We start from the raw sequence: 224,672 nt of genomic DNA, 5'->3' as shown, positions 1-224,672 counted from the left end.
ATTGGCGGCGAAGCGTGGCTCGTCGAGCAGCTGGCGCAGCGTGCGGCCGATGCCGGACCGGCTGGCCAGTTGCGGGAACAGCCGCAGGCCGGCGCCGGCGTGCAGCACGCGGGCGGCCACGCCGGGCTGGTCGAAGGCGATCGGCACGGCGAGCATCGGCACGCCGGCGGCGAGGGCGTCCATCACCGTGTTCAGCCCGGCGTGGGTGATCACCGCGTCGGCGCGGGCGAGGGCGGCGCGCTGCGGGGCGAAGTCGGTGACCCAGGTCGCGCCCAGGCCTTCCAGCACGCGCTCCTGCACGGTATTCAGCCCGCCGCAATGCGCCAGCAGCAGTTGCACGTCCTGCTCGGCGCAGGCGCGGACGATCCGCTGGAACAGGCCGAAACGTCCTCCCTGCAGGGTGCCCAGCGAGGCGAAGACGAACGGCCGGCGCGTCGCCAGCGGTATCTGCAACGGTGCTTCTTCCTCGGCGCCACGCAGCGGCCCGACGGCGTGGAACTGCGCCGGCGCCTGCTGCCGTGGGAAGTCGAAGGCGGCGGTGGTCTGGCTGATCTGCGCGTAGGGCGACAGGCACTCGTGCAGCGCCTGGCGCGGCGCCAGGCCGAAGCGCTCGGCGTGCCCGGCGATCACCCGCGCGTGCGGACGCATCAACAGGTCGTAGACCTGGCTGCTGCCCCGATTGAGGTTCTCGCCCTGCGGCGAATCGGCGTAGCCCCAGGGCATCACCGGCAGCGGCAGGCGCGGCTCGCGGTTGACCGGTAACGCGCAGGCGATCGACACGTAAGGCAGCTTCAGGTGTTCGGCGATCAGCCCGCCAGCGGCTTCCATCTGGTCGGCGAGCAGCGCGTCGACGCCCAGCTCGCGGAGCACGGCCGGCGCCTCGCGGCAGAGCATGTCGGTGGTCCTGGCCAGGTCGAGGATCACTCGGCGCAGGCCGTTGACGCCGCCCGGCCGCGCGGCCAGCGCCACGGTATGGCGCAGCGAACCGACAGGGTGCGAGACGGCGCCGACGCTGGCGAAACCGACGCGCGGATCGCGCAGCAGCGCGCCGGCATCCTGCTGATGGACGAAGGTCACCCGATGGCCGCGCGCGATCAGGCTGCCGGCGAGCGCTTCCAGGGCACGGAAATGGCTGGTGAAGGGCGGGGCGATGACCGCGAAATGGCTCATGCTCGCGCCGGGCGCCTCATCGCCGTGCCGCGCCGCGGGGCAGCAGCGGCGCCTGGCGCAGGGCAGCCAGGTCGCGCGAGCCGGTGCAGAAGCAGGCGACGCGCAGCTGCGCGATCACGGTGTGGAAATGCTCGACCACCGCGGCGCTGGAGCGCGTGGCGCCGTGCAGCACGGCGGCCGCCTGACCGGCGAAGTCGGCGCCCAGGCGGAGCGCCTTGGCCACGTCGACGCCGTCGCGAATCCCGCCGGACGCGATCAGCAGGCTGTTCGGGCAGGCCGCGCGCACGGCGACTATCGCCTCGGCGGTGGGGATGCCCCAGTCGGTGAAGGCGCTGGCGATGGCGCGCTGCGCCGGTGTGTGCGCACGCTCGGCTTCCACCGCGGCCCAGCTGGTGCCGCCGACGCCGGCCACGTCGATGGCGGCGACGCCGGCGTCCACCAGCCGCCGCGCCACATCGGCGCTGATGCCGGCACCGACTTCCTTCACCACCAGCGGTACTTCGAGACGCCGTGCCAGCTGTTCGATGGCCGCCAGCACACCGCGCCAGTCGCGGTCGCCGCCGCGCTGCACGGCTTCCTGCAACGGGTTGAGGTGAATGATCAGGGCGTCGGCGTCGAGCATGTCCACCGCGCGGCGCGCCTGCTCCAGGCCGAAACCGGCCACCAGCTGCGCCGCGCCGAAGTTCGCCAGCAGCGCGATGTCCGGTGCCAGTCGCCGCAGCTGGCGGGTCAGGCCCTGGTCGGCGTCACTCTCCAGGGCGATGCGCTGGGAGCCCACGCCGAGGGCGATGCCGAGCTCCTGGGCGGCTTCGGCGAGGTGCAGATTGATCCGCGCGGCACGCGCCGCGCCGCCGGTCATCGAACTGATCAGCAACGGCGCACTCAATGCTTTGTCGAACAGCGTGCTGCGCAGGTCGATCTCGTCGAGATGGAGTTCGGGGAGCGCGCAGTGTTCGAAGACGATGGCGGCCAGGCCGTTGTCGGCACGCGACTTGGCCCTGGCCGGATCGAGCACGATGTCCAGATGATCGTTCTTGCGTGCCGACAGTTCGCCTTCGGCCATCAGGTTTCCTCGGTTTCGGGCAGGGTCTTGCAGGTCTTTTAAGTTGTACAGCTTCTGTACTAAAGTTGTACAACACTTTGCTTCGTCACACGAACCGCGACCCTGTCCGTCGCGCAGGCTGGAGCTCTCTTGACTCATGGCAACCTCATTAGTGCCGTCGCGCTGCGACATTTCCGCCGGTGATCTCGCCTCGTTGCGCGAGCAGGTGGAGCGTCGGCTGAACCAGCTGGTGCCACTGCCGCAAGGTGGCGAAGACCTGATCGGCGTGGCCATGCACGCGTCCGTGCTGTCGCCGGGCAAGCGCGTCCGCCCGCTGATGCTGGTGCTCGCCGCGCAGGGGCTCGGGCACACCTCTGAGGCGTTGATCGATCTTGGCTGCGCGGTGGAGATGGTCCACGCCGCCTCGCTGGTGCTCGACGACATGCCCTGCATGGACGACGCCCAGTTGCGCCGTGGCCAGCCCACCGTGCACGTGCGCTACGGCGAGGACGTGGCCATGCTGGCCGCCGTCGCGCTGCTCAGCCAGGCGTTCCGCACGCTGGTGGCGGTGCAGGGCCTGCCGCCGTTGCTGAAGACCAACCTGGTCGCCGCGCTGTCCGACGCGGTGGGTGCGCAGGGCCTGGTGCGTGGCCAGTATCAGGACCTGCACGACGGCAGCCGCCAGCGCCCGGCCAGCGATATCGCCGGGACCAACCACCTGAAGACCGGCGCGCTGTTCGGCGCGGCGCTGGACATGGCCACGCAGGTCGCCCAGGCCGGCGAACCGGTGCGCACGGTGCTGCGCGATTTCGCCGTCGAGCTGGGCCAGGCGTTCCAGCTGCTCGACGACCTCGGCGATTGCGAGGCCGACGTGCAGAGCCTGGGCAAGGATTGCGGCAAGGATCAGGGCAAGTCGACCCTGGTCAGCGTGCTCGGCCACGAAGCCGCGCGGCACCGGTTGCGCGGCCACATCCAGCGCGCCGAGGCGTTGCTGGCCGAGGTGTACGGCCATGACAGCCCGTTGCAGCAACTGCTCGCGATGCTGTTCCGCCGGGTGGCCTAGGCGCCGGACCGCTCAGCTGCGCGGGCTCAGCGCCAGCTTCAGGCCGAGCCCGACGAAGAACCCTCCCACCGCCCGATTGAGCCACCGCGCCTGCGCGGCGGTGGCTTTCACGCGCCGGCCGGCATAGGCCGCGACGACCACCAGCAGGTGGCACCAGAGCATGCCGTTGAGGTTGAACAGGCAACCGAGCAGGACGAATGCCAGCGCCTTGTCGGTCGAGTCGGGCGCGATGAACTGCGGCACGAAGGCGAGGAAGAAGAGCGCCACCTTCGGGTTCAGCGCGTTGGTCAGGAAGCCCTGCAGAAAAATCCGTCGGTACGGCAAGGCCGGCAGCGCGGCCTGGAATGCTCTCTCGGCGGGAGCCTTGCTCAGCAGCAGGCCGATGCCGACGTACAGCAGGTAGGCCGCGCCCGCGTACTTCACCAGCGCGAACGCGGTGGCGGAGGTCGCCAGCAGCGCGGACAAGCCCAGCGCCGCCGCCAGCACATGCACGAAAATCCCCGCGCCCACCCCGAACGAGGCCACTGACCCGGCGCGCCAGCCCTGCGCCGCGCTGCGCGACAGGATCAACAGCGAATCCGGCCCGGGCAGCATGTTCAGCAGCAGGCCGGAAACGATGAAGAGCGGAAGGTCGTGGATGCCGAACATGGGGGCTGGCCGAAAACGATAGGCGTGCAGGTTAGCGCGCGGGCGACGCGGGTGTCAGCGCCTGCCGGTTGCTTGCCTGACTGCTGCCTCAAGCTTTCCGAAGCGCAGAGCCCGGGGCGTGCACCCGGGCGCCAAATCCCCCAATCGCGGCACCGGCGCACTGAACATGTCGCGCGCTGTCGGGTCGGAGACTCGACAGCCGCAGGCGCCCCTACGATCGGTGTGCTTTTTTTCGGGGAAGTTTTCGCGGCTCGCAGCATACTTCGCCTGTCCACGCGCAACGGATGCGTCGGCGCAGATGTTCTTTCTACCTTACATACAGCGACGGGAAACATGACCCAAAATCTCAGCCCTCTGGCCGGTGGACCGGCTCCGAAATCGGCCCTGGTCGACGTCGACAAACTGCTGGCGGCCTATGTCGACCTGCGCCCGGATGCGGAGACGCCCGCGCAGCGCGTGTCCTTCGGCACCTCCGGGCACCGCGGCATCGCCTTCGCGCGCAGTTTCAACGAGTGGCACATCCTCGCGATCACCCAGGCGATCTGCGAATACCGCGCCAGCGTGGGCATCGACGGCCCGCTGTTCATCGGCGCCGACACCCACGCGCTGTCGGCGCCGGCGCTGGACAACGCGCTGGAAGTGCTGGCCGCCAACGGCGTGCAGGTGATGGTTTCCGCGGGCGGCGAATTCACCCCGACGCCGGCGATTTCCCAGGCGATCCTGGTCTACAACCGCGGCCGCACCACCGGGCTGGCCGACGGCATCGTCATCACCCCGTCGCACAACCCGCCGGAGCACGGCGGCTTCAAGTACAACCCGCCGAATGGCGGCCCGGCCGACACCGCCATCACCGGCTGGGTGCAGACCCGCGCCAACGCGCTGCTCATGGCCAGGCTCGACGGCGTCAAGCGCGTCTCGCTGGAGCAGGCGCGCCAGGCGTCCACCACTCGCGAGTACGACTTCCTCGGTGCCTACGTGGCCGACATCGGCAACGTGATCGACTTCGACGTGATCCGCGGCTCAGGCCTGCGCCTGGGTGTCGACCCGCTGGGCGGCGCGGGCGTGAGCTACTGGGCGCGCATCGCCGAGCACTACCGCATCGAGCTGGACGTGGTCAGCCAGCAGGTCGACCCGCAGTTCGCCTTCATGAGCCTGGACTGGGACGGGCAGATCCGCATGGACCCGTCCTCGCCGCACGCGATGAATTCGCTGATCGCGCTGAAGGACAAGTACGACGTCGCCTTCGCCTGCGACACCGACCACGACCGCCACGGCATCGTCACGCCCAGCGTCGGCCTGATGCCGCCCAACCACTACCTCAGCGTGATGGTCGACTACCTGTTCCGCAATCGCCCGGACTGGCAACAGGGCGCGGCGGTGGGCAAGACCCTGGTCAGCAGCGCGATGATCGACCGCGTCGCCAAGCGCCTGGGCCGCTCGGTGTACGAAGTGCCGGTGGGCTTCAAATGGTTCGTCGACGGCCTCTACGACGGCTCGCTCGGCTTCGTCGGCGAGGAGAGCGCCGGCGCCTCCTTCCTGCGTCGCGATGGCAGCGTGTGGACCACCGACAAGGACGGCCTCGCGCCGGCGCTGCTGGCCGCCGAGATGACCGCGCGCACCGGTCGCGATCCCGGCGTGCTGTACCGTGCGCTGTGCGACGAGCTGGGCGAAGTCTTCGCCACCCGCGTCGACGCCAAGGCCGACACCGCGCAGAAGCAGGCGCTGTCCAAACTCGACCCGCTGCAGATCACCCAGACCCAGCTGGCCGGCGACGCCGTGGAAAGCGTGCGCAACACCGCGCCGGGCAACAACGCGGCCATCGGCGGCATCAAGGTCGCCACCGCCGGCGGCTGGTTCGCCGCGCGCCCGTCCGGCACCGAGGACGTCTACAAGATCTACGCCGAAAGCTTCCGCGACGACGCCCACCTGCGCGCCTTGGTCCAGGAAGCCCAGGGTGTGGTGGACGCCGCGCTGAACGCGAAGTGAGGTAGGGAGGGCTGCTCCGCAGGGTGAAGGTTACCCTGCGGATTTCGCGTCGAGTTCAGGTCCCGGCGAACACGGTGGACAAGCTTCGCGATGTCCACCCCACGTCGAGATTGGAGATCGCGCAGATTCCGCTGTCACTTGGGCTGCCCTGCCAGTACGTCCTGCGCCGCCTTGTGGCAGACAGCCTCGATGTTGTGACCGTCGGGGCCGATGACGAAGGCCGCGTAGTAGTTCGGATGGTAGTGCGGCCGTAACCCCGGTGCTCCATTGTCTCTCCCGCCAGCGGCGAGGGCCGCGCTGTAGAAGGCATCGACCTCGGCGCGCGTGTCGGCCGCAATGGCAATGTGCAGACGCGCAGGCACCTCCGTCGTTTCGTGCAGCCACATCGACGGCTTGCCGCCACGTCCCAGGCCAACGCCGTAGGGGCTTTCCATGGCTACCGATACACCCAATGGGCGCAGCGCGTTGAGAAAGAACGCCTTGCTCTCGGCGAGGTTCGTGACTCCAAAACCAAGGTGGTCGAACATGCTGTCGTCTCCCATTGGTGGCGCAGCGAAGCGGATAGATGCGTGTGAAGCGCCGAGGCCTGGTCTGCGCCGGAGCAGCGACGGCCGGGGAGGACCAAAGTGCGCCGGCGCTTCGGCTGGTCTGGCTTCGACTTCTTTACCGCCAGCCTGTAACTGAGCCTCAAATGGCCGCCTTTTCTATCACTGGTAGCTTGAGTCAATAGATTCAACTCACTGTGGCAGGGCGCCACTTTGCTTTTTGGCTCTTACAAGATTTATCAGGGCCCTTATTGCAGAGTCGATTATACCGATGGCGCCGATAAAGATTACTGACAACCCTAGAAGCCCTGAGCCCGACTTGAAAATAAGCAAGCCGACTAACGAAGCTGCTATCCAAACTGCGACCCCTATGAGGTTTCTTTTGAATTTTTCTGCAGGTGGTAGCGCTTTGTATTTTGATTTTAGGAGTTTTTTTAACATGACGAATTCCTTTTCTATGGTGGGGGAGTTAAGTTCTACGTTTGTTTTTTGGATCTTGACCTCTATGGCGGCCAGCTTCTTCTCGCTTAGTAGTATCGTTTCATCGCCTAATGAGGCCGAGATGCTATCAGGGTCCATAGTGCACTGTGGTTTCGAGTACATTTGTGAGGCAGATCAGTCTAGACCGAGATATTGCTGATTGTGGCGTGGTGGACGAGGAAATTAGGATAGAAATCGCGAAGCGTTTTCCAGCGTTATATTTTATATGCATCCGTCTCAATGGGGCGCGCCATTAAAGGTGGACAAGCTTAGCGATGTTCTCCCTACGTTGGGAATTAAGTTCACTCAGGTTCCTTGGTGTTATCCGGGCTACCTTGCTGAAGCGCCCTGTTGGACCCCGCCTATGTTCCAATTCAAGCCATCGCATACCGTGTTTAATTCGGTGATAGGTACCTGAGACGCATCGGAATCATGACGCATTCAAATCGCCATTGACGAAGTCCACCCTGGGTGTGCGAAAGCGCATGGCAGCCCAGGAGCCAAAGAGCTTTGCGAAAAAGGAAATTGTGTGGGTGCTGGGGTTGGGCACGTCATCGGCAAGTTTGACCCCCTTGGGGCGATCGCGGGTCATCGTTCTTATTTCCAGTGCGGGCAACGCCTCCACAGGCCATAGACCTCCGTACAGGCTCAACCAATGACCATTGGTGAAATCCAAGAACATTGGCGTATTGCAGCACGTAGCGACCACTCGACGCGTTTTGGAATGCTCCGACAATCGATATTCGCGTAAGCGAGACTGCCCTTTCTCGCACCAGACCCTGTCCTTTCGGTAAAGCACAAAGCGCGTTGCCGCTTTATTATCCAAGACAGATGGGGCGCCGGGCAGCGACTGCAGAAATTCCCCTGCTTTCTGGCAATCGTTACAGAGGCACTCAGCGCTGATTATAGGATTGCCTTGAATCTTCAAAGCTACCTGTCCACAGCCGCAGGTTAAAGCCACCTTCATGGTCGTCATGAAATACCCCTGTTCTTAGCAAGTAGGGTGGAAATCCCGAGGCGTTTTGCACCCCCTGTATTTTAGTCGCTTCGGTCTCAAAAATCTGCCACCGATACAGTTGGACAAGCTTCGCGATGTCCACCCTACGTTGAGAATTAAGTTCGCTCCGGTTCCCGTGTTATCCGGGCTACCTTGCTGATTGTTAATCACACCACGCGCCATCCTCAGTGAATGCCGGCTTCCATTTATGCGCCACAAATTCAAAGGCTGGATTAGCATTATTAGAGGGATCAATTTCTGTAAAGCTAAACTCACAGCCTTTTGCATTTGTGCTCATCATGAGCTTGTAATGATGGTTTTCCTTCGGTGTAAATTCTAGGGTTGGCTTGCATTCGCCATATTTTGTTCCTGACGCCAATGCACCAATAGCACCAATAGCACCAAATCCTCCAACCAATAATATGGTCTCTACCCCTGTGGGCTGAGGGATTATCGAGGTAATAACAATAGGTTCGCTGGGCTTTATTTTTACTGTTTTATTTTTCTCCTTGGACATAAATGCCACATTTTGACGATTGGTGCACTGCTTTATGTCTTTATATGTAAATGCGCTATAAAATAAATCCGGATTGTCAATCCTGTTCACAAATTCAAGAGTGGCAGCATGAGGTTCTGTTGGCTCGATATAGGCTCTATTTGTGCAGCCTGAAATTAAGAGCATGCAGGTGGTATAAAGTGTTAATTTCTTCATGATTTACTCTTGTTAACTTGATTTATCGGCTAACGCTTGGTTAAGGGGCGGGCTTTAGCCCGTCCCAGTGAGCGAAGCGAGTGGTTTGAACCAGTTGTTAGACGGATGCCGGAAAGAAATTTATTTTCAGAAATTCAGCTCTCAATTTTTTTGATGGCTCAGTGCTGCCGATTCAGCCTCTCGTATAAAGGTTTTGCTGGGTGAGAAACTCTTGAGTTTATCTAGGAATTGCGTGTTCTTAATTGGTGGCTGCAATGGCACTATTTTGCCAACGCCGGAGTTTATTATGGAGGCAATTATTATCCCTCCAATAAGGCCTCCTGCCGCACCAGTACTAGCGGCTTGTCCATAGCTCATATTTCCAGAGCCAGAAATGCCCCGAGCGATTAAACCACCAGTTGCACCGCCGATTGCACCGCCAACTGCGAAAGAGACGATATCAACTTTTGATGTAGATGGGTCGCTTACGTATCCCAAAGTAGAGCAGTCTGTACCGTTTGGGTAGGGCTTCTCAGGAGCTGCTTCTGTGGAGAGGTAAGCGTAAAGCTTGACTGGCTCATTTTCATTGTTAGGAATATAGAAACCCCCATCTGAAGTTGTGGGTTGGCCAGGAAACGCCCCTCCGTTTTCACCTGTTACCGATATGCCGCCCGATGGGGCGCGATAGTAAGTTCCATTGGAATCTGCTTTTTCAGACCAATAAGGGCCTTTTTCAAATTTAGTAGTCCATTGCATGTCGAATGGGCCATAGTAGTCAGTGAGCACAAGTGGCTCTTTTAGATCTATACAGGTTATCTCTTGTGGTGCTTTTAAATCTTCCGGGCTAATAGGTGTTGCGCATCCAGACAACAAGGCGAACGACAGCATGCTGGCAGCGGTTCTAAGATTAAATATTAACGAGGGAATCATTGTGTGCTCTCGGTTTGAAATGCGTGGTCGTGCGCCGTTCGTCTAACGTTTGGTTAAGGGGCGGGCTTTAGCCCGTCCCAGTGAGCGCAGCGAACGGTTTGAACCAATTGTTATATGCGTATCACTGCGCTTCATTGATGTAAATTTTGTGTTCTGTGCCTTTGTCGTCAATGGCAAGCATGTATTTACTTTGACCTGCCGGCCAGGCAAACGATAAAGAGCATAGATTTTCCAGATTTACGCTATGGGATGCACAATGTTTCTTTAGGTTGTCATCCCAATAACCAATTGATTTTTTTATTCTCTCTGACTCAAGCTGAGCGGACCTGAACTCCCTTGTAAGCCAGTTTATTTCAATATCATAGCCTTTGTTGTGAATCTTCCCAATTTCGTCGGCAACGAAATCATGGTCGACATAGTTCATTGAGCTTACAAAGCTGTGCCCGAAATTGTGGATTGCTGATTTTATGTTTTTGTACTTCATATCTTAGATCAGCATATAACGATTAAGCTAAGGGGCCGGCTTTAGCCGGTCCCAGTGAGCGAAGCGAACGATTTGAGCGCATTGTTAGCCACCAACACGAATTAGTGAAACTGGCCATACCAAGGAGAGGCCAACTCGGGGAGGTATGGCCAATCTTGGCGATTATTTAGAGCATTTCTTGATAGCTCAGCCGCTGATTGTGAGAGAGATAGACCGTCAAGGTCGTTTGCACTATTTATGGCGTAAAGACGGACATCACCTTTTGTGATTTGCTTGTTTATGATGTGAAAAAGAGCGTATGTGGCTCTACCCCACGACTCACCCTCATTGCCTTCAAGATCTGGGCCGTAGATTTTGTATATTTCACCTCCGGCTTTAACTGCGTAGCTCCCAGTTTCAGAAGAAAATTGTTCTTCGATTTCTATGGGGGCTTCGACGTATTGCTTCAGCTGAGGGAGAAGCTGCTCATATGCTTCGTTAATGCCTTGCTCAGCTAATGCTTCAGCATCTAAGAGAATCAACGAATCATAATCCAATAATGTTGCTGCTTGAGCTTGCTGGTTGCTAAACAAGCCAACAGCCAGTAGCAGTTTATAGATGAATGAACGCATGACTTTCCTTGGTGGATAACGTTTGAATTCACCGGACTGGCGCGGCTTGCCGCGACAGGTCCGGTGGAATGATGGGTTGGGCAGCATGGCGGATGAACACTTGAAGCGAATGCTTGCCTCGCCCGGACACGAATGGGGTGCCGGCAGAGACGAAGCCTGCCTTGGTAAGAGAGCGATGCATCGCAATGTTATCCGTGCGAGAAGTGGCGAACATGCAAGCACCGTCGCTTGCGGCGATGACCGCCTGTGACAATAGAAGCGAAATGCCCTTGCCTCGCGATTCCGGTGAGACATAGACCCAGCCAAGCTCGTAGGGAAACTCAGCGGCGGGCAGTTTGGCGCCACTTTCTGAGCTTACGCGACGGCGATAACTGGCTTGGGGTTGCTTCAGCGCTGCAACACCAATCACCAAACCATCGACGCGAGCGAATACCAGCACCGCTGCACTACGAATACGCTCGACAAGCCCTTGAATTGAGACTTCACCGCCAGCACGAACGAAAGCAATGAAAGCAGCGATCTCGATGTTTGAGCATTCGCAGGGAGATTTGACGAGTAGTTCAGGCATAGCGCTTTTCATGTTGCCCAACGTGCTAGCTCAGCCGACGGCAAAAAGCGCAGCTTTTTGACGGTCGGCTGGAGCGGAATGTTAGACCTCTGGGAATGGCACGCCTTCATTGATGAAACGCTCCATTTCGTTGATTCCAGATGGATGAAGGCCAGCGTCCTGCATAGCGGAATACCAGCTCACCAAAGCCTTCTTCGCTGCAAGCAGATCGTTCTTTGGCGCAGCACCTAATGCCGTATCCAAAGCTCGATTTCTTCGGCTGTGGTTTCGTGCTTGCGAACGAAAAGCTTAGTGATCTGAACAAGGCCTCGAGCAAGCTTTTCGTCGATCACCTCGACCGGAACAGACCAATGACGATTTCCAAGACAATCTGTGTAAAACCCGAGCTGTTTGACTTGATCGAGAATAAACGGATGCTCAGCATCCTCTTCAAAAAGCGGGCGCAGATCCTCGAGCTTCCGCGCGCCCTTCATTGCAAGGTCCGGGAGCAGCCACTGAGCATTCTTGCGAGTATGTGATCGATAGCTCTTCCAGGCGGCAGCTACTTCTTCCTTGGAGGTAGCCGTTGCGAGTTGGCGCAGGATAGAGACTTTGCCGGTCTCTTCGATTGATAGAGCTGCAAGGGAAGCTGCACTCGGGCAACGGCCAGCGGCAAGCAGCGCCTGAGCGTCTTCCACAAGACGGTAGGCGTTTGCGTTGGCGGCGTTCATTCCAGCTGCAATCTCTGCGGCGGATAGCGGCCCTCGATATGCATTTAGTTTCTTCGAAGACATGAGAGGTCTAACGTTGTAGGTAAGGGGCGCTGCGCGGCGCTTTATCGCGCAGCGTCCAGCGACCGGAGGGAGCGGCCTTGACCGCAGTGTTAGAGCGCATTGTGCAACGGAAGAAGGACATTGCCATACCCAAGAAGAAAGGCAGTGCCGCAGACGATTGCGCTACCGAGAACAAGAATTTGGGCCAAGGGTATGCGCAGCAATGCCATAGCAACAGAGGCAAAAAGAAAACCGGCAACGAAGAGTGCGACAAGATACTGGCCAGAGTTGGCTAAATGAAAAAGCCATGAAACCCCAAGGTAGCCAAGTAAGCAGACGCCAATGAGTAGTGTGAGAAAGAACCCTAGGCTTTCGAGATCAGCGACGAAGTTGGCGATGCGGGAAATCATTGCGCTCTAACGCCTGAATTAAGCCGACCCGCGAAGCGGGTTCGGCTTAAATGAATTGTTAGGCCGCTGGCCGGGTGTGGCGGACAATTTGCCAGTTGATCGCTGCATTTTTTCCACTCTCAGTGATCTCGAATTCAGTGAAAGCTCCTGCCACAACGCAACACAGAGAGCCTTTAGAACCGGCTCGGCCCGGAAAGAGCATTGCCGAGACTTGAGAAATGAAAGCGTCTAGTTGTCTCGCGCCATTTACTACAGCCAGGAATTGCTTGATGGCTGGAACTGGCGAATTGACCAAAGGCATCCCCGCGAACACCTCAAGGTGCTGGACCTCGTTTCCCGACTCAGCCAGTAGCGCCAAGAACTTTGAAGCAATGCGAAGGTCAGGAACTCCGTCTTGTAGCAATGCCTCGGGAAGCAGAATTTCAAATGGTGGTGTGCCGGACATGTTTTTCCTGCGGCCTAACGATTAAGCTAAGGGGCGGCGGAACGCCGTCCCAGCGAACGAAGTGAGCGATTGAGCGACTTGTTATGCTTACTACTCAACGACCTCGTGCTCCCATTTGTAACTGCTGTATAGAAAGGGGCGGCTACCTTCTTTATCTGTTTCGACCACATCTAACCGAACCTTTGTTCCTACGGGATAATCCCGGATCTCTTTAGAGCACTCGATTTTTATGTCCGTTGGGAACCCTTGCCCGGGACAGGGGCGGACACCGTTCTTTCTCCGTGATATATCATAGAAAACTTCTGCTGTAATTTTGCGGTATTCACTTGGATCTCGCTGTCCTCCATGCCCCATGTTGCCTCCTTTTGCGTAACGTTGAAATTCACCGGACTGCGCGGCTTTTCGCGCAGGTCTGGTGGAATGATGGGTTGGGCTACAAGTCATTTGCTTAAGAGTTCCAAGAATTCTTTCGTGCCCGAAAGACGGAGCAGCCTTTGACGAGCCAGCATTACGGGTTTCTTGTAGGACGCAGGGTAGTTGGTAAATAGCTCAAGCCAATTTGCGCGCAGCAACTTCTTGTGCCTGTGGTCTATGTGGTACTCGTGAGCAATCAGGTTTCTTGCTTGTTGAACTTGGCGGATGACAGGTAATGCGGAAATTGATTTGTACGGCTTTTTGTATGGCAGCTTCTCCAGTACGCGGATGCGCTCCTCTAAAGTTAGGCGCTCAACGATAAGCTCATGAAACTCTGTGAATCGCTCTTGTGTAGAGAAGTACATGCCGATTGCAACGCCAATGAATGCGTCAAAAAACGCCGCGTCTTTCATCACGCGTGACCGTACTTCATCTCGGTTGAGAACTACGGCGATGGCTTCTAGGTTCATGGGGCCCAACGTTTGGTTAAGGGGCGGGCTTTAGCCCGTCCCAGTGAGCTAAGCGAACGGTTTGAACCACTAGTTAGGCATAAACTACGGTGCTAATTTTGAGTTGTCAGATATAGAAAATGCTACAGCACCGATTTCATGGCAAATTACTGTAATGCGGCTTAATAGTTTTGCCTCACTAGCTTCTGCTCATGCATCGCCAAAGTGTGCGGTTATATGCACTGACTCTACAGGGTTGCCGTTGATTAGAACCTCTATAGAAAACTCCTCAGATTTCCAGAGGCCATTTACTGCGCCTGGAAAAGATAGGCCTATAGCAGCTTCGACGAATTCCTTATCTCCAAGCTGCATAACGTCTTCAACTGAAGAAAGATCTTCGATTGATAGGTCATTCGGTTTTATGAGGATTGCGTCGAAACTCATGTTTTATGCCTAACGTTTGGTTAAGGGGCTGCGGAACGCAGTCCCAGCGAGCGAAGCGAGCGGCCTTGAACCAGTTGTTAGGCTGAGATGCCTGGGCCGACTCGTTGGTAGTTGAGGCACGATGATCGAGCCCCTGCGGAGATTCAAGCGCGTATTGAGCGGCAGGCGAACACTTGTGCATTGCGCTTGAGCGACAGCCAAGGCAGCAACCGGGCGATAGCCTGCACGACGATCACGGCATTTTTCCCGCCCGTGCAGTCGCAGCGATTTGAATACGGAATGTGCTGCAACTAACCCAACTTCCATGTTTGTACCGAGCCTAAAAATATACTGCCGCCTAACGTTTGGTTAAGGGGCCGGCTTTAGCCGGTCCCAGCGAGCGGAGCGAGCGATTTAAACCACTAGTTAGGTTTCTACGCAATGCCCGGAAGGATAGCACTCAACGTAATTGACGTTTGCAAGCTCGCATTCTGGGTAAACCCAAAGCGACCAGTTTTTCTTTAGCCAGTCTACTGATATTCCGCTGGGCTCATGCTTTGCTTCTGCTGGAAATACTAGCTCCGTTTGACCTGCGTGATAGCCAGAAGAACATATGATTTTATAAAAAGCTGGCGAGTCATGATCTTCAATAATCATGAAGTCGACGACTTTTTCGAATGGTTGTTTTGCCGGAAAGCGAAATACTACGCCTCTCCCAAATGAGTCTTTTCCACAGGTTGTGAGCGGACGCCAATTCATCATGGAACCTAACTATAAATAGACACCAAACGGTGTGATAACGCTTTGGCGGCCTGTGGTGGATAACATTCCTTGTCCTCTTCGCGGTCGCTGTCTAGGCTGGGAAGTGCAGCGGTCTGGATGACCGTATATAGGAGTTATGCGCCATGGACGGAAAGCCCCGGTTGCTCGATCAAGTTCGCGAGCAGATTCGTTTGAAACATTACTCGATTCGCACTGAGCGAGTCTATTGCGAGTGGGTTCGTCGGTTTACTCGATTCCACGCCTATAGGCACCCTGCGGAGATGGGCGCGGCGGAGGTGGAGGCGTTCCTGTCTGATCTGGCGGTGCGTCGGGATGTGTCGGCCTCCACGCAGAATCAGGCACTGGCTGCGTTGCTGTTTCTCTATAAACAAGTGCTCAAACTGGAGCTGCCCTGGCTGGGCGAGGTCGTGCGGGCCAAGAAGCCAGTGCGGTTGCCGGTGGTATTGAGTGTCGAGGAAGTGAAGGCGGTGCTGGCGCAGCTTGAGGGTGAACTGTGGCTGATCGCCAGCCTCCTGTATGGCTCGGGTATGCGTTTGATGGAGGTGATGCGTTTACGGGTAAAGGATGTGGATTTTGCGGCGCAGCAGATCGTGGTGCGTGACGGCAAGGGCATGAAGGACCGCGTCACGGTGTTGCCGCAACGGCTGCGTGAGCCGTTGCGTAAACACCTGCTCTCGGTGAAGGCCGTGCACAACGCGGAGTTGCTGGCCGGGCGCGGTGATGTGTACCTGCCGCAGGCGTTGGAGCGCAAGTATCCCAAGGCACCGTGGGAGTGGGCGTGGCAGTACGTGTTTCCGGCGCAGGGGTTGTCGACCGACCCTCGCAGTGGCAAGCGGCGGCGTCATCATGTCGATGAGAAGCGCTTGCAGCGTGCGTTCAAGTGGCGGTGCGCGCGACAGGCATCGCGAAGCTGGCGACTCCGCACAGGCTACGCCATTCGTTCGCCACGCATTTGCTGGAAAGCGGCCAGGACATCCGCACGGTTCAGGAGCTACTGGGTCACGCGGATGTGAAAACCACGATGATCTATACGCATGTGCTCAATCGCGGCGGCCTTGCGGTGCTTAGTCCGCTGGATCGGCCATGAGCCAAAGCGCTCGCCTCGTGCGCGCGGTGCGCATGGCGCACCCTACGGCTGGTCATTTCGTGGCGTTTTCGGCCCTCTTCCCCAGCCCCTCTCCCATGAATGGGAGGGGGGAGCAGTAGGGAGCTCTCGATCAGGAGATCAAACCAGCTCGGCCCACATGTCGTACTCGTCGGCATCGACGATGCGCACGCGGACTTTGTCGCCGGGTTGGACGGCGGTGGTTTCGATGAACACGCTGCCGTCGATTTCCGGGGCATCGGCCCAGGAGCGGCCGACGGCGCCTTCGTGGTCGACTTCATCGATCAGCACGTCCATTTCCAGGCCGATCTTGCGTTGCAGGCGGGCAGTGCTGATGGCCTGCTGGTGCGCCATGAAGCGGTCCCAGCGGTCCTGCTTGACGTCGTCGGGGACGATTTCCAGGTTCATGTCGTTGGCCGGCGCGCCGTCCACCGGGGAGTACTGGAAGCAGCCGACGCGGTCGAGCTGGGCTTCGGTGAGCCAGTCCAGCAGGTACTGGAAGTCTTCTTCGGTCTCGCCGGGGAAACCGACGATGAAGGTGGAGCGGATGGTCAGCTGCGGGCAGATCTCGCGCCACTGCTTGATGCGCGCCAGCGTGCGGTCCTCGAAAGCCGGGCGCTTCATCGCCTTGAGCACTTTCGGACTGGCGTGCTGGAAGGGGATGTCGAGGTAGGGCAGCAGCTTGCCGGCAGCCATCAACGGGATGACGTCGTCGACGTTGGGGTACGGGTAGACGTAGTGCAGGCGCACCCACACGCCCATGCTCGACAGCGTCTCGCAGAGTTCGAGCATGCGTGTCTTGACCGGGCGGCCGTCCCAGAAGTCGGTCTTGTACTTGAGGTCGACGCCGTAGGCGCTGGTGTCCTGGGAGATCACCAGCAGCTCCTTCACGCCGGCCTTGACCAGGCGCTGGGCCTCGCTGAGCACGTCGCCCACCGGGCGGCTGACCAGTTTGCCGCGCATGCTGGGGATGATGCAGAAGCTGCAGCTGTGGTTGCAGCCCTCGGAAATCTTCAGGTAGGCGTAGTGGCGCGGGGTGAGCTTGATGCCTTGCGGCGGCACCAGGTCGATCAGCGGGTTGTGCTCGATGTTCGGCGGCACCACCTCGTGCACGGCGTTGACCACCTGCTCGTACTGCTGCGGGCCGGTGACGGCGAGCACGCTGGGGTGTACGTCGCGGATCGCGCTTTCCGACACGCCCATGCAGCCGGTGACGATCACCCGGCCGTTCTCGGCCAGCGCTTCGCCGATGGCGTCCAGCGACTCGGCCTTGGCGCTGTCGATGAAGCCGCAGGTGTTGACCACCACCACGTCGGCATCCTGATAGGTGGGCACGACTTCGTAGCCCTCCATGCGCAGCTGCGTGAGGATGCGCTCGGAATCGACCGTGGCTTTCGGGCATCCGAGACTGACGAAACCCACTTTGGGGGCGGTGGCGGTGGACATGGCGGCTAACCTCGAGGAGCGCTCCGGGAGGCGCCCTTGATCAAAAAGTGCGCAATTCTAGCGGCACGTCCGGGTCTTGGATAGCCTCGGCGTCGGTTCCCGCCGATTGGTCGCTAATGGCTGGCCGCGCGGATCTGCCCGAGGTGCCGGTCCGCTTCGTCCTGAACCTGCCGGCGCGCCGCGTGCAGGCGCTGGCGTTCGCTCTCGTCAACGAGTTCGCGCAGGTCCACGTCGAGGTTGATCAGCAGCGCGCTGAGCCCGGCGTGCAGGAGCAGGGCGCCGGCCTCGATATCGCTGACCAGGGCATCGGCGGTTTGCGGCCGCGCCTCGCTCGCGAGTGCCAGGGCCTGGGCGCAGCAACGTGCGGCGTCGAGCGAGACCGCCGAGGTCTTGCGCGCGGCACGCTGCCGGTTGGGCGCCTGGGTGTCGTCGTGGCGCAGCGCTTCCATATAGTCGGCGAAGGCCACCACATCGGCATCGGCATAGTCGGCGAGGGCGTGAAGCAGGGTTTCCACCTGGGCGATCAGCGCGCCGCGCGCGGATTGCGGCTGTTTCGCCTGGGAGGTGCGCAAGGCCATCAGCACCAGCGCCAGGCCGAGGTTGGCGCTGACCACCGCGGCGGCGCCGCAACTGGGTGTGGGCGATGGCGCGGCGACCGCGTCGCGGAACCGGGTGAGGCTCTGGGACCAGAGGGTTTCGTTGCGCGGCATGGCGATCTTCCTGGCTGACCCGCTTTTGAGCGCGCCTGGCGACGAGCGTTCATTCATCGGCCTGTCGTCCGGCAACCGGCCGCGTGGGGGAGCGTTGCCGATCGTGGCCTGTCTACCGTTCAGGCAACCACGAGCGTAGGAAGTCATGCGGATCGAAGCCATCGTCGAGTATTTCAAGGAGCACCACCTGCTGCTGGCGACAGCCGAGTCCTGTACCGCGGGCAACATCATCACCCTGTTGGCCTCCTGCCCTGGCAGCGGGCGCTATCTGGACGCCGGCTACGTGGTCTACTCGCCGGATGCGAAGAAGCGCCTGCTCGCGGTGCAGCAGGCCACCATCGACCGCTTCGGCCTGACCAGCGAGCAGGTCGCCCGCGAGATGGCCGCCGGTGCGCTGCGCGACAGCCCGGCCAATGTCGTGGTCGCCACCACCGGCGTCGCCGGGCCGGATGGCCTCGATGGGATCGCGCCGGGCACCGTGTGCTTCGCCTGGGCATTCAGTGGGCAGGAGGAACTGCGCCTGTTTTCCCGCACCGAGCATTTCCCGGGCGACCGGATGGCCGTGCTGGACGCGGCATCCAGTTTCGCGCTGGCTGAGATCCCGCGCCTGCATGCCAGCCTCGCCCGCCGTTGAATCACTTCTCCTTTCAGCATGGAATACAGCCTATGAGCAACGACCTTTCCAGCCGTCAGCAACGCATCATCCGTGACCTGCAGGTGAGCCCGGAATTCGACGCGGCGAGCGAAGCGCGGCGGCGCATCGACTTCCTCGTCGCGCAGATGCGCAACAGCCGCCGGCATGTGCTGGTGCTGGGTATCAGCGGCGGTGTCGACTCCAGCGTGGCCGGGCGCCTGGCCCAGCTCGCCGTGCAGCAACTGCGCGAGGAGGGCGAGCCCGCCACCTTCATTGCCGCGCGTCTGCCCTACGTCGAGCAGCACGACGAGGCGGACGCGCGTGCGGCACTGGACTTCATCCAGCCCGACGAGCTGCTGCGGGTCGACATCGGCCCGGCCAGCGACGCGCTGCTGCAGGCGACCAAGGACGCCGGACTGGCGTTTCGCGATGCGGCGCACGAGGATTTCGTCCTCGGCAACATCAAGGCGCGCCAGCGGATGATCGCCCAGTACGCCATCGCCGGCGCGCGCGACGGCCTGGTGATCGGCACCGACCACGCGGCGGAAGCGCTGATGGGGTTCTTCACCAAGCACGGCGACGGCGCCTGCGATGTGGCGCCGCTGTACGGGCTGAACAAGCGCCGCGTGCGTGCCGTCGGCCGCTGGCTCGGGGCTCCCGAGGCGCTGACCGAGAAGGTCCCGACCGCCGACCTGGAAAGCCTGCGCCCCGGCCACGCCGACGAAACCGCGCTCGGCGTGCGCTACGAGGAGATCGACGATTTCCTCGAGGGCAAGCCGGTGAGCGAGGAGGCCAGCCGGATCATCCTGCGCACCTACGACAACAGCGCGCACAAACGGGCGCTGGCGGTCACGCCCTGAGGCCCCGCGCCGCTCAGCGCTGCAGCTGCGCGCGCAGGTAGGGCGCGGTGCTGCTGGCCGTGCTGCGCACCACCTCGTGCGGCGCCCCGCAGGCAACCACCTGGCCGCCGGCGTCGGCAGCGCCGGGGCCGATATCGACCACCCAGTCCGCCTGCGCCACCACATGCATGTTGTGCTCGACCAGCACCACCGTGTTGCCGTCATCCACCAGCTCGCCGAGCTTGGCCATCAGCCGGTCGATGTCCAGCGGATGCAGGCCGGTGGTGGGTTCATCCAGCACGTACAGGGTGGCGCCGCGCTGGCTGCGTTGCAGTTCCGACGCCAGCTTGATGCGCTGCGCTTCGCCGCCCGAGAGCTCGGTGGCGGGCTGGCCTAGGCGCAGGTAGCCCAGGCCGATGTCGCGCAGTAGCCGCAGCGGGCGCAGGACGGCGGCTTCCTCGGCGAAGAAGTCGCAGGCGGCGTCCACGGTGAGTTGCAGCACCTCGGCGATGTTCTTCTCCCGCCAGGTGACTTCCAGCGTCTGCGGGTTGTAGCGCGCGCCCTGGCAAGCCGGGCAGGGCGCATAGACGCTCGGCATGAACAGCAACTCGACACTGACGAAGCCCTCGCCCTCGCAGGTGGCGCAGCGGCCCTTTGCGACGTTGAAGGAGAACTGCCCGGCATCGTAGCGACGGCGCCTGGCCTGCGGCGTGGCGGCGAACAGCTTGCGCACCCCATCGAACAGCCCGGTGTAGGTGGCGAGGTTGGAGCGCGGCGTGCGGCCGATCGGCTTCTGGTCCACCTGGACCAGCCGGCGGATGCGTTGCATGCCGTCGACCACGCGCCCCTCGGTCGCCGGCAGCACGGCGTCCTCCAGGCTCGGTTCCTCGCCGTCGGCGGCGGAGACGGCATGGCCCAACTGGGCGCCCACCAGTTCCAGCAGCGCCTGGCTGACCAGGCTGGATTTGCCCGAGCCGGACACCCCAGTGACCGCGCACAGGCAACCGAGCGGGAAGCTCACGTCCAGCCCGCGCAGGTTGTTGCGGGTGACGCCTTCCAGGCGCAGCCAGTCCGATGCCTGGCGCGGCGTCCGCTCGATCTTCGTCCGGCTGTCGAACAGGTACTGCCGGGTCTGCGACGCTTCGACGTCGGCGAGCCCGTCCGGCGGGCCGCTGTAGAGGATCTGGCCGCCGTGTTCGCCCGCCGCCGGGCCGACGTCCACCAGCCAGTCGGCGCGGCGCATGGTTTCCAGGTCGTGCTCGACTACGAACAGCGAGTTGCCGGCCTCCTTCAACTGTTGCAGGGCGTCGAACAGCGCTTCGCCATCGGCCGGGTGCAGGCCGGCGGAGGGTTCGTCGAGCACGTAGATCACCCCGAACAGCTGCGAGGTCAGCTGGGTGGCCAGGCGCAGGCGCTGCAGTTCGCCGGAAGACAGGGTCGGCGTGCTGCGTTCCAGCGCGAGGTAGCCGAGGCCGAGGTCGGTGAGGGTTTTCACCCGGACCAGCAGGTCCGCGGCGATGCGTTGGGCGGCCAGGCGCTTTTCCGGCGAGCGGTTGGCGGTGCGCCGCACGTCCGGCGCACTGGCATGCGCGGAGCCGCCGGCCGCGATGCGCTGCTCCCGCGCGGCCTTCGCCGTGGGCTGGCCGCGCGGCGTCGGTGCCGGGTCGTCGGCGGAGGTGTCCTCGGCGACCCGGCGTAACAGCTCGGCCAGTTCGAGCAGCGGCATCTGCGAGAGGGTGCCGATGTCGTGACCGGCGAAGGTCACCGAAAGCGCCTCGCGTTTCAGCCGCTTGCCGTCGCACAGTGGGCATGGGCTGCCGACCATGAACTGCGAAACACGCTTCTTCATCAGTGCGCTTTGCGAGTGGGTGAAGGTGTGCAGCACGTAGCGCCGCGCCCCGGTGAAGGTGCCCTGGTAGCTCGGCTCCAGCTTGCGTTTCAGCGCCTGGCGCGTCTCCTCGGGGCTCAGTCCGGCGTACACCGGCACCGTCGGCTGCTCGTCGGTGAAGAGAATCCACTCGCGCTGCTGGCGCGGCAGGTCGCGCCAGGGAATGTCCACGTCATAGCCGAGCGTGACCAGGATGTCGCGTAGGTTCTGCCCCTGCCATGCGGTGGGCCAGGACGCCACGGCGCGCTGGCGGATGCTCAGCGAATCGTCCGGCACCATGGATCGCTCGGTGACTTCGTAGACGCGGCCCAGGCCATGACATTGCGGGCAGGCGCCCTGCGGGGTATTCGGCGAGAAATCCTCGGCGTAGAGCATCGGCTGCTCCGGCGGGTAGTCGCCGGCCCGCGAGTAGAGCATGCGTACCAGGCTCGACAGGCTGGTGACACTGCCGACCGAGGAGCGCGTGCTCGGGGTGCCGCGCTGTTGCTGCAGCGCCACGGCCGGCGGCAGGCCCTCGATGGCATCGACATCGGGCACGCCGACCTGGTCGATCAGCCGCCGGGCATAGGGTGCCACCGACTCGAAGTAGCGCCGCTGCGCCTCCGCGTACAGCGTACCGAACGCCAGCGAGGACTTGCCGGAGCCGGAGACGCCGGTGAACACCACCAGCGAATCGCGGGGGATATCGACATCGACGTTCTTCAGGTTGTGCTCGCGGGCACCGCGCACGCGGACGAAACCGGAGTCGGTGGACGCACGGACAGGGGCGGGCTTGCGGCGGGACGGAGGCATGCTGCGGACTCGTGGCGACGGGGCTAAGGACTTATAAAGAAAAACCGCCCCGAGAGGCGGTTCTTTTCTTTTCAGCGACGGCTCAGACGTGGCTGTAGGCCGGCAGCCCCGAGCGACGCAGACGGCTGAGGGTTTCCACCTGCGGCAGTTCGCCGAAATGCAGCGCCACGTCGCGTTTCATCGTATTGACGAAGCGCTCGCGCTGGAATTCGTCGGATACCTGGGCGGCGCAGGCGGCACGCTTGACCAGGCTGCCATCGTAGTTCTTGAGGGTCACCAGGCAGCCACGGTCAGGACGGGCAACGGCGGTGACTTCGTAGTCGGGGAAAGCGGCAGTTACGGCATTGAGCAGATCGTTCATTTTTTAGTTATCCAAAGCAGTTCAATTCCGCTTTGTTATCGCAGCATGCGTGCCAACTTTGTGCCTATTATAAATCAATGACTTACATTAAATGATGGCGATAAGCTGCTAGCAGAATGCACGAATGGTCCGAAACGACCTTGCAAATCGCGCAATGGTTCCGCGCAGGCCCATGCCGACCTTCAGCAGGTGGACCGCGGGATCGGACTGCTCCAGGGCCGGCTGCAAGGGCGGCATGCCCGGCAATGGGACGTAAGCTGACCGGACGGCCGTTTCATCGAACTACTTGCCAGGCGGGGCGCTCGAAACCTCACATGCAGTGAGAAGGACATGAAGATGAGCCAGACCGATCGCCCCAGCCAATCCTCCATCGATCGCACGCCGCCCAACCTGCCCAAGCAGGATCAGGCCGGCAACCCGGTGGATGTGGTGAGGAAGGACATCACCCGCGATAACGAAGCGACCGAAACCGTCGACAAGGTGATCACGCCGACCACCATCAAGACCAAGGAACAGGAAGCCGATGAAATCAATGCGGGTGCGGATCGCGTGGAGAGCCTGCTGAAGCGCTGAATCCGACCGCGTTACCGGGGCGCCGCCGATGGGGCGCCGAGTAGCCAAATGCCTACACGCGCTGTCGCGGCTTGGCTATACCGGCGTGCGCGTGCGCGCCGTAATCTCTGTTCCACGGATGGCGCGACGGATCGCACGAACCGCAGGATGAACCACCGAGCCAGGACGGCGCCTCGACAGGGATTTCGAGTCGGTACCACACAACCCGCTTCGGCGGGTTTTGTGTTTTCCGGGGTTTGGAAAAGGCGCGAGTCCCGCCGGAGCCACGCTTACGGCGTGGTCCGGGCCTTTATCGCATCGAGCAGGCGCGTCGCCAGCGCCGGGTAATCCTCGTCGTAATGATGGCCGCCTGGCAGTTCCAGCGGCTGGCCGCTCAGCTCACTCAGCGTGCAGCCGGTTTCCGTCTTCTCTTCGACGCCGTAGACGCACAGCACCTTCGCCGCCGGCAGCTTGCTCAGCTCAGGACCTATCGGTGCTTCCTGATTGACCTTGCCCAGCCAGCCCTCCACCTCGATCTCGAAACCGACGCTGCGTTCGGGCGCCAGCAGGATCAGTGAGCTCACCGTGTCCTGGGTCGCGGCCGGCAGGCGGTTGTAGATCGCCGGCAGCACGTTGGCGCCGAACGAGTAGCCGATCAGCGCGAAGTGCTTCACGCCGCGGGTTTCCTGGTAGTGCTTCATCAGCGCGGCGAGGTCGCTGGCCGAGCGTTCCGGGGTCTTGTGCTGCCAGTAGTAGCGCAGCGTGTCGACGCCGATCACCGGGTAGTTGTGCTGCGCCATCTGCTCGGCGACATCGCGGTCTAGGTCGCGCCAGCCGCCGTCGCCGGAATAGAACAGGCTCAGCGTGTCGACCGGGTCCTTGGCGGGCACGTCGACCACCGGCATGGCCTCGCCCTGGCCGGCGAGCAGGCTCTGCAACTGCTGGTCGAGCAGTTGCGGCAGCGGCGTGTCGTAGTCGGCGATCTGCGTATGGGCGTTGTCCAGCGCACGGGCGAAGCGCGCGCTGGGATCGTCCGGATTGTCGTTCCAGGCGATGGTCCACTGGCCGTGTTCTGCCCGTTGCGGCAGCACGTCGGGGCAATCCGGCGTCGACAGCGAGAAACCCACCGACAGCGCGCGCGCCTGGTCGCTGCCCTGGGCCGCCAGCCAGCGCCAGGCGAGCACGCCGCCCGGGCCGATACCGGCGACCAGCGTCGGCGCCTGTTTCAGCTGCGCCGCGGCGTCATTCATGTGCTGGCGTTGCTGTTCGCAACTGCCGGGCTGGAGAACGTACTGCACCAGCAGCGCGCCGCGCTCGGCCAGATTCAGCAGTTGCGCATCGCTCAGCCCCTGGCCCTCGGGTACGGCGGCGACCACGCGCGCAGCGATCTTGCCCGGTGGCACGGCCAGCGTCACCGCGCTGCCGTCGGCCAGCGTCGGGTGTTCGAGTTGCGCCCTCGGCGGCGGCTTGAGGAACCACCAGGCGACGCCCAGCAGCAGGCACGCCAGTACGAGGAGGGTTGTCAGCGTCTTGCGACGGGAGAACGGTAAGGCCATCAGCGTTTCACCAATCCAGTCAGGCCGCCGGCGATCAGCGCGGCGGTATCGGCCAGGGCCAGTAGTGGGTTGAGTCCCGCGGGAACGGCCATGTAGCGCGGTTCCCATTCGGGGTCGAACTTGTCCTTGAAGCGGCGCAGGCCCTGGAAGTTGTAGAACTGCTCGCCGCGCTGGAACACCAGCGAGCCCAGGCGCTGGGCCAGCGGCGCGCCACGGCGCACCTGCAACCCGGCCAGCGGCACCATGCCGAGGCTGAAGTGCGCATACCCGGCTTCCTTGAAGCGCAGGATCAGGCCGAGCATGAGGAACTCCATGGTCAGCTTCGGCGCCTTCGGATGCACGCGCATCAGGTCGAGGCTGGCGACTTCCTTCTGGTCGGTCTCCAGCAGGCTGGCGAAGGCCACCGGCTGGTCCTTGTCGAGCACCACGGCGATGCGGAAGTGGCGCAGGTAGTCGGTGTCGAAACGGCCGAGGGAGAAGCCCTTTTCGCGCGCCTGCTTGCCCTGCATCCAGGCTTCGGAAATCGCCGCCAGGTGCTCCATCGGCGCCTCGCCGGGCGCATGGATTACCAGGCTGAGACCGTCGCGCTGGCCGCGGTTCCAGGTGTAGCGCAGGTCTTTCTTGCCCTTGCTGTCGAGGTCGAAGGTGGCCAGGTCGACGCTGGCTTCCTCGCCGAGCTTGATCGCGCTCAGGCCGATGTCCATGTAGTACGGCAGGTTCTCGGCGCGCACCTGGTAGAACACGGGGCGGGCGCGGTAGTGGTCGCAGAGGTCGCGGAACTGCCAGATCAGTTCGCCGCGTTCGGCGGCCGGGCCGATCGGGTCGAACAGCGCCACCAGGCTGCGGCCGCGTCGCGCGTACATTAGGAAGGCGTCGCCGTTGGGGTGGAAGAGGATCGCCTTGTCGCCGGTGAGCACCAGGCCGCCGTCCGGCTGGTCGGAGGCCTTGATGATGGCCAGCGCGCGTTGCAGTTCGGCCTCGTCGGGTTCGAGGATTTCCGGCGGCTGCGGGCGCAGCAGCCAGACCAGGCCGAGGATCGCCAGCAGCAGGAAGCTGCCCAGCGTCGCCCGCAGCGAGCGCGGGGTGTTGGCGTCCACCGCGAATTGCCACCACAGCTCATGGTCGTAGGGTACGTTCTGATAGACGAAGAACATCAGCCAGGTCGAGGCCGCAAGCACGCACGCCGCGGCCACCAGGTTGACCGACGAGAGCGGCATCTCCAGCAGCCGGCTGGGACGGTAGAAGGCCTTGCGGAAAACCGCCAGCAGCGCGGCGGTGATCGACAGCAGCATCGCCTCTTCCCAGTCCACGCCCTTGAGCAGCGACAGCCCGGCACCGACCACCAGCAGGGCGAGGGTCAGCGCCCAGGCGGCCGAAAGGCGCTGGCGCAGGCCCTGGGCGAGCAGCAGGCAGAGCACGCCGACCAGGCTGGCGGCGAGGTGGGAGATGTCGATCAGCCGATGCGGGATGAGGAAGCGCAGGGTGTCCAGGCGCTCGTCGATGGCCGGGGTCGCGCCGGAAAACAGCAGCACCACGCCGGCGAAGAACACCAGCAGCGAGAGCACCGGTGCCGCCAGCGTCGAGGCCAGGCGCAGGGCTTCGCGACCGGCGCCGAGGAAGCGCCGGGCTTCGTCGGCGAGCAACAGCAGGCAGCCGAGCGCCAGCGGCAGGCCGACGTAGATCAGCCGGTAGATCACCAGCGCGGCGGCCAGCGGCGCGGCACCCAGTTGACCGGCGAAGGCGGCCAGCAGCACCGCCTCGAACACGCCGATGCCGCCGGGAACGTGGCTGAGCACGCCGGCCGCCAGCGCCAGCAGATAGACCAGCAGGAAGCTGCCGAACGGCGGCGCCTCGGGCAGCAGCAGATAGAGCACGGTAGCGGCGGCGCTGACGTCGACCAGGGTGATGAGCAGTTGCAGCAGCGACAGCTTCGCCCCAGGCAGGCGCAGTTGCCAGCGCGACACCTGTACCTCGACGCTGCCGGGCACGCCGCCTTGCGGCAGGCGGCGGCGCGAGAGGAACAGCACCAGCGCGGCGCAGCCCAGCAGGATGGCCACGGCCAGCGCGCCCACCAGCGGCGCCGGAAGTTTCAGCGCCTGGGCGGCGGCTGGCAGGTCGCTCAAGGCGGCGAGTGCGGACAGCGGCGGCAGGGCGCAGCCCAGCGAGAGGCTGGCGAACAGGCTGATCCGGGCGATGTCGCCGGCGCTCAGCCCTTCGCGGGCATACAGCCGGTAGCGCACCGAGCCGCCGGAGAGCAGCGAGAAGCCCACCGCGTTGCCGATGGAGAAGGCGCAGAAGCTGCCCAGGGTCAGCCGCGAGGCCGGCAGCTTCACTCCGGCGTAGTGCATCGCCGACCATTCATAGCCGAGCAGCGCGACGAAGCTAAGCGCCGTGGCCGCGAGGGCGCCATAGATGCTGGCCTGGGGTACGTCGAAGAGCGCGGCGCGCAGGCCGTCCGGATCGAGTTCGTGCAGCAGGTGCCAGCACGCCAGCAGGCCGAGCGCGAACAGGATCAGGGTGAGGGCGAGGCCGATGGGCTGGCGGTAGAGACTCAGGCGGTCGAGCCAACCAAGACGGGGGATGGGGCTGACGGCGACTTCGACGGGTTCCTGCATTGCGGCTCTCAGTGGCTGAACATGTTGCAGAGTGTGACCGTTCGGACTGCGGACCGCACCTCCGTCGGGAGGATTTTTTGTCCGGGCCGTCCACGGCTGTCAGGCAAAGGGTAGGTGGGTTTCGGGTCAAGGAAAGAAAACGGCCACCCGAGCAGGTGGCCTTTTCGTTACGCCAGCGAAGTGCGTGGCGGATGGAGCGTCGCGCGGCTCAGCGCTCGTTCAGGCTGTCCCGCAGGTCGGTCACCTCGGCGCTGGAAACCGGCGAGGCGGAGTTGCCCCAGCTGTTGCGCACGTAGGTCAGCACGTCGGCGATGTTCTCGTCGCTGAGGTTCCAGGCGAACGACGGCATCGCCGGCGCGGTGGGCGCCGCCTCGGTGCCACCGGCGCGGCTGCCGGCCAGCACCACGCGGATCAGCGAGGCGGTATCGGCGGCGTTCACCAGCGGGGCCTTGGCGAGTTTCGGGAACAAGTGCGCGATCCCTTCGCCGGAACCGACGTGGCAGGCCGAGCAGCGGTCGGCGTAGATCGCCTTGCCGGCGACCATCGCCGGGCTGTCCGCGGCCAGCGGTTCGACGGGCTTCGGCCAGTCGGTCCGCGGGTCGTCCTTGAGGTAGACCGCCACCGCCATCAGGTCCTCGTCCTTCCAGTGCTGGGTGGAGTGCTCCACGGCTTCGGCCATCGGCCCGGAGGCGATGTCGAAACGGTTGGCGCCGGTCTTCAGGTACTGGACGATTTCCTCGACGCTCCATGCGCCGATGCCGGCGTGCGGATCGGCGGTGATGTTCGGCGCGACCCAGCCCTGCAGATCGGCGCCGGCGAGGAAGGCGTCGTTCTTGTCGCCCCCGGTCAGGCTTTTCGGCGTGTGGCAGGTGCCGCAGTGGCCGAGCCCCTGGACGAGGTAGGCGCCGCGGTTCCATTGCTCGGATTTCTTCGCGTCGGGCTTGAATTCGCCTTCCTCGAAGTTGAGCAGGTTCCAGGCGATCAGGCTGCTGCGCAGGTTGAACGGGAACGGCAGCAGGTTGGTTTCCACCGGGTTGTGCACCGGCTGGACGGTCTGCAGGTAGGCCCAGATGGCCTGGTTGTCCTCGCGGCTGACCTTGGTGTAGGCGGTGTACGGCATCGCTCCGTAGAGGCGCTTGTCGCCCGGCGCGTGGCCCTTGGACATGACGTTCTGGAAGTCCTCGAAGCTCCAGCCACCGATGCCGGTCTCCGGGTCGGGGGTGATGTTGGCGCCGACCAGCTTGCCGAACGGGGTGTCGATGCTCACGCCACCGGCGAACAACGGCTTGCCCGGCTGCGTGTGGCACGCCGTGCAGTCGCCGAGGGTCGCCAGGTAGCGGCCTTTCTGCACCAGGTTGTAGGAGTCGCCGCCGCTGGCCGCGTTGGCCGTGCCGAGGCTCAGGGCGAGCAGGCCGGCGCACAGGGAGAGTGTGGTTTTCATACGCTGATCATCTCCCCCGGACGCTTGAGATAGAGCCTGCGGATCGCATCCGCGGCCTTGAAGGCCAGGGCGCCCACGGTGCCCGTCGGGTTGTAGCCGGGGTTCTGCGGGAAGGCCGAGGAGCCGACCACGAACAGGTTCGGCACGCCCCAGACCTGCAGGTGTTTGTTCACCGAGCTGTTCTTCGGATCGGCGCCCATGATGAAACCGCCGACGATGTGCGAGGACTGGTACGAGGTGTTCGCCCACGGCCCCTTGCGCGGCGAGGGGAAAAACGCCCGGGGGTTCATGCTCTTGGCGATCTCGGCGACCTTGTTGGTGCAGTACTCGGCCATGCGCAGGTCGTTCTCCGGGAAGTCGAAGGTGATGCGCAGCAGCGGGCGACCGTGCGGGTCGGTGTAGTTCGGGTCCAGCGACAGGTAGTTGGTGCGTTTGCTGTAGCTGCTCGCCTCGCAACCGATGGACATCGAGCTGGCGTAGTTCTCCACGGTCGCCTTCTTCCACTGCGAACCCCAGGCCGGGGTGCCCGGCGGCACCGGGCGCGAGTCGATCGGCGCGGCGCCGATCGGCGTCACCCGGGTGCTGCCGCCGCCGACGAAGCCAAGGCCCGCGTGGTCGAAGTTGTCGTTGTTGAACTCGTCGATGCCCATGCCGATGGCGCCGCCGCCGATGAAGGGATTGAAGTTCTTGTCATCGAAGAACATGCGCACGCTGTTGGCCGTCTGGTAGGCGTAGTTGCGCCCGGTGGTGCCGGTGTTGGTGACCGGGTCGTAGGGCTGGCCGACGCCGGAAAGCAGCATCAGACGCACGTTCTCGAAGATGAACGCGGCGACCACGACGATCTCCGCCGGCTGCTCGAACTGATCGCCGTTGGCATCGACGTAGATGATCCCGGTGGCTTTCTTGCCGGTGCTGTCCAGCGTGACCTTCAGCACTTCGGCATTGGTCTTGGCGGTGAAGTTGGGCTTGCGGATCAGCGCTGGCAGCACGTTGACGATGGCGCTGGCCTTGGAATAGTTGGCGCAGCCGTAGTTGGTGCAGAAACCGCAGAAGGTGCACGGCCCCATGGTCACGCCGTACTGGTTGGTGTAGGCCTGCGAGGCCAGCGCCGAGGGCACCGGGAACGGCTTGTAGCCCAGGTTGCGCGCGGCTTCGGCGAACAGCGTCGGGGCGTAGGTCTGAGCGGTCGGCGGGTTCGGGTATTCCCGGGAGCGGGCGCCCTCGAACGGGTTGCCGCCCTCGACGACGGTGCCGTTGAGGTTGCCGGCCTTGCCGGAAACCCCTGCCAGGCGCTCGAAGGCGTCGTAGTGCGGTTCCATTTCCTCCCAGGTGGTGCCCCAGTCCTGCAGGGTCAGCTCGGCGGGTACTTCCTTGCCATAGCGTTCCTGCAGGTAGCTGGCGAGGCGGAATTCAGTGGGCTGGAAGCGAAAGGTGATGCCGGCCCAGTGGTTGCCGGCGCCCCCGGTGCCGTTGCCGGGGTGGAAGGAACCCCAGTCGCGCATCGGCAGGGCGGTCTCGGCCGGCGTGTTGCGCATCGTGCAGGTGTTCTGCTTGGTCCGCAGCATCAGTTCCTGGCGGCGGTTGTAGCGCAACTCGTCGGTGGCGGACGCCAGGTTGAAGTCCACGGCGGTGTCGCGCCACGGGCCGCGCTCGAAGCCCATCACGTTCAGGCCTTCGTCGGCGAGTTCCTTGGCGATGATCGAGCCCGCCCAGCCGAGGCCCACGACCACCACGTCGGTGGCGGGAAGTTTCTTAGGTGTAGCCATGTCGATTAACCCTTCTTGTTCCAGGCGGAGCTGCCGATGATGGAGAGCGGTACCAGGTCGAGCTTCTGGTTATGCAGCGCGATGTAGTCGCGGTAGTCATAACGCGCACCGGGGAAACCGATCATTTTCCAGCTCACCATGTCGCGGTTGCCGCCGTAGATCGGGTCGGCGAAGAAGCCTTCCATGGTGTTGCCCAGCACCTGCTGGAAGAAGAACTGGGCGTCGATGCCCTCGAGGGTGATCGCGCCTTTCTCCAGATCGGTCAGCACCTTGTCGCGCTGCTCGCCCTCGAGGCCGCTGAACGGCTTCTGGAACTGCGCCTGGCAGTACTTGCCGAGGGCGGCGAGGCCGATGCGGTAACGCTCCTGCGGCACCAGCGGCGACTGGTCCGCCTGCGCCGGCGTGCCCGGCGTGAAGGGGCCTTCGCGGTAGAGGCGGGCGAAGGTGCCGTACTCGCCGGCCAGCTGACGGTCGATGAACACCGCGCAGCCGGCGTCCTTGCCACTGACGCTGAGGTCGTCGGCGGGAATCAGGCGCTCGACGATCGCCTCGACTTCGCGGGCTTCCTCGGCCGTGAAGAACTGCCAGCCGGGTGTGTCGTAGTGCATCGGGCCGTTGTGGTCGAAGGGAATCCACCCGGGCGTACCGGCTACGGTGGCCGCCTTGGCGCTGGCGGCGGCGCCGACGGCGAGCGAAGCCGCCGACGAGACAAGGATCTGCCGTCGGGTAAAGCCTTTGGATTTATCGGTCATGCGAGGCTCCTGCGATACGCGTCTGACGAGCCGGGGCTGCTCGCCGAAAGCGGCGTAGTCGCTATCAGTTCACGGTGGTGCCGTTGCCATGCAGGCGCAGGCGGAAACATCCACGTGGGGGCACGCGACCTTTGAGGGGCAGGGGCCAGGTCGATGCGCTGCACCGGAACCGATTGGCCGTGGTCCGTTGGTCGTCTCTTCCCGACGTTTTTATAGGGTAAGGTGTTACAAATTGCCGCAGTGAAAAAGTTGTGCAATTCACTGTTACAAATTTGATATCAATCCAGCCGTTTTTGTTCCCGCAGGGCTTGACGCCATGTAGGCCGTTGATTCCAGCGGATCGAGGGTAGAGATGCGGCGTGCGACCGAGCGCAGAAAGGGTTCGGCATCAGGGAGCTGATGCGCGCCTTCTCTCGTCGCGAAGGGGGATGTCGGTCAGTCGATCCGTTGGCGCTGCGGCTGCGGAAACCGGTCCTCGGATCAGCCCGCGCGCCGGCGAGGCGCGGCGATTCCCGCGCCGGGGCGGGAAAAGGCGAACAGCAGGAAGGTCTCGGTGAAGTCCAGCAGTTCCTGGGCTTCCTCCTCGGCGACGTCATCGTCGAGCAGCGTCGCGGCGCTGCCCTCGATGCGGACGAAATGACCCCAGGCAGCCAGCGCCGACGGGATCACGCCCTCGTTGCGCAGACGATGGAAACGCTCGCGAAGGCCGGCGGTGCCCGGCAGCAGGTCGTGGCTGGCCAGGTCCAGCGCGCTGACACAGAGTGTCGCGCAGGCTTCGAAGTCGCCGAGTGCCAGCCGCGCGCGGGCCGCCGAGAGGCGATCCGCTGGCTGCAACGGCGTGGCGAAGGGCGCGGGGATCGCCCGCGGTTTCGGATACACCGCGTGGACGACGAACGGCAGCGCCGGCGCGATCTGCCCGCCGTGACGCGGAAGGGTGATCGAGCCGGGGCCATCCAGCGGGCCGTCGAGTCCGGCAGAGGCCAGCAGTACGTCGACGCGGAGCGTACAGGTGTTGCAGCTCATCTGCAGGCGCCAGCGCGAGCCGGACTCGTTCTTGCGCAGCAGCGTCTGTCGGCACGAGGTGAAGGTGCGCTTGGTGGCCAGGCAATGCGGGCAGGTTCCGACGTAGTAAACAGTACCCATCTGCGCTCTCCACTGCGGCGGCCGATGTGTCCGGTGTTGTAGAAAGCTCCGACCATGCGTGCCTGCAGGCGTTCCGGCAGCGGCAGCGGTTTTCTTCCGAGCCGCGTGCGGCGGGACGAATCGGCCGCGGAACTGTCCCTAGCGGAGACGGGCATCGCCGTCCGTCGCGATAGGATGCAGGCCCGCCTCGAGGCGAGGCTCTCTCAATTTCCGGCCCTGATAGGGATGACGTTCATGTGGCGTGTACTTCTGCTTACCCTGACTTCGCTGCTGGTGCTGGCCTCGGCGGCCTGGGCCGCGTTGGCGCTGAGCTACCGGCTGCCCGGCCCGACGGCGCTGCGCTATGCCGGTGCCGCGGCGTGGGTGCTGCTGAGCGTGCTTGCGCTGGTGCTGCTCTGGCGCCACCGGGTGCTGCTCGGCCTGGCTGGCTACGCGCTCGGTTTCGCCGCGCTGCTGGTCTGGTGGAACGCCATCGCGCCGTCAGCGACCCGCGACTGGAGCCCCGACGTGGCCAAGCTCGCCACCGGCCGGGTCGAGGGCGACGTCCTGCTCATGGATCAGGTGCGCGACTTCACCTGGCGCAGCGACGAGGACTTCGACGTGCGTTGGCAGGCACAACGCTATGACCTTTCCCGACTGGAGTCCGTCGACTTCGTCACGTCCTACTGGGGGATGCCGGCGATCGCCCATGTGCTGGTGTCCTTCGGTTTCGGCGACGGCCGTTTCCTGACCTTCTCTGTGGAAATCCGCAAGGAGAAGGGCGAAAGCTATTCGTCGCTGGCCGGCTTCTTCAAACAGTACGAACTGAGCATCATCGCCGCCGAAGAGCGGGATATCGTCGCGGTACGCACCAACGTGCGTGGCGAGGACGATTACCTTTACCGCGTGGACCTGCCGCGCGAGGACATCCGCCAACTGCTGCTGGCGTACGTCGAACAGGCCAATGAGCTGCAGCGGGAACCGCGCTGGTACAACAGTGCCACCGCCAACTGCACGACGCTGGTGTTCCAGATGATGCAGAAGATCGTCGGCGGCCTGCCGCTGGATTACCGGCTGCTGCTCAGCGGCTACCTGCCCGGCTACGTGATGGAGCAGGGCGGCCTGCAACCGGGGCTGTCGCTGGAGCAACTGCGCGAGCGCGGGCGGATCACCGAGCGGGCCAAGCAGGCGGCGGGACGGACGGACTTTTCCCTGGCGATCCGCCAGGGCGTGCCGGGCTGGTAGGGCGGCGGTAGGGTGGGCTTCAGCCCACCCTACGGTGCTGCGCGAGCGCGGGCGGATCACCGAGCGGGCCAAGCAGGCGGCCGGGCGGGCGGACTTTTCCCCGGCGATCCGCCAGGGTGTGCCGGGCTGGTAGAGGGCGGGGCGGCGCAGGGTGGACCAAGGCCCACCCTGCGCGCGGAAGCGCCAGCGCTGCTCAGCGCAGCTCGAAGCCCTGCTGCTTCACGTCCTTCGAATCCAGGCCGATCTGCAGGTTGAAACGGCCGGCCTCGGCCACGTGCTGGAGTTGCGCGTTGTAGAACTTCAGCTCGTCCTCGTCGATGTCGAAGCGCACCACCTGCTCCTCGCCGGCCTTGAGCATGACCTTGCGAAAGTCCTTCAGCTCCTTGACCGGGCGGATCATCGAGGCGGCGATGTCCTGGATGTACAGCTGCACCACCGTTTCGCCGTCACGCGTGCCGGTGTTCTTCAGCGTCACGCTGGCTTCGAGCCGGCCATCGCGCCGCAGCGTGGCACTCGACAGGCTGATGTCGGACAGGCTGAACTGGGTGTAGCTCAGGCCGTAGCCGAACGGGTACAGCGCGCCGTTGGGCTCCTCGAAGTACTGCGAGGTGTAGTTGCCCGGCTTGCCCTCGATGAAAGGCCGGCCGATGCGCAGGTGGTTGTAGTAGGTGGGGATCTGCCCGACCGAGCGCGGGAAGGAGATCGGCAGCTTGCCGGACGGATTGTAGTCGCCGAACAGCACGTCGGCGATGGCGTTGCCGCCTTCGGTGCCGCTGAACCAGGTCTCCAGGATCGCGTCGGCGTTGGCCTGGGCCCAGTTCAGCTGCAACGGACGGCCGTTCATCAGCACGATCACCAGGGGTTTGCCGGTGGCCTTGAGCGCCTTGAGCAGCGCGCGCTGGCTGGCCGGAATGCTCAGGCTGGTGCGGCTGGAGGACTCGTGGGACATGCCGCGCGACTCGCCCACCGCGGCGACGATGACGTCGGCCTGACGGGCGACCTCCACCGCGTTGGCGATCAGCTCCTTCGGCGGGCGCGGGTCCTGCACCACTTCCGGGGCGTCCCAGTTGAGGAAGTTCAAGTAGTCGACGACATGCGCATCGTCGGTGACGTTGGCGCCGCGCGCATAGACCACCTGCGCCTTGTCGCCCACCGCGTTGCGCAGGCCCTGGTAGAGGGTGACCGCCTGCATCGGCACGCCGGCGGCGGACCAGCTGCCGAGCATGTCGACCTTGGCATCGCCCAGCGGGCCGATCAGCGCAATCCTGCCCTGCTTCTTCAGCGGCAGCGTCCGGGCCTCGTTCTTCAGCAGCACCATCGACTTGCGCGCCACGTCGCGCGCGGCCTCGCGGTGCAGTCGGCTTTCGGCGTTGTTGTCCTGCGGGTCGTCGGTGGCCTTGCCAATGCGCAGGTAGGGGTCGGCGAACAGGCCCATGTCGTACTTGGCGCCGAGCACCTCGCGCACCGCGTTGTCGATTTCCTGCACGCTGACCTCGCCGGATTTCACCAGGCCCGGCAGTTCATCGCGGTACAGCGAGTCGTGCATGGAGAGGTCGATGCCGGCCTTGATCGCCAGCTTGGCGGCCTCGCGCTCGTTGTCGGCGACGCCGTGGTTGATCAGCTCGGTGACCGCGCCGTGGTCGCTCACGGTGACGCCCTTGAAGCCCCATTCCTTGCGCAGCAGGTCGTGCATCAGCCAGGTGTTGGCGGTGGCCGGCACGCCGTTGATCGAGTTCAGCGCCACCATCACGCCGCCGCTGCCGGCATCGAGGGCGGCCTTGTAGGGCGGCAGGTACTCCTGGTACATGCGCACCGGGCTCATGTCCACGGTGTTGTAGTCGCGACCGCCTTCCACCGCGCCATAGAGGGCGAAGTGCTTGACGCTGGCCATCACGCTGTCGGCGGTGTTCGGCGCGGCGCCCTGAAACGCCTTGACCATGGTGGCGCCGGTCATCGAGACCAGGTGCGGGTCTTCGCCGAAGCCTTCCGAGGTGCGGCCCCAGCGCGGGTCGTGGGTGATGTCGACCATCGGCGCGAAGGTCATGTCGATGCCGTCGGCGGCGGCCTCGATGGCCGAGGTGCGGCCGGCCAGGGCGACCGCCTGCATGTCCCAGCTCGACGCCAGCGCCAGGCTGATCGGGAAGATCGTGCGGTGGCCGTGGACCACGTCGTAGGCGAAGAAGATCGGGATCTTCAGCCGGCTGCTGACTGCGGCATCCTGAAGCGGCCGGTTGTCGGCGCGGGTGACCGTGTTGAAGGTGCCGCCGATGTGCCCGGCGGCGATTTCCTTGAGGATCTGCGGTTGCGGCATGTCCGCGCCGATGCTGATCAGGCGCAGCTGGCCGATCTTTTCCTCGAGGGTCATGCGGCCGATGAGGTCGGCGATGAACGCCTGCCTGTCCTGGGCGGCGGTGGGTTTGACGTCGGCGAATGCCGGTTGAACGAGGCAGGCCAGAAGCCCAAGCAGATACAGCCTTTTCATTATTCGTTTCTCGGGCCGACGGCAGCGTCGAACGGCGGGCCTGGTAGGGAAATACGGGTGGGTTGGCTGGGCTGCTTTTTATCCGATTGGCGGGCGGCCGAACAGTCCTTTTTCATCCCGCGCCGACCGCCCAACGGCTGCGGGTTGCCCGGGCAGTGCGGATGCGGTTATTGATGGCCGATGAATCCTCCTCGCATCGACTTCGCCGCACCGGCGTACCGCTCACCGACAACCGCTGTCGTCCGTCGCGGCCCGTGTCTTCCCTTCATCGCCTGCCTCGCGCTGCTGCTCGCCGGGTGCGGCACGCAGCGGCCGCAGGAGCCGCCGGAGCGCGCCGCCGAGGTGGTGCGCGCGGAGATCGTCCGGCTGATGCCGGCCAGCGTCGCCGACCGCAACGGCTGGGCGGCGGACATCTACACCGCGTTCTCCGCGCAGGAGATTTCCACCACCACCGAGAACCTCTGCGCGGTGCTGGCGGTGACCGAGCAGGAGTCGACCTTCCAGGCCGACCCGCCGGTGGCCGGGCTGGCGAAGATCGCCCGCGCGGAAATCGACCGCCGCGCCGGCGCGCTGCACGTACCGGGTTTCCTCGTCAGCGCCGCACTGCGCATCGACTCGCCGAATGGCAGGACCTACAGCCAGCGCCTCGCGGCGGTGCGCACGGAAAAGGAACTGAGCGCGATCTTCGACGACTTCATCAGCATGGTGCCCATGGGGCGCCAGCTGTTCGGCGGTCTCAACCCGGTGCACACCGGCGGGCCGATGCAGGTCAGCATCGACTTCGCCCAGGCGCACGCGCGGGGGTATCCGTACCCGGTCGACGGCTCGATCCGCCAGGAAGTGTTCAGCCGCCGCGGCGGGCTGTACTTCGGCACGGCCCATCTGCTCGGCTATCCGGTGAACTACCCGCAGCCGCTGTACCGCTTCGCCGACTTCAACGCCGGCTGGTATGCCAGCCGCAACGCCGCGTTCCAGAGCGCGGTGAGCCGGCTGACCGGGATCAAGCTGGCGCTGGACGGCGACCTGCTGCTGCCCAACTCGCCGCTGGCCGGGCAGACCGAGCGCGCGGTGCGCACCCTGGGCAAGCGCCTGGAGATGAGCGACGGCGACATTCGGCGCGCGCTGAACCATGGCGACAGCCTCGACTTCGAGGACACCGACCTCTACCGGCGCGTCTTCGCCCTGGCCGACGCCAAGGCCGGCAAGCCGCTGCCGCGTGCGGTGCTGCCGGGCATCACCCTGGAAAGCCCGAAGATCACCCGCACCCTGACCACCGCCTGGTTCGCCCAGCGCGTCGACGAGCGCTGGAAGCGCTGCATGGCCAGGGCGGGGAAAAACTGACGGTTCGAGCAGGGTGACGAATTTTTGTCGGTTTTCCTGCTGTTGGTCCGTTAGTCCTTGTAACTGATTGGTTACAGGCTACTTTCTCGATCTAGGTACGGCCCGCGAAGGACGGGATACATGGAAGTCGGGAGAGAAAGGTCGACGGCGCTACCGGCCACGGTTCGCCTGATCACCACCAATCCGCTGCTCGGCGAGTTGTTCAAGCATTTCCTCGAGCAGCGCTCGGCCATCGAGCTGCAGGTGGCCGACCTGTCGCGCCTCGCCGAGCCCTCGGCGCTGCGCCTGCTGGACATCGGCAGCCTGTGCCCGGAGCGCCTCGCCGAAGGTGTCGAGCGGCTGCCCGCGCAGGCGCCCATCGCGCTGATCAACGCCCCGCCGGAACTGGCGCTGACCTGGGTCGCGCGCTATCCCGGCATCCGCGGCGTGTTCTCCCCGCAGACCAGCCGCGAGCAGCTGCTGCGTGGCCTCGACGTGCTGCTCGCCGGCCAGGACTGGCTGTCGCGGCCGCTGATGGCCTACCTGGTGCAACGCCTGCGAGCACTGCAACGCCCGTCCAGCGACATGCTCACTTTGCGCGAGCGCGAAATCCTCTGCCTGGTCGGCCGTGGCCTGTCCAACGCCGCCATCGGCCGCGCCCTGTGCCTGAGCCCGCACACGGTGAAGAGCCATATGCACAACCTGCTGCGCAAGACCGGGTCGGCCAATCGCGCTGAGGCCGCCCTGCGTTTCCATGCCGGCTCGCCGGAGTCGCCGTGAGGCGCTGGCCGCTGTTGGCCTGGCTGGCGCTGGTGCCGGTCGCCGCAGCGCATGCCGGCGAGGAGCTGATCCAGGGATTGGTCATCGACAGCACCATTTCGCGCTTCGGCCATGACTTCTACCGCGCCTTCGGCGACCGCCTGGCGGATACTTCCGAGATGGATTTCAACCTGGTGGTGCGCGAACGGCCGTCGGCACGCTGGGGCAGCCTGATCTGGATCGAGCAGGACCAGCGCGTGCTCTACCGCCAGTTTCTGCAACCGAACGCTTCCCAGGTGACGGATTCGGCCTACGGGGCGGCCGATCAGGTCGTCGAGGCCATCGCGCGCCGGCGACTCGAGGATTTGCTGCAAGACAACACCGACATGGAGAGGGACGAGCTATGACGCGCCATCGCTGCACCTGGCATCTTCGCCTTGGCTTGCTGGCGGCGCTGGCCGGCGGCGCCCAGGCCACGGAACTGGTCTATACGCCGGTCAACCCGTCCTTCGGCGGCAGCCCGCTGAACGGCACCTACCTGCTGAACAACGCGACCGCCCAGGACCGCTACAAGGACCCGGACATCTCCGGCGGCACCCGTCTTTCGGCGCTGGAGCGTTTCACCAGCCAGCTGGAGTCGCGGCTGCTCTCGCAGGTGCTGGCCAACGTCAACGACGGCAGCTCCGGCACCCTGTCCACCGACCAGTTCATCGTCAACATCGTCGACGACTCCGGCACCCTGACCGTGCAGATCACCGATCGCGCCACCGGCGAGATCTCGGAAATTTCCATCAGCGGCTTCAACGCCCCGTGATCAGTCCGCGCGAGACCTCATCCATGAAACCGCATGCGCTCGTCCTCCTGCTGTGCGCCGGCCTGTTTCAGGGCTGCTCGGTTCACGACCCGATGCCCGCCGAGCAGCACGCAGCGCCGACCCTGACCCCGCGCGCCTCGACCTACTACGACCTGCTCGCGCTGCCGCCGCCGAAGGGCCCGCTGGTGGCGGCGGTGTACGGCTTCCGCGACCAGTCCGGGCAGTACAAGCCGAACCCGTCCAGCTCCTTCTCCACGGCGGTGACCCAGGGCGCCGGCAGCATGCTGGTGGACGCCCTGCAAACCAGCGGCTGGTTCATCGTGCTGGAGCGCGAGGGCCTGCAGAACCTGCTCACCGAACGCAAGATCATCCGCGCCACGCAGAACAAGCCGGACCTGCCGGAAAATCTCGAGCAGACGCTGCCGTCGCTGCAGGCCGCCAACCTGCTGCTCGAAGGCGGCATCGTCGCCTACGACACCAACGTGCGCAGCGGCGGGGAGGGCGCGCGCTACCTGGGGATCGGGGTTTCCGAGGAATACCGGGTCGATCAGGTGACGGTGAACCTGCGCGCCATCGATACCCGCAGCGGGCGCGTGCTGGCCAACGTGATGACGTCCAAGACCATCTATTCGGTCGGGCGCCAGGCCGGGGTGTTCAAGTTCATCGAGTTCAAGAAGCTTCTCGAGGCCGAATCCGGCTACACCACCAACGAGCCGGCGCAGCTCTGCGTGCTCTCGGCGATCGAATCCGCGGTGGTCAACCTGATCGCGCAAGGTATCGAACGGCGGCTGTGGCGGGCGGCCGACGCCAATGCCATCGCGGGTAGTTCGCTGGCGAAATACCTGGAGGCGGCGCCGGGCCGACCGGCGGTCGCGAAGGCGACGGGGGATTAATCCCTTCGAGGGCTTCGCGGGGCGTTTTTTCAGCCGATGGGGCGATACCCGCCAGGTGCCGGAAGAGCGAAGAATTGCGCCGTTCGGGCTCCTGGTTCAGGTGCGGTATGAGTCGATGGCGGGGCATGTGTGGAGCGCTGGCGCTGGCGCTGGGCGGCATCGACGCCGGCGCCGCCGACCTGCTGGACAACGCCGACCTGGCGTCCGGCAGCGAGCTGGCCCGCACTGCCGCCGCCAGTACCGCGCGCATCCAGCAGATCGGCCTGGCCAACCGCGCCGCCATCGGGCAGACCGGCGAGCGCCTCGTCGCCCTCATCCGCCAGACCGGCGCCGCCCAGGAAGCCGCCATCGCCCAGGATGGCAGCGAACTTTCCGCGCAGATCATCCAGACCGGCTACGCCAACCGCGCGCGCATCGACCAGCAGGGCAACGACAACCAGGCCGTGATCCGTCAGCTCGGCGCGTACAACGACGCGCGCATCGAGCAGGTCGGCGACGGCTTCAAAAGCAGCATCACCCAGTTCGGCAATCACCAGAACATGCAGGTCCGCCAATACCGCTGACCGGCACGGACGTCACAACGAGAGAACGGAGAATCCCCATGCGTGTGCTCATCCCCTTCGCTGCCCTGGCTTTCGCCCTGACGGCACCCTGCGTGCTGGCCGACAGCAGCGCGGTCCTCGAACAGAACGGCACCGACAACCAGGCCACGCTGGACCAGGAGGGCAGCGACCACAGTGCCACCCAGACCCAGTACGGCGTGCGCCTGAGCAGCGACATCACCCAGCGCGGCTCCGGGCATACCGCCATCAGCGAGCAGAACGCCTACGACAGCCAGGTGAGCATCGACCAGAGCGGCGCCGGCAACTACGGCGCGGTCTATCAGCTCGGCGGCGAGAGCAACGCCGCGGGCCTGAGCCAGGACGGCTACGCCAACAGCGCCACGCTGCGCCAGGAGTCGGTGAACTTCGACGTGCTGATCGGCAACACCGCGACCATCAGCCAGAGCGGCGCCACCAACACCGCCGACGTGCAGCAGGACGGCGCCGGCAACTGGCTCCAGGCGAGCGCCAGCGGAACCGGCAACAGCCTGCAATCGGTGCAGAGCGGCATCGGTACCTCGGCGACGGTCTATCAGGTCGGCGACAACAACGCGGTGTCGGTGAACCAGGATTTCTCCGGTTCGGCCAGCCTCAGCCAGAACGGTAACGACAACGTGCTGGCCCTGACCCAGGGCGGCCTGGAGAATCCCCGGGCGACGTTGAGCCAGACCGGCGACGGCAACCAGATGGAGGCGAACGTCCAGTTCAAGTTCAACGCCCTGGAATTCGCCCAGGAAGGAGACGGCAACAGCCTGTTCGTCGACCAGAGCGGCCGCAACGGCAGCGCCAGCGGCTCTTCGGCGGGCAACGACAACAGCGCCAGCTTGGTCGTCGACGGCGACGACTACGTGGTCAGCATCGACCAGACCGGCGACGCCAACATCGCCAGCCTGGACAGCGCGGGGATCGGCAACCTCGCCAGCATCGTCCAGACCGGCTCGACCAACCAGGCCAGCATCAGCCAGTCCGGCGGCTTCGACACCTTCACGCCGCAGACCGCGCGGATCACCCAGACCGGCGACGGCAACGTCGCCAGCATCGTCCAGCACTGACGGTGCGCGGCTACTGCGCGGCGGTGCTGCTGGGCTGCGCCGCGCTGGCGGCGGCGACGGATGCGCCGCAGCTGCGTCTGCAGCCGCTACCGCCGGGCCACGCCGAACTCGAACTGTGCTTTCCCGACCTCGGCGGGCCGTTGCGTTTCGAGCTGGAAGTCGATGCGACGGGCGCCGCCGGCACCACCCGCAGCCGCCAGCGCGGTGAGCTCCCCGCCGGCCAGCCCGGCTGCCCGCTGCGCAACCGCCTGAGCGCCGCCCCCGGCACGCGTATCGATGCCCTCCTGCGCTGGTGGGTAGGCGACGCCGCGCCCCAGGCGCTGAGTACCTCGCTCGATCTCTAGGCAAAGAAAAGCCCACCTGAAGGTGGGCTTTTCGTCAGCGGCCACTGCCGGCGTCACTCGTGGGAAACCCGTCGGAGGAAATCCTGCATCCGCTCGTTGGTCGGATTGCTGAGAATTTCACGAGAGGTGCCCTGGGCGACGATCATGCCTTTCTCGAGGAACAGCGTGCGATCGGAGACGGCGCGGGCGAAACCCATCTCGTGGGTCACCACGATCATCGTCAGGCCTTCCTGCGCCAGCGACTTCATCACCCCGAGCACTTCGCCGACCAGCTCCGGATCGAGCGCCGAGGTCGGTTCGTCGAAGAGGATCGCCTTGGGTTCCATCGCCAGCGCGCGGGCGATGGCTACGCGCTGCTGCTGGCCGCCGGACAGCTCGGTGGGATAGGCATCGTGCTTGGCCGCCAGGCCGACCCGGTCGAGCAGCTCGCGGCCGCGTCCGAGCGCGACGTCGCGCTTGACGTGGTTGACGTAGATCGGCCCTTCGATGACGTTCTCCAGCACCGTGCGGTGGGGGAACAGGTTGAAGCGCTGGAACACCATGCTGACGCTGCGGCGGATCTCGCGAATGCTCCTGGCACTGTTGTCGACCTTCACGCCGTCGATGCTGATGGTGCCGCCGTCGTAGCTTTCCAGGCCGTTGATGCAGCGCAGCACGGTGGATTTGCCCGAGCCGGAGGGGCCGATCAGGCAGACCACTTCGCCGCGCTCGATGGTGGCGCTGACGCCGTGCAGCACCTTCTGGCTACCGAAGGATTTGGTGATGCTGTCGATGACGATCATCGCGTACCCCGCTTGTACTTGCGCTCGAGCAGACTGGCCAGGCCCATCAACGGCAGGCTCAGGCAGAGATACATGAGGGCCACCAGGGTGAACACCGTGGCGCTCTGGAAGGAGGAAGCAGCGATCAGCTTGCCCTGCATGGACAGCTCCACCACGGTGATGATCGAGGTCTGCGAGGAATCCTTGAGCAGCAGGATCATGTTGTTGCTGTAGGGCGGCAGGGCAATCTTGAACGCCTGCGGCAGCACCACCCGGCGCATCATCAGCGTGCGCGACATGCCCAGCGAATTGGCCGCCTCGAGTTGCCCGGCGTCCACCGCCTCGATACCCGAGCGGAAGACTTCCGCCATGTAGGCCGAATAGGCCAGGCCGAGGCCGATGAAACCGGCCTGGAAGGCGCTCAGTTGCACGCCCATTTCCGGCATCACGAAGTACAGGTAGAACAGGATGACGATGATCGGGACGCCGCGGATCAGGTTGGTGATGGTCTTCGAGCCGCCCGCCAGGATCGGCACGCCGGAAACCCGCAGGAACGCCCAGACCAGCCCCAGCAGCGAGGCGAACGCCAGCGCGCACAGGGTGATGGCGATGGTCATCCACACGCCTTGCAGCAGAATCGGCAGGAAGCGCAGGGCATCGCTAAAAAAGCCATCGAACATGGCGTAACTCCTTTGCTGCGGCGCCCGTTGCGGGCGCCGGACTAGCGGATCACGGGGTGATTTCCCACTTCTTCAGGATGCCGTCGAGGGTGCCGTCGGCCTTGAGCTCGGCGATGCCCTTGTTCACCCGGGCGAGGAGGTCGGCGTTGCCCTTGCGCACGGCGATGCCGATGGCGATGCGGATCTGCTTCTGATAATCCTCGGCGACGTGCAGGTCTTTCGCGCCGGACTGCTTGACCGTGTAGCGCATCACCGGGCCGTCGCCGATGGCCGCGTCGAGGCGGCCGAGGGCCACTTCGCGGATCATGTCGGACATGCTTTCGTACATGCGCAGTTCCTTGAGGCCCTTGGCCGCCTGCATCGGCTCCACCATCACCGTGCCGGTCTGCACGCCGACCACCTTGCCCGCGAAGTCCGCCGCGCTCTTGTAGGTGCCGTCGCCGCGGTACACCACCTCCTCGCTGTAGGCGAAGAGTTCGTCGGAGAAGTCGACGACCTTGGCGCGCGCCGGGTTGATCGCGAAGGCGGAGCTGATCAGGTCGATCTTCTGCGTCTGCAGCGACGGCACCAGGCCGGCGAAGGGGATCGCCTGCAGCTCGGGGGTGAAACCCAGTTTCTGGCCGAGCGCCTGGGCGATGTCGATCATCACGCCCTGCAGGCTGTTGCTCTGCGTGTCGAGGTAGTTGAAGGGCACCGCGGTGGGTGTCGCGCCCACCTTGAGCGTGTCCGCCTGGACGGTACCGATCAGCGCGGGAACGGCGAGGGCGGCGCAGGCCGCATATTTCAGCAAGGCATTCATTCGGGCGTAGCTCCTGATTGAGAACGGCAGCATCGATAGGGTGGCGTCCGCCTTGTGGCCGGCGGATCACGGGTCACAGGGCGGCGGTGACGATGATCTCCACCAGCAGGTCGGGGCTTGCCAGGCGCGCCTGGCAGGTGGCACGGGCCGGTGCGGCGTCAGCTGCGACCCAGGCATCCCAGACTTCGTTCATCCCGGAGAAGTCCCTGTCGATGTCCTTCAGCCAGATCTGTGCGCTGAGCAGGCGGCTCTTGTCGGTCCCGGCATCGGTCAGGAAACCGTCCAGGCGCGCCAGCACGTCGGCGGTCTGCGCGCGGATGTCGCCGCTACGGTCGGTGGCGATCACCCCGGCCAGGTAGACGGTGCCGTTGTGGACGACCGCGCGGCTCATGCGCGCGCCGCTATCGTGACGGGTAATGCTCATGTGTGTTCCTCATCGTGAGTGAGTGGAAGGGCTGGATGCCGCGCCGTGGAAGCGCGACAGCGAAAACGGCGCCAGGCGTCGGGCCTGGGCTGGGTCGCCGATCGCCGCGGCGATCAACCGGCCGGTGGGGGCGGACCCTGTCAGGCCGAGGTGCCCGTGACCGAAGGCGCACCACAGGCCGCCGTGGCCGGGCACCGGGCCGATCACCGGCAGCGAATCGGGCAGGCAGGGCCTGTGGCCCATCCAGGATTCCCGCTCGCGGGTGTCCAGGCCGGGCAGGCCGGCTTCGGCATGCTCGGCCAGCAGCGCGGCGCGGCGCTCGCTGGGCAGTCGTTGCAGGCCGCCGAATTCCACCGTGCCGGCGACCCGCAGGCCGTCCTCCATCGGCGTGATGAACACCTTGCGGTCGGCGAGCACGACGATCCGGGAGAGCGAAACTCCCGGCCGGAGGAGCTTCAGGTGATAGCCGCGCTGCGATTCCAGCGGCACCTTCAGGTTCAGCGTGGCGAGCAGTTCGGCGGACCAGGCACCGGCGGCGAGTACCACCTGGCGCGCCGCGTAGGAGGCTCCGTCGCCGTGGAGCCGCCAGCCAGCCTCCTGCGCCTGCAGGCGCCTGATCGAGGTGCGGGCGAATTCCACGCCGCGAGCTTTCAGGTGATCGGCGAGGGCCGTGGCGTAGCGCTGCGGATTGGCGACCCAGGGCTGCTCGGGCAGGTAGTAGCCGATGCGGTATTCCGCGCCCACGGCGGGCTCCATCGCGTGGATACGCGCCGCATCGATGCGTTCGAGGCGCAGGCCGTGCTCGCGTTTGAGTGCCCAGCCGGCGGCGTCCTTGTCCATCGCCTCGGCGTTTGGGTAAAGGTGGATCTGCCCGCTGTCGACGATCAGCTCGGGATGGCCGATCTCCGCTGCCAGCGCGCGGTGGCAGGCCACCGCATCTCCGATCAACTGGTGCAGCGCCTCGGCGATGCGTGCCACCCGATCGGGCCGCGCGGCGAGCACGAAGCGCGTCATCCAGGGCGCGACCCGCAGCAGGTAGTCTGCCGGCACGTACAGCGGACCGCGGCGATCCATCAGCATGCCCGGCGCGCTGCGCAGGATGCCGGGCATCGCCAGCGGAGCCACCGCGCCGGAAGCCAGCGAGCCGGCATTGCCCGACGAGCAGCCGGCGCCGGCGTCCTGCGGATCGATCACCACCACGGCGTGGCCGGCCTTGCGCAGGTAATGCGCGGTGCACAGACCCACGATCCCGGCGCCGATCACGGCGATCCTGTTCAACCCATCAGCGTGCATTCGATACGTCCATCCGGCACTAAACCCATGACCGGAGTATCGGTGTGCGCCAGACGGACATTCAATAGTTTGGGATCGTTTAACAATCGATGAATATCGCATAGCGATATTCTTGAGTATGCTCGCCACACGCCTCGATGCAGGCGTCGACCTTTTTCATTTCGCAGGAACGACCATGAGCCGAGAGGATTCATCGCTATTCGTGCAGTCGCTGGCCACCGGGCTGGCGGTTCTGGACGCGTTCGATGCCGAACATGCCTCGATGAACCTGCCGGAGATCGCGCAGACCGTGGGCATCTCGCGCAGCGCCGCGCAACGCTTCGCCTACACCCTCGAAGCCCTCGGGCTGCTGAAGAAGGACGCCCAGAGCAAGCGCTTCTCACTGTCACCCAAGGCGCTCAACGTCGGCTACCGCTACCTGCAGTCCAACCTGTTGCTGGAGCGCGCCAATCCCTACCTGCTGGACCTCAACCGGGTCACCGGCGAAACCGTCAACCTGGCCGAGCCTGACGGCCTGAACATGGTCTACATCGGCCGCTTTCCCAGTCCGCAGCGCAGCATCGTGCACATGCCGGTGGGGCGCCAGCTGCCGATCTACTGCACCTCTGCCGGCCGCGCCTACCTGTCCGGGCTGGAGGACGAACGGGTGCTGGAGATTCTCGAGGCCTCCGAGCGGCCGCGGCTGACGCCCAACACCGTGACCGACATCGACGCGCTGCTGGCGATGATCGCCGCGGCGCGCGAGAGCGGGTTTGCCTACAGCATCGAGGAGTTCTACCTCGGCGATCTGGCCCTGGCGGTGCCGCTGTTCGATGTGCGCGGGCGGCCGGTGGCGGCGCTCAACATCTCGGTATCCACCGCGTTCTGGAGCTTGGAAAAGGCCCTGGCCGAGCTGGTGCCGCAACTGCTGCACACGGCCAACCTGATCTCCACCAAGCGGCCCAACCAGAAGCTGATGGAGCCTTTCCACATCGGCTACGGCATGGCCCGCTGAACGGCGCGGAAACCCGAGAGCTTCGCCGCGCCAACCGGCATGCGCGGGCCATGTGGTCGCCTCGTGTGAACAGGAGGAGCGATCGAGCGGTCAGCTGTAGCGACTCCCCATAAGCGAGAACCCCATGAACCGACTCTTCGACAAGACCGCTGAACAGAACGTCCACGGCTGGGAACGCGGCGCCTCGCTGGCGGCCGGGCTGGTGTTGCTCGGCAAAGGCGCGCGGCGCGGTGGGCTGGGCGGCTTGCTGGCAATGGCGCTGGGCGGTGCGGCGCTCGTCCGTGGCCTGACCGGGCGCTGCGAAGCCAAGCGCCTGCTCGAGCGGCAGCCGCCGGCCGCGACGCCGGATGTGCAGCGTTACGCCCACATGCCGATGGATTCCGAGGTGCACAGCCCGGACTTCGAGGATGCCGACGTCGAATTGCCCAACAGCACGCCGATGGGCCACGAGGCGCGTCCCGGCCAGCCCTGATCCCGCCCGCGCCGAATCGCGGACAGCCGAAAGCGCGCCGGGAGGCGCGCTTCGGGTGTGCGTGGATGAAGCCGGTCACGGCATCTGCGGCAGTTCCTGCGCGCGCAGATCGAAGACCAGTACCTCGGCGCCTGCGCCGTGGCTCAGGGTCAGCTCGCGGGTGTCGCGCAGCCGTACACCGTCACCCTGCTGCAGTTGCACGCCGTTGAGCTCGACGCTGCCGCGCGCCACGTGAACGTAGGCGTAGCGGTCTTCGTCCAGGGTCAGGCGTGCCTGCTCATCGCCGTCGAACAGCCCGGCGTAGACCCGCGCGTTCTGGCGCACCTGCAGCGAACCGCTGGCGCCGTCCGGCGAGATGATCAGCCGCAGTTGGCCGCGTTTGCTGGCCTCATCGAAATGCTGCTGCTGGTAGCCCGGTTGCGCGCCACGCCGATCCGGCACGATCCAGATTTGCAGGAAGTGCACCGGGTTGGCCGCCGAATGGTTGTATTCGCTGTGGCTCACGCCGGTGCCGGCGCTCATCAGTTGCACGTCCCCCGGGCGGATCACCGAGCCCGTGCCGAGGCTGTCCTGGTGCTCCAGCTCGCCTTCCAGCACGTAGGAGAAGATCTCCATGTCGCGGTGCGGGTGCTGGCCGAAGCCGCGGGCGGGCGCCACGGTGTCGTCGTTGATCACCAGCAGGTCGGAGAAACCCTGCTCGCGCGGGTCGCGGTAGTTGGCGAACGAGAAAGTGTGGAAGGACTGCAGCCAGCCATGGTTGGCGCGGCCACGATCGGTGGATTTGCGGATTGCCAGCATGATGATTCTCCTCGGTTGAGGCGGCGCCGAAGGAAGCTTCCGCGCTGCGATGGGAGAGATACTACTGTCCTTTATTGATCAGATTAACGACCTGAAAATGGAATGATTGTCCCGTTTGGGTTGACGGTGGTCCGCCCGACGCTTGTTCATCGTTGCGACGTGCCGATCGACGCGATTCGGCGCGCGCAATACAGCACATCCGTCCAATCGCGAGTCCGCCGCCCTGCGCATAGTGGAAACCCTCGTCCGGGCCCATTCGCCCGTCGCGGGCAACGGTGGTCGTATGCCGGCCGCATCTTTCATTCCTGCAGGAGAGGCGCACGTGAACCGCATGCATTGGCCGCCCCGGCCCGACCTCGGTCTGCTTTGCCTGCGCCTCTGCGGTGCTTTCCTGTTGCTGGCGGTGCACGGCCTGCCCAAGGCACTGAATTTCCGCGCCTCGCTGCTCACCATCGAGGACCCGCTGCACCTCGGCGCCTACCCCACGCTGCTGGCCGCGATCGCCGCCGAGGTGCTTTGCCCGCTGCTCATCGCGGTGGGCTGGTTCACCCGTTTGGCCTGCCTGCCGGTGATCTTCCTGCTGCTGGTCGCGCTGCTCTTCGTGCATCCCGAATGGACGCTGGAGCAGGGCCAGTTCGGCTGGCTGCTGGTCGCGATCTTCTTCAGCCTCGCGGTGGCCGGGCCGGGGCGTCATTCGCTGGACGCACACCTCGCTCGCCGGCAGCGCCGCGCGTATTCCCTGGCAGGAGGCCACTCCCCATGAGCAGCGTCGATCTCAACGATGTCGTCACCCTGGTCATCCAGCACAAGGTGCGTCCGGGGCAACGGCCCGGTTACGAGGCCTGGCTCAAGCGCGCGGTGGCGGCGGCCAAGGAGCAGAGCGGCCATCTGGGGGTGAACGTCATTCGCCCGCAAAGCGAGGAGGGGCCCTTCACCACGGTGATCCGTTTCGCCGAGGCCTGGCAGCTCAACGACTGGATCGCCTCGGACCGGCGGCGCCTGCTGATCGAGGAGGTGCTGCCGCTGCTGGAGGATGGCGATCATCCGGAAGTGCACGCCGATGCCGAATTCTGGTTCACCCCGCCGCACCCGGACGTGCGCCAGCCGCCGAAGTGGAAGCAAGCGGTGCTCACCTACCTGGTGATCTGCCCGCTGACGATGCTGATTCCGCCGCTCTGGCAGCCGCTGTGGCAGCGCTACCCGGTACTCGGCGGCGTGGTCCCGAGCAACATGCTGGTGACCCTGTGCATCGTGGTGCCCGTGGTCTACCTGATCATGCCCTACGTCAGCCGCTGTTGCGCCGGCTGGCTCAACGCACGCTGATCCGGCCGCACTGACGGCCACCCTCGTGTCATCAAACACAACAGAGAGGAACCCACCATGAGCACATTCACTACCCGCGACGGCACCGAGATCTATTTCAAGGACTGGGGCAGCGGCAAGCCCGTGCTGTTCAGTCACGGCTGGCCGCTGGATGCGGACATGTGGGAATACCAGATGGAGTACCTGAGCAGCCGCGGCTACCGCACCATCGCCTTCGACCGTCGCGGGTTCGGCCGTTCCAGCCAGCCGTGGGAAGGTTACGACTACGACACCTTCGCCGACGACATCGCCCAACTGATCGAGCACCTCGACCTGCGCGACGTGACCCTGGTGGGCTTCTCCATGGGCGGCGGCGACGTCAGCCGCTACATCGGCCGCCACGGCACCTCCCGCGTGGCCAAACTGGCGCTGCTCGGCGCGGTGACGCCGATCTTCGGCAGGACGGCGGATTATCCGCAGGGCGTCGACCCGTCGGTGTTCGCCGGGATTCGCGACGGGCTGCTCAAGGACCGCGCGCAGTTCATCGCCGATTTCGCTACGCCGTTCTACGGCATCGACAAGGGCCAGAAGGTCTCCGACGGCGTGCTCACCCAGACCCTGAACATCGCGCTGCTGGCCTCGCTGAAGGGCACCGTGGATTGCGTCACCGCCTTCTCGGAAACCGATTTCCGCGGCGACCTGGCCAAGGTCGACGTGCCGACCCTGGTGATCCATGGCGACGGCGACGCCATCGTCCCGTTCGAGACCACCGGCAAGGTCGCCGCGCAGTTGATCAAGGGCGCCGAGCTGAAGGTGTATCCGGGCGCGCCGCATGGTTTCGCCGTGACCCACACGCAACGGCTCAACGAAGACCTGCTGGCGTTCCTCGCCGGCTGATTCGGAGGAGGCGCCGCATGACGTCCGATCCGAAGGACCCCAAACGCCGCCAGATCGTCGCCGCCGGCAGCCTGCTGGGTGCGGCCGGCGCTCTCTGGTCCGCCCTCCCTTTCGCCGGACGTGCCGGCTACGCATTCGGAGCGAACATGAACAACGCCGATCTGATCCTGTTCAACGGCAAATTCCACACCGTCGACCGCGAACGGCCGCAGGCCACGGCCGTGGCGATCAAGGACGGCCGCTTCGTCGCGGTCGGCAGCGACGCCGAAGCCATGGCCACCAAGGGCGCGGGCACGAAGGTCATCGACCTGCGCAAGCGCACCGCGATTCCCGGCCTCAACGACTCGCACCTGCACCTGATTCGTGGCGGCCTGAACTACAACCTGGAGCTGCGCTGGGAAGGCGTGCCCTCGCTGGCCGATGCGCTGCGCATGCTCAAGGACCAGGCCGAGCGCACGCCCGCGCCGCAGTGGGTGAGGGTGGTGGGCGGCTGGAACGAGTTCCAGTTCGCCGAGAAGCGCATGCCGACCCTGGCCGAGCTGAACCAGGCGGCGCCGGATACCCCGGTGTTCATCCTCCACCTGTACGACCGCGCCTTGCTCAACCGCGCCGCGCTGAAGGTGGTCGGCTACACCAGGGACACGCCGAACCCGCCCGGCGGGGAGATCCAGCGCGACGCCAACGGCGAGCCCACCGGCATGCTGATCGCCCGGCCGAACGCGATGATCCTCTACTCGACCCTGGCCAAGGGGCCCAAGCTGCCGCTGGAATACCAGGTCAACTCGACCCGCCAGTTCATGCGCGAGCTCAATCGCCTCGGCCTGACCAGCGCCATCGACGCCGGCGGCGGTTTCCAGAACTACCCGGACGACTACGCGGTGATCGAGCAACTGGCCCGCGAGGACCAGTTGACCGTGCGCATCGCCTACAACCTGTTCACCCAGAAGCCCAAGGAAGAGCTGACCGACTTCAAGAACTGGACCGGCAGCGTCACGCTGCACCAGGGCGATGACATGCTGCGGCACAACGGCGCCGGCGAAATGCTGGTGTTCTCCGCCGCCGACTTCGAGGACTTCCTCGAGCCGCGGCCGGACCTGCCGCCGGGCATGGAGGCCGATCTGGAGCCGGTGGTGCGCCACCTGGTCGAACAGCGCTGGCCGTTCCGCCTGCATGCCACCTACAACGAATCCATCTCGCGCATGCTCGACGTGTTCGAGAAGGTCAACCGCGATATCCCGTTCAACGGCCTGCCGTGGTTCTTTGACCACGCCGAGACCATCACCCCACAGAACATCGAGCGCGTGAAGGCGCTCGGCGGTGGTATCGCCATCCAGGACCGCATGGCGTTCCAGGGCGAGTACTTCGTCGACCGCTACGGCAAGCAGGCGGCGCAGGGCACGCCGCCGATCAAGCGCATGCTCGCCGAGGGGCTGCCGGTGGGCGCCGGCACCGACGCCACCCGCGTCTCCAGCTACAACCCCTGGACCTCGCTCTACTGGCTGGTCAGCGGCCGCACCGTCGGCGGCCTGGCGCTGTACGAGGAAGGCCTGCCGCGCGAGACCGCGTTGCAGCTGTTCACCCAGGGCAGCGCCTGGTTCTCGTCGGAGCAGGGCAAGAAGGGGCAGATCAAGGTCGGCCAACTGGCGGACGTCGCCGTGCTGTCGCAGGACTTCTTCTCGGTCGAGGAGGAAGCCATCAAGCACATCGAGTCGCTGCTCACCGTGGTCGGCGGCAAGGTCGTCTACGGCGCCGGCGAGTTCGACGGGCACGGCATTGCGCCGCTACCGGTGATGCCGGACTGGTCGCCGGTGGTCAAGGTGCCCGGCCATTGGCGTCCGGCCTCGCCGTTGCAGGCCCAGGTGCACCAGTGCGCCGGCCCTTGCGCGGTGCACGCCCACGGCCACGACAAGGTGCGCACGGCGAACGTGCCGGTGAGCGACTTCGCCGGCTTCTGGGGCGCGTTCGGCTGCTCGTGCTTCAGCTTCTAGACCCTGGGAACGGTGGGCTGAAGCCCACCCTACCTGTTCTCGCGGCGCCTCGATGGGTGTACCGGTATCTGCCGCGCCACGGTTCGCAGGATGGGTCGAGGCGCGCAGCGACGATACCCATCGCGGTGCGGCGTTGGCCGATGGGTGTCGCGGCACTCGCCCCTTTTTTATCGAAACCGATCGCTTTTTTTTACGAGACCTCTCCATGGACAGCACCCTCAAACCGACCAGTGCCAGCCCCTGGAGCCCGCTGAAGCTGTCGGTGTTCCGCTGGCTGTGGCTGGCCAGCATCGCGTCGAACATCGGCACCTGGATGCACGAGGTCGGCGCCGGCTGGCTGATGACTTCGCTCTCGGCCAGCCCGCTGGCGGTGGCGCTGGTGCAGGTCGCCGGCGCCTTGCCGATGTTCTTCCTCGCGCTACCGGCCGGCGCGCTGGCGGACATCGTCGACAAGCGCCGCTACCTGCTCGTCGTCCAGCTGTGGATGGCCGGCGTGGCGGTGCTGCTCGCCAGCCTGACCCTGCTCGGCCTGATGAACGTGCCGTTGCTGCTGGTGCTGACCCTGGCGATGGGCATCGGCACCGCGCTGATGATGCCGGCCTGGTCGGCGCTCACGCCGGAACTGGTGGGCAAGGACGAACTGCCGGCGGCGGTGGCGCTGTCGAGCCTGGGGATGAACGTGGCGCGGGCCATCGGTCCGGCCGTCGCCGGGGTGCTGGTCAGCCTCAGCGGCCCCTGGCTGACCTTCGCCCTCAATGCGCTCTCGTTCTTCGCCGTGATCGGCGCGCTGTATGCCTGGAAGCGCACGCCGACGCCGAGCATCCTGCCCGCCGAGCGGCTGTTCGGCGCGGTGCGCCTGGGCATCCGCTACGCGCGCAGCGCCCGGCCGTTGCAGGCGGTGCTGGTGCGCACCATGGCGTTCTTCGTCGGCGCCAGCGCCGGCATGGCGCTGTTGCCGCTGCTGGTGCGCAGCGAGCTGAAAGGCACCGCAGCCGATTTCGGCATCCTGCTGGGTTGCGTCGGCATCGGCGCGGTCGGCGGCGCGGTGCTGCTGCCGAAGCTGCGCCAGCGCCTGCGCGGCGACCTGATCGTCGCCGGGGCCAGCGCGCTGTATGCCGGCGTGCTGTTCTGCCTGGCGTTCATCCGCGAGTTCGCCCTGCTGATCCCGGTGATGCTGGTCAGCGGCGCGGCCTGGATCGCCGTGCTGTCGAGCCTGCAGGTGGCCGCGCAGACCTCCGTGCCGAGCTGGGTGCGGGCGCGTGCGCTGGCGGTGTACATCCTGGTGTTCTTCGGCTGCAGTGCGGCGGGCAGCCTGCTGTGGGGCTCGCTGGCCAGCAGGGCATCGCTGGCGGTGGCGCTGGCGGGCGGCGGCAGCCTGTTGCTGCTGGGCATCCTGGCGTCCTGGCGTTTCCGCCTGCCGGTCACCGCGTCGGACGACCTCGCGCCGTCGCTGCACTGGCCGGCGCCGGTCCTCGACGACGCGCTGGACCGCGAGCGCGGCCCGGTGATGGTCACCCTGGAGTACGACATCCCGGTGGAGCATGCCGCCGCCTTCGGCGAGGCGATGCTGGCGGTGCGCGCGATGCGCCGGCGCAACGGCGCGCTGTCCTGGGGGCTGCTGCAGGACAGCGAGCGACCGCAGGTGTGGCAGGAATTCTTCTTCGATGCGTCCTGGCTCGAACACCTGCGCCACCATGGCCGGGTGACCGTGGCCGAGCAGCGCATCGAGCAGAACGCGCGGCAGTACCAGCGCGACGGCGTGGCGGTGAAAATTCGCCACCTGCTCGGGGCTGCGCCATGATCGGCGCCTGTCGCCATGCGGGCAAAGGGAGGCCGCGATGAACCGTAACGACCTGCGCAAGGTGGACTTGCAGCTGCTGGTGGTGTTCGAAAGCCTGATGCACGAACGCAACCTCACGCGCACCGCGGAAAAGCTGTTCCTCGGCCAGCCGGCGATCAGCGCGTCGCTGCTGCGTCTGCGGGATTTCTTCAACGATCCGCTGTTCGTCCGCAATGGCCGCGAGATGGAGCCGACGCCGCGCGCGCTGGAAATCTTCCGCCGCCTGCCGGGCGCGCTGGATGGCGTGTCCCAGGCGATCAGCGAGGTCCGCGACTTCGCCCCGGAAAGCAGCGACGCGGTGTTCCGCATCGGCATGTCCGACGACGTCGAATGCGGGCTGCTGCCGCAATTGCTCGCCCACTTGCGCCAGGCGGCGCCGGGTTGCGTGATGGTGGTGCGCGCCGCGAACTTCCTGCTGCTGCCCGGGCTGCTGTCCACCGGCGAGATTTCCATCGGCATCAGCTACACCACGCAACTGCCGGCCAACGCCAAGTGCCGCACCTTGCGTAACATCCGCGCACGGGTGCTGCGCGCCGACGACGGCACGCCGCCGCTCACGCTGGACGACTACTGCGCGCGGCCGCACGCGCTGGTGTCGATGTCCGGCGATCTGTGCGGCAACATCGACCAGGACCTCGCGCGCCTGGGGCGCTGCCGCAAGGTGTCGCTGGCGGTGCCGCACTTCGTCGGTCTCGGCGCCCTGCTCAGGGGCTCGGACCTGATCGCTACGGTGCCGGATTACGCGGCCGAGGCACTGGTGCTCGGTGGCGGCCTGCGTGAAGAGGAACCCCCGTTCGAGATCGTGCCGTCCAAGCTGACCATGGTCTGGCGCGCCGCTCAGGACCAGGACCCCGCCGAGCGCTGGCTGCGCCAGCAGATCGTGCAGTTCATGAGCGCCGCCGGCGACTGATCGCGGGCGCCTGCGCCCGTGGGCAAACCTCGTACCCCTCTTTAGTGGGGCTGCTCGGCAACACCGCCTCGCCTGTCAATCCTGCCGCCGGGCTCGGATAATGGCCGCCAGGTTCATTGCAGGGGGCGAAGGTGTCCGAGGCAGGTGTATGACGAAGACGGTCGGGATCGTGCTGTTCCCCGATATGCTGATGCTCGATGTGGCGGGGCCCATCGAGGTGTTCTCCATCGCCAACCGTTTTCTGAAACCGGGCGACTGCTACCGGATCACCACCATCGCCTTCGGCGATCGCGCTGTGCGCTGCTCCAACGGCATCGTCGTGCAGGCGGAAGTGCTCGGCGAACAGGCGAGCGGCGGCTACGACGTGTTGCTGGTGCCCGGCGGGCCGGGTGCATACGGCGGCGTGCACGGCGAACTCTGCGCCTGGCTGGCCGGCGCCGCACGCGCCTCGCGGCGCTACGGGGCGATCTGCACCGGCGCCTTCATCCTCGGCGAGGCGGGTTTGCTCGACGATCAGCGGGTGACCACCCACTGGCATTATCTGGAGCGACTGGCGCGGCGCTTCCCGCGGGCGCGGGTCGAGGCCGACAAGATCTTCATCGCCGACGGCGGGCTGCTCAGCTCCGGCGGCGTGACCGCGGGCATCGACCTGGCGCTGTCGATCCTCACCGACGACCACGGCAAGAAGCTCGCCCTGGATGTCGCCAAGGTGCTGCTGGTGGTGATGAAGCGCCAGGGCGGCCAGGCGCAGTTCAGCCCGCTGCTGCCGGAAGCGCTGCCGAATTCCTCGCCCGTCGCGCTGGTTCAGCAGTACGTCATCGAACACATCCAGGAACCGTTCAGCGTCGAGCGCATGGCCGGCCTGGCGAACATGGGCGCGCGCAATTTCGCCCGGGTGTTCGCCCGCGAGGTGAACATGACGCCCATGGAATTCGTCCTCAGCGCGCGTATCGACTGCGCAAGAAACCTGCTGGAGACCAGTGACCTGCCGCTGAAGACGGTCGCCTTCAGGAGCGGTTTCGGCAGCACCCGGCACATGCGCTGCCTGTTCAACGAACGCCTCGGGCTGACGCCGGTGCAGTACCGCTACCAGTTCGGCTAATGGCGCTTTGCTGGCCATCGCCGGCGTCGCATCCGGTTTGGCAGTTTCGCGCACTCAGTTGGCAGTTCCGCTTCCCTCGCCGCCGTTTGCTTGTCGGCCAGAGTTGGGAAAATACGGCCATCGCAGAGAAAGGAGGAGCGCGCCGCGTCGGCAGGGCACGCTTTACAGCAGTGAAACAAGGCGAGCCTGGCCGGGCCACAGCGCCCACTGGCCATGCACGATTTCAATATGTCCCCCGAGGAGAAGGGCCTGCGCTTCGGCCGCTTCGTACTCTATCCGCAGCGGCGTCTGCTGCTCGATGGCGATCGCCCGCTGCGCATCGGCGGGCGTGCGCTGGACATTCTCCTGGTGCTGGTGGAAAGCGCCGGCAAGATCGTCAGCAAGGAGGCGATCATCTCCCGCGTCTGGCCGCGCACCTTCGTCGAGGAAATCAACCTTCGCGTGCACATCTCCGCGCTGCGTCGCGCGCTGGGCACCTGTCCGGAAGCGCGCCACTACATCGCCAACGTGCGCCAGCGCGGCTACAGCTTCGTCGCCTACGTCGAGCAGGTGAACAACGGCGGCGTGCAGCTGTTGCCCTTTCGCAGCGAACTGCCGGTGCGCCTGACCCGCATCGAAGGCCGCGACCCGCTGATCGAGGAGATGCAGCGCAAGGTTGCTTCGCGCCGGCTGATCTCCCTCGTCGGTCCCGGCGGGGTCGGCAAGACCACGGTGGCGTTGCGCGTCGCCCAGCAGTCGCTCGGGCGCTTCCGCGACGGCGTGCGCTTCATCGACCTGTCGACGCTGGAGACGGCGGAGCAACTGCCTTCGAAGGTCGCCACCGAGCTGGGCCTCGAGACCGGCGAGGGTGAGCCGCTGGCGCGGATCGCCGAATTCCTCCGCGAGCGGCAGATGTTGCTGGTATTGGACAACTGCGAGCACCTGATCGACGGCTGCGCCAGTCTGGCCGAGGACCTGCTGCGCGCCGGGCCGGCGGTTTCGATCATCACCACCAGCCGCGAGTCGCTGCGCACCGAGGGCGAGTACGTCCAGCCACTGGCCGCGCTGGAGGTGCCACCGGCACGCAGCCGCCTCGGTGTGCGCGAGGCGCTGCGCTATCCGGCGTTCCGCCTGTTCGTTCGCCGGGCCAAGGCGCGTCAGGCGGATTTCGTCCTGCAGGCCGCGGACGTCCGGCGCATCGGCGAAATATGCCGGCGCCTGGGCGGCATGCCGCTGGCGCTCGAGCTGGCGGCGGCGCAGGTCGATGCGCAGGGCTGCGTCGGTGTTCTCGCCTGGCTGGACGGCCCCGCCTACCTCGACGCCCTCGGCCGACGTACCGCGCCGGCCCGGCAGCAGACCCTGCGCGCCTCGCTGGACTGGAGCTTCGCCCTGCTGGACGACGAGGAGCGCGGCTGCCTGCTGGCGCTGGCGGCGCTGGATGACGGCGTGACGCTCGCCGAACTGGCGTGCGCGGCCTCGATGGACGAGCCGCGGGCGTCGGCAAGCCTTTCCCGGCTGCTGGCGAAGTCGCTGATCTCGGTGGAGGCCTATGGCGCGGCGGCGCGTTACCGGATGTCGCTGTGCCTGCGGGTCTATCTGCGCGAGAAGCTCGCCGGCGCGCCGTCCTGAGCCTTGCGGCGGCGCGCTCAGGCGCGCAGGCGATGGGTGATCTGGGCGATCTGCTGCAAGGCCAGGGCGCCATGGCGTTTCCAGGCCAGCGGCGTAGAGCCGACCATGCGCACGAACACCCGGCAGAAATGCGCCTGATCGAAGAAGCCGCATTCCATGCTGATCGCGGTGAGCGTCAGGTCCGACTTCAGCAGCAGCGTCTTCGCCTTCTCCACCCGTTGATGGCGCAGCCAGTCGTGGGGCGACTGGCGGGTGCTTTCCTTGAATTTGCGGGTGAAGTGGCTGCGCGATAGCGCGCAGGCCTCGGCCAGCCGAGTGACGGTGATCCCGGCGTCGAGGTGAGCGAGGATCAGCTCCTTGGCGATCCGTTCCTGCCAGGGTGCCAGGCCGCCGATGCCGGGCAGCGGGTGGTCGGTGAGTGTTTCGCCATGGGCGAGAGTCGTGTGCAGGGTTCTGTTCATCGCGATACCCGTTCGAGCGGTTGTACGCCAGAGGCTGGCACGGCTGCCCGCTACACCGTTTGGGCGGAGCAGGTGATAGCGATTCTCAAGCGAGGGGCCAGCAAGAACGAGTTGCGTATTGTTAATTAAGGTTAAGCGCGGAACCGCCGGCGAGACGGCCGCGCGCCCGGCGACGCAGCGGCACGGACGTACAATTCAGGGCGCGGGAAGTCTGCAAGAGTGGCCAGCCCGATCCCGCAGATGAGCGCGCCATGCTCTCCATTCGACTGGTTTTTCCACCCCTGTTCTGGCTGTGCTGCATGAGCCCGGCGCATGCCGGTGGCGATACGGACGGAACCCGTCTGCAGGTGCTCGGCCGCAACTTCTACCTCGACACCGACAACCACGGTGCGCTCGGCGCCGACAACCGCGAATGGGCGCAGGGATTCATCGCGCGCTTCGAGTCCGCGTTCACCCCCGGCGTGGTGGGCGTCGGCGTGGATGCCCACGGGTTCGCCGGGTTTCGCCTGGACAGCGGGCGCGGGCGTTCCGGCACCGGGCTGTTGCCGGTGGACGACGAGGGGCGGGCGGCGTCGGATTACTCGGACGCCGGCCTGGCGCTCAAGCTGCGCGCCGGCGACATGCGCCTCAGCCTGGGCGAAATGGAAGTGGAAACACCGGTTTTCGATACGGCCGACAAGCGCCTGCAGCCGGAGTACGCCAGCGGTGCGCTGTTGCAGGGGACGGTGCAGGGCTACGACTGGTCGGCGGGGCGTTTCCATGCCTTCAAGAACCAGAACGAAACGAGCTCTGACAGCGATTTCGACGGCTACGGCGCCAGCACCCGCGGCTCGTCGATCAGCTTCGCCGGAATCCAATCGCCAGGCAGCGAACCCTGGGGCGGCGCGCTCTATGCCGGCTCGCTCAGCGACACCTGGAATGAGCTCTATGCCAACCTGCACCAGCGCACCGACTTCGCCGCCGGGCGTTCCTTCAGCTGGACGCTGGATGCCTATCGCACCCGCGACACCGGCAGCGCCAAGGCCGGCGCCATCGACACCCTGGCCTGGAGCCTGTTCGGCAAACTGACCCTGGGCGCCCAGGCGTTCGCGCTCGGCTACCAGAAGATCCACGGCGATACGCCGTTCGATTTCATCGGCGGCGACTCCATCTACCTCGCCAACGCGATCAAGTACGCCGACTTCAACGGGCCCAACGAACGCTCGCTGCAGGCGCGCTACGACCTCGACCTGGCCGCGCTGTTGCCCGGCCTGACCTTCACGGCGCGCTACGTTCGCGGCAGCCATATCGACGGCACGCACGCCCCGCTGGACGGCGCCTACACCCGCTTCGACGCGCAGCTCCAGCAACAGGTGCCGACGCAGGGCAAGGGCGGCAAGCACTGGGAACGCGACCTCGACCTGGCCTACCGCGTCGCCTCCGGCCAGGCAGCGGGCACGCTGCTGCACTTCACCTACGTCAGCCACCGGGCGAACGCGGCCCAGGCGGGACGGGACATCGACCGCATCTATCTGGTGATCGAATACCCGTTCGAGCTGATTCGCTGACGTCTTTACGGTGCCTGGGCTGGAAGAGAGTTCGAGGCGGCTAGGGGAGCTTGCCCGCTGGCGACCCGGACAGGGGCCGGCAGGATCGGCGCTGTGCTCACTGGTCCTTCGCCCGGGACAGTTCCTTCGCCCGCGCCGTCGATTCCGCCAGGCGTTCGCGCACCTCGGCCACGATCTGGTCGAAGCCTTCCTCGCTGTCGATCCGGCTCTGCGGGAAAACCACGATGCACGGATCGATGTTCGCGGGGTCGTAGACCTGCAGTTCGATATCGGTTCCGTTGGAGACGATTTCCGTCCTGAAGGGCTCGAAGGCGTGGCGCAGACCTTCGACGGATTTTTCTTCGGGCGCTGTCATGATGGCTTCTTCTGTCAGGAATGCGGGCGAAAGTGCCGGGCATGTCCTTTCGAGTTTTTCAGCCGGCGACGGTTCGGCCGACGGTGTTCCGGTCATCCGGATCATCGGGCGGCATCGCGCTGGTGGGCGTCGGCGAGGAGGGCGGCGGAAGCGTCGGCGAGCGCCGGGATTTTTCCAGCGGAAAACAAAAAGGCCTGCATCGCTGCAGGCCTTTCTGTTTTGTCGATTCGCTCGTTTCGAGCGTACCGACAAGAGTGGTTGCGGGAGCCGGATTTGAACCGACGACCTTCGGGTTATGAGCCCGACGAGCTACCAGACTGCTCCATCCCGCGTCTGTGGGTGCGCATTCTACAGTCCAAAGCAAAGCTGTCAACCGCGTGGCTGAGAAAAAACTGTTTTTTCTTCAATTATTTAGCGCGAAGGCCCTGGCATCGCGGTTTCTCTCGTGCGATCCACGGCCGGCAGGCGCGCGGGAGACGCTGTTCGGCGATTTCACAGCGCGGAGAGGGTGCGGTACTCGTCGTGGGCCGACTGGTCGGTAAGGCCGCTGACGAAATCCTGCAGCAGCCGGCAGCGGTGGTAGAACTCCCAGAGTGTCGGGTCGTCACCCTCGGGCAGTTGCCGCAACGCTTCGAGGTAAGCCTTGATGTCGGTGTCGGCCAGGCGTTTGATCAGCAGCCGCAGGTGCAGCGGCTTGCTCGAGCTACCTTCGGCGAGGGCGCGGAACGACGCTCCGGATTCCGCCATCAGTGGCGCATAGAAATCCAGCAGTCCCTGAAGGATGCGAAAGCCCTGCAGTTCCAGGGTTTCCACCTCGCGGTGGCTGAACACCTGCTCGCGGGCGACCTCCTTGAAGGTGTCCACCATCGCCTGGTGAATGCCGCCGTCCTCCATGAGCGCCCGGTCGAGGCGCCCGTGGTAGACGTCCTCGATATGCTCGATGAACTGCGCGGCGGCGTGCTTGACCAGCGGGTGGGTCATTCCCACGCGCAGCCAGATGAAGAACTCCCCGGTCTTGTTCACCGTCTCCCGGTGGGCGCGTTGCAGGGCGTAGTCCACCACCGCGCGGAACGGTTTGCGTGCGCCGGGAATGCTCGCCTCGGCGTCGCTCAGGCTGGCGAACTTCTCGGTCAGCATCTGGGCCAGCCGATCGATATCGAGGATGCCTTTCTCCACCGAGTCCTCGATGTCCGCCAGGCAGTAGGAGATGTCGTCCGCCGCTTCCATGATGTAGGTGAGCGGATGACGCGTGCCGCGCGGCATCGCCAGCGCGGCGCACTGGGCGTCGATGTAGTCGCTTTCCGAGAGGTAATAGCCGGGCTTCTTGTTCAGATAGGCGCCGGGACTGCCGCGCTCGGGTTTCGGCTGGCTGGCTGGGCGCACGTACTTGAGCAGCCCGGCGGTCTGCGTGTAGGTCAGGTTGAGGCGCAGCAGGCGTACCGCGAGGCGGATGGCCTGGGCGTTGCCCTCGAAGTTCTTAAGGTCGCGGAGCATGGCGCCGCGCAGCGCAGCATCGCCCGGGGCTGGCACCGCGCGCTCGAAAAGGCCGTCGAGGTGGCGCTCGAACCAGGCGTTGATCGCGTATTCGCCGAAGTGCCCGAACGGCGGATTGCCCATGTCGTGCATCAGGCAGGACATCTCCACCAGGCTTTCCACAGCGCCTTCCAGGCCGTCCAGTCCGAACTCCGCGGCGCGCTCACCGAGCTGCTTGTAGAGCGTCTTGACGATGAAGCGGCCGGTCTGCTGAACCTCGAGGGAGTGCGTGAGGCGGCTGCGCACGGCGGCGTTGCGCTCCAGCGGGAAGACCTGGGTCTTCTGCTGCAGGCGGCGGATGGCGGCGGAGTTGAGGATGCGCCCGCGGTCGCTCTCGAACTGGTCGATGAGATCCTGCACGCTGCAGGCGGGAACCCTGAAGTTCTCCCGCAGAGCGCCCGGGTAGGGGCGCTCCCGGGAAATCTTGTCCTTGAAGTTCACCCGCTCCGTCATCTATAGGCTCCACCGATCGTCGAGCGTGCAGCCTAGCCGCGTCGGGACGAGGCACACAACCGTGACGCGAGGGGCAAGGGCACAGGCGGACGTCAGCGGCGCTGACGACAGGGGTTCAGCGGGCGAGGGGAAACCGAGGGATCAGGCAGCCGCCTGGCTGATCAGCATGCCGTGGGCGACGCGGAACAGGGTGCCGTCGACGTTCAGTCTGAGCGGATCGCGGCCGACGATGACGGCGCCCTTGGAGAGCATTTCATCGATGTGGGCACGCAGGGCGTGAAAAGTGCGTTGTTCTTTCACCGGGGCGTACTCGAAGGTTGGTTGGCGAATTTTACCAAAGCCGACACATTCCGGCCGTTCGTCAGCTCGTAAATGTCGACTGCATCACATCGATCCTTATGGGAAGGGGATTCGTCCCGCACGGCCGAGGGCATGTTGCCACGCACTTGCTGGCGTCGGGGTAGCGCATCGAACGCCTTCCGGGATCTTCAAGATGGGTTTGACTGTTTATTCATACAGTCCTCGGCGGTGTAAGATTGCTCGCTCGCCCTACGAGAAGCGTCGTGCGCATCGTTCGCTTCCGATTTCGGAAATTGCATGTTGGATCAACCGGTTAAGCCACAACGAAAGATCATTCACGTGGACTGCGACTGCTTCTACGCCTCGATCGAGATGCGTGACGATCCGGCGCTGGGCAATCGGCCGCTGGCGGTGGGCGGGGCGGCGGATCGGCGCGGGGTGATCGCCACCTGCAACTACGAGGCGCGCGCCTATGGCGTGCGTTCGGCAATGTCGTCGCGGCATGCGCTGAAGCTGTGTCCGGACCTGCTGATCGTCAAACCGCGCTTCGAGGCCTACCGCGAAGCCTCGCGTGAAATCCAGGCGATTTTCCGCGACTACACCGAGATCATCGAACCGCTGTCGCTGGACGAGGCGTTTCTCGATGTCTCCAACGCCGGGCATTTCGCCGGCAGCGCCACCCGCATCGCCCAGGACATCCGCCGACGTATCTGGAAGGAGTTGCGCATCACCGTGTCCGCCGGCGTGGCGCCGAACAAGTTCCTGGCGAAGATCGCCAGCGACTGGAAGAAGCCCGACGGGCTCTTCGTCATCACCCCGGACCAGGTTGCGGATTTCGTCGCCACGCTGCCGGTGAGCAAGCTGCACGGGGTCGGCAAGGTGACGGCGGAGCGCCTGGCGCGCCAGGGCATCGTGGGCTGCGCGGACCTGCTCGGCTGGAGCAAGCTGGCCCTGGCCCGCGAGTTCGGCAGTTTCGGCGAACGCCTGTGGAACCTGGCGCGGGGCATCGACGAGCGTCCGGTACAGGTGGAGAACCGCCGGCAATCGCTCAGCGTGGAGAATACCTACGATCAGGACCTGCCCGATCTGGCGGCCTGCATCGCCCAGCTGCCGGGCCTCCTGGAGGAAATGAACGGACGGTTGGAGCGGCTGGACAAGAGCTACCGGCCGGACAAACCCTTCGTCAAGGTGAAGTTCCACGACTTCAGCCAGACCACCCTGGAGCAGGCCGGCGCCGGTCGCGATCTGGACAGCTACACCCAGCTGCTGAGCGCCGCGCATGCCCGCGGCGGGAAGCCGGTGCGCCTGCTTGGCGTCGGTGTGCGCCTGCTGGATTTGCGCGGAATGAGCGAGCAGATGGAGCTGTTCGCGCCCTGAAGGCACGGCATTCGCGCAGGAATGCCGGTTTGCCGCTCAGCGTTCCGGCAGCAGGCGGATCGGTTTGCCGCTGGCCGGCCACAGGCGCAATTCGTCCTGTTCCGATACGTCCCAGCGGCGCACCGTGCCGAGGGCGTCGAGGAAGCGCCGTTCCTGTTCCATCAGCGCCGGAGCGCAGCTCTTGCGGGTGCTGCCGGGGAAGTCGAAACCGAGCTGTTCGCCCTTGAGCGTGTACTGGGCGAACCAGTGGTTGCAGCCGGCATGGCCATAGGCGCGTCCGTCCGCGCCGAAGGTCATCGTGAGGTGGCTGCGGTCGATCAGCGGACGCTCGCCGATCCATTCGACGCTGTAGCTGCGTTCGGTCTGTAGCGGCGTGTGGCTGGCGCAGCCGACCAGCGTGGCGGCGCACAGGGCGAGGCTCAGCGGGGTTCTCATCAGGCGCTTTCCCGGCACTGGGGACACAAGTGGCGCCCGTCGACCGAGGCCCAGCCCAGCTCGGCGATGCGCGCTTCGGCGGCCGGTGCGCGGGCCTTGTCGCCGAGTTTTGCGTCCACCGCGAATTCGAAGTCGAGGTGCTTGGCACAGCCGTCGCAATCGACGCTCCACTGGCGGATTTCCAGTTCGCGGAAGGCCGGCCCGTTGGCCACCGCGAGCCACTGGCCGGGCGGATTGATCAGGTGGCGGACCTTTTCCACCTGCAGGCGCAGGCACAGCTCGCGGCTGCCCTTGAGGGTCACCAGCAGGGTATCGCCGGCGTTGATCGAGCCGCCGTTGCCGGTGACCTGGTAACGGCCTGGCGCCAGCGCGCGGCATTCGTTGAGGGTGTGTTGCGGGTTGAGCAGGCTGTAGCGGAAATCGTGTTCGGCCATGGTTCTTCGTGTTCGCGGATCGGGCAAAAGCGCTGGCCGGCATGCTATCACGCGCTGCCGGCACGGGCGCCTCGCCGGTCAGGCGGTCGCGGCGGCGTCGAGCAGGCGCTCGATGGCGGCGTCCAGTTCGCCGAGGGCCGCGGCGGCGCCCGGATCGTCCTGCTTGAGCAGGGTTTCGCTGCGCTGGCAGGCGTCGCGCAGTTGCGGCACGCCGCAGTAGCGGGTGGCGCCGTTGAGCCGGTGCACGCGCTCGATCAGCGCCGTGCGTTCCCAGCTTTCACGCGCCTGGCGGATCGCCTGGCGGTCGACTTCCAGAGATTCCAGCAGCATGCGCAGCATGTCGGCGGCGAGGTCGGCCTTGCCGGCCGCCAGGCGCAGGCCTTCCTCGGCGTCCAGTACCGGCAGCGTGGAATTGCTACGCGGTGCGTGGGGTTCGCCGCGCGCGGCGCTGCCGAGCAGGCTCAGGCCGGTCCACTTGAGCACCACCTGGCTGAGCTGGCGTTCGTTGATCGGCTTGGTCAGGTAGTCGTCCATGCCGCTGCGCAGCAGGATGCGTTTCTCGTGGGCCAGCGCATGGGCGGTCAGCGCGACGATCGGCACCTGGCCCTGCTGGTGCTCGGTTTCCCAGGCGCGGATCGCCTCGGTGGTCTGCCGGCCGTCCATGCCGGGCATCTGCACGTCCATGAAGATCAGGTCGAAGCGTGTGCGGGCGACGGCCTTCAGTGCGGCCTCGCCGTTGTCCAGCGCGACGACTTCGGCGCCGAGGTCGCTGAGCAGCGTCTGCACCAGCAGCAGGTTGGCGGGGTTGTCGTCGACGCAGAGCAGGCGCGGCGGCCGGCTGTTGCTCGGTGCGATAGATGGCAGCAGGCGCGGCGGCGGCGCGTTGAGCAGATCGCCCAGGGCGCGGTGCAGTTTGCGCGTGCAGGAAGGCTTGGCCTGCAGCTGGCTGTCGGCGTCCGGCAATGCGTCGTGATAGAGCATCTGCTCGGTGGTCGGGCAGAGCACCAGTGCCTTGCAGCCGAGGCTTTCCAAGGCGTGGACCTGCTGGCTCAGCGGCTCGGGGGGCAAATCCTTGAGGTTGACGCCGAGCACCGCCAGGTTGATCGGCCGGGGCGTGTCACGCTGGCCTGCGACCGCATCGATGAGGTCGTCGAGCACCGGGAATTCGAGCACCTCCAGGCCGCAATCCTCGAGCTGGTGGCGCAGCGCCTGGCGCGCCAGTTCGTGGCCCTCGAGAATCGCCACGCGGCGGCCGGCCAGCGGTGCGCGCGGCAGGTCGTCGGCGTCGTCGCGGGCTTTGGGCAGGGTCAGGCTGACCCAGAACTCGGAGCCTTCGCCCGGCGTGCTGTCGACGCCGATCTCGCCGCCCATCTGCTCGATCAGGCGCTTGGAGATCACCAGGCCGAGGCCGGTGCCGCCGGCCTGGCGGTTGAGCGAGTTGTCGGCCTGGCTGAACGCCTGGAACAGCGCGCGCAGTTCGTCTTCGGCGAGGCCGATGCCGGTGTCCTGGACGCTGATCCGCAGCTGCGCGCGGTCGTCGCTTTCCTCTTCGAGCATGGCGCGGATGACGATGCAGCCTTCGCGGGTGAACTTGATCGCGTTGTTCACCAGGTTGGTCATCACCTGCTTGAGCCGCAGCGGATCGCCGACCAGCGCCAGCGGCGTGTCGCGATAGACCAGACTGACCAGCTCCAACTGCTTGGCATGCGCCGCCGGGGCGAGAATCGTCAGGGTGTCCTGGAGCAGGTCGCGCAGGTTGAACGGCAGGTTCTCCAGCATCAGCTTGCCGGCCTCGATCTTCGAGAAGTCGAGGATCTCGTTGATGATGCCGAGGAGGTTCTCCGCGGATTTCTCGATGGTACCCAGGTAGTCATGCTGGCGCGAGGTCAGCTCGCTCTTCTGCAGCAGGTTGGTGAAGCCGAGGATGCCGTTGAGTGGGGTACGGATCTCGTGGCTCATGTTGGCGAGGAATTCGGACTTGATGCGGCTGGCCTCGATCGCCTCCTTGCGCGCCAGGTCCAGCTCGATGTTCTGGATCTCGATGGTCTCCAGGTTCTGCCGGACGTCCTCGGTGGCCTGGTCGATGCTGTGCTGCAGTTCCTCGCGGGCGTTCTGCAGCGACTGCGCCATGCTGTTGATGCCTTCGGCGACCTGGTCCAGTTCGCGGCTGCGCAGCGGCGGCAGGCGGGTTTCCAGATGGCCGTCCTTGAGCTGCGCGACGGCCTGGCGGATGAGCAGCAGCGGTTCGTTGATGGTGCGCCCCATGCGCAACGCGAGCAGCGCGGTCACCCCGAGGCCCGTGACGATCAGCAACAGGCTGGCGAGCAGGCTGCGGTAGCCGCGCAGCAGGGTGCCCTGGTGCGACAGCTCGACCTCGACCCAGCCGAGCAGGCGCTCGTCTCCAGTCGGGTCGACGTCGCCGGCGAGCGCGCGATGGCGGTTGAACACCGGCAGGAGAAAGCGCGTGGCGTCGTTGCCGCTGTTCAGCGACAGGCGATTGCCGTCGCCATCGGGCATCAGGTTGAGCATGCCCGGCCCGGCATGCGCCAGGCGTGCGCGGTCGGAGCCCAGAAAGCTCACCGCGCGCACGTCGGGATTCTCCAGGGCGTCGTCGGCGATCCGTTCGAGCTGCGCGCTGTCGCGCCGCGCCAGCGAGGCCGCGGCCAGCGGCGCCAGCTGCTCGGCGATCATCTGCCCACGCTGGAGCAGTTGGGATTGCAGGTCGGAAAGCTGCATCCAGGTGAAGTAGCCGCCCAGCATCAGCGCCAGCAGGCTGGTGGGCAGCAGCGTCAGCAGCAGGACACGTCCCTTTATCCCCAAATCCGTCAACACGATGATCGGCCCCCGCTCGGTGGTGTGTGCAATGCGCCGCGATTCCCTGGGCACTAACGATCGACGGCGATGTAGAATCGTTCTCATTTGATCTCGGGCCGTCTCCATGCAGTCTATCAGTCTCGTTTCCCCTCGCATTCCGCTGATTGCGGACGACCCGATCCCCGGCGCCCAGGCACGCGGCCGCCTTGCCCGCGCCGCGGCGGCGCGCTGGCGTGCGGTTCCAGCAAAAAAACGGTGCAGGCGGTGCTGCGAATGACAAAGCCTGCCGGTTCGGCGGCAATGGAGGGTGGTGAGTGATGAAACGCGGTCTGTGGTTTTCCCTTCTGCTGTGCCTGGGCTTCGCCGCTCCGGCACAGGCCAAGCCGGACCTGAGCGAGAAGCTCGGCCCGACGATTGCCGAGCGTGGCTCGGCCTTCTACCGCTTTGAGACCCTGGAAATGCCCTCGGCGGACGGCGCGCGGCACTACCGCATCTGGGTCGGCGTGCCCCGGCGAGCGGCGCCCCGGAGCGGCTACCCGGTGATCTACCTGCTCGACGGCAACGCCGCCATGGGCGCGCTGGACGAGAAGCGCCTGGGCGAACTGGACCGACAGGGCCCGCCGGTGCTGGTGGCGATCGGTTACGCCACCGACCTGCGCTTCGACGTGGTCGCCCGGGCTTACGACTACACGCCGCCGATGCCGGGCGTGGAGCACGTCATCGACGACCTCGCCCGTGACCGCCGCGGTGGCGGGGCGGACCGGTTCCTCGACCTGCTGGAGCAGCGCATCAAGCCGGCGGTGGCCGAACGCGCGCCGCTCGACAGGTCGCGGCAGACGCTCTGGGGCCATTCCTACGGCGGGTTGCTGGTGCTGCACTGCCTGTTCACCCGGCCGCAGAGCTTCCAGTTCTACGCCGCCGCCGATCCGTCGCTGTGGTGGCAGAAGGGTTTCGTCCTCAGCGAGGAGAAGACGTTCCCCAGCCGAGAGAACAGGCCGAAGCGCCTGCTGCTGATGCACGGCGAGGCCCCGGCCGATGGCGGCACGCCGCCAGGGGTGGACGACAAGGTGGTCCAGGCACGCCGCGAGGCCCAGGCCGCGGTGCCGCCGGACGCCATCGCGCAGTTGGCCGGGCGCCTGGCGCAACGGCCGGGCATGCAGGTCGGCTATCGCGCGTTTCCCGGCATGGGCCACGGTCCGCTGCTGCCGGTTTCCCTCGATCTGGCGCTGCAACTGGCGGTGGGCAGGACGCCTGCGGAACTGGCTCGCCATGGCCAGTGAGGCCCGGCGCGGAATACCGATGGCCCGCTTGGAGGCATGCGGTGGGCCTGCTGAAGGTCCTCGTCATTGATCTGATACAAGTATCTGGCGTTTGAGAACGATTATTGTCTGCCGCCCCGGTTATCCTTTCGCCCCGCGTCTTCGCCTGTTTCTAGAGCAAGGAAATGGTCATGCCCCATGCGTTCCTCCCGACTTCCCGTTCGCTCCAGCGGGCCGCCGCAGCGCTGCTCGGCGCTTGGGTGATGGTCTTCGCTGTGCATGCCGAAGCTGCCGCGCGGACCTTGGACACCGCTTACGGCGCGGTCAGCCTGGACGGCACGCCCCAGCGGGTGGTGGTGCTCACGGAGACGGCGCTGGACACCGCGCTGGCGCTGGGCGTGAAGCCGGTCGGCACGCTCGCCACGCGCGGCGGCAGCGGTGTTGCCAACTACCTGAAGGACAAGGCCGGGCCCATTGCGATGGCCGGTACGAGCCGCGAGGTGAACCTGGAAGCGGTGCTGCAACTGCAGCCCGACCTGATCCTCGCCGCGCCCGATCTGAATCGCGACCTCTACGCCAAGCTCAGCCTGATGGCGCCGACGTTGGTGCCCAAGGGCAACGCCTTCGACGCGTGGCGCGACGTCACCACCTTCTACGCCGAGGCTCTGGGCAAGCGGGCCGAGGCCGAGGCCTATCTCGAGCAGGTCGATGCGCGCATCGCCGCGCTGAAGAAGCAGATCAAGCCGGGCGTCGTCGCTTCCGTGGTGCGCTGGAATCCGCAGGGGCCGATCCTCATGTCCAACCGCCTGTTCGTCGGCCAGTTGCTCGGCCAGCTGGGCTTCGAGAGCACGGCGCTGGCGCGCTCGCTGACCGAGAAACCGCACAGCGACACCCTGAGCCTGGAGAACCTCTCGCAGGTGGACGGCGACTGGCTGTTCCTCGCCACCCTCAATCCGGACGGCGAGAAGGCGCTGCAGCAGGCGCGCCGCCAGCCGGCCTTCGAGCGGCTGAACGCGGTGAGCCACGGCAAGCTGCTGAGCGTCGACGGCCAGGTCTGGAGCAGCGGTTCCGGGCCGCTGGCCGCGCAGATCGTGCTGGATGACGTGGAGAAGGCGCTGCGCGACTGATGTCCCCGTGTCGTTCCCCCGTCCCGCTGACGGTTCCCGCCGCGCTGCTGCTCAGTGGCGGCGCGCTGCTCGTGCTGTGCCTGGCCAGCCTGCTGTTCGGCGCCGGCAACGTCGACCCGCTGCAAGGCGTGCAGACGCTGCTGGGGCAGGGCACTGACGATGCGCGCTTCGTGGTCTTCGAGCTGCGCCTGCCGCGAACCCTACTCGGCCTGCTGGTCGGTGCGGCGCTCGGCGCGGCCGGCGTGGTGCTGCAGGCGGCGACCCGCAACCCGCTGGCCGAGCCGGGATTGCTCGGCGTCAGCGCCGGCGCCTCGTTCGCCGTGGTGCTGGCGCTCGGCCTTGGCGCCAGCGCGGCGACCCTCAACCTCGGCGTCGCCATCGGTGGGGCGCTGGCCGGCTGCCTGCTGGTGCTGCTGGTGACCCAGGCGCGCGGGCTGGGCAACGACCCGGTACGCTTGGTGCTGGCCGGCGCCGCGTTCTCCGGCATCCTCTCGGCGCTGAGCAGCCTGATTCTGCTGCAGGACCAGCGCAGTGCCGACGAAATCCGTTTCTGGATCATCGGCGCACTGGCCGGCCGGCCGCAGGACGTGCTGGGCTGGAGCCTGCCCGGCCTGTTGCTTGGCTTGCTGGTGCTGCTGCCGATTATCCGTCCGCTGGCGGCGCTGGCGCTGGGCGAGAAGATGGCCCGCGGGCTCGGCCATCACCCGGCGGCGATCCGCCTGGCCGCGCTGGCCGGCGTCGCGCTGCTAGTGGGCACCGCCACCGCCGCCGCCGGGCCGATCGCCTTCGTCGGCCTGATCGTTCCGTTCATTGCGCGGCGCCTGGTCGGGCCCGACATCCGCCGCACCTTCGGCCTGTCGTTGCTGCTCGGGCCGGCCATCGTGCTGTTCGCCGACACGCTGTCGAGGTTGATCGTGAGGCCCTACGAGTTGCCTATCGGAGTGGTCACCGCCTTCGTCGGCGCGCCGATCCTGATCGCCGTCGTGCGCAGTCACCGGTTGCCAACGCTATGAACGCCCGGCCTCTGCATGCGCCGGCCGGCCATTGGCTGCTGGCCGTCGGGCCCTGGCGCGTTCTGTTCAACCGGCGCGGCTTGCTGGTCGGGCTGGCGCTGGGCCTGGCGCTGCTGGCGATGGCGGCGATCAGCCTGGCCTCGGGCAGCGCGCTGTTGTCGCCGTGGAGCGCGGTGCAGGCCACCTTCGGCCAGGGCGAGCCGATGCAGGTCTTCCTGGTGCGCGAGCTGCGCCTGCCGCGCCTGGCCGCCGGCGTGCTCACCGGGCTGACTTTCGGCGTCGCCGGCTGCCTGCTGCAGACGCTGGCGCGCAATCGCCTGGCCACGCCGGGCGTGATCGGCATCGACGAGGGCGCCACCGCGTTCGCCGTCGCCTCCATCGTCGCCGTGCCGACCAGTATGGCGCCGTCGATGCTCGCTCTGGTTGGCGCGGCGACGGCGGCCGCCCTGGCCTTCGGTCTGAGTGCGGGCGCCGGAGCGCGCGGCTACCGCTTCATCGTGGTTGGCATCGCCATCGGCGCGGTGTTCGGCGCGCTGACCAACCTGATGCTGGCGCGCACCGACATGGACGCCGCCAACCAGGCCTATCCGTGGACGGTCGGCAGCCTCAACGCGCGCCCCGCGCAGGCGGTCTGGCTGCTCGCGGCGGGGTTGGCGGTATGCCTGCCGCTGGCCAAGTACCTGGGGCGGGCGCTGGACCTGATGCGCTTCTCCGACAGCGTCGCGGTCTGCCTCGGCGTGCGTTTGGGCGCCATGCGCCTGCTCACGCTGATCGTCACGGTGGCGCTCACCGCGCTCGGCGTGGCGGTCGCCGGGCCGGTCGGGCTGATCGCCCTGGCCGCGCCGGAAATGGCCCGCTACCTGAGCGGCCATCGCGGCGTGCCGGTGCTCAACGCCGGGCTCGCCGGTGCGCTGCTGATGCTCGGCGCCGACTGGGCCGGGCGCACCCTGCTGGCGCCGGTGGAAATCCCGGTCGGCGTGGTCACCGCCATCGTCGGCGGCCCCTATCTGTTGTGGATACTGTTGCGCCAGCCGGCGCGGAGGCTGACATGAGCCACCCCGAATCCCCGCTCATCGGCCGGTCGAGCGCCACGGCGACCCTCGAGGCCCAGGCGCTGAGCCTGGGCTACGGCAACACGCCGATCGTGCGCGAGCTGTCGCTGCGCATTCCGCCAGGCAAGGTCACCGCCATCGTCGGGCCCAACGGCTGTGGCAAGTCGACCTTGCTCGCCGGCCTGTCGCGCCTGCACAAGCCGAGCGCCGGCGCGGTGCTGCTCAACGGCGCCGCCATTGGCAACCAGCCGTCGCGCGAGGTGGCGCGGTTGCTGGCGTTGCTGCCGCAGGACGCGACCGCGCCGGACGGCCTCAGCGTGTCCGAGCTGATCCGTTTCGGCCGCCAGCCGCACCAGGGCATCCTGCGCCAGTGGTCGGCCGAGGATCAGGCCATCGTCGACGAGGCGCTGCGCGTCGCCGACCTGGTCGAGCTGGCCGAGCGGCCGCTGGAGTCGATGTCCGGCGGCCAGCGCCAGCGCGCCTGGATCGCCATGGCGGTGGCGCAGCAAACGCCGTTGCTGCTGCTCGACGAACCCACCTCGGCCCTCGACCTGGGGCACGCCATCGAAGTCTTCGAGCTGATTCGCGGGCTGGCCGCGGCGGGCAAAACGGTGGTGATGGTGGTACACGACCTCTCCAGCGCGTGCCGCTACGCCGATCACCTGGTGGCGATGAAGGGCGGGCGGATCGTCGCCGAGGGCGCACCGGGCGAGATCGTCACGCCGAAGTTGGTGGAGCAGCTGTACGACGTGCAGTGCGTGCTGCTGCGCGATCCGCACAGTGGCACGCCGTTGATCGCCGGGGTCAGTCGCCGCCCGCGCTGATCGGTCTGGCGGTTCATTGCGTGCGTCGTCGCGGTGGGGCGGCGCCGGGTTTGCCGGTATCATAGGCGCCTTCTTTTCGCCGTTCGGATCGTCGAGCCCATGACTCCGCAGTTCCCCACGATCGCCGATTGCATCGGAAACACGCCTCTGGTCCGCCTTCAGCGCCTGCCCGGCGAAACCAGCAACACCCTGCTGGTGAAGCTCGAGGGCAACAACCCGGCGGGTTCGGTGAAGGACCGCCCGGCGCTGTCGATGATCACCCGCGCCGAGCTGCGCGGCGACATCCAGCCCGGCGATACGCTGATCGAAGCCACCTCCGGCAATACCGGGATCGCCCTGGCGATGGCCGCCGCGATCAAGGGCTACCGGATGATCCTGATCATGCCGGACAACTCCACCGACGAGCGCAAGTGGGCGATGACCGCCTACGGCGCCGAGCTGATCCTGGTGAGCAAGGAGGAGGGCATGGAAGGCGCCCGCGACCTCGCCGAGCGGATGCAGCGCGAAGGCCGGGGCAAGCTGCTCGACCAGTTCGCCAACGGCGACAACCCGCAGGCGCACTACACCGGCACCGGCCCGGAGATCTGGCGGCAGACCGCCGGCACCATCACCCACTTCGTCAGCTCCATGGGTACCACCGGCACCATCATGGGCACCTCGCGTTACCTCAAGGAACAGAACCCGGCGATCGAGATCGTCGGCCTGCAGCCGATGGAGGGCTCGGCGATCCCCGGTATCCGGCGCTGGCCGCAGGAATACCTGCCGAAGATCTACGACGCCACGCGCGTCGACCGTGTCGTCGACATGGCGCAGAGCGAGGCTGAAACCGTGATGCGCCGCCTGGCCCGCGAGGAAGGCATCTTCTGCGGCGTCTCGTCCGGCGGCGCGGTGGCGGCGGCGTTGCGCCTGTCGCGCGAAGTCGAGAACGCGGTGATCGTGGCGATCATCTGCGACCGTGGCGACCGCTACCTGTCCACCGGTGTGTATGAACAGCCCTGATCCGCGGAGCGCGCGCTGATGGCCAAGCGTAGCGGCCTGCGTTTTCAGCCCAGTGGCGGCGCGCGCAGCGTGCAGGTGCCGACCGGCAAGAAGCAGCAGCTGAGCATCGAGCGTCTCGCCCACGACGGGCGCGGCATCGCCTTTCTCGAAGGGCGCACCTGGTTCGTCGCCGGTGCGCTGCCGGGCGAGCGGGTCGAGGCGCGGGTGCTCGGCGCGCGCAGCCAGGTGGTCGAGGCACGCGTCGAACGCGTGCTCGAGGCCGTGCCGCTGCGCCGTATCGAACCCTGCAAGCACGCGCGCCAGTGCGGTGGCTGCAGCCTCCAGCACCTGCCCCATGCCGAGCAGCTGGCGCTGAAACAGCGCACCCTCGACGAGCAACTGACGCGCACCGCGCAGCTGCAGCCCGAGCAGTGGGCCGCGCCGCTGAGCGGGCCGGAGTTCGCCTACCGGCGCCGTGCGCGGATCGCCGTGCGCTGGGACGCGCGGGCCTCGCGGCTGGAGGTCGGCTTCCGCGAGGCCTCCAGCCAGAACATCCTTTCCATCGACGAGTGCCCGGTGCTGGTACAGCCCTTGCAGCCGATCGTGCGCGCGTTACCGCAGGTGCTGCGTGCGCTGGACAAACCCCAGGCGATCGGCCACGTGGAAATCTTCAGCGGCACCGCCGAGGCGCTGCTGGTGCGCCACACGGCGGTGCTCGGCGAGGCCGATCTGCAACGCTTGCAGGCGTTCTGCGCCGATCATGCCGCGCAGCTCTGGCTGCAGGGCACCGGCGAGCCGCAGGCGTTCGTGGCCGGGCAGGAGCTGGGTTACCGCCTGGAGGCCTGGGACCTGCAACTGGATTTTCGCCCCGGCGATTTCGTCCAGGTCAACGCGCCGGTGAACCAGGCGATGGTCGCCCAGGCTCTGGAGTGGCTGGCGCCGCAGCCTGGCGAGCGGGTCCTCGACCTGTTCTGCGGGTTGGGCAATTTCGCCCTGCCGTTGGCGCAGCGGGTGCGTGACGTGGTGGCGGTGGAAGGCGTGGCGGAGATGGTCGAGCGCGCGCAGGGTAACGCGCGGCGCAACGGTCTGGGCAACGTGCACTTTTTCCAGGCCGACTTGTCGAAGCCGCTTGCCGATGCGCCCTGGGCGCAGCACGGCTTCGACGCGATTCTGCTGGACCCCCCGCGCGACGGCGCGTGGGATGTGGTGCGGCACCTGGCCGAGCTGGATGCCGATCGGGTGCTGTACGTGTCGTGCAATCCGGCGACCCTGGCGCGCGATGCCGCCGAGCTGGCCCGTCAGGGTTACCGGATGCGACGCGCCGGCATCCTCGACATGTTCCCGCAGACGGCGCATGTCGAGGCGATGGTTTTATTCGAGAGGAGCGGGAAGCTCCGGTAATCCGTGCGGTCCAATTTTCGGACCGACGTTTTCGACGTGCTCGGCACGTCGTGGGGATAGGCGAAATGGTACAGGTCAGAGCGCATCAGCCGATCAATACCGACGGCAGCATCAATCTGGAGGCGTGGCTGGACCACGTCATCGGTCTCGACCCGGCGCTGGATCGCGACGCCATGCGCGAGGCCTGCGAGTTCGCCCGCCAGGTCGAGCAGCAGGCGAATGCCGCGCAGAACCTCTGGGTCGAAGGCACGTCGAGCTTCCAGACCGGCCTGGAAATCGCCGAGATCCTCGCCGACCTCAAGCTCGACCAGGACTCGCTGATCGCCGCGGTGCTCTATCGCGGTGTGCGCGAGGGCCAGATCCAGCTTCCCGACGTCAACCAGCGCTTCGGCCCCGTGGTCGCCAAACTGATCGAAGGCGTGCTGCGCATGGCGGCGATCAGCGCCAGCCTCAACCCGCGCCAGTCGCTCGTGCTCGGCACCCAGGCGCAGGTGGAGAACCTGCGCAAGATGCTGGTGGCGATGGTCGACGACGTGCGCGTCGCGCTGATCAAGCTCGCCGAGCGCACCTGCGCCATCCGTACCGTGAAGAACGCCGACGACGAGAAGCGCCATCGCGTCGCCCGCGAGGTCTTCGACATCTACGCGCCGCTGGCGCACCGCCTGGGCATCGGCCATATCAAGTGGGAGCTGGAGGACCTGTCGTTCCGCTACCTCGAGCCCGAGCAGTACAAGCAGATCGCCAAGCTGCTGCACGAGCGGCGCCTGGACCGCGAGCAGTACATCACCACGGTGATGGACCAGCTGCGTGCCGAACTGGCCGCCACCGGGATCAAGTCCGACATCAGCGGGCGCGCCAAGCACATCTATTCGATCTGGCGGAAGATGCAGCGCAAGGGCCTGCAATTCAGCCAGATCTACGACGTCCGCGCGGTGCGCGTGCTGGTCCCGGAAATCCGCGACTGCTACACCGCGCTCGGCATCGTGCACACCCTCTGGCGGCACATCCCCAAGGAATTCGACGACTACATCGCCAACCCCAAGGAGAACGGCTACCGCTCGCTGCACACCGCGGTGATCGGCCCGGACGGCAAGGTGCTGGAAGTGCAGATCCGCACCCACGCCATGCACGAGGAGGCCGAGCTGGGCGTATGCGCGCACTGGCGCTACAAGGGCACCGACCTCAAGGCCACTTCCAGCCATTACGAGGAGAAGATCTCCTGGTTGCGCCAGGTGCTGGAGTGGCACGAGGAACTCGGCGACATCGGCGGGCTGGCCGAACAGCTGCGCGTCGACATCGAGCCGGACCGGGTCTACGTGTTCACCCCCGACGGCCACGCCATCGACCTGCCGAAAGGCGCCACACCGCTGGATTTCGCCTACCGCGTGCACACCGAGATCGGCCACAACTGCCGGGGCGCGAAGATCAACGGGCGCATCGTGCCGCTCAACTACAGCCTGCAGACCGGCGAGCAGGTGGAGATCATCACCAGCAAGCAGGGCTCGCCGAGCCGTGACTGGCTGAACTCCAACCTCGGCTACATCACCACCTCGCGGGCGCGGGCGAAGATCGTCCACTGGTTCAAGCTGCAGGCCCGCGACCAGAACGTCGCCGCCGGCAAGGGCCTGCTGGAGCGCGAGCTGAACCGCCTGGCGCTGTTGCAGGTGGATTACGAGCGGCTGGCCGAGAAGGCCAACATGAAGACCGCCGAGGACATGTTCGCCGCCCTCGGCGCCGGCGACCTGCGCCTGGCGCAACTGATCAACCATGCCCAGCAACTGGTCGAGCCGGAGCGCGGCTCCGAGCAACTGGAGCTGATCCCGCGCAAGCATGGCGGCAACAAGCCGGGTCGCCGCGGCGACATCCAGATCCAGGGCGTCGGCAACCTGTTGACGCAAATGGCCGGCTGCTGCCAGCCGCTGCCGGGCGATCCCATCGTCGGCTACATCACCCAGGGCCGCGGCGTCAGCATCCACCGCCAGGATTGCGCCTCGGTACTGCAACTGGAAAGCCGCGAACCCGAGCGGATCATCCAGGTCAGCTGGGGCCCGGTGCCGGTGATGACCTATCCGGTGGACATCGTCATTCGCGCCTACGACCGCTCCGGCCTGCTGCGCGACGTCTCCCAGATGCTGCTCAACGAGCGTATCAACGTGCTGGCGGTGAACACCCGCTCGAACAAGGAAGACAACACCGCATCGATGTCGCTGACCATCGAGATTCCCGGCCTGGACGCCCTCGGCCGTCTGCTCGGGCGCCTCTCGCAGTTGCCCAACATCATCGAAGCCCGCCGTCACCGCGCCGGCGGCTGACGGCCTCCGCGTTCCCAGGACATTCCGATGTACCGACTCGACGACCTTCTGCACCTGATGGCGCGCCTGCGCGACCCGCAACACGGCTGCCCGTGGGACCTCAAGCAGGATTACGCGAGCATCGTGCCGCACACGATCGAAGAGGCCTACGAGGTCGCCGACGCCATCGAGCGCGGCGATTTCGCCCACCTGCCCGGCGAGCTGGGCGACCTGCTGTTCCAGGTCGTCTACTACAGCCAGCTGGCGCGCGAAGAAGGGCGCTTCGAGTTCGCCACGGTGGTCGACGGCATCGTGCGCAAGCTGGTGCGCCGCCACCCGCACGTGTTTCCCGACGGCGACCTGTATGGCGCGCCGGACATGGCGCGCCTGGAAGAAGCGGCGATCCGTCAGCGCTGGGAAGAGATCAAGGCCGAGGAGCGCGCCGAGGCCGCTGCCGCGCCGCAGCAACTGTCGCTGCTCGACGACGTGCCGGCTGCGCTGCCGGCGTTGTCGCGCGCGGCCAAATTGCAGAAGCGCGCGGCCCACGTCGGCTTCGACTGGCCGGATGCGCTGCCGGTGGTCGACAAGGTCCGCGAGGAGCTCGACGAAGTGCTTGAGGCGATGAGCGAGAACGACCCACGGGCGATCGCCGAGGAAGTCGGCGATCTGCTGTTCGTCGCGGTCAACCTGGCGCGGCATCTCAAGGTCGACCCTGAAGCCGCGCTGCGCGGCGCCAACGCCAAGTTCGAGCGGCGTTTCCGCTTCATCGAACAACGGTTGCGCGAACGCGGCCGCCCCATCGAGGCGTGCAGCCTCGACGAGCTGGATGCGCTCTGGGGCGAGGCGAAGAAGCAGGAGAAAGCAGCGGCCCTTTGAGCCCACCGCGCGGCGAACACAAAGCCGGTGGATGTCGCTTTTCACATCCACCACAATCCCCCGGGTGGCGCGATGAAGCGCGCGCCAGCCCAGGTCCAACTCAATTCACGACGAGCCGAAACATGAGTCTTTCCCTACGCGATCAGTTGCTCAAAGCCGGGCTGGTCAACGAGAAGCAGGCCAAGCAGGCCGGCAAACAGAAGCAGAAGCAGGTCCGCCTGGAGAAGAAGAACCAGGTGGAGAAGGACGACTCGCAGCGGCAGGCCGCCCTGCAGGCGCAGGCCGAGAAGCTCGCCCGCGATCAGGAGCTGAACCGCCAGCAGCAGGAAAAGGCCGAGCAGAAGGCCCGCGCGGCGCAGATCAAGCAACTGATCGAGTCCTCGCGGCTGCCCAAGCTGACCACCGAGGATTACTACAACTTCGTCGACGAGAAGAAGGTCAAGCGCCTTTCGGTGAACAACCTGATGCGCGACAAGCTCAGTCGCGGGTCGCTGGCCATCGTCCGGCATGGCGGTGGCTACGAGGTGATTCCGCGCGAAGCAGCGCTGAAGATCCAGGAGCGCGACCCGCAGCGTGTGGTGCAGCTCAACGTGCAGACCGAAGCGCCGGATGCCGACGATCCCTACGCCGCCTACCAGATTCCCGACGACCTGATGTGGTGAGTCAGGGCGCGGCCTTGGGGCCGCGCCTGTGTCTTGTAGAGAGAAGGAGTGGGGTGAAACGAACCGCTCCCCCGGACGGAGGAGCGAGGGAGGCGAATCAGTCGCGGCGGCCTTCGACCTTGCGGCCGTCGACGTCGCCCTCGGCGAGCATGATCTGGTATTCCTTACCGTCCTTTTCCACCTGCTGCAGGCTGACCAGCAGGTAATCCCAGTCCTTGGCGAACCAGAGCACGGTCTTGCGGTTGCTCTGGGTGGGGTCGCGCACGCGCTCCACCTTGATCGCATCCAGCAGGCCGGCGCGGGTGCGCACCACTTCCTCGCCCAGCACGCGGAAGTCGTAGGTCTCCACTTCGTCGCCGTCGACCACCTGGTAGCTCATGCTCTTCTTGCCGGCGGCCACGTCGTATTGCAGCGCCAGCTGGTAGGTCGACTTGTCGAGCATCCCGCGGTTCAGCGGCACGCGCAGCTGGTTGCCGCGGTCGTTGCCGATGATCTGCTTTTCGTTCCAGTCGAAATCCTGCTCGACGGTCTTGCCCTTGCCCAGCCCGCTGCGGTCGAAGCGGTAGGTCAGCGGCACGAAGAGGTCCGCATCCTGGCGGAAGGTGCTTTCCTCGGTGAGGCTGGCAACCAGCATCGAGGCCTTGAAATTGAGCAGCCAGCGGTTGTCGCCGTCGGCCTTGAGGCTGCGCTCGGCGGTGCCGCTCATGGGCAGCTGCTTCCAGTCGGCGGTGTAGCTGGCAGAGAACGGCTTCAGCTCGTAAGCCTGTACCTGCAAGGCGAGCAGGGCGAGGACGAACAGCAGGACGCGACGCATAAAGGCTCCTAGGTTCGAATCAGATGGCCGGTGGCCGGCAGTTTTGCGCCGTCAAGCATTGCGCCATCGGCACCGAGGCGCAAGCGACCCTCGGCAAACCAGCGCACGGCGAGTGGGTAGATCAGGTGCTCCCGGTGGTGGACACGCGTCGCCAGGCGCTCGGGCGTGTCGTCCGCTTCGATCGGCAGCACTGCCTGTACGACCAGAGGACCGCCATCGAGTTCTTCGGTGACGAAGTGCACGCTGCAGCCGTGTTCGGCGTCCCCGGCCTCGAGCGCCCGGCGGTGGGTGTCGAGACCCTTGTGCCGGGGCAGCAGCGAAGGATGGATGTTCAGCAGGCGGCCCTGGTAGTGGCGCACGAAGCCTCCGCTGAGGATGCGCATGAAGCCGGCGAGGACCACCAGTTGCGGCTCGAAAGCGTCTATCTCCGCTATCAGCGCGGCGTCGAAGGCTTCGCGGCCTGCATAGCGCGTGTGATCGAGTACGCGGGTGTCGATGCCGGCGGCCCGCGCGCGGGACAGGCCCGCGGCGTCGGCGCGGTTGCTGATCACCGCGCGGATGCGGGCCGGGCTACCCGCGCCGTGGAGATCGTCGATCAGCGCCTGCAGATTGCTGCCGCTGCCGGAGATCAGCACCACCACATTGCAGGGTTCGGCCATCAATGGGCTTTCAGATTGTTCAGCACGACCTGCGCGGCGCCTTCGGCGGCAGTGCCGATCTGGCCGATCACCCAGGGCTGCTCGCCGCTGGCGGTTAGATTGCTCAGCGTGGCTTCGACGTGTTCCTGGGCGACGCAGATGACCATGCCGACGCCGCAGTTGAGCACGCGATGCATCTCGTGCTCATCGACGTTGCCCTGCTCCTGCAGCCAGTCGAACACCGCCGGGCGCGTCCAGCTGGCCACGTCGACCACCGCCTGGGCGCCTTGCGGCAGCACGCGCGGGATGTTGTCGAGCAGGCCGCCGCCGGTGATGTGGGCCATGGCCTTCACCGCGCCGGTGTCCTTGATCAGCTTGAGCAGCGGCTTGACGTAGATGCGCGTCGGCGCCATCAGCAGGTCTTTCAGCGGTTTGCCGTCGAGCTGGATGCTCTCGATGTCGGCGCCGGCGACTTCGATGATCTTGCGGATCAGCGAGTAACCGTTGGAATGCGGGCCGGACGAGGGCAGGGCGATCAGTGCGTCGCCGCTGGCGACCTTCGAGCCGTCGATGATCTCGGCCTTTTCCACCACGCCGACGCAGAAGCCGGCCAGGTCGTAGTCTTCGCCTTCGTACATGCCCGGCATCTCGGCGGTCTCGCCGCCGACCAGGGAGCAGCCCGCCAGCTCGCAACCGGCGCCGATGCCGGTGACCACGGTGGCGGCCACGTCGACGTTGAGCTTGCCGGTGGCGTAGTAGTCGAGGAAGAACAGCGGCTCGGCACCGCAGACCACCAGGTCATTGACGCACATGGCGACCAGGTCCTGGCCGATGCTGTCGTGCTGGTTGAGGTTCAGCGCCAGGCGCAGCTTGGTGCCGACGCCGTCGGTGCCGGAGACCAGCACGGGCTGTTTGTAGCCGGCGGGGATTTCGCAGAGGGCGCCGAAGCCGCCCAGGCCGCCCATCACTTCCGGACGTGCGGTGCGCTTGGCCACACCCTTGATGCGTTCGACGAGCGCTTCTCCGGCGTCGATGTCGACACCGGCGTCCTTGTAGCTGATGGAGGGTTGCTTGCTCATAAATCGGGCCCTTGGGGTTTCGGGGTGGGACCGGTGCCGCGCGGGGCCGGTCTGCGAAGGCGCGCGATTTTATCAGGCTTGCCGGGCAGCGGCCATCCTGCCCGCCCGGTTGCCGGGTGGCGGAGGGCTGTTTAAGGTATAGCCCTCCGGGTGGCCGCCATGCCGCCCCTGTCCTGAGAGTTATCCATGCGCCCGATCGCCCGTCTGCTCCTTCTCAGCCTGTCGCTGCCGTGCCTGCCGAGCTTCGCCGAACCGGTCGCCGGGCTCTACGAGGTGCGCGAGCCGGTCACCAGTCAGCAGCCGGCGGACCGCGAACAGGCGCTGCAACGGGCGCTGGATACCCTGGTGCTGCGCCTTTCCGGCGACCCGGCGGCGCTGCGCAATCCGGGCCTGGCCGAGTTGCGCAAGGACCCGCAGCAACTGATCAGCAAGTACGGTTACGACGACGAAGCACTGAAGGTCGACTTCGATCCGTTGTCCAGCGAGCGCGCCCTGAGCCGCGCCGGGATATCCCTGTGGGGCGCCAACCGGCCGTCGATTCTCGCCTGGTGGCTGAACGAATCCGTCGATGCCGCCAGTCTGGTCGGCGATGGCCAGGGCAGCGCCGCGCCGCTGCGTGCCGCCGCCCAGCGCGCCGGTCTGCCGCTGCGCCTGCCGCTCGCCGATCTTCCAGAGCAACTGGTGGCGACCGCCGACACCCTCAAGGCGTCGTCGCCGGATGCGCTGCGCGAGATATCCACGCGTTACGGCGCCGATGCGCTGCTGGCGGTGGATGCCCACGAGGAAGAGGGCAAGTGGACGGCGCAGTGGAAGCTGTGGCTCGGCGACTCCCGCGAGCAGGGCAACGCCGAGGGCGCCGACGCCGCCAGCCTGGCCGAGGCGGTGCTGTGGGCGGTGAACCAGCGCCTGGCACCGCGCTTCGTCGCCAAGCCGGGCGCCGCGCGCGGGCTGTCGGTGCAGATAGAAGGCGCCGACCTGGCGCGCTACGCCGAACTTGATCGCCTGCTCGAACCCTTCGCGGCGCATCTGCAGAGCGTCTCGGGCAATCAGCTCAATTACCAGTTGAACGCCAGCCCGGAGCAACTGCGCGCGCAGCTCGCGCTGGGTGGCCTGCACGAGCTGGCCGCCGAAGCGCCCGCAGCGAGCGCGCCGGCGGAAGGCGTGGCGACCGATCCGGCCACGCCCCCCGCGGCGCCCGCCGCCCCCCGGGACCCCGTGCTGCGTTTCGGCTGGTAGCCGGCGTACACTGCGCGGCCGCTGACTTCCCCGTTCAAGGAATCGAGCATGACCCCTTCTAATCGCTGGCTGTGGCTGATCGGCCTGCTGCTGGCCGGCTGGCTGATCTATCTGCTCACTCCTATCCTCTCGCCGTTCCTGATCGGCGTGCTGCTGGCGTACCTCGGCGATCCGCTGGTCGACCGCCTGGAGCGCTGGAAGCTTTCGCGCACACTTGCCGTGGTCGCGGTGTTCGCGCTGTTCAGCCTGATCCTGCTGGCGGCGCTGCTGATCGTCCTGCCGATGCTCGGCAAGCAGTTGATGCACCTTTATCAGCTGGCGCCACGGGCGCTGGACTGGCTGCAGGTCAGCGCGCTGCCCTGGCTGCAGGCCAAGCTTGGCCTGGCCGAGGAATTCTGGCGTTTCGACCGGATCAAGGCGGTGTTCTCCGAGCACCTGGGGCAGACCACGGACATCGTCGGCATCGTCCTCGCCAGCGCGACCACCTCGAGCCTGGCGCTGCTCGCCTGGCTGGGCAATCTGCTGCTGATCCCGGTGGTGAGCTTCTACCTGCTGCGTGACTGGGACCTGATGGTCGCCCGCCTGCGCGTGCTGTTGCCGCGCCGCAACGAGGAAACCACCGTGCAACTGGTCGGCGAGTGCCATGAGGTTCTCGGCGCCTTCCTGCGCGGGCAGATGCTGGTGATGCTGGCGCTCGGGGTGATCTACGCCGCCGGGCTGATGATCATCGGCCTCGACCTCGGCCTGCTGATCGGGCTCCTCGCCGGTCTCGCCAGCATCGTTCCGTACATGGGCTTCGTCGTCGGTTTCGGCGCGGCGGTGATCGCGGCGCTGTTCCAGTACGGCGGCGATCTGTATCCGCTGATCGGGGTCGCGGCGGTGTTCACCGTCGGCCAACTGCTCGAGGGCATGCTGCTGACGCCGCTGCTGGTCGGCGACCGCATCGGCCTGCACCCGGTGGCGGTGATCTTCGCGATCCTCGCCGGCGGCCAGCTGTTTGGCTTCACCGGTGTGCTGCTGGCCTTGCCGGTGGCGGCGGTGGTCATGGTTCTGCTGCGGCATGTGCATGTTTTATATAAACTTTCAGACCTCTATCGGGAGCCTTCCAACTCCCATGAACCTCCCGGTCCGGCATGACACCCCTGCAGCTCCCCCTCGGCGTCCGTCTGCGCGACGACGCCACCTTCGCCAACTACTACCCCGGCGCCAACGCGGCTGCGCTGGGCTACGTCGAGTGCCTGTGCGAGGCGGACGCCGGCTGGACGGAAAGCCTGATCTACCTGTGGGGCGCCGAAGGCGTCGGCCGCAGCCACTTGCTGCAGGCGGCCTGTCTGCGCTTCGAGCAGCGCGGCGAACTGGCGGTCTACCTGCCGCTCGGCGAGGTGGTCGACCACGGCCCGGCGCTGCTGGACAACCTGGAGCAGTGCGAGCTGGTCTGTCTCGATGATCTGGACGCGGTGGCCGGACGCGCCGACTGGGAAGAGGCGCTGTTCCACCTGTTCAACCGGTTGCGCGACGCCGGCCGGAGGCTGCTGCTGTCGGCCAGCGCCTCGCCGCGCGAGCTGGCGATCGGCTTGCCCGACCTGCAATCACGGCTGAGTCTGGCGCTGGTGTTCCAGCTGCAGCAGCTGTCCGACGAGGACAAGCTGCGGGCCCTGCAACTGCGCGCGTCGCGCCGCGGGCTGCACCTCAACGATGAAGTCGGGCGCTTCATCCTCACCCGCGGTGCGCGCAGCATGAGCGCGCTGTTCGAACTGCTCGAGCGTCTCGACCAGGCGTCGTTGCAGGCTCAGCGCAAGCTGACCATTCCGTTCCTCAAGGAAACCCTGGGCTGGTAGGGCGCTCGCCGCTAACCCGCCCTTGTATCTACGAGAGCATCCAGCCCCGCCGTAGGGTGGGTTAGGCGCAGCGCACGGGTTCACTGGCGCGCAGGGCATCCAGTGCGCCGTAACCCATCGAGCAGGCTGCTCAGTTCCCTTCGCCGGCGAGCTTGCGCTGGTACTGGAAGCACCAGCGCGTGTAGAGCAGGGCGGTGCAGAACAGCAGGGCGCTGATCACCGCTTCCAGCCAGCCGTACAGTGCGCGCGCCGGGTCGATGGCGGCGAGTACGCCCTGGATGAAATACAGGTTCACCACGAAGCACAGCCAGGCATGCGCGCGCGGGCTGCCCATCAGCATGCCCGGCGCGAGCAGCGCCAGCGGCACCAGCTGGATCGCCAGCACCACGCCGACCCGCGCGCCGTGCAGGTCGGCGAACGCCAGGTTCCAGGTGACGATCAGCACCGCCAGGGCGACGAAGCTGAGCAGGCTGAGGCTGCGCACCAGCTTCATCCGCGGTTGCAGCCATTCCAGCGCCGGCAGCGGCTTTGGCGTCTTGGCCATGTCAGTTCTCCAGGCGCTGGGCGACGCGCGCCAGGCGCTCCCCGAGGGCACGGCAGAGGGCCGCTTCGTGCTCGTCGAGCGGGCGTTTGCCGTCGACGCCGGCGTGATGGCTGGCGCCGTACGGCGTGCCGCCGCCGCGGGTCTCGACCAGCGCTGCCTCGCTGTAGGGCAGGCCGCAGATCAGCATGCCGTGGTGCAGCAGCGGCAGCATCATCGACAGCAGGGTGGTTTCCTGGCCGCCGTGCAGGCTGGCGGTGGAGGTGAACACCGCCGCCGGCTTGCCCACCAGCTCGCCGGTCAGCCACAGGCCGCTGGTGCCGTCGAGGAAGTACTTGAGCGGCGCGGCCATGTTGCCGAAGCGTGTCGGGCTGCCGAGCACCAGGCCGGCGCAGTGCTTGAGGTCGTCAAGGCTGGCGTAGAGCGCGCCGTCGGCGGGAATCGCCGGGGCCACCGCTTCGCACTCGCTGGAGACCGCCGGCACCGTGCGCAGGCGAGCCTCCATGCCGGCCTGCTCGATGCCGCGGGCAATCAGCCGGGCCATTTCGGCGGTGGCGCCGTGGCGGCTGTAGTAGAGAATCAGCACGTAGGGCGCGCTCATGGCAGCAGCTCCAGGACCCTCTCCGGCGGACGGCCGATCACCGCCTTGTCGCCAACCACCAGGATCGGCCGCTCGATGAGCTTCGGATGGCTGGCCATCGCGTCGATCAGGATGGCGTCGTCGAGCTGCTCGTCGGCCAGGCCGAGGGCGGTGTATTCCTCTTCGCCGCGGCGCAGCAACTGGCGCGCGCCGATGCCGAGCTTGGCCAGCAGCGCCTTTATCTCGGCGGCGCTCGGCGGGGTGTCCAGGTAACGCACGACGACGGGCGAGAGGCCGCGCGCTTCGAGCAACTCCAGCGCGCCGCGGGATTTCGAGCAGCGGGGGTTGTGATAGAGGATCAGATCGGTCATTTGTGGATCGCATCTTGCGTGAGGTGGCGGCTATTCTACCCGCCTCGGCGCCGCTCCGGAGCCTGCGTGGTGTCACCTTCGCAGCGCGGCGGTCCATGCACGCCGGCGACTGGCCGGTTCAAAGGAGAAGGGATGCGCACGCGCTTCATCGATACCGTCGATTTCTGGCGTTTTCTGCTGCGCCGCTTTCTGGCCGACCAGGGGCCGAACAACGCCGCGGCGCTGACCTACACCACGCTGTTCGCGGTGGTGCCGATGATGACGGTGACCTTCGCCATGCTCTCGGCGGTGCCGGCGTTCCAGAACATGGGCGAGCTGATCCAGAGCTTCATCTTCCGCAACTTCGTGCCCACCACCGGCAGCGCGATCGAGGAATATCTGCGGATGTTCACGGTCCAGGCGCGCCAGCTGACCTGGGTCGGCATCGCCTTTCTGCTGGTCACCGCGCTGCTGATGCTGCTGACCATCGAGAAGGTCTTCAATACGATCTGGCGAGTTCACCAGACGCGCCGGGGGATCACCAGCTTCCTCATCTACTGGGCGATTCTCAGCCTCGGGCCGCTGCTGCTGGGCGCCGGCTTCGCGCTGAGCACCTACATCGCCTCGCTGTCGCTGATCAGCGGGCCGCATCCGCTGATCGGCGCCGGCACACTGCTCAAGTACATGCCGCTGCTGCTCAGCGTGGCGGCCTTCACCCTGCTCTACGCGGCGGTGCCGAACACCCGCGTGCCGCTGGGTCACGCCCTGGTCGGTGGAGTGTTCGCCGCGGTGCTGTTCGAGGCAGCGAAGAAGGCCTTCAGCTTCTACGTCGGCTTCTTCCCAGGCTACCAGCTGATCTACGGCGCGTTCGCCACGGTGCCGCTGTTCCTGCTGTGGATCTACCTGTCCTGGATAATCGTGCTGCTTGGCGCCGAGCTGGTGTGCAACCTGTCATCGTCGCGCGAATGGCGCAACCGCGAGGTGCCCCGGCTGCTGGCGGTGTTCGGCGCGCTGCGGGTGTTTCACCAGCGCCAGCAGAGCGGGCGCCCGGTGCGTCATGCGGACATGCGTAGCGCCGGCTGGCCGATGCCGGAGGACGAGTGGGTCGAGGTGGTCGAGTTTCTCGAGAGCGAACAACTGGTCTGCCGTACCAGTGGCGGCGCCTGGGTACTGTGCCGCGACCTGAGTCGCTACCCGGTGCACCAGCTGATCCGCCACAGTCCCTGGCCGCTGCCGCGCGTCGAGCAACTGCCGGACAAAGCGGGCGAGCACTGGCTGGCGCCGCTGCGCGACGCGCTGGCGAAACTGCACGAGGAGCAGGTCGAGCTGTTCGGCGACGACCTGGCCGGCTGGCTGCAGCCCGCCGCGCCGCGCGACCACTGAGGCCGTCGCTCAGCGCAGTTTCAGCGGATGGCGGCTGACCGTAGTACTGCCGAGATTGGCCGGCGACAGCTGGATTTCGGTCTGGCTGTTCATGCCGCTCAGCTGCAGCCAGAGCTTCTCGCCCTCGGCAAACGCATCGCGCGCCAGCCACAGCCCATGTTCCCAGCCATTCTCCGAGGCCGTGCTCTGCAGCAGTCCGGGGTGCGTCTGCCCGCTGGGCGTGCGGCGCAGCCATACCGGGCGCGGCAGGCCCTGCATCGCATGCAGGCCGAGGTGCAGCCCCTCGGCGTTGAGGTGACGCCAGCGCACCATCACCAGGTTCGGCGCGCCGTCGAGCAGCAGCACCAGTTGACCGACCGGGAACTGGTTGCCGAGTCCGGACGGGCAGAGCAGCCGGGCGCCGCCCGCGCTGCTGTCGACCAGGCGCGCCGCGCATTGCACGGGGCGTTGTTCCAGCAGATGGGCATGAATCGCCTGCAGGCCGATCAGCAGGTTGCAGTCGGCCGCCCGTTCGCTGCGCGGGTGGCGGCGCTGCTCCCGGCCCAGCCAGTGGTGCTTGACCCGTTCCAGCAGGTGATGCTCCGGGCCGCTGCGCAGCGGGGCCGGGTCGTTCACCGCGATCAGCAGGGCGCCGAGTTCGAGCCGGCGCAGATAGGCGGGATTGCCGTTGCCGGGCTGGCCAGGCACCAGCGAAGGCTGCGCGAGGGTGAGGTCGATGACCGGGGCGCCGCTGTCGTCGTCCACCGCCCACGGCATCACCTGCGGCAGCGTGGCGAGTGGCGCCAGGGCGCTGAACAGCAGCAGGCATTCTTCCTCGGCGAGGTGGAAGGGGTTGCTCAGCGCCAGCAGCAGGACCTGCTGATAGAGCCCGCCCGGCGTGCTCGCGGGAGTGGGCTGGAAAGCGGCCGCCACCGGCTCGTCGAGGCAGGCCTGCTGCTCGCCGATCCAGTAGAGCAGGTGGCTGTAGCGCCACAGCTCCGGCGCGGGCTCCTGGTACAGCTGGTAATGACGCAGCAGGCACTGCGCGGTGAAATACAGCGCCATGTACAGGCACCAGGCGAGGTGCGGACGGGACGGAGAGCGGCCCTGGATGATCTGCAACAGCAGGCGTTTGAAGCCCACCGCCAGCTCCGCGCACAGGCGCAGGAACAGCGGCGGCAGCGGACTCTGCGGCGAAAGGGCCTTGGCGTAGTGGCGGAACTCGTCGCTGAAGCTTTGCAGTGCGCGCTGCCTTTCAAGTAAGGTCAGGGCGCTGCGATTGAGGCGGAACAGCAGCCTCAGGGTCTCCTGCAGACCGATCTCCAGCGCTTGCTGGCGGGCCTCCAGCAAGCGCCCGTTCAACTCCGCCAGAGGCGCTATCGGTTCACCGTCGATGTCCGCCACACCCAGGTGCAAGGCATCCAGGATCATATCAATCAGCGAGCACGAGGATCGAAAGCATGGGAACGCAACTCCGACGGGTCATGGGGCTGCTGGCATGCCTGCTGGTCAGCGGCTGTGGCGAGAATCTGGGGCTCGACCAGCATGGGCAGAAGGTAACGGCTGGCAGTCTCGAAGGCCAGTGGTTGGTCATCAACTACTGGGCCGAATGGTGCGGGCCCTGTCGCACCGAGATTCCGCAGCTCAACCAGCTTTCCGAACAACTCGCGTCCGAGGGAGGCAAGGTCATCGGGGTGAACTTCGATGGCCTGCAGGACGAGGCGCTGAGCAAGGCGGCGAGCGACATGGGCATTCGCTTCGTGGTCCTCGCCCAGGACCCCGCCGAGCGTTTCGCCCTGCCGCGCAGCGAGGCGCTGCCGGCCACCTTCATCGTCGATCCGCAGGGCAAGCTGCGCGAACGGCTGCTCGGCGAGCAGACCGCGGAAGGCCTGCGCGCGCGTCTTGCAACGCTACGGTCGGGTTCCTGAAATGGCCCGTCGATGCCTGCATGGGCTGATCGCCGGCAAGGTACAGGGCGTCGGTTTTCGCCAGTCCACGCAGGCTCAGGCGCAACGCCTGGGGCTGGCGGGTTGGGTGGCCAATCTGCCGGACGGGCGCGTGGAAACGCTGTTCGAGGGGCAGGACGAGGCGCTGCAGCAACTGGCAGACTGGCTGAAACACGGGCCGGCCGGCGCGCGTGTCGATGCGCTGGCGCTGGACGAGCGCCCGGCGCAGGGGCTTGTCGGTTTCGCCATCCGCCGCTGACGACCGTCCGCGTGCGCGTGTCCCGCGAGGGGTACGTCGTTCGTATTCAGCCCGCCAGGTAGCCTGATGCCTGGCAAGTCGCTGTGGGCTTGCCCGTGCGTCCCTTCACGGCTTCACGTACCAGATGTCCTGCCAGATCCCGATCACCCGCGCCGGATACTCGTTCTTGCCGAGGCTGCCGTTGTAGCGCGCCAGGGCCCGGCTCAGGTCACCGTTTTCCTTTTTCAGGTAGTAGCTGAGGATGGTGCAGCCGTAGCGCAGGTTGGTGGCGTTGTCGGTGAGGTTGTCCTGCGGGCGGCCCAGCTCGGCCTTCCAGAAGGGCATCACCTGCATCATGCCCTGGGCGCCCACCGAGGAGATGGCGAAGCGGTCGAAGCGGCTTTCGGCGTGGATCAGCGCCAGCACCAGATCAGGCTTCAGGCCCGCCTTGCTGGCCTCCCGGTGGACCAGGCGCAGCAGCGTCAGGCGATCGTCGGCACGCGGCACGTAGCGCTGCAGGCGCGTCGACATGTCGAGCAGCCAGACCTCGGCGTCGAAACGGTCCTGAAAACTCTCGGATTCGGCCACGGTGCGTTGCAGCAGTGCGCGCAACTCGGGCTCGGGCGCCTGGGGAAGCTGGCTCAGCGCCGAGTGCGCCGCAGGCGTCACCAGCAGCAGCGCGAGCAGGGCGCAGCGCCACCACGACGCCGGGCCCACGGGCTCAGTCCTCGCCCGGATCGGCGGCCAGGCGGCCGGCATCCTTGAGCAGCGCGTGGAGGAATTCCTTCTGCAGCTCCGGATCGTTGCGGGTCAGCTCGATCAGGCTCTGCTCCAGTTCGCTGGCTTCTTCTTCCAGACCGAGTTCGGAAAGACGCTTGACCCGATGCACCCACTGATCGACGTCGTCGCCTTCGAGGTCATCGAAGATCAGTGCGTGGGCTTCGCTGAGCTTGCCCCGCAGGGAGCGGCTGATGCCCAGGCTGGCGGAGGCGCGGGTTCCATCCTGTGGGTCCTCGACGCTGATGCCGAGGGTGGCGATACCGCTCAGATCCTGCTCGGCGAACGGGCCGTCGAGCAGGTTCAGGCGCAACACGCCGGTGCGGTCGGTGAGCAGGTCGAGGTCGTGCGTGCCCGCCTTGACCTGCACCGGGCGCTCCGCCCACGGCAGGCTGGAGTAATCCATGCGCTTGTCGAGCTGGCGCTCGTCGATGCCGGCCAGGTTCTGCTGCGAGCGGCCGTTGGACTGCACGTTCATGAACGGGTTGAGGCCGGCGAAGCCGTAGCTGATCCAGCCCTTGGTGGCGCTGTCCGGCAGGCGCCCGAGCAGCACCACGTTGAGCACGTTGGCGCCGACGCCGGCGACCACCGCTACCGCGCCCAGCGGCACCTCGTAGAGCTCGCGCCAGGCCTGGTAGGGCGTGTAGCGGTCGTAACGACGGGTGACTTCGAACTCGGTCAGCTCGAAGGTTTTCTGCTCGAGAATGCGTACGCGTCGTTGCGGCAGCTCGAGGACGGCGGGTTCGCCGGTCTCGATCTGCAGGCTATGGCTCAGCAGCTTTCGCTCGACCCTTTCCTCGTGTTCGCTACGCTGCGGCAGATGGTTGGCGCAGCCTGCGAGAAAAAGCGCGCCGCCCAGGGCGGCGCCGGCGAGGCGCAATGAACTTGCGTTGAACATGAAGGGCTCTGTGGTCAGCGGCGGATACGGTCGGTGATGAACGACAGGATGTCGGTAACCGCCACGTTCTGGCTCTCGGTTTCGCGACGTCCCTTGTATTCCAGAACGCCTTCGCCGAGGCCGCGATCGCTCACCACGATGCGGTGCGGAATGCCGATCAGCTCCATGTCGGCAAATTTGACGCCCGGACTGGTCTTCTTGTCACGGTCGTCGAGCAGCACTTCGAAGCCGGCAGCGGTCAGCTCGGCGTACAACTGGTCGGTGGCGACCTTGACCGACTCGGTCTCGTACTTCAGCGGGACCAGTGCGATCTGGAACGGCGCCAGGGCGTCGGGCCAGAGGATGCCACGCTCGTCGTGGTTCTGCTCGATGGCGGCTGCCACCACGCGCGATACGCCGATGCCGTAGCAACCCATGGTCAGGGTGACCGGCTTGCCTTGCTCGCCGAGTACGCTCAGGCCCATCGACTCGCTGTACTTGGTGCCGAGCTGGAAGATGTGACCGACTTCGATACCGCGCTTGATCACCAGCGTACCCTGGCCGTCCGGGCTCGGGTCGCCGACGACGACGTTGCGCAGGTCGGCGACTTCCGGCAGCGGCAGGTCGCGCTCCCAGTTCACCCCGAAGTAGTGCTTGTCCTCGATGTTCGCGCCGGCAGCGAAGTCGCTCATCAAAGCGACCGAGCGATCGACGATGCACGGCAGCGGCATGTTCAGCGGCCCCAGCGAGCCCGGGCCGGCGCCAATGGCGGCGCGGATCTCGGCGTCGCTGGCGAACACCAGCGGCGCGGCGACCAGCGCCTGGTTGGACGCCTTGATCTCGTTCAGTTCGTGGTCGCCGCGGACGATCAGCGCGACCAGCGTGCCTTCCTCGGCGCCCTGCACGACCAGCGTCTTGATGGTCTTCTCGATCGGCAGGCCGAAGCCGTCCACCAGGGCTGCGATGGTCTTGGTTTCCGGCGTGTCGACCAGGCGCAGTTCCTCGGCAGGCGCCGAGCGTGCGGTTTCACGCGGTACGGCTTCGGCCTTCTCGATGTTCGCCGCGTAATCCGAGGTGTCGCTGAAGACGATGTCGTCCTCGCCGGATTCGGCGAGCACATGAAATTCGTGGGAGCCGCTGCCGCCGATGGAGCCGTTGTCCGCCTGTACCGGGCGGAAGTTCAGCCCGAGGCGGGTGAACACGTTGCAGTAGGCGCCGTACATCACGTCATAGGTTTCCTGCAGGGAAGCCTGGGACAGGTGGAAGGAGTAGGCGTCCTTCATGATGAACTCGCGCCCGCGCATGAGGCCGAAGCGCGGGCGGATCTCGTCGCGGAACTTGGTCTGGATCTGGAAGAAGTTGATCGGCAACTGCTTGTAGCTGTTCAGCTCGTTGCGCATCAGATCGGTGATGACTTCTTCATGGGTCGGCCCGACGCAGAATGCGCGATCGTGACGATCCCTCAGGCGCAGCAGCTCCGGGCCGTACTGTTCCCAGCGGCCGGACTCCTGCCACAGCTCGGCCGGCTGAATGGCGGGCATCAGCACTTCCAGCGCGCCGGCGGCATTCATCTCCTCGCGGACGATGGCCTCGGCCTTGCGCAAAGCACGCAACCCCATCGGCAGCCAGGTGTAGAGGCCGGACGCCAACTTGCGGATCATCCCCGCGCGCAGCAGCAACTGATGGCTGATGACGACGGCGTCGGAGGGCGTTTCTTTGAGGGTCGAGAGCAGGTACTGACTGGTACGCATGTTTGGCCGTTCTGTCGGTTGCTGGGGCGGGAAGTGGCCCGGCATTGTACGGCGGTGACAGGGTGGCGTACAGAATTCACCGGGCAAAGGCGATGGGGAGAGCGGGGCGATGCTGACGGCGGAACAGGTTCAGGTGCTCATTCGCGAAGGCGTGCCGATGGCCGAGGACATCGATCTGCGTGTGGACCGGCTGGATGGCGACTGCGCGCTGGCGCGGGTGCCCTTTCAGGCAAAGTTGGTGCGGCCTGGTGGCACCCTTTCCGGTCCGACCCTGATGGCCCTTGCCGATGCGGCGATGTACGCCGTGGTGTTGGGTCGACTGGGGCGCGTGGAAATGGCGGTGACGTCCAGCCTGAACATCAATTTCCTTGCCCGTCCGTCGCCGACCGATCTGCTGGCCGAAGCGACCATCCTGCGACTGAGCAAGCGCCAGGCGGTGTGTGAGGTGCTGCTGTACTCGGCCGGCGCGCGCGACAACCTCGTCGCCCACGTGACCGGGACCTATGCGTTGCCGAGTTGAGGGGGCAGTGGTCGCGTTGCCGCCAAAGCCCAAATAAAAAAAAGCCCGGCATGTGCCGGGCTTTTTCACATCGATTAACCGAAGAGGTCCTGGATTACAGGATGCTCAGCGGGTACTCGATGAACAGGCGCCATTCGTTCAGGTCGTCGCTGTAACCGCTGTCGTTATTGCTGTTGCGGTAGATCGAGTTACGCGCCTTGAAGGCGAGATCCTTGGCCGGGCCGCTTTGTACGGTGTACTTGACCTGGTTGAAGAACTCGCGCTCTTTACCTTCGCCGTCGTCGGTGCTGATGTCGTAACCGTAAACGTACGCGGTTCTCCAGCTCAGGCCCGGAACGCCGTAGGTAGCGAAGTCCAGGTCATAAGCGACTTGCCAGGATTTTTCGTCTTCCTGGTTGAAGTCGGAATAGTAGGAGTTGGCGAGGAAGATGGCGCTGCCGCCGTCGCCGATGTCGTAGAGGTAGCCCGAGTCACCGGAGTTCTGCTGGTAGGCCAGGGTCAGTGCGTGTGCACCGAAGGCGTAAGTGCCGGCCAGGCTGAAGATGGTGTTCTTGTCGGCATCAGTGAAATCGCTGTCGAACTTCGTCTTGTAGATGTTGAAGTCGAAGGCCAGCGATTGCTCTTCGCTGAGCGGGATCTGATAGTTGACGTTTGCGTACTTCTTCTTCGCCACGTCTTCGATGTCGGAGGCGTACAGAGCAACGCTCAGTTGGTCGTTGACTTTGTAGCTACCGCCGTAGATGTCAATCTGCTTCAGGTTGCCTTCGTCACTTTCCGGGGACCACATCGGGCTGTCTTGAGTGAAGCGGCCGACGTTCAACTCCAGTCCTTCGATTTCCTTGCTGGTGACAAGCGCGCCAGTGAAGGACTGCGGCAGCAAGCGCGAATCGTCGTAAGCAAGTACCGGAAGGCTCGGCATTTGGTTGCCATACTTCAGAACGGTATTGGAGATACGCACTTTCACTGCCGCGCCAGCTTGGGACCAGTCGTCTTTAGGGGCCAAAACACCTTTGCTGTTGGGGGTGCCTTCGGTGTTGAACATACCGCCCAGGTTGTGATCGCCAGCGGTGCCTGCGCCGCCGTCGAGCTTCAGGCCCAGCAGGCCGAACGCATCGACGCCAACACCGACGGTGCCCTGCGTGAAACCAGATTCGAAGGTGCCAATGAAGCCTTGACCCCAGGCTTTCTGGTCGTTGGTACCCTTGTTGTAATCACGGTTCCAGTAGGTGTTGCGCAGCAGCAGGTTCAGGCTGCTGTCTTCCACGAAACCTTTCGACTCGGATTGCTCACTGGCAACAGCCATTTGAGTGGTGCCCGCTGCTACTGCCAGGGCGATTACGCTCCACTTCATCACTTGCATCGTGATTGCTCCTTTGGTTTAGAAGATTCGCGCAGCCCATTGATGGGTCTGCTCTTTTTCGTTTTTATCGGCGCTAACTTATAGCATGTCAGCTTGGGTTGGCGATAGTTGCAAGCTGTTTCGTATTGAACTTTTCGCCAATGTCGCAAATGACCAAATCCAGTGTCGTTTTTCTGATCGTGGGTGGCTAAGAGGGTTTCCCGTTAGCGCCCGCCAGAAAACACTGAGTTCTCGATAGCAACAACCGTGCACAAAATCCAAAAAAACTGAAAAAAGCCGAACTTTCGCGCTCGCCGATCAGTCTGCACCATTTCACGCTTTTTTCACACTTGCCCGCGACCACCTGTATGCCAGATCTTGGGGCGTCATTTTTTTGGTCTGCCTCATGCTAGGGCGAGCAGCGGGAGCGGCGTTATCCTTGGCGCACTGAGGGCGGGCAGTGCTCGCCAGGATAAGAAGGAGGGGGCTGATGTTTACACTGGATCCGCAACTTGAGCACGACACCTTGCCGATTGGCGACTTTCCGTTGTGCAGGCTGCTATTGATCAACGATGCCCAGTATCCCTGGTTCGTCCTTGTTCCGAGGCGTGAAGACGTCAGCGAGGTGTTTCAACTGTCGGAGGCGGATCGGCAGGCGTTGTGGAATGAAACAACCTTTCTTGCCGAGGCCCTGAAGGACACCTTCGCCGCGGACAAGATCAATGTGGCGGCCCTGGGTAACGTGGTCAGTCAATTGCACATGCACGTGATCGCGCGCCGGCGCTCCGATGTCGCCTGGCCTGCCCCGGTTTGGGGTAAGTACCCGCCGAAGCCCTACGAGGCCGCACAGGTCGATACCATCAAGGACAAGCTGCGCATGGTGCTGGCAAGCAGCTTCACGTTCATTGAGGCAGGGGCATGAGTCTGGAGTCGAGGATGGCGGATCTGGAGAGTCGCCAGGCGTTTCAGGACGATGCGTTGCAGACGCTGAGCGACGTGGTTGCCGAGCAGCAGCGCCTGATCGATCGATTGCAGGTGCAATTGGCTGCCCTTGCCGGACGGCAGGAGGAGCTGAGCGGGCAGTTGAGTGGCGAGCAGGACGAGGCGCCGCCGCCTCATTATTGAGGACAGAAAAAAGCCCGCTGATCAGCGGGCTTTTTCATTTCTGCAGGGTATCAGTAGCGACCGGGCAGGGCGGCGATCACGTCTTCCGCCTGGAGCCCCTTGTCGCGCTGCATTACCGAAAACTCCACGCGCTGGCCTTCGATCAGCACGCGGTGGCCTTCTCCGCGGATGGCCCGGAAGTGAACGAAGATATCGTCGCCGGTATCGCGGGAAATGAAGCCGAAACCCTTCGAGGTGTTGAACCACTTGACCGTGCCGGTCTCGCGGTTGCCCGGCTCGGCACCGCCATTCGATGCATAGGACTCGGAGCCGCGCCGCGGCAGGTTGATGGCCAGGTGCAGTGCGGCGGCTACGACGACCACGATGAGGCTGAGGAAGATGGCCGGTTTGCCACCGATCAGCGGCAGGGGCGCCAGCAGTACCAGCGTTTGCACGATCACCGCGATGACCAGCAGGGCGGACACCAGGCTTTGCAGTTGCGGATGGGCAACCTTGCCGAGCGGGGCGATCGGGGCCATCAGCAGGTTGATGAGGCCGAACATGGCCAAGTAGAGCGCATCGGGTTGTTGCAGGTAGGGAAACGCTTCGGCGCTCAGGCTAGGTACAAAGGACAGCAGCAGGGCAGCAGCGCCCGCCAGTAGATGGACGATTCTCAGCATGTTGAAGTGGCTCACTATATAGATGTCACGAGGAGGAGCTGAGTCGGAATGCCTGTAGGGAAAGGCGAATGCTCTTCGTCAGCCTATGCCGCGCTTGTCACCCTTCGCGGCACGCTGCGTATTTAACAGCAAAGAAAGGATGCGCTCAAATCAGGCATCCGGCGTGGCGCGTGCACGTCGTGCGTCGGGCTGGATGAAAGGGGCGGTGATGCCGGCGGCTCGGAGCACGGGCGTCGAGAAGGCTGGTCGGTGCGTTCTGGTGCGATGTGAAAGCGAGAGCCTGCGGGCGCAGGCTCTCGGGGGTAGGGCTCAGGCTGCCAGCAGGCTGCGCAGCATCCACGCGGTTTTTTCGTGGACCTGCATGCGTTGGGTGAGGAGGTCGGCGGTCGGCTCGTCGCTGACCTTGTCCAGCAGCGGGAAGATGCCGCGCGCGGTACGGACCACCGCTTCCTGGCCCTGTACCAGCAGCTTGATCATTTCTTCCGCGCTCGGAACGCCGCTTTCCTCCTTGATCGAAGAGAGGCTGGCATAGGCGGCATAGGTGCCGGGAGCCGGGAAACCCAGGGCGCGAATACGCTCGGCGATCAGGTCCACCGCCAGGGCCAGTTCGGTGTACTGGCCTTCGAACATCAGGTGCAGCGTGTTGAACATCGGGCCGGTGACGTTCCAGTGGAAGTTGTGGGTCTTCAGGTACAGGGTGTAGGTATCCGCAAGCAGTCGCGAAAGACCTTCGGCGATGGCGGCGCGGTCCTGTTCTGCGATGCCGATGTTGATTTCCATGTCTTCTCCTTGTCGGTGGTTGAAAGCGGTAGTGGAGCCTAGCATAGAGCGGCTGCGCGCCGTCTCGTCCGCGATGCTGGCTGTTCGCCGGGGCAATTCGATGGTGCGTCGATCAGCCCGACAGGTGATTGCGCTGGATCATGCGGCAGGGCCTGCGCAACGACCGGTTGTGACCGGGCGACGGCTGCGTCGTGTCGATTAACCAGATATAATCCCGCGCTTTGTCGCCGCTCACCGCTTCATTGGCGCGCCGTCGGGTTTGCCCCGCGTCGGCGACTCGATCGAAGAGCGTGCTCCCGGATTCGCGCAGCCGTCGGCCGATCAGGCGCCTGTTTCAGCGCCATACCGCTCCTTCCGCGCGACCCCACGAATCAAGACTCAAGAGAAGAAACCGGATCATGATGCGCAGCCACTATTGCGGCCAACTTAACGAAAGCCTGGAAGGTCAGGAAATCTCTCTGTGCGGCTGGGTTCACCGTCGCCGCGACCATGGCGGGGTCATCTTCCTCGATATCCGCGATCGCGAAGGGCTGGCCCAGGTGGTCTTCGATCCGGATCGTGCCGAGACCTTCGCGCTCGCCGACCGCGTGCGCAGCGAATACGTGGTCAGGATCACCGGCAAGGTTCGCCTGCGTCCGGCCGGTGCCGGCAACGCCAACATGGCTTCGGGCGCCATCGAAGTGCTGGGCTACTCGCTCGAAGTGCTGAACGAGGCGGAAACCCCGCCGTTCCCGCTCAACGAATATAGCGATGTCGGCGAGGAAACCCGCCTGCGCTATCGCTTCATCGACCTGCGTCGCCCGGAGATGGCCGCTAAGCTGCGCCTGCGTTCGAGCATCACCTCCAGCATCCGTCGCTACCTCGACGAGAACGGCTTCCTCGACGTCGAGACGCCGATCCTCGGTCGTCCGACTCCCGAGGGCGCGCGCGACTACCTGGTGCCGAGCCGCACCTATCCGGGCCATTTCTTCGCGCTGCCGCAGTCGCCTCAGCTGTTCAAGCAGCTGCTGATGGTGGCCGGCTTCGATCGTTACTACCAGATCGCCAAATGCTTCCGTGACGAAGACCTGCGGGCCGACCGCCAGCCGGAATTCACCCAGATCGACATCGAGACCAGCTTCCTCGGAGAGGACGAAATCATCGGTCTGACCGAGAAGATGATTCGCCAGCTGTTCAAGGAAGTCCTCGACCTCGAGTTCGGCGAGTTCCCGCACATGACCTTCGCCGAGGCCATGCGCCGCTACGGCTCCGACAAGCCAGACCTGCGCATTCCGATGGAGCTGGTGGACGTCGCCGACCAGCTCAAGGATGTCGAATTCAAGGTCTTCAGCGGTCCGGCCAACGATCCCAAGGCGCGCGTCGCCGCCTTGCGCGTCCCGGGCGGGGCGAGCATGCCGCGCAGCCGTATCGACGAGTACACCAAGTTCGTCGGCATCTACGGCGCCAAGGGCCTGGCCTACATCAAGGTCAACGAGCGCGCCAAGGGCGTCGAAGGCCTGCAGTCGCCGATCGTCAAGAACATCCCCGAGGCCAACCTCAACACCATCCTCGACCGCGTCGGCGCGGTGGACGGCGACATCGTGTTCTTCGGTGCCGACCGCGCCAAGGTGGTGAGCGAGGCGCTCGGTGCGCTGCGCATCAAGCTCGGCCATGACCTGAACCTGCTGACCTGCGAGTGGGCGCCGATGTGGGTCGTCGACTTCCCGATGTTCGAGGAAAACGACGACGGTTCGCTCTCGGCGCTGCACCACCCGTTCACCTCGCCCAAATGCACGCCGGAAGAGCTCGAAGCCAATCCGGCCGCGGCGCTCTCGCGCGCCTACGACATGGTGCTCAACGGCACCGAGCTGGGCGGCGGTTCGATCCGTATCCACAACAAGGCGATGCAGCAGGCGGTGTTCCGCGTGCTCGGCATCGACGAGGCAGAGCAGGACGAGAAATTCGGCTTCCTGCTCGATGCGCTGAAGTTCGGTGCGCCGCCGCACGGTGGCCTGGCCTTCGGTCTGGATCGCCTGGTGATGCTGATGACCGGCGCCCAGTCGATCCGCGAAGTGATCGCCTTCCCGAAAACCCAGAGCGCGGCGGATGTCATGACCCAGGCGCCGGGTGCGGTGGATTCGCGGGCGCTGCGCGATCTGCACATTCGTCTGCGCGAACAGCCCAAGGCCGAGTGATCGGCACCGGGGAGTGCCGGCCGCGGCCGGCGCCCCCGTAACACAGTGAACGAGTAGAAGGACGGAGTGAGTTATGGCTGGTCATTCCAAATGGGCCAACATCAAGCATCGCAAGGGTCGTCAGGACGCCAAGCGCGGCAAGATCTTCACCAAACTGATTCGCGAGCTCACGGTGGCCGCGTCCCAAGGCGGCGGTGTGCCGGCGGATAACCCGCGGCTGCGGCTGGCGGTGGACAAGGCGCTCACCGCCAACATGACGCGTGACACCATCGATCGGGCGATCGCCCGTGGCGTCGGTTCCGACGACGCCGGCAAGGTCGAGGAGCTGACCTACGAAGGCTACGCGCCGAGCGGCGTGGCGATCATCGTCGAGGCGATGACCGACAACCGCAACCGTACCGCCGCCGAAGTGCGTCATGCGTTCAGCAAGTGCGGCGGCAACCTCGGCACCGACGGCTCGGTGGCCTACCTTTTCGAGCGCAAGGGGCAGATCAGCTTCGCGCCGGGCGTGGCCGAAGACGCGCTGATGGAAGCGGCGCTGGAAGCCGGCGCGGACGACGTGGTAGGCAACGAGGACGGTTCCTTCGACGTCTTCACCAGCTTCGCCGATTTCATTTCGGTCAACGAGGCGCTGAGTGCCGCCGGTTTCAAGGGCGAGGAAGCCGAGGTGACGATGATTCCGTCGACCACCGCGTCGCTCGACCTGGAAACCGCACAGAAGGTGCTCAAGCTGATCGACATGCTCGAGGACCTGGATGACGTGCAGAACGTCTACTCCAACGCCGACATCTCCGAAGAGATCATGGAGCAGCTCGGCTGAATCCAGGCCGGGTGACAAAAGGCCGGAACGCGTTCGCGCGCTTCCGGCTTTTTGTTGGCGGCGCGGTGACGCAGGCTTCTCCCGGCCCTATACTCGCGGCCTGGATAAATAGACAGTGGATGGCGCTGCGGGTGAACAAGGTATGACGCTGATCCTCGGGATCGACCCCGGCTCGCGCATCACCGGCTACGGCGTGGTGCGCGACACCGGGCGCGGCTGCGAGTACGTGGCATCCGGCTGCATACGCACCGGCAGCGGCGAAATGCCAGAGCGTCTGCAGGCGGTGTATCGGGGCGTGCGCGAGGTGATCCGCCTGCACGGGCCGATGACCATGGGCATCGAGCAGGTGTTCATGGCGCGCAACCCGGATTCGGCGTTGAAGCTCGGCCAGGCGCGCGGCGCGGCCATCGTCGCGGCGGCGGAGGAGGGCCTGGTGATCGCCGAGTACACCGCGACCCAGGTCAAACAGGCCATCGCCGGCACCGGCGGTGCCGACAAGCAGCAGGTGATGATGATGGTGATGCACCTGCTCAAGCTGGTGCAGAAACCGCAGATCGACGCTTCCGACGCCCTCGCCATCGCGCTCTGCCATGCACATCACCGGCAGAGCCTGATTCCCCATGGCCTGACCGGCGCCAAGCGGCGCGGCGGTCGGCTTCGTTTGTAAGATTATTTGAGGAAGGCATTCGTGATCGGACGTTTGCGTGGCACCCTGTTGGAAAAGCAGCCGCCGCATCTGGTCGTAGACGTAGGGGGGGTGGGCTATGAGCTGGAAGTGCCGATGACCACGCTGTATCGCCTGCCGTCGCTGAACGAAACGGTGACCCTGCACACCCATCTGGTGGTTCGCGAGGACGCTCACCTGCTCTATGGCTTCTACGAGAAGCGCGAGCGCGAGCTGTTCCGCGAGCTGATCCGGCTCAACGGCGTCGGCCCGAAACTGGCACTGGCGCTGATGTCCGGGATGGAGGTCGACGAGTTGGTGCGCTGCGTCCAGGCGGGCGATACCTCGACCCTGGTGAAAATTCCCGGTGTCGGCAAGAAGACGGCGGAGCGCTTGCTGGTGGAGCTCAAGGATCGCTTCAAGGCCTGGGAGAGTCTGCCTTCCATCGCCACGCTGGTGGTTGAACCTCGCCCCGGTATGGCAGTCTCAAGCGCCGAGAACGATGCGTTGAGCGCCCTGGTTTCCCTGGGTTTCAAACCGCAGGAAGCCAGTCGGGCGGTCGCCGCGATTCAGGAGAAAGGCTTGAGCAGTGAAGAATTGATCCGTCGCGCGCTGAAGGGAATGGTCTGAGGTGATAGAAGCCGATCGCCTTGTCACCGCCAGCAGCCGCGAGCGCGACGAACAGCTGGATCGTGCGATCCGGCCGCTGCGTCTGGCCGAGTACATCGGCCAGCCGAGCGTGCGCGAGCAGATGGAGCTGTTCATCCAGGCCGCGAAGGGCCGCCAGGAGGCGCTCGACCACACGCTGATTTTCGGCCCGCCCGGCCTGGGCAAGACCACCCTGGCCAACATCATCGCCCAGGAAATGGGCGTGGCGATCAAGAGCACCTCCGGGCCCGTGCTCGAACGTCCGGGTGATTTGGCGGCGCTGCTGACCAACCTGGAACCGGGCGACGTGCTCTTCGTCGACGAGATCCACCGCCTGTCCCCGATCGTCGAGGAAGTGCTCTATCCGGCGATGGAGGATTTCCAGCTCGACATCATGATCGGCGAAGGCCCGGCCGCGCGCTCGATCAAGCTGGACCTGCCGCCCTTCACTCTGGTCGGCGCCACTACCCGCGCCGGCATGCTGACCAACCCGCTGCGCGACCGTTTCGGCATCGTGCAGCGCCTGGAGTTCTACAACACCGCCGACCTCACCACCATCGTCAGCCGCTCCGCGGAGATTCTCGGCCTGCCGACGGAAGTCGAGGGCGCCTACGAGATCGCCCGCCGCGCGCGCGGTACGCCGCGTATCGCCAACCGCCTCTTGCGCCGCGTCCGGGATTTCGCCGAAGTGCGCGGCACCGGCCACATCAGCCGTGATATCGCGGACAAGGCGCTGAACCTGCTGGACGTCGACGAGCATGGTTTCGACCACCAGGACCGGCGCCTGCTGCTGACCATGATCGACAAGTTCGACGGCGGGCCGGTGGGCATCGACAGCCTGGCCGCCGCGATCAGCGAGGAACGTCACACCATCGAGGACGTGCTCGAGCCCTTCCTGATCCAGCAGGGTTACATCATGCGAACGCCCCGCGGCCGCGTGGTCACCCGTCATGCCTACCTGCATTTCGGCCTCAACGTGCCGAAGCGTCTGGGCGAAGCACCGGTCGCCGATCTGTTCGAAGGTGCCGGCGAATGACCAGTGCAGCAAAAAAATACTTGGCATTGCCGATTGGCAACCACGCAGGCGCGCACTAGAGTATGCCCGCGCAAAACGCAGTACCGCCTTTCGCCCATCGCTGTCGCGTCTACTACGAAGACACCGATGCCGGGGGCATCGTCTACTACGTCAATTACCTCAAGTTCATGGAGCGGGCTCGCACCGAACGGCTAAGAGCACTGGGTTTCTCCCAGTCCGAGCTGGTCGGCGAGAATCTGCTATTCGTCGTGCATTCGACGCAGGCCCGCTACCTAGCGCCGGCACGGCTCGACGACGAACTCGAAGTGACTGCGCATGTCGTGGAATTGAACAGGGCCAGCCTGCGCTTCATGCAACAGGTGCGGCGGGCCTCGGATAACGCGCTGCTCTGCGAAGGGCAGTTCCTGGTGGCCTGTGTGCGCGCCGACAGTTTGAAACCCCGGGGCATTCCGCAAGCGCTGCGCGCAGCCTTCGCCAATGACCCGTCGTCCCTTTCAGGAGAGTAAGCGTGGAAGCCAACGCCGTTGACCATATGTCCATGTGGAGTCTGATCAGCAACGCCAGCGTGGTTGTACAGCTGGTCATGCTGGTCCTGGTGGCCGCCTCGATCACGTCGTGGATCATGATCTTCCAGCGCGCCACCATGCAGCGCGCCGCGAAGAAGTCCCTTGATACCTTCGAGGAGCGCTTCTGGTCGGGCATCGACCTGTCCAAGCTGTATCGCCAGGCCGGCAGCAATCCCGATCCGGATTCGGGCGTCGAGCAGATATTCCGCGCCGGCTTCAAGGAATTCTCCCGCCTCCGCCAGCAGGCGGGCGTAGACCCGGACGCGGTCATGGACGGCGTCGCCCGTGCCATGCGCGTGGCCATCGCGCGTGAAGAAGAGAAGCTCGAGCAGAGCCTGCCGTTCCTCGCCACCGTCGGCTCCACCAGTCCGTACGTCGGCCTGTTCGGCACCGTCTGGGGCATCATGAACTCCTTCCGCGGCCTGGCGCAGGTGCAGCAGGCCACGCTGGCCACTGTCGCCCCGGGCATCGCCGAGGCGCTGATCGCCACGGCGATCGGCCTGTTCGCGGCCATCCCGGCGGTGGTCGCCTACAACCGCTTCTCCTCGCGCGGCGAAATGCTGATCGCCCGCTACTACACCTTCGCCGACGAATTCCAGGCGATCCTGCACCGCAAGGTCCACACCAGCGAGGAGTGAGGCGAGAACGCCCCGCTCAGCAGGTTTTCCATTCGAACAGGTTCTAAGTCATGGCGAGAATTCGCAACAGACGCAAGCCGGTCGCCGAGATGAACGTGGTGCCCTACATCGACGTGATGCTGGTGCTGCTGGTGATCTTCATGGTGACCGCGCCGATGCTCAACCAGGGCGTCAAGGTCGATCTGCCCAAGGTCAGCAGCGAAGCGCTGCCGCAGGACAACGACTCCCAGGTGCTGACCATTTCCATCAAGGCCGACAAGACCTACTACTGGAACATCGGTAGCGAAGTGGACACCGAGACGCAGCAGGCCAAGGCCTCGACCCTGCCGGAGATGACCCGTGCGGTCACTGCGATCATGAGCGAGAACAGCCGTCAGGGTAAGAAGGTCCAGGTCTTCGTGCGTGGCGACAAAGCCGTCGACTACGGCGCGGTGATGGCCGCCATGGGAGGCCTGCAGACCGCCGGCGTGGGTAATGTCGGGCTGATCACCGAGGCGCCTTGATGTTCCAGCGTGAGCGGTCCCCTTCGGAAAGCTATTTCTGGCCGAGCATCCTGGCCCTGGCGCTGCACATCCTGCTGTTCGGCACGATGTTCATCAGCTTTGCCTACACGCCCGAGTTGCCGCCCTCCAAGCCGATCGTCCAGGCCACCCTGTATCAGCTCAAATCCCAGAGCCGCGCGACCACCCAGACCAACCAGAAAATCGCCGGCGAAGCGAAGAAGACGGCGGCCAAACAATACGAGACCGAGCAGCTCGAACAGAAGAAGATCGAGCAGCAGAAGCAAGAGGCCGTGAAGGCCGCGGAACAAAAGAAAGCCGACGAAGCTCGAAAGGCCGACGAAGCGGAAAAGGCGGCGGAAGCCGAGAAGGCCGCCGCGGCTAAAAAAGCCGAAGCCGCCAAGGCCGAAGAGGCCAAGAAAGCCGAGCAGGCCGACATCGCGAAGAAAAAGGCCGAGGAAGAGGCGAAGAAGCAGGCCGAAGCCGACGCCAAGAAGAAAGAAGAGGACGCCAAGAAGAAGGCGGCCGACGACGCGAAGAAGAAAGCCGCGGATGAGGCCCGCAAGAAAGCCGTCGAGGATGCCAAGAAGAAGGCTGCCGCCGACGCTGCGAAGAAGAAGGCCGCCGTCGAAGCCGCGAGAAAAGCGGCCGAGGACAAGAAAGCCCAGGCGCTCGCCGAATTGCTCTCCGACACCACCGAGCGTCAGGAGGCACTCGCGGACGAGGTGGGCGATCAGACCAGCGGAAACTTCGACGACCTGATAAGGATTCGCGCTGCCGAGGGTTGGACCCGTCCGCCGTCGGCACGCAACAACATGACGGTGGTGCTGCAGATCGCCATGTTGCCCGATGGCACCGTAACCAGCGTCAGCGTGGCCAAGTCCAGTGGCGATGGTCCATTCGACGCTTCGGCGGTCGCCGCGGTGAAGAACATTGGTCGACTTACCGAGATGCAGGGCCTGAAGCCCGCCGACTTCCAGCCGTACCGCTCATTCAAGATGACATTCACACCTGAGGATTTAGCGTTGTGACCAAGTTTCTTCGAGGTTTACTGGTAATCGTCTTCTGTGCGGCCGGTGCTGCGATGGCCCAGGAAAAGAACATCCTGGTCACCACCGGCGCCGATCGGGCAATCCCGATCGCCGTGGTTCCCTTCGGCTGGCAGAGCGGCAGCGTGCTGCCCGACGACATGGCCGAGATCATCGGCAACGACCTGCGCAACTCCGGCGTCTTCGAGCCGATCCCGCGGCAGAACATGATCAGCCTTCCCTCGCAGGCCAGCGAAATCATCTTCCGTGACTGGAAGGCCATCGGCGCGCAGTACGTGCTGGTCGGCAACATCGTTCCCGCCGGCGGCCGCCTGCAGGTCCAGTTCTCCCTGTTCAACGTGGCCACCGAGCAACAGGTCGCGACCGGCAGCGTTGGCGGCGGCGTAGACCAGTTGCGCGACATGGCTCACCACATCTCCGATCAGTCGTTCGAGAAGCTCACCGGCATCAAGGGGGCATTCTCCACCCGCATGCTCTACGTCACTGCCGAGCGTATGGGCGCGGGCGCCACCAGCACCCGCTACACCTTGCAGCGTTCCGATTACGACGGCGCCCGCGCCGTCACCCTGCTGCAGTCGCGCGAGCCGATCCTGTCGCCGCGCTTCGCGCCGGACGGCCGTCGCATCGCCTACGTGTCCTTCGAGCAACGTCGTCCGCGGATCTTCCTGCAGTACATCGATACCGGTCGCCGTGAGCAGCTGACCAACTTCGAAGGGCTCAACGGCGCGCCGGCATTCTCGCCGGACGGCAATCGCCTGGCCTTCGTGCTGTCCAAGGACGGTAACCCGGAAATCTACGTGATGGACCTCGGTAGCCGGCAGATCACCCGTGTGACCAACTCCAACAGCATCGATACCGAGCCTTTCTGGGGCGCCGACGGTCGCACGCTGTACTTCACTTCGGATCGCGCGGGCAAACCGCAGATCTACAAACAAAGCATCGGTGGCGGTGCGGCGGAGCGAGTTACCTTTACTGGTAACTACAACGCCAACCCGAAACTTTCCGCCGATGAAAAAACTTTGGTGATGATCCACCGTCAGGATGGCTTCACCAACTTCAAAGTCGCTGCGCAGGATCTCCAGCGCGGCAGCTTGCGCGTCCTTTCCGATACCAACCTGGATGAGTCTCCCACTGTTGCGCCGAATGGCACCATGCTAATCTACGCCACCCGCCAGCAGGGCCGGGGAGTCTTGATGCTCGTATCTATAAACGGTCGAGTTAGGCTCCCACTTCCTACCGCTCAAGGCGAAGTCCGAGAGCCATCCTGGTCCCCCTACCTGAACTGATGCGGCGTCGATATACCTACAACTTTGAAACACACACTGGGGTCATTAGGAGTTACATCATGGAAATGCTGAAATTTGGGAAATTTGCTGCTCTGGCTCTGGCCATGGCCGTTGCTGTTGGTTGCTCCTCGAAAGGCGGCGATGCTGCTGGCGAAGGCGCTGCTGTTGATCCGAACGCTGGCTACGGCGCAAACAGCGGTGCCGTCGACGGCAGCCTGAGCGACGAAGCCGCTCTGCGCGCCATCACCACCTTCTACTTCGAGTACGATAGCTCCGACCTGAAGCCAGAAGCCATGCGCGCTCTGGACGTCCACGCCAAGGACCTGAAAGCCAACGGCGCTCGCGTCGTTCTGGAAGGCCACACCGACGAGCGCGGTACCCGTGAGTACAACATGGCTCTGGGCGAGCGTCGCGCCAATGCCGTTCAGCGCTACCTGGTACTGCAGGGCGTTTCCCCGGCTCAGCTGGAACTGGTTTCCTACGGCGAAGAGCGTCCGGTTGCCACTGGCAACGACGAGCAGTCCTGGGCCCAGAACCGTCGCGTCGAACTGCGTAAGTAATTCGATATGCGCAAGTGCTCTCGTGCTTTGATCCTGTTTGCTGTCAGTTTGCCGTTCGCGGCAATGGCTCAGGTCCCCGTAGAAGATGGCGATGCCGGTTATAACAGCGGCAGCAGTTCGTATCCTCCGTCGGGTTACGGCACGAGTGGCGCCTATGCCGCCGGGGGCGGGGCTTCGGCTCCGACCTCGGCGCAGGGCGAAATGTTCATGCAGTTGCAGCAGATGCAACAGGATATCGCGCAGTTGCGTGGTACTCTCGAGGAACAGCAGAACGAGATTCAGCGCCTGAAGCAGGAAGGTCTCGAGCGCTATCAGGACCTCGATCGTCGTTTGGCGGGCGCAGCCAGCGCACCGACCACCCAGAATTCAGCCGCTGGCGCGATAGACGCCAGCGGTGCCCCGCCCGCCCCTGCAGGTGCGCCTGCCGCGGCGGCCAATTCGGAACCGGGCGATCCGGCGAAGGAAAAGGTGTACTACGACGCCGCCTTCGATCTGATCAAGGCCAAGGATTTCGAGAAGGCCAGTCAGGCGTTCAACGCCTTTCTGCGCAAGTATCCCAACAGCCAGTACGCCGGCAATGCGCAGTATTGGCTGGGTGAGGTGAATCTCGCCAAGGGTGACCTGCAGGGCGCCGGTCAGGCATTCGCCAAGGTCAGCGCGACCTACCCGAATCATCCCAAGGTGCCGGACTCCCTGTACAAGCTCGCCGATGTCGAGCGGCGGCTGGGTAATACGGACAAGGCGCGGACGGCATTGCAGCAGGTTATCGCCCAGTATCCCGGCAGTTCCGCCGCGCAGTTGGCGCAGCGGGATCTGCAGACCCTGCGTTGAGGCGTTCTCGCTTCCCTGAATCCCGCGCCTGGCGCGGGATTTTCGTTTCTGCCATCGAGGTATTTCGATGAGTGACAAGAAGGCGGTCATCTTGCTGTCCGGTGGTCTCGATTCGGCCACAGTGGTCGCGATGGCGCGTGAGCAGGGCTACGCCTGCTACACCATGAGTTTCGACTACGGGCAGCGTCACCGCACCGAGTTGGCCGCTGCGGAGCGCGTGGCGAAGCGGGCGGGCGTGGTCGAGCACAAGGTCATCGGGCTAAACCTCAACGGCATGGGTGGCTCCGCGCTGACCGATACGTCCATCGCAGTGCCGGAGGAGCCCGGCGAGGGAATCCCGGTGACCTACGTGCCGGCGCGAAACATGCTGTTTCTTTCCCTCGCCGTGGGCTGGGCGGAGGTCGTCGGGGCGCGCGATATCTTCATCGGCGTGAATGCGGTGGACTACTCCGGTTATCCGGATTGCCGGCCCGAGTTCATCGTGGCTTTCGAACGAGTTGCCAACCTGGCGACCCGGGCCGGAATCGAGGGCTTCGATTTCCGTATCCAGACGCCGTTGCAGTACCTGAGCAAGGCCCAGATCATCGCAGCGGGCTTGGCGCTGGGCGTCGATTATGCGCTGACGGTGTCCTGCTACCAGGCCGATGACGACGGGCGCGCGTGCGGCCGGTGCGACAGCTGCCGACTGCGGGCGTCGGGCTTTTCGGCGGCGGGGGTTGCCGATCCGACTCGCTATTATTGAAGTTTTTTCGCGCAGGTGTTGATTTGTCGAGATAAATCAGTATCATGCGCTCCGCGTCGGGTCGTTAGCTCAGTTGGTAGAGCAGTTGGCTTTTAACCAATTGGTCGTAGGTTCGAATCCTACACGACCCACCACTCCCTCCTCGCAGCACCCCTCCCGTATTCATATAGAGCCGCTTGCCAGCATCGTTGGCGGGTATAATCGGCGCACTGAAAGCATATTCAGAGCCTGATGACATGACTCAGATTTCCGAACGCCTGTTGGTTCAGGCTCACCTAGACGCCAAGCAGCCGGTGCCCCTGACCGATGAGCAGGAAGCCTTCTATCGTGGCGAGATCGCTGCCGAGCTGAAGAAGCAGAATGCCGTTCTGGTCGCGCACTATTACTGCGATCCGGTCATCCAGGCACTCGCCGAGGAAACCGGCGGTTGCGTGTCCGACTCCCTGGAAATGGCCCGCTTCGGTAACCAGCATCCGGCCACCACCGTGGTGGTGGCCGGGGTCAAGTTCATGGGCGAGACCGCGAAGATTCTCAACCCGGAAAAACGCGTGCTGATGCCGACGCTCGAGGCGACCTGTTCGCTGGACCTGGGTTGCCCGGTGGACGAGTTCTCGGCGTTTTGCGACCAGCATCCCGAGCGCACCGTGGTGGTCTACGCCAACACCTCGGCGGCGGTGAAGGCGCGTGCCGACTGGGTGGTGACTTCCAGTTGCGCGCTGGAGATCGTCGAGAGCCTGATGGACAACGGCGAGAAGATCCTCTGGGCGCCCGACAAGCATCTGGGGCGCTACATCCAGCGCGAGACCGGTGCCGACATGCTGCTCTGGGACGGTGCCTGCATCGTCCACGAGGAGTTCAAATCCAAACAGCTCGAAGACATGAAGGCGTTGTATCCCGACGCGGCGATCCTGGTCCATCCGGAGTCGCCGGAATCGGTGATCGCCCTGGCCGATGCGGTAGGTTCGACCAGCCAGTTGATCAAGGCCGCGCAAACCCTGCCCAACTCGACGTTCATCGTCGCGACCGATCGCGGCATCTTCTACAAGATGCAGCAGTTGTGCCCCGGCAAGACCTTCATCGAGGCCCCCACGGCTGGCAACGGTGCCGCCTGCCGCAGTTGCGCGCACTGCCCCTGGATGGCGATGAATACGCTGGAGCGCACGCTCAAGGGGCTGCGCGAGGGCAGCAGCGAGATCTTCGTCGACCCGGCCCTGGTGCCGCGCGCGGTGAAGCCGCTCAAGCGCATGCTGGACTTCACCCAGGCCGCGCGACTGGCGCTGGCCGGCAACGCCTGAGCGACCGCGACAACGAAAAGGCCCGCCAATCGGCGGGCTTTTTTTGTCAGCGCATCATCTGCTCGACGGTTCTCTTCTCTTCGATCAGGGCGCGTTGGCGGGCGTCGATCCGCGAGGCCAGCGGGAAGTTGCTGCTGGCTCGTCGCTTGGCGAAATCCAGCTGTTCGATCGCCTGGTCATAATCACCCACCAGCGCGAAGTACTCCGCGCGGGCTTCATGCAGGCCGATGGTGTTGCCCACCATGCCGCGCACTTCCGCGACCTGGTACCAGATGTCCGGGTCGTGCGGGCGGCTCTTCAGCAGCGTATTGAGCAGGGTTTCCGCCTGGTCCGGATGGTTCTGCTTGAGCAGCAGGTCGGTGCGGGCCTGCTTCAGGGGGAAGTTGTTCGGGTAGATGGCTGACAGCCGGTCAATGCGCGCCTGGGCGTCGTTCAGGCGATTCGCGGCAACGTCCAGGTCGACCTGCGCGAGGTTGTAGGAGACGTTGTTCGGGTCTTTGGCCAGCAGCGCCTTGAGGATGCTGCGTGCCTCGTCCTGCTGTCCGCTTTTCGTCAGGCCGAGGGCCAGACCGTAACGGGCGGCATCCCGTTGCGGATTCTCCTCGAGCAGCGCGCGGAAGCGCTTGGTGGCGATTCCCGGGGTGCTCTCGAACATCAGCTGAACCCGGGCGCGCATCAGTTGATAGGTCAGGCTGTCTTCCTTGCCGCCCGCCGGATAGTTTTCGGCTCGGTTCCGGGTGTCGGCGATGCGCGATTCGGTAACCGGGTGGGTCAGGAGGAATTCCGGCGGGTTCTGCGTGTAGCGGTACTGCCGGGCGAGCCGTTCGAACATGCTCGGCATCGAGCGCGGGTCGTACCCGGCGCGTTCCAGATTGACCACGCCGACGCGGTCGGCTTCCTCTTCGTTCTGCCGGGAGAAGCGCAGCTGGCTCTGGATCGCCGCTGCCTGGGTGCTGGCGATGGCGGCCATGCCGGCGTCACCGGCGCCAGCGACGGCCGCAACTATACCGGCGAGCATCGCCGCCATCATCGGCAGCTGCATGCGCTGCTGCGCCTCGATGCCGCGCGCGAAGTGGCGCTGGATCAGGTGGCCAAGTTCGTGGGCGAGCACGCCGGCGTATTCGCCTTCGGTCTCGGCATGCAGGAACAGTCCGCCGTTGACCCCGATGATTCCGCCGGGCGCGGCGAAGGCGTTGATCTGGTCATCCTTGATCAGGATGAACTCCAGCCGGTGATCCTGAAGGTCACTGGTTTCGGCCAGGCGGTAGACGCTGGTCTCGACGAAGTCCTTCAACTGCGGATCGGAAAGCGCTTGCACCTGGCCGCGCAGCAGGCTCAGCCAGGCTCGGCCGAGCTGGTACTCCTGTTCCGGGGACACGATGGAGGAACTGGCATCGCCGAGGGAAGGCAGGTCATCGGCATGGCCGGGAACAGCGAGGAAACAGGCGAGCGTCAACAGGGCAGGGCGCAGGACTTTCATGCACATGGCTCGAAACGGCAAAGGCCTACTGTATCCGCCTGCCGGTCCGGCCGTCCAACTGGTCAGGGTCGGGTCGCTTGGGTAATCTGCCGGCACTTCAGAGGAATACGACCATGAACGATGCTGTCTGGCAGGCCGGGACCTGCGATGCCGAACTCGATGCCAGCGGGCTGAACTGCCCGCTGCCGTTGCTCAAGGCCAAGCTGGAGCTGAATCGTCTGCCCTCCGGCGCGGTGCTCAAGGTGACCGCTACCGACGCGGGCTCACAGCGCGATTTCCGCACCTTCGCGTCCCTGTCCGGGAATGCGCTGTTACAAGAAGAGGTGGAGGGCGACCTCTTCCGCTACTGGTTGCGCAAGGCCTGAATGAAAAAAGGCCGCGCGAGGCGGCCTTTCTGGATGCGCGTTCGGCTCAGCCGCTCAGGGCCTGCGCGGCCGCGAGAACGGCGTCGACGTGGCCCGGAACCTTCACCCCACGCCATTCCTGTCTGAGCACGCCATTGCTGTCGATCAGGAAGGTGCTGCGGTCGACGCCCAGGTACTCCTTGCCGTAGAGCTTCTTCAGCTTGATCACGTCGAACAGCTGGCAGAGCGCTTCGTCCTTGTCGGAGATCAGCTCGAAGGGAAAGCCCTGCTTGGCCTTGAAGTTCTCGTGGGATTTCATGCCGTCGCGCGATACGCCGAAGACCAGCGTGTTGGCGGCAAGAAACGCGTCGTGACTGTCGCGGAAACCCTGACCCTGGGTGGTGCAACCCGGCGTGCTGTCCTTCGGATAGAAATAAAGGACCACCTGGCGACCGGCCAGCGCGGACAGGGTGACCCGCTGGCCACCGGTGGCCTCGGCGCTGAAATCGGCTACGGCTTCTCCAACGGTAACGCTCATGCGGTTTCCTTACTTACGGGTTCTGTGGGCGCCATGGCTCGATCAGGGCGTCGAGGTTCAGCGCGTCGGCGAAGTCGAGGAACTGATCGCGCAGCCAACTGATCTGCGTGCCGGCGGGCAATGTCACGGTGATGGTGGCATTGAGCATGGTGCTGCCGGTCTGCGGCGCCTCGTAGGTGTCGCAGGTGAGATTTTCCAGCTCGACGCGGTGGTCGATGAAGAACTGGCAGAGCTCGTTGAGGATGTCCGGACGATAGGCCGCGCTGACGTAGGCCACGTAGGGCAACGCCTGTGGGCGCGGCTCCAGCGCGGCGCTGCGGATCACGCTGATGGTGAAGGTATGACGCTTGGCCAGTGCGGCCAGGCTGCCTTCCAGACGGGCCAGGGCATCCCAGCTGCCGGACACCTGGAGGATCAGCGAGCTGAACTCGCCGTGCCGGGTCAGACGCGAGCTGGATACTGCGCAGCGGTTCTCGTGGGTAGCGCGGCACAGGACGTTGGTCAGCTCCATGGGGTTGGGGCCGAGAGCACTGATGACGAGAAATTGTTCGCGAACGGGCGGGGTGGACATGCAGCCTTCCTAGAGCGAGATGAGAGCGACGCCTGTCGCGCCGATCAAAGCCGGAAGGGTAGCGAAAAGCGCGGTCCGAGGGAATGCTTGCAGCCCCAGCGGTCAGCTTGTGCTGGGCAGGTGGCGACAGTACCATTACCGCTCTTTTTTCCGGCAGGAGCGGTTGCATGATTGCGGGCAGTATGGTGGCACTGGTCACGCCCATGGATGCACAAGGTGGCCTGGACTGGGACGCCCTGGGCAAGCTGGTGGACTTCCACCTGCAAGAGGGCACCAACGCCATCGTCGCGGTCGGCACCACCGGTGAGTCCGCCACGCTGGAAGTCTCCGAGCATGTCGAAGTCATTCGTCGGGTCGTCGATCAGGTGAATGGGCGGATTCCGGTCATCGCCGGCACCGGTGGCAACTCCACGCGGGAATCGGTCGAACTGACCGGCCTGGCGAAGGACGCCGGCGCGGATGCCTGCCTGCTGGTAACGCCGTACTACAACAAGCCGACCCAGGAAGGTCTTTACCAGCACTTCCGGCTGATCGCCGAGTCGGTGGCGATTCCGCAAATCCTCTACAACGTGCCGGGCCGTACCGCCTGCGACATGCTTCCGGAAACGGTCGAGCGCCTGTCCAAGGTAGCCAACATCATCGGCATCAAGGAGGCCACGGGCGACCTGCAGCGCGGCCAGGACGTACTCGATCGCGTCGGCAAGGACTTCCTGGTCTATTCCGGCGACGACGCTACTGCCGTCGAGCTGATGCTGATGGGTGGCCGCGGCAACATCTCGGTCACCGCCAACGTCGCTCCGCGCGCCATGAGCGAGCTCTGCGCCGCCGCCATGCGTGGCGATGCCGCCCTCGCCCGTGCCATCAACGACCGTCTGATGCCACTGCACAAGACGCTGTTCATCGAGTCCAACCCGATCCCGGTGAAATGGGCCCTGAACGAAATGGGGCTTATGGCCGACGGCATCCGTCTGCCGCTGACCTGGCTCAGCCCGCGTTGCCACGAACCGCTGCGTCAAGCGCTGCGTCAGTCCGGCGTATTGGTTTAATTGAGGAAGTACTACGCATGAAGCGACTGGCCGGGCTCTCTGCACTCGCCGTGATCATTTCCAGTACCAGCGGTTGTGGCTGGATCTGGGGCAAAGAAGGTTATTTCCGCGACCGTGGTAGCGATTACCTGGAAGCTCGCCAGACGGCGCCCATGAAGCTGCCGTCCGACGTACAGAGCAAGCGTCTCGATCCCCTGCTGCCGGTGCCGGCCAACGTCGCCGACGCCAAGCCTGCCGACGAGTACGACGTACCGAGGCCTCAGGCGCTGGTTATCAGCGGTGATGTCAGCGAATTCAGCCTGCAGAAGAGCGGCGAATCGCGCTGGCTCGTGGCGCAGCGCAATCCGGCCGAAGTCTGGCCGACCACGCGCCAGTTCTTCGAGAACAACGGCTTCCGCGTCGCTCAGGAACGTCCGCAGACCGGCGAATTCGTCACCGAATGGCAGCGCCCCGACGAGCTTTCGGCGTCCGTGGCCGCCAGCCTGAAGAACGCCGCGCCTGACAGCGAAACCCGCCTGCGCGTGCGGATCGAGCCGGGCGTGCAGCGCAACACCAGCGAAGTCTTCGTGGTCAGCGCCACGCGTCCCGCGGGCAGCAGCGCCGACGTCGGTTTCCCCGCCACCGGCCCGGGCAACTCCGCGCTGGAAGCTGCGCTGCTCGACCAGATGGTCGCCAGCATGGCCAGCAGCGCCGGGCAGGGCGGCTCGGTTTCTCTGCTCGCCGCGCGGGACTTCGATGCGCCAAGCCGCATCAGCCTCAGCGACGACGGCAACGGCAACCCGGTACTCAGCCTCGGCGCCGATTTCGACCGTGCCTGGTCCAGCGTTGGTCGCGCCCTGGAAAGCGGCGACGTACGCGTCGACGACCTCAACCGCAGCCTGGGTGTCTACTACATCAACCTGGCCGAAGGTGCGCAGGTCAACGAGAAGAAACCCGGTTTCTTCGGTCGCCTGTTCGGCAGCAAACCGGATAAGGAAAAGGAAGATGCTCGCGCCGAGCGCTATCAGGTGCGTCTGACCCGTGTGGGCGATGGCGTGCAGGTATCGGTGGAGAAAGACATCGACACCGTCGCTCCGGACGACATCGCCCGTCGAGTGCTCGGTCTGATCCAGGACAACCTGGGTTGATCGTCGCTCGCGCGGTCTGACGGCCTGGCGAGCGTTTCTGGAGTTTGAATCGACAGGCGAAACCTCGGTTTCGCCTGTTTTCGTTTGATAGAGCGGAAAACTGACATGACTGCGACCACCCTGAGCCTGAAGAAGATCTACTCCGGAAAAGTCCGCGATCTCTACGAGATCGACGCCGGGCGCATGCTGATGGTCGCCAGCGATCGCCTGTCGGCGTTCGACGTGATCCTTTCCGAGCCGATCCCGGACAAGGGCAAGATCCTCACCTCGATTTCCAACTTCTGGTTCGAAAAGCTCGCCGGCATCGTGCCCAACCATTTCACCGGCGATCGCGTCGAGGACGTCGTCCCCGCCGAAGAGCTGCCCCTGGTGGAAGGCCGCTCGGTCGTCGCCAAACGCCTCAAGCCGGTCGCCGTGGAAGCCATCGTGCGCGGCTACATCGTCGGCTCGGGCTGGAAGGAGTATCAGAAGAGCGGGACGGTGTGCGGCATTCAGTTGCCTGCCGGGCTGAAGGAAGCGTCCAAGCTGCCGGAGCCGATCTTCACGCCGTCCACCAAGGCCGCCCTGGGCGATCACGACGAGAACATTTCCTTCGAACAGTGTGCGGCCATCATCGGCGCCGACCTGGCCGAGAAGGTGCGGGCGACCGCCATCGCCCTCTACAGCGCCGCCGTCGAATACGCCGCCACCCGCGGCATCATCATCGCCGACACCAAGTTCGAGTTCGGCCTGGACGAAGACGGTACCTTGACCCTGATGGACGAAGTGCTCACGCCGGATTCGAGCCGCTTCTGGCCGGCGGAAAGCTACGCCGAAGGCTCCAACCCGCCGAGCTTCGACAAGCAGTTCGTGCGTGACTGGCTGGAATCCACCGGCTGGAACAAGCAGCCACCCGCGCCACAGGTGCCCGCCGAGGTCGCCCAGAAGACCGCCGACAAGTATCGCGAGGCCCTGACCAAGCTCACCGCCTGAAAAAACTCCGCGCGGATGGCGCAACCACCTGAAAGCACTGAAAAAGTCGCATCACGGGGGTTCGCCAACACGTTCTGAGCTGCTATCATGCGCGCCGCTGGGAAGATGCCGGAGTGGCCGAACGGGACGGATTCGAAATCCGTTGAACTGGCAACAGTTCCTAGGGTTCAAATCCCTATCTTCCCGCCATATCAAATGCTTAAGCCCCTGAAATTCGTAGAGTTTCGGGGGCTTTTGCTTTTCAGACCGGGCAACGGTCGAAGAACTGTCGAAAATCCTTCACCGGGCCAAACCCAACGGCAGCCTGTAGATGGTCGGTGCAAGGTGTGCGTAGCGCATGGTCATCGCCAACGACTGGTGGCCCAGGAGTCGTTGTAAGGTCAGGGTGTTGCCGCTGTTCATGACGAAGCGGCTGGCGAAGGAGTGCCTAAGTACGTGCGCGGACTGTCCCGCAGGCAGCAGGATTTTCGAGGTGGCCAACGTCTGGTCGAGGCTGTTTCAAGCCGTTCAAGCCGTTCAAGCCGTTCAAGCCGTTCGAGAAAGCCGGAATACGGCTAGGCAAATAGAAATTTGAATAGTCAAAACGCGGGTTAGCAATCACGCAAGAAGCGGGTAGGCGATGATCCGCCGAAGGAAATAATCAGGGATGAACAACACGGCGCTAGTGACGAGCCGCAATGGCGCCAAGCAATACTTCAAAGAGCAATGCCGCCGTCGGGGTGATCGATGGGAAAACGACCGCAGCCCGCACAGTGATCGAATAAAACAAAGGTATGGTGTAGCGGCTAGCAGCTTCAATCTAATAGGATAGACACAATAATAAATCGAAATATGAAGCCTAACGTCTGGTTAAGGAGCGGGTTTTAGCCGGTCCTAGTGATCGAAGCGAGCGGTTTGAACCGCTAGTTAGAGCGCTCACCGGGGGGGCAGATCTACGATTGCAGGTATGTTTGGTGATTCTGGCAACGAATCTCCTTGGTCAAGGCGCCTTGAACGTAACTCCGCGTAAGCATCACTGACGATTCGGTCTGTCGCGCCCATCTCAATATGTAGCTTCTTCATACACTCATCAGCTTGCCGATGTGACGCTTCAAGCGCGTCTGCTTGTTTAATTAGAAATTCGCCGTCAGCCTGCTCTTCGAGCGTTAGTAGATACCCCTGATGAGCAATCATGTCTCGATCTTTTTTTATCTTTCTGAGTTCCTGGATCAAGGGGGTGTTGGTTGTATAGGGTTTATACAGCTCAATAAGCTTTCCGAGCGGCGCATCTTCAATGGTTGTGAGCGGAATTTCATAAGGTAAATACCCATCAAGGCGAAACTTGACGGTTGCATGACACCGAATAAGGCAATGCTTAAGCCCAAACTCAATGAACTGGTACGTCATCATGCAGAATGTCAGTTTCTGCGAGTATTTATTGAATGGCTCAGACATTATGTATGGCTCTAACGTAGAAATAAGGGGCAGGACAAAGCGTTAGCTTTGGACTGTCTCTGTTGATTGAAGGGTTAGGTGCCGCGACTTAGAGTGTGACATACGCTTCTTCTTCAATTCTGGAGCCATCGGGATTGGACCACGACAGTACTGCGTTGTAGGCACTCGGACTTCCAAGATGGATAGCAGCGATTAACGTAACTGAAGAACCTGGCATAATTTTCTTCGCCGGGAATTTTTCTGAATATTCACTAGAAATGATCGGATTGTCATCCTGCCGCTGCAGAATTAACCGAATTTCTGCGTTCAATGCCTCGGCCTCTCCAATGTTTGTTAAGCAAAATTTATAGTTTTTCCCGTCTCTAACTAGATTCAGAGACAAGCGCGCAATGCTTTTGCCGCGCTCTTCTTTTAGCAATAACTCCAATTGTTTTTCTGCCAATTTGGACGTGGCACGCTGCAAATCATTTGCTTCGCGCTGTAGCTTTCTTTGTCCATTCCATGTAATGAGGCTAACGATAACCGCAAGGCATGCTGTTATCGTGGCAAATAACTCGTATGGAGACATAGGCATTGTGCACCTAACGTTTGGTTAAGGGGCGGGCTTTAGCCCGTCCCAGTGAGCGACGCGAACGATTTGAACTACATGTTAGAAGCGTGTTGCACGACTGCGTTCTAAAATCTTGAGTCGTTTTCACAAGGAACCCCGTCATGGTCTCCGTCCATTTTTGTGTTTGGACAATTCCTTACGAAGTACTCAGCTTCTGCTCTTGAGCGCATTTGGCTGCAGTGTTGCCTGCCGTCACATGAAAAGCTATGTAATGCTGTTGCGGGCGCTTGAAATGTCTGTGGTTTGGACGAGATATCTACCTGTGTTGTGGCGATATTCTTTTGGTAGTAATTCCAGCCCACGAATGCGAGCAGTGCGTAAATGATTAACTTCTTCAAGATTTCACCGATTTTCGCTCATGCTTCTAACTATAAATAGACACCAATTGGTGCATAACAACCTGAAAATTGGTGGATAAAAACTCTTGCGGATCTAGCGTACGGCTCTAGACAGCGGCATGCGCTAGGAGGGGGGAGTTATACACCGGCCTCAGCTCTGCAAGTCCCTTTGCCAGCAAGCTGGCGGTTGACCGAGATTAGCTTGCAGATGAGGCGAACAACAATGCCCGGCAGCAATGGCGTCGAAATCACTGCCTATGGAGGGCCAGTAGCGACCAGTATGGTGGAAGGCAAAGCTTGCGCTAGCTGGTTTTGACCAACGTAGGCCACATACGAACAGCGCTCGAAACGGGTTCAAATCCTATCTTCCCGTCACTATCAAAGGCTCCAGAGGTTAACGCCTCTGGGGCTTTTTTCTTTTATGGGGAATCGGGGAGGAATCGCTTCGCTTGCCCGGTCCGCTCCCCTCCCCTGGGATTACCCCGCATGGCCTGTTTCGGGAAGCGGTGACCTCCTGGCGAGTTCAACTCCGGCGTAACAACTACGCCATCCTCGGCCTCAGGGTGGAGGCTCAAGGCTGGATTGCGGAGTCGTCTCCTTCGTTGCCGATACGCGGAACGCTTCGGTCCAAGACATTCGGAGTATCCCGCCGCGCCGCGGTTTCTAGCCGCCCAATTGTTGGGAGATCGCTTGCGCGCATTGCTGGAGGCTGAGAAGAAAGCGTTCCTGGGCGGCGGTGTTATCCATCACCGCCTCGGGGCCGGATAGGTTGATGGCGGCCACTACCTTGCCTTGGTGATCATGGATGGCGCAGGCGATGGCCGCCGAATAGTCCGAGCGGTGCAACACCCAACCGCGCTGGCGGTCCTGTTCCAGCAACTCCAGCAGTTCGGGAAGCGTTTTCGGCGCGGGCGGTGCGTAGCCATCCAGGCGCACGTGCTGGTAAAGGCGACCTACTTCCGTCGCGTCCAGATCGCTGAGCAACATACGACCCATGGCCGTGCAATGGCAGGCGATACGTGTGCCGATGGGGATGTTCACGGAGAGGCGCTGCGCGGCGAAGGCCCGGCCGATGTACAGGCTGTCGGTCTGTTCGCGGACCGACAGGTGGCAGGAGAGCGAGGTGCGGTCCCTTAGCGCGTTCAGGTGCGGCATGGCGATATCCACCAGGTCACGGCTGGTCAGGTAGGCGAAGCCGTCGCAGAGCACCTGCGGGCCGAGTTCGTAGCTGTTGGTGCCCAGCTTGTTCAGGTAGCCCATGTCGGTGAGGGTGACCAGAATCCGGTAGATGGCCGAGACGCTGACGCCCAGGCGCTCGGCGATCAGGTTGCTGCTCAGGCTGCGCTCGCTGGCGTTGAACATCTGCAGGATGCTCAGGCCACGTTGCAGCGCGGGGACCCGGTAGTCGGTCAGCTCTTCTTTATCGGCGGCCATGGCGGGTCTCTGTCATTGATGGCTCGGGCATGGCGACGATCACCGGCACCTAACGCAGCGCCTCGATGCCTGCCGGTTTGCCGCCGAACTCGTCCATGGCGTCCAGCAGGGCGCCCCACAGGTAGTGCGCGGACGCGCGATCGCACAGCAGATGGAAGACTGGCAGGGTCGCCGTACAGGCATTGACCACGATGGCGTTCAGGCGCGCCACCGAGGTCTGTACCACGGCGCCGAGCGGAAAGGTTTCGGCGCGCAGGTCGACGCCGCAGATCTTGGCGAACAGCTCCGGCAGGTGCGCGCCGGACAGGGCCAGCCAGGCATGGCTGTCCTGGCGGGGCAGCAGGTAATTGGCCTGGCGCTCGTCGTAGTGCCAGCCGGCCTCGTCTGCGGCGATGCGGGCGCCGCCATCGGTCAGGCTGCCGAGCAGAAAGTACTCGGTCTGCGACAGCCGCAGCACCTGCTCGCCGTTGCTTTGCAGGCAGGCCTGGTTGGGCTTTTCCGGCAGTTGATAGCCCTTGCGCTGCAGATAGGCCGCGCTGTCGGTGCCGCGAAAACCGACCCGCGGCAGGTTGCTCAGGTCGATCAGCGCGCAGCGTTGCAGTTGCTCACTTTCATCTATGGAGCCGGCGACGAACAGCCGGTCGCCCAGCAGGGTCAGCGGCGCCGCGCCGTGCAGGTCATAAATGGGGCTGCGTTCAGCATGCTCGCGAATGGTCAGGCTCATGATCACAGCTCCTGGCGTTGGCTTTCAGGGTCGAAGAAGGGCAGCTGCACCACGGTGGCCTGGACCACTTCGCCGCCTTCCACGCGAATCGGAATCTGCATGCCGGGCGTGGCCTGGTCGGCGCCGGCGTAGGCCATGCCGATGATCGCGCCGACGGTTTCCGAGTACTCGCAGGACGTGACGTTGCCGCTGATGTCCGGGCCCTTTAGCACCAGATGGCCTTCCAGCGGTTTGCTGCTGCCCTTGGGCAACGTGAACCCCACCAGCTTGCGCTTGAGGGGCTGCGCTTCGAGGATCTCGATGGTGCGTTTGCCGACGAAGAAGGGCTTCTTGCGGCCGATGGCCCAGCCCATGTCGATCTCGGCGGGATGAGTCATGCCGTCGGTGTCCTGGCTGATGATCACGTGACCCTTTTCCAGACGCAGCAGGCGCTGGGTTTCCACCCCGAACGGACGGATGTCGAAGTCTGCACCGGCTTTCATCAAGGCATCCCACAGGTGCTCGCCAAAGCGCGCTGGCACGTGGATTTCGTAGCCCAGCTCACCGACGAAACCCACACGCAGCAGCCGCGCCGGCACCCCGGCGACCTTGCCCTCGCGTAAGCCGAGGTAAGGGAAGCCCTCGGGCGACAGGTCGACGTCCGTGCAGACCTTTTCCAGCACCTGGCGCGACAGCGGGCCCGCCAGGTTGACCGCGGCGAAGGCGGCGCTGACGTTGGCGATATCGACGTTCAGCCGCCACTGCGCGTTCCACTTGAGCATGCTGCGGTAGACGCGATCCACGCCGCTGGTGGTGGCCGATACGTAGAAGTGCTGCTCGCCCAGTCGGCAGGCCACGCCGTCGTCGATCACCACGCCATCCTCGGCGGTCATCAGCGCGTAGCGGGTACGGCCGATGGCGAGTTTCTTGAATCCGAAGGTGTACATCCGCTCCAGCAGCTCGGCGGCATCCGGCCCGCGCACGTCGAGGCCGCCCAGGGTGGAGACGTCGATCAGGCCGACCCTCTCGCGCACATGGCGGGCTTCGCTCTGCATGCAGGCTTCGCGGTCTTCGGCCTTGCCGTAGAAGGCGGGGCGTTGCCACACGCCGGCGGGCATCAGCTTGGCGCCGAGTTCGACGTGGCGACGGTGCATGGCGGTCTGCCGATAGGGGTCGAAGCCGCGGCCGGCGATGTGCGCCAGTTTCTCCGCGGAGAACGGTGGGCGTGCGGTTGTCACGCCGGTTTCGCTGACGCTGCGGCCGGTGGCATCGGCCACCAGGCGCGCCGTGGGCAGCGCCGAGTGACGGCCCTGGGACGGCCCCATGCCGACGGTGGAGAAGCGCTTGACCAACTGCACGTCGCGGTAGCCGTTGCGAGTGGCGTTGACGATGTCCCTGATCTGCAGGTCTTCGTCGAAGTCGACGAATTCCTTGCCCTGCGGGTGGGCGAAGATCGGCCAGGGGAAGTTGACCCGGCTGTCGTCCTTGTCCGCACCGGCTACCGCGGTCGCCTCCAGGCCGAGGTCGGCGAGGGCTTCGCTGGCGGCCCGCTGGCCGTCGGCCAGGACGCGCTGCAGATCGTGCCGGCCATTCACCGAACCGGCGACGCGCAGGATGCCGGGCAGATTCTGGATCGAGAACGCGGCGTGCTCGTCGGCGTAGCGCAGGTTGCCGCCGGCCTGGCAAAGCAGCTGATAGACCGGCATGTAACCGGCGGACATGCACAGCAGGTCGCAGTCGATCCGCGTGCTGGCCTCGGCCACCTTGCCCTGCCCGCGGATACGCCTGATGTCGACGGCGCCGAGGTGCTGAGCGTTCTTGCCGGCCAACGCTTCATACACGGTGTGGCCGGTGTGGCAGGGAATGCCCTTGGCTTGCACGGCCGTGATCAGCCCCGGAGTGTCGCTGCGCTCGCGCATGTCGACCACGGCGGCGACCTCCACACCCGCGTCGAGCAGGTCGAGCGCGGCGAGGTATCCGTCGTCGTTGCCGGTCAGGACCACCGCGCGCTTGCCCGGTTTGACCGCGTACAGGCGCATCAGCCGCTGGGCGGCGCTGGTCAGCATCACGCCGGGCAGGTCGTTGTTGCGGAAGATCACTGGCTGGTCGAAGGAGCCGCTGGCGACGATGCACTGCCTAGCGCGCACCTTGTACAGCCGGTTGCCCTGGATCACCGGCAGGTAGTTGTCGGCGAACCAGGCGTTGCAGACCGCCGAGTCGAGCACGCGGATGTTGGCATGGCCCTGCACCGCGCTGACCAGCTCTTCACGCAGGCCCATCGCGACGTTGGCGTCGAGGCCGAAGCGGGCGTAGGTCAGCGAGCCGCCGAGCACCGGATTCTGTTCGATCAGCAGCACCTTGGCGCCGCCGTTGGCCGCGTGCAGGGCGGCAGACAGGCCGGCGGGGCCGGAGCCGATGACGGCGAGGTCGCAGAACAGGTAGGCCTTGTCGTGGTAGGTCGGCTCGAACCTGAGTTCGAGCACGCCGAGGCCGGCCTTCTTGCGGATCAGCGGTTCCCAGCGTTTCCACATGCCCTTGGGCTTGTAGAAGGCGCGGTAGTAGAAACCCACCGGCATGAACCTGGAGAACGTGCCGATGATCGCGTCACGGTCCTTTTCCAGGCTGCCGTTGACGTTCTGCGGCGTAACCGCGAGACCCGCCGCGAGGGGGCACTCGTCCGCCAGCACGTTGGGCTCGTCCGGCAACTGCACCAGGGTGTTGGCGTCCTGGCCGGCCATGGTCAGCGGGCCACGCGGGCGGTGGTACTTGAACGAGCGCGACAGCAGCCAGCGGCCGTTAGCTGCGAGCGCGCTGGCGACGGTGTCGCCGGCGAAACCCTGGCAGGCGTTGCCGTCGAAGCTGAAGGTCAGCGGCTTGTTGCGGTCGATCAACAAGCCCATGGGAGCGGGCAGGCGGTTCATTGGGCGGCCTCCGGTGCGGCGAAATCGACACGCTGGTCGAACAGTTCACGTGGGTCGAAGGTGCGCAGGATTTCGTCGCTGCCGGTGTGGCGTTCGGCCAGGAACCAGTAGTTCGAGGGGGTGTGCATCCACCACTCGGTGACCACGCCGAGCAGGTTCTCGCTGTTGAACACGTAGTCGGCCCATTCGGCGACGCTGCAGGTGGCCGGGTCGGGCATCTGCTTGAGTTCGCCGCCGTAGGTGAACTCGCTGATGTTGCGCGGCCCGTTGAGCGGGCAGGTCATGATCTTCATTGGCTGTAACCCGTCAGTGGCTGGCCGCCGTGGCGCCCATTTCGTTGACCTGCTGGAAGCGGCTGAAGCGATCCAGGCCGAACGGCGCGATCAGCTCCGGAACCTTGCCGCCGCTGGCGACCAGCTCGGCCATGGTCTTGCCGCAGATTGGCGTGGCCTTGAACCCCCAGGTGCCCCAGCCGGCGTCCAGGTAGTAACCGTCGATGGGCGACAGGCCCATGATCGGGCTGTAGTCGGGCGTCATGTCGGTGATGCCGGCCCACTGGCGCATCAGCTTGGCGTTGGCCATGAACGGGAACATCTCGATGGCCGAGGCCAGCAGGCTTTCCTTGAGGTCCAGGGTCGAGCGGGTGTTGTACAGCGGGTAGGGATCGGAGCCTCCGCCGAAGACGATCTCGCCGCGGCTGGTCTGCTGCACGTAGCAATGCAGGGCCGAGGAGCTCACCAGCGGATCGAGGAACGGCTTGAACGGCTGGGTCACCATCGCCTGCAGCGGGTAGGTGTGGATCGGCGCCTTGATCTTCAGTTTGTTCATCAGCAGCGAGCTGGTGCCGGCGACTGCCTGCACCACGCAGCCGCAGGCGATGGTGCCGCGGTTGGTCTTCACGGCGCGGACGCGCTCGTTCTCGACGACGAAGTCCTGCACCTCGGTGAGCTGATGGATTTCCACGCCGCGTTTGGCCGCCTGCTTGGCGTAGCCCCAGGCCACTGCGTCGTGGCGGGCGGTGCCGCCGTCGATGTGCCAGAGGCCGGCGAGCACCGGAATATGGCCGGGATCGAGGTTGAGGCTCGGCACCAGCTCGCGGATCTGCTGGCGGTCGATCATCTCGGTGCGTCCGCCGAAGTGCTTGTTCACTTCGGCGCGCTGGCGGAACGCGCGCACTGTGGCGTCGGTGTGGGCCAGGGTGAGCTGGCCCCGGCTGGAATACATGATGTTGAAGTCGAACTCGTTGGAGAGGTTCTCGAACAGCCGAACCGACTCGATGTAGAACTTCACGCCTTCGCTGGTCAGGTAGTTGGAGCGGATCACCGCGGTGTTGCGCGCGGTGTTGCCACCGCCCAGGTAGCCTTTCTCCAGCACCGCGATGTTGCTGATGCCGTGGTACCTGGACAGGTAGTAGGCGGTGGCCAGGCCATGCCCGCCGGCGCCGATGATCACCACGTCATAGGCGGCTTTCAGCTCCTTGGGGGCGGGCAGGTCGACCTCGACGGGATACTCCGACGACAGGCCGTACTTGAGCAGCGAGAAAGGCATCAGCGGGTCTCCTGAAGGGCCTGGCCGGTCTGCTGCCGGGCGGCGAGTACGGTGTTGCGCATCAGCAGGGCGATGGTCATGGGGCCGACGCCGCCGGGCACCGGGGTGATGGCCGAGGCCACCGGCAACACGGCGTCGAAGTCGACATCGCCGACCAGGCGCGAGCGGCCGTTCTCGTCGATGCGGTTGATGCCGACATCGATCACCACCGCGCCGGGCTTGATCCAGTCGGCGCCGATCATCCGCGGGCGGCCGACGGCGGCGATCACGATGTCGGCCTGGCCGCAGAGCTTCTCCGGCTTGATGCTGCGCGAGTGCAGCACGGTGACGCTGCAGTTGGCCGCCAGCAGCAGCGCCGCCATCGGTTTGCCGACGATGTTCGAGCGGCCGACCACCACGGCGTGCTTGCCGGACAGATCGCCCAGGGTGTCGCGCAGCAGGCGCATGCAGCCGGCCGGAGTGCAGGGTGTGAGCACCGGGCGGCCCTGGCTGAGGCCGCCGACGTTCTCGCTGTGGAAGCCGTCGACGTCCTTGGCCGGGTCGATGGCCTGCAGCACGCGCACTTCGTCGATGTGTCCGGGCAGTGGTAACTGCACCAGGATGCCGTGCACGGCCGCGTCGGCATTCAGCCCGGCGACCACTTCCAGCACCGCCTCGGCACTGGCCTCGGCCGGCAAGCGATACTCGAGCGAACGAATGCCCACTTCACCGGCGCGCAGAACCTTGTTGCGCACGTAGACGTGGCTGGCCGGATCGTCCCCCACCAGCACCACGGCCAGGGCCGGTTCGACGCCCTGGGCCTGCAGTTGCCCGACCTCCGCCTGCACTTCGGCGAGTACGCGGGCGGCCGCGGCCTTGCCGTCGATCAAGGTACTCATCGGAAGATCACCGTGCGGTCGCCGTTGAGGAACACGCGGTGCTCCGTGTGGTACTTCACGGCCCGCGACAGCGCCACGGTTTCGGTATCGCGGCCAATGGCGACCAGGTCATCGGGCTTCAGGGCGTGATCCACGCGCTGCACTTCCTGCTCGATGATCGGGCCTTCGTCGAGATCCGAGGTGACGTAGTGGGCGGTAGCACCGATCAGCTTCACGCCGCGCTCGAACGCCTGGTGGTAAGGCTTGGCCCCCTTGAAACCGGGCAGGAACGAGTGGTGGATGTTGATCGCCCGGCCCGTCAGCTGTTTGCACAGGTTGTTGGAGAGAATCTGCATGTAGCGCGCCAGCACCACCAGCTCGGTGCCGGTTTCGTCGACGATCTTCATCAGCTCGGCTTCCTGGACGCTCTTGCTGTCCTTGGTTACCGGCAGGTAGATGAAGCGAATGCCCTCGCGCTCGGCCATGGGACGCAGGTCGAGGTGGTTGGAGACGATGGCGGTGATCTCCATGTTCAGCTCGCCCTTCTGGTGGCGATAGAGCAGGTCGGCCAGGCAATGGTCGAACTTGCTGACCATCAACAGCACGCGCATCGGCTTGCTGGTGCTGAACAGGCCCCAGGTCATGTCGAAGGTGCTGGCCACCGCGGCGAAGCCTTCCTCGATCTTCGCCAGGTCATCGGTCACGCCGGTGTTGAAGCGGAACACCGCGCGCATGAAGAAGGTGCTGCTGACCTCGTCATCGAACTGCGACATCTCGCTGATGTAGCACTGATGTTCGGCAAGAAACGACGCCACCGCGGCGACGATACCCGAGGTGGCCGGGCAACTGATGTTGATCACGTACTGGTTCTGGGCGTGTTGCATGTCGAGTCCTCTGCGGGGCGGCGGCAGGAAGATATTCAGTAATGAAACGGTTATTCGCTCGCGAAGATAATTAACTGCTACGAATATATTTTTCGTGTTGGTGGTTTTTATAAGCGAACGGATTCTTCGTGTCCATGCCTGTAGGGAATTTTTTTATCCTTAAAGGAAACAAGATCGCAGCCCAGTACGTTCAGGAAGCGCGCGTAGGGTGCGCCGCGCGCACCGGGTGCTGCCACGGTGCCTGTTGGCGCGCACGGCGCACCCTACGGTCACAGCCGAGAAAAGCGGAACGGCGTGGGATCGACCAACGGCGTGGCGCCGGTGATGAGGTCGGCGAGCAGGTGCCCGGCACCCGGAGCGATGCCGAAGCCATGGCCGGAATAGCCGGTGGAGAGCAGCAGGCCCGGCAGGCTGTCGACCGGGCCGATCACCGGGATCGCGTCCGGGGTCACGTCCATCATCCCGGCCCAGCTCTGCGCCACCTGCAGGTCGCGAAAGAACGGAAAGGCCTTTGCCAGCTCGCGGCGGGCTTCGCCAAGGATGCTCGCCGAGGGTTGCGGATCGAGCACCCGGCAGGCCTCGAACGGGCTGGGCTGGTCCATAGCCCAGCGCCGCGGTATGCGCAGTTCATCGAGGAAGTGGTGATCCAGGCGCAGGCGTAGCTCGCGGTACTGCTTGCCCAGCGCCGGAAGAAAGTCGCGCAGATAACGAAAACTGTCCGGGGTGATAGGCGCCAGGTTGCCGTTGCGCTGGGCGATGGTGTAGCCGCCGTCCAGGCGTTTGCGAAAGGCATAGCGGCTGGCGCCCACGGCGATCTCCGGGCCGCCGGGCATCGGCGCGGTGCGCAGGACCGAGGCGATCACCTTGAGCTGCGGCAGGCGGATGCCGTGCTGACGGCAGAACAGCGACGACCAGGCGCCGCCGGCCAGCACCACGCTGTTGCAGCGCAGCCGGCCACGCTCGGTGAACAACCCGGCCACGAGTCCGCCTTCTATATCCAGGCCGCGCACCGCACAGCCGGTCAGCACGCGTGCGCCCAGGCGTTGTGCCTGGCGAGCGATCACCGCCGTGGCCTGCTGCGGTTCGGCACGGCCATCGGCAGGGGCGTGCAGGGCGCCACTCCAGCCGGCACGCAGGCCATCCGGCCAGTGGTTGCGCAGGTCATCACGCTGCACTAGATGGGCGTCGGCGCCGTAGTGGCGAGCGGCCTTTAACCAGTCGGCCTGTTGCTGCAACTGCTGCGGGGTTTCACAGGCGTAGAGCACGCCGCTGCGGCGAAAGCCGAGGTCGCCGGGCCACTCGTCCTGCCAGGTTTGCCACAGCTGCAGGCTGGCCAGGGCCAGGGGGATTTCCGCGAGGTCGCGGCCCATGCTGCGGCACCAGCCCCAGTTGCGTGAGGACTGCTCGCCGGCGATCACGCCCTTTTCCAGAAGCACCACCGGAATGCCGCGCGCGGCCAGCCAGTAGGCGGTGCAGATGCCGATGATGCCGCCGCCGATGATGGCGACCTCGCTTTCGCTGGGCAGGCGGCTGTCGCCATCGACGCGTTCGATCTGCGGGTACATGCACATTCTCCAGGGCAACGTGGGGTGCGCCGTACGCACCGAAAGAACCTGCGCCGAGCTTGCCGTGGAGTGGGCGGCGCGCAACTTGCACCGTGTTCGCCGGCACTTCTTTATCAGCATGTGAGAACGGCATGAGCGGCACCCAAAGCCTGGAGCGGGCCTTTCATCTATTACGCCGCATCGCGACGGCGGGCGTGCAGGGTGCCGCGCTGGATGAGCTGTGCGAGGCGTGTGGTTGTTCACGGCCGACCGCCTACCGCCTGTTGCAGGCTCTGCGCCGTCAGGGCTTCGTGCGCCCGGCCACGCAACGCGGGCGCTACGTGCTGGGCTACGAACTCTTCGCCCTCGGCGCCCAGGCCGGCAATGCCAGCGCTATCCGCGAACTGGTGCGCCCGGTGCTGCTGCGCCTGGCGCAACGTTTCGGCGACAGCTTCTTCCTGCTGGTGCCGGACGGCTACCACGTGCTGTGTCTGGACCTGCTGACGGGCGAACAGCCGGTACAGAGCTACAGTGGCATGGTCGGCGGGCGCATTCCCATGGGCGTGGGCCAGGCCTCGCACGTGCTGCTGGCGCAGATGCCACGCGCCGAGCGCAACGAGATCCTGCAGCACAACGCGGCGGTGCTGCGTTTGGACTACGGCCTGGAAATCGAACGAATCATCGACAGCCTGGACAGCGTGCGCCGCCTTGGCTTCGCCAGCGGCCTGGCGGATCGGCGGTTACCGGGCTACACCGGCCTTGCGGTACCCATCGTGATCGCCGATGGCGCGGCGCTGGGTGCGCTCAGCTGCGCTTTGGCACGTCCGCGGATGACAGAAGCGAGGCGCAAGGCATTGGCGGTTGCGATGAAGGAGGAGGCGCAGTTGTTGGCTAGTAAGTTGAGTGAGTGGTAAGGGTTGAGCTTCGGTGGGAAGGGCAGCATGCGGCCGATTCTGTTGAAAAAGTCCCTTGGCGATTTCTGCCCATAAAAGAGTGTTGTTTATGTAGAAATCTGAGTCGTACGGAAGACTGACCTACCTTGGTTTTTACGCAGCAACGTCAAAATCGTACGTTTTTCGAACATTGGAAAGGCGCCTCTGGCCAAGGCCGACTTTATCAACAGAATCGGCCGCTTGCAGTCACTCGCTTCCAACCAACCGCCCATACCTTTATCTATCGACGTGTCTAAAAGTTTGGGCAGTTCCTTGTTCGATCAGTCCTTCCCGTAATTCATGATCGACAACAGCCGAATCGGCACCTGCACCAGCTTCTCCGGGCCGTGGGGGACTTCGGCGTCGAAGGTCAGGCTGTCGCCGGCCTGCATGGCGTAGAGCTGGTTGCCGTGGCGGTACACCAGTTCGCCTTCGAGCAGGTGCAGGAACTCGGTGCCCGGGTGGGAGAAGGTCGGAAACTCCTCGCTGGCATCGTCCATGCTGACCATATAGGCCTCGAAGCTCTTCTTCGGCCCGCGGGTGTGGTTCAGCAAATGATAGGTGTGGCCCTTCTCGGTGCCACGGCGCACCACCTCGAGTCCTTCATTGGCTTTCACCAGGAGCGCGCCGCTGCCTTGCTGATCATATTGGCTGAACAGCTTGGACATCGGCATGCCGAGCACGTCGCAGAGCCGGCTGAGGGTGTCAAGGCTGGTGGATACCTGGGCGTTCTCGATCTTGCTGAGCATGCCCTGGCTGATGCCGGCAATGCGCGCGACCTCGGCGATTTTCAATTCCTGGGCGAGGCGCTGGCGGCGAATCTGCATGCCCAGGTACTGCTCAAGCTGCAAACGGGGTGGAGTCTCTATGCTCTTGCTCATGCACTGCCATTTTCTAAATATGAATAATAGATTCGCACCAGGAATGATCAGGCTGCATTGCAACGGTGCATGCCAGGGGGTGTGAATTTCCTGCTATGAAAACACTTTTCCCCTGCGGATAGAAGAAAACCCGCGTGGTGTCTGGCTCTCGCCTGCGACGGCCGGGATTGGCAAGTTGATTGCATTCTTAATGGGAAAGTTAATTTCCTTATTGGAATAATCACCGAGTCGACAGGAGCCACGTGATGTTGCCAAGCGAAACCCAACAGGTCATCGAGAAACACGCGATCAAGTATGTCCTTGCCCAGTTCGTGGATATCCATGGCTCGGCCAAGACCAAATCGGTGCCGGTGTCGGGCCTCGAGGCGGTGGCGGAAGCGGGGGCAGGGTTTGCGGGTTTCGCCATCTGCGGCATGGGCATGGAGCCCCACGGGCCGGATTTCATGGCCAAGGGCGATCTGTCGACCCTGATCCCCGTACCGTGGCAGCCGGGTTACGGGCGGGTCGTGTGTATCGGGCATGTCGACGGGCAACCCTGGCCCTACGACAGCCGCTATGTACTGCAGCAACAAGTGGAACGCCTGAAGGCGCGCGGCTGGACGCTCAATACCGGCCTGGAGCCGGAATTCAACCTGATGCGTCGCGACGAGTCCGGCACGCTGCAACTGGTCGATGCCAGCGATAACCTCGACAAGCCCTGCTACGACTACAAGGGCCTGTCGCGCTCCCGCGAGTTTCTGGAAAAGCTGACGGAGGCGCTGCAGCCGGTCGGTTTCGACATCTACCAAATCGACCACGAAGACGCCAACGGCCAGTTCGAGATCAATTACACCTACAGCGATGCCATGGAGTCGGCGGACCGCTTCACCTTCTTCCGCATGGCCGCCGGCGAGATCGCCAACGACCTGGGCATGATCTGCTCGTTCATGCCCAAGCCGGACCCGAGGCGGGCCGGCAATGGCATGCACTTCCACCTGTCCCTCGCCAGCGCCGAGAGCAAGAACCTGTTCTTCGATGCCAGTGACAAGAACGGCATGGGCCTGTCGAAGCTCGCCTATCACTTCGCCGCCGGCCTGCTGGCCCATGGCCCGGCGTTGTGCGCCTTCGCCGCGCCGACGGTGAATTCCTACAAGCGCCTGGTGGTCGGCAACTCGCTGTCCGGCGCCACCTGGGCGCCGGCGTTCATCGCCTTTGGCGCCAACAACCGCTCGGCGATGGTGCGGGTGCCCTATGGCCGCCTGGAGTTCCGCCTGCCGGACGCCGGCTGCAACCCGTACCTGGTCAGCGCCGCGATCATCGCCGCCGGGCTCGACGGCATCGACCGCCAGCTGATGCCCGATCAGATCTGCAACGAAAACCTCTACGCGCTGGGCCTCGAAGCCATTGCCGCGCGAGGCATCAAGACCCTGCCGCAGTCGCTCAAGGAAGCCTGCGATGCGCTGGAAGCCGACTCGCTGTTCGCCGAGGTGATGGGCAAGGAGATCGTCGGCGAGTTCATCAAGCTCAAGCGCATGGAATGGGTGGAGTACAGCCGGCACGTCTCCGACTGGGAGATCAAGCGCTACACCGAATTCTTCTAATCCGACCTCTTCGTTCAACCGTTTTCCGGCGCCCGCCCGTGGGTAGGGCGCCTTCTGCCCAGGAGTTTTAGCTATGTGTGGAATCGTGGGGCTTTACCTGAAAAATCCGCAGCTGGAATCGCAGCTCGGCAAGCTGTTCGAGCCGATGCTCGAGGCCATGACCGACCGCGGCCCGGACAGCGCCGGCTTTGCCATCTATGGCGATGAAGTGGCCGATGGCTGGGTCAAGCTGACCCTGCAGGCGACCACCGAGGGCTTTGACTTCGCGGCCCTGGTTAAGGCCGTGGGGAAAAAGCTCGGCGCCGAGCTGGACTGGTTTCAGAACGCCAGCGCCATCGTGCTCAAGATCAAGGCCGAAGAAAGTGCCGTGCGCGCCGCGTTGAGCGAGCTGGCGCCGAGCGTGCGCATCATGAGCGCCGGGCAGAGCATCGAGATTCTCAAGGGCATGGGCTTGCCGCGGGAGATTTCCGAGCGCTTCGGCCTGGCTTCGATGAAGGGCAGCCACATCATCGGCCACACCCGCATGGCCACCGAAAGCGCGGTGACCATGGAAGGCAGCCACCCGTTCTCCACCGGCGCCGACCTCTGCCTGGTGCACAACGGCTCGCTGTCCAACCACTTCCGCCTGCGCCAGGAACTGCGCCGCGAAGGCATTCACTTCGAGACCGAGAACGACACCGAGGTCGCCGCCGGTTACCTGGCCTGGCGCCTGCAGCAGGGCGACTCGCTGAAGCAGGCGCTGGATAGCTCGCTGGAGGCGCTGGACGGCTTCTTCACCTTCGCCATCGGCACCCGCAACGGCTTTGCGGTGATCCGCGACCCGATCGCCTGCAAGCCGGCGATCCTCGCCGAGACCGACGACTACGTCGCCATGGCCTCGGAATACCAGGCGCTGTCCAGCCTGCCGGGCATCGACAAGGCCAAGGTCTGGGAACCGGTTCCCGCCACCCTGTACATCTGGGAACGCAAGAAGGAGCACGCAGCATGAAAACCATCGATCTTTCCAGCGCCAGCGTGCGTGACCTCAACCAGGCCCTGCACGACCAGGCCCAGGCTGTCGACGAGCGCGAGTGGGTTGTGACCCATCCCAACGGCGCCCACAACCTCGCGGTCGGCGTCAACGAAGCCATCTCCATCGATATCCAGGGGCATGCCGGCTATTACTGCGCGGGCATGAACCAGAAGGCCTCGGTCACCGTGCACGGCAACGTCGGCGTGGGCTGCGCCGAGAACATGATGAGCGGCTATGTGCGCGTCAAGGGCAGCGCCTCCCAGGCCGCCGGTGCAACCGCTCATGGCGGCCTGCTGGTCATCGAAGGCGATGCCGGCGCACGCTGCGGCATTTCCATGAAGGGCATCGACATCGTGGTCGGTGGCAGCATCGGCCACATGAGCTGCTTCATGGGCCAGGCCGGACGGCTGGTGGTGTGTGGCGATGCCGGCGATGCGCTGGGCGATTCGCTGTACGAAACCAGGATTTTCGTCAAAGGCAGCGTCGAGTCGCTGGGTTCGGACTGCATCGAGAAAGAGATGCGTGCCGAGCACATCGAGGAGCTGCAGGCGCTGCTCAATCGCGCCGGGTTCAAGGAAAACGCCGCCGATTTCAAACGCTACGGCTCGGCTCGCCAGCTGTACAACTTCAAGGTCGATAACGCCAGCGCGTACTGACCAACTTCCCTGTGGGAGCGGGCCAGCGCGCCCGGACCAGGCGTCCCGCGCGCTCCCACGGGTGATATCTTTCGAGGAGCGTCTCCATGAGCGAGAAACAACCCCCTGTCCTGCGCGAGTCGGCCACCTTCGACCGCCTGACCATCCAGGAAATCCAGCGTGCCGCCGAAACCGGCATCTACGACATTCGCGGCGGCGGCACCAAGCGCAAGCTGCCGCACTTCGACGACCTGCTGCTGCTTGGCGCCAGCATGTCGCGCTATCCGCTGGAAGGCTACCGCGAGAAGTGCGGCACCGATGTCATCCTCGGCAACCGCTTCGCCAAGAAGCCGCTGCACCTGAAGATCCCCGTGACCATCGCCGGCATGAGCTTCGGCGCGCTGTCGGCCAACGCCAAGGAAGCCCTCGGTCGTGGCGCCAGCATCGCCGGCACCAGCACCACCACCGGCGACGGCGGCATGACCCCGGAAGAGCGCGGCCAGTCGCAGCATCTGGTGTATCAGTACCTGCCGTCGCGCTACGGCATGAACCCGGACGATCTGCGCAAGGCCGACGCCATCGAAATCGTACTGGGGCAGGGCGCCAAGCCGGGCGGCGGCGGCATGCTGCTGGGCATGAAGGTCACCGAGCGCGTCGCGGGGATGCGCACGCTGCCCATCGGTGTGGACCAGCGTTCTGCCTGCCGTCACCCGGACTGGACCGGCCCGGACGACCTGGCGATCAAGATCGCCGAGCTGCGCGAGATCACCGACTGGGAGAAACCCATCTACGTGAAGGTTGGCGCCAGCCGGCCGTATTACGACGTGAAACTGGCGGTGAAAGCCGGCGCCGACGTGATCGTGCTGGACGGCATGCAGGGCGGTACTGCCGCGACTCAGGAAGTGTTCATCGAACACGTTGGCATCCCGATTCTGCCGGCCATCCCGCAAGCCGTGCAGGCGCTGCAGGAAATGGGCATGCACCGCAAGGTGCAGCTGATCGTCTCCGGCGGCATCCGCAACGGCGCCGACGTAGCCAAGGCCATGGCCCTGGGCGCCGATGCCGTTGCCATCGGCACCGCCGCGCTGATCGCCCTGGGCGACAACCATCCGCGCCTGGACGAAGAGCTGAAGAAGATCGGTTCGGCGGCCGGCTACTACGACGATTGGCAGAATGGTCGCGATCCGGCGGGCATCACCACCCAGGACCCGGACCTGTCCAAGCGCCTCGACCCGGTCGAAGGCGGCCGACGCCTGGCGAACTACCTGCGCGTGCTGGTGCTGGAAGCCCAGACCATGGCCCGCGCCTGCGGCAAGTCGCACCTGCACAACCTCGACCCCGAGGATCTGGTCGCGTTGACCGTCGAGTCCGCCGCCATGGCCCGCGTACCCTTGGCCGGCACCAGTTGGGTGCCTGGACAGGGTTACTGACCCCACCCATCAGCCGGCTTTTCCCAAGCGGAAAAGCCGGCTTTTGTGCATCTGAAAGGCGTCAAATGACTGCATCCTGGGCCTGGGCGATCCTGCTCACCGCCGGCATCTGCGAAGTGATGTACGCCTCTGCCATTCCCCGTACGCAGGGCTTCACGCGGCTTTGGCCGAGCCTCTACTGCCTCTTCTTCATCGCACTGAGCATGTACCTGCTGACCCTGTCGGCCCGCTACCTGCCGATGGGCACTGCCTATGCGGTGTGGGTCGGCATCGGGGCGGTCGGTACGGCGATCTATGGGATTCTCTTTCTTCACGAGCCGGCCACGCTGGCGCGGCTGGTGTGCCTGATGCTGATCATCTGCGGGGTGGTCGGCCTGAAGCTGTTCAGCCCGGTGAGCTAGGGCTGTCGACGCCGCGCCGGAGCTTGTTTGGCGCGAGGTAGGGCACGAGAGGCGAAGTCTGGCGGGGCACATGCGTCATCGAGTGTGAAACTGCATGGCCTTGCGAAGTGCGCGGGAAATCTCGCCATGCATCGTGGGAAGAGGGGAAAGGGCGCCGGTCCCTGCGTCTTTCGTTTCGCGGATCGCCGGGGGGAGTGCTCGCAAGGCGGTTCGCGCTGAAACCTCGAAAGATCCTGGGTGCGGGGATCAGGCCAGCGGGGCTGCCCGAGCGGGGTGCCAATGCACCCCGTCCAGGCAAAGGGGATATCGGCCGGCCCCGGGTGGGGCTGGCTGCCGTCGTCAGACGGCGCTGTCGTCCAGCTCGCCGGTTCTGATCCGCACGATCCTTTCGAGGTCCTGGATGAACACCTTGCCATCGCCGATCTTGCCGGTACGGGTGGCTTTCAGGATGGCCTCCACAGCCGCCGGGGAGAAGTTGTCCGCTACCACCAGCTCCAGTTTGACCTTGGGCAGCATCTGCACCTCGTACTCGGCGCCCCGGTAGACTTCCGTGTGGCCTTTCTGGCGGCCGTAGCCCCTGACTTCGGTGATCGTGACGCCATTGACGCCCACCTCGGTGAGCGCTTCACGCACGCCGTCGAGTAGAAACGGTTTGATGATCGCGGTGATCAGTTTCATCGCCTTAGCCCTTAGTTCGAGTACTTGTAGCCCACTTCGCCGTGGGAGGAGAGGTCGAGGCCGTCGAGCTCGGTTTCTTCATCCACACGCAGACCGCGGCACAGCAGGCCGGCGACCTTGTAGGCGATCAGGCTGGTGATGGCCGAGAAGGTGATGCTGAACAGGATGGCGCCGCCGTTGACCAGCAACTGGCTGAACAGGTCGCGGCCTTCGGCGAAGCCCTGGCCACCGATGGCGGTGTGCGCGAACACGGGCGTCAGCAGGCCGCCGAGGATGCCGGCCACGCCATGCACGCCGAACACGTCGAAGGAGTCATCCAGGCCGATCATCGGTTTGAGTTTTTCCACCGACCAGACACATACCGGGCCGGCGATGAGGCCGAGCAGGATGGCGCCCATGGGCCCGACGAAACCGCATGCCGGGGTGATGGCCACCAGGCCGGCGATGGCCCCGGACAGCGCGCCGAACATGCTCGGACGGCCACGGTGCTGCCATTCGACGACCATCCAGCCCAATGCGCCGGCACAGCTGGCGAGCATCGTGTTGACCATTATCAGCATGGCGTAGCCGTTGGCCGCCAGCGCGCAGCCACCGCAGAAACCCAGCCAGCCGACCCACAGCAGCGAGCCGCCGGTGAGCGTCATGGTCATGTTGTGCGGCGCCAGGGACGGCGTGCCGAAGCCACGACGGCGCCCCAGCAACCAGGCGCCCACCAGCGCGGCGATACCGACGTTCAGGTGCACCACGTTGCCACCCGCGAAGTCCTGCACGCCAAGGTTGAACACCCAGCCGCCGCCCCAGGCCATATGCGCCATGGGGATGTAGTTGATGGTCAGCCACACGGCCATGAACACCATCACCGCCGAGAACTTCATGCGCTCGGCGAAGCCGCCGACGATGATCGCCGGCGTGATGGCGGCGAACAGCAGCATGAACAGGAAGTACAGGTACTCCGGAATGGTGCCGACTACCGAGTCCTTGGTGATGCCAAGCATGAACAGCTTATCCACGCCGCCGATCATCGCCTGCAGCGGGCCGCCGTCGGTGAAGGTCAGGCTGTAGCCGTAGATCGCGAACAGCACCGACATCAGCGAGGCGGTGCAGAACACCTGCATGAGGATCGACAGCACGTTCTTGGTCCGTGCCATGCCGCCGTAGAAGAGCGCGAGCCCCGGCAGGGTCATCAGTAACACGACCAGCGAGCAGAGCGCCACGAAGGCCGTATCGCCACTGTCGATCGTCGGTATCGCCTCGTCGGCAAGGGCGACGGTACTGCCAAGAACCAGGGGAAGAACGAACATACTGCGGCCAATCTGTGCAAACCGAACCATTGCCTGCTGCCTCCAACCGACGGGAAAGTTATCCGGCCGCTGTCGGCGGCGCACCGGATTTTTCGGCCCCTGGAAGCATCAGGCGGGTGCGCTGATTATATTCCTGTGGGGCAATTAAATTCCCTTTCAGTAAAGCAATTGGCCTGCCAAAAGTGCCGTTCACCGGCTTTTTTTCCGCTAACTCATTGAGCTGAAACAACTTGTTACGAGAGGCCGGGAATGCCGCCGAGCGGGGCGCGAATGCAATGCATTGTCATGGTGCGCGAGGCGCTGTTCTGCTGCCTGATGGGTATCGCGGAGGGGCGTGGAGCGGGGGGATGACCGGCAGCGATCGCTGCCGGTCGAGGGGGTCACTTCAGCTTGTCGAGGTCTTCGTCCGGCAGCGCGTAGCTGTGCTTCTCGTGAATGACGGTGGCGATCAGTGCATAGAGGCTGGTGGCCGCCACCAGAAAGCTGATGAAGGCCAGGATGGCGGGCTTGTCGGCGAAGGTGAATACGGCGCTGGCGCCTTCGTAGGTGGTGATGCTCATGGCACTACTCCTTGGGATGAGTCCTTGAGATGAGCCGGCCGCGTTCACGGCCGGCCGGGGGTCATTGGGCTATGGCGGTGCTCGGTGCGGCGCTGCCACCCACCGTGCTGCTCTGGCCGTACATGCTGCTCCACTCCGGGTAGGCCTGGGCCGGTACTTCGGTGAGGTCCAGGCCACGCTCTTCGGCATGCGCCGGAACCCGCAGGATGCCGGCCTTCTTCAGGGCGTAGGAGATGCCGTAGCCGGGGAAGAAGCCCAGCGCCGCCATGACCAGCGCGCCGCCGAGTTGGCCGAAGAAACTGATCTCCGGCATGCCGTTCACGTTGGGGTAACCGGCCAGGAAGATGCCGCTGATCACCAGCCCGGCGAAACCGCCGAAGCCGTGCACGGCGAAGGCGCCGACCGCATCGTCCAGCTTGAGCTTGAGCAGCAGGTTGTTGACCAGCGGTGCCAGGGCCGAAACGCCCATGCCGATCAGGTAGGCCAGCCCGGGGTGGTAGAGGTCCAGGCCAGGCGCCACCGAGATGATGCCGACCAGACCGCCCGACATCATCCAGTAGGGTTCACGGGTGGTCAGGTAGGCGCCGATCAGGCCGCCGGCGAAGCCCATCAGGGTATTGAAGGAAAACGCCGAAAGGTTGGTCGGCTGGCCGTAGATGTTGATCCACTGCGCACCCGAGTTGTAGATGATGCAGCCGCCGAGGAAGCCGAAGAATCCGACGATGATCAGCATCAGGCCGACCACGCTCATCGGCATGCTGTGGCCGACGATGGCGTTGGCGCTGCCGTCCGGGTTGAAGCGGCCGATGCGCGCGCCGAGGTTGATCAGCACGCCGAGGGCGAAGAAGCCGGCGATCATGTGCACCACGCCCGCGGCGCCGACGTCATGGTAGCCCCATTTCACGGTCAGCCAGCCTTCCGGGTGCCAGCCCCAGGCTGCCGCCAGCAGCCAGAGAAAGCCGCCGAGGACGATGGTCATGATGATGAAGGCGCTCATCCGCGCCCGTTCGATGATCGCCCCGGAGAGAATCGAGCCGGTGGTGGCAGCGAACAGCGCGAACGCGCCCCAGAAGATGCCGGTGGCGTTGTCCTGGATGTTCGGGCCCATGGACTGGCTCCACGGCATGCCGGCCATCAGCGCGTCCATGCGCGGCACCAGGCCGTCGGGGAAGGCGTTGTAAATGGCCCAGCCGAGCAGGAACACGCTGGGGACGATGAAGCCGAACGCGAGGATGTTCTTCACGCCCGCCGCCAGGGCGTTTTTCAGGCGCGAGGCGCCAATCTCGTAAGATAGAAAACCTGCGTGGATGCAGATCATCAATGCGGTACACCACCAATAGAACATTTCCATGTTCAGGGTGTTGGTCATTTCGATCAGGGCCTGCAGCTCCTCGAGCGTCGGCGGGGTCTTCTTGTCTTCCATTACTGAATCCTCGAAAGCGGTTTATTGGACTGAGTGGTGCGAAGGCAGGTTGAACCGGAATTTTTTATTTTTGATAAACAAAGTTTCTCTTTGAGAAAGCAATGTGTGTGCCAGTGGGAGGGAAATCGACGAGGAGGCGAGCGGAGACGTTGGCTATTTTCACGCACGTTTTCCGCTCACGTTTTCAGCGGGGTGCCTGCCGTTGGTTCGCCGGCGCGCTCCTTCTGCAACATGCCCTGAATCTGCTGTACCGACTCCTGGGTGCGCCGCGCCAGGTTGCGCACTTCATCGGCGACCACGGCGAAGCCGCGGCCCTGATCGCCCGCCCGTGCCGCTTCGATGGCGGCATTGAGCGCCAGCAGGTTGGTCTGTTCGGCGATGCTGCGGATCACTCCGGCGACCTGGGCGATCTGCGCGTAGGTGGCCTGGATGTTGGCCTGCTCGCGCTGGTGCAGCGTGGCGGCGGTCTTCTCGTCCGTGATCTCGCGTACCGCTCCGGTGACGTAGACCAGCCGGCCCTGGGCATCGCGCAGGCAGCGGCCACGTTCGCGGAACCACACTTCGCCGCGCACCTTGTGGCGCATGCGGTACTCCACGGCGTAGAAGCCGTCGCCGCCGGTGTCGACCATCGACGCGTTGAACACCTGCATGACCTGTTTCAGGTCATCGGGGTTGACCAACTTGAAGTAGCTGTCCCAACCGTCGGGAAATTCCTGGGCGCTGTAGCCGATCAGTTCGCGGAACTGCTCGGACCAGCGGATCAGGTTCTGCGGGTGATCGGGGTCGCCCGCCACCACGTTCATCGCCCAGCAGCCTTCGGTGAGCGTGCGCTTGGTCAGCTCCCACACCTGGCGCTCTTCGTCCCAGTGGGCACGCTCGGCGTCCAGCGCGTGCAGGCGCCGCTGGCTGTCCTCGCGTTCCTGGAGCAGCTCGCCAATCTGCTTGCGTGCCTCCTTGAGATCGGCCTCGAGTGCCACGTATTCGTCGGCACTGCAGGGGGGCGCTGGCTGGCGTTCGGCCTGCTGGCGAACGTGCTGCAGCGCGTCCCACTCATGCTGCAGACGCAGCAGGCTGCTGGACAACGCGGTGTGCTGTTGCAGCGGCGCGGGCGCAGAGACGGGCTGGCCGTCGCACAGGCGGTTGAGCCACTGACTGAGTTCGCTGGCCAGGTTTCGGGATGCATTGCGGAACCACATCGGCCCATCCTCCGTGAGATTGAATGGCCATCCCCAAGCAATTCTCCGTCCACACCCGGTGCGTTCAGGCGCGTACCCGGCTCTTGTCAGGGTCGTAGGCGACGGTGCTGGCGCCGACCTGCGCGCGAATGCGCTTCTGCTGGCCATCGAGCTTGCCGATCTCGACGACGGTGCCGGGCTCGCAGTAGCCGACATCCAGCCGGCACAGGGCGATGTTGCGGCCCAGCACGGGCGAGCGGGTGGCACTGGTGATCACGCCGATCTGCGCGCGCCCGTCGTGTACGCAGTCACCATGGGCGGCGGTTTCGTTGCCTTCCAGGTGCAGGCCGACCAGCCTGTGGCGAGGTGCGGCATTGCGCCGCGATAGGGCGTCGCGGCCGATGAAGTCCGCGGCCTTGCTCTTGAGTGGCACACAGAAGCCGATGCCGGCCTCGAACGGGTCCGTCTGGTCGTCGAATTCGTAGCCGGCGAAGATCAGCCCGGCTTCGATACGCAGCATGTCCAGCGCCTCCAGGCCCAACGGCACCAGGCCCATGGGTTCGCCGAGCTGCCACAGGCGTTGCCAGACCTGCAGCGCATCCTGCGGATGGCACCAGATTTCGTAGCCCAGCTCGCCGGTGTAGCCGGTGCGCGAGACCATCACGGGCGGGCCGTTGTAATCGTCCAGGCGGCCGACCAGAAAGCGGAACCAGCCCAGTTCTTCCAGCTTGGGTTGAGTGCCCGGCGTCCAGATCATCTGCGCGAGCAGCTGGCGGCTCAGCGGGCCCTGCACCGCGACGTTGTGGATCTGCTCGGAAGCGCTCTTTATCCACACCTTCATGCCCAGTTTTGCGGCCTGCTCGCGCAGCCAGACGCCGGCGTAGTCCTCGCCGCCGATCCAGCGGAACGCATCGGCGCCCAGGCGCAGCAGGGTGCCGTCGTCGAGCATGCCGCCATGCTCGTAGCACATCGCCGAATAGACCACCTGGCCCACCGCGAGCTTGCGCACATCGCGGGTCAGGCAGTAGTCGAGCAGCGCTTCGGCGTCGGGGCCGAGCACCTCGAATTTGCGCAACGCGGAGAGGTCCATCACCGCCACGCGCTCCCGGCAGCCGTGGTATTCCTCGGTGGCGCCGTAACCGTCGAAGCGGGTCGGCGTCCAGAAGCCGCGGTAGTCGACGAACTGCCGGGTGAGGGCCGAGGTGCCGGCGTGAAAGCCGCTTTCGCGGGTCAGCACCGGGTCGGCATCTGCTGTTTTTCGAGTGGCCATGGCGAGACTGAAACGCTCCTTCTCGGAATACACGCGGATATGGATATCGGTGGGCTGCCAGCCGTTGGCCGGGTCGATGTCGTCCGGACAGGAACTGCTGGCGCAGAGCAGGTCGGTCATCGCCTTGAGCAGCACGTAATCGCCGGGACGCGACCAGGGTTCGTCCAGCGTCAGCTGCTGATGGGCGTCGATGCCGGTGTTGTAGAAAAAGTTGATCGCCGGCCAGCCGGCACGCGGGCTCACGCCGTGCGCGGTCACGGCGCGGCTGATGTTGTCGCTGCAGTTGGCGTGGCCGAAGTAGCCATGGGCCTCGTAGTAACGCGCGGCGCAGGCCAGGGCGAAGGTGTCGTGGCGGCCGACGGTGTCGCGCACCACTCCGAGCATCGGCTGCATGTCGCGGTCGTAGAAGCGGCTGAACAGGCCGGGGCCCGGGTAGGCGCTGCCATTCAGGGTGCGGGTGACGGTGGGGTCGAGGTCGATCTCGCGCCCGGTGTCGAGGCCGCGACGGTCGAAGGCGACGAAATCCGAACACTGGCGCCCGGCGACGTCGATCACCTGAATGAACTGCCCGGCGGCGACGACGTAGTCGCGGGCAGTACCAGGGTGGATGGTGAACTCGTCGATCACCTCGCCCAGTGGCGCCGGCAGTGGCGGCAGCCAGAGCCCTGACGGGTTGGCGCGGTGGATCAGCAGACGCAGCTCGCTGGCGCGCTGCTGGCTGTCCACGGCGACAGATCCGCCCGGCGCGGCGACGATCACGCAGAGTGCCGCGCTGGCCTGCAATTCACGGCTGAAACCCGCCGGTGTCGCCGCGGGCCACAACCGCGCGGCGGCCGGCAGGTGGCGACAGTCCACCCCACGCCCGGCCAGGCCGCGGGTGACGTGGTGCGATTCGCGGCTGCCGTCGTGCAACAGGCGGACGATGGCGTTGGCACCGCTGCTGGCCTGCAGGCCAAGGGCCGAAAGCGCTTCGCGCCCGTCCTCGGCGAAGGCCAGCAGTTCGGCAGGCTGGTCGCCTTCGATGTCGATCACCTGCAGGCGATCACCGGCGTGCAGCGCGACCACCGTCAGCCCGCCCGCCGCCACGCGGTGGCGCTCCAGGTCGGCTGCACGGGCGAACAGGGCCGGTTCCAGCGGGCGGCTTGTCACGGGCAGATTCATGGCGGCGCCTCAGCTGGCGGACTTCAGGCAGTCGGTGGGGGCATCGGCCAGGTAGGCCGTCAGCGAGTCGTCGAGCGCTTCCAGCCAGGGGGTGTGATGGGGCGTGGCGAGGGTACCGGTGATCAGCGAGCGATAGCACTTGTCGCGGTAGCCCATGATGCTTTCGTACTTGTCCTCCTTCCATTGCAGGAAGGTGGCGTTGACCTCGGCGATGTCGAAGCTCGGGTAGTCGGTGGCGGCGATCAGCTGGCGGATGTACTCGCCCTGGAACTCGAACATCTCCTGCGCGGTTTCCAGCGTTTCTTCTTCCTGGCGCCAGGCCAGATTTTCGGTGCGCATGTGCTCGGCGTCGGGCAGGGCGATACGCCCGAGGATCACGTCACGGGCATACCAGGCCTGGGCGTCGAACATGTTGAAGCTGTACCACTGGTCCTGCATGCCGAGGTAGATCAGCTTCGGGTTCGGCTCCCAGAACACGCCCTTGTAGAGGTTCAGCGGCCACAGGCGGTTGCCGGTCTTCAGGCGCAGCGATTCGGGCAGGAACGGAAAGTGGTGCTTGTAGCCGGTGCACAGGATGATCGCGTCGATGTGCTTGCTGCTGCCGTCGGCGAAGAAGGCGGTGCTGCCCTGGACGTGGGTGAGCAATGGACGTTCTTCCCAGTTGGCCGGCCATTTGTAGCCCATCGGCGCGCTGCGGTAGCAACTGGTGATCGAGCGGGCGCCGTACTTGTAGCATTGCGAGCCGATGTCTTCGGCCGAGTAGCTGGCGCCGACGATGAGCACGTCCTTGCCCTTGAATTCCAGCGCGTCGCGAAAATCGTGGGCGTGCAGCACGCGCCCGGCGAAACGCTCGAAGCCCGGAAAGCTCGGCACGTTGGGGGTGGAAAAGTGGCCGCTGGCGACCACCACGAAGTCGAAGGTTTCGCTGTAGGTGCGGTCGTTCAGGTGATCGTGCGCGGTGACCGTGAACAGCTGGCTGTCGGCATCGAAGCTGACGTTGCGCACGGCGGTATCGAAGCGGATGTAAGGCCGCACTCCGGCTTTCTCGACGCGGCCCTTGATGTAGTCCCAGAGCACCTCGCGCGGCGGGTAGGAGCCCATGGGCCGGCCGAAGTGTTCGTCGAAGCTGTAGTCGGCGAACTCCAGGCATTCCTTCGGCCCGTTCGACCAGAGATAGCGGTACATGCTGCCGTGCACCGGCTCGCCATGCTCGTCCAGGCCGGTGCGCCAGGTGTAGTTCCACATGCCGCCCCAGTCGGCCTGTTTCTCGAAGCAGACCAGTTCGGGAATGTCCGCCCCGGCGGCCTGGGCCGACTGGAAGGCTCGCAGTTGCGCCAGGCCGCAAGGGCCGGCACCGATGATGGCGACGCGTTGGTTCATGTTCGGTTCTCCGATTGGCGGTGATGGCGCCGCGTACCCACGCAGCGCCCGGGAGCGCGCAAGACCTTCAGCCCTTGGCGGTACGTTTCTTCTTCTCGGGGTCGTCGAAGGGCAGGCTGTGGGCGATGGCGCCGACCTGCAGGCTGCCGCGTACCTCCAGGGGAACGCCCTGCTCGGCGATGTGGGGTTCGACGCGGGCGATGGCCATGGAGCGTCCGCTCAGGCGCGAGTACATGGCGCAGGTGATCAGGCCCACCTGGCGGCCGTCGTGCCAGAGCGTGTCGCCCCCTTCGGCGGCTTTCTCGCCCTCGAGCAGCACGCCAAAGATCTTGAAGCGCTCCTTGCCCTCGCGCCGGAAGTGCTCGCCGGCGCCGCGGAATTCGCGCTTGCCCGGCGATACGGTGAAGTCCAGGCCCAACTCCCACAGCGTGTCGCCCGCCTTCTGGTCGGCGAAGGGGTACATCTGCGAGTTGTCGTAGGGGAAGAACAGCAGGTAGCTCTCCACGCGCAGCCAGTCGAGGGCGGTGAAGGCGCAGGGGATGATGCCGTGGCCCTGGCCCTTTTCCAGGATGCCGTCCCAGATCAGCGGCGCATCGGCGGCCTTGCAGAATATCTCGTAGCCACGCTCGCCGGTGTAGCCGGTGCGCGAGATCATCACCGGGCGGTCGAACAGTTTGGTCTGCAGGTGATGGAAGTAGGGCAGCTCGCGGATGCCGGGTACGTGCTCGGCAAGAAAGTCCACGGCGGCCGGCCCTTGCAGGGACAGGTCGTGCAGGTCGTCGTCGAACAGCACCGCCACCTGGCGGCCTTGCGCCGAGCGGATCAGCATCTCGTAGCCGGTGCCGGCGCCGTGCACCACCATGAAGGCGTTGGGGCCGGTGCGATAGACGATGCAGTCGTCGATGAAGGTGCCGTCCTCGTCGAGCATGCAGGCGTACACCGACTTGCCGGGATAGAGCTTGGCCATGTCGCGGGTGGTGGCGTAGTCGAGCAGGCTTTCGGCGTGGGGACCGACGTAGTGCACCTTCTTCAGGCCCGATACGTCCATCAGCCCGGCTCGGGTGCGGATCGCCTCGTGGTGGTCGGCCAGGTCGCTGGCGTAGGTCCAGGCGGTGCCCATGCCATTCCAGTCTTCCAGGTTCGAACCAAGCGCCAGGTGGCGTTCGCGGAGCGCACTGATGCGCCATGAATTGGCCATGGGAAAATTCCTCGTATGCAGGTGGGTGAGCGTCAGGCTTCGGGGTCGAACTGGCGCAGCCAGTCCACCAGTGTCTGGCGGTAGCGGGTCATGCCCTTGTAGTCGGCGATGGCGTCCGGCAGGTCGCGCAGCACGCGGTGCAGTCGGCGCCCCCAGGCCGGGTTGCTGACCAGTTCTTCCATGCTGATCAGGTAGGTGCGGATGCTGAACAGCACGGCGTTGGAGCGCGGCAGGCGGGCCATGTGCTGCAATTCCACGCGCAGGTGCACGAGGCTACCGACGTTGTCCGGGGTGACCGAGCCGCGGTCGCTGCCCCATTCGTGGAAGGTTTCCGGCGAGGTGTCCAGGCGCGGGTTGATGGTCAGCGTCCAGTTCAGCCGGCGTACCGGGTGGCCGACCTGGATGTTCAGCAGAAACTTCAGCGCGCGTTCGAAGATGCCCATCTGGTTGGCCATCGGCACGGGCGAGTGCCACTGCTTGAAGCTCATGCCGGCATCGAAACGCAGCGACCAGTCCGCCGGGCAGGTGACCATGCCGGCGTCCATGAACAGGTCGCCGTCGCGCTGGTCGAGCAGGGCGAAATCGCCCTGCATCTGCCGGGTGATGTACTCCAGCGGCTCGCAGGGCAGGCTGTCGGCATCGCCGAAGGTGAACGACTGATCGATGCCCATGGCCAGGTTCTGCCAGCGCCAGGCGGTGCCGTTGCGTTCCAGCAGGAAGTGCTGCGGGTAGTCGCCGGCCAGGTGCTCCATGAGCATCTCCAGCAGATCCCAGGCGGCCTGGGCCATGTGCGGCATCACCAGGCAGCGCTCGGGGTCGCGCTCCAGCACGCGGGCGCGCTCGGCCATCTCCGACAGGTAATGCTCGTCGACGTCGAAGCTGTGCTCGAACACCGAGCCCGGATCGCGCGACACCGCCGGCTCGATGTTCACCGAGTACATGTAGGCGTCTTCCGGGAACGGAAACGGAAACCGGGCGATGGCGGCCGGGCTGTTACGGAAGCTGAAGTCGTCCCGGTAGGTTTCTGCCGGTTTGAAGATCAGGGTCATGGCACGTCTCCGGTATCAGATATCGAGCAGGATCGGGCTGCCGCAGCCACGCGAGACGCAGGGCATCAGGCTGCTGGCGCGTTCCTCGTGGGCGAGAAAGAGGTCGCGGTGCTCCACGTCGCCTTTCAGGTAGGGCGTGCGGCACTGGCCGCAGACCCCGCCGCGGCACAGGTTCGGCAGCTCCACGCCGGCGCTTTCCAGGGCTTCGAGCAGGCTTTGCTCGGCGCCGACCGCCACCTGCCGGCCGCTGCGGGCCAGCTCGACGACGAAGGGCACGCCCGGCTCCGGCGCGGCGAAGGCCTCCCAGTGCACCCGCGCCGCGGGCCAGCCGAGCGCCAGGCTCTGCTCGCGCAGGGCATCGAGGAGCGATTGCGGGCCACAGGCGTAGACGTGGGTGCCAAGCGGGCGATGGCCCAGCAACTGACCGAGGTCGAGGCGCCGGGCGCTGCTTTCGTAGAGGTGCAGGTGCTCGCCGAGCTGCTCGCGCAGCACCTCGACATAGGCATCGCTCAGCCCGGCGCGGTAGGCGTAATGCAGCTCGAACGCGGCGCCGCGGCGCAGCAGCTCGGTGCAATAGGCGAGGAACGGGGTGATGCCGATACCGGCGGCGATCAGCACGTGCAGGCGCGCCGTGCTGTGCAGTGGAAAGAGATTGGCCGGCGAAGAGATTTTCAGCTGATCGCCGGTCTGCAACTGTTCGTGCACATAGCGCGAGCCGCCGCGGGACTGGGCCTGCTGGCGCACGGCGATGCGGTAGTGGCTGGTGTCGCCCGGGTCGCTGAGCAGCGAGTATGCGTTGCGCTTGCCGTTGGGCAGGTGCAGTTGCACATGGCTGCCCGCGGAAAAGGCCGGCAGCGTGCCGTTCACGGGCATCAGCGAAACCTCGCGGATGACCGGGGTGATCAGTCGCGTTTCGCCGACCCGCGCGTCGAGGGCGCTCATGGCCGGGCCTGCGCATAGGGCTGGTCGGCGTCCGCGCAGACGCCAAGGTAGGCGCCCAGTCGCTCGGAAAAATGCCGGCGCACTTCCAGCATGACCCCGCACTGGCGGCAGGGTTGCAGGTCAGCGCAGGTGCCTGCCTGCAGGCTGGCGCAGTGCACGCAGAACAGCATGCGCCGCCCGCTTTCGTTGCACTGCAGGGTGATCTCGTCGCCCAGCAGGCCGGCAGCCCGGGCCACCCCGCACAGCGACCAGATGAAGGCTTCATCACCGTGCAGCTCAAGGTGCACGCCAACCCTGGCTTCGCTCAACAGCGTGGCGAGCGCCTCGCCCAGCGCGGCTTCGTCGGCGTACTGCGGCAGCGCCAGGTGGCGGAGTTCGGTATCGGCGCGGGCCAGCAGTTGCGCATGGCGTTGCTGCCCGGCGTCCTGGGTGACCAGCACCTGAACGATCACCCGTTGGGCGGGATTTCCGCTGGGGTATCGCGGCACGCTGAAAGGGTGCAGTTCGGTTGTGCGATTCATGGCGATCCTTGTGCAGACTTGCCCTGGATTGAAGCGATCAGGTCATGTGTTGGTGCATGACTGGTGTTTCCCTGTAGGCAAAATAGTTTCCTGTCACGCCTATGCGCACAATCTGCCCAAGGGGATATGCCAAAAGGGGTAGTGCCTGCCGGGAGGCATGGAAGTTGCTGTCCGTATTCGTCCCACACCGCACAAGACGGCGAGGAGAACATGCGTGCAGCCAGTTTCGCCCCAGCCCCCGCAGCCGTGTCAGATGCGCTGACCGATCGTGAGGAGCAGACCCTGCAGTTGATCGCCGCAGGCAACAGCAACAAGCAGATCGCCCGCGAACTGGGCATCAGCGATGGCACGGTGAAAATCTATGTGCGTAGCCTGCTGCGCAAGTTTCACCTGCACTCGCGCCTGCAGCTGGCCAGCTGGGTGCACCGCCACAAGGGCGTGGCCTCGACCGTCAGCAAGGCGGCTGTCGGGCCGGCGAGCGTCGCCGGCCTGATCAACGACCTGCCGGTGCTGATCTATCGCGGCGACAACGCCCGCACCTGGTACATGGATTACGTCAGCGAAGGCTGCCTGCAACTGACCGGCTACTCCGCCGAATACCTGACCCGCGACCCCGCGCACAGCTTCGGCTCGCTGATCCTCGCCGAGTACGCCGACTACGTCTGGTACTGCGTGCAATGCGCCCTGCTCAAGCACGAGCCGTTTCAACTGCGCTACCGCATCTGCTGCGCCGATGGGCGCGTCAAGGAAGTCTGCGAGACGGGCATCGGTGTGTACTCGCCCAGCGGTGAAGTGCTGGGCGTGGAGGGCGCGATCTTCGAGGTGGCGGGCTAGGGGCGCCGGTTTGGCCGGGCTAAGGCCGGTTGTCCCGATTCTTTCCCTCCAGGCCCATGTCCCCGGACGCTAAACAATCCGCCACATCCGATAGCAGCCCCGGTCCGGCCGGGTGCCAGCCCAGGCGCTCGCGGGTTTTTTGGCTGGAGGCGCTCATGTCCTTTCCCACGAAGGCGCTTAGCCAGCCGAAATGTGCCGCGGCCTCGTTGCGGGGCAGCGCGCGGGTGGGCACGCCGAGGCAGTCGCCGATGGTCTGGGCGATGTCGCGGAAGCGGATGGCCGATTCCGCGGTGGCGTGGTAGCGGGCGCCGGGCTGGTGTTTTTCCAGGGCCAGGCGGTAGAGGCGGGCGGTATCGCTCAGGGCCGCGGCCGACCAGTGATTGAGGCCTTCGTCGAGGTAGGCGGATACACCTTTCTCCCGCGCCAGGTCCATGACGTAACTCACCAGACCCTGCCGCACCGGATCGTGAATCTGCGACAGGCGCATCACCACCACGTTGACGCCGCGCTGGTTCAGGGCGTGCCCGGCCTGTTCCGAAGCGACCCGAGGATTCGGGTGATGGAGGTCCGCGTGGTCCTCGTCCGCGCTCTGCCCCGGGGTCGAGGAGCCCATGGCGGTGCTCGAGGTGATCAGCAGCGGGCACTGTGAACCTTCCAGTACAGCGCCCAGGGCGGCTATCACGCGGGCGTCCTGTTCGCAGTTGGCGACGAATCGGGCGAAGTCGTGATCGAAGGCGGTGTGGATGACCGCATCGCAAACGTCGGCGCCGCGCCGCAGGCTGGCGAGGTCGCCGAGATCGCCGCGGTGTACCTCGGCGCCGAGTGCCTGCAGGACGCGAGCGCCGGCATCCGAGCGCGTCAGTCCGAGGACCTGATGGCCGGCGGCGAGCAATTCGCGGGTGACCTGGGTGCCGATGAAGCCTGTGGAACCGGTTATGAATACGCGCATGGTGCAATTCTCTCTTTGCGGGAGCGAGCAGCCTGCGCGTAGTGTTTACCCGGTAAAAGATGTGACGTTATCAGGGTATGAAGACTAACAGGGTGGCTATGAGCGAGTCGTCGGTTCAGCGTCTGGGGGCTTATCTGAAGGACTGTCGGGCGCGCCTGGACCCGGCGAACTTCGGCTATTCCAGCGCGCGGCGCCGTACGCCGGGGCTGCGTCGCGAAGAGGTGGCTCAGCGGGCCAGCATCAGCCCGACCTGGTACACCTGGCTCGAGCAGGGCCGTGGCGGTGCGCCGTCGGCCGAGGTGCTGAACCGGATCGCCGCCAGCCTGCTGATGACCGAGCCGGAGCGCGAGCACCTGTTCCTCCTCGCGTTCGGCCATCCGCCGGAAGTCGTCTATCGCGTCCCCGAGGGGGTGACGCCGCGCTTGCAGCGGCTGCTGGATACATTCGAGTACAGCCCCGCGATCATCAGGACCGCCGGCTGGGATGTGCTGGCCTGGAACCGCGCCGCAGCGGCGGTGTTCACCGATTACGGCCGGTTGCCGGCCGGTCAGCGCAACATCCTGCGCCTGATGTTCTGCAACCCGGCCGCGCGCGCCCGGCAGGACGACTGGACCGGCATGGCGCGCTTCCTCGTGGGCACGTTTCGCGCCGATGCCTTGCGTGCCGGGGCCACGTCGCAGGTCGGCCAACTGGTGGATGAGCTGTGCTCGCAGAGCACCGAGTTCGCCGCGCTGTGGCGTGACAACGATGTGCGCATCCATGGCGAGGGCACCAAGCGCCTGCACCACGACAGCCAGGGGCTGATCGAGCTGGAGTACTCCGGTTTCGCCGTGGACGGCCGCCCCGATCTCGGCATGATCGTCTACAACCCGGCGACGCCTGCCGACGTCGAGCGCATTCGGGCGCTGCTGAAGGACTTTCAGCCGGCGCCGGTTGCGGACGTCGCGTCTTCGACGACCGGCGCCTAAGCGGGTTTCCACGCTAACGAAAGCCCCTCCCGGTCAAAACCAGGAAAACCTGCGTCAGGAGAACAGCACCGACACGCCCGGACGTTCGCGGTTGGCGAGTTCCTGGCGGATGTGGTCAATGAGTTTTCGTGCGGTCGAGGTGATGCCCCGGTGCGGCGGGGTGAGGGCGTAGAGCGTGGCGGAGGGCAGGCCTTCGTCCTGGCACGCCAGTTTCAGCGCGCCGCTTTCCAGCGACGGCAGGCAGGCGCACAGCGGCAGGCAGGCCAGCCCGAGGCCCGCGCCGGCGCCCTGCAACAGGGCCTGGGTGTTGTCGGCGCTGAGCGCCGGGTTGCGGATCTGGCGGGCGCCGCTACGCAGTTGCCAGATCAGCCCGGTGGGCGAGGCGAGAGTGAGCAGATGCTCGTCCTCCACGTCGGCGAGCGAGCGCGGCTGGCCGAGTGTGTCGAGCAGCGCCGGGCTGCCGGCGACCACCCGTTTCAGCAGCGCCAGCGGGCGTGCCACCACGGCGGCGCTGTCCTTGGGGACGTCGTTGAGGCTCAGCGAAAGGTCCAGGCGCTGGCTGACCAGCTCGGCGGGGTTGTCCTGCAGGGTCAAGGCGAACTGCACCGCCGGATGCGTGTCGCGGAAGCTCGCGAGCAACTCCAGGGTCCAGTCGGAAAGGATGCTGGGAACGCCGATGCGCACCAGCCCGCCGGGTGTGCCGGTGGCATTCAGCGCGCATTCCCGGGCGGCTTCGGCGGCGGCCAGCATGTCCAAGGCATGTCGATAGACCTGCTCGCCCACGGTGCTCATGGCGAACAGCCGCGTGTTGCGGTTGAGCAGTTGCACACCGAGTTGCCTTTCCAGCTGGGCGACGCGCCGGCTCAGGCTGGATTTGGCGACCCCGGTCCGCTCGGCCGCGCCGGAGAAGCTGCCGGCCTCGACCACCTGCAGATACCAGTAGAGATCGGCGAACAGGCTGGCGGTCAGGGCGGGCGTCGGTAACTGAGATTGGGACGCTCTGTTGCTCCCAGCGGAACGCTTGCTCATTTTTCCTCCACGGCCAGTGCGCTATCTTACGTTCCTCTTTTGTTCCGGACTTTTGCCGCAGGGGATTTTGCCTTTGCCGGCGCGGTTCGCAGGAAAGGAAAGTTGGCGGTAGCGGACGAGTGGTCGCCCGCAATGCAGTCGGCATGCGCACTGCGACGTTTCGAGTTTGTAGCCGGGTCCCCGTAGCGGGCGCGCGGCCCTCGGCAACAGCGTGGCAGGGTATCGAAGGCCAGGGATCAGAGCAGTATGAATGTACGAAGTGCTACGGGCGGGCACCGGCCCCACCTTCTCCTCATCGACGATACCCCCGAGGAAATCCAGCCGCTGCTGGTCCAGCTGCGCGCGCAGCCCTGGCGCATCACCGTCGCCAGCGATCCCCGGCAGGGCTATCAGCGCGCGCTGGCGCTGCGCCCCGACCTGATCCTGCTCGACGTGCGGATGCCACAGATGGATGGCTTCACGCTGTGCCGGCTACTGCGCGAAGCGCCCGCCACGCAGCGCACCCCGGTGATCTTCCTGTCTTCCGCCGGCGCGGTGGAGGAACGCCTGGAAGGATTGCAGCTCGGCGGCGTCGACTACGTGCTCAAGCCCTGCGAGCCGGCCGAGGTGCTGGCACGCATCCGCATCCACCTGCAGCTCACCTGGCGCACGCCACAGCAGCCACCGACGGCGGAGAGCCCGGAAGGCGTGGAGGCGGAACAGATCGTCTTGCTCGCCGCGATGCGTTTCATCGAGCAGAACCTCGGCGAGCTGCCGTCGCTGGGGGAGATCGCGCGCAAGGTGGGCACCCACGACAAGCGCCTGTCCGGGATCTTCCGCGAGCGTCTGGACACCACTGTGTTCGCATACATCCGCGAGGTGCGCCTGCGCCGCGCGCAGGAGCTGCTCGCCGAGGGCTCGATGAGCATTCAGGACATCGCCGACCTGCTCGGTTTCCGCAGCGCCTGCAATTTCACCACCGCGTTCCGCGAGCGCACCGGCACCACACCCAGCACATTTCGCCGCACGCTCCAGGGCGATGGGGCGGTGGAGAGGGCCTCACCCCGGTGAGGCGGCTGCTGTTCGCTGCGCTGGCGCTGCTGGTTGCGCTGGGTGCCGAGCCGGCGCTCGCGGCGCTGCAACTGTGCCAGGAGGCCAAGGTCGCCCTGCTGCCGCGCGTGGGCCTCTACGAGGATGTCAGCGGCCGAGCCAGCATCGACGAGGTCGGGCGTCTGGCGGAGGTCAACTTTCGTCCGGCCAGCGCGACCTGGCCCGAGAAGGGCTACACCCGCTCCGTGTTCTGGATACGCCTGGCGTTCGTGAATCCCGGAGCGGAGAGCTGCTCGCGCTGGCTCAGCGTCGGCGCGCCACGGCTCGAGGATATCCAGGTGCATGTGCGCCGGCACGGCGCCTGGCAGCGCTTCGTCGCCGGCAGCGCCCACCCGCTGAGCGAATGGCCGGTGGTGCAACGCCAGCCGCTGTTCCCGCTCACGCTGGAGGCGGGCGAATACGCCGTGGTGCTGATCCGCGTGGCCGGCGGCGCGCCGCTGCTGCTCAGCCCGACGCTCTGGCCCGACCTGCCGCTGCTGGAGGAGCGCCAGGCGATCCACCTGGAGGATGGCCTGACCCTGGGCATCGTCCTGTTGCTGGCGCCGTTCAGCGTCGTGGTCGGCTGGATGCTGCGTTCGAGGCTGCTGATCCTGCATGCCGGAGCGGTGTTCTCCTACCTCGCCCTGGCCTGCCTGATCGGCGGCTACCTGGTCTACTGGCCTGCGGCGTTGCCCTGGTTTCGCAGCGTGCTGGTGCTGGTCGCCTGCATCGCGCAGCTGGCCTTCCTCGCCTACGTTCGCGAACTGCTGCAGGTGCGCCGACTGCCGCGCTACTGGGACGCCGCGTTCGCCCTGGTGCTGCTCGGCTATTGCGCGGGACGCCTGTGCTGGCTGGCCGTCGACCCGCTGCTGGGCAGCCGCATCGCCGATGCCTGCCTGGCATTCTGCATCTACGCGCTGCTGCCGGCGACGCTGCTCGCCGGCCACTGGCGGGGGATTCGCCACACCTGGCTGGCCTGGCTGGTGACCTCGGCGTACCTGCTGCAGTTTCTGGTGCGCTACGTGTTCGAGCTGCAGCAGGTGCCCTGGCAATCCGTCGAGTACCGCTACAGCCTGTCCTCGGCGTTGCCGGGCGTGCTGCTCCTGGTCGGCACGCTGGTGATGGAAGTGGGGCGCGGGCGCAACCGTGAACGCCGCGCGCAGCAGGCCCTCGAGGCCAGCCAGGAGCAGCTGGAACACACGGTGACGCTGCGCACGGCGCAGCTGCGCGAAGCGCTGCATGCGCGCGGGTCCCTGCTGGCGCGGATCAGCCATGACCTGCGCGCGCCGCTGGCGAGCATCATCGATTACGCCCGGCTGCTGCGGCAGGCGCCCCGGGGCAACGACTACTCGCTGAACATCGAGCGCAACGCCCGCTACCAGATGGGCCTGATCGACGAACTGCTGGAGTTCTCCCAGGGGCAGTTGCAGCAGATGGAACTGCTCGAGGCGCCCGGCTACCTGCACGCCTTTCTCAACGAGCTGGCGGAGGAGGGGCATTTCCTCGCCGCGCGCCGTGGCAACCGGCTGGAATTCGTTACCGCCGGGCAACTGCCCGCGCTGGTGCACGCGGACTTCCGGCGCCTGCGCCAGGTGGTGATGAACCTGCTCGGCAATGCGGCGAAGTTCACCCGCGACGGCCTGATCCGCTTCGAGGTGAGTGGCGAGTCGGGCGCCGCGGACGGCCGCGCATGCCTGCGCTTCAGCGTCACCGACAACGGCATCGGCATCGATCCGGCGGAGCGCGACAAGCTGCTGCAACCGTTTCGCCGCGGGCACAACGCCACGCACTACGAAGGCTCGGGGCTCGGCCTGTCGATCGTCGCGCAGCTGCTGGGCGCGATGGGCAGCGAGCTGCGGATCGAACGCGCCGAGCCGCGCGGCAGCCGCTTCACCTTCGCGCTCGACCTGCAACCGGCCAGCGAGGACGACCTCGACGCCATGTTCGGCGAGAGCTTCGCCGGCGCCGTGAGCGGCGCCGGACGGCGCGTGCTGGTGGTGGACGACGTGGCGATGAATCGCGAGTGGCTGTGCGACCTGCTCGAAGGCTATGGCTTCGAGACGCAATCCGCGGCGGATGGCGAGGAGGCCCTGGAGCGTCTGCGGGAGGAACCCTTCGACCTGGTGCTGTGCGACCAGAGCATGCCGCGCATGGACGGCTGGGCCTTGCTGCGCGTCCTGCGCGTAGGCTGGCCACGCCTGCCGGCGCTGCTCTACTCGGCGGCCCCGGCGCAGCGGCCGGCGGGTTTCTCCGAGCGACTGGACTTCGACGCCTGTCTGCTCAAACCCTCGGATACCGCCGAGTTGCTGCGCACCATCGACGGGCTGATCGGGCGGGCGCTGCATGCCGCGGCTTCCTGAGCGCGTGAGGGCGCCGCTGTGGCGGCGCGCATGGCCGCTGCTGCTGACGGCGTCGCCGGTGCTCGCCGAGCCGCTGGCGCTCGACCCGGTGACGGTCGGCGCGCGCTACGTCGACGAGGTGGCCGAGCAGGTGCCGGTTTCGCTGACCACGCTGGACGGCGAAATGCTGGATCAGCAGGGCCTGCATCGGCTCAAGGATATCCAGCAACGGGCTCCCGGCCTGGTCGTCTCCGGCCACAGCGGGCGCTACATGGGCCTGGGGCTGCGCGGATTCGGCGCCACGGCCTACAACGACGGCCTGGACGGCAGCGTCGGCGTGTTCGTCGACGGCGTCTACCAGGGGCGTCCGGGCATGGTCTTCAGCGAGTTGCTGGACGTCGAGCAGATCGAAGTGCTTCGCGGGCCGCAAGGCACGCTGTTCGGCCGCAATACCACGGCGGGGGCGCTGAACATCACCACCCGAGCGCCGACCCAGGACTTCGAAGGCGCGGCCGAGAGCCGTCTCGGTGGCGACGGCCTGCGCGAATACCGCGGCAGCCTTTCCGGCCCATTGTTGCCCGGCGTGCTGGCCGGCCGGCTGAGCGCTTTCGACGACGCCCGCGATGGCCAGGTGGAAAACCTCTACAACGGCGAGTCGATCAACGACATCGGCAGCCGCGGCCTGCGCGGGCAGTTGCTGTGGACCCCCGGCGACCTCTTCAGCGCGCGCCTGATCGGCGAGTACGGCCGCCAGCGCGAGGACGGCAACGCCCTGTCGCCAGCGCATTACAGCGAGCAGACACGCCAGCGCGCGGCCTTCATGAACTACGCGCTGCCGGCCATCGATCCCTATGCGCGGGACGTGAAGCAGAACGATCCGGTGCGCTCCGACACCCTGCAGAGCGGTGTTTCCCTGCAGATGGACTGGGCGCTTTCCGAGTCGCTGCGCCTCACCAGCATCAGCGCCTATCGACGCTGGGATTTCCACGACCAGCGCGACGGCGACAGTACCGCGCTGTCGGTGGCGCAGGCGGGCACCGGGCTGGACCATCGCCAGTTCAGCCAGGAGCTGCGCCTGGCCGGCGAGCTGAACGAACGGACGGATTTCGTGCTGGGCGCGCATTACCTGCAACAGCGCCTGGATCGCAGCAGCGAGGTGGCCTTCGGCAAGGATGCGGCGGCGTTCTTCGCCGGTGACCGGCTGGACGTGATCGGCGCTCCGCCGTTCAACCTGCCGATCAGCGACCCGTCGCAGATTCCCGCCGCGCTGCTCGACGGCGCACGCCAGCACTTCGACGGACGCCAGCGCGGCCGCAGCGGGGCGGTGTTCGGCCAGTTGTCCTGGCGCCCGCTGGAGAAACTCGAGGCCACCCTCGGCCTGCGCTACGACCGCGAGCGCAAGGACGGCTGGATTTCCCGCGAGGTCGACGGCCTGGCGCCCCTGGACGGGCTGCCGCTGCCGTTGCAACTGGGCGGCCAGCTGTTGCGCGACATCGCTCTGGGCGGCGACTACTACCGCGAGGACGAGGTCGACGACGGCGACCTGTCCGGGCTGTTCGGCCTGAGCTATCGCTTCAGCGACACGCTGCTGGCCTACGCCAGCTGGTCGCGCGGGCACAAGGCGGGCGGCATCAACTTCGACGTGATCGGCCCCAACAGCCAGCCCACCTTCGGCACCGAGCGGGCGACCTCGCTGGAAGCCGGGGTCAAGGCGCGCTTCTGGGAGGGCCGGGCGCTGCTCGGGGTTGCGCTCTACCAGACCGATGTCGACGACTACCAGGCGCTCACCTACAGCCCGCCGGCCACGCTGTTCGCACCGCCGCTGCGGGACAACCTGATCAACGTCGGCAAGGTGCGCCTGCGCGGGGTGGAGGTGGATTCCAGCTGGCTGCTGCGCCCGCGCCTGGAGTTGCGCCTGGGACTGGCGTGGAGCGATGCGCGCTATCGCGAATTCGCCAACGCGCCCTGCGCGCCGGCGTCCGGCAAAACGAACTGCGACCTGTCCGGCGAGCGGCTGTACAACGCGCCGGAGTGGAACCTCAGCGCCGGCCTGGACTACAGCCATCCGCTGGCGGCGGCACTGGAGGCCTATGGTGGGGTGGCCTACAGCCTGCGCACGGGCTACTACGGCACCCTCGAAGGCGGCGAGGGCAGCTACCAGCCGAGCTACAGCCTGACCGACCTGCGCGTCGGCCTGCGCCGCGCGGACCGGCGCTGGGACGTCGAAGGCTGGGTGCACAACCTGTTCGACAGCCACTACGTGACGGCGGTCTATTCGCTGCTGGGCGCCGGCGACTACGGCGTTCTGGTGGGCGATCCGCGTAGCGCGGGGATGACTTTGCGGGTGCGCTTCTAGCCTCGGCGATACCGCCATCGGGAGCATTGGTTCGCCGCGTTGCCAGGCGCCCGACGACTGACTCGTCTCCGGGCGACTGCAAGACCCGCCGTCAGGCAAAGCCGCCAGGCGTTTTTCGTATCTCATCCATCTCATTGATCTGAAAGAGTAATTTATCAATTCCTGGGGCGGGAAGGGCGCGCCCCGGGTTTTGCTCGACGGTATCCGGCCTGCGTTTCACGCAACCCTGTTTTCACCTCCGGCGCCTTGTTGGGCTGACCCCGCTCAACGATCTTGCGCACCCTCGGCGACTCGCTTCGCCGAGCACCTAATCAGAAAAAACAATGAGCGTGCTCCGCATCCGGTGCTGTTGGCCGGGCGGCTTCGTTTACCGGGGAGACGTGCGAACCGTGGTTCGCAGTGGAGCGCTGCGCATTGGTTTTCTGGCCGGAAAACCAGACGCAGGGTTTCACTATGATGTTTCGTCCAGGAATGGCGGCCCGCCTGTTGCGGGTTGGACTCGGATGTTCTTTCTTCGCCGCGGGCCTCCTGCCTGGCGCCGCGTTGGCCGACCTCGGTGTCAGCAAGAGCCGCGCGCCGGGCTACGAGGGCACCCGCTACGTCGGCGACACCGATGCCTTCCTGATCCGGCTGACGAACAACTTCGTGAACGGCGACATCACCGATGTCGCCTTCACCGATGCCCTGCCCAATGGCTTCCGCGTGGCCGCCGGCGGCCTGCGCAGCGCGACCTGCGTCGACGGCAACGGCGCGAGCGTGGCGTTTTCCGGCACCCTCGGCGCCACGCCTGGCAGCAACCAGATCGTCCTCGCCAACGGCGTCATCCCGCCACGCAACGGCGGCAGCGTCGCCGGCCGCTGCGACATCGTCGTCGAAGTGACCTCCAGTGTCGCCGGCAGCCAGGCCAACGTGCTCGCCGCCGGTTCGGTGAGCGGCCAGCACGCCGGCGCCACGGTCAGCAACGCCGACCGCGCCGAGCAGTCGCTGAACTTCCTCAGCCTCCAGGCGCCGTCGCTGAGCAAGGCGTTCAGCCCGAACAGCGTGGTCCGCGCCGACCAGCCGAGCCGGCTGACCCTGCGCATCACCAACAACGCGAACCAGCCATTGCCGCTCAACGGCGCTGGCGACAGCCCGGCGTTCGGCCTGCGCGATACGCTGCCCAGCGGCCTGCGCGTGGCCGCCACTCCGGCCGTGCAGATCAACTGCGGCAGCACACCGCCGACCTTCGCGCCGGCGGCCGGCGCCACCACGCTGCTCGCCGTCGGCGGCAGCGTGCCCGCCAGCTCGGTCTGCGAACTCAGCGTGATGGTGGTGGCCGAGGGCGTCGACAACGCCTACCAGACCTCGCTTTCCAACGTCATCAACCGCAGCACCGACTTCGCCAACCAGCGTGGCCTGGTGCCCAGCCAGAACGCCAGCGCCAACCTCACGGTCACCGCGCCGCTGCGGGTCGCCAAGAGCTTCAGCCCGGCCACCATCGCCGCCGGCCAGCAATCCACGCTGACCATCACCCTGACCAACGCCAGCCCGCTGAGCGCGCTGCAACTGGGGGCTTTCGCCGATGACATCGACGGCGCCGCCAGCGGCCTGCAGATCAGCGGCGCGCCCACCGCCGTGTGTACCGGCGGCTCGACGCTCAGCGGCCTCGCCGGCAACGGCTCGCAGACCCTGACCTTCAGCGGCGGCACGCTGAACGCCAACAGCAACTGCCGGATAACCGTGCCCTACACCGCGACCCTGGATACCCCCGGTACTTCGCAGACCTTCACCAACAGCATCCCGGCCGGCGGCGTGCCGGTGACCAGCCCCGGCGGCGTGTTCAGCCAGGCCGCGAGCAGCACGGTCACCGTCTACGACCAGTTCACCGTGTCCAAGACCAGCAGCCCGAGCGTGGTCGCGCCCGGCAACCCGGTATACTTCACCGTGCGCACCAGCAACTACTCGAGCCAGGTGCAGAACGGCGTGGCGCTGACCGACAGGCTGCCGGACGGCATGACGCTGCTCGGCCAGCCAGGCTTCCCGGCGCCCGCGCTCAGCGGCACCGGCTGCATCGCCGACAGCCTGAGCGTCGGCGGCAGTGCCACCGACCCGGTGTTCACCTTCGACCTGGCGGCGGGCACGGGGCCGAATCCGGCGCAGTGCACCGTGGGTTTCTGGGCGATGGTGCCCGAGGGCGCCAGCGCCGGCGCGACCATCCGCAACGAGATTCCGTCCGGCGGCGTGTGCGCGCCCGGCGGCATCTGCAACCACAGCGAAACCAGCGCCAGCTACAGCGTCAGCAACAGCACGCTGGCGGTGGAGAAGGCCTTCGCCAGCAGCAGCGCGGCGGAAGGCAGCGCCGTTACCCTGACGCTGAGCCTGGTCAACCTGTCGGCGAAGCCGATCACCGCGGCGAGCCTGCTCGACAACCTGCCGCTGGGCAGCAACGACACGCCGATGCAGGTGGCCACGCCGAACAACGCGTCGACCACCTGTGGCGGCAGCCTGGTGGCGGTTCCCGGCAGCGAGCGCATCGCCCTCAGCGGCGCGACGGTCCCGGCGCGGGCCGACAACGGGCAGGGTGATGCCGGGCGTTGCACGGTCACGGTGAACGTCACCGGTAGCGCCGGCAGCTACCAGAACAGCCTGCCGGCAGGTGCGGCGCAGGGCAGCGAAACCACGGCCAGCGGCCTGGTGCGCAACATCGTCAGCCCCGGCCCGGTGAATGCCACGCTGAACTTCGAGTCGGCGCTGAGCGGCGCCAAGTCGTTCGCCCCGGCGCGCGTGCAGTCGGGTGGCCGTTCCACCGTCACCGTGCGCCTGAGCAACAACCAGCCGGGCGTGCTGGACAATGTCGCGGTGGTCGACGACCTGCCCAGCGGGATGGTCGTCGCCACGCCGGCGAACGCCTATTCCACCTGCGACGGTGCGCCGAGCGTCGTCGCCGCAGCGGGCGCCAGCCGCGTCAGCCTGAGCGGCGCGCGCATTCCAACCGGCAGCTGCGACCTGCTGTTCGACGTGATCGCCACCGGTAGCGGCAACTGGGTCAACCGCATCGCGCCCGGCCAACTGACCGCGTCCGGCGGCGTGCAGAACGTCGCGCCGATCAGCGCGACGCTGCAGAACGCCAGCGGCGGCCAGGTCACGGTCGGCGTCAACCACGCGCAGGCGAGCATCGCCGCGCCGGGGGCGACCACCCAACTGGTGATCAGCCTGGCCAACACCGGCAGCCTGGACCTCAGCGACCTGGCGCTGAACAACTACTTCACCAGCAACGGCCTCGCCGGCGGCACGCCGACCGGCGAGCGCATCGCCAGCGTGGCGAATGCCTCCACCACCTGTCCGGGTGGCGTGGTCAGCGCCGCACCGGGCGCGACCAGCCTGTCGCTCGCCGGCGCCAGCCTGGCCGCGGGGGCGAGCTGCACCGTCACCGTCGACGTGACCATGGCCGTCACCGGCACGGTGAACGACATCATCCCCACGGGCGCCGTCACCAGCGCCCAGGGCGTGAGCAACGACCAGCCGGCCTCCACCAGCCTGCAGACCAGCAGCGGCCTCGGCGTGGTCAAGCAGTTCACCCCCAACGTGGTCGCGGCCAACGAGCGCTCGCGCCTGCGCATCACCTTCACCAACCCCACCTCCGAACCGCTCAGCGGCCTGACCCTGACCGACAGCTACCCCGCCGGCCTGGTCAGCGCCAGCCCGGCCAACGCGTTGGGCACCTGCCAGGGCAGCATCAGCGTCGCCAGCGGCAGCCTGACCCTGAGCAACGGCCAGCTCGCGGCCGGCAGCAGTTCGGCACCCGCCAGTTGCTACATCGAGGTGGACGTGCTCTCGGCCACCCAGGGCGAGTACCTCAACGCCATCCCGGTCGGCGCGGTATCCGCCAGCGCCGGCGGCAGCCCGGTGCAGAACAACCAGGGCACCAGCGACACCCTGCGGGTGAAGATGCCCCTGCGCGTGCACAAGGCCTTCGTCAATCGCACGCTGGACGCCGGCAGCCCCGACGGTTTCAGCACCGGCATCGCCAACGGCACGCCGGGCAACGCCTATGCGCTGAGCATTCGCATCACTAACCCGAACGCCGCGCCGCTGACCGGCGTTGCCTTCAGCGACAGCCTGCCGAACGGCCTGGTGGTGGCGCAGACGCCGAACCTGGCCAACAGCTGCGGCGGCCTGGCCAGCGCTTCGCCGTCCGGCACCGGCGTCAGCCTGGCCGGCGGCGAACTGCCGGCGAACGGGTCCTGCACCGTCAGCGTCAACGTGCTGAGCAACGTCGCCGGCAGCTACCTCAACCAGATTCCGGCGGGCGGCGTGAGCAGCTACGAAGGGGTCGTCAACGAACAGCCGACGCGCGCGCAGATCACCTTCTCCAGCCCGCCGACGCTGACCAAGCAGTTCCAGCCCGCGGTGATCCCGCAGGGCGGTGTCTCGCGCCTGACGATCTTCGTCGGCAACCCCAACGACGCGCCGATGACCCTCAGCGCGGCGTTGACCGACACCCTGCCGACCTCACCCGGGCCGGTGCGCGTGGCCGCCACGCCGAATGTCGGCGGCACCTGCCCGGGCGCCAGCATCGTCGCCACACCCAACGCCGCCTTCGTGCGCCTGGCCAGCGCCAGCGTGGTGCCGGCCGGTGGCTGCACCGTGGAAGTCGACGTGACCGCGAGCACGCCCGGCGAGCACACCAACGTGATCGCCGCCGGCGAACTGAAGACCGACTTCGGCAACAACCCGCAGCCGGCCTACGCGCCGCTCAACGTCAGTACGCTGGGCTACGTCGCCGGCAAGGTCTACCGCAACGACGATCTCGACGACGGTGGCTACGCGCCGGGCACCGACCTGCCGCTGGCCGGCATTTCCATCGCGCTGCACAGCGGCAACGGTTGCGCCGGTCCGCTGGCCAGCGGACCGGAGGGCTTCGTCAATCCGCTGCTCACCGATGCGTCCGGCAACTACCTGTTCGCCAACCTGGCCGCCGGCGTCTACTCGGTGTGCCAGGCCGGCCAGCCCGCCGGCACGCTGAACGACCTGCCGCGCGCCGGCAGCCTGATCTCGCTGAACGGCAGCGGCGGTGCGCCGGGTGTCGCCAGCAACCCCACGGCGAGCAGCAGCCAGATCGCCGGGATCAACCTGAGCGCGAACGCCGACGGCGAGGTCAGCGGTTCGATCGGCAACGACTTCCCCGAAGTGCGGCCGTCGAGCCTCTCCGGCACGGTATTCGCCGACCAGAACAACGACGGCGTACGCCAGAACAGCGATCCGGCGCTGTCCGGGGTCACCCTGACCCTCACCGGCAGCGACTGGCAGGGCAACGCGATCGCCCCGCGCAGCCTGGTGACCGACGCCGCCGGCCACTACAGCTTCACCGACCTGGCGCCGGGCACCTATACGGTGACCGAGCCGACCCAGCCGGAGAACACCGCCAACGGCCAGACCCTCGCCGGCACCACCGGCGGCACGCCCACCGCGGTCGGCACGCTGCCCAGCGCCATCGCCGGCATCGTGCTGCCACCGGCCACGGCGTCCACCGGCAACGATTTCGCCGAGATCCCCCACGGCCGCACCCTCAGCGGGCAGGTGTTCATCGACCCCGAGGACGATGGCCGGCCCTATGGCGACGACCACGGATTGCCCGGCCAGACCATCGAACTGAGCGGCACCGACGTCAACGGCAACCCGGTGCCTCCGCGCAGCGTGGTCACCGGCGCCGACGGCAGCTTCAGCTTCAGCGGCCTGCCGGCCGGCACCTACACCCTGACCCAGCCGCAGCAGCCCGAAGGCACGCTGCCCGGCAAGACCACCGCGGGCAGCGCCGGCGGTACGGCGACCACGGTCAGCGTCGCGCCCAGCGCCATCTCCGGCATCGACCTGAGCGGTGACGGGCAGCTGTTCTCGGTGGACAACTGGTTCGCCGAAATCCCGACCCCCGACCTGGTGATCAGCAAGACCCACGACCCGGCGACCTTCCTCGCCGCCGGCCGCGGCGTCTATGTCATCCGCGTCGGCAACCTCGGCGTGGGTGCCAGCAGCGGCACCGTCACCGTGGTCGATACCCTGCCAGCCGGCCTGACCGCCGCCGGCGTGCCCACCGGCAACGGCTGGAGCTGCGCCGTCAGCGGGCAGGTGATCCGCTGCACCACCGATGCGGCGATCCCGGCGAACACCCCGGCCAGCGATGCGGCGAACGCGATCAGCGTGCCGGTCAGCGTCGACGGTGGCCTGGGCGACGTGACCCTGACCAACGTCGCCGTGGTCTCCGGCGGCAGCGAGCAGTCCATCGACACCGGCAACAACCGCGCCGAGGACCCGACCACCATCAGCCGCGCGTTGACCAGCCTGGAAGGCAGCGTCTGGTTCGACAGCAACCACGACCGCGTGCGCGATCCGGGTGAAAGCCTGATGCCCGGCTGGACCGTGGAGCTGGTGCGTGGCGGCAGCGTGGTGGCTTCCACCCTGAGCGATGCCAACGGCCATTACGCCTTCTCCGACGTGATCCCCAACAGCGGCTACGAAGTGCGCTTCCGTCATCCGGAAACCGGCACCGTCTACGGTCGCCCGGTGCCCAACGAAAGCGGCGCCGCGTATACCGACGGCGCCATGGGTGCCGGCAACCCGGCAGGGGCGAGCACCGCCACCGGCACCCTCAGCGAGCTGACCCTGGTCGCCGGCAGCCACACGCCGGAGCAGAGCCTGCCGATCGACCCGGCCGGTGTGGTCTACGACGCCATCACCCGCGAGCCGGTTCGCGGCGCGGTGGTGCGCATCGAAGGACCGGCCGGCTTCAGCGCCGCCGACGTGCTCGGCGGTGCGCTGGAGCAGGCCACCGGCAGCGATGGCCTGTACCAGATCGTGCTGTTGCCCAGCGCGCCGGCTGGCACCTACACCCTGGTGGTGACGCCGCCATCGGGTTACCTGCAGCAGCCCTCGGCGCTGATCCCGGTGTGCCGCACCACCCTGGCGGTGGGTGCCTTCCCGGACCCGGCGCTGGTGCAGAACAGCAACCGGCCGCCGCTGGACGCGATCACCGCGCATGACCCGGCGCTGTGCCCGGCCAGCTCGGCCGGACTCGCCGGCAGCAGCGACACCACGCAGTACTACGCGAGCTTCAGCTTCGCGGGCGGCTCGGCCGACGTGGTCAACAACCACATTCCGGTCGACCCGATCCTCGCCGGCGCCATCGTCATGACCAAGACCACGCCCAAGGTCAACGTCACCCGTGGCGAGCTGGTGCCCTACACCCTGACCGCGCGCAACACCCTGGCTTCGAGCCTCGCGGCGATCGCCCTCGAGGACCAGATCCCGCCGGGCTTCAAGTACGTCAAGGGTTCCGCGCAGATCGACGGCGTACCCGCCGAACCGCAGGTCAACGGCCGCCTGCTGCGCTGGCCGGACCGCACGCTGAACGCCGGACAACTGGTGACCATCCGCCTGATCCTAGTGGTTGGCTCCGGCGTCGGCTTCAACGAGTACGTCAACCAGGCCTGGGCCAGCAACATGGTCGCCGATGCGCGGGTTTCCAACGTCGCCAGCGCCAGCGTGCGCGTGGTGGCGGACCCGACCTTCGACTGCAGCGACCTGATCGGCAAGGTCTTCGACGACAAGAACCGCAACGGCTACCAGGACGAAGGCGAGCCCGGCATTCCCGGCGTGCGCCTGGCGACTCCCAAGGGCTGGCTGGTGACCACCGACGAGTACGGCCGCTACCACATCGCCTGCGCCGACGTGCCCAGCGAGATGCGCGGCAGCAACTTCATCCTCAAGGTCGACGAACGCACGCTGCCGTCCGGTTACCGCGTCACCACCGAGAACCCGCGCGTGGTGCGCCTGACCCAGGGTCGCCTGGTCAAGGCCAACTTCGGCGCCAGCATCCACCGCGTGGTGCGCCTGGACCTGAGCCCGGCGGCCTTCGGCGCGGACAACCAGCTGACGGCGCAGTACCAGGCGCAGCTCGGCCAGGTGCTGACGCTGATGTACGCGGAGCCTTCGATCCTGCGCATCGCCTATCGCCTGCCGGTGGACGGCAGCGTCGAGGACGCGCGGGCCCGGATCGGCCATGTGAGGGACTGGATCAGGGAGCAGTGGGAGCCACACGACTGTTGTTACGACATGCAACTGGAAGAAGAAATCGTACCGGCAGGTGACAGTGTGGAGGTGATTCGATGAGCATGCGCAATCTGGTGGCGTGCGGCATCGCCGCACTGGCCCTCAACCCGCTGGCGGTCGCCGTGGCGATCGCCGCCGAACAGTGTGAAGTGGGCAAGGGCTGCGGCCTGCAAGGCCCGCGTGGGGCGATGGAAGACGAATCCCTGGTGCAGCGCCGGCCGTTCACGCCGGGCGGGCTGCCGGCACTGCCGGCGAACGCCGAGCGCGAACTGCCGCGCGAACACCTGATTCTCTGGGAACTCGACGGCGCCCTCGGCAAGCGCGAGCAACTGCTGGACGTCGGCGACGAGAAGGTCGAGTCGGTGGTGCTGCGCGAAGGGCTGCCGGTGGTGCGTTTCGCCTCCGGTCGCTCGGCCATTCCCGAGCGCGACAGCGACGCCCTGGACACGCTGATGAAGCGCCTGGCCGGCAAGCGCAACCTGCGCCTGCGGCTGATCGGGCATACCGATCCGCAGCACCTGTCGCAGCGTACCCAGTCGATCTATCAGGACAACTATGGCCTGGGCCTGCAGCGCGCCAAGGAGGTCGGCGAGCTGTTCCGCCAGCGCCTCGGCCTGAAGACCGAGCAACTGCAGTTCGCCAGCCGCGGCCCGGACGAGCCGCTGGCGCGCGGCGACGACGAGCGCGACTGGGCGCTGAACCGTCGCGTCGAAGTGGAAATCTGGTACGACGAAGCGGTGGTCGTCACCCCGGCCAAGGCCGAGCAGTGCGCGCCGGGCAACGTTCCGCTGCAGAACGTGCTGCCGTTCATGATCAGCGTCGACGGCGCGCCGCTGAACAACGGCGAGGCGGGCAGCGCGGACGCGCAACGCTGCGTCGACGTCGAGCTGGCCAAGGACCTGCTGCAGGTGCGTTTCGACAACCTCTCCACCCAGCCGCGCCTGAACGTCGTTTCCGGCGCCCGCGTGGCGCGGATCGGCGAGGTCCAGCAGTTCAGCGGCTACAGCAACTACCTGCACTGGATCAAGCGCGCCGAGGTGCGCATCCTCGGGCGCAAGCGCCTGTTCGGCGCGCCCGAGCTGCTGCAGACGCTGCCGCTCGATCCCGAGCTGAAGGCCGACTGGACGCCCACGGCCGGTCTGCCCGAGCGCATCTATTACCAGCTGCGCGTGTACGACGAGCAGGGCCGCTACGACGAAACCAGCCCGCAGGCGCTCAGCGTGGCGCGCGGCAAGCTGGCCGAGGAGCCGGAGGCGGAAGTCGCCGCCGACCTGCTCGCCGGCTACGGCGGCAATCGCCTGCAACGCCATGCCATTCCGGTGGCCGGCGGCACCGTCACCATCAACGGCAAGCAGGTCAAGGACGGCCAGCACGTCTTCGTCATGGGCCGTCCGGTGCCGGTGGACAACCAGGGCAAGTTCGCCGCGGCGCAGATCATTCCGCGCGGCGTGCACACCGTGGAAGTCGCGGTGCTCGACGATGACGGCAAGGGGCGCATCTACCGTCGCGACCTGCGCCTGCCGCAGAACGACTGGTTCACCGTGGCCATCGCCGACTTCACCGTCGGCCAGCAGAACACCAGCGGCCCGGCGCGCCTGGTCACCCAGGAAGACCGTTACTACGACGACAAGCTCTACGCCGACGGCCGCCTGGCGTTCTACACCAAGGGCAAGATCGACGGTAAGTACACCGTCACCGGCAGCGTCGATACCGGCGAGGAGGCCGTGGACAGCCTGTTCAGCAACTTCAACGACAAGGACCCGCGCGAGTTCCTGCGCCGCCTGGACTCCGACTCGGACAAGGGCTGGGCGACCTTCGGCGACGACTCGACGCTGGTCGAGGATGCGCCGACGCGGGGCAAGTTCTACGCCAAGGTCGAGGACGAGAAATCCCACGCCATGTGGGGCAACTTCCGCGAGCAGATCCGCGATACCGAGCTGACCCAGATCGACCGCAGCCTGTACGGCGGCCAGGTGCGCTACCGCAGCGACGAGTTCACCGGCTTCGGCGAGCGCCGTCTGCAGGTGGAAGGCTTCGCCGCCGAGCCGGGCACCGCGTCGGCGCGCGAGGATTTCCGCGGCACCGGCGGTTCGCTGTACTACCTGCGTCATCAGGACATCACCGAAGGCAGCGAGCGCGTGCGCATCGAAGTGCGCGATCCGGACTCCGGGCAGGTGCTCTATGCCCAGGACCTGGTCGCCGGGATCGACTACGAGATCAACGCCCTGCAGGGCCGCGTCATCCTCAGCCAGCCGCTCTCGGCCAGCGCCGACGGCAGCCTGCTGATCCGCTCCGGCGGCAGCCTGTCCGGCAACCCGGCGTTCCTGGTGGTTGGCTACGAATACTCGCCGGGGCTCGACAAGCTCGACGACATGGCCTACGGCGGGCGCACTTCCTACTGGGTCAACGATAAGGTCAGGGTCGGCGTGACCGGCAGCATGCAGGAGCAGACCGGCCGCGAGGACCAGACCCTCGGCGGCGGCGACCTGCTGCTGCGGCAGAGCGAAGGCACCTGGCTGAAGGTCGAGTCGGCGCAGAGCAAGGGCGACAGCCTCGACCAGCGCTTCTCCTACGACGGCGGCTTCGGTTTCGACAGCGCCGAGGCGGGCAGCGATTCGGCGGCCCGCGCCAACCGCGTGGAAACCGCCTTCGACCTCAAGGACCTGGTGGAAGACGGCGAAGGCAAGGGCACCTTCTACTACGAGAAGCGCGACGCCGGCTTCTCCGCGCCCGGACGCCTGTCGGACCTCGCCGCCAACCAGGTCGGCGGCAGCTACACCGCCCCGCTGGGCGAGAAGACCGAGCTGACCGTGAAGGCCGACGAGACCGAGGAGAAGGGCAGCCGCTCGCGGCGTTCCGCCGAAGCGCAACTGGCCTACGACCTCAGCGACGCCTGGCGCCTGAGCGGCGGCCTGCGCAACGACCGGCGCAGCAACGGCAGCTCGTCCTACCTCAACGGTTACGACGGCCTCTACAGCGGCGCCTACGACGAAGGCGAGCGCAACGACGCGGTGGTCCAGGCGCTCTACCACGCCGAGGAAGACTGGTCGCTGTACGGCTTCACCCAGGGCACGCTGAGCCGCACCGGCGAGCGCAGCGCCAACAACCGCGTCGGCGTCGGCGGCGACTACCGCCTCAACGAGCGCACCGCGCTGAACGGCGAGCTGTCCAGCGGCAACCTGGGCCTCGGCGCCAAGGCCGGAGTCAACTACGACGCCTCGGATCGCACCAATCTGTACTTCAACTACCAGCTGGACAGCGACCGCACCGACGACGGCTTCGGTAGCCGCAGCGGCCTGGGTGGCGGCGAAGGTCGCGTGGGGCAGTTCGTTTCCGGCGCCCGTTCGCGCTGGACCGACACCACCAGTGTGTATGCCGAGCAGCGCGTGCAGCGCGGCGATCAGGCCGGGCTGATCCAGGGCTACGGCCTGGACTTCGCTCCGGACGATCACTGGAGCTACGGCCTGACCACCGAGTTCGGCACCTTCAACGCCGAGACCGAGTACGAGCTCAAGCGCCGCGCCTTCGGCGGCAAGGTCGGCTACAGCAACGGCGACCTGCGCTACGCCAGCCGCCTGGAGTACCGCGAGGACCACAGCCAGGTGCAGGACCTCAGCGTGTGGCTGATGCGCAACAACCTCAGCTACAAGGTCAATCCGGACTGGCGCTTCATCGGCAAGCTGGATTTCTCCGTTGGCGACTCCGACCGCGGCGACTACTACGACGGCAACTTCGTCGAGGCCTCGCTGGGCTACGCCTACCGTCCGGTGCTCAACGACAAGCTGAACCTGCTGACCAAGTACACCTACCTGGCGGACCTGCCGCCGCCGGACCAGGTGTCCACCGCCACCGGCACCAACGTCGACTACGCCCAGCGCAGCCACGTCTTCGCCATCGACGGCATCTACGACCTGAACGAGCGCTGGAGCGTCGGCGGCAAGTACGCCTATCGCCTGAGCGAGCTGCGCATGAGCCGCGACAGTTCGGCGGACTGGTTCGACAGCCGCGGGCAGCTGATCGCCGCGCGGGTGGACTGGCACGTGGTGCGCAAGTGGGACCTGATGGCCGAAGTCCGCCGGCGCGACGAGTTCGCTGCCAAGGACAGCCGCGTCGGCGCGCTGGTGGGCGTCTACCGGCACTTCGGCAACCACTTCAAGGCGGGCGTCGGCTACAACTTCAGCGACTTCAGCGACGACCTCACCGACCTGTCGTACCGCAGCCAGGGCTGGTTCTTCAACGCCATCGGCAAGTACTGACGGGTGGCCCTCAGCCCGCGCGTCGCCTCGCCTGCACCGGAGCTGCAGCCGGGACGACGCACGGGCAACCTTTCTGCCTTCCGCCCTCAGGCGCTCGTCGGAAACCGGCGGCAGCGCCTAAAGATTCGCCCTCGTTCGGCCGAGTACCTCAGGCATGGCGCGTTCCATCACGCGCCGACTACAGGGAGGTGGTCACGACTCCCCGTTCCCGAGAGGCTTCTTCCATGTCCCTACGTACCTCCCTGCGTGCGCAGATTCTCACCCTGCTGAGCGGCAGCCTGGCGTTGATCCTGGTGATCGCGCTGGTCAGCTTCCACGTCCTTTCAGACAAGCTGCAGGCCTACCAGGGGCTGATCCAGGGTCCCCTTCGCGCCACCCAACTGATGGACCAGGCGAATCTGGAGTTCAAGACCCAGGTGCAGGAGTGGAAGAACGTGCTGTTGCGTGGCAAGGACGATGCGGCGCGGACCAAGTACTGGGACCAGTTCGTCGCGCAGGAAGCCAAGGTACAGAAAATACTCTCTGAGCTGCCCGCCGTGGTTGGCGACGATCCCGCGCTTGTTGGGCAGCTCGACACACTGCGCCGCGAGCACCAGAGCATGGGCCAGTCCTACCGCAAGGGCCTGGAGGCGTTCATCGCTTCCGGCGCCGATCCCGTCGCCGGCGATGCGTCGGTAAAGGGCGTGGACCGGGCCGCCAGCGAACAGATGAGCGCACTGGCGGCGGGCCTGAAGACGGAGAGCGACAGGCATTCGCTGGACATCGGTGTGGCGGCCGACCGCACCATCAGCCTGGGCGCACTGTTCATGGTGCTGTCGAGCGTGCTCGTCGGCCTGTTCAGCATCTGGCTGGTGAACCACAGCCTGATCACGCCGATTCGCCAGCTGATCGCGCACATCGCACAACTGAGCAAGGGCAATTTCGGCGAGCGGGTTTCCGTCGAGCGCCGGGACGAACTCGGCCACCTCGCCGTGGCGGCCAATACCCTGCGGGACTTCCTCGCCGATACCTTCCACAAGTTGAAACTCAGTACCCGTGCGCTGGACAGCGCCAGCGGCGAGCTGAACGCCATTGCCGCGCTGATGGCCCAGGGAACCCGCGAGCAGTTCGATCGCACCGATCAGGTCGCTACGGCCATGCACGAGATGTCGGCGACCGCCCAGGAAGTGGCGCGCCACGCTGCCGAGGCGGCGCAGGCCGCCGACCGGGCCGACAATTCGGCCCAGGACGGCGAAGGCGCGATGCAGCTGACCATCCAGACGATCACCCAGATCCGCAACGACATCGCCAGAACCGCCGATGTCGTTCGCCAGCTGGAAAACGACAGCGGTCGTATCAGCAAGGTGCTGGAGGTGATTCGCGGCATCGCCGAGCAGACCAATCTGCTGGCCCTCAACGCTGCCATCGAAGCCGCGCGTGCCGGAGATGCAGGCCGTGGCTTCGCCGTGGTCGCCGACGAGGTAAGGACGCTGGCGCAACGAACCTCGGAGTCGACGGCCGAGATCCACCAGATCATCGACACCGTGCAGACCGGTGCGGTGAACGCGGTGCGTGCCATCGAGGACGGCCAGGCGCGGACGGAGAGCGGTGTCGAGCAGGTGACCAATACCGGAGCGATGCTGCGTTCCATCACCGAGGCGGTGGAGTCGATCCGCGACATGAACCGGCAGATCGCGACGGCCGCCGAAGAGCAGACCTCGGTGGCCGAGGACATCTCGCGCAACCTCACCGAGATCACCTCCATCGCCAGCTCCAACCAGCAGAACGTGCAGCGTACCGAGCATGCCGCCAACGAGTTGCACGGCTTGTCCCGCGACCTGACCGCCGTCACCGCGCGGCTGGGTGGAAGCGACCAGGCGTGACCGGCAACCGTTTCGGCCTTCGGTGATTCGAACCAGGCGACGTGCTACGTACCGTCGCCTCGGCCACCGCAGGATCGTGCAAGCAACCGGCAGGAATCGGATAACCCCGCATCGCCCTGGCCCTTACCCTCGATCTCAGTCCCGCTTCGGCGGGAATTCCGAATCGAGCGAGGAATCAGCCATGCACAGCCATCAGGAAAAAGTCGTCCTCATCACCGGCGCCAGCAGCGGTATCGGCGAAGCCACCGCGCGGCTGCTGGCCAGCCAGGGCGCCAGGGTCGTCCTCGGCGCGCGGCGCACGCAGCGCCTGCAGGTCATCGCCGATGAAATCCGCGCGGCGGGCGGCAGCGCCGAGGTCCGTTCGCTGGATGTCACACGTATGGAGGACGTGCAGGCCTTCGCCGACTTCGCGCTGGAGCTGCACGGGCGCGTCGACGTGCTGGTGAACAATGCCGGGGTGATGCCGCTTTCCCGGCTCGACGCGCTGAAGATCGAGGAATGGAACCGCATGATCGACGTGAACATCCGCGGCGTGCTGCACGGCATCGCGGCGGTCCTGCCATCCATGCAGCAGCGGCGTTCGGGCCAGATCATCAACATCGCTTCGATCGGCGCCTACGCGGTCAGCCCGACGGCGGCGGTCTACTGCGCGACCAAATATGCCGTCCGCGCGCTGTCCGAAGGCTTGCGCCAGGAAGTCGGCGGCGACGTGCGGGTCGCCGTGATCGCGCCGGGGGTGACCGAGTCGGAGCTGGCCGACAGCATTTCCGACGAGGGCGGACGCGCCGAGATGCGCGAGTTCCGCAAGATCGCGATCCCGGCGTCGGCCATTGCCCGCGCCATCGCCTACGCCGTCGAGCAGCCGGCGGACGTGGACGTCAGCGAGCTGATCGTGCGGCCTACCGCCAGCCCGTACTGACCCGGCGCCGCGCGGGTCGCCGCCTGCGCAGCGCTTACGCCGGGCGGGTGCCGATCATCGACTCCCGCGCGGCGAACGCCTCCTGGAAGGCCGCGAGCCGGGGCGAGGCGTCTCTCCAGGCCAGATCGCCGAAGCGAAAATCCAGATACCCCAGGGCGCAGGCCACGCCGATCTGCGCGATGTCCGGCGGACCCTGCAGTTCACCAGCGTGTTCCTCCAGCACCGCCAGGGCGCGACCGATCTTGCCCAACTGGCCTTCGGCCCAGTCGTCCCACTGCCGCTCGGCCGGGCGCACCGCGCGCTCGTAGCGCACCAGCAGCGCCGCCTCCATCAGGCCGTCGGCCAGCGCCGCCAGGCGCAGGGTTCGCCAGCGCGTGGCGGGTTCTGCGGGGTACAGCGGCGCGCCGTCGTGCAGGCTGTCGAGGTATTCGCAGATCACCCGGCTGTCGAACAGTGCCTCGCCGTCGTCGGTGAGCAGCACCGGAATCTTGCCCAGCGGATTGAAGCGGTTGACCCGCTCGTTGAGGGTGGTCGGCAGCACGGCCGTATCGATCAGCTCGATGCGTTGCAGTAGCCCGGTTTCGCTGGCCACTACCCGGACTTTCCGGGCGAATGGCGAGGCGGCGGCATGGATGAGTTGCATGGCAAGGTCCTGTTGGCGTTGTCCGGGTTGTTCCGGAGGTGGGGGAGGCTTAGGCTCCGTGGCACTTTAGCTGGGTGAATGCCTCATGGTCATGGACAGGAAAATCAATGTCGCCTCGGTGCGCATGCAGCCGCTGGACCCGCTCGACCCTTCCCTGGAGCTGCTGCACTTCGGTTTCCGCGGGCTGACGGTGGACGCGGACCGGTTTCTCGCCACCCTTGGACTGTCGCGGGTGCATCACCGCATCCTCTATGTCATCGCGCGTTCCGAGGAGATCAACGTCGGCGACCTGGCCGCCACCTTGGGTGTCAGCAAGCAGGCGCTGCACCGGCCGCTGACCCATCTGTTCGAGCGCGAGCTGGTCGGCTACACGCGCCAGGCGGGGCGTCACCGCTTCAAGCTGCTGGTTCTCAGCGACAGCGGCGAGGCCGTGGAGCGACAGGCGTCGGAGCTGGAGCGGAGCGCCCTGCGCGAGGCGTTCACCGCCACCGACGCGGCGGGCCGCGACGCCTGGGACGCAGTGATGCGCGCGCTCGCCGAACGCCTGAACTGAGCGGCTTAGGTGATCCGCTCGCGCACCACGATGCACTTGGCCTGCGGCGCGACCAGCGCTTCGGGGGCGTCCTCGCAGGAGACCACCGTCGGGCTGACCAGCAGCGGGTCGCAGCGCCCGCTGCCGACCAGGTCGAACACCGTGGGAATGTGCGGGCGCACGTTGCACACCCCTACCGACAGGGTGACGTCGCGCAGGTACATGCCGAACAGCGGAATCTTCGGGTCCTCGAAGATGATCCCGATGCACGAGCAATGCCCGCCGGGCGCCAGGGCGAGCAGCCCGCGGTGCAGCGCCTGCGGATCGCGGGTGGCTGAAATCACCACGTCGTAGCCTTCGTCGAGGGTTTCCCCCGGTTCGACGTTGGCCCCGCTGCGCAGCGCCAGCGCGCGTCGGTAGTCGCTGTCGTCCAGGTAGTCGACGCTGCCGGCGCCCGCCGCGACGGCCATCTGCACCGCCAGTACGCCGAGGCTTTCCGTTCCGCCCACCACCAGCACGCGCGCCTCGTCGCGCACCGCGATCGGCCGGCTGGCGGCGACCCAGGCATCGGTCAGGTTGTCGCTGGCACTGGCGACCGCCAGCGGATTCAATCCCGGAGGCAGCGGCACCAGCATCGCGTCGGCGAAGGGAACCTCCACCACCTCCGAGAACAACCCGCCCCAGTGGCCGCCCGCGGGTACGCCGTAGGCCGCGTGGCGAGGCACCGCGGTGCAGGCCGTGGCACGGCCGGCGAGGCATTGCCGGCACTGCCCGCAGGCGATCTTCCAGGGCACCGAAACCAGGTCGCCGCGGCGCACGCTCGTCACCTCGTCGCCCACTTCGAGCACTTCGGCGACGCATTCATGGCCGAGGGCGAAGGGCGGCTTGAAGGGCGTGACGCCGGCGATCAGGCGCCGGTCGAGGTCACAGGAGGCCGAGGCGATGGGCCGGACCAGCGCGCTGCCCGGTCCGGAAAGGCGGGGCGAGGGCGCGTCCACCCAGGCAAGGCGGCCGGCGCCGAGAACCCTGAGTTCCTGCATCGGCTCACCCCTTGATCATGAAGGTGGTGGTGCCCTTGGCGCAGAGCTTGCCGGCGCCATCGAGCACGTGGGCATCGCAGATCGCCAGGCTGCGCGTGCGTTCCACCAGCCAGCCTTCCACCCGATAGGTTTCGCCCGCCGTCAGCGGGCGCAGGTATTTGACGTTGAGGTCCACGGTGGAGTGGGCGGTGGTCGCCTCCAGCGTGGAGAACAGCGCGAGCGCCGCGGCGCCGTCCAGGCAGGTGGCGGCGAAACCGCCATGCACCGCGCCCGCCGGGTTGAGATGACGGCCGTCGGGCCGCGCCTCCAGGGTGATCCGCCCCGGCTCCACCGCGACGGCCGTGACGCCCATGGTCTGCCCGATGGAGGGAGCCGGAAGCTCCCCGCGAATCAATGCACGCAAGGCCTGCAGGCCGGAGATTTCCGCTTCGATCATGCTGCGCTGTCCTCATCGACGTATCCCGCGCGGCGGGATGGATGCCGATAAGCTATACGCCGCCCGGTCATCAAGTCAACTTTGTTGATTTGATGGCTTCGAAGTTGAAATCACCCGCGCGGGCGCCGCGCGTCAGCGCCGGTTGGCGATGAAGTCCGCCGCGCGCTCGCCGATCATGATGCATGGCGCGTTGGTGTTGCCGCTGATCAGCGTCGGCATGATCGAGGCATCGGCGACCCGCAGGTTGTCCACGCCGCGCACCTTCAGGTACGGGTCGACCACCGCCATGGCGTCGCTGCCCATCTTGCAGGTGCCGACCGGGTGGAACACGGTGGCGGCGTAGTCGCGCAGGTGCGCCAGCAGTTGCTCGTCGCTCTGCACCTGCGGGCCGGGAAGCATCTCGGCGCCGCGCAGGCCGTCGAACTCCGGCTGGGCGAGGATGCGCCGGGCGAGTTTCACGCCTTCGACCAGTACCTTGGCGTCCTCGGGATCGGCGAGGAAGTTGAAGTCGATCTCCAGGCTGCGGCCGGCGCCCAGGCGCACTTCGCCGATGCTTTTCGGGCGCAGCACGCAGGTGTGGATGGCGTAGCCATGGCCCCACTCGAACAGCCGTCCGCGGTGGCTGCGGTAGCCGGGCACGAAGTGCATCTGCACGTCGGGCAGGGTGTCCGACAGCGGGGTGCGGGCGAAGCCGCCGGCCTCGACGTAGTTGGTGGTCAGCCAGCCGGTCTTGCGCGCCAGGTACTTGAACGGTGCGGCCAGGATCTTGGGCAGCGCGCCGAGGGAGAAGCCGAGCGACAACGGGCTCTTCGAGCGCACCGTGACCAGGCCGTCGATGTGGTCCTGGAGGTTCTTGCCGACACCGGGCAGGTCGACCTTGCAGGCCACGCCGGCGGCTTCCAGTTCGTCCTTCGGGCCGATGCCGGAATTCAGCAGGATATGCGGCGAACCCAGGGCTCCGGCGCAGAGGATGGTTTCGCGGCTGCAGTGCAGGGTGCGCCACTGGCCGTCCTGCTGCAGTTCCACGCCGCTGACGCGGTTGCCGTCGAGGATCAGCCGGCCGACCTGGCAGCCGGTAAGCACGCTGAGGTTCGGCCGCTCGAGGACCGGGTGGACGAAGGCGCGGTAGCTGGAAAGGCGCTTGGCGTCATTCTGCGTGACGTTGTACAGGCCGACGCCTTCGAGCGTGCCGCCGTTGAAGTCGTCGTTGCGGCGCAGGCCGAGGCGCTCGCCGGCGCGGATGTAGATGTCCGACAGTGGGTTGGGGTCACGCGGGCGGTCCACCAGCAGTTCGCCCTGGGTGCCGTGGTAGAGCGGCGACTGGCCGAGGCGGTTGCCTTCGGAGCGCTTGAACCACGGCAGCACGTCCTGCCAGCCCCAGCCGGGGCAGCCGGCGCTTTCCCAGCGGTCGTAGTCGCTGGCGTCGCCACGGATGTAGATCATGCTGTTCATCGCGCTGGAGCCGCCCAGCGCCTTGCCGCGCGGGGTGTGCAGGCTGCGTCCGGCGAGGTTCTTCTGCGGTGCGGAGAAGTAGTTCCAGCTGAAGATCTTGCTCTTGTACAGGGTGATGGTGCCGGCCGGCGTCTGCACCCTTGGGCTGGCGTCGCTGCCGCCGGCCTCGATCAGGCACACGCGCACGCCCGGGTCGGCGCTCAGGCGGTTGGCCAGCACGCAGCCGGCGGAGCCGGCGCCGACGATCAGGTAGTCATAGGTGGGTTCGGTCATGCAAGCCTCGAGGAGCCATAGGGTGCGCCGTGCGCACCGGTTTGCAAGGGTGGGATTGGTGCGCATGGCGCACCCTACGCAAGGCGCTCAGTGCACCTCTTCCAGGTCGTCGTGCAGCAGGCCGAGGATGTGCCGTTTCATGCGGATGAACTCCGGCTCCATGACCACGTCCAGGCTGCGCGGGCGCTCGATCGGCACCTCGAGGATTTCCTTGATCCGGCCGGGGCGCGCACCCATCACGTAGATGCGGTCGGCGAGCAGGATCGCCTCGTCGATGTCGTGGGTGACGAACACCACGGTCTTCTTGCTGTTGCCCCACACCTGCAGCAGCAGTTGCTGCATCTGCAGGCGGGTCTGGCTGTCGAGGGCGCCGAAGGGTTCGTCCATCAGCAGGATCTGCGGGTCGTTGGCCAGCGCGCGGGCGATGGCGACGCGCTGCATCATGCCGCCGGAGAGCTGTTTGGGATAATGCTCGGCGAACTTGGCCAGGCCGACCTCGCCCAGATAGAACTCGACGATGGTGCGGATTTCGTCCTGCGGCAGGCCGCGACGCTTGAGGCCGAACTCGATGTTCTGCCGAACCGTCAGCCAGGGGAACAGCGTGTAGCCCTGGAACACCATGCCGCGGTCGGCGCCGGGGCCCTCGACCTTCTGGCCGCCGACGTAGATGTCGCCCTCGGTGGGTTCGTTGAGGCCGGCGGTGAGGTAGAGCAGGCTCGACTTGCCGCAGCCGGAGGGGCCGACGATCACCGCGAATTGCCGGTCCGGCACCTCGAAGGAGACGCGGTCCAGGGCGGTGAAGGTTTCCCCCTTCGGCGACTGGTAGCGCAGGCTGACGTTGTCCACCCGCAGGCGCGCGGCGACCTCGGCGTACTCGCTGAGCGGCGGCATGATGTAGGGTTTCTTGGCTACTGCGCCCATGCGGCAATCCTCAGTCGAAGCAGACGGAACAGTTGATCGGTAATCAGCCCGAGCAGGCCGATGATGGCGATGGCGAGGAAGATCACGTCGACCTGGAAACCACGCATGGCCTTGAGGCTGATGTAGCCCAGGCCGCTCGAGGCGGCGACCAGCTCGGCCACCACCAGGTAGGTCCAGGCCCAGCCCATTGTCACCCGCAGGGTGTCGAGAATGCCCGGCAGCGAAGCCGGGCCGAGCACGTGCAGGACCACGTCGCGGCGGCTGGCGCCGAGGGTGTAGCTGGCGTTGATCAGGTCTTTCTGCACGCCCTTGGAGACGTCGGCGATCATCACCAGTTGCTGGAAGAACACGCCGAAGATGATCACCGCCACGCGCTGCTCCAGGCCGATGCCGATCCACAGGATGAACAGCGGCACGAAGGAGGTCACCGGCAGGTAGCGGATGAAGTTGACCAGGGGTTCGAGGAACGCCTGGACGATGCGGAAGCTGCCCATCAGCAGGCCGAGCGGTACCGACACCAGCGACGACACGACGAAGCCGATCAGCACCACTTCCAGGCTGGCCAGCACGTGCTTGCTCAGCGTGCCGTCGCCGGCCAGGCGGGCGCCGGCGGCGAGCACGTCGCCCGGCGTCGGCAGAAACATCGACGGCACCACGCCGCCATAGGAAAACCCGGCCCACAGGCCGAAGACCAGCAGCCAGCAGAGGCTGCCGGCGCCGAGCACGAGCTTGCCCGGCAGTTCGACTTTGGGTGTCAGGCAGCGCTGCAACCAGGATTTTTGCGTGGCCATGAACCACCTCGTGTTGCGGATATTTGGAAGACGCACGGAAAACGGCAGGTGACCACCGTCAGTCCCCTCTCCCCCTTGGGGAGAGGGCTAGGGAGAGGGGTGGACACCTTCATGCGCATGTTTCCAACCCTCTACCCCGGCCCCTCTCCCACACGTGGGAGAGGGGAGCAGAGCACTTACGGCGTGACGAAGGAGGTGTCGACCAGGTCTTCGTACTTCACGTCGTACGGCTTGCCCTGCAGGCTGCTCCAGGTCTCGTTGGCCAGGCTGATGATGCCGGCGATGTCGCCGGCCTTGCCGGGCACGCCGAGCAGCTTCTGGTTATCCGCTGCGTCGAGAAACTTCACGCCCTTCGCGGCTTCGGCCAGGTCCTCGGGTTTCGACAGGTAGCCGCCGACGCCCTTGGCCATGATTTCGTAGGCTTCCTTCGGATGGGTCTTGGTGTACTCGACCGCCTTCAGCACGCCGGCCACCAGCGCCTTGACGTCTTCCGGCTGTTTCTCGATCACGCCGCAATCCAGCGCCACCACGTCGACGATCACGCCGGGCGTGCTGCTGCTGTCGACCAGCACGTTGCCGGCGCCTTTCTGCTTGACCATGGTCAGGTTCGGTTCCCAGGTCACGGCGGCCGGCACGCGGCCGGCGATGAAGGCGGAGGCGGCGTCATCGGCGGTCATGTTCTGCACTTCGACGTCGGCCATGCTCATGCCGGCGTTCTTCAGCAGGTAGGACAGCCAGAACTGCGACACCGAGCCCTCGTTGACCGCCACCGACTTGCCCTTCAGGCCCTTGATGTCGGTGATGTCCTTGCTCACCACGATGCCGTCGCCGCCGTGGGATTCGTCCAGCGCGACCACCGCCTTGAAGCAGAAGTCCTTGGAGCGGTACTTGAGGATCTCGTCGATGGTGGACGCCGAGCCGGTGAGTTTCCCCGACGCCTGGGCGGCCATGTACATCGAGGCTTCCTCGATGGTGGTCAGCTCCACGTCGAGGCCGGCGTCCTTGAAGTAGCCGAGGTCGCGGGCCAGGTACAGGGTGCCGTAGCCGACCCAGGTGGTGTGGCCGATGGACAGCTTGCCGGCCTGGGCGCCGGTGGCGACACCCATGGCCAGTGCCAGGGTAGCGAGGGACAGCGAGGTGCGCTTGAGCAAGGACTTGTGCATGAAAAACTCCCACAGACGGTTGGCTTTCGAGGTCGGGGCAGGGGGTGGCCAGTGGCCCAGGGGTTCCGTGACCCCACCTCTGACGGGTGGGGTTCATGTTCGGCGGTGCAGCGTTGGTCCAGTGTTTCAGTGCGCGGCGCCCCAACGGCTGCATGGCCGTAGGGTGCGCCGTGCGCACCGAGGGCATCTCAGAGCAAACCCAGCTCCTTCGCGGTGCGATCCACCGCGCGCCGGGTCTTCTCCACCAGTTCGTCCAGTTCGGCGTGGCTGGCGACCAGCGCCGGCGCCATGATCATCCGGCCCAGCGTCGAGCGGATGATCAGGCCTTCGTCGAAGCCGACGGTGCGGCAGTGCCAGGCGATGTCGTTCTCGTTGGCGAAGCGTTTGCGCGTGGCCTTGTCCTCGGTGAACTGCAACGCGGCGACCAGCCCGGCGCCTTGCACTTCGCCGATCAGCGGGTGCGCGGCGAAGGTGTCGCGCAGCAGGTTCTGCAGGTACGGGCCGGTGTCGTTCTTCACCGTCTCGACGATCTTCTCGTCGCGCAGCGCGGTGAGGTTGGCGATGGCCACCGCGGCGGCCACCGGGTGCCCGGAATAGGTCAGGCCGTGGGCGAACACGCCGCCCTGTTGCACCAGCACCTCGGCCATGCGCGCGCTGAACACCAGGCCGCCCATGGGGATGTAGCCGGAGGTGAGGCCCTTGGCGATGGTCAGGGTGTCCGGCTGGAAACCGAAATGCTGGTGGGCGAACCACTCGCCGGTGCGGCCGAAGCCGCCGATCACTTCGTCGGCGCACAGTAGTACGTCGTACTGGCGGCAGATGCGCTGGATTTCCGCCCAGTAGCTGGCGGGCGGGAAGATCATGCCGCCGGCGCCCTGGAAGGGTTCGGCGACGAAGGCGGCGACGTTCTCCGCGCCCAGTTCGAGAATCTTCGCTTCCAGCTCACGCGCGGCCTTGAGGCCGAACGCCTCTTCGGAAAGATCGCCGCCCTCGGCGAACCAGTACGGCTCGCCGATGTGGGCGAAGTCCGGCAGCATGCCGCCCATCTCGTGCATGAAGCCCATGCCACCGAGCGCGGTGCTGCCCAGCGTGGAGCCGTGGTAGCCGTTCCAGCGGCCGATCATCACCTTCTTCCGCGGCTGGCCGAGGATCTGCCAGTAGCGCCGCACGCTGCGGATCAGCACCTCGTTGGCCTCCGAGCCGGAGTTGGTGTAGATCGCGTGGCTGTAATGCGCCGGCAGCAGGCTGAACAGCAGTTCGGAGAGCTCGATCACCCGCGGATGGGTGGTGTGGAAGAACAGGTTGTAGTACGGCAGTTCCTCCAGCTGGCGCGTCGCCGCGGCGTTCAGGTCGGCGCGCCCGTAGCCCAGCGCGGTGCACCAGAGGCCGGACATGCCGTCCAGGTAGCGCTTGCCGTCGTTGTCCCACAGGTTCAGGCCCTGGCCTTTGGCGATCACCAGCGCACCCTGCGCGTTGAGCGCCTTCTGATCGAGGAAGGCATGGATGTGGTGCGCGGCATCCAGGGCCTGGTATTCCTTCGTCGTGTGCTTGGCAGTCATCGCAAGGTCTCCGCCCGTGGCGTGCAGGGTGCGTCGTGCGCACCGTTAATAATTTGATCGACTCGTCTGGTGCGCGCAGCGCACCCTACAACCGGAGCACCATCCGGTGCGCATGGCGCACCCTACGGACGCAGTTGGAACCAGGTGGTTTTCAGTTGGGTGTACTTGTCGAACGAGTGCAGCGACAGGTCACGGCCGAAGCCCGACTGCTTGCCCCCGCCGAAGGGCGTGCTGACGTCCAGCGCATCGACGGTGTTCACCGACACCGTGCCGACCCTGAGGCGGCGCGCCACGCGGTGGGCGCGGTTGAGGTCGTCGCTCCACAGCGAGGCGGCGAGGCCGTAGACGCTGTCGTTGGCCAGTTGCACGGCCTGCTCTTCGCTGTCGAAGGGCGTCACCGCCAGCACCGGGCCGAACACTTCCTCGCGGGCCAGGCGGCTGTCCGGCGTCACCCCGGTGAACAGGGTCGGTTCGATGAAGTTGTCCGAGCCGTTGAAACTCAGCTGCCTTCCGCCACACGCAAGATGCGCGCCTTCGTTCCTCGCGCTGTCGATGAATTCCATGATCCGCGCGGTCTGCCGCTGCTCGACGATGGCGCCGGCGCGGCTGGCCGGGTCCAGCGGATCTCCGGGTTGCCAGTCGCGGGCCTTGCTCAGCACGCGTTCGACGAATTCGTCGTGGATCGAGCGTTCCACCAACAGTCGCGAGTTGGCCGAGCAGACTTCGCCCTGGTTGAAGAAGATGCCGAAGGCGGCCTTCTCGGCGGCCAGGTCCAGGTCCTGGCAGTCGGCGAACACCAGGTTGGCACTCTTGCCGCCGCATTCCAGCCAGACCTGCTTGAGGTTGGATTGCGCCGAGTAGCCCATGAAGTACTTGCCCACTTCGGTGGAGCCGGTGAAGGCCAGGCAGTCGACGTCCATGTGCCGGCCCAGCGCCTTGCCGGCGGTTTCGCCGAGGCCGGTGACGACGTTGAGCACGCCTTCCGGGATGCCTGCTTCCAGGGCGAGTTCGGCCAGGCGCAGGGCGGAGAAGGGCGATTGCTCGGCCGGCTTGAGGATCACCGAGTTGCCGGCGGCCAGCGCCGGGGCGAGCTTCCAGGCGGCCATGTCCAGCGGGAAATTCCACGGCACCACGGCAGCGACCACGCCCAGCGCTTCGCGGGTGATGGTGGCGAGCACGTTGCGCGCGCTCGGCGCGACTTCGTCGTAGAGCTTGTCGAGGCTTTCGGCGTACCAGCGGAACACGCCGGCGGCGCCGGGCACGTCGATGTTCCAGGCATCCATCACCGGCTTGCCCATGTTCAGCGAGTCGAGCAGCGCCAGTTCGTCACGATGAACGAGGATCAGCTCGGCCAGCTTGAGCAGCACCTGCTTGCGCTCGGCCGGCGAGCGCTGCGACCAGACGCCGGCCTCGAAGGAGCGCCGCGCGGCGCTTACCGCGAGGTCGACATCGGCGGCATCGCAGGCGGCGACATTGGCCAGCAGCGCGCCGGTGGCCGGATTGATCGAGGCGAAGGTGGCCCCCGACTGCGCGCCGACCTGGCGACCGCCGATGATCGCGCGGTCGATGAAGCGTTGCTGCTGCGCCCGTTGCTGCCAGTCGCTGAGTTCGTACACCGCCATCCCCTTTTCCCGTTGCTGTGAGCGGATGGTGGCGTAAGGGCGACACAAGGAAAAATATTAAAAATATGCTCGGGACATACGAAAAAGCTGGCTTTGCGCGCACCGAAAAAGCGCTTCTCGCACGCTCGTGGTGCGGCGCATGGCACCGCGGCGGAGCGGAGTGCTCGCAGGCGGCGATGCAGGTTCCGGTTTGTTCTTTTAGGGCTTTCGGGAGGGCGAGGGCGGCGCGCGAGGCGGCTGCCTGGCGCTTCATTTCGGTGCCGGGTGCGCAGCCGGATGGTGGCGAAGGTCGCGCCGCCTTCACCCGCTGGCGGGTGGCGGCCAGCATCTTGCAAAGCCCCTCGTCACCCGGCGCGCACGCACCCTCGAAAAAAGCTGCTCACCCGCGAGCAAAATGCTGTTGCGGCGCGGTGCCTCTGCGGCACCCCGACACGTTATGGTGAGCGCCGCAATCGTCACCCCCGAGGTAATCCGTGGCTTCCTACACCCTGCGTCAGATCAGGTATTTCGTCACCACCGTGGAGTGCGGCAGCGTCGCCGAGGCGTCGCGCAAGCTGTACATCGCCCAGCCGTCGATCTCCACCGCGATCAAGGGCCTGGAAGAGAGCTTCGGCGTGCAGCTGTTCATTCGCCACCACGCCCAGGGCGTCTCGCTCACGCCCAGCGGCGCGCGCTTCTACCGCAAGGCGCAGGAACTGCTGCGCATGGCCCACGAATTCGAGCAGAACGCCCTGGCCGACAACGACGTGGTGGCCGGGCAGATCGACATCGGCTGCTTCGAGACGGTGGCGCCGCTGTACCTTCCGCGCCTGATCGCCGGCTTCCGGACCTTGTATCCCGGGGTGGAAATCCGCCTGCACGACGGCGAGCAGCAGGAGCTGGTGCAGGGCCTCACGGGCGGTCGCTTCGACCTGGCGATCTTCTACGAGCACGACCTCGACGGCACCATCGAGACCGAGCCGCTGATGCCGCCGCAGCGCCCCTACGCGCTATTGCCCGAAGGCCATCGCTTCGCCGCGCAGGAGCGCGTGTCGCTGCGCGACCTGGTGCTGGAGCCGATGATCCTGCTCGACGTGCTGCCCAGCCGCACCTACTTCGTGAGCATCTTCGAGGAGCTGGGGCTGAGCCCGAACATCGCCTTCAGCTCGCCCTCCATCGAGATGGTCCGCGGCATGGTCGGCCAGGGTTTCGGCTTTTCGGTGCTGGTCACCCGCCCGCACAGCGACGTCACCTACGACGGCCAGCGGGTGGTGTGCCTGAACATCACCGAGGACGTCACCGGCTCCGGTCTGGTCGCCGCTTGGCTGAAACGCGCGCAACTGACCAAGCCGGCGCAGTTGTTCGTCGATTACTGCAAGGCGGAGCTGGGCGAGAAGCCGGAAACCGAGTCCGCCTGAGCCCGCCGCCTCAGACCTGGAACTGCATGACGGCGTCGCGCATGCCCTGCGCCACGCGCTCCAGTTCCTCCGCCGAGTGCGCCAGCTCGTTCACCGCCTGGGCGTTTTGCTGAGCCATCTGCGCGATCTGCTCGACACGCTGCGCGACCTCGCTGCTGGCGTTGCTCTGTTCACCGATGGTGTGGGAAATCTCCTCCACCACCTGGGCGGCGCGTTGCGCGCCATCGCGTATTTCATTGATCGAATCGCCGGCCTGGTGCGCTAAGGCCACGCCATCGTTCACCCGGGTCACGCCGGCCTGCATGCTGTCCACCGCCAGGTGGGTGTTGCTGCGAATGCGCCCGATCATGTCGGTGATTTCCTGCGTCGAGTGCGCCGTGCGGGCCGCCAGGTTGCGCACTTCATCGGCGACCACGGCGAACCCGCGGCCCGCCTCGCCGGCGCGCGCGGCCTCGATCGCGGCGTTGAGCGCCAGCAGGTTGGTCTGTTCGGCGATGCTCTTGATGACCTGGATGATCGAATGGATTTCCTCGGATGAACGCCCCAGCTCGGTGATCGTCTCGGACGACGAGGTGACCGCCTCGGCGATACGGTTCATGCCGTCGACAACGCCGAGTATCACCTGCCCACCGCTGTACGCCAGTTGCCCGGAATGGGCGGAAATGCCCTTGGCGTCGTGGGCGTGCGAGGACACCTGGGCGATGTTCTGGATCATCTGCTCCATGGCCGCGGCCATGCTGGTGGCGCTGTCCGCCTGCTGGGTGGAGTCGTTCAGAATGCGCTGCGCCGTGCCGGTGAGCGTGCGGGCGGTTTGCTGCAGCTGCTCGCTGTGCTGGTTGATGCTGCTGATCATCCGGCTGAGGTTGCCCTGCATCTCGGCCAGCGCCTGCAGCAGATGGCCGGCCTCGTCCTGCCGATCGACGTCGATACGACCGCGCAGGTTGCCGCTGGCGATGGCGCGGGCGGCCTCGACGGACTGCTGCAGCGGGCCGAGCACGCGGCGCATCAGGTTCCAGGTGATCAGGCCCAGCAGCAGACTGACCAGGACGATCCCGCTGAGCAGATAGACCGAGGCGTTGCGCACGGCGGTCTGGCCACTCTCGCGGGCTGCGCTCACCTGTTCTTCGATCAGGCTGCTGATCGCCTCGTTCCTGGTTTCGAGTTCGCCGAAACGCTGCATGAACGACGGCATGCCGCCCTTGGCTGACGGGGCATCGCGCAGGGCCGCTTCGGTGATCTGTTCGGCTTCGGCGATGTAGGCGGTGAGGGCCGGCTGCAATTGGGCGATGGCCTGCCGGATGTCGGTCGGCAGCGGCAACGCGGCGTTGGCGTCCATGGCACGCTTGAACCAGTCGGCATGCTCGCGCAGATCCTTGCGTACCTGCTCGGCGGCGGCCGAGTCGCCCGCCTCGACGCTGAAGGCGGCCAGCACGTCGGCGCGCAGCGCGTCGTGCATCATGTCGCCTTCGAGATGGTTGCGCAGCGCGGTGACACTCAGCTCGTTCTGCTCCAGCGCACCGTTGAGCTGGGTCTGGCCCCAGAAACCCACCGCACCCAGGCCCGCCGCAACCGCCACGCTCAGCACGCCGCTGGCGATCATCTTCTGACGAATGTTCATGCGCCACTTCTAATTGTAAGGGAGGGAGTCGCAAGTCTAGTTCAGCCGCGCCCTGTCTGGCTCGTGGACGCGCCGCGCCTGCAGCGTGCGCAACAGGCGGTGTTCGTCGCGTCGATGATCGGCGGGCCGAAGGCGCGAGTCGGCCCTGGTCAGGGTTCGACCTGCATCCACCGCGCCAGGCTCGCCAGCAGGGCATCGCAGCGGGCCAGTTGATCGAGGCTGACGAACTCGTCCGGCTTGTGTCCTTGCTCCATGCTGCCGGGGCCGCAGACCACGGTGGCGATGCCGGCTTCGTCGAACAGGCCGCCCTCGGTGCCGAAGGCCACGGTGGAGAACTCGTCGCTGGCGCACAGCAGCGCCAGCAGGCGCGCGGCGTCGCTGCCCGGCTCGGTGAGCAGGCCGGGGTAGCTGGACAGCTCGCTGAAGCGGATGTCGCTGGCCTCGCTCACCGCGCGCATGCGCGGCAGCAACTGGGTCTCGGCATAGTCGCGCAGTTCGACGGCGACCTGCCGCGGGTCGTCCGCCGGCAGCGCGCGCACCTCGAAGTCGAAGCGGCATTCGGCGGGCACGATGTTCAGCGCCCGGCCGCCCTGGATCAACCCGGTCTGCACGGTGGAGTAGGGCGGGTCGAAGCGCGAATCGTGCTTCGCCGGCTCGGCCAGGCGCTGGCCGATCTCGCCGAGCCGGCCGATCAGCCGCGCGGCGTATTCGATGGCATTCACGCCCTGCGGCGCATAGGCGGAATGGCAGGCCGCGCCGTGCACCTCGCAGCGCATCGCCAGTTTGCCCTTGTGGCCGAGCACCGGGCGCATTTCCGTGGGTTCGCCGATCAGGCAGATCGCCGGCCTGTCCGGGCTGGCGCGCAGCTGCTCGACCAGGCTGCGCACGCCGAGGCAGCCGATCTCCTCGTCGTAGGAAATGGCGATGTGCAGCGGCAGGCGCAGCGGCTGCTCGAGGAAGCGCGGCAGGCTCGCCAGCACGCAGGCGAGGAAGCCCTTCATGTCCGCCGTGCCGCGTCCGTACAGGCGGCCGTCGCGTTCGCTGAGCTGGAACGCCGGCAGCGTCCAGGCCTGACCGTCGACCGGCACCACGTCGCTGTGGCCGGACAGCATCACGCCGCCGGGGCCGGGTGGGCCGAGGCGGGCGTGCAGGTTGGCCTTGGTTCGCTCGGCGTTGAAGATCAGGTCGCTGGCGATGCCGAGACCGGACAGGTAATCGCGCACGAACGCGATCAGCGCCAGGTTCGATTCACGACTGGTGGTGTCGAAGGCGATCAGTTTTTCCAGCTGGGCGCGGCTGTCTGGCATGGGGACCTCGGTGGGGAAGAAGTGGTGCGCACGGCGCACCCTACCCCAACCGTAGGGTGCGCCGCGCGCACCGAAAAACACCGGCGCCTGCGATACCCATCGGGGTTGGCCGATGGCTTACGCCTCTGCGCGGCTAACCCATCCTACGCAAGGCAGGCTTCATCGTAGGGTGCGCCATGCGCATCGCAAAAACACCGGCGCCGCGCACCGGCTCATTCGTCGCCGGGCACGCCGTAGCTTGGCGCCTTGGTCGGATCGAGGGCGCGGGTGACGTAGTCGTGCAATTGCGGTTCGTAGGCGCGCCAGAGTTTATCCAGCTCACCGATGGGGTCGTTGTCGGCCCAGTCGACGCGCAGGTCGACCACCGGCCAGATCAGGTCGCCGACCACCGACAGCGCCGCCGAATGCACCGGCCCGGCTTCGCCGCCGGCGGCCATGGCAGCGTGCATCGCCGCCAGCAGGCGATCCGGCAGGCCGCCGTCGGCCTGCTCGAAGGCGTCGACCATCGCATCGATCACCTTTGGCGAGGACAGCAGGTTGCCCGCCGCCACGCACTGCTCGCCGGCCCTGGCGTGGTTCAGCCCGAGCGCCTCGCTGCCGGTGAAATGCGCCGTGGCGCCCTGGCTGTCGATCACCGTCACCTGGCGGAACTGGCCGTAGCCGTTGCTATCCAGCGCCTGGCGCATCGCCGCCGCCGGGCTGCTGCCGGATTCCAGCAGATCGAGAATCTGCGGGCCGAGCGCGGGCAGGGTGATGTTCTGCGTCGACACCGCGCCCACGGCGGCGCGCAGCCACGGGCAGCGGGCGCCGACGGCGATGCTCGACGAACTGATGGCGATGCCGAGCATGCCGGTTTCGGCACAACGGCCGACGATGGAGAAGGTCATGGGCGAACCCCGGCCTGCCAGTCGTCCGGGATCACCGCGATCACGTCGATTTCCATCAGCCACTGCGGCTGGCCGAGGGCCGAGACCACCAGGCCGGTGGAGATCGGGAAGACCCCCTTGAGCCACTTGCCGACCTCCTGGTAGACCGGCTCGCGGTAGCGCGGGTCGGTCAGGTAGGTGGTGGTCTTGACGATGTGGGAGAGGTCGCTGCCGGCTTCCTCGAGCAACTGCTTGAGGTTCTTCATCGCCTGCTCGGTCTGTGCGCGCGGGTCGCCGAGGCCGACCAGGTTGCCCTCGAAGTCGGTGCCGACCTGGCCGCGCACGTAGACCGTGTTGCCGGCGCGGACGGCCTGGCAGAGGTCGTTGTCCAGGGTCTGGTTGGGGTAGGTGTCCTTGGTGTTGAACATGCGGATGCGGGTATGGGTAGGCATCAACGGGCTCCTGCGCTCTGGACGGCGGCGACGACGGGCTCGGCCTGGCGTTGCGAGGCATCGCGGTAGTCGAGGTACTTGTGCTGCGTGGCGATGTGGTCGGCGACGTGCTTGGCGTCGTGCCAGACACCCCAGATGAAGGTGGAACCACGCCGCGACAGCCACGGCAGGCCGACGAAGTAGACGCCGGGCTCGCTGGACACGCCGCGCTGGTGCCGCGGCTTGCCGTTGGCGTCGAACGCGTCGACCTTCAGCCAGCTGAAGTCCACCGAATAGCCGGTCGCCCAGATGATCGAGGTGACGCCGGCCGCGGCCAGGTCCAGCTCGAGGATGGGGTCGGTCATGCACGCCGGGTCCGGGTAGCTGGCGCGGGCTTCGGGCTCTTCCGGCAGGTCGAGCTGGTTGCGCGCGATGTAGGCGTCGGCGGCGTCGAGCAGCGACAGGTAGTTCTCGTCGCCGCGGGCGATGTTGTCCACCAGGTCCGGCTGGAAGCTGGCCACGCCATCGCTGAACGACTTGGTCAGGCCGACCAGGGTGATGCCCTGGTGGGCGAGGTTGCGGAAGTCGATGGTCTCGCCGCCGCGGGCGCCGCTGACGGCGATGGTCACGTGCTCCTTGCCCGGCTGCGCGGCTTCCATGTCCCACAGGCCGAGCACGCCCAGCCACCAGACGAAGTCGCGGTTGCGGTAGCTGCGTGGCGGACGGTCGTGCGGGCCGACCGAGAGGTAGACCTTGCGCCCGGCGCGGCGCAGCTCGTCGGCGATCTGCACGCCGGAAGAGCCGGCGCCGACCACCAGCACCGCGCCTTCGGGCAATTGCTGCGGGTTGCGGTAGGCGGCGGAGTGCAGCTGGTTGATCGACGCATCCTGCGGCGCGATGGCCGGGATCACCGGCTTCTGGAACGGCCCGGTGGCGGCGACCACGCGATTGGCCTCGATCACGCCGGCCGAGGTTTCGACGGTGAAACCGGCGCGGTCGGCGTTGCGGACCACCCGCTTCACTTCCACGCCGGTGCGGATCGGCGCGTTGAATTTCTTCGCATAGTCTTCGAAGTAGGCGGCGATGCGCTCCTTCGAGGCGAAGGCGTCGGGCGGCAGGTCGTCGAATTCCAGGCCGGGGAAGCGGTCATGCCAGACCGGCCCGTTGGCCACCAGCGAATCCCAGCGATCGGTGCGCCAGGCTTCGGCGATTCGGCTGCGCTCCAGCACCAGGTGCGCAATGCCGAGCTTGCCCAGGTGCTCGCTCATCGCCACGCCGGCCTGCCCGGCGCCGACGACGAGGGTGTCTATCTTCTCAACGGTCTTGCCGAGCGGGCTCGGGGAAGCGCTTTGGTTCAGGTCGGTCATCACGTGCCTGCTCTGTCTGGATCATGGCTGTTGCGCCGCAGCGACGCTGCCGGCGGGAGTGGGCTCATTCTGTTCAGCGCAGGGGATTCGCGAAATTATGTTTTTTGTAGTCGCTAGCTAGGGAAAAACTGTACGCCGTGCGCGGCGGGGCCTGCCGCCGCCGCGGCGCGCGATCGACGGAGGTGAAGAACGTGGCGACGCGAGGCCGCCGAAGAGGATGGACAGCGCCAGGCCGCATCGCGAACGCCCTCGGTACGGCCGGCAGGCTTCATATAGACTCGCGGCTTTTTCCGGAATCGAGAGTGGCGTTATGCCGATAACCAGCGAGCGCGGCGCGACGGTCTGCGGGCTGATGGCCGTGGTGCTGTGGAGCACTTCCACCGGCCTGATCCGCAGCGTGGCGCAGAGCCTCGGCCCGATCGGCGGCGCGGCGCTGCTCTACACCCTCGGCGCGGCGCTGCTGCTGGTGTTCGTCGGGCGACCGCGGCTGCGTTCGTTCCCGCGTCGCTACCTGGTGTGGGGCAGCCTGCTGTTCGTCGCCTACGAGCTGTGCTTTTCGTTGTCCCTGGGATTCGCCAACAGCGGCACCCAGGCCATCGAGGTCGGTCTGGTCAATTACCTGTGGCCCTGCCTGACGGTGCTCCTGGCCATCGTCATGAACGGCCAGCGGGCGCGCTGGATTATCCTTCCGGGCTCGGCGATGGCGTTGTTCGGCATCCTCTGGATCGCCAGCGGCGACGGCATCTCGCTGCGCGGCATCGCCGCCAATGTCGCCTCTAACCCGCTGAGCTACGGGCTCGCGGCCACCGGCGCGCTGCTCTGGGCGTTTTACTGCAACGTCACCCGGCGCTTTGCCGAAGGCAAGAATGGCGTGGTGCTGTTCTTCGCCATGACGGCCGTGGCGCTCTGGTTCAAGTACGCCTTCAGCGGCGAAAGCCTCCCGCCGTTCACCTGGAATGCCGGCTTCCACCTGCTGGCGGCCAGCTCGGCCCTCGCCAGCGGTTATGCGCTGTGGAACCTGGGAATCCTGCGCGGAAACATGACGCTGATCTCCACGGCGTCGTACTTCACGCCGGTGCTGTCCTCCGCCTTCGCCTCGGCCTGGCTGAGCGCCGCGCTGACCGTGCAATTCTGGCAGGGGACGTTGCTGGTGACCCTGGGCTCGCTGGTCTGCTGGGTCGCAACCCGCGAACGAGCGACGCACGCCTAGCGTCTCGACGACGGCCGTCCGGTCGTGGAGAGGAAACCCCGCTACTCGCCCGGCCTGTCGGCCGACCTCGGCAATGACGCGCACTCCGGCGAGCACAGCAGTTGCGGCAGCATGTAGCTCGCCTCCCGCTCGGATGCCGCGCAGGCCAGCGGCGAACGCCCGGTGGCGTGATCGTCCCGCGCATCGTGCCAGTAATGGGGCGGTTCGCCTTTCGAAGTGGGGCGGGCAGTCATGCCGGCATACCTCTCTAGAGATCCAGGACCAGCGGCTGGACGCCGTCCTCGCTGTGCGCGGGGACGGCGCAGCAGATCAGCACGCTGTCGTCGTCCGGCAGTTCCGCGGGCGGGTTGGGGTAGTGCACCTGGCCGCTGAGGCGTCGCGTCCGGCAGGTGCCGCAGGAGCCACCGCGGCAACTGAAGTCCGGGTTCAGCCCGCGGCTTTCCGCCAGCTCCAGCAGGCTGCCGCTCTGCGGCGTCCAGCGTGCCTCCTTGCCCGAGGCGGAGAAATACACCGGCACCGGCGCATTGGCGGGCGGCGGCTGGACCGGCGTGGCGCGTTGCCGGTCGCCCTGGCGGCGTAGCGTCGAGGGGCCGAACGCCTCGGCGTGGAGGCGCGCATCGGGAATGTTCAGGCGGCGCAAGCCGTCGTAGAGGTCCTGGGTGAAGCGGGCCGGACCGCAGAGGTAGAAGTCGTAGTCGTCCAGCGGCAGGTTGGCCTGGAGGTGCGCCAGCTCCAGCCGGCCCGGTATCTCGTAGTCCACGCCCAGCCGCGCGTTTTCGTCGGCATCGCTCAGGGCGCGCAGCAGGTGCAGCCGACCCGCCGCGCGCCGTTGCAGGTGCAGCAGTTCGCCCTGGAACGGCAGGTCCTGCAGGCGCCTGCCGGCCTGGAACAGGTACACCGGCTGGTCGCGCTGCTGGCGGGCGATCCGTTCCACCAGTTCGCGCGCCATGGACAGCAGCGGCGTGATGCCGACGCCGGCCCCCAGCAGCACCACCGGCCGCGCGTCCTCGGCGTCCAGGGTGAAGCTGCCCAGCGGATGGCGGACTTCCAGCAGGTCGCCGACGCCAAGGCGCTCGTGCAGGTGGCGCGAGGCGGGGCCCTGGGCCTTGATGCTGATGCGCAGGTGGCCGTCGGAGGGCGCGCTGGACAGGCTGTAGGTCCTGACCAGCACCTCCCCGCCGTCGAGCGTCAGGCGCACCGGAATGTGCTGGCCCGGCAGGAAGGGCACCGCCACGCCGTCCTGTGCCTCGATGTACAGCGAACGGATGTCCGGGCTTTCCTGCTCGATCCGCGTCACGCGCCAGCGATGCCAGTGCTTGCGCTGCTCCTGCTGTTTCAGGCGCTGCTCGGCGTGGGCCCAGGTGCCGGTCATCAGGCTGGTGGGGGCGAACCCCTCGAAGTGCCAGCGGATCGAAACCGCCGCCGGGCGTCGCACCACGCGCTCCACATCGACGGTCCACAAGCGCTCGGCGCCCTCGAAGGCGACGATCAGCGGGCTCTCCAGGATCAGTTCGGTGCGGCCGCTGATCTGCAGCACGTCGCCGCTGGCGAAGTCGACGAACAGCAGCCCGGCGCGCGGGTTGCTCTGCAGGTTGCCGAGGGTGTTGAAGTGCAGGTTGCCGGCGTAGTCGGGGATGGTCAGGCGATTGCCGTCCACCTTGACGAAGCCCGGCCGGCCGCCGCGGTGGGAGACGTCCACCGAGCGTCTCCCGTCTTCGTGGGTCACGTAGCTGGCGACGAAGAAGGTGTCGGCGCTGGCGATCATCTCGGCGGCGTCCGCGTCCAGCGCGGCGAGCGCCTGGCCCGGCGCGCGGGTGGCCGGATCGCCGGCCGCCGGATCGCCGGCGGAGCGCAGGTAGGTGCGTTGCTGGATGTACTGCGGGCAATTGCCGAACGCGTGCTCCACGGCGATCTCCAACTGCCCCGCCGAGGTCTGGGTGATCACGCCGTTGACGCGGTTGCGCCGCCGGCTGTGCAGTTCGATGCCGAGCAGACCGACCGCATCGCCTACCCGCAGGCCGGAACTGGCCGGGTCCTGCGGGTCGGGCTCGATGGCCAGGGCCAGGTGCTTCGGATCGGCGGAGGTGACGAAGCCTTCCGCGCCTTCGAGCAGCGTCGCCCAGGGTCGGCCCTCGCCATCCACCGCGCCGACCACCAGGAAAGGCAACTGCTGGTAGAAGTCGCGGTGCTGGTCAGGCAGGTAGTCGCGGATGAACTTCTGCCCGGCGACTTCCATGCGCTCGGCCACGCCGATCTTCTGCTGCAGCGCGCGTTCGCCGGCGTGCCAGGGCGAGGTGCGGTGGTTTTCCATGGCGGTCACTCCTCGAAGGGTCGTCGCGACGCGCGCGGCTGGTGGTCGGGTTCAGCCGGCGAGCAGGCCGGCGGCGGTCGGCTGCATCGGTACGAACCCGGGCAGCGCCTCGACCCTCGCCAGCCAGGCGCGCAGGTTCGGGTAGGCCTCCAGCGACACGTTGCCCTCCGGGGCATGGGCGATGTAGCTGTAGTTGGCGACGTCGGCGATGGAGGGCTCGGCGCCGGCGAGGAACGGCGTCGACGCCAGCTCCGTTTCCATCACGCGGAACAGCACGTGGGCGCGGTTGATGACTTCCTCGGCGTTGAACGCCGCCCCGAACACCGTGATCAGGCGCGCCGCCGCCGGGCCGAACGCTACCTGTCCGGCGGCCACCGACAACCAGTGCTGAACCCGCGCCGCCGCGACCGGCTCTTCGGACAGCCAGCGACCCTCGCCGTAGGTCTTCGCCAGGTAGACCAGGATGGCGTTGGAGTCGCTGAGGACGGTGCCGTTGTCGTCGATCACCGGAATCTGCCCGAAGGGACTCAGGGCGAGGAATTCGGGCCGCTTGTGGGCGCCCTTGGCGAGGTCGACGAAGACCCGTTCGGTCGGCAGCTCCAGCAGCGAGAGCATCAGCTCGACACGGTGGGCGTGGCCGGAAAGGGGGTGGCGGTACAGTTTGATCGGGTGCTGTGGCATGTCGGAACTCCGCATCGGTGGGCCGCATCGCGCCGGCCGGGTTGGCCGTTGCGCTGTTGGGTTCATGCTGCGCCCTGACGCGCTGGAGCAGAATCGCCACGCCGGGCAATCCATAATTTCAGTTTCCGCAATAAAGTGACGGTGCCCGCTCAGTCGCACAGCGCCGGATGCAGGCGCAGGCGCGGAACCGCGAAGTCGATGAAGGTGCGTACCCGCCCGCAGGCCTTGCGGCCTTCGCGGTAGATCAGCTGCGCCGGCAGGTCGGGCGCGACGAAGCGTTCCAGCACCGGTTCGAGCAGGCCCGCCTGCAGCTCCTGATGCGCCTCGTAGCTCAGGCAGCGGATCAGCCCCAGCCCTGAAACCGCCGCGCGGATGGCGGCCTGCTGGGTGGTGCAGGTGAGCACCGGCACGTTGCGCACCGTGCGGGTGGTGGCGCCGTCGTGCAGACGCCACTCGGCGCCGTGGCCCGCTTCGCTGGTGAGAAGGGTGCGATGAGCCCGCAGGTCTTCGGCGTTTTCCGGGCGTCCCCAGCGCGCCAGGTAGGCCGGGGCGGCGCACATCATCGGCCTGACCCTGCCGATCGGCACCGCGAAGCCGGACGAGTCGGGCAACGGGCCGACCACCAGCGCGACGTCGATGCCTTCCTCCAGCAGCTTGGGCGGGCGTTCCCGCGCGCAGGTCGTCAGTTGCACGTCGGGAAAGGCCTCGAGGTAGGCCACTGCCAAGGGCATGAAGAGCTGATGCGCCATCAGCAGCGGCAGGGCCACCGTCAGCGGCCCGGCGATGTGGCTGTGCAGGCCCGCGGCGGAGCGCTCGGCCGCGGCGGTTTCCTCGAGGATGAGCCGGCACTGCGCGGCGAAGCGTTCGCCGACCGCATTCAGCTGGACGCCCCGAGGGCCGCGCACGAGCAGGACGGTGCCCAGGCGTGCCTCCAGCGCCGCCAGCGTGCGCATCACGGTGGCCGGCGACAGCGCCAGGTCGCGCGCCGCCGCCGCGAGGCTGCCCGCCTGCGCGACCGCGGCGAAGACTTCCATCTGCCGGTAGCGGCTCATGCGTCAGGGGGCGCCGAGACGCTGCAACGCCGCGTCGTGCAGCAGGCGCTCATGGCAGTGATCGACGAAGGTGCGCACCCGGGCGGAGACCTGCTTGCCGCTCTGGTAGAGCACATGCACCGGCAGCGGCGGCGTGCCGAAGGCGGCCAGCACGATCTCCAGCTCGCCCTTGGCGACGGCGTCCGCGACCTGATAGGACAGCACCTGCGTGTAGCCCCAGCCCATGCGCGCCGCGTTGATCGCCGCCTGGTTGGAGCTCACCACCAGGCGCGCGTGCGGCGCCATCGTCGAGGGGCCTTCGGGGCCGTCGAAATGCAGCTCGGTGAGCAGCGTGCTGGCGGAGGACATGACCGTCTGCGCGCCCTGCAGATCGCGCGGATGGGCGGGCCGCCCGACGCGATCGAGAAAGGCCGGCGCGGCGCAGATCACCGGGCGGATCTCGCCCACCTTGAGGGCATGGAAGCTGCCTTCGGGAAGCTGTCCGATGCGGATCGCGACATCCACCGCTTCGTCGGCCAGGTTCACCAGCCGGTCGACCAGCAGCGCGTTGACCGTCACCTCGCCATGGGTGGCGAGGTACTCGGTGATCAGCGGAATCAGGAACAGTTCGCCGAACATCACCGGTGCTGTGACCGTCAGGTTTCCACGGATGCGCAGGCTGCTGCCGGACGCCAGCTCCTCGGCTTCCTCGAGCTCCAGGAGAATGCGCCGGCAGTCTTCCACATAGCGCCGGCCCGCCTCGGTCAGGCGCAGGCTGCGGGTGTTGCGGGCCAGCAGCAGGGTGCCGAGGCGCTTCTCCAGGGCGGCGATGGCGCGGGTCGCACCGGGCGGCGACAGGCCCAGCAGCCTGGCGCCACCGGCGAAGCTCTCCGCCTCGGTCACCGCCAGCAGCACCTTCATTTCCTGGAACCTGTCCACCACCACCCCCGCGCCGAGCATCGACCGAAAGGCAGAGACTATGTCGTCGCGGAGCAAATGTCCGCTATCGATCTCGGCCACGGCCGGGTGGGATGTCGGCCCCCGGGCCTAGCGGGGAGCGCCGCGCTCCACCATCGCCCGCCATTCGCGCACGCTGGGTCTTTCCTGCATCCGCTCGTGCCATTCCCGCAGCGCGGTGCATTCGTCGGGTACCGGAAGCTTGACCAGCGCGGCGAAGATCATCCCGCCGAGCACCGCGATGTCGGCCATGGAGAAGGCGTCGCCCGCCACGAACGGGCGCTCCCGCAGGACGCCGTCGAAGTAGTGCATGCCCCGGATCGCCTTGTCGCGCATGCGCCCGCCCCATTCCGGATTCTGGTAGAGCTCGACCTGCGGCCCGAGCCCCGGCGTGGCGTGGTGGAAGTAAACGCTGACCGCATCGAGAAATTCGATTTCGGCGCGTTTGGTCATCATGTGGATGAGCCCTTTCTGCAGCGGTGTGTCACCCGTGAGCAGCGGATGGCCATCCAGCGCGTCGAGGTACTGGGTGATGGCCGTGCATTCCGCGAGGTAGGTGCCATCGGCCAACTCCAGCACCGGCAAGGTCCCGGAGTAGTTGATGGCGAGGAACTCGGCGGTCTTGTGCTCGCCTTTCCAGAGGTTGACCGGGACGAACTCGACGCGCGAGAGCAGGCCCTTCTCGGCCAGGGCGATGCGCACGCGGGCCGGGTAGGGACCATTGAACCAGTCGTGGATTTTCATTTGCGGAAGGGCCGGAAGGTCGATTCGCTGTGCTTCGTTACTCATGGCCTTACTCGTCTACCTGTCAGTTGGTAGGTAAATATTCGGCGCGCCCGTTGTTGCTGTCAATCCCTACCTTCCAGTTGGCAGGTAACTGGCTCGGGCGTAAACTTCGTGGTGTCGATTGGACGAGTCGAGGAGCACACCTTGGGCGACAACGCGCGGGAAGCCATCCTGGCGGCGGCGAAAACCGCGGCGCAGATGCACGGGTACAGCGGCATCAATTTTCGAAGCATCGGCGAGGCGGTGGGGATCAAGAACGCCAGCATCTACTACCACTTCGCCAGCAAGGCCGAACTCGGCGCCGCCGTCGCCGCGCGCTACTGGCAGGACACCGCCGCCGTTCTGGAAGGAATTCGAGCGTCGAACCCCGATCCCGTCGAATGCCTCGCGCGTTACCCGTCGATCTTTCGCGGCTCGCTGGAGGATGGCAACCGGCTCTGTCTGTCCAGCTTCATGGCCGCGGAACACGAAGACCTGCCCGAGGACGTCCAGCGCGAGGTGAGGGCGTTCGCCGACGCCAACGTGGCCTGGCTGGCCCGGGTGCTGGCGGACGCCGGCGTGGAGGGCGCGGAGCTCCGCGAGCGACGCGCGCGCGCCATTTACACCGCGGTCGCCGGCGCGCAACTGGTCGCCCGCACGCGGGGCGATATCGGTCTGTTCGACGAGCTGATCCTCAGCTACCGCGAGACGGGGTTGATCCCCACGGCGGTGGTCAAGGCGTAGCGGAGTGCGCTTCGTCGTCTCGCCCGGACTCTGCCGGGGGCCCGCGGTCACACGGGAACCAACCCAGGAGAGATGCCATGAGTGTGAAACTGAAGCGACTCGAAGGTGAGGAGATCCCGGACCGACTCCGGAAGGATGATGTCGACGTGGTCTTCGAGGTGACGGCGGACGATGGCAGCGTGGAGTACCGCTATTCCGACGTGGATGCCGCCAGGACGGCGGTCAATCTGAGCGAGCAGGACAAGGCGGACGACTGATCGGCACTGCCGCGCCGCTGGAGAACGGCGCTTTCCGGGCGATGCAAATTGCACAGGGAAATCAGACCGACCATGCAATATCACCGGTCAGGCGTGCCGCGGTTGTTCTCCATCTTATTGATTATCATAAATTTATTTCGCTCGTCGGGATTGGCATGGCCCTCGCAATGTTCTTCTCACCAGCCGGCTGTTTCGACGGTTGGACAAGATAAGACCCCTGAGTCTTGCGCCTAGAGGAGATACGCAATGAACGCCATTGAACTGCTCAAGAACGATCATGTGACGGTCAAGGACCTGCTCACGCAACTCTCGGAATCGACCCAGCGCGCGGTGAAGAAACGTACCGAGCTGCTCGGCAAGCTGGAAATGGAATTGGCCATCCACACGGCCATCGAAGAACAGATCCTTTACCCGGCCTACCGTGAGGCCGGCGGCAAGGAAGAAGAAAAGATGTACCACGAAGCCAAGGAAGAGCACCGCACGGTGGACAGCCTGGTGCTGCCCGACCTGCTGAACACCGATCCGGCCACCGTGGAGTTCGCCGCCCGCGTCAAAGTCTGCCAGGAACTGCTCGAGCACCACATCGAGGAAGAGGAAGAAGAGATGTTCCCCCAGGCCAGGAAACTGTTGGGCGAAGACCGCCTGAACGAGCTGGGCCAGGAGATGGAGCAGATGAAGCAAAGCATGAAGAAGGAGCTCGCCAGCGCACGCCGCGCCGCCTGAGCCTCGATGCAACGAAAGCCCCGCCCATGCGGGGCTTTTTTATGGCTGCGCGGGCGAGGGCTTCAGACGCCCCTGGTGGACGGCAGCAGAACGGTGAGGATGCCGAACAGCGGCAGGAACGAGCAGAGTTTGTAGACGTACTCGATGCCGTGGATGTCGGCCAGGTGCCCGAGCAGCGCGGCACCGATGCCACCGAAACCGAACATCAGGCCGAAGAACACCCCGGCGATCATGCCGACGTTGCCCGGCACCAGTTCCTGGGCGAAGACCACGATGGCGGAGAAGGCCGAAGCGAGGATGAAGCCGATGATCATGCTCAGCACGCCGGTCCAGAACAGGTCGACGTAGGGCAGCGCCAGGGTGAACGGGGCGACGCCGAGGATCGAGAACCAGATCACCGTCTTGCGGCCGATGCGGTCGCCGATCGGGCCGCCGAAGAAGGTGCCGGCGGCGACCGCGCCGAGGAACAGGAACAGGTGCAGCTGCGAGCTGGCGATCGACAGGTCGAACTTCTCGATCAGGTAGAAGGTGAAGTAGCTGGTGAAGCTCGCCATGTAGAAGTACTTGGAGAACACCAGCAGCGCCAGCACCACCAGCGCGAATGTGACCCGCCCCTTGGACAGCCCGTGGGTGGCCCTGCCGCCGGCCTTGAGCTTGAACAGCGCGAGGTGGTTGCGATACCAGCGGCTCAGCCCGTAGAGCACCAGGATGGCGAAGGCGGCGAACAGGCCGAACCAGGCGACATGACCCTGGCCGAAGGGAATCACGATGGCCGCGGCCAGCAGCGGGCCGAACGCGCTGCCGGCGTTGCCACCCACCTGGAAGGTGGATTGCGCCAGGCCGAAGCGCCCGCCCGAGGCCAGACGCGCAATCCGCGAAGTCTCCGGATGGAAGGTGGAGGAGCCGATGCCGACCAGTCCCGACGCCAGCAGGATCGCCGGGAAACTGCCGACGAAGGCCAGCATGAGGATGCCGACCAGCGTGCACAGCGAGCCGGCCGGCAGCAGCCAGGGCTTGGGATGGCGGTCCGTGTGGTAGCCGACCCAGGGTTGCAGCAGCGAGGCGGTGAGCTGGAAGGTCAGCGTGATCAGGCCGACCTGAGTGAAGGTCAAGCCGTAGTTGGCCTTGAGCATCGGGTAGATCGACGGCAGCACCGCCTGGATCAGGTCGTTGATCAGGTGCGCCAGCGCGCAGGCGCAGATCACGCGCATCACCAGCGGGCTGGATTGGCCCGCCGCCGTGGCGGCCGGGGGCAGGGAGGTCGTGCGGGTGGACATCGCAATCACCGGGCAGGGAAAACGGCGGCCCATGGTACAGATTGGCGCGCCTTTGCCCCATCCATCCGTCCGGGTCACGCCATTCCCGCTGACTGGAGGGCGCCGCGCAGCAGCGGTCTACCGCGAGATGGCAGCACGCCGCGCGGTAGGCGCGGACGTGCTGCGGGTGGCGATCAGTTAGGCCCGGGCTTGGTGCAGTTGCCGCCGCCGACATATTTCTTCAGCACCGCCCACTGCGCCTGGTCGATGCCGGCCTTGGTCGGTTCGATGGACAGCTTGTAGGTGCCCCACGATGGCCCGGCGGCCCAGTAGGTCATGGTGATGCAGTTCTTCTGCAGGTAGGCGAGGGTGTTGTCCATCGCCTGCAGGTAGCGCGGATCGTTGGGCACGCCGAACTCGCCGATGTGGCCCTTCTTGCCGTTCTTCTTCAGCCAGTTGACGAAGGGCTCGATGCGCTTGACCCCGATCATCGGGTCCACGGTGGCGGGCGCCGTCTTGTACTGGCCGCTGCCGTTGTCATCGATGTAGGCATGCGCGGAGTAGATGATGTTGTCGGCCTTGGGATCGACGAGCGCGGCCAGCGGGTCGTTGTACCAGGGCCAGGTGTAGGCGCCGGAGTAGGAACGCCCCTCGACGAAGATCGGCTTCTTCTTGTCGTAGACGCGGATGCCATTGATCCCCGCCTGGGCCGCCTGGGGCCAGTATTGATCGGCCGCGCCATAGGGCTCGTTCATGATGTCGTAGCCATAAACGGCGGGATTGTTCTTATAGCGGTTGGCAATTAACTCGTTGAGTTTGCGGAAGTGCGAATAGGTAACTTTGGCGGAGCCTATGACTTCGTTGTTGTAACGCGCGTAGTTGTGTACATCTAATATTACTTTGACACCATAGGTGTTGGCCTGTACCAACATGTCATCGATGTACTTCACGTAAGTTGGGTCCAGCGCGCCGCCGAGTGTCGGCTGTATGCGCTCCCACTTCAGCGGGAAGCGCACGAGCGTGATGCCGCGCTCCTTCCACTTGGCGAAATAGGTCTTGTCCGGGAAGAAGAAGTTCGTCCCCAGCTTGCCGGGAATGGCGCCGGAAGAGAACTCGGCCCCGGCCACGTTGATCGAGACGAGGGGAAGCTTCTCCTGTGCCACGGCGGTCGCGCCGAACAGCAGCATGGCCAGCGGAAGGACTTTTCTGAGCGTTTTAAACCGCGTGAAGGTTGGGTTCATGGCTGGTTCCCGGATAGTTTGGTTGGAAGGCTCCCTGAAACTAGTTATAGAGTCCGTGATGAATTTTGCGCGGTTGACGGGCAGCTATTTACTCTTTCACCAAACTGTTTCTAATCGCAATTTAATATCGCGAAGCACTATAAAACGAAGTGTTTCAGCATGTGTGGAGTACCGAGTTACCAGTCCGTAACCCTTGAAGGCTAGATATCGCCACGGGGCCGATAGTTCCTTCGTGCGACTATTGAACCGGATCGGGTTCGCGCGGCATGCGGGTGCCTGGCCCCTGCACGCCGACGCGGGCAGGGGTGATGCGTTGGTCACGCCTCGGTGGGCGGCGGGGTCTTGCCCGATCCCTTGTTGCGGCGCTCACGCAGCGAGAGCACGGCGACGAAGAAGATCGGCACGAAGATCACCCCGAGCAGGGTGGCGCTGAGCATGCCGCCGACCACCCCGGTGCCGAGGGCGCGCTGGCTGGCGGCTCCGGCGCCGTTGGCCACCACCAGCGGCAACACGCCGAGGATGAACGCCAGCGACGTCATGATGATCGGCCGGAAGCGCAGCCGCGCCGCTTCGATGGCCGCCTCGCGCAGCGAGCGGCCCTGGGCGCGGAGGTCCTTGGCGAACTCGACGATGAGGATCGCGTTCTTCGCCGACAGACCGATGATGGTGATCAGCCCGACCTTGAAGTAGACGTCGTTGGGCATGCCCACCGCGGTGACCGCCAGCACGGCGCCGAGGGCGCCCACCGGCACGATGAGCATCACCGCCAGCGGAATCGCCCAGCTCTCGTAGAGCGCCACCAGCAGCAGGAACACCACCACGAAGGCCAGCGCGAACAGCTGCAGGGCCTGGCCGCTGGCGACCCGCTCCTGGTACGACAGGCCGGTCCATTCGTAGCCGATACCGGCCGGCAGTTCACTGGCCAGGCGCTCCAGCTCGACCATCGCCTCGCCGGTGCTGACGCCGGGAACGGCGTCGCCGGAGATGCGGATCGATGGATAGCCGTTATAGCGGGCGATCTGCACCGGGCCTTCTTCCCACTGGGTGGAGACGAAGGCGCCGAGCGGCACCAGCTCACCGGTGTCGTTGGGTACGCGCAGTTCCAGCACGCTTTCCGGGGTCATCCGCTCGGCCTGTTCGGCCTGCACCACGACCCGTTGCTGTCGTCCGGCGTTGGCGAAGTCGTTGATCACCGCCGAGCCGAAGGCCGTGGACAGCGCGCTGCTGATCGTTTCGAAGCGCACGCCCTGGGCGCGGGCCTTGTCGCGGTCGATGAGCAGCCGCAACTGCGGCGCCTCGGCCAGGCCTTCCATCATCGCGTAGAGGATTTTCGGATTGCCGTAGGCCTTGCCGAGCAGCTCGTCGCGCGCCGCCAGCAGCGCGTCGCGGCCCAGGCTGGCGCGGTCCTGCAGGCGCAGGGAGAAGCCGCCGGAGTTGCCCAGTCCGTCGATGGGCGGCGGCGACACGGCCATGATCGCGCCGTCGCGGGGGTTGCCGAAGCGCTGGTTCACCAGGGCGGTCTCGTCGTCGGCGGACTGCCCTTTGCCGCGCTCCGACCAGTCCTTGAGCGTGGGGAAGGCGAGGGCGGCGTTCTCGCCCATGCCGGAGAAGCTGAAACCCATGACCAGGAAGGTGGAGGCGACGGCCTCGCGTGAACCCAGGTACTGCTCGAGTTCTTGCCCGGCCGCCGAGGTGCGCGCGCGGGTGGCGCCGGGCGGCAGTTGCACGTCGATGATCATGTAGCCCAGGTCCTCGGACGGCACGAAGGATTCCGGCAGGCGCAGGTAGACGAAACCCAGCAGCGCCACGATGCCCAGGTAGAGCAGCATGAAGCGCCCGGTGCGCCGGACCAAGCGGGTGTTGAGCGCGGTGTAGCGCGTGGTCAGGCGGGCGAACAGCCGATTGAAGGCGCCGAAGAAGCCGCGCTTCTCGTGGTGACCCTGCGGGATCGGCTTGAGCAGGGTGGCGCACAGCGCCGGAGTGAAGGTCAGCGCGAGGAAGCCGGAGAACAGGATCGACACCGCCAGCGAGAGGGAGAACTGCTGGTAGATCACCCCCACCGAACCGGCCATGAACGCCAGCGGCAGGAACACCGCCGAGAGCACCAGGGTGATGCCGATGATCGCGCCGGAAACCTGGCCCATCGCCTTGGCGGTGGCTGCGGCGGGGGCGAGGCCTTCCTCGGCCATGATCCGCTCGACGTTCTCCACCACGACGATGGCGTCGTCCACCAGGATGCCGATGGCCAGCACCATGCCGAACATGGTCATCATGTTCACCGAGAAACCGAGCAGGTACATGACCGTCAGCGTGCCCAGCAGGCAGACCGGCACCACGATCGACGGGATCAGGGTGTAGCGGGCGTTCTGCAGGAACAGGAACATCACCAGGAACACCAGCAGCATGGCCTCGACCAGTGTCGCGATGACCTTGTCGATGGCCACGTCGACGAAGCGCGAGGTGTCGTAGGGCACCGAGTACTCGATGTTCTCCGGGAAGTTGACCGACAGCTCGGCGAGGCGTCGCTTGATCGCTTCCGCGGTCTGAATCGCGTTGGCGCCCGGCGACAGCTGGATCGCCGCGCCGACCGCCGGCTTGCCGTTCAGGCGGGTGCTGAAGTTGTAGTCCTGGCTGCCCACTTCCAGGCGCGCGACGTCGGCGAGGGTCACCCGCGAGCCGTCCTGGTTGGCGCGCAACAGGATGCGACCGAACTCCTCCGGATTGTCCAGCGTGCCCTTGACCGCCAGGGTCGCGGTCACCTCCTGCTCCGCCGTGCCCGGCGTGCTGCCGAACGCGCCGGCCGGCACCTGCACGTTCTGCGCACGGATGGCGTTGCTCACGTCATCGATGGAGAGGCCGTAGCCCACCAGTTTCTGCGGTGCGATCCACACCCGCATTGCCGCCTCGGAGGCGAAGAACTGCAGCTTGCCGACCCCGGCGACGCGGCGGATCTCGTTGTTGATGTTGCGCGCCGCATAGTCGGCCAGCGCGGTGGTGTCCTGGTCGCCGTCGCCGTTGGCGTAGTTCAGCGCGTAGATCAGCAGGAAGCCGGCGCTGGTCTGCTCGACCTGGATGCCGAGGTCGAGCACCGCCTGGGGCATCCGCGCCTCGGCGGTCTTCAGGCGGTTCTGCACATCGACCTGGGCCAGCTCCGGCGAGGTGCCGGGGGTGAAGGTGATGACGATTTCCGCCGTCCCGTTGGAGTTGCTGGTGGATTCGAAGTACAGCAGGTTCTTGGCGCCGTTGAGTTCTTCCTCGAGCACGCTGGTGACCGAGTCGACCAGCACCTTGGCCGACGCGCCGGGGTAGGTCGCGGTAACCGTGATCTGCGGCGGTGCCACGTTGGGGTATTGCGCCACCGGCAGCAGCGGAATGGCCAGCAGCCCGGCCAGCGAGATGAACAGGGCGACGACCCAGGCGAAGTTGGGGCGGCTGATGAAGAACAGGGACATGGGGTTTCCTCGGGCGCCGTGCGGGCGGCCTTACTGGGCGCTGGCCTTGTCGGCGTCGGGTTGCTTGTCGGCAGGTTTGGCGGTCACCGGGTCGCCGGGATTGAGGCCGTTCATGGCGCCGACGATCACCTGATCGCCCGCCGCCAGACCTTCGGTGATCTGCCAGCGGCCGCCCTGCATGACGCCGGTGCGCACCGCGCGCGCCTCGGCCTTGCCGTCCTGGCCGATCAGCAGCACCCGCGCCTGGCCGTCCGCGCCGCGCTGGATGGCTCGCTGGGGCACCAGGATGGCGGCGGCATCGGTGCCCTGCGGCGCGCGAACGCGCACGTACATGCCCGGCAGCAGCACGCCCTCGGGGTTGGCGAAGCGGCCGCGCAACGCCACCTGGCCGGTACCCGGGTCCACCGAAATGTCGGTGAACATCAGCGTGCCGCGGCTTTCGTGGTCGGTGCCTTCCACGCGCAGGGACAGGGTGTTCTCGCGTGCGCCGGCCTGCGCGCCGCCGGCCAGGGCGGCGCGCAGGCGCAGCGCGTCGGCCACCGGCTGGGTAAAGTCGGCGTAGATCGGGTCCAGTTGCTGGATGCGCGCCATCATGGTCGCGTCGCCCTGGCCGACCAGCGCGCCTTCTGTGACCTGCGCCCGGCCAATACGCCCGCTGATGGGCGCCCTCACGGTGGCGTAGCCCAGGTTCAGCGCGGCGGTTTCCACATCGGCCTGGGCGCTGCGTTTGGCCGCCATTCCGCCCTGCACGCCGGCACGGGCGGCATCGAAGTCCTGCTGGCTGATGGCGTCCACTTTCACCAGTTGCTCGTAGCGCTTGAGCATCGCCTGCGCCTCGAACAGCGTCGCCTCGGCGCGGGCCAGTTCGCCCTGCGCGCGTGACAGCGCAGCCTTGAACGGCGCCGGATCGATCTGGAACAGCAGGTCGCCGGCCTTCACGTCGGCGCCTTCCTCGAACGCGCGCTTGAGCACGATGCCCGCCACCCGCGCACGCACCTCGGCGACCCGTACCGGCTCGATGCGGCCAGGCAACTCGGCTTCACGGGTGAAGGATTCGATTTCCACGCGCAGCGCTTCCACCTCGCGTGGCGCGGCGGTCGTCCGGGTGTTCTGCTCCGCCTTGCCACAGCCGGCGAGGGCGATCGCCGTCAACAATGCCGTCGTTTTCAACATCTGCCCAATGCGCAAACTGGTCATCTCCACACCCGGGCAGCGCCCATCGATCCGTCAGGACGTGCATGATCGGTCGCGAAGAATGGTGAGTCAACATTGACTCATAAGCTTCCAGATTGATCCATTTGAGTTTTCTTCCGAATCATTGGCTTTTTCGGCACACTATGTTGCACGCGCCCCCAGACCAAGAGCACCGAATGGACCTACCCACTGCTGACGAAAAGCTCCTCAAGGCGCTGGCCGTTGCGCTCGTCGACCTGCCGCGGGGAACCTTCAAGGACATCGCCGTGGCTGCCGGCGTCAGCAAGGCGACGCTGAACCGCTTCTGCGGCACGCGCGACAACCTGATCGAAATGCTGTTGAACCACAGCTCGGTGGTGATGAACCAGATCATCGCCGATGCCAACCTGGAGAGCGCGCCGCCGCGCGAGGCGCTCCGCGAGCTGATCGAGGGGCACCTGACGCATCGCGAGCTGCTGGCCTTCCTGGTCTTCCAGTGGCGCCCCGACTCCCTCGACCTCGATGCCGGTGGCAGCCGCTGGCTGCCTTACTCGGATGCGCTGGACGCGTTCTTCCTGCGCGGGCAGAAAGAGGGCGCGTTCCGCATCGACATCGCCGCGCCGGCCTTGGCCGAGCTGTTCGCCTCGGTCCTCTCCGGCCTGGTGGACGCGGAACGCCGAGGTCGGGTGGCGCGTTCCGGCCTGGCGGCGCTGGCCGCGCAGTTCTTCCTCGAAGGCGCCGGAAGGGCCTGATCCCGGCGCGTCTTGACGATCCTTTCAGAAACCTTGGGTCACACTTCCGCCCCGTAGTGCACGCTGCGTTCGCACGGGCGAGGTGCGTCCTGACGGCGCTGTGCTCTACTCCAGTGGGCACGCTGAAATATCCATCTTCCGGGGCATCAAGGCCGCTGTTCATCGGCCGATACGATGTATCAACACCTCTCGTTTCGCCGAGGAAACGTCATGTTCAACAAGGCAGCTAAAAATGAACTGGCGGCTAGGACGGCCGAAGTTGCGGGCTACAAGGGACTGATCGCCGCGCTGGAACGCTCCATGGCCGTGGTCGAATTCGACCTGAACGGCAAGGTGCTGCGGGCGAACGAAAACTTCCTCAGCACGATGGGCTATCGCGCCGACGAGCTGGCCGGCAAATCGCACCGCGATTTCTGCGCGCCGGCGCTGGTCCGCAGCCCCGAGTACGCCGAGTTCTGGGCGCAACTGCGCGCCGGCAGGTTCGTCTCCGGAACCTTCCAGCGCGTCAACGGGCGCGGCCAGAACGTCTGGCTGGAGGCCAGCTACAACCCGGTGCTGGACGACCAGGGTCGCGTGCTCTCGGTGGTCAAGTACGCCCTCGACGTGACCGAGAAGGTGGGCCAGGAAGCGGAGACCCGCGGCAAGCTGGCGGCGCTGGACCGGGCGATGGCCGTCATCGAGTTCGACCTGAGCGGCAACATTCTGGTCGCCAACGACAACTTCCTCAACGTCATGGGCTACTCGATGGCGGAGCTCAAGGGCAAGAGCCACCGCCTGTTCTGCGAGCCGACGCTGGTCAACAGCAGCGAGTACAGCGATTTCTGGCGTCGCCTCAACGCCGGCGAATTCTTCAGCGGGCAGTTCAAGCGGATCGGCAAGCACGGCCGTGTGGTCTGGCTCGAAGCGACCTACAACCCGGTCTACGACGCCGAAGGCAAGCTGTGCAAGGTGGTCAAGTTCGCCAGCGACATCACCGAGCGAGTAGAGAAGTTCGAGGCGGATTCGCGCGGTGCGTCGCGCGCCTATCACATCTCCGCCGAAACCGAGAAAGTCGCCGAGCAGGGCGCCCAGGTGATCCAGGAAACCGCACGTGAAATGCGCCTGATCGCCGAGAGCATCGGCTCCTCGGCGAGCCTGGTCGGGCAGTTGGGTGATCGTTCCGAGCAGATCACCGCAATCGTCAACACCATCCGCGGGATCGCCGACCAGACCAACCTGCTCGCGCTCAACGCCGCCATCGAGGCCGCGCGGGCGGGCGACCAGGGCCGTGGCTTCGCGGTGGTTGCCGACGAAGTGCGGCAACTGGCGGGGCGCACCAGCCGCTCGACGGCGGAGATCGCCGAGATGATCGGCAAGATTCTTTCGGAAACCCGCGAAGCGGTCGCCAGCATGAGCGCCACCCAGGAAGGGGCGCAGCGCGGCGTTGTCCTGGCCGACCAGGCCAACTCTGTGATCTTGCAGATCCGCGCCGGTACCAGCGATGCGGTCGAGGCGGTGAGCATGTTCGCCTCCACGCTCGACGAGTCCGAGGTGATACCCAAGAGCGCGGTGAGCTGGGTCGGGTGACACCGGAATAGCACGCCCAAAAAAAAGACCCCGCAGGAGCCTGTCGCTCCTGCGGGGTCTTTTTTTCGCCTGTCAGTTCAGGTGGGTTTTCAGCTCGTTGGCCGCCTGGCGCAGGGCCGCCTTCACTTCCGGGATGCCGGCCAGCGGATTGAGCAGGCCGTAGTCGTGGATCATGCCGTTGTAGCGCACGGCGGTGACTTCGACGCCGGCGGCGTCCAGCTTGCGGGCGTAGGCCTCGCCCTCGTCACGCAGTACGTCGAGCCCGGCGGTCTGTACCAGCGCCGGCGGCAGGCCGCGCAGTTGCTCGGTGCTGGCGCGCAGCGGCGAGGCATGGATTTCGGCGCGTTGCCTGGCGTCGGTGGTGTAGCTGTCCCAGAACCATTTCATCATCCCGGTGGTGAGGAAATGCCCCTCGGCGTATTGCTGGTACGAGCCGGTGTCGAAGCGCGCATCGGTCACCGGCCACAGCAGCAGCTGGAAGCGCAGCTTGGGCGCGTTCTGCTCCTTCGCCATCAGGCTGACCACCGCCGCCATGTTGCCGCCGACGCTGTTGCCGGCCACCGCCAGGCGAGTGCCGTCGACGCCGATGTCCTTGTCGTGCTCGGCCACCCAGCGGGTCGCGGCGTAGGCCTGGTTGATGGCCGTCGGGTAGTGCGCCTCGGGCGACGGCGTGTAGTCGACGTAGACCGCCACGGCGCCGGAACCGACCACCAGATCGCGGATCAGGCGGGCATGGGTCGGATAGTCGCCGAGCACCCAGCCGCCGCCGTGGAAGTACATGAACACCGGCAGCTCGCCCTTGACCTTGGCCGGGCGGACGATGGTCAGGCGGATGTCCTGGCCGTCGGCGCGGATGGTTCTTTCGCTGACTTCGGTGCCGGACAGGTCGACCTTCACCGAGGCCTGGGCGCCGGTCAGCACCGCACGGGCGTCTTTCGGGCTGAGTTGTTCCAGCGGCTTGCCGCCACCGGCCGCCAGCGCATCCAGGAAGGCCTGGGTCTGATGTTCGGCTACGACGTTGTCGGCGCCGAAGGCATTGCCGACCGACAGGGCGAGGAGGGTGACGCTCAGTACTTTTTGCACGCGGTTCATGGCTTCGATCTCATTTATGGAGTGGGGAGTGGTGCCGCCGGAAGCGTTGCCGGCGGCACGGGCAAAGGTCAGGAGAGGGTGCGTTGCGGCGCCTTGTGCACCATGGTGTAGGCGTAGTCGACGCCCATCCCGTAAGCACCGGAGTGCTCCAGCACCAGCTTCATCACGGCGTCGTAGGTTTCCTTGTGGGCCCAGTCGCGCTGGTATTCGAGCAGCACCTGCTGCCAGGTCACCGGCACCGCGCCCGCCTGGATCATGCGCAGCACGGACATGTCGTGGGCTTCCTTGGTGGTGCCACCCGAGGCGTCGGTGACGATGTACACCTCATAGCCTTCGGCGAGAGCTTCCAGCGCCGGGAAGGTCAGGCAGACCTCGGTCCAGAGCGCGGCGATGATCAGCTTCTTGCGCCCGGTGGCCTTCACCGCCTCCACCAGCTTCTTGTCTTCCCAGGAGTTCATCGAGGTGCGCTCGATCGGCTGCTGGCCGGGGAACACGCTGAGCAGTTCCGGCCAGATGTAGCCGCTGAAGCTTTCGGTTTCCACCGAGGTGAGGATGGTCGGCACGTTGAACAGCTTGGCGGCCTTGGCCAGTCCGACGGCATTGTTCTTCAGCGTCTGGCGATCGATCGACTGCACGCCAAAGGCCATCTGCGGCTGGTGGTCGATGAGGATCAGGGCGGAGTTGGTCGGGTTCAGCAGTTCGCGGTTGGACATGAGGTTTTTCCTTTTGAGTAGTGGGTAGCAAGGCGGCCGCTGCCTGGCGTGTCGGCCTGTGGGGCGGCATGGGAGAAACTTTAAAGCTGGCCAGAAAAAGGAACAATTACCTAGAATTGGGACTCATTGATTCCAAATTGGGGACACTGATGGATCGCATCGACTGCATGCGCACCTTCGTTGCGACGGTGAATGCCAATGGCTTCGCCGCCGCCGCGCGGGTACTGGACGTGCCGCGCTCGAAGGTCAGCAAGCAGATCCAGGGGCTGGAGGATTCGCTGGGCGTGCAACTGCTGCTGCGCACCACCCGCAGCCTTCACCTCACCGAAGCCGGCAGCGAGTACTACGAGGCCTGCCGCGAGGTGCTCGCCTCGCTGGACGAGGCCGAACAGCGGGCGCGCAGCGGGCTGGCGGAAATCCACGGGGTGCTGCGGGTCAACGCGCCGATGTCCTTCGGCCTGTGCCGCCTCGGCCCGCTGATCCCGAAATTCCACGAGCTGCATCCCAAGGTCGAGTTGCAACTGGTGTTCAGCGACCAGCAGGTCGATCCGGTCAAGGGTGGTTTCGACGTGACCATCCGCATCGCCAGCCTGGCGGATTCCTCGATGGTGGCGCGCCACCTGGCGCCGGCGCCGCGGGTGCTGGTGGCATCGCCCGGTTACCTGCAGCGCCAGGGCACGCCGCAGGTGCCGCGCGACCTGGCCGCGCACCAGTGCCTGAACTACGGCTACCTGCAGAGCGGCGTCAGCCTGCAGCTGAGCAACGGCCGGGAGACCCAGAAGGTCCACGTCACCGGGCCGCTGCACGCCAACAACGGCGACCTGCTGGCGCAGGCCGCCGAAGCCGGCATGGGCATCGCGCTGCTGCCCACCTTCATCGTCGAGAAGGCCCTGGCCGAGGGCCGGCTGGTGGCGGTGATTTGCGACTGGCAGGCGCCGCCGATCTCGATCAACGCGGTCTACCCGACCGCGCGGCGCGTGCCGCTGAAGACCCGCGCCTTCCTCGATTTCCTGGTGCAGGAGCTGAGCGCCTAGGCGCTCAGAAGTCGGTCGAGCGGCTCAGCTCGGCGTAGCGGGCGATCTCGTCCTGCAGGGCGGCCAGCTTGGCCTGCACCAGTTGCAGCGCATCCGAGCCCAGCAGCAGGTGCGTGGGCGGCGACTCCATGGCGACCAGTTGCAGCAGCACCTGGGCGGCCTTGCGCGGATCGCCGTTCTGCCTGCCGCTCTTGCTCTCGCGGGCCGCGCGGATCGGCTCGAACAGGGCGTCGTAGTCAGCGATGCTGCGTTCGCTGCGGCGCAGCGAGCGCCCGGCCCAGTCGGTGCGGAACGAGCCGGGAGCCACGGCGGTGACGAATATGCCGAAGTCCCTGACCTCGCTGGCCAGCGTCTCGGAAATGCCCTCCAGGGCGAACTTGCTGCCGCAGTAGTAGGCGATGCCGGGCAGGGTGATGAAGCCGCCCATCGAGGTGATGTTGATGATCCGCCCGCTGCGGCGCTGGCGCATGCCGGGCAGCACAGCCTTGATCAGCGCCACCGCGCCGAACAGGTTGACGTCGAACTGATGACGCAGTTCGGCCAGCGGCGATTCCTCGAGAATGCCCTCGTGGCCGTAGCCGGCGTTGTTCACCAGTACGTCGATGGGCCCGTGGTCGCGTTCGACGCCGGCGATCGCTGCGTCGATGGCGGCATCGTCGGTGACGTCCAGCAACACGCCGAAGGCGCGCCCGGACGGGTCCTGCTCGAATGCCTGGAGGTCGGCGGCCGAGCGCAGGCTGCCCACCACCCGATGGCCCGCCGCCAGCGCGGCCTCGGCGAAGGCGCGGCCGAAACCGGAACTGACGCCACTGATGAAGAAGAGTTTGCTGTCGCTGTCGTGCATGGGGGATTCCTCGCTGTCGGTCGCGCGGCCGGCGACCCGTGGAGGAAATCCTATTCGCCGAGTGCCGCCGGGCGTAGGTCGGTTACTCTGCCTCGATAGCCTATTCCTACGGAACGCTGGACTGGTGATTGGCCGCGCACCAGACTGACAACGGCTTCCTTTTCTCCACGAGTACCGCGAAATGTCCGCTCTTACAGGCATCCGAACCGACATGGTGGCCCTCATGCGGGCGCTCGCCCCGGACGAGGGCTACAACCTCACGGCATTGCCGGGTGTGCGATTCCTGCGCTGCAACCGTCCGCTCACGCGCACGCCGGTGCTCTACGAGCCGGGCGTCGTCATCGTTTGCCAGGGCAGCAAGCGCGGCTTTCTCGGTGGTCGCGAATACCGCTACGACGCCCAGCACTACCTGGCGGTTTCCGTACCGGTGCCGTTCGACATGGAGACGGCCGCGAGCGAGGAAGAACCGCTGCTGGCGATATACCTGCAACTGGACATGGCGGTGGCCGCCGAGCTGTTGCTGCAACTGGGCGAGGCTGCGCCGCCAGCGAGTGCGGAAGCGCCCGCCAGCATGATGTCCTCGCCACTCGACCAGCCGCTGGCCGAGGCACTGCTGTGTTTGCTGAAGACCCTGGGCTCGGCGAGGGATACGCGGGTACTGGGGCCAGCGCAGTTGCGCGAGATCTACTACCGCGTCCTCACCGGCGCCCAGGGCGCCGCGCTGCGGGCGGCAATCGACAACCGCGAACACTTCGGCAGGATTTCCGCCGCCCTGCAGACCATCCACCAGCGCTATCCCGAGCCACTGGACATCCAGCGCCTGGCCACCGAGGCCTCGATGAGCGCGGCGACCTTCCACCTGCACTTCAAATCGGTCACCGCCACCACGCCGATCCAGTACCTGAAATCCACTCGCCTGCACCGCGCGCGCCTGCTGATGCTGCAGAAGGGCGTATCGGCGGCGCAGGCCAGCTACCAGGTCGGCTACGAAAGCCCCTCGCACTTCGGCCGCGAATTCAAACGCCTCTTCGGCCTGCCCCCGCAACAGGAAGTCGAACGCCTGCGCGCCACCTTCTCCTACCCGCTGGCGGCGGAGGAGGCGGTTTACGTGGCTTCGCATTAAGGGGGCAGGGTGGGAGGGCTATTGGGTAGTGGCGGGTGGCGGGTGGCGGGTGACGGCCTTCGGCCAATAGCAGCCTCGACGATGGGCAGCTACCGGCCAGAAGCGGACGAATAAAAAATCTCCCCCTTTTTTCGAACCACCTGAAACTCTGTGAAGCAGCGAAGAATTCACCTTAGCATGGCCTTTGGCCACTTTAACTGTACCTAGTCAACATGGTGGCCATGTAGCATATAGGCAAGGGCTTGGATTGTTCAGGGAGTGCTGTATGAAGGAAATCAGCGGACGGGCTTTTGCAACCAGATTCGCTCTCAATCCCTCCAGCTACGCATGGCTGCTCGGAGCCGGCGCATCTGCGACGGCAGGGATACCGACTGGGTACCAAATGATTCAAGAGTTTCGGGCGCAACTCTATGCTTCTGAAACAGGCATAAGCTCTCGCGAGATCGACTCTTCCGATCCGTTATGGCAGGAGCGCATAGACCTGCATCACGAGCGAAAAGGCATACTCCCTCCTAAATGGTCTCCGCCCGAATACAGCAGAGCATTTGAGGCTCTTTATCCCACCCAAGAGGACCGACGTCTTTATATAAAAAGGCAAGTCTCCAAGGGAAGTCCATCTCTTGGTCACAAGGTACTTGGCTCATTGTTGTGTTCCAGCCAGACCTGCTGTGTTTTCACTACCAACTTTGACCCCTTGATCGAGGATTCGGCAACCATAGCTGCTCAATTGCTACCGTCAGGTAGTCGAGCATCCGTGACTCTTGCAGCAATCGATAACAGCGCCCGGGCTGAAACTTGTCTACGTGAGAATGAATGGCCTTTGATTGTCAAACTTCATGGTGATTACCAATCGACTGAGCTGAAGAACACTGACTCCGAGCTTTTAGAACAGGATGAGAGATTACGCTTAGTTCTTACACAGTCCCTGCATCGGTTCGGATTGATTGTGGTCGGATACAGCGGGCGTGACGACTCTGTAATGCAGGCGCTAAGAGCAGTGCTCGCAGATCCACTCCGTTATCCCAAGGGCATCTATTGGTTATGCCAAGAACCAGCAAAATTACTACCGGCGGTAACCGAGTTTCTTAGCGAGGCTGATAGTGCTGGAGTTGACGTGCACTTGGTCTGTGCCACTACATTCGATGAGCTACTCGGTAATATCGCCGATGTTACTGAGCTAGCACAGCCACTGGTTCACCACGTATTCAACTCGGAACAACCAGTAGCCCTCGCTAGCGTAGCTCTGGAGCGTTACCCTGCTCTCTCTGCACCTATTTTACGCTTATCAGCGCTGCCACTAGTGGCAATGCCATCTTCAGCAAGGAAAATCACGCTCGATCCGACAGTTTCAGTGACTGAGATCCGCGCCTTACTAAAGGAGAATAGGGCCAAAGGCGTTGTTGGTTTCGCAGGAAAACCTGGAGTACTTGCCGCTTTTGGTGATGATGAAGCTCTAATCAGGGCGCTGTCATCTTTGGGCGCAAAGCTTTCGGGCGAAGTTTCTCTAAATATATCTAAAGATCCATGGGCGAAAGGCGTCATTTACGATGCTCTCATGCGCGCCCTGTGTAGCGAGCTTCCGCTGAGCGCGCGACTGCAGGCACGAGGACATAGCTTGTCTGTTTCGTGGCTATACCCAGGTCTTTCTGCTGACTTGGCAGAAGAAAGACGTCAACAACTAGCAAAATTGAGATCAGCATATGGAACTGATCTCACAGGGTTGGTGCCTGGCACTACAGCTAGGTATGCAGAAGGTGTCTGGATCCGGCTTGAGGAGGCCGATTCTCACTGGTGGGTGGTATTCGAACCAGCAACATTTATTGATTTCACTAAAACAGAACGAGATGGGGACTCTGCACTAGCCGCTATCGAACACAGGAATGCCGAGGATTGGCGGCGAGAAAGGTGGGTCCAAAAGTACAATCATAAATGGTCAGCCATCTTTGATGCATGGGTCGAATTGCTAACATATTTCAAAGGAGTCAAAAGAAGGGCCTACCGACTAGAAGATGGGCGTGGAATTGGCGCGGAATTCGAGCTGGGGCCGCGAACCGCTAGAAGTCGACCAAGCCATGATCACGACTCCTTCCAGGTCCGGGGAAAGTGAGCATGAGCACAATGCCTGCACCTATCCAATTGCCTGCGTTCACTTTGTTGGATGAACCATCTCTATCTTTTGCCGCTGAGAACACTACTGCCATCCACAGACACCCATTGATTGGACTTTCTCGGTTTGGAGCGTTTGATCAAGCATCGTTCCAGCATTATGTCACCGACCTCCGTATCGCTTATGTCGGTCCGAGATCTGGTGCTGTCCGAGTAAGAGACCTGAGAGATAGCTTATGTATACCCCAACGCAACACCGACAGAAGTAGCTATGCCCAGGAGTACCCCGGTTTCGATAGGTTGTTTGGAGTTGGTCTTTTGGGGGCTGATCAGCAAGTGCACGTGAAGTGGCCGGAAGAGCTAACGGACTTTGCAGGCTCGGGTGAGTTTCCAGACCGAATTCGCGCAGCATTCTATCAAGCGCTTACCCGACTGCATGCCGCTAGAGATCAGTTTGATGTGGCGTTGGTTTACTTCCCTGACCGCTGGTTACCGCATCTGCGTACGAAAGAATTTGACGCGCATGACGAACTGAAGGCCCTAGCAGCGCAATTGGGTATCCCCACCCAGGTAGTGAACGACAAGTCTCTAACTTTTAATAACTGGGGGGCTCGGGCTTGGAGGCTCGCAGTCGCTTTATATGCAAAAGCCGGCGGAACCCCATGGAAATTGTCTCCTATTCCGGGTGCTCCGACAGACACCGCATATATCGGTTTAGCGTACGCGATAAGACGCTCATCCGCTCATTACGTTACGTGCTGTTCACAGGTTTTTGACATGGAAGGCGGCGGGATGCAGTTCGTTGCGTTTGAGGCGAACGATGCAATTTCCGACGATGCAGAGGCTAGGCGTAACCCGTACCTTTCAAAGGCAGACATGCGTGCGGTGCTGACACGTAGTTTGCGTCTGTATCTTGAAGGGCATGGGGGCCGAGTTCCTCGCCGTCTCGTAGTACACAAAACAACGGCTTTCACAGAAGACGAACTTAAGGGCATCCAGGAAGCAACGTCCACAATACCTGAGGTCGAGTGCCTGGAAATCGGATCTAGCTCGGCATGGAGGGGAGTATGGATGATTGAGAGCCGCAACACGCCAAAAGTCATCGAGCCTGCGCGTTTCCCTGTTCCTCGTGGCACCCTAGTAATGACATCTGGAAACTCGGCTCTGCTTTGGATTGCAGGTAACGCTCCATCTGTCGTGGGAGGAAGAGATTACTTTCAAGGAGGAAAGAGCATTCCGAAACCCATCTTCCTCCGTAGACACATGGGGCGAGGCCCTTTTGATCTCCTTGCTGTAGAAGCAACTGCGCTGGCAAAGATGGACTGGAACAACGATGCGCTATATGACCCACTTCCAGTAACCATCATGTATTCGCAGCGACTGGCTCGTACGATTTCTAACGTGATGAACTTGCCAGGCCGAAGTTATCCTTACCGCTTGTTCATGTGAGATTTGAAGCAGCAAATCGTCCGCAGTTTCTTGATGTCTGCAAACCTTAAAGTTGAACCTTCGCAAATGTCTCTTTTTGGCCGGAAGTTGCCTGTGATGGAGGACAGGAACCGGCCAATAGCTACCTCGACTGTGGCCTTTTTAGCGACTGACCGGTGATCGTTTTAGCGGTTATTGGAATCGCGTAAATTCCACCAGAAGACCGCGACAGGCCGCTGATCAGGTCAGCCCGGGCAAGGTTCCCTGCGCCCGGGCGAGCCACTCGGAGAAACGCAGGCTGACGAAGGCCAGCAGCAGAAACAGCAGCGAAGCCAGCAACAGACCGGTGTAGCCCAGGATGGGATAGAGCCATCCAGCGACCGCCGAGCCGGTGCCGATACCGGCGAACATGAACGACGCGGTCAGGGCCAGGGCGATGCCGCGTTGTTCGGGCATCAGCTCGACGATGCGCCGCTGCTGCGACGGCCAGACGATATCGGTGGCCAACGCCCAGATCGCCAGGGCCAGCAACAGCCCGCCGAACAGCCTCGGCATCATCGCCAGGCCCAGCAGATCCAGGGCAAGCAGGATGATACCGAGCAGCAGCAAACGCTCGGCACTGAGGCGCAGCGCCAGGCGGGTGACCAGCAGGTTGCCCAGCACGCCGGCCACGCCCAGCACGGTCAGCGCACGGGTGATGTCGCCGGCGCTGCGGTGGAAGTCGTTGCCGATGATCGGCGCCAGGAAGGCGTAGGTGGTGAACACGCCCGTGGTGACGAAGAACACCACCAGAAAGGCACTCAACGAGGTAGCGCCGCTCAGCAGTGCGAGCACGTCGGCCGCTACGATGCGCTGGCCCGCCACGCGATCCGGCACCCACACGAAGATCAGCGCCGCGATCAGCAGACCACTGACGCCGATGCCGAGAAACAGGCTGCGTGCCCCGAGTTTCTGGGCGATCCAGGCACTGATCGGCATGCCGGCCAGCCCCGCGACGCTCAGCCCGAGCAGCACGATGGCGATGGCGCTGCCCTGGTGCTCCCGCGCCACCAGATTGGAGCCCAGGGCGCCAAGCACCGGGCCAATGAATCCCGCCCCCAGCCCCATCAGCACCCGCGACGCCAGCAGCGTCCGGTAATCCGGCGCGGCGGCGAACAGCAACGCCGCCGCGCTGAAAATCGACAAACCCAGCAGCACCTGCGAGCGCCGGCGCAGATGGCCCAGGGTCATCTGCAATAGCGGCGCGGCAAGCGCGAAGGTGACGCCGAAAACAGTGATCAGCAAGGCGCTCTGCGCGCTGCTCAAGGCCCAGGCGACGGAGATCGCCTGCAGGCTGCCGACCACCGACAGGGCGCCGACCGCCTGGACGAAATAGGCCAGGCTGAGCAGGCGCAGGGCAAGGCGATCCGCTGCGGCGATGGGGCTGTGCATGAGGTTCTCCAGAGGTGCACGCAAACACCCGACCTCTTGGGATCTGTACGAAAAGTACCTGCGCTCGGTGATGCTTCGTTAAAAATCGACTCGGCTAGCCGCTTGCGGCTCACGCGCTTCAGCGCGGCCCGTAGGGCGAGCGAAGCGAGTACTGCTCATTTACAGCTCGTAAACTCCGGGTCCTCATCGATTTTTGCCTCGCCTGACCTTCGCTCGGTTACTTTTCGTGCAGCCCCTTGTGAGGTCGGGCGCCGGGCTCAGGCAACGGGGATGGGGTTGTCGATGATCGACTGGTTGAACTGGTTCACCAGCGCGTGCTCGTTCGGCCCGACGTTGGCGCGCAGTGCCGTGATGCCGTCGACGATCACCTCGGTGGTCGCCGTCTCCAGCTTGGCCAGGGTCTCGGCGATGAAGGCGTCCAGCGGCATGGCGCGCGGATCGCCGCTCTTGTGGATCAGGTCGGTGTCGACCCACGGCGGCGCGATCTCCAGCACCTTGACGCTAGTGTCGCGCAGCATGAAGCGCTGCGACAGGCTGTAGGAATGGATGGCCGCCTTGGTCGCCGAGTACAGCGCGGTGACCGCAATCGGGATGAACGCCAGTACCGAGCTGTTGTTGATGATCGTGGCGTCCGGCTGGCGCTTGAGGTGCTCGACGAAGGCCGCGCTGACGCGCACCGGGCCGAGCAGATTGGTGGTCACCAGGCCGACCGCCTGTTCATCGTCGAGGTCGCCCGAGGTGGCATCGTCGAACGGCATGATGCCGGCGTTGTTGATCACCACGTTGAGATCCGGGTGGCGTGCGATCACCTGCTGCGCCACGTCCTTGATCTGCTGCGCGTCGTTGATATCCAGCACCACGGTGTCGATGCCGGGGTTGGTGCGGGCGATCTCGTCGAGCAGGGCCTGACGGCGGCCGGTGATGATCACCTTGTTGCCGCGTTGATGAAAGGCCTCGGCCAGGCCGCGACCGATGCCCGAGGTGCCGCCGGTGATGAATATCGTATTGCCGCTGAGTTTCATGGTGCTGCTCCTGAAATGAGGGATCGATCAACGCTGGGCGCTGTAGCGCGGCGCGGGCTGGCTGGTGGAAAGCTGGTCGAACATGGCCTTGCGTGCCGACTCATAGGCCTGCCATTGGCTGGCGTCGTGCAGCGAGGGGATGGAGATCAGTTCGCCGCGATCGAAGTCGATCAGCGCGGCATCGACCAGGGCGCTGGCCGGCATCACGATGGCCGGGTCGAGGTGTTCCAGCGGCAGGCCGCCGTTGTCCCAGAACTCGGTGGCGGTCGCCCCGGGCAGCACCGCCTGGATGCGCACGCCCTTGTCGGCCAGCTCGTGATGCAGCGACTGGCTGAAGGCGGTGACGAAGGCCTTGCTGCCACCGTACACGCCGTTGAGCACTTCCGGGGTGATGCTGACGATGGACGAGATGTTGATGATGGCGCCGTTGCCGCGCTCGACGAAGCCGGGGATGGCCGCATAGCTCAGGCGCATCAGGGCGGTCACGTTGAGGTCGATCATGCGGGTCATCAGGCCGACATCGCTGTCGAGCAGCGGCGTGTGGGTGCCGATGCCGGCGTTGTTGACCAGCAGGGTGATGCTCGCGTCCTGCTTGAGCTTGGCCTCGACGGTGGCCAGGCTGGCAGCGTCGCCCAGGTCGGCCTGCAGCACCTCGACCACGCGTTGGGTGTCGTCGGTGATGCGGCGGGCCAGGTCGTTCAGGCGGTCACGGTTGCGGGCGACCAGGATAAGGTCGTAGCCGCGGCGGGCCAGGCGCTCGGCGTAGAGGGCGCCGATACCCGAGGATGCGCCAGTGACCAGTGCGGTACCTTTCGATGCGGTGTTCATGGTGTGTCTCCAAGTGAGGTGGGCTTGGGACACATGATGGGGGGGATGGGAAAAGTCCGAAATGACGTATACAGTCGTGTTTTAGGACATGTCTTCTACGAGACCCGCCATGCACAGAATCGGCTACCTGCTCTCCGACGACTTCCAGGTGCTGTCGCTCGCCACCCAGACCGTCTTCGAGTACGCCAACATCGTGGCCGAGACGCCGTTCTATTCCATCGAGTTCTTCTCCATCGCCGGAGGTATCGTGCGTTCGTCCCTGGGCCTGGGCATCGAAACCCGGGCGCTGAGCAATCCCGGCCTGGCGGACTCCTGGATGATCGCGGGGGTCAACACACCTCTGGAAACGCTGCCCAGCGAGGCCACCCTGGCATTCGTACACCAGGCCGGGCAGCAGGCGCGCCGCGTCGCGGGTATCTGTACCGGGGGCTTCGTGCTGGCCCAGGCCGGCCTGCTCGATGGCCGTCGCGCGACTACCCACTGGGCGTATGGCGCGGCACTGCAGCGTCTGTATCCACAGATCAGCGTCGAGGACGATCGCATCTTCATCATCGATGGCAACGTCTGGACGTCCGCCGGCATGACCGCCGGACTGGACCTGGCGCTCGGCATGGTGGAGAAGGACCTCGGTCCGGAGGTCGCGCGCTCGGTGGCGCACAAACTGGTCATGCACCAGCGCCGTTCGGGCGGGCAGTCACAGCACTCGGAGATGCTTACCCTCGCACCGAAATCCGACCGTATCCAGAACGCGCTGAACTATGCCCGGCAGAACCTGCACAAGCCACTCGGCGTCGAGGAGCTGGCCGAGGCGGTGCATCTGAGCCCGCGCCAGTTCACGCGGGTATTCACCGCCGAAACCGGACAGTCGCCGGCCAAGGCCATCGAGCGCCTGCGCCTGGAGGCGGCGCGGGTGATGATCGAGCAGAGCCGCCATTCCCTGGACGTGATCGCCAAGGAGACCGGCTTTCGTGACCGTCGTCACATGCGTGAAGTGTTCATCCGAGGCTTTGGCGTTCCCCCCCAGGCAATACGCCGGGACGTGCGCAGCGTGAGCATCTGATCTGCTGCCTGGGGCGGGGCTTCATGCTGCTTTTCGTTGCATCCACTTGCTGAGGCTGCTTCCAATCCTGCGGCGCAATGTGCGCGCCGGTGCAAGAGGGCGCTGGTGGCCGACCGCCTGCCAAGAGCCGGAAACGCCCAGGGCGGCGCGCCGAGCTATGTGTTCAATGTTCCTGGAGCTGGCGCTCCGGCAGTCGGACGACTACAGATAGCTAGAGGCCCGGCAATGCCGAGCCTCTTGTGATCAACGGCGGATAGCGGAGGCAGGCGCGCACCCCGGTGAATCACCGGGGGACCGAGTCCAGCCCGGTGGCGTTCACCTCCGGCTGCACCGCTGCGGACGACAGATAGGCCAGCAGCTTCCTGGCCTGCTCCGGGTGTTTCGCATTGCGCGGGATGCCGGCGGAGTAACGGGTCACCGATTGCAGGCTTTCGGGAATCTTGCCGACGAAGGTCACTCCCGGAACCGGCAGCAACTCGGCGACCTGCTGGAAGCCCACTTCGTACTGGCCCGAGGCGACGACCGAGGCAACCGGTATGCGCTCGATCATTTTGGCCTTCGATCCGACCTGCTGCTCCACTCCCAGCTGCTTGAACAGCTTGTTCTGGATGTAGACCCCGCTGGCGCTGTCCGAGTAGGCGATGGAGCGGGCGTCCAACAGGGTTTTCCTGAACGCCTCTTCGGTATCGATGCGCGGTTTGGCAGCGCCCTGCTTGACCACCATGCCGATGCGCGAGTCGGCCAGGTCCACCTTGGACGCGGGGTCCACCACACCCTGCTTGATCAGGTCATCCAGTGCGTAGCCGACCATGATCACCACATCGGCATTCTCCCCCCGCGCCAGGCGATTGGGGATCGCCTCATGCGCCTTGCCCATGGACGGGCCGAGGATGGTGTCGACGGTATCGCCACTCGTCTGCGCATACGTCGGACTCAACCGCTGGAAGGCGGCGGTGAAGCCGCCCGAGGTCATGACGTCCAGTTGCTCGGCCTGGGCGCTTGCGAGTGTGCAAAGACCAATGGTCAGGGCGGCGAGTTGCTGTTTCAGTGCTTTCATCGGAGCTCTTCCTCGTTAAGACAGGAAAGGGAGTACGCGAGAACACCCGCGGTGGAACGGCAGCGTCGAGCGACGCGCACAGGCAGCGGCGCGGGTCATCCGGTAAACGGAAATACCCTTGCCGCTCGGGTGAACAAGCCAGGTGAATAGAGCCGCGGGTGAATCCGCCGGATACGCCATCGCGAGCAGCGGTTTGCGTCCGGACCTGTCGTGCAGATGCCGGAAAGAAGTCGAGCTGTTCGGGAAAGTTGCCCGAAGGGACGCGAAACCTGGCACCCGCCCTGGAGCGAGCGGATGACCTGCCCGAGGTGGGGAAGGCATGCATGACGGGTTCTCCAGCGATCCTGTGCGGCTGGTTGACGCTTTTTGTTCGGCGATTCTGCTCGACCCGCATTGAAACGATAAGTGAGATGTTTGCATTCATTGTTGCGTAAAAGTTATCGCTCGGCCCTCTCACCGGCGATCGGTACCTGTTTTCACGGATACCTGCCGAGAGCAATCGGGGGGAGCAATGGGGGACAGACCACGGTATTGATGCAGAGGGGCAGCGTCCGGCCGATAGCGGGTCACGCGGCTGCCTGCGCCAATAGCAGCATCGACAGCGGCTTTTTTAGTGATTGGCCTGCGACGCTTCAGCGGTCACTGGAATCCGGTAAGTGCCCTTTCTGGGAAAATCGACAGCAGCTATTCGCCAGGTTTCTGAAATTGGCCTCACCGCGCGGCCATGCACGCCAGGCGAACACCCGGCTGGTGCCGTTGGCGCCGCCGCAGCTCAATCAGTGCATTGTGCCCGCCACCCGTGGTGATCCCTGGTTACCTGACGCCCTAGGCGTGCGGCCGAGCTGGACATGCAGGCGCCACACTCGCCTCATCCCACAACCTCATGACGCGCGTTACCGCGGCGTCCAGGGCGTCCGCCGATACCCCGTCGCGCGCCAGCGTGGACAGGCCCAGGAGAAAACTGTCGAACGCCGTGGCGAGGGCGGTTGCATCGACCTCCGCCGGCAGTTGCCCCAACGCGATGCCGCGTTCGACGCAGGCCCGCAAGGCTTCCCGATTCAACGCCCGGGTTTGCGCCAGTGGCGCCGAGATGATCCTGCTCTCCTGCGAGCACGCGCTCATCGCTCCCAGTGCCACCAGGCAACCCTTGGGATGATCCGGTTCGCATTGCATCCGCGCGGAGCGGCGCAGTGTAAGTTCGATGGCATCCCGCGGCGGCAGACTGGTGTCGAACAGGCTGTCGGTGACCTTGCCGTAGCTATTCAGGTAAAGATCCATCACCTCCTTGAATAGCTGCTCCTTGGAGCCAAAGGCTGCGTAAAAACTGGGCGCGGTGATGCCGCCGCCGATTGTCGCCTTGAGTTGGCTCAGCGAGGTGGCGTCGTAGCCGTTTTCCCAGAACAGATGCAGTGCTTGAGTGAGTGCCACGTCACGATCAAACGTGCGCGGCCGTCCCATTTGTGCCATGGACGAGTCCTCCGATTGACTTAAATACTAGTCGATACATAAGTCGTTGACCATTGCTTGCCTGCTCCCTATATTTGTACCGATCAATATATAAGTTGGATTCTGGCACATGACTCGAGATGAACCGCAGCGGGAAACGCTGCCTTACGGCGCCTTGCTTGCCCTGGCGATGACCGGATTTATCTGCATCCTGACCGAAACCCTGCCCGCCGGCTTGCTGCCCCAGATCGTGAGCGGGTTGTCTATCTCGCCCGCGATGGCGGGGCAGATGGTTACGGTCTATGCGCTGGGTTCGCTACTGGCGGCGATTCCACTCACCGTCGCCACGCAGGGCTGGCGGCGGCGCACGGTGCTGCTGGTGACCATCGTCGGTTTTCTGCTGTTCAACTCCGTCACCGCGCTGTCTTCCAACTATTGGCTCATTCTGGTGGCGCGTTTCTTCGCCGGCGTTTCGGCTGGGCTCGCCTGGAGCCTGATCGCCGGCTATGCGCGGCGAATGGTGGCGCCCGCCTCGCAGGGGCGAGCGCTGGCGGTGGCCATGGTGGGCACGCCCATCGCGTTGTCGCTTGGTGTGCCGATGGGAACCTGGCTGGGCGGGTTGATCGGCTGGCGCATGGCGTTCGGGCTGATGTCGGCGTTGACGCTGGTGTTGATCGCCTGGGTGCTGATCAAAGTGCCCGACTATCCGGGACAAGCCTCGGAGCGGCGTCTTCCGCTGCGCCGCGTGCTGGTGACACCCGGAGTGCGTTCCGTGCTCGGGGTCGTGGTCACCTGGATGCTGGCGCACAACATTCTCTACACCTACATCGCGCCCTTCATCTCCCCGGCCGGCCTGACCGGCGATGTGGATGTGGTGCTGCTGGTGTTCGGCATTGCCGCGCTGGCGGGCATCTGGATAACCGGGCGGTTGGTGGACCGCCATCTTCGCAACACGGTGCTGGCCAGCCTCGCCACCTTTGCAGCGGTGTCGGTGCTGTTCGGCGTTCTCTCGTCTTCTGCCCCCGCCATTTACGTCGGCACCTTTATCTGGGGGCTGACCTTTGGCGGCGCGGCCACGCTGCTGCAAACCGCCTTGGCCGATGCGG

The 224,672-nt window shown here is 65.6% G+C and carries 203 protein-coding genes, 3 tRNA genes and 5 pseudogenes (2 of these 211 only partly in view); 95 read left to right on the top strand and 116 right to left on the bottom strand.

What is annotated here, in order from left to right; translation table 11 throughout:
* Window positions 1-1,170 carry the 5' portion of a glycosyltransferase gene (locus BLV15_RS11830; protein ID WP_090228300.1) on the bottom strand. The gene continues 114 nt to the left of window position 1, outside the view, so 1,170 of the gene's 1,284 nt are visible here — the first part of the coding sequence; its start codon is at window positions 1,168-1,170; its stop codon lies beyond the left edge, outside the window.
* A gap of 16 nt (window positions 1,171-1,186) precedes the next feature.
* The gene (gene fni, locus BLV15_RS11825) at window positions 1,187-2,233 is read right to left on the bottom strand and encodes a type 2 isopentenyl-diphosphate Delta-isomerase (RefSeq protein ID WP_090228297.1); all 1,047 of its coding nucleotides are present in this window, start codon (window positions 2,231-2,233) and stop codon (window positions 1,187-1,189) included.
* Between the two features lie 136 nt (window positions 2,234-2,369).
* Here fni and BLV15_RS11820 point away from each other — a divergent pair, with 136 nt between their 5' ends.
* Window positions 2,370-3,275: a polyprenyl synthetase family protein gene (locus tag BLV15_RS11820; RefSeq protein WP_090228295.1), complete on the top strand. Its 906-nt coding sequence runs from the start codon at window positions 2,370-2,372 to the stop codon at window positions 3,273-3,275.
* A 12-nt stretch (window positions 3,276-3,287) separates the two neighbouring features.
* Here BLV15_RS11820 and BLV15_RS11815 read toward each other — a convergent pair whose 3' ends face one another.
* Window positions 3,288-3,923, bottom strand: a complete 636-nt coding sequence (locus BLV15_RS11815; RefSeq protein WP_090228292.1) for a LysE family translocator — start codon at window positions 3,921-3,923, stop codon at window positions 3,288-3,290.
* A gap of 333 nt (window positions 3,924-4,256) precedes the next feature.
* Between BLV15_RS11815 and pgm the strand changes: the two genes are divergently transcribed.
* Window positions 4,257-5,909, top strand: a complete 1,653-nt coding sequence (gene pgm / locus BLV15_RS11810; protein ID WP_090228289.1) for a phosphoglucomutase (alpha-D-glucose-1,6-bisphosphate-dependent) — start codon at window positions 4,257-4,259, stop codon at window positions 5,907-5,909.
* A gap of 134 nt (window positions 5,910-6,043) precedes the next feature.
* Here the strand turns inward: pgm and BLV15_RS11805 are convergent, their stop codons facing one another.
* From BLV15_RS11805 to imm45, 14 genes are all read right to left on the bottom strand, one after another.
* A complete protein-coding gene (locus BLV15_RS11805) occupies window positions 6,044-6,436 on the bottom strand; it encodes a VOC family protein (RefSeq protein ID WP_090228286.1) in 393 nt (130 codons plus the stop codon).
* 210 nt (window positions 6,437-6,646) lie between these two features.
* Window positions 6,647-7,033 (bottom strand): hypothetical protein, encoded by a 387-nt coding sequence (locus BLV15_RS21875; protein ID WP_139210717.1) that lies wholly within the window; start codon window positions 7,031-7,033, stop codon window positions 6,647-6,649.
* 331 nt (window positions 7,034-7,364) lie between these two features.
* The gene (locus BLV15_RS11800) at window positions 7,365-7,910 is read right to left on the bottom strand and encodes a GFA family protein (RefSeq protein WP_217632889.1); all 546 of its coding nucleotides are present in this window, start codon (window positions 7,908-7,910) and stop codon (window positions 7,365-7,367) included.
* Between the two features lie 184 nt (window positions 7,911-8,094).
* Entirely contained in the window at window positions 8,095-8,643 is a 549-nt protein-coding gene (locus BLV15_RS21870) for a hypothetical protein (protein ID WP_139210716.1), read from the bottom strand.
* A gap of 141 nt (window positions 8,644-8,784) precedes the next feature.
* Window positions 8,785-9,510 (bottom strand): hypothetical protein, encoded by a 726-nt coding sequence (locus BLV15_RS21865; RefSeq protein ID WP_139210715.1) that lies wholly within the window; start codon window positions 9,508-9,510, stop codon window positions 8,785-8,787.
* A gap of 163 nt (window positions 9,511-9,673) precedes the next feature.
* The gene (locus BLV15_RS11795; RefSeq protein WP_090228282.1) at window positions 9,674-10,036 is read right to left on the bottom strand and encodes a hypothetical protein; all 363 of its coding nucleotides are present in this window, start codon (window positions 10,034-10,036) and stop codon (window positions 9,674-9,676) included.
* Between the two features lie 101 nt (window positions 10,037-10,137).
* Complete coding sequence (locus tag BLV15_RS21860; RefSeq protein ID WP_139210714.1) at window positions 10,138-10,647, bottom strand: DUF2059 domain-containing protein; 510 nt, start codon at window positions 10,645-10,647, stop codon at window positions 10,138-10,140.
* Window positions 10,648-10,675: 28 nt separating this feature from the next.
* Window positions 10,676-11,215: a GNAT family N-acetyltransferase gene (locus BLV15_RS11790; protein WP_175534350.1), complete on the bottom strand. Its 540-nt coding sequence runs from the start codon at window positions 11,213-11,215 to the stop codon at window positions 10,676-10,678.
* 227 nt (window positions 11,216-11,442) lie between these two features.
* Window positions 11,443-11,925, bottom strand: coding sequence for an AbiV family abortive infection protein (locus BLV15_RS11785; protein WP_217632888.1), 483 nt, complete (start codon window positions 11,923-11,925; stop codon window positions 11,443-11,445).
* Between the two features lie 152 nt (window positions 11,926-12,077).
* On the bottom strand, window positions 12,078-12,377 hold the full coding sequence (locus BLV15_RS11780; protein WP_090228278.1) for a hypothetical protein: 300 nt from the start codon (window positions 12,375-12,377) through the stop codon (window positions 12,078-12,080).
* 58 nt (window positions 12,378-12,435) lie between these two features.
* Window positions 12,436-12,822: a hypothetical protein gene (locus BLV15_RS21855; protein WP_139210712.1), complete on the bottom strand. Its 387-nt coding sequence runs from the start codon at window positions 12,820-12,822 to the stop codon at window positions 12,436-12,438.
* Window positions 12,823-13,262: 440 nt separating this feature from the next.
* Window positions 13,263-13,706, bottom strand: coding sequence for a hypothetical protein (locus BLV15_RS11770; protein ID WP_139210711.1), 444 nt, complete (start codon window positions 13,704-13,706; stop codon window positions 13,263-13,265).
* A 189-nt stretch (window positions 13,707-13,895) separates the two neighbouring features.
* Window positions 13,896-14,129, bottom strand: coding sequence for a DUF4198 domain-containing protein (locus BLV15_RS21850; RefSeq protein WP_139210710.1), 234 nt, complete (start codon window positions 14,127-14,129; stop codon window positions 13,896-13,898).
* Between the two features lie 405 nt (window positions 14,130-14,534).
* A complete protein-coding gene (imm45, locus tag BLV15_RS22515; protein WP_369523724.1) occupies window positions 14,535-14,867 on the bottom strand; it encodes an Imm45 family immunity protein in 333 nt (110 codons plus the stop codon).
* Window positions 14,868-15,013: 146 nt separating this feature from the next.
* Between imm45 and BLV15_RS11760 the strand changes: the two are divergent.
* Window positions 15,014-15,978 (top strand): annotated as a pseudogene (locus BLV15_RS11760) (integron integrase).
* A 138-nt stretch (window positions 15,979-16,116) separates the two neighbouring features.
* Here the strand turns inward: BLV15_RS11760 and rimO are convergent.
* Together rimO and BLV15_RS11750 are read right to left on the bottom strand one after the other, a co-directional pair.
* Window positions 16,117-17,442 (bottom strand): 30S ribosomal protein S12 methylthiotransferase RimO, encoded by a 1,326-nt coding sequence (rimO, locus tag BLV15_RS11755; protein WP_090228266.1) that lies wholly within the window; start codon window positions 17,440-17,442, stop codon window positions 16,117-16,119.
* 113 nt (window positions 17,443-17,555) lie between these two features.
* Window positions 17,556-18,152, bottom strand: a complete 597-nt coding sequence (locus tag BLV15_RS11750; RefSeq protein WP_175534349.1) for a cyclodeaminase/cyclohydrolase family protein — start codon at window positions 18,150-18,152, stop codon at window positions 17,556-17,558.
* Window positions 18,153-18,297: 145 nt separating this feature from the next.
* Between BLV15_RS11750 and BLV15_RS11745 the strand changes: the two genes are divergently transcribed.
* Window positions 18,298-18,786 carry a CinA family protein gene (locus tag BLV15_RS11745; protein WP_090228264.1) on the top strand — a complete coding sequence of 163 codons (489 nt, stop codon included), beginning with the start codon at window positions 18,298-18,300 and terminating at the stop codon, window positions 18,784-18,786.
* Window positions 18,787-18,818: 32 nt separating this feature from the next.
* Window positions 18,819-19,646: an ammonia-dependent NAD(+) synthetase gene (gene nadE, locus BLV15_RS11740; RefSeq protein ID WP_090228261.1), complete on the top strand. Its 828-nt coding sequence runs from the start codon at window positions 18,819-18,821 to the stop codon at window positions 19,644-19,646.
* A 13-nt stretch (window positions 19,647-19,659) separates the two neighbouring features.
* Here nadE and BLV15_RS11735 read toward each other — a convergent pair whose 3' ends face one another.
* Both BLV15_RS11735 and BLV15_RS11730 read right to left on the bottom strand, forming a co-directional pair.
* Window positions 19,660-22,305 (bottom strand): excinuclease ABC subunit UvrA, encoded by a 2,646-nt coding sequence (locus tag BLV15_RS11735; RefSeq protein WP_090228259.1) that lies wholly within the window; start codon window positions 22,303-22,305, stop codon window positions 19,660-19,662.
* An 82-nt stretch (window positions 22,306-22,387) separates the two neighbouring features.
* A complete protein-coding gene (locus BLV15_RS11730) occupies window positions 22,388-22,666 on the bottom strand; it encodes a DUF3509 domain-containing protein (RefSeq protein ID WP_090228256.1) in 279 nt (92 codons plus the stop codon).
* 336 nt (window positions 22,667-23,002) lie between these two features.
* On the opposite strand from BLV15_RS11730, the gene BLV15_RS11725 reads away from it, so the two are divergent.
* Window positions 23,003-23,239 (top strand): hypothetical protein, encoded by a 237-nt coding sequence (locus tag BLV15_RS11725; protein WP_090229069.1) that lies wholly within the window; start codon window positions 23,003-23,005, stop codon window positions 23,237-23,239.
* 269 nt (window positions 23,240-23,508) lie between these two features.
* On the opposite strand, the gene BLV15_RS11720 is transcribed toward BLV15_RS11725, so the two are convergent.
* The 6 genes from BLV15_RS11720 to BLV15_RS11695 form a co-directional block, all read right to left on the bottom strand.
* Window positions 23,509-24,774 carry a virulence factor family protein gene (locus tag BLV15_RS11720; RefSeq protein WP_090228253.1) on the bottom strand — a complete coding sequence of 422 codons (1,266 nt, stop codon included), beginning with the start codon at window positions 24,772-24,774 and terminating at the stop codon, window positions 23,509-23,511.
* The gene (gene mprF, locus BLV15_RS11715) at window positions 24,774-27,389 is read right to left on the bottom strand and encodes a bifunctional lysylphosphatidylglycerol flippase/synthetase MprF (RefSeq protein ID WP_090228250.1); all 2,616 of its coding nucleotides are present in this window, start codon (window positions 27,387-27,389) and stop codon (window positions 24,774-24,776) included. The genes BLV15_RS11720 and mprF overlap by 1 nt, the downstream gene beginning before the upstream one ends.
* Before the next feature lie 208 nt (window positions 27,390-27,597).
* Window positions 27,598-28,830, bottom strand: coding sequence for a c-type cytochrome (locus BLV15_RS11710; protein WP_090228248.1), 1,233 nt, complete (start codon window positions 28,828-28,830; stop codon window positions 27,598-27,600).
* Entirely contained in the window at window positions 28,827-30,596 is a 1,770-nt protein-coding gene (locus BLV15_RS11705; protein ID WP_090228246.1) for a GMC family oxidoreductase, read from the bottom strand. Before BLV15_RS11705 ends, BLV15_RS11710 begins: the two co-directional genes overlap by 4 nt.
* Before the next feature lie 5 nt (window positions 30,597-30,601).
* Window positions 30,602-31,348: a gluconate 2-dehydrogenase subunit 3 family protein gene (locus BLV15_RS11700; RefSeq protein ID WP_090228243.1), complete on the bottom strand. Its 747-nt coding sequence runs from the start codon at window positions 31,346-31,348 to the stop codon at window positions 30,602-30,604.
* 480 nt (window positions 31,349-31,828) lie between these two features.
* Window positions 31,829-32,491 carry a DUF4145 domain-containing protein gene (locus BLV15_RS11695; protein WP_090228240.1) on the bottom strand — a complete coding sequence of 221 codons (663 nt, stop codon included), beginning with the start codon at window positions 32,489-32,491 and terminating at the stop codon, window positions 31,829-31,831.
* A gap of 234 nt (window positions 32,492-32,725) precedes the next feature.
* Here BLV15_RS11695 and BLV15_RS11690 point away from each other — a divergent pair, with 234 nt between their 5' ends.
* Window positions 32,726-33,715, top strand: coding sequence for an Lnb N-terminal periplasmic domain-containing protein (locus BLV15_RS11690; RefSeq protein WP_245728175.1), 990 nt, complete (start codon window positions 32,726-32,728; stop codon window positions 33,713-33,715).
* 193 nt (window positions 33,716-33,908) lie between these two features.
* On the opposite strand, the gene bglX is transcribed toward BLV15_RS11690, so the two are convergent.
* Window positions 33,909-36,197, bottom strand: coding sequence for a beta-glucosidase BglX (gene bglX / locus BLV15_RS11685; protein WP_090228235.1), 2,289 nt, complete (start codon window positions 36,195-36,197; stop codon window positions 33,909-33,911).
* A 180-nt stretch (window positions 36,198-36,377) separates the two neighbouring features.
* Here bglX and BLV15_RS11680 point away from each other — a divergent pair, with 180 nt between their 5' ends.
* The 8 genes from BLV15_RS11680 to BLV15_RS11645 all read left to right on the top strand — a co-directional run bounded on the left by BLV15_RS11680 (window position 36,378) and on the right by BLV15_RS11645 (window position 41,981).
* The gene (locus BLV15_RS11680) at window positions 36,378-37,538 is read left to right on the top strand and encodes a DUF1615 domain-containing protein (RefSeq protein WP_090228232.1); all 1,161 of its coding nucleotides are present in this window, start codon (window positions 36,378-36,380) and stop codon (window positions 37,536-37,538) included.
* Window positions 37,539-37,658: 120 nt separating this feature from the next.
* Window positions 37,659-38,297 carry a response regulator transcription factor gene (locus BLV15_RS11675; RefSeq protein WP_090228230.1) on the top strand — a complete coding sequence of 213 codons (639 nt, stop codon included), beginning with the start codon at window positions 37,659-37,661 and terminating at the stop codon, window positions 38,295-38,297.
* Window positions 38,294-38,683 (top strand): curli production assembly/transport protein CsgE, encoded by a 390-nt coding sequence (gene csgE / locus BLV15_RS11670; protein ID WP_407072459.1) that lies wholly within the window; start codon window positions 38,294-38,296, stop codon window positions 38,681-38,683. The genes BLV15_RS11675 and csgE overlap by 4 nt, the downstream gene beginning before the upstream one ends.
* Entirely contained in the window at window positions 38,680-39,090 is a 411-nt protein-coding gene (locus tag BLV15_RS11665) for a curli assembly protein CsgF (RefSeq protein WP_090228228.1), read from the top strand. The genes csgE and BLV15_RS11665 overlap by 4 nt, the downstream gene beginning before the upstream one ends.
* A gap of 23 nt (window positions 39,091-39,113) precedes the next feature.
* Complete coding sequence (locus BLV15_RS11660) at window positions 39,114-39,983, top strand: CsgG/HfaB family protein (protein ID WP_090228225.1); 870 nt, start codon at window positions 39,114-39,116, stop codon at window positions 39,981-39,983.
* A gap of 125 nt (window positions 39,984-40,108) precedes the next feature.
* Window positions 40,109-40,546 carry a hypothetical protein gene (locus tag BLV15_RS11655; RefSeq protein ID WP_090228221.1) on the top strand — a complete coding sequence of 146 codons (438 nt, stop codon included), beginning with the start codon at window positions 40,109-40,111 and terminating at the stop codon, window positions 40,544-40,546.
* 38 nt (window positions 40,547-40,584) lie between these two features.
* Window positions 40,585-41,637, top strand: a complete 1,053-nt coding sequence (locus tag BLV15_RS11650; RefSeq protein ID WP_090228218.1) for a hypothetical protein — start codon at window positions 40,585-40,587, stop codon at window positions 41,635-41,637.
* 2 nt (window positions 41,638-41,639) lie between these two features.
* Window positions 41,640-41,981 (top strand): hypothetical protein, encoded by a 342-nt coding sequence (locus BLV15_RS11645; protein ID WP_245728174.1) that lies wholly within the window; start codon window positions 41,640-41,642, stop codon window positions 41,979-41,981.
* Between the two features lie 53 nt (window positions 41,982-42,034).
* Here the strand turns inward: BLV15_RS11645 and BLV15_RS11640 are convergent, their stop codons facing one another.
* The 5 genes from BLV15_RS11640 to BLV15_RS11620 form a co-directional block, all read right to left on the bottom strand.
* Window positions 42,035-42,763 carry an amino acid ABC transporter ATP-binding protein gene (locus tag BLV15_RS11640; RefSeq protein ID WP_090228215.1) on the bottom strand — a complete coding sequence of 243 codons (729 nt, stop codon included), beginning with the start codon at window positions 42,761-42,763 and terminating at the stop codon, window positions 42,035-42,037.
* Window positions 42,760-43,422, bottom strand: a complete 663-nt coding sequence (locus tag BLV15_RS11635; protein ID WP_090228213.1) for an amino acid ABC transporter permease — start codon at window positions 43,420-43,422, stop codon at window positions 42,760-42,762. Before BLV15_RS11635 ends, BLV15_RS11640 begins: the two co-directional genes overlap by 4 nt.
* A 49-nt stretch (window positions 43,423-43,471) precedes the next feature.
* Window positions 43,472-44,221 carry a substrate-binding periplasmic protein gene (locus tag BLV15_RS11630; RefSeq protein WP_175534348.1) on the bottom strand — a complete coding sequence of 250 codons (750 nt, stop codon included), beginning with the start codon at window positions 44,219-44,221 and terminating at the stop codon, window positions 43,472-43,474.
* 73 nt (window positions 44,222-44,294) lie between these two features.
* Window positions 44,295-44,645, bottom strand: a complete 351-nt coding sequence (locus BLV15_RS11625) for a RidA family protein (RefSeq protein WP_090228208.1) — start codon at window positions 44,643-44,645, stop codon at window positions 44,295-44,297.
* Between the two features lie 9 nt (window positions 44,646-44,654).
* Complete coding sequence (locus BLV15_RS11620) at window positions 44,655-45,938, bottom strand: NAD(P)/FAD-dependent oxidoreductase (RefSeq protein ID WP_090228205.1); 1,284 nt, start codon at window positions 45,936-45,938, stop codon at window positions 44,655-44,657.
* A gap of 175 nt (window positions 45,939-46,113) precedes the next feature.
* Between BLV15_RS11620 and BLV15_RS11615 the strand changes: the two genes are divergently transcribed.
* A complete protein-coding gene (locus tag BLV15_RS11615; protein ID WP_090228202.1) occupies window positions 46,114-46,932 on the top strand; it encodes an IclR family transcriptional regulator in 819 nt (272 codons plus the stop codon).
* A gap of 124 nt (window positions 46,933-47,056) precedes the next feature.
* A complete protein-coding gene (locus BLV15_RS11610; protein ID WP_090228199.1) occupies window positions 47,057-47,404 on the top strand; it encodes a YgaP-like transmembrane domain in 348 nt (115 codons plus the stop codon).
* 75 nt (window positions 47,405-47,479) lie between these two features.
* Here the strand turns inward: BLV15_RS11610 and BLV15_RS11605 are convergent, their stop codons facing one another.
* Entirely contained in the window at window positions 47,480-48,202 is a 723-nt protein-coding gene (locus tag BLV15_RS11605) for a pirin family protein (RefSeq protein WP_090228197.1), read from the bottom strand.
* A gap of 331 nt (window positions 48,203-48,533) precedes the next feature.
* Here BLV15_RS11605 and BLV15_RS11600 point away from each other — a divergent pair, with 331 nt between their 5' ends.
* The 8 genes from BLV15_RS11600 to BLV15_RS11565 all read left to right on the top strand — a co-directional run bounded on the left by BLV15_RS11600 (window position 48,534) and on the right by BLV15_RS11565 (window position 57,849).
* A complete protein-coding gene (locus BLV15_RS11600) occupies window positions 48,534-48,965 on the top strand; it encodes a DoxX family protein (RefSeq protein WP_090229060.1) in 432 nt (143 codons plus the stop codon).
* Complete coding sequence (locus BLV15_RS11595; protein WP_090228194.1) at window positions 48,962-49,525, top strand: antibiotic biosynthesis monooxygenase; 564 nt, start codon at window positions 48,962-48,964, stop codon at window positions 49,523-49,525. The genes BLV15_RS11600 and BLV15_RS11595 overlap by 4 nt, the downstream gene beginning before the upstream one ends.
* A gap of 57 nt (window positions 49,526-49,582) precedes the next feature.
* Window positions 49,583-50,401, top strand: a complete 819-nt coding sequence (locus tag BLV15_RS11590; protein ID WP_090228191.1) for an alpha/beta fold hydrolase — start codon at window positions 49,583-49,585, stop codon at window positions 50,399-50,401.
* 146 nt (window positions 50,402-50,547) lie between these two features.
* On the top strand, window positions 50,548-52,389 hold the full coding sequence (locus BLV15_RS11585) for an amidohydrolase (RefSeq protein WP_245728190.1): 1,842 nt from the start codon (window positions 50,548-50,550) through the stop codon (window positions 52,387-52,389).
* Between the two features lie 205 nt (window positions 52,390-52,594).
* Entirely contained in the window at window positions 52,595-54,190 is a 1,596-nt protein-coding gene (locus BLV15_RS11580) for an MFS transporter (RefSeq protein ID WP_090228186.1), read from the top strand.
* A gap of 37 nt (window positions 54,191-54,227) precedes the next feature.
* A complete protein-coding gene (locus BLV15_RS11575; protein ID WP_090228184.1) occupies window positions 54,228-55,139 on the top strand; it encodes a LysR family transcriptional regulator in 912 nt (303 codons plus the stop codon).
* A 148-nt stretch (window positions 55,140-55,287) separates the two neighbouring features.
* Window positions 55,288-56,241: a GlxA family transcriptional regulator gene (locus tag BLV15_RS11570; RefSeq protein WP_090228181.1), complete on the top strand. Its 954-nt coding sequence runs from the start codon at window positions 55,288-55,290 to the stop codon at window positions 56,239-56,241.
* 228 nt (window positions 56,242-56,469) lie between these two features.
* Window positions 56,470-57,849, top strand: coding sequence for an ATP-binding protein (locus tag BLV15_RS11565; RefSeq protein ID WP_175534347.1), 1,380 nt, complete (start codon window positions 56,470-56,472; stop codon window positions 57,847-57,849).
* A 17-nt stretch (window positions 57,850-57,866) separates the two neighbouring features.
* On the opposite strand, the gene BLV15_RS11560 is transcribed toward BLV15_RS11565, so the two are convergent.
* Window positions 57,867-58,310 (bottom strand): helix-turn-helix domain-containing protein, encoded by a 444-nt coding sequence (locus BLV15_RS11560; RefSeq protein ID WP_090228174.1) that lies wholly within the window; start codon window positions 58,308-58,310, stop codon window positions 57,867-57,869.
* Between the two features lie 251 nt (window positions 58,311-58,561).
* Here BLV15_RS11560 and BLV15_RS11555 point away from each other — a divergent pair, with 251 nt between their 5' ends.
* A complete protein-coding gene (locus BLV15_RS11555; RefSeq protein ID WP_090228171.1) occupies window positions 58,562-59,857 on the top strand; it encodes an OprD family outer membrane porin in 1,296 nt (431 codons plus the stop codon).
* Between the two features lie 97 nt (window positions 59,858-59,954).
* Here the strand turns inward: BLV15_RS11555 and BLV15_RS11550 are convergent, their stop codons facing one another.
* The 4 genes from BLV15_RS11550 to BLV15_RS22105 all read right to left on the bottom strand — a co-directional run bounded on the left by BLV15_RS11550 (window position 59,955) and on the right by BLV15_RS22105 (window position 62,498).
* Window positions 59,955-60,317, bottom strand: a complete 363-nt coding sequence (locus BLV15_RS11550; RefSeq protein ID WP_139210709.1) for a hypothetical protein — start codon at window positions 60,315-60,317, stop codon at window positions 59,955-59,957.
* A 150-nt stretch (window positions 60,318-60,467) separates the two neighbouring features.
* A tRNA-Met gene (locus tag BLV15_RS11545) sits at window positions 60,468-60,544 on the bottom strand.
* Window positions 60,545-60,704: 160 nt separating this feature from the next.
* Window positions 60,705-62,198 carry a dGTPase gene (gene dgt / locus BLV15_RS11540; protein WP_090228165.1) on the bottom strand — a complete coding sequence of 498 codons (1,494 nt, stop codon included), beginning with the start codon at window positions 62,196-62,198 and terminating at the stop codon, window positions 60,705-60,707.
* A gap of 141 nt (window positions 62,199-62,339) precedes the next feature.
* A complete protein-coding gene (locus tag BLV15_RS22105) occupies window positions 62,340-62,498 on the bottom strand; it encodes a hypothetical protein (protein ID WP_175534346.1) in 159 nt (52 codons plus the stop codon).
* A 297-nt stretch (window positions 62,499-62,795) separates the two neighbouring features.
* Between BLV15_RS22105 and dinB the strand changes: the two genes are divergently transcribed.
* The gene (dinB, locus tag BLV15_RS11535; RefSeq protein ID WP_090228162.1) at window positions 62,796-63,875 is read left to right on the top strand and encodes a DNA polymerase IV; all 1,080 of its coding nucleotides are present in this window, start codon (window positions 62,796-62,798) and stop codon (window positions 63,873-63,875) included.
* Window positions 63,876-63,911: 36 nt separating this feature from the next.
* Here dinB and BLV15_RS11530 read toward each other — a convergent pair whose 3' ends face one another.
* The 3 genes from BLV15_RS11530 to BLV15_RS11520 form a co-directional block, all read right to left on the bottom strand.
* Entirely contained in the window at window positions 63,912-64,310 is a 399-nt protein-coding gene (locus BLV15_RS11530; protein ID WP_090228161.1) for an META domain-containing protein, read from the bottom strand.
* The gene (locus tag BLV15_RS11525) at window positions 64,310-64,744 is read right to left on the bottom strand and encodes a hypothetical protein (RefSeq protein WP_090228158.1); all 435 of its coding nucleotides are present in this window, start codon (window positions 64,742-64,744) and stop codon (window positions 64,310-64,312) included. Before BLV15_RS11525 ends, BLV15_RS11530 begins: the two co-directional genes overlap by 1 nt.
* A 78-nt stretch (window positions 64,745-64,822) precedes the next feature.
* Complete coding sequence (locus tag BLV15_RS11520) at window positions 64,823-67,576, bottom strand: ATP-binding protein (RefSeq protein ID WP_090229058.1); 2,754 nt, start codon at window positions 67,574-67,576, stop codon at window positions 64,823-64,825.
* Between the two features lie 299 nt (window positions 67,577-67,875).
* On the opposite strand from BLV15_RS11520, the gene BLV15_RS11515 reads away from it, so the two are divergent.
* From BLV15_RS11515 to BLV15_RS11470, 10 genes are all read left to right on the top strand, one after another.
* Window positions 67,876-68,838 (top strand): alpha/beta hydrolase, encoded by a 963-nt coding sequence (locus BLV15_RS11515; protein ID WP_090228157.1) that lies wholly within the window; start codon window positions 67,876-67,878, stop codon window positions 68,836-68,838.
* A 170-nt stretch (window positions 68,839-69,008) separates the two neighbouring features.
* Window positions 69,009-69,944 carry an ABC transporter substrate-binding protein gene (locus tag BLV15_RS11510; protein ID WP_090228154.1) on the top strand — a complete coding sequence of 312 codons (936 nt, stop codon included), beginning with the start codon at window positions 69,009-69,011 and terminating at the stop codon, window positions 69,942-69,944.
* On the top strand, window positions 69,944-70,957 hold the full coding sequence (locus BLV15_RS11505) for a FecCD family ABC transporter permease (RefSeq protein WP_090228152.1): 1,014 nt from the start codon (window positions 69,944-69,946) through the stop codon (window positions 70,955-70,957). The genes BLV15_RS11510 and BLV15_RS11505 overlap by 1 nt, the downstream gene beginning before the upstream one ends.
* Window positions 70,954-72,009, top strand: a complete 1,056-nt coding sequence (locus tag BLV15_RS11500; protein ID WP_090228149.1) for a FecCD family ABC transporter permease — start codon at window positions 70,954-70,956, stop codon at window positions 72,007-72,009. Before BLV15_RS11505 ends, BLV15_RS11500 begins: the two co-directional genes overlap by 4 nt.
* Entirely contained in the window at window positions 72,006-72,833 is an 828-nt protein-coding gene (locus tag BLV15_RS11495; protein WP_090228146.1) for an ABC transporter ATP-binding protein, read from the top strand. The genes BLV15_RS11500 and BLV15_RS11495 overlap by 4 nt, the downstream gene beginning before the upstream one ends.
* A gap of 99 nt (window positions 72,834-72,932) precedes the next feature.
* On the top strand, window positions 72,933-73,832 hold the full coding sequence (cysM, locus tag BLV15_RS11490; RefSeq protein WP_090228143.1) for a cysteine synthase CysM: 900 nt from the start codon (window positions 72,933-72,935) through the stop codon (window positions 73,830-73,832).
* A gap of 18 nt (window positions 73,833-73,850) precedes the next feature.
* Entirely contained in the window at window positions 73,851-75,212 is a 1,362-nt protein-coding gene (gene rlmD / locus BLV15_RS11485) for a 23S rRNA (uracil(1939)-C(5))-methyltransferase RlmD (RefSeq protein ID WP_090228141.1), read from the top strand.
* A gap of 65 nt (window positions 75,213-75,277) precedes the next feature.
* Window positions 75,278-77,524, top strand: coding sequence for a GTP diphosphokinase (gene relA, locus BLV15_RS11480; protein WP_090228138.1), 2,247 nt, complete (start codon window positions 75,278-75,280; stop codon window positions 77,522-77,524).
* Between the two features lie 27 nt (window positions 77,525-77,551).
* Window positions 77,552-78,379, top strand: coding sequence for a nucleoside triphosphate pyrophosphohydrolase (gene mazG / locus BLV15_RS11475; protein ID WP_090228135.1), 828 nt, complete (start codon window positions 77,552-77,554; stop codon window positions 78,377-78,379).
* 122 nt (window positions 78,380-78,501) lie between these two features.
* A complete protein-coding gene (locus BLV15_RS11470; RefSeq protein WP_090228133.1) occupies window positions 78,502-79,041 on the top strand; it encodes a DUF2058 domain-containing protein in 540 nt (179 codons plus the stop codon).
* A 97-nt stretch (window positions 79,042-79,138) separates the two neighbouring features.
* Here the strand turns inward: BLV15_RS11470 and BLV15_RS11465 are convergent, their stop codons facing one another.
* The 3 genes from BLV15_RS11465 to purM are packed head-to-tail and all read right to left on the bottom strand — an operon-like array spanning window position 79,139 to window position 81,572.
* Window positions 79,139-79,855: a DUF3108 domain-containing protein gene (locus tag BLV15_RS11465; protein WP_090228130.1), complete on the bottom strand. Its 717-nt coding sequence runs from the start codon at window positions 79,853-79,855 to the stop codon at window positions 79,139-79,141.
* An 8-nt stretch (window positions 79,856-79,863) separates the two neighbouring features.
* A complete protein-coding gene (gene purN / locus BLV15_RS11460) occupies window positions 79,864-80,514 on the bottom strand; it encodes a phosphoribosylglycinamide formyltransferase (RefSeq protein WP_090228128.1) in 651 nt (216 codons plus the stop codon).
* Window positions 80,514-81,572, bottom strand: coding sequence for a phosphoribosylformylglycinamidine cyclo-ligase (purM, locus tag BLV15_RS11455; protein WP_090228125.1), 1,059 nt, complete (start codon window positions 81,570-81,572; stop codon window positions 80,514-80,516). Before purM ends, purN begins: the two co-directional genes overlap by 1 nt.
* Before the next feature lie 186 nt (window positions 81,573-81,758).
* Between purM and BLV15_RS11450 the strand changes: the two genes are divergently transcribed.
* Genes BLV15_RS11450 through hda form a run of 3 tightly spaced genes read left to right on the top strand, consistent with a single transcriptional unit; the run spans window position 81,759 to window position 84,646 of the window.
* A complete protein-coding gene (locus tag BLV15_RS11450; RefSeq protein ID WP_090228122.1) occupies window positions 81,759-82,808 on the top strand; it encodes a DUF2066 domain-containing protein in 1,050 nt (349 codons plus the stop codon).
* Window positions 82,809-82,856: 48 nt separating this feature from the next.
* Window positions 82,857-83,945 (top strand): AI-2E family transporter, encoded by a 1,089-nt coding sequence (locus tag BLV15_RS11445; protein WP_090228120.1) that lies wholly within the window; start codon window positions 82,857-82,859, stop codon window positions 83,943-83,945.
* Complete coding sequence (gene hda, locus BLV15_RS11440) at window positions 83,942-84,646, top strand: DnaA regulatory inactivator Hda (RefSeq protein ID WP_090228118.1); 705 nt, start codon at window positions 83,942-83,944, stop codon at window positions 84,644-84,646. The genes BLV15_RS11445 and hda overlap by 4 nt, the downstream gene beginning before the upstream one ends.
* Window positions 84,647-84,776: 130 nt before the next feature.
* Here hda and BLV15_RS11435 read toward each other — a convergent pair whose 3' ends face one another.
* From BLV15_RS11435 to arsC, 3 genes are read right to left on the bottom strand one after another with little or no spacing between them, the layout of a single operon-like run.
* Window positions 84,777-85,190 (bottom strand): DUF2069 domain-containing protein, encoded by a 414-nt coding sequence (locus BLV15_RS11435; protein WP_090228115.1) that lies wholly within the window; start codon window positions 85,188-85,190, stop codon window positions 84,777-84,779.
* Between the two features lies 1 nt (window position 85,191).
* The gene (wrbA, locus tag BLV15_RS11430; protein ID WP_090228113.1) at window positions 85,192-85,788 is read right to left on the bottom strand and encodes an NAD(P)H:quinone oxidoreductase; all 597 of its coding nucleotides are present in this window, start codon (window positions 85,786-85,788) and stop codon (window positions 85,192-85,194) included.
* A complete protein-coding gene (gene arsC, locus BLV15_RS11425) occupies window positions 85,785-86,138 on the bottom strand; it encodes an arsenate reductase (glutaredoxin) (protein ID WP_090228110.1) in 354 nt (117 codons plus the stop codon). The genes wrbA and arsC overlap by 4 nt, the downstream gene beginning before the upstream one ends.
* A 132-nt stretch (window positions 86,139-86,270) precedes the next feature.
* On the opposite strand from arsC, the gene BLV15_RS11420 reads away from it, so the two are divergent.
* A complete protein-coding gene (locus tag BLV15_RS11420) occupies window positions 86,271-87,500 on the top strand; it encodes a virulence factor BrkB family protein (RefSeq protein WP_090228107.1) in 1,230 nt (409 codons plus the stop codon).
* A gap of 9 nt (window positions 87,501-87,509) precedes the next feature.
* On the opposite strand, the gene BLV15_RS11415 is transcribed toward BLV15_RS11420, so the two are convergent.
* Window positions 87,510-88,910: a PilZ domain-containing protein gene (locus BLV15_RS11415; protein WP_090228105.1), complete on the bottom strand. Its 1,401-nt coding sequence runs from the start codon at window positions 88,908-88,910 to the stop codon at window positions 87,510-87,512.
* 29 nt (window positions 88,911-88,939) lie between these two features.
* Between BLV15_RS11415 and BLV15_RS11410 the strand changes: the two genes are divergently transcribed.
* Complete coding sequence (locus BLV15_RS11410) at window positions 88,940-89,407, top strand: TlpA family protein disulfide reductase (RefSeq protein ID WP_090228102.1); 468 nt, start codon at window positions 88,940-88,942, stop codon at window positions 89,405-89,407.
* A 1-nt stretch (window position 89,408) separates the two neighbouring features.
* Complete coding sequence (locus tag BLV15_RS11405) at window positions 89,409-89,684, top strand: acylphosphatase (protein ID WP_090228099.1); 276 nt, start codon at window positions 89,409-89,411, stop codon at window positions 89,682-89,684.
* Window positions 89,685-89,789: 105 nt separating this feature from the next.
* Here BLV15_RS11405 and BLV15_RS11400 read toward each other — a convergent pair whose 3' ends face one another.
* From BLV15_RS11400 to BLV15_RS11390, 3 genes are read right to left on the bottom strand one after another with little or no spacing between them, the layout of a single operon-like run.
* Window positions 89,790-90,380 carry a lytic transglycosylase domain-containing protein gene (locus BLV15_RS11400; protein ID WP_245728173.1) on the bottom strand — a complete coding sequence of 197 codons (591 nt, stop codon included), beginning with the start codon at window positions 90,378-90,380 and terminating at the stop codon, window positions 89,790-89,792.
* A gap of 4 nt (window positions 90,381-90,384) precedes the next feature.
* Entirely contained in the window at window positions 90,385-91,338 is a 954-nt protein-coding gene (locus tag BLV15_RS11395) for a hypothetical protein (RefSeq protein ID WP_090228094.1), read from the bottom strand.
* Between the two features lie 14 nt (window positions 91,339-91,352).
* Window positions 91,353-93,068, bottom strand: coding sequence for a proline--tRNA ligase (locus BLV15_RS11390; protein WP_090228092.1), 1,716 nt, complete (start codon window positions 93,066-93,068; stop codon window positions 91,353-91,355).
* A 112-nt stretch (window positions 93,069-93,180) separates the two neighbouring features.
* Here BLV15_RS11390 and BLV15_RS11385 point away from each other — a divergent pair, with 112 nt between their 5' ends.
* The gene (locus tag BLV15_RS11385) at window positions 93,181-93,588 is read left to right on the top strand and encodes a PaaI family thioesterase (protein WP_245728188.1); all 408 of its coding nucleotides are present in this window, start codon (window positions 93,181-93,183) and stop codon (window positions 93,586-93,588) included.
* 94 nt (window positions 93,589-93,682) lie between these two features.
* On the opposite strand, the gene BLV15_RS11380 is transcribed toward BLV15_RS11385, so the two are convergent.
* The gene (locus tag BLV15_RS11380) at window positions 93,683-94,948 is read right to left on the bottom strand and encodes an OprD family porin (RefSeq protein ID WP_090228087.1); all 1,266 of its coding nucleotides are present in this window, start codon (window positions 94,946-94,948) and stop codon (window positions 93,683-93,685) included.
* A 469-nt stretch (window positions 94,949-95,417) separates the two neighbouring features.
* Between BLV15_RS11380 and BLV15_RS11375 the strand changes: the two genes are divergently transcribed.
* Both BLV15_RS11375 and BLV15_RS11370 read left to right on the top strand, forming a co-directional pair.
* Window positions 95,418-95,849, top strand: coding sequence for an HIT family protein (locus BLV15_RS11375; RefSeq protein WP_090228085.1), 432 nt, complete (start codon window positions 95,418-95,420; stop codon window positions 95,847-95,849).
* Window positions 95,846-96,052, top strand: a complete 207-nt coding sequence (locus tag BLV15_RS11370) for a SlyX family protein (RefSeq protein ID WP_090228082.1) — start codon at window positions 95,846-95,848, stop codon at window positions 96,050-96,052. Before BLV15_RS11375 ends, BLV15_RS11370 begins: the two co-directional genes overlap by 4 nt.
* Window positions 96,053-96,102: 50 nt before the next feature.
* Here BLV15_RS11370 and BLV15_RS22305 read toward each other — a convergent pair.
* The 3 genes and pseudogenes from BLV15_RS22305 to BLV15_RS11360 all read right to left on the bottom strand — a co-directional run.
* Window positions 96,103-96,321, bottom strand: a pseudogene (locus tag BLV15_RS22305) (cold-shock protein); the annotation flags it as partial.
* 117 nt (window positions 96,322-96,438) lie between these two features.
* Window positions 96,439-96,711: pseudogene (locus BLV15_RS22400) on the bottom strand (cold shock domain-containing protein membrane protein); the annotation flags it as partial.
* A 309-nt stretch (window positions 96,712-97,020) separates the two neighbouring features.
* Entirely contained in the window at window positions 97,021-97,491 is a 471-nt protein-coding gene (locus tag BLV15_RS11360) for a Dps family protein (protein WP_090228079.1), read from the bottom strand.
* Between the two features lie 398 nt (window positions 97,492-97,889).
* Between BLV15_RS11360 and aspS the strand changes: the two genes are divergently transcribed.
* The 15 genes from aspS to nadA all read left to right on the top strand — a co-directional run bounded on the left by aspS (window position 97,890) and on the right by nadA (window position 110,300).
* Window positions 97,890-99,665: an aspartate--tRNA ligase gene (gene aspS, locus BLV15_RS11355; RefSeq protein ID WP_090228077.1), complete on the top strand. Its 1,776-nt coding sequence runs from the start codon at window positions 97,890-97,892 to the stop codon at window positions 99,663-99,665.
* A 73-nt stretch (window positions 99,666-99,738) separates the two neighbouring features.
* On the top strand, window positions 99,739-100,485 hold the full coding sequence (locus BLV15_RS11350) for a YebC/PmpR family DNA-binding transcriptional regulator (RefSeq protein ID WP_090228074.1): 747 nt from the start codon (window positions 99,739-99,741) through the stop codon (window positions 100,483-100,485).
* A gap of 142 nt (window positions 100,486-100,627) precedes the next feature.
* Window positions 100,628-101,152 carry a crossover junction endodeoxyribonuclease RuvC gene (gene ruvC / locus BLV15_RS11345; RefSeq protein ID WP_090228072.1) on the top strand — a complete coding sequence of 175 codons (525 nt, stop codon included), beginning with the start codon at window positions 100,628-100,630 and terminating at the stop codon, window positions 101,150-101,152.
* A 21-nt stretch (window positions 101,153-101,173) separates the two neighbouring features.
* On the top strand, window positions 101,174-101,779 hold the full coding sequence (ruvA, locus tag BLV15_RS11340; protein ID WP_090228070.1) for a Holliday junction branch migration protein RuvA: 606 nt from the start codon (window positions 101,174-101,176) through the stop codon (window positions 101,777-101,779).
* A gap of 1 nt (window position 101,780) precedes the next feature.
* Entirely contained in the window at window positions 101,781-102,833 is a 1,053-nt protein-coding gene (ruvB, locus tag BLV15_RS11335; RefSeq protein WP_090228068.1) for a Holliday junction branch migration DNA helicase RuvB, read from the top strand.
* A gap of 62 nt (window positions 102,834-102,895) precedes the next feature.
* Window positions 102,896-103,339, top strand: a complete 444-nt coding sequence (ybgC, locus tag BLV15_RS11330) for a tol-pal system-associated acyl-CoA thioesterase (RefSeq protein ID WP_090228066.1) — start codon at window positions 102,896-102,898, stop codon at window positions 103,337-103,339.
* A 2-nt stretch (window positions 103,340-103,341) separates the two neighbouring features.
* On the top strand, window positions 103,342-104,037 hold the full coding sequence (gene tolQ / locus BLV15_RS11325; RefSeq protein ID WP_090228063.1) for a protein TolQ: 696 nt from the start codon (window positions 103,342-103,344) through the stop codon (window positions 104,035-104,037).
* Between the two features lie 50 nt (window positions 104,038-104,087).
* On the top strand, window positions 104,088-104,540 hold the full coding sequence (tolR, locus tag BLV15_RS11320) for a protein TolR (RefSeq protein WP_090228062.1): 453 nt from the start codon (window positions 104,088-104,090) through the stop codon (window positions 104,538-104,540).
* On the top strand, window positions 104,540-105,568 hold the full coding sequence (gene tolA, locus BLV15_RS11315; protein ID WP_090228059.1) for a cell envelope integrity protein TolA: 1,029 nt from the start codon (window positions 104,540-104,542) through the stop codon (window positions 105,566-105,568). Before tolR ends, tolA begins: the two co-directional genes overlap by 1 nt.
* A gap of 53 nt (window positions 105,569-105,621) precedes the next feature.
* Entirely contained in the window at window positions 105,622-106,872 is a 1,251-nt protein-coding gene (tolB, locus tag BLV15_RS11310) for a Tol-Pal system beta propeller repeat protein TolB (protein WP_217632887.1), read from the top strand.
* A gap of 59 nt (window positions 106,873-106,931) precedes the next feature.
* Window positions 106,932-107,432 carry a peptidoglycan-associated lipoprotein Pal gene (gene pal / locus BLV15_RS11305; RefSeq protein WP_090228054.1) on the top strand — a complete coding sequence of 167 codons (501 nt, stop codon included), beginning with the start codon at window positions 106,932-106,934 and terminating at the stop codon, window positions 107,430-107,432.
* Window positions 107,433-107,438: 6 nt separating this feature from the next.
* Window positions 107,439-108,263, top strand: a complete 825-nt coding sequence (gene ybgF, locus BLV15_RS11300) for a tol-pal system protein YbgF (RefSeq protein WP_090228051.1) — start codon at window positions 107,439-107,441, stop codon at window positions 108,261-108,263.
* 67 nt (window positions 108,264-108,330) lie between these two features.
* Entirely contained in the window at window positions 108,331-109,005 is a 675-nt protein-coding gene (gene queC / locus BLV15_RS11295; protein ID WP_090228049.1) for a 7-cyano-7-deazaguanine synthase QueC, read from the top strand.
* A gap of 58 nt (window positions 109,006-109,063) precedes the next feature.
* A tRNA-Lys gene (locus BLV15_RS11290) sits at window positions 109,064-109,139 on the top strand.
* Window positions 109,140-109,241: 102 nt separating this feature from the next.
* A complete protein-coding gene (nadA, locus tag BLV15_RS11285; RefSeq protein ID WP_090228046.1) occupies window positions 109,242-110,300 on the top strand; it encodes a quinolinate synthase NadA in 1,059 nt (352 codons plus the stop codon).
* A 46-nt stretch (window positions 110,301-110,346) separates the two neighbouring features.
* Here nadA and BLV15_RS11280 read toward each other — a convergent pair whose 3' ends face one another.
* Window positions 110,347-111,780: a M48 family metalloprotease gene (locus BLV15_RS11280; RefSeq protein ID WP_090228044.1), complete on the bottom strand. Its 1,434-nt coding sequence runs from the start codon at window positions 111,778-111,780 to the stop codon at window positions 110,347-110,349.
* 113 nt (window positions 111,781-111,893) lie between these two features.
* On the opposite strand from BLV15_RS11280, the gene BLV15_RS11275 reads away from it, so the two are divergent.
* The gene (locus BLV15_RS11275) at window positions 111,894-112,145 is read left to right on the top strand and encodes a sulfurtransferase TusA family protein (RefSeq protein WP_090228041.1); all 252 of its coding nucleotides are present in this window, start codon (window positions 111,894-111,896) and stop codon (window positions 112,143-112,145) included.
* Window positions 112,146-112,191: 46 nt separating this feature from the next.
* On the opposite strand, the gene BLV15_RS11270 is transcribed toward BLV15_RS11275, so the two are convergent.
* Together BLV15_RS11270 and BLV15_RS11265 are read right to left on the bottom strand one after the other, a co-directional pair.
* Complete coding sequence (locus tag BLV15_RS11270) at window positions 112,192-112,662, bottom strand: peroxiredoxin (RefSeq protein ID WP_090228040.1); 471 nt, start codon at window positions 112,660-112,662, stop codon at window positions 112,192-112,194.
* Window positions 112,663-112,675: 13 nt separating this feature from the next.
* The gene (locus BLV15_RS11265; RefSeq protein ID WP_090228037.1) at window positions 112,676-113,233 is read right to left on the bottom strand and encodes a glycine cleavage system transcriptional repressor; all 558 of its coding nucleotides are present in this window, start codon (window positions 113,231-113,233) and stop codon (window positions 112,676-112,678) included.
* Window positions 113,234-113,400: 167 nt separating this feature from the next.
* Between BLV15_RS11265 and dapA the strand changes: the two genes are divergently transcribed.
* The 4 genes from dapA (at window position 113,401) to BLV15_RS11245 (ending at window position 116,567) form a co-directional block, all read left to right on the top strand.
* Entirely contained in the window at window positions 113,401-114,279 is an 879-nt protein-coding gene (gene dapA / locus BLV15_RS11260) for a 4-hydroxy-tetrahydrodipicolinate synthase (protein WP_090228034.1), read from the top strand.
* A gap of 17 nt (window positions 114,280-114,296) precedes the next feature.
* Complete coding sequence (gene bamC, locus BLV15_RS11255; protein WP_090228032.1) at window positions 114,297-115,406, top strand: outer membrane protein assembly factor BamC; 1,110 nt, start codon at window positions 114,297-114,299, stop codon at window positions 115,404-115,406.
* 105 nt (window positions 115,407-115,511) lie between these two features.
* Window positions 115,512-116,378 (top strand): phosphoribosylaminoimidazolesuccinocarboxamide synthase, encoded by an 867-nt coding sequence (locus tag BLV15_RS11250; protein ID WP_090228029.1) that lies wholly within the window; start codon window positions 115,512-115,514, stop codon window positions 116,376-116,378.
* 99 nt (window positions 116,379-116,477) lie between these two features.
* Window positions 116,478-116,567 (top strand) — tRNA-Ser (locus tag BLV15_RS11245).
* A 52-nt stretch (window positions 116,568-116,619) separates the two neighbouring features.
* Here the strand turns inward: BLV15_RS11245 and BLV15_RS11240 are convergent.
* The 12 genes and pseudogenes from BLV15_RS11240 to BLV15_RS11195 all read right to left on the bottom strand — a co-directional run.
* Window positions 116,620-116,843 (bottom strand): annotated as a pseudogene (locus BLV15_RS11240) (tyrosine-type recombinase/integrase); the annotation flags it as partial.
* A 450-nt stretch (window positions 116,844-117,293) separates the two neighbouring features.
* On the bottom strand, window positions 117,294-117,812 hold the full coding sequence (locus BLV15_RS21845) for a hypothetical protein (protein ID WP_139210708.1): 519 nt from the start codon (window positions 117,810-117,812) through the stop codon (window positions 117,294-117,296).
* An 88-nt stretch (window positions 117,813-117,900) separates the two neighbouring features.
* Entirely contained in the window at window positions 117,901-118,380 is a 480-nt protein-coding gene (locus BLV15_RS21840) for a hypothetical protein (RefSeq protein ID WP_139210707.1), read from the bottom strand.
* Window positions 118,381-118,487: 107 nt separating this feature from the next.
* Window positions 118,488-118,724 (bottom strand): excalibur calcium-binding domain-containing protein, encoded by a 237-nt coding sequence (locus BLV15_RS11235; protein WP_342741562.1) that lies wholly within the window; start codon window positions 118,722-118,724, stop codon window positions 118,488-118,490.
* A gap of 699 nt (window positions 118,725-119,423) precedes the next feature.
* A complete protein-coding gene (locus tag BLV15_RS11230; RefSeq protein WP_090228023.1) occupies window positions 119,424-120,194 on the bottom strand; it encodes an IclR family transcriptional regulator in 771 nt (256 codons plus the stop codon).
* Between the two features lie 49 nt (window positions 120,195-120,243).
* The gene (locus BLV15_RS11225; protein ID WP_407072455.1) at window positions 120,244-120,813 is read right to left on the bottom strand and encodes a sarcosine oxidase subunit gamma family protein; all 570 of its coding nucleotides are present in this window, start codon (window positions 120,811-120,813) and stop codon (window positions 120,244-120,246) included.
* A gap of 107 nt (window positions 120,814-120,920) precedes the next feature.
* Window positions 120,921-123,818, bottom strand: coding sequence for a 2Fe-2S iron-sulfur cluster-binding protein (locus tag BLV15_RS11220; protein ID WP_090228018.1), 2,898 nt, complete (start codon window positions 123,816-123,818; stop codon window positions 120,921-120,923).
* Window positions 123,815-124,111, bottom strand: coding sequence for a sarcosine oxidase subunit delta (locus tag BLV15_RS11215; RefSeq protein WP_090228016.1), 297 nt, complete (start codon window positions 124,109-124,111; stop codon window positions 123,815-123,817). The genes BLV15_RS11220 and BLV15_RS11215 overlap by 4 nt, the downstream gene beginning before the upstream one ends.
* 13 nt (window positions 124,112-124,124) lie before the next feature.
* Window positions 124,125-125,366 carry an FAD-dependent oxidoreductase gene (locus tag BLV15_RS11210; RefSeq protein ID WP_090228013.1) on the bottom strand — a complete coding sequence of 414 codons (1,242 nt, stop codon included), beginning with the start codon at window positions 125,364-125,366 and terminating at the stop codon, window positions 124,125-124,127.
* The gene (gene folD / locus BLV15_RS11205) at window positions 125,366-126,244 is read right to left on the bottom strand and encodes a bifunctional methylenetetrahydrofolate dehydrogenase/methenyltetrahydrofolate cyclohydrolase FolD (protein ID WP_090228012.1); all 879 of its coding nucleotides are present in this window, start codon (window positions 126,242-126,244) and stop codon (window positions 125,366-125,368) included. Before folD ends, BLV15_RS11210 begins: the two co-directional genes overlap by 1 nt.
* Window positions 126,241-127,107, bottom strand: coding sequence for a formyltetrahydrofolate deformylase (gene purU, locus BLV15_RS11200; protein ID WP_090228008.1), 867 nt, complete (start codon window positions 127,105-127,107; stop codon window positions 126,241-126,243). Before purU ends, folD begins: the two co-directional genes overlap by 4 nt.
* 269 nt (window positions 127,108-127,376) lie before the next feature.
* Entirely contained in the window at window positions 127,377-128,672 is a 1,296-nt protein-coding gene (locus tag BLV15_RS11195; protein WP_217632885.1) for an NAD(P)/FAD-dependent oxidoreductase, read from the bottom strand.
* 131 nt (window positions 128,673-128,803) lie between these two features.
* Between BLV15_RS11195 and BLV15_RS11190 the strand changes: the two genes are divergently transcribed.
* Window positions 128,804-129,565, top strand: a complete 762-nt coding sequence (locus tag BLV15_RS11190; protein ID WP_090228003.1) for an IclR family transcriptional regulator — start codon at window positions 128,804-128,806, stop codon at window positions 129,563-129,565.
* Window positions 129,566-129,864: 299 nt separating this feature from the next.
* On the opposite strand, the gene BLV15_RS11185 is transcribed toward BLV15_RS11190, so the two are convergent.
* A complete protein-coding gene (locus tag BLV15_RS11185; protein WP_090227999.1) occupies window positions 129,865-130,464 on the bottom strand; it encodes a helix-turn-helix domain-containing protein in 600 nt (199 codons plus the stop codon).
* Between the two features lie 245 nt (window positions 130,465-130,709).
* Between BLV15_RS11185 and glnT the strand changes: the two genes are divergently transcribed.
* From glnT to BLV15_RS11160, 5 genes are all read left to right on the top strand, one after another.
* Window positions 130,710-132,044 (top strand): type III glutamate--ammonia ligase, encoded by a 1,335-nt coding sequence (gene glnT, locus BLV15_RS11180; RefSeq protein WP_090227996.1) that lies wholly within the window; start codon window positions 130,710-130,712, stop codon window positions 132,042-132,044.
* A gap of 73 nt (window positions 132,045-132,117) precedes the next feature.
* On the top strand, window positions 132,118-133,032 hold the full coding sequence (locus BLV15_RS11175; RefSeq protein WP_090227993.1) for a class II glutamine amidotransferase: 915 nt from the start codon (window positions 132,118-132,120) through the stop codon (window positions 133,030-133,032).
* Window positions 133,029-133,712: a GltB/FmdC/FwdC-like GXGXG domain-containing protein gene (locus BLV15_RS11170; RefSeq protein ID WP_090227990.1), complete on the top strand. Its 684-nt coding sequence runs from the start codon at window positions 133,029-133,031 to the stop codon at window positions 133,710-133,712. The genes BLV15_RS11175 and BLV15_RS11170 overlap by 4 nt, the downstream gene beginning before the upstream one ends.
* 86 nt (window positions 133,713-133,798) lie before the next feature.
* Window positions 133,799-135,121, top strand: a complete 1,323-nt coding sequence (locus BLV15_RS11165; RefSeq protein ID WP_090227988.1) for an FMN-binding glutamate synthase family protein — start codon at window positions 133,799-133,801, stop codon at window positions 135,119-135,121.
* A 65-nt stretch (window positions 135,122-135,186) separates the two neighbouring features.
* Window positions 135,187-135,522 (top strand): DMT family transporter, encoded by a 336-nt coding sequence (locus tag BLV15_RS11160; RefSeq protein WP_090227985.1) that lies wholly within the window; start codon window positions 135,187-135,189, stop codon window positions 135,520-135,522.
* 339 nt (window positions 135,523-135,861) lie between these two features.
* On the opposite strand, the gene BLV15_RS11155 is transcribed toward BLV15_RS11160, so the two are convergent.
* The 11 genes and pseudogenes from BLV15_RS11155 to BLV15_RS11105 form a co-directional block, all read right to left on the bottom strand.
* A complete protein-coding gene (locus BLV15_RS11155) occupies window positions 135,862-136,200 on the bottom strand; it encodes a P-II family nitrogen regulator (protein ID WP_090227983.1) in 339 nt (112 codons plus the stop codon).
* A gap of 11 nt (window positions 136,201-136,211) precedes the next feature.
* Window positions 136,212-137,531, bottom strand: coding sequence for an ammonium transporter (locus tag BLV15_RS11150; protein ID WP_090227981.1), 1,320 nt, complete (start codon window positions 137,529-137,531; stop codon window positions 136,212-136,214).
* 350 nt (window positions 137,532-137,881) lie between these two features.
* Window positions 137,882-138,061, bottom strand: coding sequence for a hypothetical protein (locus BLV15_RS11145; protein WP_090227978.1), 180 nt, complete (start codon window positions 138,059-138,061; stop codon window positions 137,882-137,884).
* A gap of 61 nt (window positions 138,062-138,122) precedes the next feature.
* Window positions 138,123-139,484 (bottom strand): ammonium transporter, encoded by a 1,362-nt coding sequence (locus BLV15_RS11140; RefSeq protein WP_090227976.1) that lies wholly within the window; start codon window positions 139,482-139,484, stop codon window positions 138,123-138,125.
* 244 nt (window positions 139,485-139,728) lie between these two features.
* Window positions 139,729-140,287: pseudogene (locus tag BLV15_RS22510) on the bottom strand (PAS domain-containing protein); the annotation flags it as partial.
* Between the two features lie 457 nt (window positions 140,288-140,744).
* Complete coding sequence (locus tag BLV15_RS11130; RefSeq protein WP_090227971.1) at window positions 140,745-143,090, bottom strand: trimethylamine N-oxide demethylase; 2,346 nt, start codon at window positions 143,088-143,090, stop codon at window positions 140,745-140,747.
* A 9-nt stretch (window positions 143,091-143,099) separates the two neighbouring features.
* Window positions 143,100-144,470: a flavin-containing monooxygenase gene (locus BLV15_RS11125; protein WP_090227968.1), complete on the bottom strand. Its 1,371-nt coding sequence runs from the start codon at window positions 144,468-144,470 to the stop codon at window positions 143,100-143,102.
* A gap of 67 nt (window positions 144,471-144,537) precedes the next feature.
* Window positions 144,538-145,668 carry an aminomethyl transferase family protein gene (locus BLV15_RS11120; protein WP_090227965.1) on the bottom strand — a complete coding sequence of 377 codons (1,131 nt, stop codon included), beginning with the start codon at window positions 145,666-145,668 and terminating at the stop codon, window positions 144,538-144,540.
* A 32-nt stretch (window positions 145,669-145,700) separates the two neighbouring features.
* Complete coding sequence (locus BLV15_RS11115; protein WP_090227963.1) at window positions 145,701-146,717, bottom strand: heme-dependent oxidative N-demethylase family protein; 1,017 nt, start codon at window positions 146,715-146,717, stop codon at window positions 145,701-145,703.
* Window positions 146,718-146,732: 15 nt separating this feature from the next.
* Window positions 146,733-147,659, bottom strand: coding sequence for a PDR/VanB family oxidoreductase (locus BLV15_RS11110; RefSeq protein WP_090227960.1), 927 nt, complete (start codon window positions 147,657-147,659; stop codon window positions 146,733-146,735).
* Window positions 147,656-148,180, bottom strand: coding sequence for a dimethylamine monooxygenase subunit DmmA family protein (locus BLV15_RS11105; RefSeq protein ID WP_090227958.1), 525 nt, complete (start codon window positions 148,178-148,180; stop codon window positions 147,656-147,658). Before BLV15_RS11105 ends, BLV15_RS11110 begins: the two co-directional genes overlap by 4 nt.
* 210 nt (window positions 148,181-148,390) lie before the next feature.
* Between BLV15_RS11105 and BLV15_RS11100 the strand changes: the two genes are divergently transcribed.
* On the top strand, window positions 148,391-149,014 hold the full coding sequence (locus BLV15_RS11100; protein WP_090227956.1) for a LuxR C-terminal-related transcriptional regulator: 624 nt from the start codon (window positions 148,391-148,393) through the stop codon (window positions 149,012-149,014).
* A gap of 19 nt (window positions 149,015-149,033) precedes the next feature.
* Here BLV15_RS11100 and BLV15_RS11095 read toward each other — a convergent pair whose 3' ends face one another.
* Entirely contained in the window at window positions 149,034-149,963 is a 930-nt protein-coding gene (locus tag BLV15_RS11095; protein ID WP_090227954.1) for an SDR family oxidoreductase, read from the bottom strand.
* Between the two features lie 98 nt (window positions 149,964-150,061).
* Here BLV15_RS11095 and BLV15_RS11090 point away from each other — a divergent pair, with 98 nt between their 5' ends.
* On the top strand, window positions 150,062-150,931 hold the full coding sequence (locus tag BLV15_RS11090) for a helix-turn-helix transcriptional regulator (RefSeq protein ID WP_090227951.1): 870 nt from the start codon (window positions 150,062-150,064) through the stop codon (window positions 150,929-150,931).
* 54 nt (window positions 150,932-150,985) lie between these two features.
* Here BLV15_RS11090 and BLV15_RS11085 read toward each other — a convergent pair whose 3' ends face one another.
* Window positions 150,986-151,960, bottom strand: coding sequence for a LysR family transcriptional regulator (locus tag BLV15_RS11085; RefSeq protein ID WP_090227949.1), 975 nt, complete (start codon window positions 151,958-151,960; stop codon window positions 150,986-150,988).
* Between the two features lie 246 nt (window positions 151,961-152,206).
* On the opposite strand from BLV15_RS11085, the gene BLV15_RS11080 reads away from it, so the two are divergent.
* From BLV15_RS11080 to BLV15_RS11050, 7 genes are all read left to right on the top strand, one after another.
* Window positions 152,207-153,010, top strand: a complete 804-nt coding sequence (locus BLV15_RS11080; protein WP_090229053.1) for a helix-turn-helix domain-containing protein — start codon at window positions 152,207-152,209, stop codon at window positions 153,008-153,010.
* Window positions 153,007-155,388 carry a hybrid sensor histidine kinase/response regulator gene (locus BLV15_RS11075; RefSeq protein ID WP_175534345.1) on the top strand — a complete coding sequence of 794 codons (2,382 nt, stop codon included), beginning with the start codon at window positions 153,007-153,009 and terminating at the stop codon, window positions 155,386-155,388. Before BLV15_RS11080 ends, BLV15_RS11075 begins: the two co-directional genes overlap by 4 nt.
* On the top strand, window positions 155,372-157,723 hold the full coding sequence (locus BLV15_RS11070) for a TonB-dependent receptor (RefSeq protein ID WP_090227944.1): 2,352 nt from the start codon (window positions 155,372-155,374) through the stop codon (window positions 157,721-157,723). Before BLV15_RS11075 ends, BLV15_RS11070 begins: the two co-directional genes overlap by 17 nt.
* A gap of 543 nt (window positions 157,724-158,266) precedes the next feature.
* Entirely contained in the window at window positions 158,267-165,868 is a 7,602-nt protein-coding gene (locus BLV15_RS11065) for a DUF7933 domain-containing protein (RefSeq protein WP_175534344.1), read from the top strand.
* Window positions 165,865-170,064 (top strand): OmpA family protein, encoded by a 4,200-nt coding sequence (locus tag BLV15_RS11060; protein ID WP_090227939.1) that lies wholly within the window; start codon window positions 165,865-165,867, stop codon window positions 170,062-170,064. Before BLV15_RS11065 ends, BLV15_RS11060 begins: the two co-directional genes overlap by 4 nt.
* 224 nt (window positions 170,065-170,288) lie before the next feature.
* Complete coding sequence (locus tag BLV15_RS11055; RefSeq protein WP_090227937.1) at window positions 170,289-171,926, top strand: methyl-accepting chemotaxis protein; 1,638 nt, start codon at window positions 170,289-170,291, stop codon at window positions 171,924-171,926.
* 181 nt (window positions 171,927-172,107) lie between these two features.
* Window positions 172,108-172,845, top strand: a complete 738-nt coding sequence (locus tag BLV15_RS11050; RefSeq protein WP_090227934.1) for an SDR family oxidoreductase — start codon at window positions 172,108-172,110, stop codon at window positions 172,843-172,845.
* A 34-nt stretch (window positions 172,846-172,879) separates the two neighbouring features.
* Here BLV15_RS11050 and BLV15_RS11045 read toward each other — a convergent pair whose 3' ends face one another.
* The gene (locus tag BLV15_RS11045) at window positions 172,880-173,488 is read right to left on the bottom strand and encodes a glutathione S-transferase N-terminal domain-containing protein (protein ID WP_090227932.1); all 609 of its coding nucleotides are present in this window, start codon (window positions 173,486-173,488) and stop codon (window positions 172,880-172,882) included.
* Window positions 173,489-173,579: 91 nt separating this feature from the next.
* On the opposite strand from BLV15_RS11045, the gene BLV15_RS11040 reads away from it, so the two are divergent.
* A complete protein-coding gene (locus BLV15_RS11040; RefSeq protein WP_245728172.1) occupies window positions 173,580-174,041 on the top strand; it encodes a MarR family winged helix-turn-helix transcriptional regulator in 462 nt (153 codons plus the stop codon).
* A gap of 5 nt (window positions 174,042-174,046) precedes the next feature.
* Here BLV15_RS11040 and BLV15_RS11035 read toward each other — a convergent pair whose 3' ends face one another.
* From BLV15_RS11035 to BLV15_RS11000, 8 genes are all read right to left on the bottom strand, one after another.
* Window positions 174,047-175,060: a zinc-dependent alcohol dehydrogenase gene (locus BLV15_RS11035; protein ID WP_090227927.1), complete on the bottom strand. Its 1,014-nt coding sequence runs from the start codon at window positions 175,058-175,060 to the stop codon at window positions 174,047-174,049.
* 4 nt (window positions 175,061-175,064) lie between these two features.
* Window positions 175,065-175,496, bottom strand: coding sequence for a PaaI family thioesterase (locus BLV15_RS11030; RefSeq protein ID WP_090227925.1), 432 nt, complete (start codon window positions 175,494-175,496; stop codon window positions 175,065-175,067).
* A 132-nt stretch (window positions 175,497-175,628) separates the two neighbouring features.
* The gene (locus BLV15_RS11025; protein ID WP_090227923.1) at window positions 175,629-177,221 is read right to left on the bottom strand and encodes a GMC family oxidoreductase; all 1,593 of its coding nucleotides are present in this window, start codon (window positions 177,219-177,221) and stop codon (window positions 175,629-175,631) included.
* Window positions 177,222-177,308: 87 nt separating this feature from the next.
* On the bottom strand, window positions 177,309-178,142 hold the full coding sequence (locus BLV15_RS11020; RefSeq protein ID WP_090227920.1) for an ABC transporter ATP-binding protein: 834 nt from the start codon (window positions 178,140-178,142) through the stop codon (window positions 177,309-177,311).
* Window positions 178,130-178,933, bottom strand: coding sequence for an ABC transporter permease (locus tag BLV15_RS11015; RefSeq protein ID WP_090227918.1), 804 nt, complete (start codon window positions 178,931-178,933; stop codon window positions 178,130-178,132). The genes BLV15_RS11020 and BLV15_RS11015 overlap by 13 nt, the downstream gene beginning before the upstream one ends.
* 176 nt (window positions 178,934-179,109) lie before the next feature.
* Complete coding sequence (locus tag BLV15_RS11010) at window positions 179,110-180,096, bottom strand: ABC transporter substrate-binding protein (protein ID WP_090227915.1); 987 nt, start codon at window positions 180,094-180,096, stop codon at window positions 179,110-179,112.
* A 188-nt stretch (window positions 180,097-180,284) separates the two neighbouring features.
* Window positions 180,285-181,655: an aspartate aminotransferase family protein gene (locus BLV15_RS11005; RefSeq protein ID WP_090227912.1), complete on the bottom strand. Its 1,371-nt coding sequence runs from the start codon at window positions 181,653-181,655 to the stop codon at window positions 180,285-180,287.
* Between the two features lie 122 nt (window positions 181,656-181,777).
* Window positions 181,778-183,271, bottom strand: a complete 1,494-nt coding sequence (locus BLV15_RS11000; RefSeq protein ID WP_090229051.1) for an aldehyde dehydrogenase — start codon at window positions 183,269-183,271, stop codon at window positions 181,778-181,780.
* 479 nt (window positions 183,272-183,750) lie between these two features.
* Here BLV15_RS11000 and BLV15_RS10995 point away from each other — a divergent pair, with 479 nt between their 5' ends.
* Window positions 183,751-184,674, top strand: a complete 924-nt coding sequence (locus tag BLV15_RS10995) for a LysR family transcriptional regulator (RefSeq protein WP_090227910.1) — start codon at window positions 183,751-183,753, stop codon at window positions 184,672-184,674.
* Window positions 184,675-184,684: 10 nt separating this feature from the next.
* Here the strand turns inward: BLV15_RS10995 and BLV15_RS10990 are convergent, their stop codons facing one another.
* The 5 genes from BLV15_RS10990 to BLV15_RS10970 all read right to left on the bottom strand — a co-directional run bounded on the left by BLV15_RS10990 (window position 184,685) and on the right by BLV15_RS10970 (window position 190,263).
* Window positions 184,685-186,292 (bottom strand): methyl-accepting chemotaxis protein, encoded by a 1,608-nt coding sequence (locus tag BLV15_RS10990; protein ID WP_090227907.1) that lies wholly within the window; start codon window positions 186,290-186,292, stop codon window positions 184,685-184,687.
* Between the two features lie 149 nt (window positions 186,293-186,441).
* Window positions 186,442-187,599 carry an acetylornithine deacetylase gene (gene argE / locus BLV15_RS10985; RefSeq protein ID WP_090227905.1) on the bottom strand — a complete coding sequence of 386 codons (1,158 nt, stop codon included), beginning with the start codon at window positions 187,597-187,599 and terminating at the stop codon, window positions 186,442-186,444.
* Window positions 187,600-187,811: 212 nt separating this feature from the next.
* Window positions 187,812-188,486: a DUF1028 domain-containing protein gene (locus BLV15_RS10980; RefSeq protein ID WP_090227902.1), complete on the bottom strand. Its 675-nt coding sequence runs from the start codon at window positions 188,484-188,486 to the stop codon at window positions 187,812-187,814.
* A complete protein-coding gene (locus BLV15_RS10975; protein WP_090227899.1) occupies window positions 188,483-188,917 on the bottom strand; it encodes a RidA family protein in 435 nt (144 codons plus the stop codon). The genes BLV15_RS10980 and BLV15_RS10975 overlap by 4 nt, the downstream gene beginning before the upstream one ends.
* Window positions 188,917-190,263 carry a flavin-containing monooxygenase gene (locus BLV15_RS10970; RefSeq protein ID WP_090227897.1) on the bottom strand — a complete coding sequence of 449 codons (1,347 nt, stop codon included), beginning with the start codon at window positions 190,261-190,263 and terminating at the stop codon, window positions 188,917-188,919. The genes BLV15_RS10975 and BLV15_RS10970 overlap by 1 nt, the downstream gene beginning before the upstream one ends.
* Window positions 190,264-190,573: 310 nt before the next feature.
* On the opposite strand from BLV15_RS10970, the gene yddG reads away from it, so the two are divergent.
* The gene (yddG, locus tag BLV15_RS10965) at window positions 190,574-191,473 is read left to right on the top strand and encodes an aromatic amino acid DMT transporter YddG (protein WP_090227894.1); all 900 of its coding nucleotides are present in this window, start codon (window positions 190,574-190,576) and stop codon (window positions 191,471-191,473) included.
* Between the two features lie 247 nt (window positions 191,474-191,720).
* Here the strand turns inward: yddG and BLV15_RS10960 are convergent, their stop codons facing one another.
* The 5 genes from BLV15_RS10960 to BLV15_RS10940 form a co-directional block, all read right to left on the bottom strand.
* The gene (locus BLV15_RS10960; protein ID WP_175534343.1) at window positions 191,721-193,784 is read right to left on the bottom strand and encodes a pyridoxamine 5'-phosphate oxidase family protein; all 2,064 of its coding nucleotides are present in this window, start codon (window positions 193,782-193,784) and stop codon (window positions 191,721-191,723) included.
* A 51-nt stretch (window positions 193,785-193,835) separates the two neighbouring features.
* The gene (locus tag BLV15_RS10955; protein WP_090227890.1) at window positions 193,836-194,465 is read right to left on the bottom strand and encodes a glutathione S-transferase family protein; all 630 of its coding nucleotides are present in this window, start codon (window positions 194,463-194,465) and stop codon (window positions 193,836-193,838) included.
* A 149-nt stretch (window positions 194,466-194,614) separates the two neighbouring features.
* Complete coding sequence (locus BLV15_RS10950) at window positions 194,615-195,517, bottom strand: LysR family transcriptional regulator (RefSeq protein WP_090227887.1); 903 nt, start codon at window positions 195,515-195,517, stop codon at window positions 194,615-194,617.
* A 3-nt stretch (window positions 195,518-195,520) separates the two neighbouring features.
* Window positions 195,521-196,417, bottom strand: a complete 897-nt coding sequence (locus BLV15_RS10945) for a LysR family transcriptional regulator (protein WP_175534342.1) — start codon at window positions 196,415-196,417, stop codon at window positions 195,521-195,523.
* 126 nt (window positions 196,418-196,543) lie between these two features.
* Window positions 196,544-197,242: a glutathione S-transferase gene (locus BLV15_RS10940; protein ID WP_090227884.1), complete on the bottom strand. Its 699-nt coding sequence runs from the start codon at window positions 197,240-197,242 to the stop codon at window positions 196,544-196,546.
* 141 nt (window positions 197,243-197,383) lie between these two features.
* Between BLV15_RS10940 and BLV15_RS10935 the strand changes: the two genes are divergently transcribed.
* The 3 genes from BLV15_RS10935 (at window position 197,384) to BLV15_RS10925 (ending at window position 198,942) form a co-directional block, all read left to right on the top strand.
* On the top strand, window positions 197,384-197,962 hold the full coding sequence (locus BLV15_RS10935; RefSeq protein ID WP_090227882.1) for a TetR/AcrR family transcriptional regulator: 579 nt from the start codon (window positions 197,384-197,386) through the stop codon (window positions 197,960-197,962).
* A gap of 77 nt (window positions 197,963-198,039) precedes the next feature.
* Window positions 198,040-198,219, top strand: coding sequence for a hypothetical protein (locus BLV15_RS10930; protein WP_090227879.1), 180 nt, complete (start codon window positions 198,040-198,042; stop codon window positions 198,217-198,219).
* A gap of 246 nt (window positions 198,220-198,465) precedes the next feature.
* Window positions 198,466-198,942, top strand: a complete 477-nt coding sequence (locus BLV15_RS10925) for a PA2171 family ribosome-binding persister protein (RefSeq protein WP_090227877.1) — start codon at window positions 198,466-198,468, stop codon at window positions 198,940-198,942.
* Window positions 198,943-199,004: 62 nt separating this feature from the next.
* On the opposite strand, the gene BLV15_RS10920 is transcribed toward BLV15_RS10925, so the two are convergent.
* The 4 genes from BLV15_RS10920 to BLV15_RS10905 all read right to left on the bottom strand — a co-directional run bounded on the left by BLV15_RS10920 (window position 199,005) and on the right by BLV15_RS10905 (window position 206,088).
* Window positions 199,005-200,219: an MFS transporter gene (locus tag BLV15_RS10920; protein WP_090227874.1), complete on the bottom strand. Its 1,215-nt coding sequence runs from the start codon at window positions 200,217-200,219 to the stop codon at window positions 199,005-199,007.
* 173 nt (window positions 200,220-200,392) lie between these two features.
* A complete protein-coding gene (locus BLV15_RS10915) occupies window positions 200,393-201,439 on the bottom strand; it encodes a glycoside hydrolase family 5 protein (RefSeq protein ID WP_090227872.1) in 1,047 nt (348 codons plus the stop codon).
* A gap of 317 nt (window positions 201,440-201,756) precedes the next feature.
* The gene (locus BLV15_RS10910; protein WP_090227869.1) at window positions 201,757-204,891 is read right to left on the bottom strand and encodes an efflux RND transporter permease subunit; all 3,135 of its coding nucleotides are present in this window, start codon (window positions 204,889-204,891) and stop codon (window positions 201,757-201,759) included.
* A gap of 30 nt (window positions 204,892-204,921) precedes the next feature.
* A complete protein-coding gene (locus BLV15_RS10905) occupies window positions 204,922-206,088 on the bottom strand; it encodes an efflux RND transporter periplasmic adaptor subunit (RefSeq protein ID WP_090227866.1) in 1,167 nt (388 codons plus the stop codon).
* Window positions 206,089-206,261: 173 nt separating this feature from the next.
* On the opposite strand from BLV15_RS10905, the gene BLV15_RS10900 reads away from it, so the two are divergent.
* Both BLV15_RS10900 and BLV15_RS10895 read left to right on the top strand, forming a co-directional pair.
* Window positions 206,262-206,816, top strand: a complete 555-nt coding sequence (locus tag BLV15_RS10900; protein WP_090227864.1) for a TetR/AcrR family transcriptional regulator — start codon at window positions 206,262-206,264, stop codon at window positions 206,814-206,816.
* Window positions 206,817-207,026: 210 nt separating this feature from the next.
* A complete protein-coding gene (locus tag BLV15_RS10895; RefSeq protein WP_090227861.1) occupies window positions 207,027-208,382 on the top strand; it encodes a methyl-accepting chemotaxis protein in 1,356 nt (451 codons plus the stop codon).
* 72 nt (window positions 208,383-208,454) lie between these two features.
* Here BLV15_RS10895 and BLV15_RS10890 read toward each other — a convergent pair whose 3' ends face one another.
* On the bottom strand, window positions 208,455-209,474 hold the full coding sequence (locus BLV15_RS10890) for an alpha/beta hydrolase (protein ID WP_090227859.1): 1,020 nt from the start codon (window positions 209,472-209,474) through the stop codon (window positions 208,455-208,457).
* A 68-nt stretch (window positions 209,475-209,542) separates the two neighbouring features.
* Window positions 209,543-210,187 carry a hydrolase gene (locus tag BLV15_RS10885; protein ID WP_090227856.1) on the bottom strand — a complete coding sequence of 215 codons (645 nt, stop codon included), beginning with the start codon at window positions 210,185-210,187 and terminating at the stop codon, window positions 209,543-209,545.
* A 149-nt stretch (window positions 210,188-210,336) separates the two neighbouring features.
* Here BLV15_RS10885 and BLV15_RS10880 point away from each other — a divergent pair, with 149 nt between their 5' ends.
* Complete coding sequence (locus BLV15_RS10880) at window positions 210,337-211,221, top strand: LysR family transcriptional regulator (RefSeq protein WP_090227853.1); 885 nt, start codon at window positions 210,337-210,339, stop codon at window positions 211,219-211,221.
* Between the two features lie 4 nt (window positions 211,222-211,225).
* Here the strand turns inward: BLV15_RS10880 and BLV15_RS10875 are convergent, their stop codons facing one another.
* A complete protein-coding gene (locus BLV15_RS10875; RefSeq protein ID WP_090227850.1) occupies window positions 211,226-212,065 on the bottom strand; it encodes an oxidoreductase in 840 nt (279 codons plus the stop codon).
* A 181-nt stretch (window positions 212,066-212,246) separates the two neighbouring features.
* On the opposite strand from BLV15_RS10875, the gene BLV15_RS10870 reads away from it, so the two are divergent.
* The 3 genes from BLV15_RS10870 to BLV15_RS10860 all read left to right on the top strand — a co-directional run bounded on the left by BLV15_RS10870 (window position 212,247) and on the right by BLV15_RS10860 (window position 216,743).
* Complete coding sequence (locus tag BLV15_RS10870; RefSeq protein ID WP_245728171.1) at window positions 212,247-213,188, top strand: AraC family transcriptional regulator; 942 nt, start codon at window positions 212,247-212,249, stop codon at window positions 213,186-213,188.
* Between the two features lie 265 nt (window positions 213,189-213,453).
* Window positions 213,454-215,295, top strand: a complete 1,842-nt coding sequence (locus BLV15_RS10865; protein ID WP_090227846.1) for an SIR2 family protein — start codon at window positions 213,454-213,456, stop codon at window positions 215,293-215,295.
* 2 nt (window positions 215,296-215,297) lie between these two features.
* Entirely contained in the window at window positions 215,298-216,743 is a 1,446-nt protein-coding gene (locus BLV15_RS10860; RefSeq protein ID WP_217632884.1) for an argonaute/piwi family protein, read from the top strand.
* A gap of 219 nt (window positions 216,744-216,962) precedes the next feature.
* Here BLV15_RS10860 and BLV15_RS10855 read toward each other — a convergent pair whose 3' ends face one another.
* From BLV15_RS10855 to BLV15_RS10845, 3 genes are all read right to left on the bottom strand, one after another.
* Window positions 216,963-218,153, bottom strand: coding sequence for an MFS transporter (locus BLV15_RS10855; RefSeq protein ID WP_090227843.1), 1,191 nt, complete (start codon window positions 218,151-218,153; stop codon window positions 216,963-216,965).
* Window positions 218,154-218,410: 257 nt separating this feature from the next.
* Window positions 218,411-219,175 (bottom strand): SDR family oxidoreductase, encoded by a 765-nt coding sequence (locus BLV15_RS10850; protein ID WP_090227842.1) that lies wholly within the window; start codon window positions 219,173-219,175, stop codon window positions 218,411-218,413.
* Window positions 219,176-219,202: 27 nt separating this feature from the next.
* Window positions 219,203-220,003: an SDR family NAD(P)-dependent oxidoreductase gene (locus tag BLV15_RS10845; protein ID WP_090227839.1), complete on the bottom strand. Its 801-nt coding sequence runs from the start codon at window positions 220,001-220,003 to the stop codon at window positions 219,203-219,205.
* A gap of 109 nt (window positions 220,004-220,112) precedes the next feature.
* On the opposite strand from BLV15_RS10845, the gene BLV15_RS10840 reads away from it, so the two are divergent.
* Entirely contained in the window at window positions 220,113-221,063 is a 951-nt protein-coding gene (locus BLV15_RS10840; RefSeq protein ID WP_090227837.1) for a GlxA family transcriptional regulator, read from the top strand.
* Between the two features lie 283 nt (window positions 221,064-221,346).
* Here the strand turns inward: BLV15_RS10840 and BLV15_RS10835 are convergent, their stop codons facing one another.
* A complete protein-coding gene (locus BLV15_RS10835; RefSeq protein ID WP_090227834.1) occupies window positions 221,347-222,120 on the bottom strand; it encodes a substrate-binding domain-containing protein in 774 nt (257 codons plus the stop codon).
* An 825-nt stretch (window positions 222,121-222,945) separates the two neighbouring features.
* Entirely contained in the window at window positions 222,946-223,587 is a 642-nt protein-coding gene (locus BLV15_RS10830; protein WP_090227831.1) for a TetR/AcrR family transcriptional regulator, read from the bottom strand.
* A gap of 109 nt (window positions 223,588-223,696) precedes the next feature.
* Between BLV15_RS10830 and BLV15_RS10825 the strand changes: the two genes are divergently transcribed.
* A protein-coding gene (locus tag BLV15_RS10825) for an MFS transporter (protein WP_090227828.1) crosses the window boundary here: on the top strand, window positions 223,697-224,672 show its 5' portion. It continues 230 nt past the right edge of the window; 976 of the gene's 1,206 nt are visible here — the first part of the coding sequence; the start codon lies at window positions 223,697-223,699; its stop codon lies off the right edge, out of view.

The sequence above is a fragment of the Pseudomonas kuykendallii genome, from assembly GCF_900106975.1.
Lineage (GTDB): Bacteria > Pseudomonadota > Gammaproteobacteria > Pseudomonadales > Pseudomonadaceae > Pseudomonas_O > Pseudomonas_O kuykendallii.
The sequence above is the reverse complement of the archived record's forward strand: the minus strand, read 5'-3'. Positions and strand labels throughout refer to the sequence as shown.

Excerpts from the sequence above, each read along its gene's own strand:
- fni (WP_090228297.1), bottom strand. The coding sequence starts at position 2,233 with ATGGCCGAAGGCGAACTGTCGGCACGCAAGAACGATCATCTGGACATC.
- BLV15_RS11820 (WP_090228295.1), top strand. The coding sequence starts at position 2,370 with ATGGCAACCTCATTAGTGCCGTCGCGCTGCGACATTTCCGCCGGTGAT.
- BLV15_RS11815 (WP_090228292.1), bottom strand. The coding sequence starts at position 3,923 with ATGTTCGGCATCCACGACCTTCCGCTCTTCATCGTTTCCGGCCTGCTG.
- pgm (WP_090228289.1), top strand. The coding sequence starts at position 4,257 with ATGACCCAAAATCTCAGCCCTCTGGCCGGTGGACCGGCTCCGAAATCG.
- BLV15_RS11805 (WP_090228286.1), bottom strand. The coding sequence starts at position 6,436 with ATGTTCGACCACCTTGGTTTTGGAGTCACGAACCTCGCCGAGAGCAAG.
- BLV15_RS21875 (WP_139210717.1), bottom strand. The coding sequence starts at position 7,033 with ATGGACCCTGATAGCATCTCGGCCTCATTAGGCGATGAAACGATACTA.
- BLV15_RS11800 (WP_217632889.1), bottom strand. The coding sequence starts at position 7,910 with ATGACGACCATGAAGGTGGCTTTAACCTGCGGCTGTGGACAGGTAGCT.
- BLV15_RS21870 (WP_139210716.1), bottom strand. The coding sequence starts at position 8,643 with ATGAAGAAATTAACACTTTATACCACCTGCATGCTCTTAATTTCAGGC.
- BLV15_RS21865 (WP_139210715.1), bottom strand. The coding sequence starts at position 9,510 with ATGCTGTCGTTCGCCTTGTTGTCTGGATGCGCAACACCTATTAGCCCG.
- BLV15_RS11795 (WP_090228282.1), bottom strand. The coding sequence starts at position 10,036 with ATGAAGTACAAAAACATAAAATCAGCAATCCACAATTTCGGGCACAGC.
- BLV15_RS21860 (WP_139210714.1), bottom strand. The coding sequence starts at position 10,647 with ATGCGTTCATTCATCTATAAACTGCTACTGGCTGTTGGCTTGTTTAGC.
- BLV15_RS11790 (WP_175534350.1), bottom strand. The coding sequence starts at position 11,215 with ATGCCTGAACTACTCGTCAAATCTCCCTGCGAATGCTCAAACATCGAG.
- BLV15_RS11785 (WP_217632888.1), bottom strand. The coding sequence starts at position 11,925 with ATGAACGCCGCCAACGCAAACGCCTACCGTCTTGTGGAAGACGCTCAG.
- BLV15_RS11780 (WP_090228278.1), bottom strand. The coding sequence starts at position 12,377 with ATGATTTCCCGCATCGCCAACTTCGTCGCTGATCTCGAAAGCCTAGGG.
- BLV15_RS21855 (WP_139210712.1), bottom strand. The coding sequence starts at position 12,822 with ATGTCCGGCACACCACCATTTGAAATTCTGCTTCCCGAGGCATTGCTA.
- BLV15_RS11770 (WP_139210711.1), bottom strand. The coding sequence starts at position 13,706 with ATGAACCTAGAAGCCATCGCCGTAGTTCTCAACCGAGATGAAGTACGG.
- BLV15_RS21850 (WP_139210710.1), bottom strand. The coding sequence starts at position 14,129 with ATGAGTTTCGACGCAATCCTCATAAAACCGAATGACCTATCAATCGAA.
- imm45 (WP_369523724.1), bottom strand. The coding sequence starts at position 14,867 with ATGAATTGGCGTCCGCTCACAACCTGTGGAAAAGACTCATTTGGGAGA.
- rimO (WP_090228266.1), bottom strand. The coding sequence starts at position 17,442 with ATGTCCACCGCCACCGCCCCCAAAGTGGGTTTCGTCAGTCTCGGATGC.
- BLV15_RS11750 (WP_175534349.1), bottom strand. The coding sequence starts at position 18,152 with ATGCCGCGCAACGAAACCCTCTGGTCCCAGAGCCTCACCCGGTTCCGC.
- BLV15_RS11745 (WP_090228264.1), top strand. The coding sequence starts at position 18,298 with ATGCGGATCGAAGCCATCGTCGAGTATTTCAAGGAGCACCACCTGCTG.
- nadE (WP_090228261.1), top strand. The coding sequence starts at position 18,819 with ATGAGCAACGACCTTTCCAGCCGTCAGCAACGCATCATCCGTGACCTG.
- BLV15_RS11735 (WP_090228259.1), bottom strand. The coding sequence starts at position 22,305 with ATGCCTCCGTCCCGCCGCAAGCCCGCCCCTGTCCGTGCGTCCACCGAC.
- BLV15_RS11730 (WP_090228256.1), bottom strand. The coding sequence starts at position 22,666 with ATGAACGATCTGCTCAATGCCGTAACTGCCGCTTTCCCCGACTACGAA.
- BLV15_RS11725 (WP_090229069.1), top strand. The coding sequence starts at position 23,003 with ATGAGCCAGACCGATCGCCCCAGCCAATCCTCCATCGATCGCACGCCG.
- BLV15_RS11720 (WP_090228253.1), bottom strand. The coding sequence starts at position 24,774 with ATGGCCTTACCGTTCTCCCGTCGCAAGACGCTGACAACCCTCCTCGTA.
- mprF (WP_090228250.1), bottom strand. The coding sequence starts at position 27,389 with ATGCAGGAACCCGTCGAAGTCGCCGTCAGCCCCATCCCCCGTCTTGGT.
- BLV15_RS11710 (WP_090228248.1), bottom strand. The coding sequence starts at position 28,830 with ATGAAAACCACACTCTCCCTGTGCGCCGGCCTGCTCGCCCTGAGCCTC.
- BLV15_RS11705 (WP_090228246.1), bottom strand. The coding sequence starts at position 30,596 with ATGGCTACACCTAAGAAACTTCCCGCCACCGACGTGGTGGTCGTGGGC.
- BLV15_RS11700 (WP_090228243.1), bottom strand. The coding sequence starts at position 31,348 with ATGACCGATAAATCCAAAGGCTTTACCCGACGGCAGATCCTTGTCTCG.
- BLV15_RS11695 (WP_090228240.1), bottom strand. The coding sequence starts at position 32,491 with ATGGGTACTGTTTACTACGTCGGAACCTGCCCGCATTGCCTGGCCACC.
- BLV15_RS11690 (WP_245728175.1), top strand. The coding sequence starts at position 32,726 with ATGTGGCGTGTACTTCTGCTTACCCTGACTTCGCTGCTGGTGCTGGCC.
- bglX (WP_090228235.1), bottom strand. The coding sequence starts at position 36,197 with ATGAAAAGGCTGTATCTGCTTGGGCTTCTGGCCTGCCTCGTTCAACCG.
- BLV15_RS11680 (WP_090228232.1), top strand. The coding sequence starts at position 36,378 with ATGAATCCTCCTCGCATCGACTTCGCCGCACCGGCGTACCGCTCACCG.
- BLV15_RS11675 (WP_090228230.1), top strand. The coding sequence starts at position 37,659 with ATGGAAGTCGGGAGAGAAAGGTCGACGGCGCTACCGGCCACGGTTCGC.
- BLV15_RS11665 (WP_090228228.1), top strand. The coding sequence starts at position 38,680 with ATGACGCGCCATCGCTGCACCTGGCATCTTCGCCTTGGCTTGCTGGCG.
- BLV15_RS11660 (WP_090228225.1), top strand. The coding sequence starts at position 39,114 with ATGAAACCGCATGCGCTCGTCCTCCTGCTGTGCGCCGGCCTGTTTCAG.
- BLV15_RS11655 (WP_090228221.1), top strand. The coding sequence starts at position 40,109 with ATGTGTGGAGCGCTGGCGCTGGCGCTGGGCGGCATCGACGCCGGCGCC.
- BLV15_RS11650 (WP_090228218.1), top strand. The coding sequence starts at position 40,585 with ATGCGTGTGCTCATCCCCTTCGCTGCCCTGGCTTTCGCCCTGACGGCA.
- BLV15_RS11640 (WP_090228215.1), bottom strand. The coding sequence starts at position 42,763 with ATGATCGTCATCGACAGCATCACCAAATCCTTCGGTAGCCAGAAGGTG.
- BLV15_RS11635 (WP_090228213.1), bottom strand. The coding sequence starts at position 43,422 with ATGTTCGATGGCTTTTTTAGCGATGCCCTGCGCTTCCTGCCGATTCTG.
- BLV15_RS11630 (WP_175534348.1), bottom strand. The coding sequence starts at position 44,221 with ATGAATGCCTTGCTGAAATATGCGGCCTGCGCCGCCCTCGCCGTTCCC.
- BLV15_RS11625 (WP_090228208.1), bottom strand. The coding sequence starts at position 44,645 with ATGAGCATTACCCGTCACGATAGCGGCGCGCGCATGAGCCGCGCGGTC.
- BLV15_RS11620 (WP_090228205.1), bottom strand. The coding sequence starts at position 45,938 with ATGCACGCTGATGGGTTGAACAGGATCGCCGTGATCGGCGCCGGGATC.
- BLV15_RS11615 (WP_090228202.1), top strand. The coding sequence starts at position 46,114 with ATGAGCCGAGAGGATTCATCGCTATTCGTGCAGTCGCTGGCCACCGGG.
- BLV15_RS11610 (WP_090228199.1), top strand. The coding sequence starts at position 47,057 with ATGAACCGACTCTTCGACAAGACCGCTGAACAGAACGTCCACGGCTGG.
- BLV15_RS11605 (WP_090228197.1), bottom strand. The coding sequence starts at position 48,202 with ATGCTGGCAATCCGCAAATCCACCGATCGTGGCCGCGCCAACCATGGC.
- BLV15_RS11600 (WP_090229060.1), top strand. The coding sequence starts at position 48,534 with ATGCATTGGCCGCCCCGGCCCGACCTCGGTCTGCTTTGCCTGCGCCTC.
- BLV15_RS11595 (WP_090228194.1), top strand. The coding sequence starts at position 48,962 with ATGAGCAGCGTCGATCTCAACGATGTCGTCACCCTGGTCATCCAGCAC.
- BLV15_RS11590 (WP_090228191.1), top strand. The coding sequence starts at position 49,583 with ATGAGCACATTCACTACCCGCGACGGCACCGAGATCTATTTCAAGGAC.
- BLV15_RS11585 (WP_245728190.1), top strand. The coding sequence starts at position 50,548 with ATGAACAACGCCGATCTGATCCTGTTCAACGGCAAATTCCACACCGTC.
- BLV15_RS11580 (WP_090228186.1), top strand. The coding sequence starts at position 52,595 with ATGGACAGCACCCTCAAACCGACCAGTGCCAGCCCCTGGAGCCCGCTG.
- BLV15_RS11575 (WP_090228184.1), top strand. The coding sequence starts at position 54,228 with ATGAACCGTAACGACCTGCGCAAGGTGGACTTGCAGCTGCTGGTGGTG.
- BLV15_RS11570 (WP_090228181.1), top strand. The coding sequence starts at position 55,288 with ATGACGAAGACGGTCGGGATCGTGCTGTTCCCCGATATGCTGATGCTC.
- BLV15_RS11565 (WP_175534347.1), top strand. The coding sequence starts at position 56,470 with ATGTCCCCCGAGGAGAAGGGCCTGCGCTTCGGCCGCTTCGTACTCTAT.
- BLV15_RS11560 (WP_090228174.1), bottom strand. The coding sequence starts at position 58,310 with ATGAACAGAACCCTGCACACGACTCTCGCCCATGGCGAAACACTCACC.
- BLV15_RS11555 (WP_090228171.1), top strand. The coding sequence starts at position 58,562 with ATGCTCTCCATTCGACTGGTTTTTCCACCCCTGTTCTGGCTGTGCTGC.
- BLV15_RS11550 (WP_139210709.1), bottom strand. The coding sequence starts at position 60,317 with ATGATCCGGATGACCGGAACACCGTCGGCCGAACCGTCGCCGGCTGAA.
- dgt (WP_090228165.1), bottom strand. The coding sequence starts at position 62,198 with ATGACGGAGCGGGTGAACTTCAAGGACAAGATTTCCCGGGAGCGCCCC.
- dinB (WP_090228162.1), top strand. The coding sequence starts at position 62,796 with ATGTTGGATCAACCGGTTAAGCCACAACGAAAGATCATTCACGTGGAC.
- BLV15_RS11530 (WP_090228161.1), bottom strand. The coding sequence starts at position 64,310 with ATGAGAACCCCGCTGAGCCTCGCCCTGTGCGCCGCCACGCTGGTCGGC.
- BLV15_RS11525 (WP_090228158.1), bottom strand. The coding sequence starts at position 64,744 with ATGGCCGAACACGATTTCCGCTACAGCCTGCTCAACCCGCAACACACC.
- BLV15_RS11515 (WP_090228157.1), top strand. The coding sequence starts at position 67,876 with ATGAAACGCGGTCTGTGGTTTTCCCTTCTGCTGTGCCTGGGCTTCGCC.
- BLV15_RS11510 (WP_090228154.1), top strand. The coding sequence starts at position 69,009 with ATGCCCCATGCGTTCCTCCCGACTTCCCGTTCGCTCCAGCGGGCCGCC.
- BLV15_RS11505 (WP_090228152.1), top strand. The coding sequence starts at position 69,944 with ATGTCCCCGTGTCGTTCCCCCGTCCCGCTGACGGTTCCCGCCGCGCTG.
- BLV15_RS11500 (WP_090228149.1), top strand. The coding sequence starts at position 70,954 with ATGAACGCCCGGCCTCTGCATGCGCCGGCCGGCCATTGGCTGCTGGCC.
- BLV15_RS11495 (WP_090228146.1), top strand. The coding sequence starts at position 72,006 with ATGAGCCACCCCGAATCCCCGCTCATCGGCCGGTCGAGCGCCACGGCG.
- cysM (WP_090228143.1), top strand. The coding sequence starts at position 72,933 with ATGACTCCGCAGTTCCCCACGATCGCCGATTGCATCGGAAACACGCCT.
- rlmD (WP_090228141.1), top strand. The coding sequence starts at position 73,851 with ATGGCCAAGCGTAGCGGCCTGCGTTTTCAGCCCAGTGGCGGCGCGCGC.
- relA (WP_090228138.1), top strand. The coding sequence starts at position 75,278 with ATGGTACAGGTCAGAGCGCATCAGCCGATCAATACCGACGGCAGCATC.
- mazG (WP_090228135.1), top strand. The coding sequence starts at position 77,552 with ATGTACCGACTCGACGACCTTCTGCACCTGATGGCGCGCCTGCGCGAC.
- BLV15_RS11470 (WP_090228133.1), top strand. The coding sequence starts at position 78,502 with ATGAGTCTTTCCCTACGCGATCAGTTGCTCAAAGCCGGGCTGGTCAAC.
- BLV15_RS11465 (WP_090228130.1), bottom strand. The coding sequence starts at position 79,855 with ATGCGTCGCGTCCTGCTGTTCGTCCTCGCCCTGCTCGCCTTGCAGGTA.
- purN (WP_090228128.1), bottom strand. The coding sequence starts at position 80,514 with ATGGCCGAACCCTGCAATGTGGTGGTGCTGATCTCCGGCAGCGGCAGC.
- purM (WP_090228125.1), bottom strand. The coding sequence starts at position 81,572 with ATGAGCAAGCAACCCTCCATCAGCTACAAGGACGCCGGTGTCGACATC.
- BLV15_RS11450 (WP_090228122.1), top strand. The coding sequence starts at position 81,759 with ATGCGCCCGATCGCCCGTCTGCTCCTTCTCAGCCTGTCGCTGCCGTGC.
- BLV15_RS11445 (WP_090228120.1), top strand. The coding sequence starts at position 82,857 with ATGACCCCTTCTAATCGCTGGCTGTGGCTGATCGGCCTGCTGCTGGCC.
- hda (WP_090228118.1), top strand. The coding sequence starts at position 83,942 with ATGACACCCCTGCAGCTCCCCCTCGGCGTCCGTCTGCGCGACGACGCC.
- BLV15_RS11435 (WP_090228115.1), bottom strand. The coding sequence starts at position 85,190 with ATGGCCAAGACGCCAAAGCCGCTGCCGGCGCTGGAATGGCTGCAACCG.
- wrbA (WP_090228113.1), bottom strand. The coding sequence starts at position 85,788 with ATGAGCGCGCCCTACGTGCTGATTCTCTACTACAGCCGCCACGGCGCC.
- arsC (WP_090228110.1), bottom strand. The coding sequence starts at position 86,138 with ATGACCGATCTGATCCTCTATCACAACCCCCGCTGCTCGAAATCCCGC.
- BLV15_RS11420 (WP_090228107.1), top strand. The coding sequence starts at position 86,271 with ATGCGCACGCGCTTCATCGATACCGTCGATTTCTGGCGTTTTCTGCTG.
- BLV15_RS11415 (WP_090228105.1), bottom strand. The coding sequence starts at position 88,910 with ATGATCCTGGATGCCTTGCACCTGGGTGTGGCGGACATCGACGGTGAA.
- BLV15_RS11410 (WP_090228102.1), top strand. The coding sequence starts at position 88,940 with ATGGGAACGCAACTCCGACGGGTCATGGGGCTGCTGGCATGCCTGCTG.
- BLV15_RS11405 (WP_090228099.1), top strand. The coding sequence starts at position 89,409 with ATGGCCCGTCGATGCCTGCATGGGCTGATCGCCGGCAAGGTACAGGGC.
- BLV15_RS11395 (WP_090228094.1), bottom strand. The coding sequence starts at position 91,338 with ATGTTCAACGCAAGTTCATTGCGCCTCGCCGGCGCCGCCCTGGGCGGC.
- BLV15_RS11390 (WP_090228092.1), bottom strand. The coding sequence starts at position 93,068 with ATGCGTACCAGTCAGTACCTGCTCTCGACCCTCAAAGAAACGCCCTCC.
- BLV15_RS11380 (WP_090228087.1), bottom strand. The coding sequence starts at position 94,948 with ATGCAAGTGATGAAGTGGAGCGTAATCGCCCTGGCAGTAGCAGCGGGC.
- BLV15_RS11375 (WP_090228085.1), top strand. The coding sequence starts at position 95,418 with ATGTTTACACTGGATCCGCAACTTGAGCACGACACCTTGCCGATTGGC.
- BLV15_RS11370 (WP_090228082.1), top strand. The coding sequence starts at position 95,846 with ATGAGTCTGGAGTCGAGGATGGCGGATCTGGAGAGTCGCCAGGCGTTT.
- BLV15_RS11360 (WP_090228079.1), bottom strand. The coding sequence starts at position 97,491 with ATGGAAATCAACATCGGCATCGCAGAACAGGACCGCGCCGCCATCGCC.
- aspS (WP_090228077.1), top strand. The coding sequence starts at position 97,890 with ATGATGCGCAGCCACTATTGCGGCCAACTTAACGAAAGCCTGGAAGGT.
- BLV15_RS11350 (WP_090228074.1), top strand. The coding sequence starts at position 99,739 with ATGGCTGGTCATTCCAAATGGGCCAACATCAAGCATCGCAAGGGTCGT.
- ruvC (WP_090228072.1), top strand. The coding sequence starts at position 100,628 with ATGACGCTGATCCTCGGGATCGACCCCGGCTCGCGCATCACCGGCTAC.
- ybgC (WP_090228066.1), top strand. The coding sequence starts at position 102,896 with ATGCCCGCGCAAAACGCAGTACCGCCTTTCGCCCATCGCTGTCGCGTC.
- tolR (WP_090228062.1), top strand. The coding sequence starts at position 104,088 with ATGGCGAGAATTCGCAACAGACGCAAGCCGGTCGCCGAGATGAACGTG.
- tolA (WP_090228059.1), top strand. The coding sequence starts at position 104,540 with ATGTTCCAGCGTGAGCGGTCCCCTTCGGAAAGCTATTTCTGGCCGAGC.
- tolB (WP_217632887.1), top strand. The coding sequence starts at position 105,622 with ATGGCCCAGGAAAAGAACATCCTGGTCACCACCGGCGCCGATCGGGCA.
- pal (WP_090228054.1), top strand. The coding sequence starts at position 106,932 with ATGGAAATGCTGAAATTTGGGAAATTTGCTGCTCTGGCTCTGGCCATG.
- ybgF (WP_090228051.1), top strand. The coding sequence starts at position 107,439 with ATGCGCAAGTGCTCTCGTGCTTTGATCCTGTTTGCTGTCAGTTTGCCG.
- queC (WP_090228049.1), top strand. The coding sequence starts at position 108,331 with ATGAGTGACAAGAAGGCGGTCATCTTGCTGTCCGGTGGTCTCGATTCG.
- nadA (WP_090228046.1), top strand. The coding sequence starts at position 109,242 with ATGACTCAGATTTCCGAACGCCTGTTGGTTCAGGCTCACCTAGACGCC.
- BLV15_RS11280 (WP_090228044.1), bottom strand. The coding sequence starts at position 111,780 with ATGAAAGTCCTGCGCCCTGCCCTGTTGACGCTCGCCTGTTTCCTCGCT.
- BLV15_RS11275 (WP_090228041.1), top strand. The coding sequence starts at position 111,894 with ATGAACGATGCTGTCTGGCAGGCCGGGACCTGCGATGCCGAACTCGAT.
- BLV15_RS11270 (WP_090228040.1), bottom strand. The coding sequence starts at position 112,662 with ATGAGCGTTACCGTTGGAGAAGCCGTAGCCGATTTCAGCGCCGAGGCC.
- BLV15_RS11265 (WP_090228037.1), bottom strand. The coding sequence starts at position 113,233 with ATGTCCACCCCGCCCGTTCGCGAACAATTTCTCGTCATCAGTGCTCTC.
- dapA (WP_090228034.1), top strand. The coding sequence starts at position 113,401 with ATGATTGCGGGCAGTATGGTGGCACTGGTCACGCCCATGGATGCACAA.
- bamC (WP_090228032.1), top strand. The coding sequence starts at position 114,297 with ATGAAGCGACTGGCCGGGCTCTCTGCACTCGCCGTGATCATTTCCAGT.
- BLV15_RS11250 (WP_090228029.1), top strand. The coding sequence starts at position 115,512 with ATGACTGCGACCACCCTGAGCCTGAAGAAGATCTACTCCGGAAAAGTC.
- BLV15_RS21845 (WP_139210708.1), bottom strand. The coding sequence starts at position 117,812 with ATGTCTGAGCCATTCAATAAATACTCGCAGAAACTGACATTCTGCATG.
- BLV15_RS21840 (WP_139210707.1), bottom strand. The coding sequence starts at position 118,380 with ATGTCTCCATACGAGTTATTTGCCACGATAACAGCATGCCTTGCGGTT.
- BLV15_RS11230 (WP_090228023.1), bottom strand. The coding sequence starts at position 120,194 with ATGGCCGCCGATAAAGAAGAGCTGACCGACTACCGGGTCCCCGCGCTG.
- BLV15_RS11220 (WP_090228018.1), bottom strand. The coding sequence starts at position 123,818 with ATGAACCGCCTGCCCGCTCCCATGGGCTTGTTGATCGACCGCAACAAG.
- BLV15_RS11215 (WP_090228016.1), bottom strand. The coding sequence starts at position 124,111 with ATGAAGATCATGACCTGCCCGCTCAACGGGCCGCGCAACATCAGCGAG.
- BLV15_RS11210 (WP_090228013.1), bottom strand. The coding sequence starts at position 125,366 with ATGCCTTTCTCGCTGCTCAAGTACGGCCTGTCGTCGGAGTATCCCGTC.
- folD (WP_090228012.1), bottom strand. The coding sequence starts at position 126,244 with ATGAGTACCTTGATCGACGGCAAGGCCGCGGCCGCCCGCGTACTCGCC.
- purU (WP_090228008.1), bottom strand. The coding sequence starts at position 127,107 with ATGCAACACGCCCAGAACCAGTACGTGATCAACATCAGTTGCCCGGCC.
- BLV15_RS11195 (WP_217632885.1), bottom strand. The coding sequence starts at position 128,672 with ATGTACCCGCAGATCGAACGCGTCGATGGCGACAGCCGCCTGCCCAGC.
- BLV15_RS11190 (WP_090228003.1), top strand. The coding sequence starts at position 128,804 with ATGAGCGGCACCCAAAGCCTGGAGCGGGCCTTTCATCTATTACGCCGC.
- BLV15_RS11185 (WP_090227999.1), bottom strand. The coding sequence starts at position 130,464 with ATGAGCAAGAGCATAGAGACTCCACCCCGTTTGCAGCTTGAGCAGTAC.
- glnT (WP_090227996.1), top strand. The coding sequence starts at position 130,710 with ATGTTGCCAAGCGAAACCCAACAGGTCATCGAGAAACACGCGATCAAG.
- BLV15_RS11175 (WP_090227993.1), top strand. The coding sequence starts at position 132,118 with ATGTGTGGAATCGTGGGGCTTTACCTGAAAAATCCGCAGCTGGAATCG.
- BLV15_RS11170 (WP_090227990.1), top strand. The coding sequence starts at position 133,029 with ATGAAAACCATCGATCTTTCCAGCGCCAGCGTGCGTGACCTCAACCAG.
- BLV15_RS11165 (WP_090227988.1), top strand. The coding sequence starts at position 133,799 with ATGAGCGAGAAACAACCCCCTGTCCTGCGCGAGTCGGCCACCTTCGAC.
- BLV15_RS11160 (WP_090227985.1), top strand. The coding sequence starts at position 135,187 with ATGACTGCATCCTGGGCCTGGGCGATCCTGCTCACCGCCGGCATCTGC.
- BLV15_RS11155 (WP_090227983.1), bottom strand. The coding sequence starts at position 136,200 with ATGAAACTGATCACCGCGATCATCAAACCGTTTCTACTCGACGGCGTG.
- BLV15_RS11150 (WP_090227981.1), bottom strand. The coding sequence starts at position 137,531 with ATGGTTCGGTTTGCACAGATTGGCCGCAGTATGTTCGTTCTTCCCCTG.
- BLV15_RS11145 (WP_090227978.1), bottom strand. The coding sequence starts at position 138,061 with ATGAGCATCACCACCTACGAAGGCGCCAGCGCCGTATTCACCTTCGCC.
- BLV15_RS11140 (WP_090227976.1), bottom strand. The coding sequence starts at position 139,484 with ATGGAAGACAAGAAGACCCCGCCGACGCTCGAGGAGCTGCAGGCCCTG.
- BLV15_RS11130 (WP_090227971.1), bottom strand. The coding sequence starts at position 143,090 with ATGAATCTGCCCGTGACAAGCCGCCCGCTGGAACCGGCCCTGTTCGCC.
- BLV15_RS11125 (WP_090227968.1), bottom strand. The coding sequence starts at position 144,470 with ATGAACCAACGCGTCGCCATCATCGGTGCCGGCCCTTGCGGCCTGGCG.
- BLV15_RS11120 (WP_090227965.1), bottom strand. The coding sequence starts at position 145,668 with ATGGCCAATTCATGGCGCATCAGTGCGCTCCGCGAACGCCACCTGGCG.
- BLV15_RS11115 (WP_090227963.1), bottom strand. The coding sequence starts at position 146,717 with ATGACCCTGATCTTCAAACCGGCAGAAACCTACCGGGACGACTTCAGC.
- BLV15_RS11110 (WP_090227960.1), bottom strand. The coding sequence starts at position 147,659 with ATGAGCGCCCTCGACGCGCGGGTCGGCGAAACGCGACTGATCACCCCG.
- BLV15_RS11105 (WP_090227958.1), bottom strand. The coding sequence starts at position 148,180 with ATGAATCGCACAACCGAACTGCACCCTTTCAGCGTGCCGCGATACCCC.
- BLV15_RS11100 (WP_090227956.1), top strand. The coding sequence starts at position 148,391 with ATGCGTGCAGCCAGTTTCGCCCCAGCCCCCGCAGCCGTGTCAGATGCG.
- BLV15_RS11095 (WP_090227954.1), bottom strand. The coding sequence starts at position 149,963 with ATGCGCGTATTCATAACCGGTTCCACAGGCTTCATCGGCACCCAGGTC.
- BLV15_RS11090 (WP_090227951.1), top strand. The coding sequence starts at position 150,062 with ATGAGCGAGTCGTCGGTTCAGCGTCTGGGGGCTTATCTGAAGGACTGT.
- BLV15_RS11085 (WP_090227949.1), bottom strand. The coding sequence starts at position 151,960 with ATGAGCAAGCGTTCCGCTGGGAGCAACAGAGCGTCCCAATCTCAGTTA.
- BLV15_RS11080 (WP_090229053.1), top strand. The coding sequence starts at position 152,207 with ATGAATGTACGAAGTGCTACGGGCGGGCACCGGCCCCACCTTCTCCTC.
- BLV15_RS11070 (WP_090227944.1), top strand. The coding sequence starts at position 155,372 with ATGCCGCGGCTTCCTGAGCGCGTGAGGGCGCCGCTGTGGCGGCGCGCA.
- BLV15_RS11060 (WP_090227939.1), top strand. The coding sequence starts at position 165,865 with ATGAGCATGCGCAATCTGGTGGCGTGCGGCATCGCCGCACTGGCCCTC.
- BLV15_RS11055 (WP_090227937.1), top strand. The coding sequence starts at position 170,289 with ATGTCCCTACGTACCTCCCTGCGTGCGCAGATTCTCACCCTGCTGAGC.
- BLV15_RS11050 (WP_090227934.1), top strand. The coding sequence starts at position 172,108 with ATGCACAGCCATCAGGAAAAAGTCGTCCTCATCACCGGCGCCAGCAGC.
- BLV15_RS11045 (WP_090227932.1), bottom strand. The coding sequence starts at position 173,488 with ATGCAACTCATCCATGCCGCCGCCTCGCCATTCGCCCGGAAAGTCCGG.
- BLV15_RS11040 (WP_245728172.1), top strand. The coding sequence starts at position 173,580 with ATGGACAGGAAAATCAATGTCGCCTCGGTGCGCATGCAGCCGCTGGAC.
- BLV15_RS11035 (WP_090227927.1), bottom strand. The coding sequence starts at position 175,060 with ATGCAGGAACTCAGGGTTCTCGGCGCCGGCCGCCTTGCCTGGGTGGAC.
- BLV15_RS11030 (WP_090227925.1), bottom strand. The coding sequence starts at position 175,496 with ATGATCGAAGCGGAAATCTCCGGCCTGCAGGCCTTGCGTGCATTGATT.
- BLV15_RS11025 (WP_090227923.1), bottom strand. The coding sequence starts at position 177,221 with ATGACCGAACCCACCTATGACTACCTGATCGTCGGCGCCGGCTCCGCC.
- BLV15_RS11020 (WP_090227920.1), bottom strand. The coding sequence starts at position 178,142 with ATGGGCGCAGTAGCCAAGAAACCCTACATCATGCCGCCGCTCAGCGAG.
- BLV15_RS11015 (WP_090227918.1), bottom strand. The coding sequence starts at position 178,933 with ATGGCCACGCAAAAATCCTGGTTGCAGCGCTGCCTGACACCCAAAGTC.
- BLV15_RS11010 (WP_090227915.1), bottom strand. The coding sequence starts at position 180,096 with ATGCACAAGTCCTTGCTCAAGCGCACCTCGCTGTCCCTCGCTACCCTG.
- BLV15_RS11005 (WP_090227912.1), bottom strand. The coding sequence starts at position 181,655 with ATGACTGCCAAGCACACGACGAAGGAATACCAGGCCCTGGATGCCGCG.
- BLV15_RS10990 (WP_090227907.1), bottom strand. The coding sequence starts at position 186,292 with ATGAACATTCGTCAGAAGATGATCGCCAGCGGCGTGCTGAGCGTGGCG.
- argE (WP_090227905.1), bottom strand. The coding sequence starts at position 187,599 with ATGCCAGACAGCCGCGCCCAGCTGGAAAAACTGATCGCCTTCGACACC.
- BLV15_RS10980 (WP_090227902.1), bottom strand. The coding sequence starts at position 188,486 with ATGACCTTCTCCATCGTCGGCCGTTGTGCCGAAACCGGCATGCTCGGC.
- BLV15_RS10975 (WP_090227899.1), bottom strand. The coding sequence starts at position 188,917 with ATGCCTACCCATACCCGCATCCGCATGTTCAACACCAAGGACACCTAC.
- BLV15_RS10970 (WP_090227897.1), bottom strand. The coding sequence starts at position 190,263 with ATGACCGACCTGAACCAAAGCGCTTCCCCGAGCCCGCTCGGCAAGACC.
- yddG (WP_090227894.1), top strand. The coding sequence starts at position 190,574 with ATGCCGATAACCAGCGAGCGCGGCGCGACGGTCTGCGGGCTGATGGCC.
- BLV15_RS10960 (WP_175534343.1), bottom strand. The coding sequence starts at position 193,784 with ATGGAAAACCACCGCACCTCGCCCTGGCACGCCGGCGAACGCGCGCTG.
- BLV15_RS10955 (WP_090227890.1), bottom strand. The coding sequence starts at position 194,465 with ATGCCACAGCACCCGATCAAACTGTACCGCCACCCCCTTTCCGGCCAC.
- BLV15_RS10950 (WP_090227887.1), bottom strand. The coding sequence starts at position 195,517 with ATGAGCCGCTACCGGCAGATGGAAGTCTTCGCCGCGGTCGCGCAGGCG.
- BLV15_RS10945 (WP_175534342.1), bottom strand. The coding sequence starts at position 196,417 with ATGAAGGTGCTGCTGGCGGTGACCGAGGCGGAGAGCTTCGCCGGTGGC.
- BLV15_RS10940 (WP_090227884.1), bottom strand. The coding sequence starts at position 197,242 with ATGAGTAACGAAGCACAGCGAATCGACCTTCCGGCCCTTCCGCAAATG.
- BLV15_RS10930 (WP_090227879.1), top strand. The coding sequence starts at position 198,040 with ATGAGTGTGAAACTGAAGCGACTCGAAGGTGAGGAGATCCCGGACCGA.
- BLV15_RS10925 (WP_090227877.1), top strand. The coding sequence starts at position 198,466 with ATGAACGCCATTGAACTGCTCAAGAACGATCATGTGACGGTCAAGGAC.
- BLV15_RS10920 (WP_090227874.1), bottom strand. The coding sequence starts at position 200,219 with ATGTCCACCCGCACGACCTCCCTGCCCCCGGCCGCCACGGCGGCGGGC.
- BLV15_RS10915 (WP_090227872.1), bottom strand. The coding sequence starts at position 201,439 with ATGAACCCAACCTTCACGCGGTTTAAAACGCTCAGAAAAGTCCTTCCG.
- BLV15_RS10910 (WP_090227869.1), bottom strand. The coding sequence starts at position 204,891 with ATGTCCCTGTTCTTCATCAGCCGCCCCAACTTCGCCTGGGTCGTCGCC.
- BLV15_RS10905 (WP_090227866.1), bottom strand. The coding sequence starts at position 206,088 with ATGACCAGTTTGCGCATTGGGCAGATGTTGAAAACGACGGCATTGTTG.
- BLV15_RS10900 (WP_090227864.1), top strand. The coding sequence starts at position 206,262 with ATGGACCTACCCACTGCTGACGAAAAGCTCCTCAAGGCGCTGGCCGTT.
- BLV15_RS10895 (WP_090227861.1), top strand. The coding sequence starts at position 207,027 with ATGTTCAACAAGGCAGCTAAAAATGAACTGGCGGCTAGGACGGCCGAA.
- BLV15_RS10890 (WP_090227859.1), bottom strand. The coding sequence starts at position 209,474 with ATGAACCGCGTGCAAAAAGTACTGAGCGTCACCCTCCTCGCCCTGTCG.
- BLV15_RS10885 (WP_090227856.1), bottom strand. The coding sequence starts at position 210,187 with ATGTCCAACCGCGAACTGCTGAACCCGACCAACTCCGCCCTGATCCTC.
- BLV15_RS10880 (WP_090227853.1), top strand. The coding sequence starts at position 210,337 with ATGGATCGCATCGACTGCATGCGCACCTTCGTTGCGACGGTGAATGCC.
- BLV15_RS10875 (WP_090227850.1), bottom strand. The coding sequence starts at position 212,065 with ATGCACGACAGCGACAGCAAACTCTTCTTCATCAGTGGCGTCAGTTCC.
- BLV15_RS10870 (WP_245728171.1), top strand. The coding sequence starts at position 212,247 with ATGTCCGCTCTTACAGGCATCCGAACCGACATGGTGGCCCTCATGCGG.
- BLV15_RS10865 (WP_090227846.1), top strand. The coding sequence starts at position 213,454 with ATGAAGGAAATCAGCGGACGGGCTTTTGCAACCAGATTCGCTCTCAAT.
- BLV15_RS10860 (WP_217632884.1), top strand. The coding sequence starts at position 215,298 with ATGAGCACAATGCCTGCACCTATCCAATTGCCTGCGTTCACTTTGTTG.
- BLV15_RS10855 (WP_090227843.1), bottom strand. The coding sequence starts at position 218,153 with ATGCACAGCCCCATCGCCGCAGCGGATCGCCTTGCCCTGCGCCTGCTC.
- BLV15_RS10850 (WP_090227842.1), bottom strand. The coding sequence starts at position 219,175 with ATGAAACTCAGCGGCAATACGATATTCATCACCGGCGGCACCTCGGGC.
- BLV15_RS10845 (WP_090227839.1), bottom strand. The coding sequence starts at position 220,003 with ATGAACACCGCATCGAAAGGTACCGCACTGGTCACTGGCGCATCCTCG.
- BLV15_RS10840 (WP_090227837.1), top strand. The coding sequence starts at position 220,113 with ATGCACAGAATCGGCTACCTGCTCTCCGACGACTTCCAGGTGCTGTCG.
- BLV15_RS10835 (WP_090227834.1), bottom strand. The coding sequence starts at position 222,120 with ATGAAAGCACTGAAACAGCAACTCGCCGCCCTGACCATTGGTCTTTGC.
- BLV15_RS10830 (WP_090227831.1), bottom strand. The coding sequence starts at position 223,587 with ATGGCACAAATGGGACGGCCGCGCACGTTTGATCGTGACGTGGCACTC.